The 226,584-nt window shown below is 59.2% G+C and carries 205 protein-coding genes, 4 tRNA genes, 2 other RNA genes and 6 pseudogenes (1 of these 217 only partly in view); 108 read left to right on the top strand and 109 right to left on the bottom strand.

The window, feature by feature from the left end; genetic code table 11:
* The 3 genes from EGT36_RS02280 to EGT36_RS02270 form a co-directional block, all read left to right on the top strand.
* Positions 1 to 226, top strand: partial view of a putative DNA modification/repair radical SAM protein gene (locus EGT36_RS02280; RefSeq protein WP_037089813.1) — the end only. It extends 1,007 nt beyond the left edge of the window; the window shows 226 of its 1,233 coding nt (coding positions 1,008-1,233); its start codon lies beyond the left edge, outside the window; it ends in the stop codon at positions 224 to 226.
* On the top strand, positions 226 to 1,668 hold the full coding sequence (locus EGT36_RS02275) for a UdgX family uracil-DNA binding protein (RefSeq protein ID WP_037089815.1): 1,443 nt from the start codon (positions 226 to 228) through the stop codon (positions 1,666 to 1,668). The genes EGT36_RS02280 and EGT36_RS02275 overlap by 1 nt, the downstream gene beginning before the upstream one ends.
* 136 nt (positions 1,669 to 1,804) lie before the next feature.
* Complete coding sequence (locus tag EGT36_RS02270) at positions 1,805 to 2,944, top strand: GGDEF domain-containing protein (RefSeq protein ID WP_037089817.1); 1,140 nt, start codon at positions 1,805 to 1,807, stop codon at positions 2,942 to 2,944.
* A gap of 18 nt (positions 2,945 to 2,962) precedes the next feature.
* Here the strand turns inward: EGT36_RS02270 and EGT36_RS02265 are convergent, their stop codons facing one another.
* From EGT36_RS02265 to EGT36_RS02255, 3 genes are all read right to left on the bottom strand, one after another.
* A complete protein-coding gene (locus EGT36_RS02265) occupies positions 2,963 to 3,166 on the bottom strand; it encodes a type II toxin-antitoxin system antitoxin (RefSeq protein WP_037089818.1) in 204 nt (67 codons plus the stop codon).
* Between the two features lie 217 nt (positions 3,167 to 3,383).
* A complete protein-coding gene (carB, locus tag EGT36_RS02260; RefSeq protein WP_037089820.1) occupies positions 3,384 to 6,872 on the bottom strand; it encodes a carbamoyl-phosphate synthase large subunit in 3,489 nt (1,162 codons plus the stop codon).
* 158 nt (positions 6,873 to 7,030) lie between these two features.
* On the bottom strand, positions 7,031 to 7,894 hold the full coding sequence (locus tag EGT36_RS02255; protein ID WP_037089822.1) for a LytTR family DNA-binding domain-containing protein: 864 nt from the start codon (positions 7,892 to 7,894) through the stop codon (positions 7,031 to 7,033).
* Positions 7,895 to 7,941: 47 nt separating this feature from the next.
* On the opposite strand from EGT36_RS02255, the gene EGT36_RS02250 reads away from it, so the two are divergent.
* Positions 7,942 to 8,430 carry a DUF2306 domain-containing protein gene (locus EGT36_RS02250; protein WP_037089824.1) on the top strand — a complete coding sequence of 163 codons (489 nt, stop codon included), beginning with the start codon at positions 7,942 to 7,944 and terminating at the stop codon, positions 8,428 to 8,430.
* Between the two features lie 98 nt (positions 8,431 to 8,528).
* On the top strand, positions 8,529 to 9,446 hold the full coding sequence (gene ypfJ, locus EGT36_RS02245) for a KPN_02809 family neutral zinc metallopeptidase (RefSeq protein WP_004442894.1): 918 nt from the start codon (positions 8,529 to 8,531) through the stop codon (positions 9,444 to 9,446).
* A 30-nt stretch (positions 9,447 to 9,476) separates the two neighbouring features.
* Here ypfJ and EGT36_RS02240 read toward each other — a convergent pair whose 3' ends face one another.
* Both EGT36_RS02240 and mcpU read right to left on the bottom strand, forming a co-directional pair.
* A complete protein-coding gene (locus EGT36_RS02240) occupies positions 9,477 to 9,956 on the bottom strand; it encodes a DUF2938 domain-containing protein (protein WP_037089825.1) in 480 nt (159 codons plus the stop codon).
* Between the two features lie 286 nt (positions 9,957 to 10,242).
* Positions 10,243 to 12,333: a methyl-accepting chemotaxis protein McpU gene (gene mcpU / locus EGT36_RS02235; RefSeq protein WP_037089826.1), complete on the bottom strand. Its 2,091-nt coding sequence runs from the start codon at positions 12,331 to 12,333 to the stop codon at positions 10,243 to 10,245.
* 330 nt (positions 12,334 to 12,663) lie between these two features.
* Between mcpU and EGT36_RS02230 the strand changes: the two genes are divergently transcribed.
* Positions 12,664 to 14,061: an MATE family efflux transporter gene (locus EGT36_RS02230; RefSeq protein WP_037089827.1), complete on the top strand. Its 1,398-nt coding sequence runs from the start codon at positions 12,664 to 12,666 to the stop codon at positions 14,059 to 14,061.
* 37 nt (positions 14,062 to 14,098) lie between these two features.
* Here the strand turns inward: EGT36_RS02230 and carA are convergent, their stop codons facing one another.
* Complete coding sequence (gene carA, locus EGT36_RS02225; protein ID WP_004442887.1) at positions 14,099 to 15,304, bottom strand: glutamine-hydrolyzing carbamoyl-phosphate synthase small subunit; 1,206 nt, start codon at positions 15,302 to 15,304, stop codon at positions 14,099 to 14,101.
* A 338-nt stretch (positions 15,305 to 15,642) separates the two neighbouring features.
* On the opposite strand from carA, the gene EGT36_RS02220 reads away from it, so the two are divergent.
* From EGT36_RS02220 to EGT36_RS02200, 5 genes are all read left to right on the top strand, one after another.
* On the top strand, positions 15,643 to 16,092 hold the full coding sequence (locus tag EGT36_RS02220) for a GatB/YqeY domain-containing protein (protein WP_004442886.1): 450 nt from the start codon (positions 15,643 to 15,645) through the stop codon (positions 16,090 to 16,092).
* Positions 16,093 to 16,128: 36 nt separating this feature from the next.
* Positions 16,129 to 16,851 carry a GNAT family N-acetyltransferase gene (locus tag EGT36_RS02215; protein WP_052114186.1) on the top strand — a complete coding sequence of 241 codons (723 nt, stop codon included), beginning with the start codon at positions 16,129 to 16,131 and terminating at the stop codon, positions 16,849 to 16,851.
* A gap of 403 nt (positions 16,852 to 17,254) precedes the next feature.
* The gene (gene dnaG, locus EGT36_RS02210) at positions 17,255 to 19,240 is read left to right on the top strand and encodes a DNA primase (RefSeq protein WP_004442884.1); all 1,986 of its coding nucleotides are present in this window, start codon (positions 17,255 to 17,257) and stop codon (positions 19,238 to 19,240) included.
* 393 nt (positions 19,241 to 19,633) lie between these two features.
* Positions 19,634 to 21,688, top strand: a complete 2,055-nt coding sequence (gene rpoD / locus EGT36_RS02205; protein ID WP_004442883.1) for an RNA polymerase sigma factor RpoD — start codon at positions 19,634 to 19,636, stop codon at positions 21,686 to 21,688.
* A gap of 194 nt (positions 21,689 to 21,882) precedes the next feature.
* Positions 21,883 to 22,800 (top strand): DUF930 domain-containing protein, encoded by a 918-nt coding sequence (locus EGT36_RS02200; RefSeq protein WP_037089828.1) that lies wholly within the window; start codon positions 21,883 to 21,885, stop codon positions 22,798 to 22,800.
* Between the two features lie 79 nt (positions 22,801 to 22,879).
* Here EGT36_RS02200 and EGT36_RS02195 read toward each other — a convergent pair whose 3' ends face one another.
* The gene (locus EGT36_RS02195) at positions 22,880 to 25,432 is read right to left on the bottom strand and encodes an HWE histidine kinase domain-containing protein (protein ID WP_125270021.1); all 2,553 of its coding nucleotides are present in this window, start codon (positions 25,430 to 25,432) and stop codon (positions 22,880 to 22,882) included.
* A gap of 253 nt (positions 25,433 to 25,685) precedes the next feature.
* Here EGT36_RS02195 and EGT36_RS02190 point away from each other — a divergent pair, with 253 nt between their 5' ends.
* Positions 25,686 to 26,108, top strand: a complete 423-nt coding sequence (locus EGT36_RS02190) for a secondary thiamine-phosphate synthase enzyme YjbQ (protein WP_004442878.1) — start codon at positions 25,686 to 25,688, stop codon at positions 26,106 to 26,108.
* 150 nt (positions 26,109 to 26,258) lie between these two features.
* Positions 26,259 to 26,594 (top strand): hypothetical protein, encoded by a 336-nt coding sequence (locus EGT36_RS02185; RefSeq protein WP_037089832.1) that lies wholly within the window; start codon positions 26,259 to 26,261, stop codon positions 26,592 to 26,594.
* A 155-nt stretch (positions 26,595 to 26,749) separates the two neighbouring features.
* On the opposite strand, the gene EGT36_RS02180 is transcribed toward EGT36_RS02185, so the two are convergent.
* Entirely contained in the window at positions 26,750 to 27,493 is a 744-nt protein-coding gene (locus EGT36_RS02180) for an SIMPL domain-containing protein (RefSeq protein WP_037089833.1), read from the bottom strand.
* Positions 27,494 to 27,670: 177 nt separating this feature from the next.
* On the opposite strand from EGT36_RS02180, the gene EGT36_RS02175 reads away from it, so the two are divergent.
* Positions 27,671 to 27,746 (top strand) — tRNA-Ile (locus EGT36_RS02175).
* A gap of 177 nt (positions 27,747 to 27,923) precedes the next feature.
* Here EGT36_RS02175 and EGT36_RS02170 read toward each other — a convergent pair.
* Positions 27,924 to 28,289, bottom strand: coding sequence for a hypothetical protein (locus EGT36_RS02170; RefSeq protein WP_004442874.1), 366 nt, complete (start codon positions 28,287 to 28,289; stop codon positions 27,924 to 27,926).
* Between the two features lie 211 nt (positions 28,290 to 28,500).
* The gene (locus EGT36_RS02165) at positions 28,501 to 29,133 is read right to left on the bottom strand and encodes an outer membrane protein (RefSeq protein WP_022556638.1); all 633 of its coding nucleotides are present in this window, start codon (positions 29,131 to 29,133) and stop codon (positions 28,501 to 28,503) included.
* A gap of 436 nt (positions 29,134 to 29,569) precedes the next feature.
* Here EGT36_RS02165 and EGT36_RS02160 point away from each other — a divergent pair, with 436 nt between their 5' ends.
* Both EGT36_RS02160 and EGT36_RS02155 read left to right on the top strand, forming a co-directional pair.
* Complete coding sequence (locus EGT36_RS02160; RefSeq protein WP_004442872.1) at positions 29,570 to 30,022, top strand: hypothetical protein; 453 nt, start codon at positions 29,570 to 29,572, stop codon at positions 30,020 to 30,022.
* Between the two features lie 199 nt (positions 30,023 to 30,221).
* On the top strand, positions 30,222 to 30,782 hold the full coding sequence (locus EGT36_RS02155; RefSeq protein ID WP_034498853.1) for a dual specificity protein phosphatase family protein: 561 nt from the start codon (positions 30,222 to 30,224) through the stop codon (positions 30,780 to 30,782).
* 130 nt (positions 30,783 to 30,912) lie between these two features.
* Here the strand turns inward: EGT36_RS02155 and EGT36_RS02150 are convergent, their stop codons facing one another.
* Positions 30,913 to 32,172: an AGE family epimerase/isomerase gene (locus tag EGT36_RS02150; protein ID WP_037089834.1), complete on the bottom strand. Its 1,260-nt coding sequence runs from the start codon at positions 32,170 to 32,172 to the stop codon at positions 30,913 to 30,915.
* A 179-nt stretch (positions 32,173 to 32,351) separates the two neighbouring features.
* Between EGT36_RS02150 and metH the strand changes: the two genes are divergently transcribed.
* A complete protein-coding gene (gene metH, locus EGT36_RS02145) occupies positions 32,352 to 36,125 on the top strand; it encodes a methionine synthase (protein ID WP_125270020.1) in 3,774 nt (1,257 codons plus the stop codon).
* A 69-nt stretch (positions 36,126 to 36,194) separates the two neighbouring features.
* On the opposite strand, the gene EGT36_RS02140 is transcribed toward metH, so the two are convergent.
* The 8 genes from EGT36_RS02140 to EGT36_RS02100 form a co-directional block, all read right to left on the bottom strand.
* A complete protein-coding gene (locus EGT36_RS02140; protein ID WP_037089838.1) occupies positions 36,195 to 37,526 on the bottom strand; it encodes an MFS transporter in 1,332 nt (443 codons plus the stop codon).
* 76 nt (positions 37,527 to 37,602) lie between these two features.
* Complete coding sequence (locus EGT36_RS02135; RefSeq protein WP_037089840.1) at positions 37,603 to 38,379, bottom strand: AAA family ATPase; 777 nt, start codon at positions 38,377 to 38,379, stop codon at positions 37,603 to 37,605.
* A 58-nt stretch (positions 38,380 to 38,437) separates the two neighbouring features.
* Positions 38,438 to 39,481, bottom strand: a complete 1,044-nt coding sequence (locus EGT36_RS02130) for a zinc-dependent alcohol dehydrogenase family protein (protein ID WP_037089842.1) — start codon at positions 39,479 to 39,481, stop codon at positions 38,438 to 38,440.
* Between the two features lie 95 nt (positions 39,482 to 39,576).
* Positions 39,577 to 40,635, bottom strand: a complete 1,059-nt coding sequence (locus EGT36_RS02125) for an ABC transporter ATP-binding protein (protein ID WP_004442863.1) — start codon at positions 40,633 to 40,635, stop codon at positions 39,577 to 39,579.
* A gap of 12 nt (positions 40,636 to 40,647) precedes the next feature.
* Entirely contained in the window at positions 40,648 to 41,430 is a 783-nt protein-coding gene (locus EGT36_RS02120; protein ID WP_004442862.1) for an ABC transporter permease, read from the bottom strand.
* Positions 41,427 to 42,311 carry an ABC transporter permease gene (locus EGT36_RS02115; RefSeq protein WP_037089843.1) on the bottom strand — a complete coding sequence of 295 codons (885 nt, stop codon included), beginning with the start codon at positions 42,309 to 42,311 and terminating at the stop codon, positions 41,427 to 41,429. The genes EGT36_RS02120 and EGT36_RS02115 overlap by 4 nt, the downstream gene beginning before the upstream one ends.
* Before the next feature lie 100 nt (positions 42,312 to 42,411).
* Positions 42,412 to 43,518: an ABC transporter substrate-binding protein gene (locus EGT36_RS02110; RefSeq protein ID WP_037089845.1), complete on the bottom strand. Its 1,107-nt coding sequence runs from the start codon at positions 43,516 to 43,518 to the stop codon at positions 42,412 to 42,414.
* Between the two features lie 288 nt (positions 43,519 to 43,806).
* On the bottom strand, positions 43,807 to 44,685 hold the full coding sequence (locus tag EGT36_RS02100; protein ID WP_037089846.1) for a MurR/RpiR family transcriptional regulator: 879 nt from the start codon (positions 44,683 to 44,685) through the stop codon (positions 43,807 to 43,809).
* A 174-nt stretch (positions 44,686 to 44,859) separates the two neighbouring features.
* Here EGT36_RS02100 and EGT36_RS02095 point away from each other — a divergent pair, with 174 nt between their 5' ends.
* The 8 genes and pseudogenes from EGT36_RS02095 (at position 44,860) to EGT36_RS02055 (ending at position 54,347) form a co-directional block, all read left to right on the top strand.
* A complete protein-coding gene (locus EGT36_RS02095) occupies positions 44,860 to 45,633 on the top strand; it encodes an N-formylglutamate amidohydrolase (RefSeq protein WP_037089848.1) in 774 nt (257 codons plus the stop codon).
* Between the two features lie 213 nt (positions 45,634 to 45,846).
* Positions 45,847 to 47,351, top strand: a pseudogene (locus EGT36_RS02090) (amino acid permease).
* 64 nt (positions 47,352 to 47,415) lie between these two features.
* Positions 47,416 to 48,783, top strand: coding sequence for a glutamine synthetase family protein (locus EGT36_RS02085; RefSeq protein WP_037089849.1), 1,368 nt, complete (start codon positions 47,416 to 47,418; stop codon positions 48,781 to 48,783).
* An 18-nt stretch (positions 48,784 to 48,801) separates the two neighbouring features.
* Positions 48,802 to 50,190, top strand: a complete 1,389-nt coding sequence (locus EGT36_RS02080; RefSeq protein ID WP_125270019.1) for an aldehyde dehydrogenase family protein — start codon at positions 48,802 to 48,804, stop codon at positions 50,188 to 50,190.
* Positions 50,187 to 51,332, top strand: a complete 1,146-nt coding sequence (locus EGT36_RS02075; protein WP_035209340.1) for an iron-containing alcohol dehydrogenase — start codon at positions 50,187 to 50,189, stop codon at positions 51,330 to 51,332. Before EGT36_RS02080 ends, EGT36_RS02075 begins: the two co-directional genes overlap by 4 nt.
* 254 nt (positions 51,333 to 51,586) lie before the next feature.
* Entirely contained in the window at positions 51,587 to 52,303 is a 717-nt protein-coding gene (locus EGT36_RS02065; RefSeq protein WP_022556625.1) for a ParA family protein, read from the top strand.
* A 168-nt stretch (positions 52,304 to 52,471) separates the two neighbouring features.
* Positions 52,472 to 53,095 (top strand): TetR/AcrR family transcriptional regulator, encoded by a 624-nt coding sequence (locus tag EGT36_RS02060; RefSeq protein ID WP_037089973.1) that lies wholly within the window; start codon positions 52,472 to 52,474, stop codon positions 53,093 to 53,095.
* 46 nt (positions 53,096 to 53,141) lie between these two features.
* Positions 53,142 to 54,347, top strand: coding sequence for an MFS transporter (locus EGT36_RS02055; RefSeq protein ID WP_169692044.1), 1,206 nt, complete (start codon positions 53,142 to 53,144; stop codon positions 54,345 to 54,347).
* A 57-nt stretch (positions 54,348 to 54,404) separates the two neighbouring features.
* Here EGT36_RS02055 and EGT36_RS02050 read toward each other — a convergent pair whose 3' ends face one another.
* A complete protein-coding gene (locus EGT36_RS02050) occupies positions 54,405 to 55,790 on the bottom strand; it encodes a L,D-transpeptidase family protein (protein WP_004442842.1) in 1,386 nt (461 codons plus the stop codon).
* 155 nt (positions 55,791 to 55,945) lie between these two features.
* Between EGT36_RS02050 and EGT36_RS02045 the strand changes: the two genes are divergently transcribed.
* From EGT36_RS02045 to EGT36_RS02035, 3 genes are all read left to right on the top strand, one after another.
* The gene (locus tag EGT36_RS02045; RefSeq protein ID WP_037089853.1) at positions 55,946 to 56,779 is read left to right on the top strand and encodes an aldose 1-epimerase family protein; all 834 of its coding nucleotides are present in this window, start codon (positions 55,946 to 55,948) and stop codon (positions 56,777 to 56,779) included.
* A 218-nt stretch (positions 56,780 to 56,997) separates the two neighbouring features.
* A complete protein-coding gene (locus EGT36_RS02040) occupies positions 56,998 to 57,336 on the top strand; it encodes a protein tyrosine phosphatase family protein (RefSeq protein WP_003522797.1) in 339 nt (112 codons plus the stop codon).
* A gap of 50 nt (positions 57,337 to 57,386) precedes the next feature.
* Entirely contained in the window at positions 57,387 to 57,728 is a 342-nt protein-coding gene (locus EGT36_RS02035; protein WP_037089854.1) for a RidA family protein, read from the top strand.
* A gap of 269 nt (positions 57,729 to 57,997) precedes the next feature.
* On the opposite strand, the gene EGT36_RS02030 is transcribed toward EGT36_RS02035, so the two are convergent.
* The 4 genes from EGT36_RS02030 to EGT36_RS02015 all read right to left on the bottom strand — a co-directional run bounded on the left by EGT36_RS02030 (position 57,998) and on the right by EGT36_RS02015 (position 62,844).
* Complete coding sequence (locus EGT36_RS02030) at positions 57,998 to 58,762, bottom strand: HugZ family pyridoxamine 5'-phosphate oxidase (RefSeq protein WP_037089855.1); 765 nt, start codon at positions 58,760 to 58,762, stop codon at positions 57,998 to 58,000.
* 67 nt (positions 58,763 to 58,829) lie between these two features.
* A complete protein-coding gene (locus tag EGT36_RS02025) occupies positions 58,830 to 60,497 on the bottom strand; it encodes a thiamine pyrophosphate-binding protein (RefSeq protein ID WP_172965616.1) in 1,668 nt (555 codons plus the stop codon).
* Positions 60,494 to 61,696 (bottom strand): succinate--glutarate CoA-transferase, encoded by a 1,203-nt coding sequence (gene caiB / locus EGT36_RS02020; protein WP_037089857.1) that lies wholly within the window; start codon positions 61,694 to 61,696, stop codon positions 60,494 to 60,496. Before caiB ends, EGT36_RS02025 begins: the two co-directional genes overlap by 4 nt.
* Positions 61,697 to 61,863: 167 nt before the next feature.
* The gene (locus EGT36_RS02015) at positions 61,864 to 62,844 is read right to left on the bottom strand and encodes an alpha/beta hydrolase (RefSeq protein WP_037089860.1); all 981 of its coding nucleotides are present in this window, start codon (positions 62,842 to 62,844) and stop codon (positions 61,864 to 61,866) included.
* 147 nt (positions 62,845 to 62,991) lie between these two features.
* Between EGT36_RS02015 and ettA the strand changes: the two genes are divergently transcribed.
* The 3 genes from ettA to metF all read left to right on the top strand — a co-directional run bounded on the left by ettA (position 62,992) and on the right by metF (position 66,710).
* Complete coding sequence (ettA, locus tag EGT36_RS02010; RefSeq protein ID WP_004442830.1) at positions 62,992 to 64,641, top strand: energy-dependent translational throttle protein EttA; 1,650 nt, start codon at positions 62,992 to 62,994, stop codon at positions 64,639 to 64,641.
* Between the two features lie 160 nt (positions 64,642 to 64,801).
* On the top strand, positions 64,802 to 65,815 hold the full coding sequence (locus EGT36_RS02005) for an ArsR/SmtB family transcription factor (protein ID WP_004442828.1): 1,014 nt from the start codon (positions 64,802 to 64,804) through the stop codon (positions 65,813 to 65,815).
* 1 nt (position 65,816) lies between these two features.
* Positions 65,817 to 66,710, top strand: coding sequence for a methylenetetrahydrofolate reductase [NAD(P)H] (gene metF / locus EGT36_RS02000; protein ID WP_037089864.1), 894 nt, complete (start codon positions 65,817 to 65,819; stop codon positions 66,708 to 66,710).
* A 465-nt stretch (positions 66,711 to 67,175) separates the two neighbouring features.
* On the opposite strand, the gene EGT36_RS01995 is transcribed toward metF, so the two are convergent.
* The 47 genes from EGT36_RS01995 to EGT36_RS01765 form a co-directional block, all read right to left on the bottom strand.
* Complete coding sequence (locus tag EGT36_RS01995) at positions 67,176 to 68,402, bottom strand: lytic murein transglycosylase (RefSeq protein ID WP_125270017.1); 1,227 nt, start codon at positions 68,400 to 68,402, stop codon at positions 67,176 to 67,178.
* A 122-nt stretch (positions 68,403 to 68,524) separates the two neighbouring features.
* Positions 68,525 to 69,304 (bottom strand): glycoside hydrolase family 25 protein, encoded by a 780-nt coding sequence (locus EGT36_RS01990; protein WP_004442823.1) that lies wholly within the window; start codon positions 69,302 to 69,304, stop codon positions 68,525 to 68,527.
* Between the two features lie 237 nt (positions 69,305 to 69,541).
* Positions 69,542 to 70,261, bottom strand: a complete 720-nt coding sequence (locus EGT36_RS01985; RefSeq protein ID WP_037089868.1) for a class I SAM-dependent methyltransferase — start codon at positions 70,259 to 70,261, stop codon at positions 69,542 to 69,544.
* Complete coding sequence (locus EGT36_RS01980) at positions 70,258 to 71,508, bottom strand: BtaA family protein (RefSeq protein WP_125270016.1); 1,251 nt, start codon at positions 71,506 to 71,508, stop codon at positions 70,258 to 70,260. The genes EGT36_RS01985 and EGT36_RS01980 overlap by 4 nt, the downstream gene beginning before the upstream one ends.
* 333 nt (positions 71,509 to 71,841) lie before the next feature.
* Positions 71,842 to 72,921: a lytic transglycosylase domain-containing protein gene (locus EGT36_RS01975; RefSeq protein ID WP_037089975.1), complete on the bottom strand. Its 1,080-nt coding sequence runs from the start codon at positions 72,919 to 72,921 to the stop codon at positions 71,842 to 71,844.
* A gap of 123 nt (positions 72,922 to 73,044) precedes the next feature.
* Positions 73,045 to 73,680 carry a LysE family translocator gene (locus tag EGT36_RS01970; protein ID WP_022556608.1) on the bottom strand — a complete coding sequence of 212 codons (636 nt, stop codon included), beginning with the start codon at positions 73,678 to 73,680 and terminating at the stop codon, positions 73,045 to 73,047.
* Positions 73,681 to 73,732: 52 nt separating this feature from the next.
* Positions 73,733 to 74,944 carry a pyrophosphate--fructose-6-phosphate 1-phosphotransferase gene (locus EGT36_RS01965; RefSeq protein ID WP_037089871.1) on the bottom strand — a complete coding sequence of 404 codons (1,212 nt, stop codon included), beginning with the start codon at positions 74,942 to 74,944 and terminating at the stop codon, positions 73,733 to 73,735.
* A 390-nt stretch (positions 74,945 to 75,334) separates the two neighbouring features.
* A complete protein-coding gene (locus EGT36_RS01960) occupies positions 75,335 to 75,850 on the bottom strand; it encodes a hypothetical protein (protein WP_125270015.1) in 516 nt (171 codons plus the stop codon).
* A 257-nt stretch (positions 75,851 to 76,107) separates the two neighbouring features.
* Positions 76,108 to 76,908, bottom strand: coding sequence for a hypothetical protein (locus EGT36_RS01955; RefSeq protein ID WP_125270014.1), 801 nt, complete (start codon positions 76,906 to 76,908; stop codon positions 76,108 to 76,110).
* A 4-nt stretch (positions 76,909 to 76,912) separates the two neighbouring features.
* Positions 76,913 to 78,565 (bottom strand): SGNH/GDSL hydrolase family protein, encoded by a 1,653-nt coding sequence (locus EGT36_RS01950; RefSeq protein ID WP_125270013.1) that lies wholly within the window; start codon positions 78,563 to 78,565, stop codon positions 76,913 to 76,915.
* A gap of 7 nt (positions 78,566 to 78,572) precedes the next feature.
* Positions 78,573 to 81,920 carry a host specificity factor TipJ family phage tail protein gene (locus EGT36_RS01945; RefSeq protein WP_210211221.1) on the bottom strand — a complete coding sequence of 1,116 codons (3,348 nt, stop codon included), beginning with the start codon at positions 81,918 to 81,920 and terminating at the stop codon, positions 78,573 to 78,575.
* The gene (locus EGT36_RS01940) at positions 81,920 to 82,366 is read right to left on the bottom strand and encodes an NlpC/P60 family protein (RefSeq protein WP_125270012.1); all 447 of its coding nucleotides are present in this window, start codon (positions 82,364 to 82,366) and stop codon (positions 81,920 to 81,922) included. Before EGT36_RS01940 ends, EGT36_RS01945 begins: the two co-directional genes overlap by 1 nt.
* Entirely contained in the window at positions 82,363 to 82,887 is a 525-nt protein-coding gene (locus tag EGT36_RS01935; protein ID WP_112650447.1) for a hypothetical protein, read from the bottom strand. Before EGT36_RS01935 ends, EGT36_RS01940 begins: the two co-directional genes overlap by 4 nt.
* Positions 82,888 to 83,071: 184 nt before the next feature.
* Positions 83,072 to 83,494 (bottom strand): hypothetical protein, encoded by a 423-nt coding sequence (locus EGT36_RS01925; protein WP_125270010.1) that lies wholly within the window; start codon positions 83,492 to 83,494, stop codon positions 83,072 to 83,074.
* Positions 83,488 to 87,231 carry a phage tail length tape measure family protein gene (locus EGT36_RS01920; RefSeq protein ID WP_172965615.1) on the bottom strand — a complete coding sequence of 1,248 codons (3,744 nt, stop codon included), beginning with the start codon at positions 87,229 to 87,231 and terminating at the stop codon, positions 83,488 to 83,490. The genes EGT36_RS01925 and EGT36_RS01920 overlap by 7 nt, the downstream gene beginning before the upstream one ends.
* A complete protein-coding gene (locus EGT36_RS01915; protein ID WP_125270008.1) occupies positions 87,228 to 87,521 on the bottom strand; it encodes a DUF1799 domain-containing protein in 294 nt (97 codons plus the stop codon). The genes EGT36_RS01920 and EGT36_RS01915 overlap by 4 nt, the downstream gene beginning before the upstream one ends.
* A 77-nt stretch (positions 87,522 to 87,598) precedes the next feature.
* A complete protein-coding gene (locus tag EGT36_RS01910) occupies positions 87,599 to 87,973 on the bottom strand; it encodes a hypothetical protein (RefSeq protein ID WP_125270007.1) in 375 nt (124 codons plus the stop codon).
* Positions 87,974 to 88,021: 48 nt separating this feature from the next.
* Positions 88,022 to 88,957, bottom strand: a complete 936-nt coding sequence (locus EGT36_RS01905) for a phage tail tube protein (protein ID WP_125270006.1) — start codon at positions 88,955 to 88,957, stop codon at positions 88,022 to 88,024.
* On the bottom strand, positions 88,950 to 89,114 hold the full coding sequence (locus tag EGT36_RS30410; RefSeq protein WP_172965614.1) for a hypothetical protein: 165 nt from the start codon (positions 89,112 to 89,114) through the stop codon (positions 88,950 to 88,952). Before EGT36_RS30410 ends, EGT36_RS01905 begins: the two co-directional genes overlap by 8 nt.
* Positions 89,111 to 89,539, bottom strand: coding sequence for a phage tail terminator protein (locus EGT36_RS01900; protein WP_125270005.1), 429 nt, complete (start codon positions 89,537 to 89,539; stop codon positions 89,111 to 89,113). Before EGT36_RS01900 ends, EGT36_RS30410 begins: the two co-directional genes overlap by 4 nt.
* Positions 89,530 to 89,958, bottom strand: coding sequence for a gp436 family protein (locus EGT36_RS01895; RefSeq protein WP_125270004.1), 429 nt, complete (start codon positions 89,956 to 89,958; stop codon positions 89,530 to 89,532). The genes EGT36_RS01900 and EGT36_RS01895 overlap by 10 nt, the downstream gene beginning before the upstream one ends.
* A 102-nt stretch (positions 89,959 to 90,060) precedes the next feature.
* Positions 90,061 to 90,594 (bottom strand): hypothetical protein, encoded by a 534-nt coding sequence (locus EGT36_RS01890; protein WP_125270003.1) that lies wholly within the window; start codon positions 90,592 to 90,594, stop codon positions 90,061 to 90,063.
* A 12-nt stretch (positions 90,595 to 90,606) separates the two neighbouring features.
* Positions 90,607 to 91,560 (bottom strand): major capsid protein, encoded by a 954-nt coding sequence (locus EGT36_RS01885; RefSeq protein WP_125270002.1) that lies wholly within the window; start codon positions 91,558 to 91,560, stop codon positions 90,607 to 90,609.
* Positions 91,561 to 91,572: 12 nt separating this feature from the next.
* On the bottom strand, positions 91,573 to 91,911 hold the full coding sequence (locus EGT36_RS01880; protein ID WP_125270001.1) for a capsid cement protein: 339 nt from the start codon (positions 91,909 to 91,911) through the stop codon (positions 91,573 to 91,575).
* Between the two features lie 20 nt (positions 91,912 to 91,931).
* The gene (locus EGT36_RS01875) at positions 91,932 to 93,047 is read right to left on the bottom strand and encodes a hypothetical protein (protein ID WP_125270000.1); all 1,116 of its coding nucleotides are present in this window, start codon (positions 93,045 to 93,047) and stop codon (positions 91,932 to 91,934) included.
* Positions 93,048 to 93,327: 280 nt separating this feature from the next.
* Positions 93,328 to 93,792, bottom strand: coding sequence for a phage virion morphogenesis protein (locus EGT36_RS01870; RefSeq protein WP_045021076.1), 465 nt, complete (start codon positions 93,790 to 93,792; stop codon positions 93,328 to 93,330).
* 11 nt (positions 93,793 to 93,803) lie between these two features.
* Complete coding sequence (locus EGT36_RS01865) at positions 93,804 to 96,716, bottom strand: phage portal protein family protein (RefSeq protein WP_125269999.1); 2,913 nt, start codon at positions 96,714 to 96,716, stop codon at positions 93,804 to 93,806.
* Positions 96,713 to 98,374 carry a phage terminase large subunit gene (terL, locus tag EGT36_RS01860; protein WP_125269998.1) on the bottom strand — a complete coding sequence of 554 codons (1,662 nt, stop codon included), beginning with the start codon at positions 98,372 to 98,374 and terminating at the stop codon, positions 96,713 to 96,715. The genes EGT36_RS01865 and terL overlap by 4 nt, the downstream gene beginning before the upstream one ends.
* A complete protein-coding gene (locus EGT36_RS01855) occupies positions 98,371 to 98,871 on the bottom strand; it encodes a DUF1804 family protein (RefSeq protein WP_125269997.1) in 501 nt (166 codons plus the stop codon). The genes terL and EGT36_RS01855 overlap by 4 nt, the downstream gene beginning before the upstream one ends.
* The gene (locus EGT36_RS01850) at positions 98,861 to 99,103 is read right to left on the bottom strand and encodes a hemolysin XhlA family protein (RefSeq protein WP_125269996.1); all 243 of its coding nucleotides are present in this window, start codon (positions 99,101 to 99,103) and stop codon (positions 98,861 to 98,863) included. Before EGT36_RS01850 ends, EGT36_RS01855 begins: the two co-directional genes overlap by 11 nt.
* Before the next feature lie 234 nt (positions 99,104 to 99,337).
* A complete protein-coding gene (locus EGT36_RS01845) occupies positions 99,338 to 99,727 on the bottom strand; it encodes a hypothetical protein (protein WP_125269995.1) in 390 nt (129 codons plus the stop codon).
* On the bottom strand, positions 99,724 to 100,035 hold the full coding sequence (locus tag EGT36_RS30810; protein ID WP_172874202.1) for an NAD(P)+ transhydrogenase beta chain: 312 nt from the start codon (positions 100,033 to 100,035) through the stop codon (positions 99,724 to 99,726). The genes EGT36_RS01845 and EGT36_RS30810 overlap by 4 nt, the downstream gene beginning before the upstream one ends.
* Positions 100,036 to 100,038: 3 nt before the next feature.
* Entirely contained in the window at positions 100,039 to 100,755 is a 717-nt protein-coding gene (locus EGT36_RS01835) for a TIGR02594 family protein (protein ID WP_125269994.1), read from the bottom strand.
* A gap of 72 nt (positions 100,756 to 100,827) precedes the next feature.
* Positions 100,828 to 101,205, bottom strand: coding sequence for a helix-turn-helix domain-containing protein (locus EGT36_RS01830; RefSeq protein ID WP_045021085.1), 378 nt, complete (start codon positions 101,203 to 101,205; stop codon positions 100,828 to 100,830).
* A gap of 1 nt (position 101,206) precedes the next feature.
* Positions 101,207 to 101,599: a gp16 family protein gene (locus EGT36_RS01825; RefSeq protein ID WP_125269993.1), complete on the bottom strand. Its 393-nt coding sequence runs from the start codon at positions 101,597 to 101,599 to the stop codon at positions 101,207 to 101,209.
* Positions 101,596 to 101,871, bottom strand: a complete 276-nt coding sequence (locus EGT36_RS01820; protein WP_286083411.1) for a hypothetical protein — start codon at positions 101,869 to 101,871, stop codon at positions 101,596 to 101,598. Before EGT36_RS01820 ends, EGT36_RS01825 begins: the two co-directional genes overlap by 4 nt.
* A gap of 297 nt (positions 101,872 to 102,168) precedes the next feature.
* Positions 102,169 to 102,696: a host-nuclease inhibitor Gam family protein gene (locus EGT36_RS01815; RefSeq protein WP_112650429.1), complete on the bottom strand. Its 528-nt coding sequence runs from the start codon at positions 102,694 to 102,696 to the stop codon at positions 102,169 to 102,171.
* 17 nt (positions 102,697 to 102,713) lie between these two features.
* Entirely contained in the window at positions 102,714 to 102,989 is a 276-nt protein-coding gene (locus EGT36_RS01810) for a hypothetical protein (protein WP_125269992.1), read from the bottom strand.
* Between the two features lie 13 nt (positions 102,990 to 103,002).
* Entirely contained in the window at positions 103,003 to 103,209 is a 207-nt protein-coding gene (locus EGT36_RS01805) for a hypothetical protein (protein WP_080828336.1), read from the bottom strand.
* Positions 103,199 to 103,588 (bottom strand): MarR family transcriptional regulator, encoded by a 390-nt coding sequence (locus EGT36_RS01800; protein ID WP_236759534.1) that lies wholly within the window; start codon positions 103,586 to 103,588, stop codon positions 103,199 to 103,201. Before EGT36_RS01800 ends, EGT36_RS01805 begins: the two co-directional genes overlap by 11 nt.
* The gene (locus tag EGT36_RS01795) at positions 103,570 to 104,154 is read right to left on the bottom strand and encodes a hypothetical protein (RefSeq protein WP_125269991.1); all 585 of its coding nucleotides are present in this window, start codon (positions 104,152 to 104,154) and stop codon (positions 103,570 to 103,572) included. The genes EGT36_RS01800 and EGT36_RS01795 overlap by 19 nt, the downstream gene beginning before the upstream one ends.
* The gene (locus EGT36_RS01790) at positions 104,154 to 104,921 is read right to left on the bottom strand and encodes an AAA family ATPase (protein ID WP_112650426.1); all 768 of its coding nucleotides are present in this window, start codon (positions 104,919 to 104,921) and stop codon (positions 104,154 to 104,156) included. Before EGT36_RS01790 ends, EGT36_RS01795 begins: the two co-directional genes overlap by 1 nt.
* Before the next feature lie 28 nt (positions 104,922 to 104,949).
* Positions 104,950 to 107,070, bottom strand: coding sequence for a Mu transposase C-terminal domain-containing protein (locus tag EGT36_RS01785; protein WP_125269990.1), 2,121 nt, complete (start codon positions 107,068 to 107,070; stop codon positions 104,950 to 104,952).
* Positions 107,067 to 107,525, bottom strand: coding sequence for a hypothetical protein (locus EGT36_RS01780; protein WP_125269989.1), 459 nt, complete (start codon positions 107,523 to 107,525; stop codon positions 107,067 to 107,069). The genes EGT36_RS01785 and EGT36_RS01780 overlap by 4 nt, the downstream gene beginning before the upstream one ends.
* Positions 107,525 to 108,496, bottom strand: a complete 972-nt coding sequence (locus tag EGT36_RS01775; protein ID WP_125269988.1) for a ParB/RepB/Spo0J family partition protein — start codon at positions 108,494 to 108,496, stop codon at positions 107,525 to 107,527. Before EGT36_RS01775 ends, EGT36_RS01780 begins: the two co-directional genes overlap by 1 nt.
* Before the next feature lie 118 nt (positions 108,497 to 108,614).
* Entirely contained in the window at positions 108,615 to 109,325 is a 711-nt protein-coding gene (locus EGT36_RS01770; RefSeq protein ID WP_125269987.1) for a hypothetical protein, read from the bottom strand.
* Positions 109,322 to 109,624: a helix-turn-helix domain-containing protein gene (locus EGT36_RS01765; protein WP_125269986.1), complete on the bottom strand. Its 303-nt coding sequence runs from the start codon at positions 109,622 to 109,624 to the stop codon at positions 109,322 to 109,324. Before EGT36_RS01765 ends, EGT36_RS01770 begins: the two co-directional genes overlap by 4 nt.
* Before the next feature lie 146 nt (positions 109,625 to 109,770).
* Between EGT36_RS01765 and EGT36_RS01760 the strand changes: the two genes are divergently transcribed.
* The 20 genes from EGT36_RS01760 to murB all read left to right on the top strand — a co-directional run bounded on the left by EGT36_RS01760 (position 109,771) and on the right by murB (position 131,476).
* Positions 109,771 to 110,574 carry an XRE family transcriptional regulator gene (locus EGT36_RS01760; RefSeq protein ID WP_125269985.1) on the top strand — a complete coding sequence of 268 codons (804 nt, stop codon included), beginning with the start codon at positions 109,771 to 109,773 and terminating at the stop codon, positions 110,572 to 110,574.
* Positions 110,575 to 110,608: 34 nt separating this feature from the next.
* Positions 110,609 to 111,226 carry a hypothetical protein gene (locus EGT36_RS01755; RefSeq protein ID WP_125269984.1) on the top strand — a complete coding sequence of 206 codons (618 nt, stop codon included), beginning with the start codon at positions 110,609 to 110,611 and terminating at the stop codon, positions 111,224 to 111,226.
* A gap of 606 nt (positions 111,227 to 111,832) precedes the next feature.
* Positions 111,833 to 112,573, top strand: coding sequence for a J domain-containing protein (locus EGT36_RS01750; RefSeq protein WP_034498855.1), 741 nt, complete (start codon positions 111,833 to 111,835; stop codon positions 112,571 to 112,573).
* Positions 112,570 to 113,349, top strand: coding sequence for an N-acetylmuramoyl-L-alanine amidase (locus EGT36_RS01745; RefSeq protein WP_022556606.1), 780 nt, complete (start codon positions 112,570 to 112,572; stop codon positions 113,347 to 113,349). Before EGT36_RS01750 ends, EGT36_RS01745 begins: the two co-directional genes overlap by 4 nt.
* A 248-nt stretch (positions 113,350 to 113,597) precedes the next feature.
* Positions 113,598 to 114,137 (top strand): lytic transglycosylase domain-containing protein, encoded by a 540-nt coding sequence (locus EGT36_RS01740; protein ID WP_004442810.1) that lies wholly within the window; start codon positions 113,598 to 113,600, stop codon positions 114,135 to 114,137.
* An 88-nt stretch (positions 114,138 to 114,225) separates the two neighbouring features.
* Positions 114,226 to 115,413, top strand: a complete 1,188-nt coding sequence (locus tag EGT36_RS01735; protein WP_037089873.1) for an FAD-dependent oxidoreductase — start codon at positions 114,226 to 114,228, stop codon at positions 115,411 to 115,413.
* Between the two features lie 60 nt (positions 115,414 to 115,473).
* Complete coding sequence (locus tag EGT36_RS01730) at positions 115,474 to 116,664, top strand: NAD(P)/FAD-dependent oxidoreductase (RefSeq protein WP_125269983.1); 1,191 nt, start codon at positions 115,474 to 115,476, stop codon at positions 116,662 to 116,664.
* A 56-nt stretch (positions 116,665 to 116,720) separates the two neighbouring features.
* Positions 116,721 to 117,122: RNase P RNA component class A (gene rnpB / locus EGT36_RS01725), an RNA gene on the top strand.
* A 401-nt stretch (positions 117,123 to 117,523) separates the two neighbouring features.
* Entirely contained in the window at positions 117,524 to 117,964 is a 441-nt protein-coding gene (gene mraZ / locus EGT36_RS01720) for a division/cell wall cluster transcriptional repressor MraZ (protein ID WP_037089876.1), read from the top strand.
* Between the two features lie 14 nt (positions 117,965 to 117,978).
* Positions 117,979 to 119,004 carry a 16S rRNA (cytosine(1402)-N(4))-methyltransferase RsmH gene (rsmH, locus tag EGT36_RS01715; protein ID WP_037089877.1) on the top strand — a complete coding sequence of 342 codons (1,026 nt, stop codon included), beginning with the start codon at positions 117,979 to 117,981 and terminating at the stop codon, positions 119,002 to 119,004.
* A 1-nt stretch (position 119,005) separates the two neighbouring features.
* The gene (gene ftsL / locus EGT36_RS01710) at positions 119,006 to 119,563 is read left to right on the top strand and encodes a cell division protein FtsL (RefSeq protein ID WP_004442805.1); all 558 of its coding nucleotides are present in this window, start codon (positions 119,006 to 119,008) and stop codon (positions 119,561 to 119,563) included.
* Positions 119,563 to 121,305 carry a peptidoglycan D,D-transpeptidase FtsI family protein gene (locus tag EGT36_RS01705; protein WP_037089879.1) on the top strand — a complete coding sequence of 581 codons (1,743 nt, stop codon included), beginning with the start codon at positions 119,563 to 119,565 and terminating at the stop codon, positions 121,303 to 121,305. Before ftsL ends, EGT36_RS01705 begins: the two co-directional genes overlap by 1 nt.
* A gap of 57 nt (positions 121,306 to 121,362) precedes the next feature.
* Positions 121,363 to 122,832, top strand: a complete 1,470-nt coding sequence (locus tag EGT36_RS01700; RefSeq protein ID WP_125269982.1) for a UDP-N-acetylmuramoyl-L-alanyl-D-glutamate--2,6-diaminopimelate ligase — start codon at positions 121,363 to 121,365, stop codon at positions 122,830 to 122,832.
* The gene (locus EGT36_RS01695) at positions 122,829 to 124,262 is read left to right on the top strand and encodes a UDP-N-acetylmuramoylalanyl-D-glutamyl-2,6-diaminopimelate--D-alanyl-D-alanine ligase (protein WP_004442800.1); all 1,434 of its coding nucleotides are present in this window, start codon (positions 122,829 to 122,831) and stop codon (positions 124,260 to 124,262) included. The genes EGT36_RS01700 and EGT36_RS01695 overlap by 4 nt, the downstream gene beginning before the upstream one ends.
* 23 nt (positions 124,263 to 124,285) lie before the next feature.
* Positions 124,286 to 125,386: a phospho-N-acetylmuramoyl-pentapeptide-transferase gene (gene mraY / locus EGT36_RS01690; protein WP_003522196.1), complete on the top strand. Its 1,101-nt coding sequence runs from the start codon at positions 124,286 to 124,288 to the stop codon at positions 125,384 to 125,386.
* A 3-nt stretch (positions 125,387 to 125,389) separates the two neighbouring features.
* Entirely contained in the window at positions 125,390 to 126,799 is a 1,410-nt protein-coding gene (gene murD / locus EGT36_RS01685) for a UDP-N-acetylmuramoyl-L-alanine--D-glutamate ligase (protein ID WP_037089883.1), read from the top strand.
* Positions 126,800 to 126,804: 5 nt separating this feature from the next.
* Positions 126,805 to 127,959, top strand: a complete 1,155-nt coding sequence (ftsW, locus tag EGT36_RS01680; RefSeq protein ID WP_004442795.1) for a putative lipid II flippase FtsW — start codon at positions 126,805 to 126,807, stop codon at positions 127,957 to 127,959.
* Positions 127,960 to 127,965: 6 nt separating this feature from the next.
* The gene (gene murG / locus EGT36_RS01675; RefSeq protein ID WP_037089885.1) at positions 127,966 to 129,102 is read left to right on the top strand and encodes an undecaprenyldiphospho-muramoylpentapeptide beta-N-acetylglucosaminyltransferase; all 1,137 of its coding nucleotides are present in this window, start codon (positions 127,966 to 127,968) and stop codon (positions 129,100 to 129,102) included.
* A complete protein-coding gene (gene murC, locus EGT36_RS01670) occupies positions 129,099 to 130,514 on the top strand; it encodes a UDP-N-acetylmuramate--L-alanine ligase (protein ID WP_125269981.1) in 1,416 nt (471 codons plus the stop codon). Before murG ends, murC begins: the two co-directional genes overlap by 4 nt.
* Entirely contained in the window at positions 130,511 to 131,476 is a 966-nt protein-coding gene (gene murB, locus EGT36_RS01665; RefSeq protein WP_035209672.1) for a UDP-N-acetylmuramate dehydrogenase, read from the top strand. Before murC ends, murB begins: the two co-directional genes overlap by 4 nt.
* Before the next feature lie 89 nt (positions 131,477 to 131,565).
* On the opposite strand, the gene EGT36_RS01660 is transcribed toward murB, so the two are convergent.
* Entirely contained in the window at positions 131,566 to 132,870 is a 1,305-nt protein-coding gene (locus EGT36_RS01660; protein WP_125269980.1) for an MFS transporter, read from the bottom strand.
* Positions 132,871 to 133,411: 541 nt separating this feature from the next.
* On the opposite strand from EGT36_RS01660, the gene EGT36_RS01655 reads away from it, so the two are divergent.
* The 9 genes from EGT36_RS01655 (at position 133,412) to EGT36_RS01615 (ending at position 145,699) form a co-directional block, all read left to right on the top strand.
* Complete coding sequence (locus tag EGT36_RS01655) at positions 133,412 to 134,338, top strand: D-alanine--D-alanine ligase (protein WP_004442785.1); 927 nt, start codon at positions 133,412 to 133,414, stop codon at positions 134,336 to 134,338.
* Positions 134,326 to 135,258: a cell division protein FtsQ/DivIB gene (locus tag EGT36_RS01650; protein ID WP_022556596.1), complete on the top strand. Its 933-nt coding sequence runs from the start codon at positions 134,326 to 134,328 to the stop codon at positions 135,256 to 135,258. Before EGT36_RS01655 ends, EGT36_RS01650 begins: the two co-directional genes overlap by 13 nt.
* Positions 135,255 to 136,586 carry a cell division protein FtsA gene (gene ftsA, locus EGT36_RS01645; protein ID WP_004442783.1) on the top strand — a complete coding sequence of 444 codons (1,332 nt, stop codon included), beginning with the start codon at positions 135,255 to 135,257 and terminating at the stop codon, positions 136,584 to 136,586. Before EGT36_RS01650 ends, ftsA begins: the two co-directional genes overlap by 4 nt.
* Before the next feature lie 91 nt (positions 136,587 to 136,677).
* Positions 136,678 to 138,432, top strand: a complete 1,755-nt coding sequence (ftsZ, locus tag EGT36_RS01640) for a cell division protein FtsZ (RefSeq protein ID WP_037089889.1) — start codon at positions 136,678 to 136,680, stop codon at positions 138,430 to 138,432.
* A gap of 271 nt (positions 138,433 to 138,703) precedes the next feature.
* Positions 138,704 to 139,663, top strand: coding sequence for a UDP-3-O-acyl-N-acetylglucosamine deacetylase (lpxC, locus tag EGT36_RS01635; RefSeq protein ID WP_004442781.1), 960 nt, complete (start codon positions 138,704 to 138,706; stop codon positions 139,661 to 139,663).
* Between the two features lie 233 nt (positions 139,664 to 139,896).
* Entirely contained in the window at positions 139,897 to 140,763 is an 867-nt protein-coding gene (locus EGT36_RS01630) for an outer membrane protein assembly factor BamD (protein ID WP_125269979.1), read from the top strand.
* 15 nt (positions 140,764 to 140,778) lie between these two features.
* Entirely contained in the window at positions 140,779 to 142,452 is a 1,674-nt protein-coding gene (gene recN, locus EGT36_RS01625) for a DNA repair protein RecN (protein ID WP_037089895.1), read from the top strand.
* 116 nt (positions 142,453 to 142,568) lie between these two features.
* Positions 142,569 to 144,743, top strand: a complete 2,175-nt coding sequence (gene ligA / locus EGT36_RS01620; protein WP_037089897.1) for an NAD-dependent DNA ligase LigA — start codon at positions 142,569 to 142,571, stop codon at positions 144,741 to 144,743.
* Positions 144,744 to 144,805: 62 nt separating this feature from the next.
* Positions 144,806 to 145,699 (top strand): aminoglycoside phosphotransferase family protein, encoded by an 894-nt coding sequence (locus EGT36_RS01615; protein ID WP_125269978.1) that lies wholly within the window; start codon positions 144,806 to 144,808, stop codon positions 145,697 to 145,699.
* A gap of 4 nt (positions 145,700 to 145,703) precedes the next feature.
* Here EGT36_RS01615 and EGT36_RS01610 read toward each other — a convergent pair whose 3' ends face one another.
* Both EGT36_RS01610 and EGT36_RS01605 read right to left on the bottom strand, forming a co-directional pair.
* The gene (locus tag EGT36_RS01610) at positions 145,704 to 146,237 is read right to left on the bottom strand and encodes a GNAT family N-acetyltransferase (protein WP_035209694.1); all 534 of its coding nucleotides are present in this window, start codon (positions 146,235 to 146,237) and stop codon (positions 145,704 to 145,706) included.
* Positions 146,238 to 146,416: 179 nt separating this feature from the next.
* Positions 146,417 to 147,346 carry a DMT family transporter gene (locus EGT36_RS01605; protein WP_037089904.1) on the bottom strand — a complete coding sequence of 310 codons (930 nt, stop codon included), beginning with the start codon at positions 147,344 to 147,346 and terminating at the stop codon, positions 146,417 to 146,419.
* A gap of 196 nt (positions 147,347 to 147,542) precedes the next feature.
* Here EGT36_RS01605 and gcvA point away from each other — a divergent pair, with 196 nt between their 5' ends.
* The 3 genes from gcvA to EGT36_RS01590 are packed head-to-tail and all read left to right on the top strand — an operon-like array spanning position 147,543 to position 149,634.
* Positions 147,543 to 148,445 carry a transcriptional regulator GcvA gene (gcvA, locus tag EGT36_RS01600; protein WP_037089906.1) on the top strand — a complete coding sequence of 301 codons (903 nt, stop codon included), beginning with the start codon at positions 147,543 to 147,545 and terminating at the stop codon, positions 148,443 to 148,445.
* A gap of 42 nt (positions 148,446 to 148,487) precedes the next feature.
* Entirely contained in the window at positions 148,488 to 149,096 is a 609-nt protein-coding gene (locus EGT36_RS01595) for a 3'-5' exonuclease (protein ID WP_004442770.1), read from the top strand.
* 46 nt (positions 149,097 to 149,142) lie between these two features.
* Positions 149,143 to 149,634 carry a CreA family protein gene (locus EGT36_RS01590; RefSeq protein WP_004442768.1) on the top strand — a complete coding sequence of 164 codons (492 nt, stop codon included), beginning with the start codon at positions 149,143 to 149,145 and terminating at the stop codon, positions 149,632 to 149,634.
* A gap of 36 nt (positions 149,635 to 149,670) precedes the next feature.
* On the opposite strand, the gene EGT36_RS01585 is transcribed toward EGT36_RS01590, so the two are convergent.
* Positions 149,671 to 150,138, bottom strand: a complete 468-nt coding sequence (locus tag EGT36_RS01585) for a chemotaxis protein CheW (RefSeq protein WP_003522339.1) — start codon at positions 150,136 to 150,138, stop codon at positions 149,671 to 149,673.
* A 226-nt stretch (positions 150,139 to 150,364) separates the two neighbouring features.
* On the opposite strand from EGT36_RS01585, the gene EGT36_RS30405 reads away from it, so the two are divergent.
* The 3 genes from EGT36_RS30405 (at position 150,365) to EGT36_RS01575 (ending at position 152,232) form a co-directional block, all read left to right on the top strand.
* Entirely contained in the window at positions 150,365 to 150,523 is a 159-nt protein-coding gene (locus tag EGT36_RS30405) for a hypothetical protein (protein WP_167378199.1), read from the top strand.
* A gap of 141 nt (positions 150,524 to 150,664) precedes the next feature.
* On the top strand, positions 150,665 to 151,273 hold the full coding sequence (gene sco, locus EGT36_RS01580; protein WP_125269977.1) for a cytochrome oxidase assembly protein Sco: 609 nt from the start codon (positions 150,665 to 150,667) through the stop codon (positions 151,271 to 151,273).
* Positions 151,274 to 151,353: 80 nt separating this feature from the next.
* Positions 151,354 to 152,232, top strand: coding sequence for a 50S ribosomal protein L11 methyltransferase (locus tag EGT36_RS01575; RefSeq protein WP_004442762.1), 879 nt, complete (start codon positions 151,354 to 151,356; stop codon positions 152,230 to 152,232).
* 147 nt (positions 152,233 to 152,379) lie between these two features.
* Here the strand turns inward: EGT36_RS01575 and EGT36_RS30400 are convergent, their stop codons facing one another.
* Positions 152,380 to 152,553, bottom strand: a complete 174-nt coding sequence (locus EGT36_RS30400) for a hypothetical protein (RefSeq protein WP_003522343.1) — start codon at positions 152,551 to 152,553, stop codon at positions 152,380 to 152,382.
* Between the two features lie 293 nt (positions 152,554 to 152,846).
* Between EGT36_RS30400 and EGT36_RS01565 the strand changes: the two genes are divergently transcribed.
* Positions 152,847 to 154,688: an aminopeptidase P family protein gene (locus tag EGT36_RS01565; protein ID WP_037089980.1), complete on the top strand. Its 1,842-nt coding sequence runs from the start codon at positions 152,847 to 152,849 to the stop codon at positions 154,686 to 154,688.
* Here the strand turns inward: EGT36_RS01565 and EGT36_RS01560 are convergent.
* Both EGT36_RS01560 and EGT36_RS01555 read right to left on the bottom strand, forming a co-directional pair.
* Positions 154,685 to 154,999 carry an AzlD family protein gene (locus EGT36_RS01560; RefSeq protein ID WP_004442758.1) on the bottom strand — a complete coding sequence of 105 codons (315 nt, stop codon included), beginning with the start codon at positions 154,997 to 154,999 and terminating at the stop codon, positions 154,685 to 154,687. The two genes, EGT36_RS01565 and EGT36_RS01560, sit on opposite strands and share 4 nt — an antisense overlap.
* Positions 154,996 to 155,715, bottom strand: coding sequence for an AzlC family ABC transporter permease (locus tag EGT36_RS01555; RefSeq protein WP_037089909.1), 720 nt, complete (start codon positions 155,713 to 155,715; stop codon positions 154,996 to 154,998). Before EGT36_RS01555 ends, EGT36_RS01560 begins: the two co-directional genes overlap by 4 nt.
* A 167-nt stretch (positions 155,716 to 155,882) precedes the next feature.
* Here EGT36_RS01555 and EGT36_RS01550 point away from each other — a divergent pair, with 167 nt between their 5' ends.
* Positions 155,883 to 156,119: a DUF2164 domain-containing protein gene (locus EGT36_RS01550; RefSeq protein WP_006697775.1), complete on the top strand. Its 237-nt coding sequence runs from the start codon at positions 155,883 to 155,885 to the stop codon at positions 156,117 to 156,119.
* A gap of 80 nt (positions 156,120 to 156,199) precedes the next feature.
* Here the strand turns inward: EGT36_RS01550 and pncA are convergent, their stop codons facing one another.
* Positions 156,200 to 156,826: a bifunctional nicotinamidase/pyrazinamidase gene (gene pncA, locus EGT36_RS01545; protein ID WP_034498807.1), complete on the bottom strand. Its 627-nt coding sequence runs from the start codon at positions 156,824 to 156,826 to the stop codon at positions 156,200 to 156,202.
* A gap of 451 nt (positions 156,827 to 157,277) precedes the next feature.
* Here pncA and EGT36_RS01540 point away from each other — a divergent pair, with 451 nt between their 5' ends.
* Positions 157,278 to 158,564, top strand: a complete 1,287-nt coding sequence (locus tag EGT36_RS01540; protein ID WP_125269976.1) for a DUF2778 domain-containing protein — start codon at positions 157,278 to 157,280, stop codon at positions 158,562 to 158,564.
* A 12-nt stretch (positions 158,565 to 158,576) separates the two neighbouring features.
* On the opposite strand, the gene EGT36_RS01535 is transcribed toward EGT36_RS01540, so the two are convergent.
* The 5 genes from EGT36_RS01535 to EGT36_RS01515 all read right to left on the bottom strand — a co-directional run bounded on the left by EGT36_RS01535 (position 158,577) and on the right by EGT36_RS01515 (position 163,657).
* Entirely contained in the window at positions 158,577 to 159,002 is a 426-nt protein-coding gene (locus EGT36_RS01535) for a DMT family transporter (RefSeq protein ID WP_022556583.1), read from the bottom strand.
* Entirely contained in the window at positions 158,999 to 159,481 is a 483-nt protein-coding gene (locus EGT36_RS01530) for a DMT family transporter (protein WP_004442751.1), read from the bottom strand. Before EGT36_RS01530 ends, EGT36_RS01535 begins: the two co-directional genes overlap by 4 nt.
* A 272-nt stretch (positions 159,482 to 159,753) precedes the next feature.
* Positions 159,754 to 160,566 (bottom strand): glycosyltransferase family 25 protein, encoded by an 813-nt coding sequence (locus tag EGT36_RS01525; protein ID WP_037089913.1) that lies wholly within the window; start codon positions 160,564 to 160,566, stop codon positions 159,754 to 159,756.
* Positions 160,567 to 160,669: 103 nt separating this feature from the next.
* Entirely contained in the window at positions 160,670 to 163,144 is a 2,475-nt protein-coding gene (locus EGT36_RS01520) for an ATP-dependent helicase (protein WP_037089982.1), read from the bottom strand.
* Positions 163,145 to 163,246: 102 nt separating this feature from the next.
* Positions 163,247 to 163,657, bottom strand: a complete 411-nt coding sequence (locus EGT36_RS01515) for a carboxymuconolactone decarboxylase family protein (RefSeq protein ID WP_004442748.1) — start codon at positions 163,655 to 163,657, stop codon at positions 163,247 to 163,249.
* 223 nt (positions 163,658 to 163,880) lie between these two features.
* Between EGT36_RS01515 and EGT36_RS01510 the strand changes: the two genes are divergently transcribed.
* The 4 genes from EGT36_RS01510 to EGT36_RS01495 all read left to right on the top strand — a co-directional run bounded on the left by EGT36_RS01510 (position 163,881) and on the right by EGT36_RS01495 (position 173,527).
* Positions 163,881 to 165,047, top strand: coding sequence for an efflux RND transporter periplasmic adaptor subunit (locus EGT36_RS01510; protein ID WP_037089914.1), 1,167 nt, complete (start codon positions 163,881 to 163,883; stop codon positions 165,045 to 165,047).
* The gene (locus EGT36_RS01505; RefSeq protein ID WP_125269975.1) at positions 165,044 to 168,193 is read left to right on the top strand and encodes an efflux RND transporter permease subunit; all 3,150 of its coding nucleotides are present in this window, start codon (positions 165,044 to 165,046) and stop codon (positions 168,191 to 168,193) included. Before EGT36_RS01510 ends, EGT36_RS01505 begins: the two co-directional genes overlap by 4 nt.
* A gap of 131 nt (positions 168,194 to 168,324) precedes the next feature.
* Positions 168,325 to 169,737 carry an FAD-binding oxidoreductase gene (locus EGT36_RS01500; RefSeq protein ID WP_125269974.1) on the top strand — a complete coding sequence of 471 codons (1,413 nt, stop codon included), beginning with the start codon at positions 168,325 to 168,327 and terminating at the stop codon, positions 169,735 to 169,737.
* Between the two features lie 91 nt (positions 169,738 to 169,828).
* Positions 169,829 to 173,527: an AsmA family protein gene (locus EGT36_RS01495; protein ID WP_125269973.1), complete on the top strand. Its 3,699-nt coding sequence runs from the start codon at positions 169,829 to 169,831 to the stop codon at positions 173,525 to 173,527.
* Positions 173,528 to 173,901: 374 nt separating this feature from the next.
* Here EGT36_RS01495 and EGT36_RS01490 read toward each other — a convergent pair whose 3' ends face one another.
* The 4 genes from EGT36_RS01490 to ssrA all read right to left on the bottom strand — a co-directional run bounded on the left by EGT36_RS01490 (position 173,902) and on the right by ssrA (position 175,574).
* Positions 173,902 to 174,111: a ribbon-helix-helix domain-containing protein gene (locus EGT36_RS01490; protein ID WP_035209777.1), complete on the bottom strand. Its 210-nt coding sequence runs from the start codon at positions 174,109 to 174,111 to the stop codon at positions 173,902 to 173,904.
* Positions 174,112 to 174,217: 106 nt separating this feature from the next.
* A complete protein-coding gene (locus EGT36_RS01485) occupies positions 174,218 to 174,421 on the bottom strand; it encodes a DUF4169 family protein (RefSeq protein WP_035209709.1) in 204 nt (67 codons plus the stop codon).
* Positions 174,422 to 174,459: 38 nt separating this feature from the next.
* On the bottom strand, positions 174,460 to 174,972 hold the full coding sequence (locus EGT36_RS01480; RefSeq protein WP_004442741.1) for an SspB family protein: 513 nt from the start codon (positions 174,970 to 174,972) through the stop codon (positions 174,460 to 174,462).
* Between the two features lie 230 nt (positions 174,973 to 175,202).
* Positions 175,203 to 175,574, bottom strand: a transfer-messenger RNA (tmRNA) gene (gene ssrA / locus EGT36_RS01475).
* A gap of 142 nt (positions 175,575 to 175,716) precedes the next feature.
* Between ssrA and EGT36_RS01470 the strand changes: the two genes are divergently transcribed.
* The 7 genes from EGT36_RS01470 to EGT36_RS01440 all read left to right on the top strand — a co-directional run bounded on the left by EGT36_RS01470 (position 175,717) and on the right by EGT36_RS01440 (position 182,206).
* On the top strand, positions 175,717 to 176,025 hold the full coding sequence (locus EGT36_RS01470) for a DUF2853 family protein (protein ID WP_004442740.1): 309 nt from the start codon (positions 175,717 to 175,719) through the stop codon (positions 176,023 to 176,025).
* A 99-nt stretch (positions 176,026 to 176,124) separates the two neighbouring features.
* A complete protein-coding gene (locus tag EGT36_RS01465; protein WP_004442739.1) occupies positions 176,125 to 176,919 on the top strand; it encodes a thymidylate synthase in 795 nt (264 codons plus the stop codon).
* On the top strand, positions 176,916 to 177,443 hold the full coding sequence (locus tag EGT36_RS01460) for a dihydrofolate reductase (protein ID WP_004442738.1): 528 nt from the start codon (positions 176,916 to 176,918) through the stop codon (positions 177,441 to 177,443). Before EGT36_RS01465 ends, EGT36_RS01460 begins: the two co-directional genes overlap by 4 nt.
* A gap of 143 nt (positions 177,444 to 177,586) precedes the next feature.
* The gene (gene hflK, locus EGT36_RS01455) at positions 177,587 to 178,705 is read left to right on the top strand and encodes an FtsH protease activity modulator HflK (protein ID WP_004442737.1); all 1,119 of its coding nucleotides are present in this window, start codon (positions 177,587 to 177,589) and stop codon (positions 178,703 to 178,705) included.
* Position 178,706: 1 nt separating this feature from the next.
* Positions 178,707 to 179,630, top strand: a complete 924-nt coding sequence (gene hflC / locus EGT36_RS01450) for a protease modulator HflC (protein WP_004442736.1) — start codon at positions 178,707 to 178,709, stop codon at positions 179,628 to 179,630.
* Between the two features lie 193 nt (positions 179,631 to 179,823).
* Entirely contained in the window at positions 179,824 to 181,368 is a 1,545-nt protein-coding gene (locus EGT36_RS01445; protein WP_125269972.1) for a Do family serine endopeptidase, read from the top strand.
* 88 nt (positions 181,369 to 181,456) lie between these two features.
* Positions 181,457 to 182,206, top strand: a complete 750-nt coding sequence (locus EGT36_RS01440; protein WP_037089919.1) for an SDR family oxidoreductase — start codon at positions 181,457 to 181,459, stop codon at positions 182,204 to 182,206.
* A gap of 23 nt (positions 182,207 to 182,229) precedes the next feature.
* Here the strand turns inward: EGT36_RS01440 and EGT36_RS01435 are convergent, their stop codons facing one another.
* A complete protein-coding gene (locus EGT36_RS01435; RefSeq protein ID WP_037089922.1) occupies positions 182,230 to 182,793 on the bottom strand; it encodes a GNAT family N-acetyltransferase in 564 nt (187 codons plus the stop codon).
* Positions 182,790 to 183,680 (bottom strand): phosphoserine phosphatase SerB, encoded by an 891-nt coding sequence (serB, locus tag EGT36_RS01430; RefSeq protein ID WP_037089924.1) that lies wholly within the window; start codon positions 183,678 to 183,680, stop codon positions 182,790 to 182,792. Before serB ends, EGT36_RS01435 begins: the two co-directional genes overlap by 4 nt.
* On the opposite strand from serB, the gene miaA reads away from it, so the two are divergent.
* A complete protein-coding gene (miaA, locus tag EGT36_RS01425) occupies positions 183,679 to 184,575 on the top strand; it encodes a tRNA (adenosine(37)-N6)-dimethylallyltransferase MiaA (protein WP_037089925.1) in 897 nt (298 codons plus the stop codon). The two genes, serB and miaA, sit on opposite strands and share 2 nt — an antisense overlap.
* 6 nt (positions 184,576 to 184,581) lie before the next feature.
* Here miaA and EGT36_RS01420 read toward each other — a convergent pair whose 3' ends face one another.
* Complete coding sequence (locus EGT36_RS01420; RefSeq protein WP_125269971.1) at positions 184,582 to 186,588, bottom strand: ATP-binding protein; 2,007 nt, start codon at positions 186,586 to 186,588, stop codon at positions 184,582 to 184,584.
* Between the two features lie 380 nt (positions 186,589 to 186,968).
* Between EGT36_RS01420 and EGT36_RS01415 the strand changes: the two genes are divergently transcribed.
* The 4 genes from EGT36_RS01415 to EGT36_RS01400 all read left to right on the top strand — a co-directional run bounded on the left by EGT36_RS01415 (position 186,969) and on the right by EGT36_RS01400 (position 190,382).
* Positions 186,969 to 188,762: an acetolactate synthase 3 large subunit gene (locus tag EGT36_RS01415; RefSeq protein WP_037089928.1), complete on the top strand. Its 1,794-nt coding sequence runs from the start codon at positions 186,969 to 186,971 to the stop codon at positions 188,760 to 188,762.
* 19 nt (positions 188,763 to 188,781) lie between these two features.
* A complete protein-coding gene (gene ilvN / locus EGT36_RS01410) occupies positions 188,782 to 189,354 on the top strand; it encodes an acetolactate synthase small subunit (RefSeq protein WP_004442728.1) in 573 nt (190 codons plus the stop codon).
* Between the two features lie 133 nt (positions 189,355 to 189,487).
* Positions 189,488 to 189,856 (top strand): ArsR/SmtB family transcription factor, encoded by a 369-nt coding sequence (locus EGT36_RS01405; protein WP_037089930.1) that lies wholly within the window; start codon positions 189,488 to 189,490, stop codon positions 189,854 to 189,856.
* A complete protein-coding gene (locus EGT36_RS01400) occupies positions 189,849 to 190,382 on the top strand; it encodes an SRPBCC family protein (RefSeq protein WP_037089932.1) in 534 nt (177 codons plus the stop codon). Before EGT36_RS01405 ends, EGT36_RS01400 begins: the two co-directional genes overlap by 8 nt.
* A gap of 165 nt (positions 190,383 to 190,547) precedes the next feature.
* Here EGT36_RS01400 and EGT36_RS01395 read toward each other — a convergent pair whose 3' ends face one another.
* Entirely contained in the window at positions 190,548 to 191,393 is an 846-nt protein-coding gene (locus EGT36_RS01395) for an aldo/keto reductase (RefSeq protein WP_037089934.1), read from the bottom strand.
* 162 nt (positions 191,394 to 191,555) lie between these two features.
* Here EGT36_RS01395 and EGT36_RS01390 point away from each other — a divergent pair, with 162 nt between their 5' ends.
* Entirely contained in the window at positions 191,556 to 192,149 is a 594-nt protein-coding gene (locus tag EGT36_RS01390; protein ID WP_037089936.1) for a LysE family translocator, read from the top strand.
* A gap of 18 nt (positions 192,150 to 192,167) precedes the next feature.
* On the opposite strand, the gene EGT36_RS01385 is transcribed toward EGT36_RS01390, so the two are convergent.
* From EGT36_RS01385 to EGT36_RS01375, 3 genes are read right to left on the bottom strand one after another with little or no spacing between them, the layout of a single operon-like run.
* Positions 192,168 to 192,956 carry an anti-sigma factor family protein gene (locus tag EGT36_RS01385; RefSeq protein WP_004442721.1) on the bottom strand — a complete coding sequence of 263 codons (789 nt, stop codon included), beginning with the start codon at positions 192,954 to 192,956 and terminating at the stop codon, positions 192,168 to 192,170.
* Positions 192,953 to 193,504: an RNA polymerase sigma factor gene (locus tag EGT36_RS01380; RefSeq protein ID WP_022556561.1), complete on the bottom strand. Its 552-nt coding sequence runs from the start codon at positions 193,502 to 193,504 to the stop codon at positions 192,953 to 192,955. Before EGT36_RS01380 ends, EGT36_RS01385 begins: the two co-directional genes overlap by 4 nt.
* Complete coding sequence (locus EGT36_RS01375; protein WP_051634433.1) at positions 193,488 to 193,868, bottom strand: COG4315 family predicted lipoprotein; 381 nt, start codon at positions 193,866 to 193,868, stop codon at positions 193,488 to 193,490. The genes EGT36_RS01380 and EGT36_RS01375 overlap by 17 nt, the downstream gene beginning before the upstream one ends.
* A 207-nt stretch (positions 193,869 to 194,075) precedes the next feature.
* On the opposite strand from EGT36_RS01375, the gene EGT36_RS01370 reads away from it, so the two are divergent.
* Positions 194,076 to 195,203: an ATP-dependent DNA helicase gene (locus EGT36_RS01370; protein WP_037089940.1), complete on the top strand. Its 1,128-nt coding sequence runs from the start codon at positions 194,076 to 194,078 to the stop codon at positions 195,201 to 195,203.
* 6 nt (positions 195,204 to 195,209) lie between these two features.
* Here EGT36_RS01370 and EGT36_RS01365 read toward each other — a convergent pair whose 3' ends face one another.
* Positions 195,210 to 195,908: a MerR family transcriptional regulator gene (locus tag EGT36_RS01365; RefSeq protein WP_037089942.1), complete on the bottom strand. Its 699-nt coding sequence runs from the start codon at positions 195,906 to 195,908 to the stop codon at positions 195,210 to 195,212.
* 234 nt (positions 195,909 to 196,142) lie between these two features.
* Here EGT36_RS01365 and EGT36_RS01360 point away from each other — a divergent pair, with 234 nt between their 5' ends.
* Positions 196,143 to 196,898 (top strand): pyridoxine 5'-phosphate synthase, encoded by a 756-nt coding sequence (locus EGT36_RS01360; protein WP_006697805.1) that lies wholly within the window; start codon positions 196,143 to 196,145, stop codon positions 196,896 to 196,898.
* A 174-nt stretch (positions 196,899 to 197,072) separates the two neighbouring features.
* The gene (locus EGT36_RS01355; protein WP_125269970.1) at positions 197,073 to 198,338 is read left to right on the top strand and encodes an NAD(P)/FAD-dependent oxidoreductase; all 1,266 of its coding nucleotides are present in this window, start codon (positions 197,073 to 197,075) and stop codon (positions 198,336 to 198,338) included.
* Between the two features lie 69 nt (positions 198,339 to 198,407).
* Here EGT36_RS01355 and EGT36_RS01350 read toward each other — a convergent pair whose 3' ends face one another.
* The gene (locus tag EGT36_RS01350; RefSeq protein WP_125269969.1) at positions 198,408 to 199,454 is read right to left on the bottom strand and encodes an NAD(P)-dependent alcohol dehydrogenase; all 1,047 of its coding nucleotides are present in this window, start codon (positions 199,452 to 199,454) and stop codon (positions 198,408 to 198,410) included.
* A gap of 189 nt (positions 199,455 to 199,643) precedes the next feature.
* Between EGT36_RS01350 and EGT36_RS01345 the strand changes: the two genes are divergently transcribed.
* The 5 genes from EGT36_RS01345 to EGT36_RS01320 all read left to right on the top strand — a co-directional run bounded on the left by EGT36_RS01345 (position 199,644) and on the right by EGT36_RS01320 (position 203,326).
* Positions 199,644 to 200,549 carry an AraC family transcriptional regulator gene (locus EGT36_RS01345; protein ID WP_037089946.1) on the top strand — a complete coding sequence of 302 codons (906 nt, stop codon included), beginning with the start codon at positions 199,644 to 199,646 and terminating at the stop codon, positions 200,547 to 200,549.
* Between the two features lie 396 nt (positions 200,550 to 200,945).
* Entirely contained in the window at positions 200,946 to 201,599 is a 654-nt protein-coding gene (locus EGT36_RS01335; RefSeq protein WP_004442706.1) for a TetR/AcrR family transcriptional regulator, read from the top strand.
* Positions 201,600 to 201,648: 49 nt separating this feature from the next.
* Positions 201,649 to 202,668 carry a ketol-acid reductoisomerase gene (gene ilvC, locus EGT36_RS01330; protein WP_003495030.1) on the top strand — a complete coding sequence of 340 codons (1,020 nt, stop codon included), beginning with the start codon at positions 201,649 to 201,651 and terminating at the stop codon, positions 202,666 to 202,668.
* 137 nt (positions 202,669 to 202,805) lie between these two features.
* Positions 202,806 to 203,060, top strand: a complete 255-nt coding sequence (locus EGT36_RS01325) for a type II toxin-antitoxin system Phd/YefM family antitoxin (RefSeq protein WP_037089948.1) — start codon at positions 202,806 to 202,808, stop codon at positions 203,058 to 203,060.
* Positions 203,057 to 203,326 carry a Txe/YoeB family addiction module toxin gene (locus EGT36_RS01320; protein WP_037089950.1) on the top strand — a complete coding sequence of 90 codons (270 nt, stop codon included), beginning with the start codon at positions 203,057 to 203,059 and terminating at the stop codon, positions 203,324 to 203,326. Before EGT36_RS01325 ends, EGT36_RS01320 begins: the two co-directional genes overlap by 4 nt.
* A 4-nt stretch (positions 203,327 to 203,330) precedes the next feature.
* Here EGT36_RS01320 and EGT36_RS01315 read toward each other — a convergent pair whose 3' ends face one another.
* Positions 203,331 to 203,780, bottom strand: coding sequence for an RbsD/FucU family protein (locus EGT36_RS01315; RefSeq protein ID WP_037089951.1), 450 nt, complete (start codon positions 203,778 to 203,780; stop codon positions 203,331 to 203,333).
* Between the two features lie 272 nt (positions 203,781 to 204,052).
* On the opposite strand from EGT36_RS01315, the gene EGT36_RS01310 reads away from it, so the two are divergent.
* The 5 genes and pseudogenes from EGT36_RS01310 (at position 204,053) to EGT36_RS01285 (ending at position 210,518) form a co-directional block, all read left to right on the top strand.
* A complete protein-coding gene (locus tag EGT36_RS01310) occupies positions 204,053 to 205,297 on the top strand; it encodes an aminotransferase-like domain-containing protein (RefSeq protein ID WP_004442697.1) in 1,245 nt (414 codons plus the stop codon).
* Positions 205,298 to 205,630: 333 nt separating this feature from the next.
* Positions 205,631 to 206,614: an ABC transporter substrate-binding protein gene (locus tag EGT36_RS01300; RefSeq protein ID WP_037089952.1), complete on the top strand. Its 984-nt coding sequence runs from the start codon at positions 205,631 to 205,633 to the stop codon at positions 206,612 to 206,614.
* Between the two features lie 9 nt (positions 206,615 to 206,623).
* On the top strand, positions 206,624 to 208,318 hold the full coding sequence (locus EGT36_RS01295) for an ABC transporter permease (protein WP_037089954.1): 1,695 nt from the start codon (positions 206,624 to 206,626) through the stop codon (positions 208,316 to 208,318).
* The gene (locus EGT36_RS01290; RefSeq protein WP_037089956.1) at positions 208,306 to 209,334 is read left to right on the top strand and encodes an ABC transporter ATP-binding protein; all 1,029 of its coding nucleotides are present in this window, start codon (positions 208,306 to 208,308) and stop codon (positions 209,332 to 209,334) included. Before EGT36_RS01295 ends, EGT36_RS01290 begins: the two co-directional genes overlap by 13 nt.
* A 75-nt stretch (positions 209,335 to 209,409) precedes the next feature.
* A pseudogene (locus EGT36_RS01285) lies at positions 209,410 to 210,518 on the top strand (endonuclease/exonuclease/phosphatase family protein).
* Between the two features lie 29 nt (positions 210,519 to 210,547).
* On the opposite strand, the gene EGT36_RS01280 reads toward EGT36_RS01285, so the two are convergent.
* Positions 210,548 to 212,287 (bottom strand): GGDEF domain-containing protein, encoded by a 1,740-nt coding sequence (locus tag EGT36_RS01280; RefSeq protein WP_125269968.1) that lies wholly within the window; start codon positions 212,285 to 212,287, stop codon positions 210,548 to 210,550.
* A 212-nt stretch (positions 212,288 to 212,499) separates the two neighbouring features.
* Here EGT36_RS01280 and EGT36_RS01275 point away from each other — a divergent pair.
* Positions 212,500 to 212,575, top strand: a tRNA-Thr gene (locus tag EGT36_RS01275).
* 61 nt (positions 212,576 to 212,636) lie between these two features.
* Here EGT36_RS01275 and EGT36_RS01270 read toward each other — a convergent pair.
* The gene (locus EGT36_RS01270; protein ID WP_037089958.1) at positions 212,637 to 212,990 is read right to left on the bottom strand and encodes a nuclear transport factor 2 family protein; all 354 of its coding nucleotides are present in this window, start codon (positions 212,988 to 212,990) and stop codon (positions 212,637 to 212,639) included.
* 393 nt (positions 212,991 to 213,383) lie between these two features.
* Here EGT36_RS01270 and EGT36_RS01265 point away from each other — a divergent pair, with 393 nt between their 5' ends.
* The gene (locus EGT36_RS01265) at positions 213,384 to 213,986 is read left to right on the top strand and encodes a J domain-containing protein (protein ID WP_003522436.1); all 603 of its coding nucleotides are present in this window, start codon (positions 213,384 to 213,386) and stop codon (positions 213,984 to 213,986) included.
* A gap of 7 nt (positions 213,987 to 213,993) precedes the next feature.
* Here the strand turns inward: EGT36_RS01265 and EGT36_RS01260 are convergent, their stop codons facing one another.
* Both EGT36_RS01260 and EGT36_RS01255 read right to left on the bottom strand, forming a co-directional pair.
* Entirely contained in the window at positions 213,994 to 214,560 is a 567-nt protein-coding gene (locus EGT36_RS01260) for a DUF922 domain-containing Zn-dependent protease (RefSeq protein ID WP_479829515.1), read from the bottom strand.
* A gap of 201 nt (positions 214,561 to 214,761) precedes the next feature.
* The gene (locus EGT36_RS01255; RefSeq protein WP_004442682.1) at positions 214,762 to 215,217 is read right to left on the bottom strand and encodes a PRC-barrel domain-containing protein; all 456 of its coding nucleotides are present in this window, start codon (positions 215,215 to 215,217) and stop codon (positions 214,762 to 214,764) included.
* A gap of 140 nt (positions 215,218 to 215,357) precedes the next feature.
* Between EGT36_RS01255 and EGT36_RS01250 the strand changes: the two genes are divergently transcribed.
* The gene (locus tag EGT36_RS01250) at positions 215,358 to 215,777 is read left to right on the top strand and encodes a DUF1801 domain-containing protein (protein WP_004442680.1); all 420 of its coding nucleotides are present in this window, start codon (positions 215,358 to 215,360) and stop codon (positions 215,775 to 215,777) included.
* 40 nt (positions 215,778 to 215,817) lie between these two features.
* Here the strand turns inward: EGT36_RS01250 and EGT36_RS01245 are convergent, their stop codons facing one another.
* Complete coding sequence (locus tag EGT36_RS01245) at positions 215,818 to 216,768, bottom strand: alpha/beta hydrolase (protein ID WP_172965613.1); 951 nt, start codon at positions 216,766 to 216,768, stop codon at positions 215,818 to 215,820.
* Positions 216,769 to 216,966: 198 nt separating this feature from the next.
* Here EGT36_RS01245 and EGT36_RS01240 point away from each other — a divergent pair, with 198 nt between their 5' ends.
* Positions 216,967 to 217,563: a hypothetical protein gene (locus EGT36_RS01240; RefSeq protein WP_004442676.1), complete on the top strand. Its 597-nt coding sequence runs from the start codon at positions 216,967 to 216,969 to the stop codon at positions 217,561 to 217,563.
* 90 nt (positions 217,564 to 217,653) lie between these two features.
* Here the strand turns inward: EGT36_RS01240 and uvrB are convergent.
* Positions 217,654 to 220,617 (bottom strand): annotated as a pseudogene (uvrB, locus tag EGT36_RS01235) (excinuclease ABC subunit UvrB).
* A gap of 261 nt (positions 220,618 to 220,878) precedes the next feature.
* On the opposite strand from uvrB, the pseudogene EGT36_RS01230 reads away from it, so the two are divergent.
* Both EGT36_RS01230 and EGT36_RS01225 read left to right on the top strand, forming a co-directional pair.
* Positions 220,879 to 221,230 (top strand): annotated as a pseudogene (locus EGT36_RS01230) (DMT family protein).
* A 102-nt stretch (positions 221,231 to 221,332) separates the two neighbouring features.
* Positions 221,333 to 221,755 (top strand): GNAT family N-acetyltransferase, encoded by a 423-nt coding sequence (locus tag EGT36_RS01225; protein ID WP_081859515.1) that lies wholly within the window; start codon positions 221,333 to 221,335, stop codon positions 221,753 to 221,755.
* Here EGT36_RS01225 and EGT36_RS31505 read toward each other — a convergent pair.
* Both EGT36_RS31505 and EGT36_RS31500 read right to left on the bottom strand, forming a co-directional pair.
* Positions 221,700 to 221,963, bottom strand: a complete 264-nt coding sequence (locus EGT36_RS31505; protein WP_502697443.1) for a hypothetical protein — start codon at positions 221,961 to 221,963, stop codon at positions 221,700 to 221,702. The two genes, EGT36_RS01225 and EGT36_RS31505, sit on opposite strands and share 56 nt — an antisense overlap.
* A gap of 57 nt (positions 221,964 to 222,020) precedes the next feature.
* On the bottom strand, positions 222,021 to 222,173 hold the full coding sequence (locus EGT36_RS31500) for a winged helix-turn-helix transcriptional regulator (protein ID WP_502697440.1): 153 nt from the start codon (positions 222,171 to 222,173) through the stop codon (positions 222,021 to 222,023).
* Between the two features lie 144 nt (positions 222,174 to 222,317).
* Here EGT36_RS31500 and EGT36_RS31300 point away from each other — a divergent pair, with 144 nt between their 5' ends.
* Positions 222,318 to 222,551 (top strand): NAD(P)H-binding protein, encoded by a 234-nt coding sequence (locus EGT36_RS31300; RefSeq protein WP_210211220.1) that lies wholly within the window; start codon positions 222,318 to 222,320, stop codon positions 222,549 to 222,551.
* A gap of 1,508 nt (positions 222,552 to 224,059) precedes the next feature.
* Here EGT36_RS31300 and EGT36_RS30915 read toward each other — a convergent pair.
* Together EGT36_RS30915 and EGT36_RS01195 are read right to left on the bottom strand one after the other, a co-directional pair.
* Positions 224,060 to 224,335, bottom strand: a pseudogene (locus EGT36_RS30915) (acyl-CoA thioesterase); the annotation flags it as partial.
* Positions 224,336 to 224,455: 120 nt separating this feature from the next.
* Positions 224,456 to 225,331, bottom strand: a pseudogene (locus EGT36_RS01195) (TrmH family RNA methyltransferase).
* Between the two features lie 209 nt (positions 225,332 to 225,540).
* Between EGT36_RS01195 and EGT36_RS01190 the strand changes: the two are divergent.
* Positions 225,541 to 225,625, top strand: a tRNA-Tyr gene (locus tag EGT36_RS01190).
* Positions 225,626 to 225,650: 25 nt separating this feature from the next.
* A tRNA-Gly gene (locus tag EGT36_RS01185) sits at positions 225,651 to 225,724 on the top strand.
* A 133-nt stretch (positions 225,725 to 225,857) separates the two neighbouring features.
* Here the strand turns inward: EGT36_RS01185 and EGT36_RS01180 are convergent.
* Positions 225,858 to 226,178 carry a BA14K family protein gene (locus EGT36_RS01180; RefSeq protein ID WP_004442654.1) on the bottom strand — a complete coding sequence of 107 codons (321 nt, stop codon included), beginning with the start codon at positions 226,176 to 226,178 and terminating at the stop codon, positions 225,858 to 225,860.
* Positions 226,179 to 226,584: the final 406 nt, after the last annotated feature.

The following is a 226,584-nucleotide window of genomic DNA, read 5'->3' as shown; positions in this document are numbered from 1 at the left end:
AATGTTGCTGCGTGTACCCGGTTTCGGCACCAAGACGGTTGCCTCGATTCTCTCGTCGCGGAAGTTCCGCAGCCTGCGGCTGGAAGATATCGCCCGCTTCGGCGTATCTCTCAAAAAGGTGAAGGCCTTTATCGTCGCGGATGGATGGACACCGGGCAAGCTGATCGAACGGCCGGATCTGCGCGCGATGTTTGCGCCGCAGCCTGAACAATTGTCGTTGTTGTGATGTATGGCCCGGTGCTGGAGGGGCGGGGGGATTTCACCGAGTGGCGCGATGCTGCGCGCGCGGCGCTTGCGGCCAATATACCGCCGGAGAAGATCGACTGGCGGCTGCAGGATGACGGGTTTGGGCTTCTCGACTTTTCCGGTGCGCCATTGCCAACGGAGGGCGCCGCCCCGGTTTCCGTACCTGCCGCATTTGTCGCGCTGGCGCAGGCCGTCATCTGCCACAGCGATCCCGGCCGTTTCGCGCTGCTCTACAGGCTATTGTGGCGGCTGAAACGGGATCGGGCCCTGCTGCAGCTCAAGTCCGATCCGGATGTTTCCGATGTGCGGCTGCTCGAAAAGTCTGTCCGTCGCGATTATCACAAGATGACGGCCTTCGTGCGTTTCAAGGAGCTGTCATTGCCGCAAGGGCAGGGCGGGCGACGGCGGTTCGTGGCGTGGTTCGAACCGGACCATTTCATCATCGAACGTACGGCTCCGTTTTTTCAACGTCGCTTCACCGACATGGACTGGTTGATTGTCTCGCCGAAGGGCAGCGCCCGATGGGACGGAAACCTGCTGCAGACATCACGGGAGGCTGCCGCCAAGCCTGATCTCAAGGATGAAACGGACGATCTCTGGCGGACCTATTACGCCAATATTTTCAACCCGGCCCGCTTGAAGATCAAGGCCATGACAGCGGAGATGCCGAAGAAATACTGGAAGAATCTGCCGGAAGCCGAGCTCATCCCTGACCTGATTCTGGGCGCGGAGGCGCGGGTGCTGGAGATGGCGGCGAAGGAGGCGAGCCAACCGAAGCCGTTTCACCATCGCCTCCAGGCAGCGGCTTCCGCACGGGAAGAGCAGCCACCTTTGCCGGATGGCACGCTTGCTTCGCTGGCGCATGAAGCGCGCCACTGCACACGGTGTGCCCTGCATTGCAAGGCGACGCAGACCGTTTTTGGTGACGGGCCGGAAAACGCGAAGATCATGGTCGTCGGTGAGCAGCCGGGCGATCACGAGGATCTGGCCGGAAAACCTTTTGTCGGCCCCGCAGGCCAGCTGTTCGACAGGACGCTCAGAGAGATCGGTGTGGACCGCGGCGGGCTTTACGTTACCAATGCCGTGAAACACTTCAAATACGAAACGCGCGGCAAACGGCGCATCCACCAGCGGCCGAATGCGGGGGAAGTGGAGCAATGCCGCTGGTGGCTCAACCAGGAAATCGCGCTTGTTCAGCCGAAGCTGATCGTTGCGATGGGTGCAACGGCGCTATATGCGCTGACCGGCGGCAAAGAAAAGGTCTCGGAGATTCGCGGCCGGCCCTTGCCAATGCAAGAAGGGCGGACGCTTTTTGTCACCGTGCACCCATCCTACCTGCTTCGCCTCCCTGATGAGCAGGCTAAAGAGATGGAAATCAAGAAATTCAAACAGGACATGCTTTATGTAAGAAATTTTGAATAGTCTTTTCTATGTATATATTTTATCGAATATCAACTTGGCGTTGTTATGCTTTGCGCATCGTTAGTTTTTCGTTTTAATTGAAATTTATTCGAGTCATTTTATATGTCTCATCAAAATATTTATAGACGGGCGTATTATGCTTGGTGAACTTGACCTTGCAACAGTCATACTAATGCAAAAATGCTCCTACATCGTGGGGCTAATGAGTTTTATTTATTTGATGCTGACCAATCGCGGCCTGCGCGGTCCTGTCACTCTTGCCGCGGGCTTTGCGGCAATGGCCGTCGGCTCAACGCTTGCCGGATATGGCGAGTGGAAGATATTGTCGCCGGCCTTGTGGCGGTTGGGCAGTATCGTATTCGGTATTGCAGGTTATGCGCTAATCTGGCTTGGTCTGAAAACGTTGAGCGACGGCCGTTTTGTATCGCAGAAAACTCTGCTTGGGACTTGTCTTGTCGTGGTTCTCGGGATTGTCATCGCGTATGAGGTGGCGGAGAACAATGCGTTGCGCGCTGCGCTGTTCAATGGCTGTGCGGCGCTTGCCTATCTCGGCGCGGCCGCGGTGCTGTTTAGCGGCTGGCGCAAAGAGCCGCTTCTTTCCCGCATCGCGCTGGGCGCGATCACCACCGTCTCGGGGCTGATTTCACTTCTGGTGGTAAAGGGGGTGCTTTCACCCTCTCTCGCCTCCATCAACATCGTCAATGCGTTCTTCCTCATCATTATGCTCAACTTTGCGATTGCCCTGTTCGTAATGGTGCTGGTGGCTGAACGCTCGGAGCGGAAACTGTTGATCCTTGCCAATACGGATCCGCTGACAGGCGTGAAGAACAGGCGCTTCTTCTTTCAGACGATGCCCACAAGGCCTGATCCCACCGATGCGACAATGCTGCTCGATATCGATCACTTCAAATCGATCAACGACCGCTTCGGCCATTCCGTCGGTGACAGCGTCCTGCAGGAAGTGGCAAAGCGGATCGGCGGCAGTATTCGCAGTGGCGACGTGCTGGCCCGTTATGGCGGCGAGGAATTCATCATCTTCCTGCCCGGCGCAGGAAGCCAAAAGGCGTCAATGATAGGCGAGCGCATTCGCAACGCGGTTGCTTTGAAAGAGGTGGACTGCGGCGGGCTGCGTGTCGGTGTGACAATCAGCATCGGCATTGCGACAAGCGGCGAGATACACTGTGATCTCCAGACGCTGGCCGACATGGCCGACCGCGCGCTGTACCGCGCCAAGAGCGAAGGCCGCAACTGCGTCCGGGAAGCACTGGCGGCTTAAAGCCTGCCGTTTCAGATGCTATTCGCTCTCGTTCGATTTTTGGCCCGTGTCATGGCCTACCTCTCGCTCACGCTGCCTAAGGGCTTCTTTCAGAAGAATTTCGATCTGCGCGTTAATGCTGCGCAGCTCGTCGCTCGCAGTCTGGCGGACAGCATTCAAAATCACCGGTTCGATGCGCAGTGGGAAAGCTACACGGATCGGGCCGGGCGGTCGTCCAGTCATGCTTTTGCTCCAGATGCGGGTTCAGGAACTGGGTGATCGGCGATGGCGGAGAATTCTCGGGACAGGGAAACATCGTCATCGGCCTGCGGGTGGAAATGATGTTTTTTTGATACCGGTGTTGGATTGCAGGTGTATTACGCAATGAGAAACGCCGCCAACCTGGTGGTTCGCGGCGTTCCGGCGTTCATTCAGTTCGTCAGGCTTTCTTGCTGATCTCTTAGTTGAAGTAGCTCTGCAGCGGCTTCACTTCCAGATTGCCGGCCTTCAGCGCCTTGATGGCGAGGGCGGCTGCTTCCGCACCTGCCATCGTCGTGTAATAGGGCACCTTCTGCATCAACGTTGCGCGGCGCAGCGACTTCGAGTCGGAAATCGCCTTGTTGCTGTCGGTGGTGTTGATGACGAGCTGGACCTGACGGTTGCGGATTGCGTCCTCGATATGCGGACGGCCTTCCTGCACCTTGTTGATCTTTTCGGCGTTGATGCCCTTTTCGGCAAGGAAACGCTGGGTGCCGCCGGTGGCCAGCACTCTGAAGCCGCTTTCCACGAGAATGCGGATGGCGGGCAGAACGCCTTCCTTGTCCTCATCACGGACCGAGACGAAGACCGCGCCGGAGCGGGGCAGGTCAACACCGGCGCCGAGCTGGCTCTTAGCGAAGGCGAGCGCGAAATCAGTGTCGAGGCCGATGACTTCACCGGTCGAGCGCATTTCCGGTCCGAGCAGAATGTCGACGCCGGGGAAGCGCGCGAAGGGGAAGACGGCTTCCTTGACGGCAATGTGCTTGAGGTTACGCGGATCAGGCTTTTCGCCGTAAGCGGCAATTGCCGGATCGAGCTTCTCGCCGGCCATGACGCGGGCGGCGATCTTGGCGATCGGCGCGCCGATTGTTTTCGCGACGAAAGGCACGGTACGCGAAGCGCGCGGGTTGACTTCGAGAACGTAGATCGTGCCGTCCTTGATGGCATATTGAACGTTCATCAGGCCGCCGACCTTGAGCGCCTTGGCAAGCGCCGTCGTCTGGCGCTCCAGTTCGTCGAGCGTTTCCTTGCTGAGCGAACGCGAAGGCAGCGAGCAGGCCGAGTCGCCCGAGTGGATGCCAGCCTCTTCTATGTGCTCCATGATGCCGGATACGAAGACGTTTTCGCCATCGCACAGCGCGTCGACGTCCACTTCGACGGCGTTGGTCAGGTAGCTGTCGAACAGAAGCGGGTTCTTGCCGAGCAGGGTGTTGATCTGGCCGGTCTTGTCGTTCGGGTAACGCTGCTTGATGTCCTCGGGTACGAGACCCGGAACCGTGTCGAGCAGGTAGGTCTGGAGCTGGCCTTCCGAATGGATGATCTGCATGGCACGGCCACCCAGAACGTAGGACGGGCGAACCACCAGCGGGAAGCCGATTTCAGAAGCGACAAGGCGGGCCTGCTCGACCGAATAGGCGATGCCATTGTTCGGTTGGGCCAGATCGAGCTTCATCAAGAGCTTCTGGAAGCGGTCGCGGTCTTCGGCAAGGTCGATCATGTCAGGCGCGGTGCCGAGGATCGGGATACCGTTCTTTTCCAGCGCTTCTGCAAGCTTCAGCGGCGTCTGGCCACCGAACTGCACGATGACGCCGACGAGTTCACCCTTTTCCTGTTCGGCGCGCATGATCTCGATCACGTCTTCGGCCGTCAGCGGCTCGAAATAGAGGCGGTCGGAAGTGTCGTAGTCGGTGGACACCGTTTCCGGGTTGCAGTTGATCATGATCGCTTCAAAGCCGGCATCCTTCAGCGCGAAGGCGGCGTGGCAGCAGCAATAATCGAACTCGATGCCCTGGCCGATACGGTTCGGGCCGCCGCCGAGGATGACGACCTTCTTGCGGTCGGAGACCTGCGCTTCAGAGCGGGCGGCGCCGACGAAGGGAATTTCATAGGTCGAATACATGTAGGCGGTCGGCGAGGCGAATTCAGCGGCGCAGGTGTCGATGCGCTTGAAGACCGGGCGGACGTTCAGGCTGTTGCGCAGCTCTGCCACTTCCTTCGGGCGCTTGGAGGTCAGGCTGGCGAGGCGGGCATCGGAAAAGCCCATGGCCTTCAGCATCCGCAGGTTTTCGGCGTCCTGTGGCAGGCCGTGCTCGCGGATGCGGGCTTCCGTATCGACGATGGCCTTGAACTGGGCGATGAACCAAGGGTCGATCTTCGAGTTCTCGTGGACTTCTTCTTCGCTCATGCCCATGCGCAGCGCCTGGGCGACCATGCGCAGGCGATCCGGCGTCGGCGTGCCGATGGCAGCACGGATCGCGTTCTTGGAGCCTTCGCCCTCTTCGTAACCGGGAATTTCGATTTCATCGAGACCGGTAAGGCCGGTTTCGAGACCGCGCAGCGCCTTCTGCAGGGATTCCGCAAAGGTACGGCCGATGGCCATGACTTCACCGACCGACTTCATCGCGGTGGTGAGGATCGGCGACGCGCCCGGGAACTTCTCGAAGGCGAAACGCGGGATCTTGGTGACGACGTAGTCGATGGACGGTTCGAACGATGCCGGGGTGGCGCCGCCGGTGATGTCGTTTTCGAGTTCGTCCAGCGTGTAGCCGATGGCCAGTTTGGCGGCGATCTTGGCGATCGGGAAGCCGGTTGCCTTGGAAGCCAGCGCAGAGGAGCGCGACACGCGCGGGTTCATTTCGATGACGACGAGGCGGCCGTCCTTCGGGTTGACGGCGAACTGCACGTTGGAGCCGCCGGTCTCGACGCCGATCTCACGCAGCACCGCAATCGAGGCGTTGCGCATGATCTGGTATTCCTTGTCGGTCAGCGTCAACGCTGGCGCAACAGTGATGGAGTCACCGGTGTGGACGCCCATCGGATCGATGTTTTCGATGGAGCAGATGATGATGCAGTTGTCCGCGGTGTCGCGGACGACTTCCATCTCATACTCCTTCCAGCCCAGAACCGATTCTTCGACCAGAACTTCCGTCGTCGGCGAGGCGTCGAGGCCGCCGGAGACGATGTCGAAGAATTCCGAGCGGTTATAGGCAATGCCGCCGCCCGTGCCGCCCAGCGTAAACGACGGGCGGATGATGGCGGGCAGGCCGACATGATCGATGGCCTGGGCGGCAATGGCCATGGCGTGGGCCATGTAACGCTGCTTGCGGTCGGTTTCGCCGAGGTTCCACTGGTTTTCGAGGTCGTCCAGCGCCTTGTCGAGTTCGGGGCCGGAGAGCTTGCCCTTCAGTTCCGCCCGCGCAGCTTCATGCTTCTTGCGGTCTGCATCCTTGATTTCCGTGGCGTTGGCGAGCATCGAGCGCGGGGTTTCAAGGCCGATGCGGGCCATGGCTTCGCGGAAGAGGGCCCGGTCTTCAGCCATGTCGATGGCTTCGGGCTTCGCGCCGATCATTTCGACATTGTAGCGGTCGAGAACGCCCATGCGCTTGAGAGAAAGCGCGGTGTTGAGCGCGGTCTGGCCGCCCATGGTCGGCAGCAGCGCGTCGGGACGCTCCTTTGCAATGATCTTGGCCACGACTTCAGGGGTGATCGGCTCGACGTAGGTGGCGTCCGCGAGACCCGGATCGGTCATGATCGTCGCCGGGTTGGAGTTGACCAGAATGACCCGGTAACCTTCTTCCTTCAGCGCCTTACAGGCCTGCGTGCCGGAGTAATCGAATTCACATGCCTGACCGATAACGATCGGTCCCGCGCCGATGATGAGGATGGACTTGATATCTTGGCGCTTCGGCATGGGCTCTCTCGTTCCGCTTTTCGGTTGCGCAAAACACCGGCCAGGGTGGAAGATCACCGGCCGGGGAGCGCAATTCAAATGTTTTCAGGCTAGAAGCGGCTTATAGGCAAATGTTTTTGAGAACGGAACCCCATAAATTCCGGAATCGACAGAAACTCTTAACGGGCAGGGGCAAGCGCGGCAAAACGGGCCTGTACCGCCGCGGTATAGGAGCGGCTGACGGGAATTTCTGTGCCGTCCCTTGTCATGAGAAGCAGACGGCCTGTCTGTTTACGCAGCGCGACGACATTCGTATCGGCAATCCAGTGGGAGCGGTGCACCTGCAAGCCCTGCGTCTCGCCAATCTCCTTCAGCGCATCGGCAAAACGCAACAGGACGAGTTGACGCCCGCGCGTGGTGACGATTTCGGTATAATGGTCCTGTACTGAGAGCCGCAGCAGTTCGCCACGCTTTTGCGGTGGAAGCCGCTCCAGCAGCGGTGCGAGGCCCTTAGCGTGTTTGATGTCTTCGTCTCTGACCGTAGAGGCATTGGCCGTCGTCTCGAACGACTGGCAGGCGGTGAGATAACTCAGCAGGCAGAAGATGGCGCAGAGAGGCAGGGAGGACAGGCTGCTCTGCAAAAAGGGGCCGAAACCCATTTCCCTGCCTGAAAAGACCCCGTTTGTGATGGTAAGCAAGAGCCCGATCGGCAAGGCGGCCGTCAGCGAGCCGATCATCATGCGCGCCAGCATATTTTCGATGCGGCCGGCAAGGATGCTGTTGGCGATGATGGAAAAGGATATGGCAAATATCCAGGCGCCGGCCTGAATGATTGTCCAGTAAAGCAACCGGTCGGCGAAGCTCATGGTTTCGCTCGTTCCGAAAGGCCCGGTCACGATGAAGATCGCCAGCACCGCAAGGAATGTCAGCCACAGCCTGCGCGATTGCAGAACGGCGTGCATTTCACGAAGCGTGGATTGCAGATACGGGTGATCCACGAAGTTTTCCTGCTGATGGCGCCAATCCGTTTTTCCTGTCCGCATGTTTCGCCGAAATTGCCGGTGATTTCAACCGAGCCGAAACAGCAACCATGTCATTCCAGCCTCTGTTAGACGCACCGCTTGCCGTGCAATTCCATGTCGCCACCGTCATGCCCGCAGCCATTCTCGGGGCCTTCATCTTCCTGCGTCCCAAGGGAACCGCCATCCACCGGCTGCTCGGCAAGATCTGGGTGATGCTGATGGTTTCGACTTCCATTTCAACCTTCTTCATCCATGAATTGAGGATGTTTTGCGGTTTCAGCCCGATCCATCTCCTCTCCGCTTTCACGATATATGGCTGTCTGCAATCGATCTACTTCGCCCGGCGTGGCGATATCAGACGCCATATGCGGATTATGCAGAGCGTTTATCTGGGCGGCATCGTGATTGCCGGAGGTTTTACCTTCGTTCCCGGACGCCTCATGAACAAGGTTGCTTTCGGTGGCGGCGGACCGGGATTTGTGGCCGTTTCCGCCGGCGCTCTGGTCTTTGCCTTCCTGTTTCTGACCGTGCTGAAACAAAGACGCAGAGCCGCATGAAAGACTCCGCTGACCGCCTCTGCTTTCTTCCGGAACAAGATGTATTATAGTGCCGTTATAAGGCAGCTTGTTGAGGCGATAGTCGCCGGGAGAATAGCATGGAATGGAGAGGGCGCCGCCAGTCGGACAATATTGAGGATCGGCGCGGCATGTCGGCAGGTCCGAGTGATCCTTTTTCCCGAGGCGGGATGCGCGTGCCAATCGGGCGTCGCGGCGGCGGTATCGGGATTGGCGGTCTTCTGGTCATTCTGTTGATCAGCTGGGTGCTCGGCATCAACCCACTGACGCTGCTGACCGGCGGCGATCTGTCGATGGATGGCGGCGGTACGACGCAATCGGGGACCCAGCAGTCCGGCACGCGACCACAGGGGCAATCGTCCGACGAGACGACCGCCTTCGTCCGCACCGTTCTTGCCGAGACCGAGGATACGTGGAGCGGCATTTTCCAGTCGGCAGGCGAAACCTATCAGAAGCCGACGCTGGTTCTGTTCTCCGGGCAGGTGTCTTCCGCCTGCGGTTATGCTTCCGCTGCCAGCGGTCCGTTCTATTGCCCGGGCGACCGTAAGGTCTATCTCGATACCAGCTTCTTCAAGGAACTGGACCAGCGTTTCGGCGCGGCTGGCGATTTCGCGCAGGCTTACGTGATTGCGCATGAGGTCGGCCACCACATCCAGAACCTGACCGGCGTTTTGCCTGAGTTCAACCGCCGCCGTCAGTCGATGAGCCAGACGGACGCCAACAAGATGTCGGTGCGTGTGGAGCTTCAGGCGGATTGTTATGCGGGCATCTGGGGCAAGTTTACCGAACAGAAGGGCATTCTTGAGACCGGCGACCTTGAGGAAGCCCTGAACGCCGCCCACCAGATCGGCGACGATACGCTGCAGAAGCAGACTCAAGGCTATGTGGTGCCCGATAGCTTCAACCACGGCACCTCGGCGCAGCGCATGGAATGGTTTAAGCGCGGCTTCCAGAGCGGCCGGGTCGAGGACTGCGATACTTTCTCGGCGAATATCTGAGGAGAGGGGGCTTTTCAGCCCCCTTTTCGTTTAGCGCATCAAGAGCGCCACGACATACATGCCGAGGGCGAAGATGGTATGGGCCACGAGGTTGAGGACGCGAACCTTCGTGGGGTTCGGTGTCTTCGATGCGGCCCAGCCAATGCCGAGACCCGGCTGCAGCAGGAACCAGCCTGCGCCCACCGTTATGATGCCGACGACCCACGGCGCTATGAAGGACGGGTTTGCAAACCAGGCGGGCGGGACCACCAGGGCAAGAATGACACCATAGAGAATCCCGACGGCGTAATGCGAAATCCAGCCGAGCGCCAGTTCATGCTCGTAGGGTTCAGCCGTGGCGATGCTGTCGTGAAATATCCTGCCTTTCGGCACATGCCAGAACCAGCGGCCGACCGGCGCCCAGTTCGGGGCGGACTGGCCGAAGAACCGGTGCAGTATGATTGCCCATATGTCCATAAACACGGTGCCGCCAATGCCCATGGCAATGCCGCGCCAAATCAGTTCCAGCATGAATCCCTCCGCATGATCATGATCGATCAAGCTCTAGCGGATCGTGTGAATGGCGGGAACCGACTATTAGGAGGGTGGACAAAAAAATGGCCGGATCGCTCCGGCCATGAGGTGAGAAAGGCGTAAGATTTCACCTCCGTCATGCTCGGGCGTGTCCCGAGCATCTGCGACGTATGTTTTACACGAGACGTGGTTGGATCCTCGGGACAAGCCCGAGGATGACGTCGAGCGTGGTGATGGTTGGCCATGATCCGGTGCTATAATGATCGGCCATATCCATTCTCCCTTAAGCAGCCCGCCCATATTCCGCCTGCCGCCGCGTAGCCGTGGCGAGCTGGAACTGCGCTAGCAACTCATTCAGCGCCGCCGCTTCCGAGGCGAGGCCATGACTTGCTGCCGTCTGCTCCTCGACCATGGCGGCATTCTGCTGCGTGCCCTGATCGATGGTGTTGATGGCGGTGTTGATTTCCTGGAGGCCGGTCGACTGTTCGCGCGATGCGGTGACGATCGCGTCGATGTGGCGGTTGATCTCCTGCACTTCGCGGACGATGGTTTCCAGCGCCTTGCCGGCATTGCCGACGAGTTCGACGCCGGACTGCACCTGCGAGGTGGAGGCGTTGATCAGCGTCTTGATCTCCTTTGCCGCATTGGCGGAACGCTGGGCAAGTTCGCGCACTTCCTGGGCGACGACAGCAAAGCCCTTGCCGGCCTCGCCGGCGCGGGCGGCTTCAACACCGGCGTTGAGCGCGAGCAGGTTGGTCTGGAAGGCGATCTCGTCGATCACGCCGATGATGTTGCTGATCTCGGACGATGATTTTTCGATGCCTTCCATGGCGCGCACGGCATCTTCCACGATGACGCCGGACTGTTCGGCATTGCCGCGGGCGCGGTCGACCAAGCGGCCGACTTCTTCCGCACGGCGGGCGGAATCCTTGACAGTCGTGGTGATTTCCTCAAGCGCCGCCGCCGTTTCTTCCACGGAGGCTGCCTGCTGTTCGGTGCGTCGCGCCAGATCGTCGGCTGACTGGCGGATTTCGCCGGCACCGGCATCGATCGCAAGCGCGTTCTGTCCGACGGTGCTCAGCGCAGCATTCAGCTTCGCAACGGAATTGTTGAAGTCGTCGCGCAGGCGATCGATGCGGGACACAAACGGTGTATCGATACGATAATTGAGATCGCCGTTGGAGAGATGAGCAAGACCCTTTGCCAGTGAATCGACTGCAAACTGAATATCGGCCGCGTCTTTTGCTGCCAGTCTTTCCCGCTCGTTACGCTCCTGTTCGGAAAGTGTGCGGTTCTGTTCGGCGTCCCCTTCGAGCCGCAGGCGTTCCATGGCGTTCGAGCGGAACACGGCAACGGCCGCAGCCATTGAGCCGATCTGATCGGTGCGTTCCTGGCCAGGAATGGCGACCCCGAGATTGCCGGCAGCCAGGCCTTCCATGGCGGAGGTCATCTGCGTCACCGGGCGAACGATGAAGCGGGAGAGCACGGTCGCCAGCAGGCCGATCATGATGGTGGCGGCGAGAATGGTGGCGATGGTGGCGGCCATGCGGAACTGCCCGATGGCGCCATAGGCGACATCGGAATCAACAACAAAGCCAAGATACCAGTCGACCGAAGGCAGGCCGGCAACGGGAATGAAACTGGTGATTTTGCCCTTGCCGTCGATTTCCGTCTGGGAAATCGCAGAAGAAATCACCGGCGTATCGACTTTGAAGAGATCGGTCAGCGGTTTGTCGACGAATTTTGCATCGGGATGGATGAGAATCTTGCCATCCTTGCTGACGAGGAAGGCGTAACCGTCCTTGCCGGCATCCACTGACGTGATCATCTTGACCAGGGAGTCGAGCGAGAAGTCGCTGCCGGTGACACCGGTAAGCTTGCCGTTGACGGAGACGGGAATGGCGGCCGTGATGATGAGCCCGCCGGTCGAGGCGTCATTATAGGGCTCGGTGAGAACGGTTTTGCCGGCCTTCACAGCATCCAGATACCACGGGCGCTTGCGCGGGTCGTAGCCTTCCGGCAGCGGTGTCTTCGGGAAGGTGGTGAAGGTGCCGGTTTCCGCATTGCCAAAATAGGTGGACATGAATTGCGCGGTCAGCACCTCATTCTCCAAAAACTGCAGCTTCGCACCGTCTTCCGGAAGCTTGGCAAGAGTCTTTGCCACGGTTTCCGTCAGCATGATGCGGCCATTCAGCCAATTCGCGATGCTCTGGGCGGCCTGCTTGCCGGAAGAATCGATATTTTCCGCCACCGCTTCGGTGGTGACCCGATGCTGAAGGCTGTCGATATAATACGAGAAGCCCGCAAAGGCGGCGACGACAAGAGATGACGCGGCAACCAGAATGCGCGTCATAAGATTGGTTTTCTTTGGCAAGCTACAGATCCTTGAAGCCCGATGCACCGATAAGGTCATCTTGAACAATGGTTGGGGAAACATGCCTCGAAGGCGGGAATATTCTGCGTCATGCAGCTTATGATTTTAGAAGAACTATTCGATGTTCTAATGGATAAAGGCGAATGGTAAAATTCGACTAAACTTGTGTTTGGTGAGGGCTCGTATTGCGAATTTGTCGAGCCTTTTCAGAACTGCGTAATTTTTAACCATGCACTGCTGCCGGTTGCATGCAGACAGCGATTATTTTATTCATCCTCGTGCTGCCGTTGCGCAAATCGCGGGCAACGGCCAATGTTCGGGTGAATTACAATGTCTTCGTCGGTTGTTGCAGGAACCGTTCCGTCCGGATCGGGGTCGTGGTTTTCGCATTTCAAGGCTACGCTTGTTCTCGGAATCCCTCTTATTGGCGCGCAGCTCGCGCAGCTTGGCATCCATACCACCGATATGGTGATCGTCGGTCAGCTGGGGGCCGAGAAGCTGGCGGCGATGGTGCTGGCCGGGCAGTTCTTTTTTGTCGTTTTTATTTTTGGTACAGGCTTCTCGGTCGCCGTTGTGCCCATGGTGGCGCAGGCTTACGGGCAGGGCGATGCGACATCTGCGCGCCGCTCGTTGCGCATGGGCATGTGGGTGGCGATCGCGTACTGGCTTCTGACGCTGCCGATCTTCATGAATGCCGAGCGCATCCTGGTTGCGCTTGGGCAGAACCCGGATGTGGCGTCGCTGACAGGCCATTATCTCGCCATCGCCAAGTTCGGCCTGCTGCCGGCATTGTTGTTTTATGTGCTGCGCGGCCTTGTCAGCGCCATCGGCCGGGCAGGCATCATTCTTTATGCCACCATCATCATGCTGGTGATGAATGGTATACTCGCCTATGCTCTTGTCTTCGGACATTTCGGGCTGCCGGCCATGGGCATGAATGGCGCGGCCGTGGTTGCGGTCATCGTCAACGCCTTCAGCTTCATCTTCATCGTGGCGTATGTGCAGACGCGCGAGGAAACGAAGAAATACGAGCTGTTCGTGCGCTTCTGGCGGCCAGACTGGCATGCGCTTTTTGAAGTGCTGCGTCTTGGCCTGCCGATCAGCATCACCATTCTTGCCGAGGTGACCCTGTTTGCTGCCGCCTCGATCCTGATGGGGCAGATCGGCACGGTACAGCTCGCGGCGCACGGCATTGCCCTGCAGCTCGCTTCCATCGCCTTCATGATCCCGCTCGGCCTTTCGCAGGCTGCGACCGTTCGCGTCGGCGTGGCGCGGGGCCAGGGGGACTTCAAGAACCTCATCCGCGCTTCGATCATGATTTACGCCATCGCCTGTGGCATCGCCCTGTGCGGTGGCATCCTGTTTGCGGCGGTGCCGGAATTTCTGGCGAAGTGGTTCCTTGATCCCAAACTTCCGGAAGCTGCGGAAGTGCTCGCTTATGCCAGCAGCCTGGTGGTGATTGCCGGCATCTTCCAGCTTGTCGATGGCATTCAGGCGGTCACGGCAGGCCTGCTACGCGGGTTGAAGGATGCGCGTATACCGGCGATGCTGGCGCTGATCTCCTATTGGCCGATTGGGCTGGCGCTTGCCTGGACCATGGCTTTTCCGCTCGGTTTCGGCGGGCGCGGTGTCTGGTTCGGCTTTGTGATCGGTCTTTCGACAGCCGCCGTTCTTCTTACCATCCGCTTCGTGCTGCTTGTGAAGCGTGAAATGAAAACGGCCCGCTGAGAAGCGGGCCGCATGTAACGTCCGGATTGGAAAAGTATCAGCGCTCGGCGAGCGCTGCCTCGCCCTTCTTTTCACGCAGCAGATTGACGAAGCGGCGGAAGAGATAGTGGCTGTCCTGCGGGCCCGGCGATGCTTCCGGGTGGTGCTGGACGGAGAACACCGGCTTGCCGGTGATGCGCAGGCCGCAATTGGTACCGTCGAACAGCGAGATATGGGTCTCTTCGACGCCCTCGGGCAGCGACTTGGTATCCACCGCAAAGCCGTGGTTCATCGAGACGATTTCCACCTTGCCGGTCGTGAAGTCCTTGACCGGATGGTTCGCGCCATGGTGGCCCTGATGCATCTTTTCAGTCTTTGCGCCAACGGCAAGGCCGAGCATCTGGTGGCCGAGGCAGATGCCGAAGATCGGCAGGTCGGTCTTGATGAGGTTCTGGATGACAGGAACGGCATATTCGCCCGTCGCGGCCGGGTCTCCGGGGCCGTTGGACAGGAACACGCCATCCGGCTTCAGCGCCAGGATGTCTTCAGCCGAAGTCTGGGCCGGAACGACGGTGACCTTGCAATCGAGACCGGCAAACAGGCGCAGGATATTGCGCTTGACGCCAAAATCGACGCAGACGACGTGATACTTCGCATCGGCTTCGCCGAGCGTGCCGTAACCCTTGTTCCAGACCCACGGCGTTTCAGCCCAGGTGGAAGACTGGCCGGAGGTGGCTTCTATGGCGAGGTCGAGGCCGACGAGGCCGCTCCATGCCTTGGCTTCCGCCTTCAGCGCTTCGATGTCGAAGACGCCGTTCGGATCATGGGCGATAACCGCGTTCGGGGCACCGTTTTCGCGGATCCATGCCGTCAGGGCGCGGGTGTCTATGCCGCAGAGGCCGATGACGCCGCGGGCCTTCAGCCAGGCATCCAGATGCTTGACGGCGCGGAAGTTCGAAGGGTCGGTGATGTCGGCCTTGAAGATGACGCCGACGGCGCCGCGCCGGGCGGCGGGCGTCAGGTCTTCGATATCTTCTTCATTGGTGCCGACATTGCCGATATGCGGGAAGGTGAAGGTAACGATCTGGCCGAGATAGGAGGGGTCGGTGAGGATTTCCTCGTAACCCGTCAGCGCCGTGTTGAAGCAGACCTCGGCCTGAACCTTGCCGGTTGCGCCTATGCCTGTTCCTTCAATCACCGTGCCATCGGCAAGAACAAGCATTGCGGTCGGTTTGCGGGTAGTCCAGGGCGCTGTCTCGGTCATCTCGTTCCGTTTCTGCCGCTTCGCACCCCGCCTCTTGAAAGGCAGGGGGTAAGGGGCCATTTTTGTCGCAGGCTTCGTGACATAAAGGGGCGCGCGATAAAGCTCGCGTTCCGACCCTTCGTTAAAATCTCGTGCAGGTGCCGGAAAATAACGAAAGCAGCCCAAGCGGTCAACCGCAGGGCCAAGATTTACGTGGAATTAAACCACCGTATTTTCAAGGTCTTATGCATTTGATTTGCTTGAGCGTGTCGGCTCGTTTATGTCGTTTCGCAAAATGAGGTGGAAAGTTTCCGTATCGAGAAGCTGCGGAAAGCGCTTTCCCAAGGAGAAGAAAAATGATGCGCGACACGTTCGCAAACGCTTTGAAGGACGCATTGAAGGCTCGTGATGCACGCCGCACCTCGACCGTGCGTCTCATCCAGACGGCCATCAAGGATCGCGATATCGCCAATCGCGGCGTGGGCAAGGACCCCGTCAGCGATGAAGATATCATGCAGATTCTGACCAAGATGGTGAAGCAGCGGGAAGAATCCGCCAGCATCTATGAAGGTGCGGGCCGTCCCGAACTTGCCGCTCAGGAGCGCGAAGAAATCGTCATCATCAAGGAATTCATGCCGGAAGAAATTCCGGCCGAGAAGGTGCGCGAACTTTGCCAGGCCGTCATCGCCGAAACCGGTGCTTCCGGCCTGCGTGACATGGGCAAATGCATGAATGCGCTGAAGGAACGTTATCCCGGTCAGATCGACTTTGCGAAGGCCTCCGGCGTCGTGAAGGATTTGCTGAAGTAGGTTTGCCGCTCCAGAAAAACCAAAAGCAGGGCAGCCATGGCTGCCCTGTTTTTTTGTCCGCAGAGACCCACTCAGGTGAACCGAAATGTTGTCATGCGCAGGTATCAAGGGCGGCGTAAAAGCCCGCTCGGCTGCGGCATAAAAATCCGGCAGTCCGAACAAAACAAGTGGTATGATCGCATTTGCCCCATTTGTTTTGTCACATCCAAAGGCTTGTTCGCTGGTGGGATATTAACAACGGAGTGGGTCGTGAATTTCAGTCTCGATGCAGCATCGGTAGCCGATATGTCTGCTGTTCAAAATATGATGCAATTATACACGCATGATTTCTCCGAATTTTGGGCTGGGACGCCGCGAGGTGAACTTGGCCAAGATGGCAGATTTCCCGATTATCCGATCGCGCCGTATTTTGAGTGCCCCCGGTGGTCAGCTTTCCTGTTTAAGATAGACGATAAGCCTGTTGGATTTGCACTTATCAATGATAAGGGCCACTCGGCCTTACCGACCGAATATTCCGTCGGAGAGTTTTTCATCGTGCGAAAGTATCGCGGACAGGGGCTTGGTCTGATTGCGGCACAGAGACTTTTTCATCGGTACCCGGGGGCCTGGGAAGTTGCCGTCGCCAGAAAAAACACGACGGCGCTGGTATTCTGGCAGGGAGCAATCCGGAAATGTGCCGCTGAGGGCAGCGTTTCCGAACTGGACTGGAACCGTCCTGAATGGAATGGCGCCATCTTCCGGTTTCGCATTTGCGCATAGGAACGCGCCGGAGCCAGAAGTATAGCGAAAAAGTAAAGGCAGGGCAGATGTGGGCTGCCCTGCCTTTTTCTGTCGACGAAAACGCATTCCGGCGGATCAGAATGCTCTCAAGCGCAGGCGTTTTTCGGGGGACGTGCCTGCGGGCGTCGGCAGATTTCTGCGATTTCGTTACTTTGACTGTGGCTGTGTTTTTACATCGCGCGGACGGACTGCTCAAATTACAAAAACATAATTTTTAGTGATGATGCAGCGCCACAAATTTGCCTAAAGCAGGCGCAAAGGGCTTTGCCAGCTTTTGCGCCACCCTGTGAATAACGGGTATTGTGGCTGTGAACTGGTTCATAGGGTTGGTGCTGGCGCCATTCTGCGCTTATATGAAAGACCGGCCTCGAACAGGTAACCCATGCGCTTCTCCAACTCTTTCCTTGATGAGATACGCGACCGCGTGAACATCTCCGATGTGATCGGCAGACGCGTGTCCTGGGACAAGAAGAAGACCAATGCGCCGCGGGGGGATTATTGGGCCTGCTGCCCGTTCCATGGCGAAAAAAGCCCGAGCTTTCACTGTGAGGACCGCAAAGGGCGGTATCATTGCTTTGGTTGCGGCGTTTCCGGCGATCATTTCCGCTTTCTGACCGAGCTTGAGGGCTTAAGTTTCCCGGAAGCCGTGCAGCAGATCGCCGATATGGCCGGCATTTCCATGCCGCAGCCCGATCCGCAGGCGGAGAAGCGGGAGCGTGAGCGCACTTCTCTGCAGGATGTCATGGAAATGGCCACGCTGTTCTTTCAGGATCAGCTGCAGACGGCGCTTGGCGCTCGGGCTCGGGCTTATCTGCGCGATCGCGGGTTGACCGGGCGTACCATCGAGACCTTCCGGCTGGGTTATGCGCCTGACAGTCGCAACGCGCTGAAGGAGCATCTGGCAAGCAAGGGTGTGTCGAAGGAGCAGATGGAAGCCTGCGGGCTGGTGGTCCATGAAAACGTGCCGGTCTCCTATGACCGTTTTCGCGACCGCATCATGTTCCCGATCCTGTCCTCGCGGGAAAAGGTGATTGCCTTCGGCGGCCGCGCCATGGCTTCGGATGCGGTGGCGAAATATCTCAATTCCAACGAGACCGAGCTCTTTCACAAGGGCAATGTTCTCTATAATTTCGCCCGTGCGCGCCGCGCCGCACAGGCGGCGGGCGGCACGGTCATTGCCGTCGAAGGGTATATGGATGTCATCGCGCTTTATCAGGCGGGCGTCGAAAATGCCGTCGCACCGCTCGGCACTGCCTTGACCGAAAGCCAGCTCGATCTGCTCTGGAAGATGTCGCCGCAGCCGATCCTCTGCTTCGATGGCGACGGCGCCGGCATTCGCGCCGCCAACCGTGCCGCTGATCTCGCCTTGCCACATATCAAGCCGGATCGCTCCGTCAGCTTCGCGCTTCTGCCCGACGGCAAGGATCCGGATGATCTTGTGCGTCTGGAGGGTAGGGCGCCTTTCGACCGCGTTCTTTCCGAGGCAAAGCCGCTGGCCGCGATGATCTGGAGCCGCGAGACCTCAGGCGTTACTTTCGATACGCCGGAAAAGCGTGCCCAGCTTGAGAGCCGCCTGCGGCAGATCGTGGCCGTTATCGGTGACGAGACGGTGCGGCGCTTCTATCAACAGGACATGCGTGACAGGCTGAATGCCTTCTTCCAGCCGCGCTTTCAGGCAGGCGGGCAGCAGGGTGGCAATTTCCGCCGCAATGGCGCACAGGCGCCGGGGCGTGGCTTTCAGCGCAACGCACCGGGCCGGGGTGGGGCTATGGCGACACCTGCCAGCAGTATTTCGGAACGGTTGGCGCAATCCGGCCTCGTCAGGGGTTATCAGACCAAGCCGTCGCTTCGGGAGAGCGTTCTGGCCATCACCATCGTCAACCATCCCGAACTGCTTCTCGAGGAATATGACGAGATCGCCGCGATCGACTATGAGAACCGTGACCTGCAACGCCTGTGGTCTACGGTTCTGACCTACGCGGCCGAAAATGCGGCTGCGATATCGCGGGCGGGGCTGATCGAGCGCCTGTCGCAGCAGGGCTTCGACGTGCTGCTGAAAACCATGGACCAGCAGGTGCGCAATGCCCGTCTGTGGACGGCGACCGGCGAGGCGGCGATGGAGGATGCACGGGAAGGTTACGTGCAGGCGCTTTCCCTGCACAAAAGGACAAAGTCGCTCCTCTGGCAGAAAAAGGAGCTGGAGCGCGAAATTGCCGAGGCGACGGACGATGAGCGCGGCACCCTTCTGGTGCGCGCGCTTGCCGAGGTTCAGCTGGAGATCGGCCGAATGGAAAATCAGGAGGCCATCATCGATGGTTTCGGGGTGATGTCCGGCCGGGTGAAGGGACCGGCCGTCGGCCATGGATGATGGTCGCGGCAAGAATTGAAAGGTGTGTGGGGTTGCCTTTTGCGGCAGGCGTCCTAAATAGGGGATAGTCTGGTGATAATTCGCAAAATGCGGCTCTTTTTAAGAATTTCCGTGGCTGTCTCGCCTTCAAAGGCTTGACGGGGCGGGAAATAGCGGGAATCACCAATTCAGGAAAAGTAAGGTGGAATGAGCCTTGGCGGATAGAAATTGCATGAGCAAGCATTTCCGGGTGCACTGTCCTTGCATTCTGCCTGAGGCTGCCGTGGTTAATCGGCAATTAAAGATCACTCCGTTAGGTGTCTGACAGTGATTCGCGGCAATGCGCCGGATGCTCAAGGGGCGGACGGCGATGCGGCGGAACAGGTGTTAGCGTCAGGGAAAGCGACGAGATAGATGGCAACCAAAGTCAAAGAAAACGAAGAAGCAGAAAACGAACGCGACGGTGCGACGGACGGCCCGCTTCTCGACCTTTCGGATGACGCGGTCAAGAAAATGATCAAGGCCGCCAAGAAGCGCGGCTATGTGACGATGGACGAGCTGAATTCCGTCCTGCCGTCCGAAGAGGTGACCTCCGAGCAGATCGAAGACACGATGGCGATGCTGTCCGACATGGGCATCAATGTGATCGAGGACGAGGATGCCGAGGAAGCCGCCGGTGGCGATGACGACGGCGATTCCGACGGTGACGATTCCGAGGGTGGCGAACTTGCGCCTTCCAGCGGCACCGCGCTTGCGACCGCCAAGAAGAAAGAACCAACCGACCGCACCGACGACCCCGTGCGCATGTATCTGCGCGAGATGGGTTCTGTCGAGCTTCTGTCGCGCGAAGGCGAAATCGCCATCGCCAAGCGCATCGAGGCTGGCCGCGAGACGATGATTTCGGGCCTGTGCGAAAGCCCGCTGACGTTCCAGGCGCTGATCATCTGGCGCGACGAACTCAACGAAGGCACCACGCTGCTGCGCGAGATCATCGATCTCGAAACGACCTATTCCGGCCCGGAAGCCAAGGCTGCGCCGCAGTTCCAGAGCCCGGAAAAGATCGAGGCCGACCGCAAGGCCGCCGAAGAAAAGGAAAAGACCCGCAAGCTGCGTGCTCCGACCGGTGACGAGGATGTCACCGATGTTGGTGGTGACGGCCTGCCGCCGGAAGAGGAAGAAGAAGACGACGACGAGTCCAATCTTTCCCTTGCCGCGATGGAAGCCGAACTGCGTCCGCAGGTCATGGAAACGCTCGATACCATTGCCGACACCTACAAGAAGCTGCGCAAGCTTCAGGATCAGCAGGTGGAAGCGCGTCTGGCCTGCACCGGTACGCTCTCTTCCGGCCAGGAGCGCCGTTACAAGGAATTGAAGGATCAGCTGATCACGGCCGTGAAGTCGCTTTCGCTGAACCAGAACCGCATCGACAGCCTTGTCGAGCAGCTCTACGACATTTCCAAGCGTCTGATGCAGAACGAAGGCCGGCTGCTGCGCCTTGCCGAATCCTATGGCGTCAAGCGCGACAGCTTCCTCGAGCAGTATCACGGTGCGGAACTCGATCCGAACTGGATGAAGTCGATCGCCAATCTGGCCGCCCGCGGCTGGAAGGAATTCGCGCGCGAAGAAAGCAACACGATCCGGGAAATCCGCCAGGAGATCCAGAACCTCTCCACGGAAACCGGCATTTCCATCGCCGAATTCCGTCGCATCGTTTCGATGGTGCAGAAGGGTGAGCGCGAAGCGCGCATCGCCAAGAAGGAGATGGTCGAGGCCAACCTGCGTCTCGTGATCTCGATTGCGAAGAAGTATACGAACCGTGGTCTGCAGTTCCTCGATCTCATTCAGGAAGGCAATATCGGCCTGATGAAGGCGGTGGACAAGTTTGAATACCGTCGCGGTTACAAGTTCTCGACCTATGCGACATGGTGGATCAGACAGGCGATCACCCGCTCGATTGCTGACCAGGCCCGCACGATCCGTATTCCGGTGCACATGATCGAAACGATCAACAAGATCGTTCGTACCTCGCGCCAGATGCTGCACGAGATTGGCCGCGAGCCGACCCCGGAAGAACTAGCCGAAAAGCTGGCCATGCCGCTGGAAAAGGTGCGCAAGGTTCTGAAGATCGCCAAGGAGCCGATCTCGCTCGAAACCCCCGTGGGTGACGAAGAGGATTCGCATCTCGGTGACTTCATCGAGGACAAGAACGCGCTGCTGCCGATCGACGCCGCCATTCAGGCGAACCTGCGCGAAACGACGACCCGCGTATTGGCCTCGCTGACACCGCGTGAGGAACGTGTTCTGCGCATGCGCTTCGGCATCGGCATGAACACGGACCATACGCTGGAAGAGGTCGGCCAGCAGTTCTCGGTTACGCGCGAACGTATTCGCCAGATCGAGGCGAAGGCGCTGCGCAAGCTGAAGCACCCAAGCCGCTCAAGAAAGCTCCGCAGCTTCCTCGACAGCTAAGCTTTTGCTTCCTTTAAAATTGAACCCGGTCAGTCAGCTCTGGCCGGGTTTTTTGTTTTCCGCACTGGCGAACTCTGCGACAAGCCCTATGTGTGAGGCAGGCGATCCGCTTCCGCTGGATATGTCCGGGTTCGATTTGGTTCAGTAAGATGCAACAGGTTTCGGCAGGAAGGTGGCGGTGGAAGGGATGGGCTATGCCCGTCTCCGTTCTTCTGCATCTTGTCGTCGTGGCGATTTTCCTTTTCGAATTGCCGGAGCGTGTAGCCGAGCCGCAGGAACCGGAAAGCATCAGCGTCGATCTGGTGCCACCGCCTGAGGAAAAAAAGGCAGAAGAGGCCCCGCCGCCCGGTGAGGAGAAGGCGAAAGAGGAAAAACCGCAACCTCCGCCACCACCTCCCGCGCCACCGGCTGAAGAAGCGAAACCGGTGCCGCAACCGCAGGCGACGTTGCCTTCCATCGCCATGCGGCCGGAAGAGGCGCAGGCAGACCCTGAGGACAAGGCCGGCAAGACTGAAGAAGCGGAAAAGACACAGCCATCGGCAGAACCGCCGCGCGAGCCCGAGAAAGCGGCCGAGGAAAAGCCTGCGCCCGCCGCCGCCAACAGCGACCTCAAAGCTTCCGCCGAGCAGGGAGAGATCGCGGTTGCGCCGATGAAAGAAGAAACGTCGCCGGAGCAGCCGCCAGTACCGCAACCAAAGCCGCCTGAGGAAAAGCCTTCTGAGGCAAGGGAAAACAAGCCCGCGAAACTTCCTGCGGCTAAGAGTTTGCTTTCATCGGCTCTACTGACACCGGCGCAGAGACGGCAGATGTTTGGCGATCTACCGCCGCGGCGTCGTATCGTGCAGCTTTGCCAAGCGGAAGCACTGGCCCAAATAAGACAGGTTTACGCTGATACCCGTGGCATGTATGGCTTTTCCGACACGGGCGGACGTATATCGGGCAATGTTCTTGACGCGACTGGCGGCGCATTCAACGTCGGCGACGTCTGGCGCGATGTCACGTTTCAATGCGAGGTGGATGTCGATAACTATGCAGTGACGGCCTTCAGAATTAAGACGGGGGACGTCATCACGCCAGCTGAAGCAAGGAAACGGGGTTTCACCGGTCGGTAGCAGATCGGTCGCCGAATTAAAAAATGATCCGCCCCCAAACGCACGGAAAACCTCTCGGTTGACGTTTGTCACTTGTCGCTCAAACGCGCTCCGTATCGCCCACCAAAACCCCGATCCCGGCCATCAGAGCATCCTCATCATAGGGCTTCCTGATAACCGGAACAGCGCCGAATTCATCCGGCACCATGCTGCCATCGGCGTAGCCGGTAGCGAACATGAACGGGATGCCACGGCGGTGAAGTTCCCGGGCGACGGGAATGGAGGTGTCCGAACCGAGATTGATGTCGAGAATTGCCACGTCAGGCACATAGCTTTTCAGCTTTTCAATTGCCATCGCAGACGAAGTCGCCGTTTCGATGGTTTTGATGCCGTTATCCTCGAGCATGTTTTCGACATCCATGGCGATCAGCATCTGATCTTCGACGAGTAATATTTTCAACGGCTCCTCCCGGTTATAGCGGCTGGATTGCCGCGCGGGCTCATTTTCTGTGGGTACTTCGACACTTTCGGTGGCTGACGAGACATGACGGAAGGGCAGCATAATTTCTGCCTCCAATCCATCGGGCAAATAGCGCAACGTACTGCGTCCGCCGAGATCGTAGGGAATGCTGCGGCTGATCAGCGCCGTTCCGAAGCCGGCGCGGGATGGCGTCGGCAGCTTGGTGGTCAGCACTTCCCGCCACTCGATTTCGCAATCGCGGTTTTCGTTGACCCACCAGCGCACATGCAATTGCCCACCGTTCTGCGAAAGCGCACCGTATTTGGCGGCGTTCGTCGCCAGTTCGTGCAGAACGAGCGCCATGACGGAGAAGGCGCGCGAATCAAGTGTGACGTGGGGACCTTCGAGTTTCACCGTCGTTTCCGGGGAACGATGCGGCGACAATTCCGCGTCGAGAAGATCGCGCAGCGCGCCGCCGCCTTCGCCTCGGATGATCTGATCATGGGCAAAGGACAAGGCTTGAATACGGCCCTTCAGGGCAGCCACATATTCCTGCAGGGTCTTGCCTTCCTGTGAGGGATTGCCGACCAGCGATTTGATGATGGCGAGAACATTCTTGACGCGGTGGTTGAGCTCCTCGTTCAACATGCGCTGCCGCACTTCGGCGCGTTCCCTTTCGCCGGCCATTAGCTCGCTGTGATGGAAGGCGACCTCGACCAGCGCAATTCTGGCGGCTTCTGCTATTTCCCGGTCATCTTCCGACCAGGGCTGCGCCCTCTGATGCACCGTCTCTTTCCAGATCGCGAAACTCTTGCGTGGTGTGAGACGGTCCCCCATCGGGCCGGTTTCATAAGATTTTTCCGGATTGCCGGCCCAGTTCAGATTTTGCACGATCTCTTTGCGGAAAAACAGGAGATAGTCCTGTTTCACCTGAGAAAGTGGGATGGCGAGCATTCCAGCTGCCGTGTCGGCGTAGATTTCCGCCTCAGGTATCGCCTGCGACAGCGCATGGGTCGCCCAGACCCTGCCTTCCGAAACCGAGGCGACGAAACGCGCGAGCCTTGGAATGGCGTCATGCGGTGGCGTTGCGCCATGGCCGTGCCAGTTGTTGTCTACCCAGAGACCGACACCATCACACGGCATCAGATCGGCAAAATCCTGAAAACTGTCGATCAGCAGTTCTTCGATATTGGCGTGGTGCGCGGCGAGCCGCAGGAAGCGATCGAGCGCGGCATGGGCATGGTTGACGGTGTCCAGCCGGCGTTTCTGCTTGAGGACCTGCAAATGCATGGAGAAGAATTCTCCAAACATTTCAGCGGCAATCCTCACCGGCATGGTCAGGACACGCGGGGAATAATGGTGACAGGCGATCAGACCCCAGAGGGCGCCATCGACAATCACCGAAATCGACATGGAAGCGGCGACGCCCATATTGCGAAGATACTCGCAATGGATGGGAGAGACGCTGCGCAGGTGCGCGAAAGAGAGGTCGAGCGGTTCGCCGGAGATATCGAGGGCTGGCAGCACGGGGATTCGTGTGCCGCTGGCATCAGAGATAATGCGGAGCGTGTTCTTGAGATAAAGCGTGCGGGCCTGCTGGGGTATGTCGCTGGCGGGGAAATATTGGCCGAGGAAGCTTTCCAGTTCCGGTTGCTTTGCTTCCGAGACCACCTTGCCGGCTCCATCTTCCTCAAAGCGGTAAATCATTACCCGGTCGTAGCCAAGCGTTGCCTTTACCAGCCTGGTCGTTCTGGAGATGAGGCTTTCCACGCTGTCCGCCTCGCGAATGCGATCCACCATCTTTCGTGCGGTGCCCAGGGGCTGGGTTTCGCTGCGGGACGGTTCGAATTCGATGATCGTGGTGGATTTGTAGCGGTGGAGCGAAATGTCGAAGCTTCGGCCGTCGCCCATTTCCGTTGCGGGCAACGTGGCCGGGCGCGTTGTCCTCCCGGTTACAGTCAGCGCGTTGCGGAGATTGTGTACGAGGTCCTTGCCCAGAACCTCTTCGGCGGTCCGGCCATTGATATCGCCTTCCACACCCAGAATGTCGCAGCAATTTGCCGAATGCCGCAGCACCATGCGCAAAGCGTTATCGCAGGCGATGAGACAGCCATGGGGTTGAATATAGCCGGGGATATGGATGGGCTCGCGGTCGCAATTGGTCAGATCGACACGATAGTCAGTGGGTGCCATGAGAAAGTCTTTCGCACCCTGTGTCAGTCCTGCGCTGCAAATGCCGTGTTTGTCTATGGAAGGGATAGCCTGGATAATTCATTATTATATTGCCAACCCTTCCCCGTTTTATGCAACTGCAGTGGCGGTTTTCCGTTCTGCTGTCATGGGCTGTTATCGCCCTGTCGTCTTATACTTATCGCCATCGGATAGAATTTGACATGGTGCAACGTTCGCAGCGCCGATTTTGTTCCCGACTATTTGAAAGAAAAACGTGCCGCAGAAGAAAATAATCATCTCTACCCACGGGCAGGGCCTTTACGAGTTTACGTCTGAAGCAAAAGGCTTCGTAAATCAGGCCGGCTCAACGGAAGGCTTGCTGACAGTCTTTGTCCGGCACACGTCCTGTTCCCTGCTCATCCAGGAAAATGCCGATCCCGACGTCCGGCGCGATCTCACGGAGTTTTTCTCCCGTCTCGTCCCGCCTTCGAGCGATCCTTCCATGCGGTGGGTTGTCCACACCCTGGAGGGGCCCGACGACATGCCCGCCCACATCAAATCGGCGCTGACGATGGTTTCCATCGGCGTTCCCATCACGGATGGCAGGCTCGTGCTTGGCACCTGGCAGGGCCTTTATCTCTTCGAACATCGCGATCAGTCGCATCGGCGCGAAGTCGTGCTGCATATCTCGCCGTGATGTGCGGATCCTGATCGGGGTGTCCGCGTTAACCACCCTGAACGCCTGCTGAACATTCGGTTCTGCTGATATTCAGATGGGCGAGTCTAGGGTCTCGTCAATCGCCGGGGGATGTTCCCCCGACGTCAAAGAAACAAACGGAGTGAGCTCATGTTCAGCACCTTCGCAAAAACCGGCCTGGCTGCCCTCATCGCCCTTGGTGGTATTTCCGTCACCGCTCCAGCTGCTTCGGCCGGCTCGGATGTACAGTTCCGAGTTCAGGTTCAGGATGGTTATGGTCATCGTCCCGGCTGGGGCCGCCCGGATCGCCCGCGCCGTGGCTGCTCGCCCTGGCTTGCGGAAGAAAAGGCAAGCCGCATGGGTCTTCGCCGCGCGCGTGTTGTTGATGTATCTCCGCGCCGCGTCGTCGTTGCAGGTTTTGACCGCCACGGCCGTGACCGCATCGTATTCGCCAATGAGCGCGGCTGCCCGGTAATCCGCCGCTAACGGCAGCGATCCTGATCGATCTGCCGGCATCCCCGTCCCGGCAGATGGACAAAACGCCCCTCGCTTCCTGAACGGTAGCGAGGGGCGTTTCATTTTATCTGTGCTATGGCGGAGGCCGAGCCGGTGCGGGCGACCCAAAAGCCGCCCCTTGCCGATTACTGCTCGAGCGCGAAGGTGACGTTGACCACAACGCTGTAGCTGTTTTCACCAGAGGCAATCGGGACACTGTCCGCTTCCTTCGCCATGGAGGCGCGCATCATGGCCTGCGGCACCGGCATCGGGCGCTGCGAGTTTTCGGTGATCTGGATAACACGGCCGAGCTTTACGCCAGCAGCTTCGGTCAGGGTCTTGGCCTTGGAAAGAGCGTCGGCCACGGCCTGTTTGCGAGCCTCGGTGACGGTGGCTTCAGGCTTGTCGTTGGTGAAGCTGATGTCTCCACCCTGGTTGATGCCGAGCTTGACGGATGTATCGAGGATCGCGCCGAGCTTCTTCAGGTCCCGCACCCGCACGGTCAGGCCGTTGGATACCTGGTAACCGGTGATTTCGGGAGCGACATAGACGCCGTCCTTTGGCTCATAATGCTTGTAAAGCGGCTGCACCGAGAAGTTGCTGGTCTGCAGGTCACGATCTTCGATCGCCGCCTCCTTCAGCGCCTTCAGAACATCGGCCAGCGCCTTTGAATTTTCCGAAAGAGCGGCCGCCGCGGTCTCTGCCTGCTTGACGACGCTGAACGACAGGATTGCCATATCAGGAGCGATGGCCGCCTGGCCTTCGCCGGAAACGCTGATTGTGGCTTCACGCGGGGTGGCCTCCTGCGCGAGCAACTGGCCGGAGAGCGGCATCATGGCTGCTGCTGTCATTGCGCTAAGTGCAAAAAGGCGGGCCGATTTTGTCTTCATGGTGTTTCCTCGTTGATTGAGTCCCTTGAACGGGTATTGCCTTAGATTGTGTAGCTAATACGGCGGCACTGTTTGCGAAAGCATCAATGGCTTGTCGGGCTGTAAAAATTGCGTTAGAGCGTGACCACCGGATTCGAACCATTGCGAAACCGGTGTTTCGGATAGCGTTTTCCGAAGGGGCCTGTAGCTCAATGGTTAGAGCCGGCGGCTCATAACCGCTTGGTTGGGAGTTCGAGTCTCTCCAGGCCCACCATTTTTCTTTTTTTATCAGATGGTTGTTGATTTTCTGTGCTGATCGCAGGGGTGCTGTCGCGCCTCACGCAGTATCGGTGAGAGCGCGTGGTGGGGATGAAAATCGTATCCCGCCATCTCATTCGCTGATAGCAGCCCGGCTTGCCATTTGAAGCAAACCGGGCCGCAGGATCGGACATTAATTGCAGACCCGCATGCTTTCGGTGTGCCAGCCGCCGTCATAGGAATTCGGAACCCGCCGGTCTTCAAACCAGCAGCGCGGCGGCGGCGGTGGCGGTTCGTAATAACGGGGGCCGCTATTATTGGCGATGGCGCCGCCGATCAGCCCACCGATGACGCCTGCGGCGAGGCCTCCGGCAATGGCTGCGCCATCATTGTGGCGACGGTGTTCGCGATAGGGCGGTGGCGGCGGGCCGCCACGGTCGTAACCCCGATCGTAACGCGGACGGTATGGATAGTCCTGCGCGCTGGCGCTGCCATAGGATGCGAAGATGCTGCCAGTGGCAACAAGCGCGGCAATCGTGGAAAGAATTATCTTTTTCATCGGGCTACTCCATAAGCCTGCTTCGGGAGATAGAGGCTCATTATGCCCGCATGATGGCACGGAACTGCTGAACGGCTTGTGAATGTTTCATTTTTACGCAGTTCATATTGTTCCGTTTTTTCGCAGAGCGGATCGTAGCCTGCGCTGGGCTTCTGCAACGAAAAAAGCCCGGCGGATGGCCGGGCTTCGGGTCTACAAAATTCGATTGTGATCAGAACTTCACGCCGAGGCCCACCTTGACGGTGTGCTGGTCAAGGTCGGTATTGATGCCAAATATGTCCTTGTCGCCGTAATCGTTGTAACGATATTCCAGCCTGCCGAAGACATTGTCGGTGAAGGCGTAATCCAGACCTGCGCCAACCGTGTAGCCGTTGAAGGTGGCGCTATCCTTGCCGGCGCCGGGGGTGTCGATGAAGCCGCGTGTGGCGGTCCAGCCGGCGGTGCCATAAAGCAGGGCGCGATCGAAGGCATAACCAACGCGGCCACGAACGGACCCTTGCCAGTCGGTGCCAATGTTCACACCCGCATAATCATTGTCATTCCAGTTATAGTCGACGTCACCCTCGATGCCGAGAACAAAATTATTGTCGAACTGGTAATTGTAGCCGGCGAAGGCGCCGAGAATGCCGCCATCGAAATTATCCGAGCCTATGGGGGCACCGGCCGAAAAATCACCATTTGCCCAGCCCGCGCCACCTTGAATACCAAGATAAGGACCAGACCAGGTGAAGACCGGCAACGTTTCCTGTGCGACCGGAGGCGCCGGTGTTTCGTAGACGGCATCCGCGGCCATTGCGGTGCTGGCCGAAAGGGCCAGGAGCGACGTTACGATCAGCGTTTTCATCGTTTTCTCCCTGAGCTGACTGATATGTAGCATAGTTTAGTAACTTTTAATATGGGGTGGCTTTCGGCGGTGCCAAGGGGCGGCTTGTCGTCCCTGCCGGCTGGCCTACTTACCTCCATGCCGCGGCGTTTCGTGATGTCCCGCCATGCTGTTCTGATGCTGCGAACGTCTTCGGCGGCGTTTGGTTCCCTTCGCCGTTCTTTCTGAGGACCGCAATGCCGGCGCTATCGGTCACGCTTGGTTGTCTTGACACCGGGGGGAGCACCCATAGAGTTGTGGCTGACGGCTGCGATGCCGGTGCTTCGCGCCATATGCTAGAGGCTTGAGCCGCCGTCGAGATAATACCCCAACGACCGCCTCGCGCGGCCGTTTGTGGCTGGAAGGGCAGGGGAGGGCAGAAACGTATGGAGCTTTATTTTAGCGGAGGAGGGGCGACGTGATTGTCGGAGCCGTTCTCAGCGCCATTCTTCTCCTCACCCTTATTGCATTTCCGCGGCATCTCAAACCAGTGGTCATCTGCCTGCTCCTGATATGGGCCGGCACGGCTGCCTTTGTCATTTACGACTGGCGTCGCAGCAGCCAGCGGCTGGAGCATATAGTCGCGACTGCCGGGTTCGAGGCCGCCTGTCCGGACCCTGCATTGCCCATTCGCGTCAGCTTCCGCAATGATAACAATGTCGCGGTGCAGCGTCTGACCTACACGCTGGAGGGCTTCGAACCGGCCTTTCGAGCTTCCGTATCGTTCGATCCCTATCAGGTGAGCGAAAGGCGGATCGAAGCCGGGGAAACCTTCGCCGCCTGCCGGACATTTCGCCTGCGCAACAACGAGCGGGTGGAACCGCAAAGGCTGGAGTGGCGGGTTACCGTCATTTCCGCCGAATTTGATTGAAGAGATCACACCGGTGCCGGCAATCACGGTATTTTGAGAATTTATGCTTGGGTCCAAAGGCCCTGCATTGCAACCGCTCCATGGGCCTGCCGTGCCCCGGCTGCTTGCGAAGCGCACGGGCCGCGACGGGGCGTGACTTGTTTTCGCCGGTTTGCGGTGTCATCTGCCACACATTGGATTGATGTCGCGGGTTGATGTTTTGCGTATTTTTCTGAAGTTTTTGAAGATCACGGCTATTGGCCTCGTTGCCCTCCCGGTTTTGGCCGGCGCACATATGGGCATCGGCCAGCTGACGGGGAATTTTCATGAGGTCATTCCCGGCGAGCTTTATCGTTCGGCTCAGCCGAGTGGCAAGGACATCGCCGCTTACGCCAAGGCCTATGGCATCAAGACCATCATCAACCTGCGCGATGAAAAGCGTGAAGCCTGGTATGATACCGAAAGCAAGGCAGCGAAAAACAACGGCATCCGGCTGGTCGACTATCCGCTGAGCTCAAGCGAGAAAGTCTCGGTGGAAGATTCAGAAACGCTGGCGGCGGTGCTGCGCAACGCGGAAAAGCCTGTTCTCATCCATTGCGAACATGGCGCGAACCGCACCGGGCTTGCCTCTGCGATCTATGTTGCCGCCGTGGCAGGCAAGAGCGAGGCGGCCGCCGAGTTTCAACTTTCGCCCTATTACGGCCATGTGCCGATCCCTGGCATCGGGCGTTATGAAATGTATCAGTCCTGGGATGACTTCGAGGAAACAATCGGGTTTTGACTGTTGCTTTATCCTCGGCCCTATGCCGGGGATTTAACCGCGTTGCGTCCGGCCGATAGGCTGCAGATGCCCGGGACAAGCCCGAGCATGACAGTGGAGAAGTCTTCGAACGCCGTTGCGAACAACGCGCTTAATAAACCCCGCCGCTTTCCCCGATCACCCTTGTCAGGCTGCCCGTAGCCGGGAAAAGCGGGATGAGGCAGGCCTGGAGGGCGTGGTATATATCACCCTTGCCTGGGAACAGCGTGTGAGCGGGAACCAGATTTTCCGTCAGTTCCTCATGCCAGCCGCCATTTTCATGGTCGATGAAGCTGTTGGCGATCGTGCTCCAGATGCGGCGGTAGCTGTCTTCATAGAAAGGGTCCGCCGGCAGGTTTTCGTTGAGAAAATGGGCCGCACCCGCCGCTTCGCACATGGGCCACCAGAGCTTTGCCCGCTTGTCGGGATTGTCGTTCCAGTCGAGCGTATAAAAGAAGCCGCCCTTTTCCCGATCCCAGCCAAGTGCCATGGACTGCACGAACAGCGATTTGGCGGCCACCGGCATCCAGTCGTGGCGGCGATCACCCAACACCCAAAGCTGGAGGAGGAGGCGCGCCCATTCCAGCCAATGGCCGGGGGTGGAGCCGGAGGGACGGAACATCTCGTTGCCGCGATAGTCCTTGTCGAGTGTCCAGTTGTCGTCGAAATGCTCCGGAACCCGGAAATCCAGTTCACCAGCGCGACGGCGGATGAGAAGATCGGCGATGCGTTCGGCCTTGCCGAGGTAGTTTTTGTCGCCGGTCACCTCATAGGCGGCCATCAACGCTTCGGTCAGATGCATATTGGAATTCTGGCCGCGATAATTATCGATGGGCGACCAGTCGCGGTTGAATTCCTCGGCGATCGCGCCGTGCTTTTCTTCCCAGAAACGGGTTTCCAGCACTTCGGTAATATCGGCCAGCATCTGGTCGGCGAGCGGGTGGCCGACGGTCTTGGCGGAGGAGGCGGCCAGAAGCACGAAGGCATGGCCGTAACCCTGCTTGGTGGCGTCCAGGGGGCCGGCATCGTTAACCTGCCAGAAATAGCCGCCATGCTCGCTGTCGCGATGCCTGTTCCAGAGATAGGTCATGCCGTGGTCGACAATATCGCCACAGCCCGGACGTCCGAGCAGATGGCCGATGGAGAAGCAATGCACCATGCGCGCGGAGGCATGGATGCCGCGCACGGGATCGTTTGCCTGCAACGGCGCGCCCTTGACATCGAGATCGAAGAAGCCGCCGGCAGTATTGAGCGCCCGGTACTGGAAGAAGTCGAAAAGCCCCTCGGCCTGCTTTACCAGCCACTGGCGGTGCCAGGGCAGGGTATTCCAGTTTCGGCTGTTGTGATCGTCCTCAGACATCGCGTCCTCCATGCGGTTTGCTGCTTCGGCTTATATCCTTGCCGTATAAGCCTGTCATCTGTCAGCGATATTTCGTAACGTGACGCAACGACGCAAAGCCATGTCTGTCCCTTGAAGATATATTGACATAAACATATCTTTATGTGACTTGACGACTTGCGATCTTGCAAATCGAAATGAGGAGTGTGCCCGTGTTTGACGATCTGTTTGGCCCTGAGGGGGCAAAGCGCGACGGCGCGGAAATTTTCAAGGCGCTGCGCGAAGCCGCCAGCGAGCGCATCCTCATTCTCGACGGCGCCATGGGCACGCAGATTCAGGGTCTCGGCTTTGACGAAGATCATTTTCGCGGTGATCGCTTCATCGGCTGCGCCTGCCACCAGCAGGGCAATAACGACCTTCTGATTCTGACCCAGCCGGACGCTATCGAAGACATCCACTATCGCTACGCCATGGCGGGTGCGGATATTCTCGAAACCAACACGTTTTCCTCGACCCGCATCGCGCAGGCCGATTACGAGATGGAAAATGCGGTCTATGACCTCAACCGCGAGGGTGCGCAGATCGTCCGCCGCGCCGCCCAGCGCGCCGAGCGGGAAGATGGCCGCCGCCGTTTTGTCGCTGGCGCCATCGGCCCCACCAACCGTACGGCCTCGATTTCGCCAGATGTCAACAATCCCGGTTACCGCGCCGTCAGCTTTGACGATCTGCGTATCGCCTATGGCGAGCAGATCGACGGCCTGATCGATGGCGGCGCCGATATCATCCTCATCGAGACGATCTTCGATACGCTGAATGCAAAGGCGGCGATCTTCGCCTGCGAGGAGCGTTTCGAGGCCAAGGGCATCCGCCTGCCGGTCATGATCTCGGGCACGATCACAGACCTATCCGGCCGCACGCTTTCCGGCCAGACGCCGTCTGCCTTCTGGAATTCGGTGCGCCACGCCAACCCCTTTACCATCGGCCTTAACTGCGCACTCGGTGCGGATGCCATGCGTCCGCATCTGCAGGAATTGTCCGATGTCGCCGATACCTTCGTCTGTGCCTATCCGAATGCAGGCCTGCCGAACGAGTTCGGGCAATATGACGAAACGCCTGAGATGATGGCGCGTCAGGTGCAGGGTTTCGCCCGCGACGGCCTCGTGAACATCGTTGGCGGTTGCTGCGGCTCGACGCCGGAGCATATCCGGGCGATTGCCGAGGCGGTCAAGGATTACAAGCCGCGCCCGATCCCCGAGCATAAGCCCTTCATGTCGCTTTCGGGCCTTGAGCCCTTCGTGCTGACCAAGGATATTCCTTTCGTCAACGTCGGCGAGCGCACCAACGTCACCGGCTCGGCCAAGTTCCGCAAGCTAATCACCGCCGGTGATTACACGGCGGCGCTGGCCGTTGCCCGCGATCAGGTGGAAAACGGCGCGCAGATCATCGACATCAACATGGATGAAGGCCTGATCGATTCCGAAAAGGCGATGGTGGAGTTTTTGAACCTCATCGCTGCCGAGCCCGACATCGCCCGCGTGCCTGTCATGATCGACTCGTCGAAGTTCGAGATCATCGAGGCCGGTCTGAAATGCGTTCAGGGCAAGTCGATCGTCAACTCGATTTCGCTGAAGGAAGGCGAGGAGAAGTTTCTCCAGCAGGCGCGGCTCGTCCACAATTACGGCGCGGCAGTCGTTGTCATGGCCTTTGACGAGGTGGGGCAGGCGGATACCTATCAGCGCAAGGTGGAAATCTGCGCGCGGGCCTACAAGCTGCTGACCGAAAAGGCCGGGCTGGCGCCTGAGGACATCATCTTCGATCCGAACGTCTTTGCTGTCGCGACCGGTATCGAGGAGCACAATAATTACGGCGTTGATTTCATCGAGGCCACCAAGACCATCCGCGAAACCATGCCGCTTACGCATATTTCCGGTGGCGTTTCCAACCTTTCCTTCTCCTTCCGCGGCAATGAACCGGTGCGCGAGGCGATGCATGCCGTGTTCCTGTATCACGCCATCCAGGTTGGCATGGATATGGGCATCGTCAACGCCGGTCAGCTTGCGGTTTATGACAATATCGACCCGGAGCTTCGCGAGGCCTGCGAGGACGTGGTGCTGAACCGCCGCGATGACGCGACCGAACGCCTGCTGGAGGTCGCGGAGCGTTTCCGGGGCACGGGCGCCAAGGATACCAAGGTTCAGGATCTTTCCTGGCGTGAGCTGCCCGTCGAGAAAAGGCTGGAGCACGCGCTGGTCAACGGCATCACCGACTATATCGAGGCCGATACGGAAGAGGCGCGCCAGAAGGCGGAGCGTCCGCTGCACGTCATCGAAGGGCCGCTGATGGCCGGCATGAACGTGGTGGGCGACCTCTTCGGTTCGGGCAAGATGTTCCTGCCGCAGGTGGTGAAATCTGCCCGCGTGATGAAGCAGGCTGTGGCGGTGCTTCTTCCTTACATGGAAGAAGAAAAGCGCCTGAACGGCGGCGAAGAGAAGAAGGCGGCCGGCAAAGTGCTGATGGCGACCGTCAAGGGCGATGTGCACGATATCGGCAAGAACATCGTCGGCGTCGTGCTCGCCTGCAACAATTACGAGATCATCGATCTGGGCGTCATGGTGCCGACGACGAAAATCCTCGAAAAGGCAATCGCCGAAAAGGTGGATGTGATCGGCCTTTCCGGCCTCATTACGCCGTCGCTGGACGAGATGGTGCATGTGGCCGCAGAAATGGAACGGCAGGGTTTCGACATCCCGCTGCTAATCGGTGGCGCCACGACGAGCCGTGTGCATACGGCGGTAAAAATTCATCCGCGGTATGAGCAGGGGCAGGCGATCTATGTGACCGACGCCTCGCGCGCCGTGGGCGTCGTGTCGGCGCTTCTCTCCGCCGAGCAGAAGCCGGCTTATATCGACGGTATTCGCAGCGAATATGCCAAGGTGGCAGAGGCTCACGCCCGCAACGAGCGTGAGAAGCAGCGCCTGCCGCTTTCCCGCGCCCGCGAGAATGCGCACAAGATTGACTGGTCGAGCTATAGCGCCGTCAAGCCACAATTCTTCGGCACAAAGGTATTCGAGACCTATGATCTGGAAGAGCTTTCTCGCTATATCGACTGGACGCCGTTTTTCCAGACCTGGGAATTGAAGGGCCGCTTCCCCGCGATTCTCGATGACGAGAAGCAGGGCGAGGCGGCGCGTCAGCTCTATAGCGATGCGCAGGCGATGCTGAAGAAGATCATTGAGGAGAACTGGTTCCGGCCGCGCGCGGTGATCGGCTTCTGGCCGGCTAATGCGGTGGGCGACGATATCAGGCTATTTACCGATGAGAGCCGCAATGAAGAGCTGGCGACCTTCTTCACGCTGCGCCAGCAGCTTTCCAAGCGAGACGGACGTCCCAATGTGGCGCTGTCCGATTTCGTCGCGCCTGTCGATAGCGGTGTTGCCGATTATGTCGGCGGCTTCGTGGTAACGGCGGGTATCGAAGAAGTGGCGATTGCCGAGCGTTTCGAGCGGGCGAATGACGATTATTCGTCCATTCTCGTCAAGGCGCTGGCCGACCGTTTCGCGGAAGCCTTTGCCGAGCGCATGCATGAGCGCGTGCGGAAGGAGTTCTGGGGTTATGCACCGGACGAGGCTTTTGCCGGTGATGAGCTGATTGGCGAGGCCTATGCCGGTATCCGCCCGGCACCTGGCTATCCGGCCCAGCCCGACCACACCGAAAAGAAGACGCTGTTTGCCCTGCTCGACGCCACCAATGCGGCGGGTGTGGAATTGACGGAAAGTTACGCCATGTGGCCGGGTTCTTCCGTCTCCGGCATCTATATCGGTCATCCCGAGAGCTATTATTTCGGCGTTGCCAAGGTGGAGCGTGATCAGGTGCTGGATTATGCGCGCCGCAAGGATATGCCGGTTGAGGAAGTGGAGCGCTGGCTCGGTCCGGTGCTCAACTACGTGCCGACGAACGGCGAGGAGAAAATCGATAGCGCGGCCTGATGGTTCACGCATTGCCGGGACAAATAAAAAGCGCGGGTCTTGCCCGCGCTTTTTTGTTTACTGTGGAACCTACGACCGCAACGCCGCCAGTTCCTCAATGCCGACATGGCTCTCTATCTCGCTGCCGCGCAGATAGAGGTAGAGACCGATCGCGAAGGCGAGGACGGCGATGAAGACCAGATACCAGGCGTGGGCCATGGGGTTGATCGCAAGCGCCGTCGTCACGCCGATCGGCGTCAGCCCGCCGAAGACGGCATAAGAGACGTTGTAGGCGAAGGAGAGGCCGGAAAAACGGATGGATGCCGGAAACGCCCGCACCATGACATAGGGCACCGCACCGGCCATGCCGACCGAAAGGCCCATGACGCCGTAAAGCAAGAACATGGTCTGAAGCGAGGTGCCGGCGTAGCTGTAGAAGGTGAAGGTGGCGATACCGAAGAAAATGCTGGCGCCCATGAAGAAGAGGCCGGAGCCGACACGGTCGATCAGCGCGCCGGCAATGATGACGCCGAAGATCAGGAACAGCGTGCCGAAGCTGGTGCCGGCGAGCGCCTGCGTTGGCGTATAGCCGTAGAGCTTTTGCAGGAAGGTCGCCGTCATCAGCGTGGTGACGACGATTGCCGCTGACAGAACCCAGGTCAGCAGGGCGGAGATGATCACGCCGCGCATATGGTGCTTCAGCACCAGCCCGAGCGGCAGCTTGTCCGTCAGTGACTTCGACTTCTTCATTTCCATGAAGATCGGCGTCTCTTCCAGCCAGCGGCGCAGATAAACGGCGATGAGGCCGAAAATGCCGCCGAGCAGGAAGGGGATGCGCCAGGCGTAACCGGCCACGTCTTCCGGCGTGAAAAGCGAATTGATGGCAAAGGCGATCAACGAGCCCAGCATGATGCCAAAGGAAAGACCGGAGGTGAGGAAACCACAGGCAAGCCCGACGCGGCGGAAGGGCACGTGTTCGGCAACGAAGGTCCAGGCGCCGGGCACTTCACCGCCGATGGCGGCACCCTGCAGCATGCGCAGGATGATGAGCAGGATGGGAGCGGCCACGCCAATGGTGGCGTAGGTCGGCATCAGTGCCATGCCCAGCGTGGAAAGAGCCATCAAGAGGATCGAGAAAGCGAAGACACGCTTGCGGCCGTAACGGTCGCCATAATGCGCCAGTACGATACCGCCGAGCGGCCGCACCAGATAACCGGCGGCAAAGATGCCGAAGGTCTGGATCATCACCAGCCAATCCGGCATCTCAGGCGGGAAGAACAGATGGCCGATCACGGTCGCGAAAAATACGAAAATGATGAAGTCGTAAAATTCGAGCGCACCGCCCAGGGCCGAAAGGCCGAGCGTTTTGTAATCCTGGCTATTGAGGGGCCGGGCTGCCGCCGGTGTTGTGGTGGGAGACATGAGGCTGCTTCTTTCTAAATTTCGTATTACTTATGGGAATGCGGCAAGAGCAGCGCGATTTCAAGCCTTATGCTGTTCAATCACTCAGGTATTTCGATGGGCTGTCGAGAAAGCGCCGCAGGAAGATTATGGTCTCCAACTCGTCATAAAGACGTTCGGTGACGCCATCCTCGTCGAAATGATAAATCGTTGCCTCTGGAATGGCCAGAAGGACGGGCGAATGGGTGGCGATGATCAATTGCCCGCCTCGATCGGCCGCATGGCGGATGAGCGCGGCGAGTTCGAGCTGTTTCTGCATTGAAAGCGGGCTTTCCGGTTCGTCCAGAAAATAAAGACCGGCACCGTGCAACCTCTGCTGCATGATGTCCATAAACCCTTCGCCGTGGGAACGGCGGTCGAGGATATTGTTCCTGACGATCCTGCGAAATGTCTCGGGCGTTTCCTCCGGAAAATCCTCGCCTTTTTTCAGTGCCTTTTCCCGCTCCCAGCGAAAATCGTCCAGCGCTTCCTCATTCTGGCGGCGGATATAACCAAGCACGTCTTCGGCGCGCAGAAACATGCGGATTTTCGGATATTTCTTGCGGGCGAAATAGAACGACTTCGCCACAGTCTCGGCGTGCTGAAGGTAAAGGTCGTCGGTTACCTGGCCGTGATTGCCGATGGCATAGGCAGTCATTCCCGCCGCCAGTCCTTCCAGCAGTGTTGATTTGCCCGAACCGTTATTGCCGGCGAAAAAGGTGATCGGCGTCTTGAACTCAAGACGTTGCAGATGGCGTAGCGCAGGGACGGAGAAGGGATAGGCGTCGCTTCCGTCCAGGTTCTCTTTTGTGGTTACGCTATCGAGAAACAGCATGTTGCGCTCCTCCTGACGGAAGACACTTAAACGGTCACCGTGTCAAAAGCCTTTATCCCTATTCGAACCGGTCGATGATGCTGATGCCGCTTTCCCTGAAGCTGTCCATGGCGGGCAGGGCGGTTGCGGCCTCGGAAAGCCTGATGTGGCGGCCGATCAGCTTTTCCGGCGCGAGCCTGCCGCTTTCGATCATCGCCAGCATGTCCTCATAACGCCACGCCTGCATGCCGTGGCTACCATAGATCTCCAGCTCATGCGCGATCACCCGCGCCATGGGAATGGCGGGCATGGCGTGGTCGGCGAGCATGAGCCCCACCTGCACATGGCGGCCGCGCCGGCGCAGGTTGCTGATGGAGTTGCAGCAGGTCTGCGGGTGGCCGAGCGCATCGACAGAGACATGTGCACCGCCACCCGTCACCTCGCGAACCGCCTCGGCAACATCGGCAACCGCGCGGCTGTTGATGGTGGCGGTCGCGCCGAGCTGCCGCGCAAGTTCGAGCTTGTCTTCGGCAATGTCGATGGCGACGACCTGCGCACCGAGGCCGGCGCCAATCATGATGGCGGACAGGCCGACGCCGCCGCAGCCATGCACCGCCAGCCATTCACCGCCCTTCAGGCGCCCCTGATCGGTCACTGCCCGGAAGGAGGTGGCAAACCGGCAGCCGAGGCCGGCCGCCGTCGCGTAGCTCATCGTATCGGGCAGATGCACGAGGTTCTGATCGGCGTAATCGATCGCGACATACTCGGCGAAGGAGCCCCAATGGGTAAAGCCGGGCTGGAACTGCGCCTCACAGACCTGCTGGTTGCCGGAGCGGCATTCGTGGCAATGGCCGCAGCCTGAGACGAAGGGAACGGTGACGCGATCACCGGTTTTGAAACGGGTGACGTTCTTGCCGACAGCGGCAATCACCCCGGCGAATTCGTGGCCGGGAACATGCGGCAGGCGAATATCCGGGTCATGTCCCATCCAACCGTGCCAATCGCTTCGGCAAAGGCCGGTGGCCTTTACCTCGATGACCACACCGCCATCTGTCGGTTCCGGATCCGGCAGGGACGCGACAACGGGGGTCTCACCGAATCGTTCATAATAAAGCGCGCGCATCATGGCCTCACATCGTTGGTATGCAGGTTCGAAGTCATACCTGCTCTACCATCTCCCGCAAATGGGCGAAGCGGTTTTGCGTCTGGAAAAGCGTTTTAGTCCTTGATAAGCATCAGGTCACCGGCTGCGAATTTCAGCGTGACCTGCTCACCGACGGCGGGCGGCGCTGTGCCGGGATCGTTGAACATGTCGAATGACAGCGTGGATCCGCCGAGATCGAGGCGGGTGCGGATGACCGAGCCGAGGAACTGGCTGGAGGTGACCGTGCCGGAAATGGCGACATCGCCTTTCGCGTCGCTGCCGAGCGAACCCGCTTCAGGGCGCAGGGCAAGGGTGATTTTTTCGCCGTTTGCCGCATTGACCGGCTTTTGCAGGGTGATCTGCTGTTCCCCGACCTGGATGGTGTTGGACGAGGAGTCCGCCACGATCGCGTCGATGAGGTTCAGCGTGCCCACGAAGGAAGCGACGAAGCGGGTCGCGGGCGTGTTGTAGATATCAAAGGGCGAGCCGATCTGGTCGGCGCGGCCGGCATTCATGACAACGATGCGGTCGGAAATCGACAGGGCCTCTTCCTGATCGTGGGTCACGAAAATGGTGGTGATGCCGAGTTTCTGCTGAATCTGGCGGATTTCCTCGCGCAGCGAAACACGGATCTTGGCGTCGAGTGCCGAGAGCGGTTCGTCCAGCAAAAGCACTTCCGGCTTCGGCGCGAGCGCACGGGCCAACGCCACGCGTTGCTGTTGGCCACCCGACATCTGGTAGGGATAACGGTCAGCCAGATGCTCCAGGTGGATGAGCTGGAGCATTTCTTTCACGCGCGCGTCGATTTCGGCTTTCGGTTTGCCAGCGACTTTCAGGCCGAAGGCGACGTTTTCATAGACGTTCATGTTCGGGAACAGCGCATAAGCCTGGAACACCATGCCAATATTGCGCTGGTTGGGCCGGAGCGTTGTCTGGTCCTTGCCATTGATGACGATCGAGCCTCCGGTCGGGATTTCGAACCCGGCGATCATGCGCAGTACCGTGGTCTTGCCGCAGCCCGATGGCCCGAGGAAGGAGACGAACTCGCCCTTTTCGATGGCCATGTTGAAATCATGTACGACCTGGACGGAGCCGAAGGATTTCTTGATGTTGCTAAGTGTCAAAAAGCTCATGAAATATTGTCCTCAGGCCTTGGGAGGCGCGCCCTTCTGGTAGCGTGAAACGAGTTGGATCAGACCGAGGCAGCCCCAGGTAATGCCGAAGGAAATCACGGCAAGCGCTGCCGGTTCATAGGCGCGGTTGGCACCCAGCAGCTGCATGTAGGGGCCGAAGGCCGGGCGGTTCAAAAGGGCTGCCATGGTGAACTCACCGATGACGATGGCAAAGGTCAGGAAGGCGCCCGACAGCACGGCGACCAGAACATTGGGCAGGATGATGCGCGAGAGGATGGTCGTCCAGCCCGCGCCGAGGCTCTGCGCCGCTTCCGTCAGTGTCGCCACGTCGATGGTTCTGAGGCCGGTATCGACGGCGCGGTACATATAGGGCAGGGCGAGCGTGGCATAACCGAACATCAGAAGCAGGTTGGTGCCGAAGCTCGTGCCGGTCAGCGGCAGCCAGCTGGAGGTGTTGTAAAGCCTGATATAACCGAAGACGATGACGATGGCCGGGATGACCAGCGGCAGAAGCGTGATGAATTCGATATAGGGGCGCAGGCCCGGCAGTTTCAGACGCACCCAATAGGCTGTCGGTACCACCAGCAGGACGCCAAAAATGATGGTGAACAGCGCCATGACGACGGAATAGCTGAAGGTCTCCTGGAAGCGCGGGTCGCCCAGCACCTTGGCATAAGCGTCGAAAGAATATTCGCCGCGCCGCATTTTCAGCGAGAAATTGGTCATGCCGATCAGCGGTAGGGCGAAATAGAGCAGGCCGAAAATCAGCGCGCCCCAGGCGAAGAAACGCTTCATTTCAGCCACCTTTCGCTGCGGGCGCGCAGCCAGATATAAAGTGCATTGGCAATGCCTGTCACGACGATCATGCCGAAGGCGAGCGCGTAACCGAGATGCGGATTGCCGAGAACGTCGCCGCGAATTTGCGCGAAGAGCAGGATCGGTACGATGTTGAGCGAGGAGCCGGTGAGCGCAATTGCGGTGGCCACTGCGCCGAAGGCATTGGCAAACAGCAGCGACATGGTGCCGAGCAGCGACGGCAGCAAGATCGGAAAGGCCACCATGCGCCAATATTGAAAGCCGGTGGCTCCGAGAATTTCCGCCGCTTCGCGCCATTCGCGCTTCAGGCCGTCAAGCGCGGGCGTGATGATGAGGATCATCAGCGGAATCTGGAAGAACAGATAGGTGACGGTGAGACCCCAGAAGGACAGGATGTTGAAGCCGAGCATCCTGAGATCGATGCCGACCTGCGTCTTCAGGAAGACGGTCAGGAGGCCGACCGGGCCAAGCGTGGCGATGAAGGCGAAGGCAAGCGGTACCCCGGCGAATTGCGAGGCGACGCCTGAAAAGGTGAGAAGCGGTCCGCGGATACGCTGCGGCAGACCACCGAGCACTACGGCCGCGGCGACGGCAAAGCCGATCAGGCAGCCGAGCGCTGCAGAAGCGAGGCTGATCTTTATCGAGATCCAGTAGGCCGAAAGGATGGATGCGGTAAAAAGCCCTGCAATGTTTTCAAGCGTGAAAGTTCCGTCTGTCCGCTGGAACGCGCCAACGACGATCTTCATCGTCGGCATAATCAGAAACAGCAGCACAAAAACGGCAAAAGGTACGACGCCTATCCAATGCAGCGGCAGCTTTCTGCGCGCGTCGGATGGTCCGCCGGTGTTGGTTGATGGCATCCTTGTCCCCAAACGCCGTTTTCAAACGGTCTGTCTATAAAGGTCTATATTATAAAAGAAGCACCCCGGCTTTGATCGGCCGGGGTGCGTTTCCAACAATTTACTTCACGTTCGCGCCGACAACGCTATCCCAGCCGCCCGTGACGGCCGCCTTGTTGGCATCGACTTCCTCGAGCGTCGGGAAGATCGCCTTTTCATAGGCTGCTGCCGGCGGCAGGCTGTCGATCAGGTCCTGCGGAACCTTGCCGGCCTTGACCATGGCGTTGAAGCGGATCGGGTGGCAATAACCCTTCAGCCAGCCGAGCTGACCGTCGTCGGAGTAGAGGTGCTCCATCCACAGCTTGGCAGCATTCGGATGCGGGGCGTAAGCGGAAATGCCCTGCACGTAAACACCGGCGAGAACGCCCTTCTCGGGAACGACGACTTCCGTCGGCGGGTTGTCGTTCAGCGTCTTCTTCCAGGACAGCGCATTATAGTCCCAGGCAACGATAATCGGCGTGGCACCCTGTGCAAGTGTACCGGCCTTGCCAATAGTCGGCAGGAAGTTGCCAGCCTTGTTGAGCTCGGCGAAATATTTCAGGCCGGCTTCACCGGCTTCCTTGCCGGATTTTGCTCCGGTTGAAAGACCGGCGGCGAGAACACCGAGGATAGCCTGGTTGGAGGCGCGCGGGTCACCCGCAAGCGCGACCTGACCGGAATAGTCAGCCTTCAGAAGGTCTGCCCAGTCCTTCGGCGTTTCCTTGACAAGATCCTTGTTCACGAAGAACGACATCACGCCGTAATAGTCGCCGTACCAGTAACCTTCGGGATCCTTGACGTTGTCAGGAATTTCGTCCCAGGTGGAGACCTTGTAGGGCTGCAGCAGGCCTTCGGCCTTCATCTGCGGGCCGAAAGCAAGACCGACGTCAATGACGTCAGGCGCCTGCGGGCCCTTATTGTCCTTGTTTGCCTTGACTGCTTCGACTTCGTCGGCGGAGCCGGCGTCGGGGTTCAGTTCATTGACGGTGATTTCCGGATATTTCGCCTTGAAGGCGGCGATCACGTCGCCGTAACCACACCAATCGTGCGGCAGGGCGATGGTGGTCAGCATGCCTTCCTTCTTGGCGGCGGCGATCAGTTCGGCGCTCGGCTCAGCGGCGGCAATAGCGGTGGAGGCGATGACCAGTGCGGTGGTTGTAGCAAGCAGTCGGCGGCAGTGAGAGATCACTTTTTTCTCCTCTTCGTGTTCTCATATTGCGGACGCTGATACGGATTCTCGATGAAGCTAATGTGACGGCTGGATGGCAATTCATTTATCCGGATTCCGCCACTTTAAACCCATTTTCCGCCATTATCGGGCTTTTTGCCAGCAATTGCGGGAGTTGACCGTTTTTGTCCGTTAGACCAGATGCGTTCCCCAGCTTGGTTTTTCCCCTGCTTTATCGTGCTGGTAGCGATCGCAGGTATCCAATCAGCGTGCGGCATCGACGTCAAGTCGTATGCCGGCTACGCATATTCACGTTCTATCAGGGCGTCGGAACAGGCGTGTCTGTTCAAACAGGCCCTCCAGTGCGTTCATGCGTTCCTTGGTTTCGTCCCACGTGCCGCTCTGCACCGCTTCGATCAGCGCCTCGACGACAAAAAGCGTAACGACAGACGAATCCCACGCGGACGGGGCCTCTATTTTGACCCGGAAAATATGCAGCGCATGACGCGCCACCGGCGATGTCCACTGGTCGGTAAAGAGGATTATCTGCACCCCATTTGCCTTGGCCACCTCTGCCAGCGTCGTCATATCGTGCTCGTAACGGCGGATGTCGAAAATGACGAGCACATCGCCGGCGCTCATATTCAGCATATATTGCGGCCAGGCGCTGGAGTTGGACGACATCAGCGTTGTCTTCGGCCGGATCACCTGCATGTGGGTGAAGAAATATTCGGCAATCGCACCGGTGATGCGCCCGCCGACGAAGTAGATGCTGCGCTTGCGGTCGGAAAGCAGCGCGGCGGCATTGTCGAAGACGGCGGTATCGAGATCCCCAAGCGTATCGCGCAGATTGCCGGTAATGGCGTCGGCGAAACGGTTGAGAATGTGCAGGCCCGGCGCATTGGTTGCCCAGCGGTCATGTTTGGCCACCGGACCGGAGATCGTCGCTTCCAGCTCCTGGTGCAGATGCGCCTGAAATTCGGGGTAGCCCTTATAGCCGAGCTTCTGCACCATCCGCGCCACTGTCGGGGTGGAAACACCGGCATTTTCGGCAATCGTGGTGATGCTGCCGAGGCCGGACACCGGATAATTGCCGAGCAGGCTTTCTGCCAGCCGTTTTTCGGAACGTGTCAGCGCGTCGTAATGGGCATGGATGACGTCCGACACGGTGGCCACGGTGTTGCGCAAATCTTTCCCCTTCCGGTCTTTCTGCCGGTGTGTGCGCTAAAATAAACATCTCTGCCCGTAATTGAGTCAATGGAAAAATGAAGAGAAAATTTCAAAATTCCATTTGACACCCGCCATAATGTGAAGAATTCTTTTCGCCGTTAGGGAAGACGGTTTTCCGGGTGGGGTACGTGCATGACGGTGCGTTCGCGGTTTTTCACAGAAGCGGAAGGGCAGGCCGTTGGCATCGAGAATGCCGGTGCGGCGGGCGATGTCCTGCTCGTCTGCGAACATGCTTCGGCCACCGTTCCGCAAAGATTCGGCACGCTCGGCCTGTCGCCCGAGGTTCTTTCAAGTCATGTGGCATGGGACCCCGGCGCTCTGGCCGTTGCCCGTCTGCTTTCGGAGAAGCTCGACGCGACGCTCATTTATCAGAGGTTTTCCCGCCTGGTCTATGATTGCAACAGGCCCCCCGAATCGCCGTCCGCCATGCCGGTGAAAAGCGAAGTATATGATATTCCAGGCAATTTCGACCTCACCGAAGCGGAGCGGTTTGCCCGAACGTCAGCGCTGTATGTGCCGTTTCACGACCGGGTGAGCGAGATCATCGCCGAGCGGCAGGCGAACGGCCGCAAGGTGGTGGTGGTGACCATCCACAGTTTCACGCCGGTTTATCACGGCCGGTTCCGCGAGGTTGAGATGGGCATCCTGCATGATACCGACAGCCGTCTCGCTGACGCCATGCTGACAGGCGCCGAAGGGGCCTCGCTCATGGTCAATCGCAACGATCCTTATGGCCCGGAAGATGGCGTGACGCATACGTTGCGACTCCATGCGCTGCCGGACGGGCTTTTGAACGTCATGATCGAGATCCGCAACGATCTGATCGCCGATGAAGGAGAGCAGGCGAACATCGCCGCATTTCTACACGAGCTTATGGGGAAGGCACTCGCATCGATCGACGAGTGAGGGAGCAAGGGCCGGCCGATGGTGAACACACCGGGGTCAGGCATCGAAGGGAGACTGCCGCCATCCGGTCAAAGAAGCCGGAAAACGAAGCGGTACGGGAACAGCAGATGCGTGCGGCGCGATCCGGGAGTTTCCTGATGGCGCCGAAGACTGGGGCACAATCGGCCAATAACGGCTGACTGGCTTGTTTTTTTCTTATCAGGAGAGAAGGGCATGGACAGTTCATCGTCAGGCGTCAGCTACAAGAAAGCTGATGCATCCTATTTCGAAAAACGCGGACTATCCCGTTATGCGGGCGTGTGGTCGCTCTGGTCGCTTGGCGTCGGCGCGGTCATATCAGGGCATTTTTCCGGATGGAATTTCGGTTTCTCCACCGGCGGCTGGGGCGGCATGCTGGTGGCGGGCATCATCATCGCCATCATGTATCTCGGGCTGACATTCTCGATCGCCGAAATGAGCCCGGCGCTGCCCCACACGGGTGCGGCCTATTCCTTCGCTCGCACGGCCATGGGCCCCTGGGGCGGCTTCATCACCGGTCTTTGTGAGAATGTTGAATACGTGCTGACGCCGGCGGTCGTCGTCACCTTCATCACAGCCTATGTGAACTCGATTCTCGGCCTCGATCCGGCCTCGTGTGGATAGCGTTTTACGCGATATTCCTTGCGCTCAACGTCTTCGGGCTTGAGCTTTCCTTCAAGGTGACGCTCGTCATCACGCTGATTTCGCTCGCCGTTCTGGTGTTCTTCTGGATCAGTGCCATTCCCAATATCGATTTTTCGCGTTTTGCGCTCAACATCGGCGTCGGACCTGATGGCAAGGCGGTGGAACTGCCGGAGGGCGGTGGCTCGTTCTTCCCGTTCGGTTTTTCGGGCGTTCTCGCCACGCTGCCTTTCGCGGTCTGGCTGTTCCTCGCCATCGAGCAGCTGCCGCTGGCGGCTGAGGAATCCGTCGATCCGAAACGCGACATGCCGAAGGGAATCATCCTTGGCATGGTCACGCTGATGGTTTCGGCCTTCATGATCGTGCTGCTCAACCCGTCGCTGCCGGGCGTCGGCGCCTTCCATCTCAGCTCCTCGCTTGAGCCGCTGCTTGATGGCTTCAAGGCGATCTATGGCGATGGCGGTGTGGTGCTGCTCGGTCTCGTCGCGCTTACCGGCCTCATCGCCAGCTTCCATACGATCCTCTATGCGCAGGGCCGCCAGATCTATTCGCTGTCGCGTGCGGGTTATTTCCCGACGGTGCTGTCGATCACCCACTCGAAATACCGCACGCCATACGTGGCCAACATCACCGGCGCGATCGTCGGCCTTGCGGTCATGCTGGTCATCTGGTTCGCGCTGGGTGCGGAACAGGGCGGCAGCATCATCGGCAGCGTGCTTTTGAACATGGCTGTGTTCGGCGCGATGTTCTCCTACATCATGCAGGCGATTTCCTTCATCCTGCTTCGCAAGAACCTGCCGCATATCGAGCGGCCGTTCCGCTCGCCCTTCGGCATTCCAGGTGCGGTGCTGACTGTCATCATCGCCATCGTCACGCTGCTTTACCAGATCCAGGATCCGAACTTCACAAAGGGCGTGCTCTGGGTCGCCGTCTGGTTTGCGGTCGCCATCGCCTATTTCGCTTTCATCGGCCGTCATCGCCTCATCCTCTCGCCGGAAGAGGAATTCGCGCTGGAGCACAAGCAGGCTGCCATGGCAGCGGCGGCTGCAAAGGCCTGATGCTTAAACAAACGGGCGGCCGCATTCCGGCCGCCCGGTCACGACAATAAAGGGAACGGATAAAATGACGAGCTACACATTTGACGCGCTTAAAATGGATGTCGCCGAAGGGCGCATCGACACGGTTCTGGCCTGCCTTGTCGACATGCAGGGGCGTCTGATGGGCAAACGGTTCCAGGCGGAGTTCTTCGTCGAAAGCGCCTTTGAGGAAACCCATAGCTGCAACTATGTGCTTGCCACCGATATGGAGATGGAGACCGTTCCCGGTTACAAATCCTCCAGCTGGGAGAAGGGTTACGGCGATTATGTCCTGAAGCCCGATCTTTCGACGCTGCGCCGTGTGCCGTGGCTGGAAGGCACGGCGCTGGTGCTGTGCGACGTGCTCGATCATCACACCCACGAAGAGGTTCCGCATTCGCCGCGCGCGCTTCTCAAGAAGCAGGTGGCTCGGCTGGAGGCCATGGGGCTGAAGGCCTATATGGCGACCGAACTTGAATTCTTCCTCTTCGACCAGACTTTCGACGCGGCGCGCGCCAGCGGTTACAAGGGGCTGAACCTCGCCAGCGGCTATAATGAAGATTACCATATCTTCCAGACGACCAAGGAGGAAGATGTGATGCGGGCGCTGCGCAAGGGCCTGCAGGGGGCCGGCATTCCGGTTGAAAATTCCAAGGGCGAAGCGTCCGCGGGGCAGGCGGAGATCAATGTTCGTTACGCCGATGCGCTGACCATGGCAGACAGGCACGCGATCATCAAGAACGCCACCAAGGAGATCGCCTGGTCCAAAGGCAAGGCCGTGACGTTCCTCGCCAAGTGGAACTACAATGCCGCCGGCAGTTCCTCACATATTCACCAGTCGCTGTGGAGCCTTGACGGGAAGACGCCCGCGTTCCTGGACAAAGATGCGGAGCACGGCATGTCGCAATTGATGCGGCATTATGTTGCCGGGCTGCTGGCCCACGCCAGTGAAATTACTTATTTCCTCGCCCCGTACATCAATTCCTACAAGCGTTTCATGGCGGGTACCTTCGCGCCCACAAAAGCGATCTGGAGCTTCGACAACCGCACGGCGGGATATCGCCTCTGTGGCGCCGATACCAAGGGCATCCGCATCGAATGCCGCGTGGGCGGCTCCGATCTCAACCCCTATCTCGCCATGGCCGCCCTGCTTGCAGCAGGCATTGACGGCATCGAAAATAAACTTGAACTTGAGCCCGAATTTGTCGGTGATGCCTATGGCGGCAAGGATGTGCGCGAGATACCCAAGACATTGCGTGACGCCACTGCGTTTCTGGACGGATCGAAAATGCTGCGCAGCGCCTTTGGCGACGATGTGATCGATCATTACGTCCGCGCCGGGGCGTGGGAACAGGAAGAATACGACCGCCGCGTGACCGACTGGGAAGTGGCGCGCGGTTTCGAACGAGCCTAATCATTACGGGAAAACATCATGACCATGATCCAGAATATCTCGCCCATCGACGGCTCGGTTTATGCCGAGCGGGAGGCGATGTCGCTGGAGGCGGCGCGGGCCGCCGTTTCGAAGGCGCGCAAGGCGCAGAAGGACTGGGCGCGGCGTCCGCTCGAGGACCGCGTTCAGCTGGTGCTGAAGGGCGTCGCGCGGCTCAATGAAATGGTGGCTGAGGTCGTGCCGGAACTCGCCCACATGATGGGCCGTCCAGTGCGTTATGGCGGTGAGTTCAAGGGTTTTAACGAGCGCTCGAACTATGTCGCGTCCATTGCCGCCGATGCGCTGGCGCCGCTCGTCATCGAGGAAAGCGGCAATTTCGAACGCCGCATCGAACGCGAAGCCCATGGCGTGGTCTTCGTTATCGCGCCGTGGAACTATCCTTACATGACGGCGATCAACACCGTCGCGCCCGCTTTGATGGCCGGCAATACGGTCGTCATCAAACATGCGGCGCAGACGCTGCTGGTCGGCGAGCGCATGGTGCGGGCCTTTGTCGAGGCTGGCGTGCCTGACGATGTCTTCATCAATGTCTTCCTAGACCATGGTACGACCTCGGCGCTCATTTCCGAGGGCCTTTTCAACTTCGTCAACTTCACCGGTTCGGTGGAAGGTGGCCGTGCCATCGAGCGCGCCGCTGCCGGCACCTTCACCGGTCTCGGTCTTGAACTCGGCGGCAAGGACCCCGGTTATGTGATGGAGGATGCAGATCTGGATGCCGCCGTCGATACGCTGATGGATGGCGCCACCTATAATTCCGGTCAATGCTGCTGCGGCATCGAGCGTATCTACGTCAACGAAAACCTCTATGACGCCTTTGTCGAGAAGTCGGTCGCGTGGGTTTCCAATTACAAGCTCGGCAATCCGCTGGAGCAGGAAACGACGCTCGGGCCGATGGCCAACAAGCGTTTCGCCAAGGTGGTGCGCGCGCAGGTGGCCGATGCCGTCTCGAAGGGTGCCAAAGCGTTGGTCGATCCAAAGCTGTTCCCTGCCGATGATGGCGAAAGCGCCTATGTCGCGCCGCAAATCCTCGTCAATGTCGATCACTCCATGGAGTTCATGACCGAAGAAACCTTCGGCCCGGCGGTGGGCATCATGAAGGTGAAGAACGACGACGAAGCCATCGCGCTGATGAATGACAGCAAGTACGGGCTGACCGCTTCGCTCTGGACGCAGGATGCCGCCCGTGCCGGGCGCATCGGCCGCGAGATCGAAACCGGAACCGTGTTCATGAACCGTGCGGACTATCTCGACCCGGCGCTTTGCTGGACCGGTGTGAAGGAAACGGGCCGTGGCGGTTCGCTCTCCGTCCTCGGTTTCCAGAACCTGACCCGTCCGAAATCCTACCATCTGAAGAAAGTCACGAAATGAATATCGTCGCCAACTGGAGCTATCCCACCGCCGTCAAGCTTGGCCGTGGCCGGATCAAGGAACTGGCGGAAGCCTGCAAGACGCTTGGTATCAAGAAGCCGCTTCTCGTTACGGATCGCGGCCTTGCCAATATGGCGATCACCGCGCATGCGCTGGATGTGCTGGAAGAGGCGGGTCTCGGCCGGGCGATCTTCGCCGAGGTCGATCCGAACCCGAACGAAATCAACATGGAAGCGGGTGTGAAAGCTTATCGCGATGGCGGCCATGACGGCGTCGTCGCTTTCGGCGGCGGCTCGGGCCTCGATCTTGGCAAGACCATCGCCTTCATGGCCGGGCAGACCCGCCCGGTCTGGGATTTCGAGGATATTGGCGACTGGTGGACCCGCGCGGACGCCTCAAAGATCGCGCCCATTGTCGCGGTTCCAACGACGGCCGGCACCGGTTCGGAAGTCGGTCGCGCCAGCGTCATCACCAATTCGCAGACGCATGTGAAAAAGATCATCTTCCATCCGAAGCTCTTGCCCGGCGTCGTCATCTGCGATCCGGAGCTGACGGTTGGTATGCCGAAGGTCATCACGGCTGGCACGGGCATGGATGCTTTCGCCCATTGCCTGGAGGCCTATTCCTCGCCCTTCTATCATCCGATGAGTGCCGGTGTGGCGCTGGAGGGCCTGCGTCTCGTCAAGGAATTCCTGCCGCGCGCCTATAGAGACGGTACTGATATTGAAGCCCGCACCAACATGATGGCGGCGGCAGCGATGGGGGCAGTTGCCTTCCAGAAGGGCCTTGGCGCCATCCATTCGCTCTCGCATCCGATCGGCGCTGTCTACAACACCCATCACGGCATGACCAATGCCGTCGTCATGCCGGCCGTGCTGCGCTTCAACCGTCCTGCCATCGAGGACAAGATTGCCCGCGCTGCTGCCTATCTTGGCATTTCCGGCGGTTTCGACGGCTTTTATGACTATGTGCTGGAGCTTCGCAAGGAACTCGGCGTGCCTGAGAACCTCACCGCCATGGGCATCAAGCCGGATCGTATCGACGAACTTGCGGCGGAAGCGATCAAGGATCCGAGTTGCGGTGGCAATCCAGTGCCGATGACGCTGGAGAATACCAAGGCACTTTTTGAGGCTTGCTTTTAAGGAGTTACCTTTGATCGCCAGGTTTGTGAGAGGTTGAGAGGGTGCCGCTTGTTTCTTCTCCCCGGCGGGGAGAAGAAACCTGCGGCGACGCTGTACCCCGCATCGGTGCCGAGCGACCATCGCGGGCTTTTCTCATAGCACTTCTTCCCGGCGTTAGCGTTTTATTAACCCTGTTCGTTAAGATTATGGAAAGCACCATGAAGTGGGTCGGTGCGTGAATGAGCATGAAGCGGCTCTGACAAACAGGGGGTATCATGTCAGTCATCACTTTCGCCAATACCAAGGGCGGCGCCGGAAAAACCACGGCCGTGCTGCTTCTGGCGACCGAACTCGCCCGTAGCGGCCATCGGGTGACGGTTCTGGATGCCGATCCGCAATTGTGGATTTCCCGCTGGTACGAACTCTCGGGCATGGTAGAAAACCTGTCAGTGATTTCGCATGTGACGATGGCTTCGCTTGAAGGCCACATTCGCGAAAACCGGGCCAATACAGACTGTTTCATCATTGACCTGCCCGGCGCAAAAACGCCGCTTTTGACCATGGCGCTCGGTATTTCCGATCATGTTCTGATTCCGGTACAGGGATCGGCCATGGATGCGCGTGGCGCTGCCGAAGTTCTCGATCACATCGAATTCCTGAACCGCAAGATGGGCAAGGCGATCGCCCATTCCATCGTGCTGACACGGGTCAACGCCATGGTGGCAACGCGTTCGCTGTTGCTCGTCAAGATGCTGCTGGCGGAAAAAAACGTCTCCGTGCTCAACACGGCGATTGTCGAGCGGGCGGCCTATCGCGATATTTTCGACTATGGCGGCACGCTTCTCTGTCAGGATGGCAAGAAGGTTAGCAATATCGACAAGGCGGTAGAAAATGCGGCGGCCTTTGCCGAGGAAGTCATCAACCTCCTGCCGAAAAGACTTCCGAGGCGCGTTGCGCACTTGGCACGTCTCGTGACACGCAGGGCTGCCTGACCTCGCGTTGCGAATCCGGCCCGGTTGCGGCGACGGTGCGACGGTTTGGTGAAATGGGTGCCCCACAAAAATGCGGAGAAGAGGCGCCTTTACGAGGCGCTCCCGCAACCTCTTCATGGCGCGAAATTTTTGCTTGATTTGGAAACGATCGTTTCCTATATTCGGTTCATGAGCAATTTCAGCCAGCCCCATTCCCCGGAACAGCGCCATCGCGGCCGCCCGCGCGAGTTCGATCTTGAACGCGCGCTCGATGGCGCGATCAAGGTATTCTCGCGGCGCGGTTATCACGCCACCTCGGTAGGCGACCTTACCGATGCGATGGAGCTGGCCCAGGGTAGCCTCTACAAGGCCTTCAAGGATAAGAAAGCCGTCTTCATCGCGACGATGGAGCGCTACAGGATCATGCAGACGGAGCGTTTTGAGGCAGCTGTGGCCGGTTTCGACACCGGTTATGAGCGGCTGAGAGCGGGGCTGATGTTTTACGCCGAACGATCCCACGGCGGTGTCGGCTCCGACGGATGTCTGGTGGTTGGTGCCGCTGCTGATCTGGCGGCACTGGACGACGACATCGCCGTTGTGGTCGAGAGGGCCGTGAAGGCGAGGGAGCGGATCGTCGCCCGCCTCGTTGCCGAAGGGCAGAAGGATGGTTCCGTGCGGTCCAAGGCTGATCCCGATGATCTTGCGCGGGCGATGCTGTGCATGATGTACGGTATGCGCGTGGTGGGAAAGACAGGGCGGAGCCTTAAAGACATGGTGGCCGTGGTGGATATTGCCATGAGGCTTGCCGAGTAATTTTGTGAATATTTAGGAAACGATTGTTTCCATATTGGAGAAAATGATGACGACGCGTGTAATTGATGGGGATGATATTCAGGCACCATCCATTTCCCCGGCTTTGACTTTCCTGCTGGCGACAGCCTGCGGATTGATCGCGGCCAATCTTTATTATGGTCAGCCGCTTGCCGGCATCATCGGTGCGGAGCTTGGTCTTTCCGCTGGCGCGACGGGGCTGATCGTGACCCTGACACAGATTGGTTACGGTATCGGTCTGCTGTTTGTCGTGCCGCTCGGCGATCTCGTGGAAAACCGCAAGCTGGTCGTCGGCTCCGTCTCCATGGCGGTGCTTTCCCTTGCGGCCGCAGCATTCGCGCCACATGCGACGCCGTTTCTGATCGCAGCCTTCCTGGTAGGAGTCAGTTCGGTGGCGGTGCAGGTCATCGTTCCCTATGCGGCCCATATGGCGCCGCACGCCATTCGCGGGCGGGTGGTCGGCAATGTCATGAGCGGGTTGATGGCCGGCATCATGCTGGCGCGGCCGGTTTCCAGCCTTCTGTCGGAAGTTGTCTCCTGGCGCGGTGTGTTTCTGACGTCTGCGGCCGTCATGGCGCTTCTTGCCGTGGTGCTTTTCCGGCTCCTGCCGACCCGTGTGCCTGAAGCGCGGCTGAGCTATGGCGCCTTGATGGCTTCGATGGGCCGGCTGGCGCTTCACACCCCGGTCCTGCGGCGGCGGGCGATCTATCATGCCTTTCTCTTCGCGGCCTTCAGCCTGTTCTGGACCACGACGCCTCTTTATCTGAGTGGGCCGCATTTCAATCTCAGCCAGGGTGAGATCGCACTCTTCGCACTGGCTGGTGCGGCCGGCACCGTCGCCGCCCCGATTGCCGGGCGGATGGCCGATCGCGGATGGACGCGGGCGGCGACATTCTTTGCACTGCTGGCGGTAGCACTCTCTTTCGCCGTCACGCATCTTGCGCCCGAGGGATCGCATCTGGCGCTCGCCATTCTTGTCATTGCCGCAATCGTTCTGGATTTCGGTGTCACCACCAATCTGGTGCTCGGGCAGCGGGCGATCTTCACGCTGGGGGCGGAATTCCGCAGCCGCCTGAACGGCATCTATATGGCGACATTTTTCATGGGCGGTGCAATTGGTTCCGCCGTTGGCGGCTGGGCCTATGCGATTGGCGAATGGCAAGCCGCCTCCTGGATCGGCTTTGCTCTTCCGGTAGCCGCGCTGCTATATTTCCTGACGGAAAAGCGCGACTGAAACGTCATAACTAAAAAAGCCCGGACCACCGGGCTTTTTCCTTTTCTTCCAGTCGATTTATTCCGCGAATTCGACCACCACACCGGGACGGACCATTTTCGCCAGTTCGGTGGCATCCCAGTTGGTCAGGCGAATACAGCCATGGCTGTTCGTCTTGCCGATCTTCGAGGGTTCCGGCGTGCCGTGAATGCCGTAGGTCGGCTTCGACAGGGCGATCCAGACCGTGCCGACAGGACCGTTCGGGCCCGGCGGGATCTGCAGGATCTTGTCGTTCTGACCCTGCTTGAAGTTGATCTTGGGATTATAGGTGTAGCCCGGATTGAGCGCGATACGCTCTACCGTATGGGTGCCGCTTGGCGAGGGCGTGTCCGTGGAGCCGATCGTGGCTGGATAGGCGGCAATCAGATTGCCGTCCTGGCCATAGGCGAAGACCTGCTTGATACCCTTGTGCGCAACGATGCGGGCGACCTGCCCCTTCTTCGCCTCGCCGGGATTGACGACCTTGATGATGGTGCCGGGCACGGAGAAATCGACGCCGGGGTTCAGCTCTTTCAGATAGTTCTCATCCATGTGGAAGCGTTCGGCCAGCGCTTCCGAGGTCGACGTAAAGGAGAGGGCAGGCAGCTGCGATTTCTCGGCATAGTCGTCCGGGATGGAGGCCACGTAGGGGCCAGCGGCATCGGCGGCGGTGATCGTGTAATCCACAATCGGCATGCCGCCCGAGGCGCGCAGGCGCTCCAGAATGTCTTCTGAATTGTTCGGGTCGAGCTTTTCGCCCGTCATGTCCTGCCAGGCGGCTATGGCCTTGTTGACATTGTCGCCCATCTTCCCGTCGATCACGCCGGGGGAGATGCCCTCGCGGTCGAGGAAGGTCTGGAGCGCGACGATTTCCTGGCGGGAACGGTTGACCGGCGTCGTTACCGGCGTATGCCGCTCGATCAGGTGGTCCGGTTGCGGAACGGCGGCCGTGGTGCTTTCTCCCGGCATCGGCTGGCCGAGCGGGCCGCTTTCCACCGCGCCGGGGGCTGGCACGGAACCGGTGTAGAGATTCTCATCGGAGCCGTCGCCGCGATATTCGCGATAATCGCGCACGTTGCCGTTGTCCTGATAACCGTAGTCGCGCGGCGGCTCACGATACTGGCCACCGGGGGCGGGTGGATAATAGGTGGTGTCGCGCTGGCGTACCTGCTGCCGCTGCTGGTAGCCGGAGGGCATTTCGGTGGCCAGCAGGTTGCCGTACTGGTCGTAGAACACGGTACGGCCCATCGCGTCACGGCTGATGACGATGTCGCCACGTTCCGGCATGAAATCGAGAACGCGGCCATCCGGCGTAACCAGCATGGTCTGTTCGCCATAACGCTGCTGCGCGCCAGCCTGTAGCGGAGCGAAAATCGACGCCACGGCGATCGTCAGGCCCAGAGCTGCGTTAAGAAACTGTTTCACGATTCTGCTATCCCTTGCTTCGTCACCGATAAACACACCGTAATCTTGACCCTATTGTGAAAAAGGTGAATTCGCGGTTAATGCAATCTTAATTTCCGTCACGGTTAGTAGCGTTTCCGTGAACCATGCGTTTTTACTGCCACAGGGAGGTTGTCTTGCGTTCGTTTCAGGCTGGCAGATCGCCACGCATTTTCCTCGATGAGACCTCCGTTTTCGATATCGGCGCCTGCGTCGTCGATGGCATAGACATCGCGCCCGGCCGCGCCATTCCCGATGATGGCGATGCGCGTATCGACCACTCGCTTGAAGGCTTTCTTTTTACCTGTGGTCCCGATCATATCCGTCATCCCGAACCGATTGATGGTGACCGCGAGGGGCGTCGATATCCCTTGCATGGCTCCTTCTCCTCGCATCCCGCAACGACCACCGCGTTCGATGTTCTCGAGTCCAATGCGCTGGCGCGCGTCGAGGTTCCCGTGAAGCTTGCGGATGGCGGCACGGCGCTGCTGGAACGGACATGGAAGATCGATGGCGAAAGCGGCGAGGTCAGCCTCGATGACAGGATCGTCAATACGTCCGGGCGGCAGATTCCAGTATTCCTGATGTACCATATGAATGTCGGCGCCCGCCTGTTTGACGATGCGGTGCGGCTTGAAGGCGCAATGCTGGATGGCGGCGGCCATGGCTGGCGTTTTGGCGAGGAGCCGGGCACTGTTTTCTGTGTCTCGGCCGGCAAGACTGAATGGGCGGAATTGAAACTCGGCCCGATTGCGGCCATTGGCGGGAAGACGCTCACCGTGCGTTTTCGCACGGAGACGCTGCCCTATCTGCAGATGTGGCGCAACCAGCAGGCACCGGCGAACGTGCTCGGCATCGAGCCGGTTTCGCATCGCTGGGTGGGGCGTAGCGAGCTTGAGGCAGCCGGTGAGTTCAATATTCTTCAGCCGGGCGAAAGCCGTTCCTTCGGTCTGCGCTTTTCCATCCTCTGAGCCGTACCGAATGAAGACCGGGCATCATTGACGCATGGGATTTGACCGCTTACATCGGATGCGGATTTCTAGATCGTTTTGGCTTTTCTTCGAATCGCCAAAACGATCTAGCTCTTTGATTTTACGCGTTGTCCGGACGTAAAAGCGTTTCCGCTTTTACTGGAAACGCTCTAAGGATGACGGCCAGCAGCGCGGACGCCGGTTTCAGGAGGCATGACATGGATATCAGGCGCATAGACGACGAATATTCGGTAACTGGACAGATCAGCGTCGCCGATCTGGATGAGATCAAGGCACTCGGCTTCAAGTCGATCGTCTGCCACCGCCCGGACGGCGAAGAAGACGGTCAGCCGCTTTTTGCCGATATTGCCGAGCGTGCAGAGCAGCTTGGCCTGACGATCATGCATGTGCCGGTCGGCCGCTATGGCGTCGACGCCGATGCCGTTGCCGGCATGGTGGATGCGCTCGATGAATTGCAGCGCCCGATGCTCGGCTATTGCCGTTCCGGCGCGCGCTCCACGGCGATCTACGAAAAGACCCATCACCTGCGCGGCTGATTTTTCGCGCATCATTCTATTTTTCAAGTGCCAATCAACAGGAGTTTTCCATGACCATCAAGCGTATCGAGCCGGGCAAGCGCATGAGCGGCGCCGTCGTTCACGGCAACACCGTTTATCTGGCCGGCCAGGTTGGCGAAGGTACGAGCGTGACGGAACAGAGCAAGTCGGCTCTCGCTGAAGTCGACCGCCTGCTGGCCGCTGTCGGTTCCGACAAGTCGAAGATCCTGCAGACCATCATCTACCTCTCCGACATGTCCACCTTCGGCGAAATGAACGCTGTCTGGGAAGGCTGGATCGACCCGGCAAACCCGCCGGCCCGCGCCACCAGCGAAGCCGCGCTGGCAACGCCTGATTACAAGGTTGAATTCATCGTCACCGCTGCTCTCTGAGCATCAGTCTGATCTTCAAGAAAAGGCCGGGTCGCGGAATGCGGCCCGGCCTTTTTGATGGGATGGGGTCAAAAACTCGCCCCCGTCATGCCGGGCTTAACCCGGCATCCAGCCACGGCGCGTCTGCGCCGTGAAAAGAGTCTTTCGCGATCAAGGACTTGATCGCGCTGGACCCCGGATCTAGTCCGGGGTGACGGCGCGGCGCGGCGACATGGCCACAAAATGCCAAGTAGAAGCAATTTTCATGTTTTTTGAATCGCTTGCGTCCGTCACCTCACCGGCGAAGCAAGCGCCTTCTCAAACTGCTTCAGCGTCGTCACCCGCTCCGTAAACCAAAGCCGGGCCAGATCGCTGGCCGAGGCGAAATCGATACCATCCGGATCGATGGAGGTGATCGTCCATCGGCCAGCCTTTGCGCCAGCTAGAACGGCGAGCCGAGCTGCTTCGCCCTTGATGGCGTTAAGGCGGGTCGCTTCGCTTTCCGCCGCCGCCATCAGTTCTTCTGCGCCTGACAGATCGGTCCGCAGATCGGCGGGGATGATATTGCTGTTGTTGCGGGCCGGGCCGCCATTAATCTGCACGCCTTCCGTCCGCAGCCGGTAAAGCCTTGTGTCGGGAAGGGAGAGATAAAGTTTCGCTTTGGGGTAGCGGGCAATGTAGCGCGCGATGGCGATCGGCACTTCATCCGGGCTGATTTGTTCCGCCCTGCCCACCAGTGTCAGGCGCGGCAGCGTCAGCGCGTCACCCTTGCCGAAAGGGGCGAGTGTCAGCGAGATACGAGAATCGCTTTCCATATTGCGGGCGTGCAGCGTCAGCCCGGCCGCGAAGAAGAACGGCGTGCCATCCGGCTCGATGCCGATATTGGTCGCGGTTGTATAGGGATAACCGCTGACGGGATCGAGCGTGGCGAGTGCTGCCGTGCGGGACGTGTGCAGCACATCGCGGGCCACGCGCACTGCCTCGAAAGGCGCGCCGGCCGAGGGCTCGATCTTCGCGCCGCGTGGGGTGATGACGGGAGGGGCTGTATCCGGCATGGCGTTTCCTAAGCTGTGAGTCACAGTCAGGATTTACACCATGCCGAAGCCATGTCCATGCGCGTAATCAGCTTCGGGTTCTGATCTGCGTCAGGGTACGCGTCGGCGTGATCGCTTCCGCATCCAGCTTCACCTCGATGATCGCCGGTTTGCCGCTTGCCCGTGCCCGTTCGAAGGCGGCGGCGAAGTCTTGCGTTCTTTCTACCGTTTCGCCGTGTCCGCCATAGGCTTTGGCAAAGGCGTTGAAATCCGGATTGACGAGATCGGTGCCGCTGACACGACCGGGATATTCCCGCTCCTGATGCATGCGGATCGTGCCATAGGTGCCGTTATTGACCAGCACGGTGATGATTGGCAGCCCGTAACGCACGGCGGTGATGAATTCCTGCCCGTGCATCATGAAGCAACCGTCACCGGCAAAGCAGATCACCTCGCGCTCCGGGAACAGGTGCTTGGCGGCCACCGCCGCCGGCAGGCCGTAACCCATGGAACCTGATGTCGGGGCCGATTGCGTGTGGAAACGGCGGAAGCGGTGGAAGCGGTGCAGCCAGGTGGCGTAATTGCCGGCGCCATTGGTGAAGATGGCGTCTTCAGCAACGTTCGCCTCGATCCAGTCCATGATCGGACCCATCTGCACGGCGCCGGGGCCTGTCTGCGGCGCCGTTGACCATTTGAGATAGGCCTCATGCATTGAGGCCGTGCGATCGGCCCAGGCGGCATTGCCGGCAAGATCGATGGAGGCAAGGGCGGCAACGAAATCGTTCGGGGAGGCGCAGATAGCGAGGTCCGGCCGATAGACGCGGCCAAGCTCTTCCGCCTCCGGATAGATATGGATGAGCTTCTGCGACGGGTAGGGAATATCGAGCAGCGTATAACCGGAGGAGGGCATTTCGGAGAGGCGGCCACCGAGCAGCACCACGAGGTCGGCTTCCTTGATTTCCCTGGCCAGTGCCGGGTTGATGCCGATGCCGACATCGCCTGCGTAGGAGGGGCTCAGATGATCAAACAGCATCTGGCGGCGGAATGAACAGCCCACGGGAAGTTTGTGCTTTTCCGCAAAAGCCTTGAAGCCCGTGACGCTTTCCTCGGACCAGCGGGTGCCGCCGGCGATGAAGACCGGGCGTTTTGCCTCGCCCAGCATTTTGGCGAAGGCGGCCATTTGCGACAGGCCTGGATGTGCCTCGACGGGCGTATAGGGCTTTGCCTCGGGAGCTTCGACCTCTTCCACCAGCATGTCTTCGGGCAGCGTCAGCACCACGGGGCCGGGGCGGCCGGAAGTGGCGACGGCAAAAGCGCGGGTAACGAATTCGGGAATGCGGCGGGCATCATCGATCTCGCCCACCCATTTTGCGAATTCGGTAAAGGCGCGGCGATATTCCACTTCCTGAAAGGCCTCGCGCTCGCGGGCATCCCGCTGCACCTGACCGATGAACAGGATCATCGGAATGGAATCCTGCCTTGCAATGTGCAGACCGGCCGAAGCATTTGTGGCACCGGGGCCACGGGTCACCATGCAGATGCCAGGCTCGCCCGTCAGCCGCCCCCAGGTATCGGCCATCATGGCTGCGCCGCCTTCCTGACGGCAGACCACGGTTTCGATGCCGCTTTCATAAAGCGCATCCAGAACGGCCAGATAGCTTTCGCCCGGAACGCAGGAAACGCGGGAGACACCATTGGCCTTCAGCGCTTCGACGATCAATTGCCCGCCTGTTCTTTTCATTCCGGCTGCAGTCATGGCGTCGTGGTCCTTTCGATGTTTTCCAGTTCGGCCAGCACCTGCGCCTGATGTTCGCCGAGCTTAGGGCTCGGGCGTTCATAACGCAGCGGCGTCTGAGACATGATAATGGGTGTGCGGACACCGGGGATGACAGTGCCGTCTTCCGCTTCCAGATCGATACGGAGGCCGCGTGCCTTCACCTGCGGATCCGCGAACATTTCCTCGATGGAATTAATCGGTCCGGCGGGGACGGCGTTCTTCTCGCAGGCGGTCAGAAGATCGCGCTTCTGCCATTTCAGCGTCTCCGTGGAAATGATCTGCCGCACCTCGACCTTATGCGCCACGCGGGCCTTGTTTGTCGCGTAACGTTCGTCATCGGCGATCGAGCCGATGCCGAGGATATTGCAGAGGCGGCGGAACTGACCGTCATTGCCGACCGCGAGGATCAGGAAGCCGTCGGCCGTTGGCACCACCTCATAGGGGGAGATATTCGGGTGGGCGTTGCCGAGCCGGACGGGAGGCCTGCCGGAGATCAGGTAATTCATGTTCTGGTTGGCGAGAACGGCCGATTGCACATCGAGAAGCGCCATGTCGATATGCTGGCCTTCGCCAGATCGAATGGCGTGGATCAGGGCCGCCTGAATGGCCGATACGGAATAGATGCCGGTGAAGATATCGGCAACCGCCACGCCCGCCTTCATCGGCTGTCCGTCGGCTTCGCCCGTAATCGACATGAAGCCGGACATGCCCTGCACGATATAATCGTATCCGGCGAGATCGGCATAGGGCCCGGTCTGGCCGAAGCCGGTGATGGAGCAATAGATTAGCTTCGGATTGAGCGCCCTGAGGCTTTCGTAATCGAGGCCATATTTTGCAAGTCCGCCGCGCTTGAAATTCTCGATGACGACATCGGCGGTGCGCACCAGCCGGCGCACCAGTTCGCAGCCCTCGGGTGTTTTGAGATCGGCGACGATGGAGCGTTTGCCGCGATTGGTGGCGTGGTAATAGGCGGCGGAGAGGTTTTCTCCGTCATTGCTCTCAACGAAGGGCGGTCCCCATGCGCGTGTATCATCGCCGCCTTCGGGGTTTTCGACCTTGATAACGTCTGCGCCCATATCGGCCAGCATCTGCCCCGCCCAGGGACCGGCGAGAACACGCGCCAATTCGATGACGCGGATGCCCGATAGCGGCGGTTTCCTGTTCGGCTTGTCGGTCATCTATCCCCCGGTACTTGGTGTCTGCCGGTTTATAGACCGCTGCTTGCCGCGTCGCATGTGATTTTATCTCATGGACTTATTCCGTTTTGGAACGGCACTAAACTGGGGCTGACACGGCAGCTTCGACATTCGGTATTTTGAGAGTCCCCTAATTCCGTCATTCCGGCTCAAGGCCGGAATGACGGGGAGGGCGTTTTGCTGTCATCCACGACGCGGCCGCACCAGGCGGCGAAATCCGCTACGACGGGCTGCCAGCCGATTTCGTTCAGGGTTTCGTGCCGCATGCCCTTGTAAATCGTGTGCTCGACATGGCTGAAGCCCGCCTCCCGGAAACGTTCGGCAAGCCACACGATCTCCCTGCCGTCATTGGTGGCGGCGTCCTCATCACCGCTCACCAGCAAAAGCGGCAAAGCCTTCGGCAGACGCTCGATAAGTTTCGGGCCGCGATAGGAGAGTGCAAAGACATCCTGCCAGAGAGAAACGCTCGCCTCGAACTGGCAGAGCGGGTCTTCCACATAGGCGTCCACCGCCGCCTTGTCGTGGCTCAGCCAGTCCGCATGGGTGCGCTTTTCCGGCATTTTCGCGTTCCAGGCGCGGAAAGTGGCTTTCGGCAGGATGGCGCTCGGCACATCCGAGCCTTTCAGCATTTTTTCCAGCCGCAACACAATCTGCGCGAAACGGCCCATAAGACCGGGATTGAGATTGGAATTCCAGATCGACAGACCATCGAAGGGGTCGGGGTAACTGACAGCGGTATTGAGCGCCACGAGGCCCCCCATGGAGTGGCCGAACAGGATCACCGGCAGGCCGGGATGCCGCTCGCCGGCCAGCCGGCGCATCGCCATGACGTCGGCCACGACCTTGTCCGCGCCATCCTTCCAGGCAAAGCGGCCAAGAGGCGCATCCGCTGCTTTCGTGCGACCGTGGCCGCGATGGTCGTGGGCATAGACCTCGAAACCCTGCTGCGACATGACGTCGGCAAAACGGCGGTAACGGCCGGCATGTTCCACAAGGCCGTGGCAGATCATCAGCACGCCGCGGGCGGGAGCAAGGGCGGAAGGTTGATGACGGAAGGCGATGGATGCGCCAGAAGGGGCTTCCAGCCTCTCAATCCGGCTGAATGCGAAGTTATCGGTCGTCTCATTCATCGTCGCACCCGTCGTCTCATCGCGCAGCGTGTCATAATCATGGGGTCATAATCGTGCCAGAGGTTGCCCCAAGGTCCTATTTACCCTACATAGCGGCAAATTTCCCGATACGTACTCTTAAAAATCCGATGTGGAGCATTCGCTACAATGGCACGTCAATTCATCTATCACATGGCTGGGCTGAACAAGTCCTATGGCGCGAAGAAGGTTCTGGAGAATGTGCATCTCTCCTTCTACCCTGACGCCAAGATCGGTATCCTCGGCCCGAACGGCGCGGGTAAGTCGACCGTTCTCAAGATCATGGCCGGCCTTGACAAGGAATATACCGGTGAGGCCTGGCTCGCTGAAGGTGCGACGCTCGGTTATCTCGAGCAGGAGCCGAAGCTCGACGAAAACAAGACCGTGATGCAAAACGTCATGGAAGGCGTGGCGAGCAAGACGGCGATCGTTGACCGCTACAACGAGCTGATGATGAACTATTCCGACGAAACGGCGGAAGAGGGCGCGAAGCTTCAGGACATCATCGACAGCCAGAACCTGTGGGACCTCGAAAATCAGGTCGAAATGGCCATGGACGCCCTGCGCTGCCCGCCCGGCGATTCGCCGGTGACCGGCCTTTCGGGTGGTGAGCGCCGCCGCGTGGCACTGTGCCGTTTGCTGCTGTCGCAGCCGGACCTGCTGCTGCTCGACGAACCGACCAACCATCTGGACGCTGAAACCATCGCCTGGCTCGAAAAGCACCTGCGCGACTATCCCGGCGCCGTGATGATGATCACCCACGACCGCTACTTCCTCGACAACGTGACGGGCTGGATTCTCGAGCTCGATCGTGGTCGCGGCATTCCTTACGAGGGCAATTACTCCGCTTATCTGCAGGCGAAAGCCAAGCGCATGCAGCAGGAAGCCCGCGAAGATGCTTCGCGTCAGAAGGCCATCAGCCGCGAACAGGAATGGATCGCCTCCAGCCCCAAGGCCCGCCAGACGAAGTCCAAGGCGCGTATCAAGGCCTATGACGAGCTGGTGGAAGCAGCGGAAAACCGCCGTCCCGGCGATGCGCAGATCGTCATTCCGGTCGCCGAGCGTCTGGGCCGCGTCGTCATCGAGGCTGAGAACCTCACCAAATCCTATGGCGACCGCGTGCTGATTGAGAACCTGTCCTTCAAGCTGCCCCCGGGCGGTATTGTGGGCGTCATCGGCCCGAACGGCGCCGGTAAGACGACGTTGTTCAAAATGATCACCGGTCAGGAAAAGCCTGATAGCGGCTCGGTGACTGTTGGTGACACCGTTCAGCTCGGTTACGTCGACCAGAGCCGTGACGCGCTGGCGGGTGACAAGACCGTGTGGGAAGAAATCTCCGGCGGCAACGACATCATCAAGCTCGGCAAGTTCGAAGTGAACTCGCGCGCCTATTGCGGCGCCTTCAACTTCAAGGGCGGCGATCAGCAACAGAAGGTCGGCAACCTCTCGGGTGGTCAGCGCAACCGCGTGCACCTTGCCAAGATGCTGAAGGCGGGCGGCAACGTACTGCTGCTCGACGAACCGACCAACGACCTTGATACGGAAACGCTGGCGGCGCTCGAAGAAGCGCTGGAAGCCTTCGCCGGTTGCGCCGTTATCATCAGCCACGACCGCATGTTCCTGGACCGCCTCGCGACCCACATTCTCGCTTTCGAGGGTGACAGCCACGTGGAATGGTTCGAAGGCAACTTTGAAGACTACGAAAAGGACAAGGTCCGTCGCCTCGGCCCGGAAAGCATCAAGCCCGGCCGCGTGAGCTACAAGCGTCTGACACGCTGATCCGTTTGTCATAACTTCAAAAAAGGCCCGCCGCAAAGCGGGCCTTTTTCCGTGTAATAAGTGGAGATGATCGTCTCGCGCGGCACTTTGCGCTTGCATCTCGCGCCACATCGACATAAAGATATCTTTATATCTTGATTAGCTTGCGAGGCGCGGCAGAGTGGCGTTCGGTCTGGACAAATTGGTGGATCTCCTGAAGGCGGCGGGTGAGCCGACGCGCTTCCGGTTGCTGGCGCTTCTTTCGGCCGGCGATCTGACGGTGACCGACCTTACGGAAATCCTTGGCCAGTCGCAGCCGCGTATCTCCCGTCACCTCAAGCTTTTGACGGAAGAGGGGCTGATCGAGCGTTATCAGGAAGGTGCGTGGGCCTATTTTCGCTTGCGGCAGGATGGCGAGCCTGCGGGTGTCGTTCGGCAGTTGCTTGCAGCGGCCTCGCCTTCCGACGCGGTTCTTCAGCGTGACAGTGAGCGACTGGCCGCCGTCAAGCGGGTGAGGGCGGAGCGGGCGCAGGATTATTTCAGCCGTAATGCGTCCGCCTGGGACGAACTGCGTCGCCTGCATGTCAGCGACGAAGCCGTGGAAGGCGCGCTGCTGAAGCTGGTGGGCACCACGCCCGTCGATTCGCTGCTCGATCTCGGCACGGGCACCGGCCGTATCCTGCAGCTTCTGAGCGGCATTTATCGCCGTGCCATCGGCGTGGATGCGAGCCGCGACATGCTTTCGGTGGCACGCGCCAATCTGGACAAGGCGGGCGTCGTGAACGCCTCCGTGCGCCATGGCGATATTCTCAATCTTCCGCTTGAGGGACAGGATTTCGATCTGATCGTCATCCATCAGGTGCTGCATTTTCTCGACCAGCCGGAGATCGCCCTTTCGGAAGCCGCGCGTATGCTGCGTCCGGGCGGTCGGTTGATCGTCATCGATCTTGCGCCGCATTCCTTTGAATATCTGCGCGACGAACACGCGCATGTGCGGCTAGGCTTCTCGCACCCGCTGATGGAAGAGTGGATGAAGAAGGCCGGGCTTTCTCTGGAGCGTGCCGTCGATCTGCATTCTGAAAAAGCGTCCGACGAAGCTCTGGACGTCACGATCTGGGTTGCCCGCGACCAGCGGCTGCTGATGGCAGACGATGTGGCGCAAGAGGCGGTTTTACTTCGCTCCGGGAGGGCATGATATGTTGAGGTCGGAAACCGCACGCCGTGATGGCGACATCCGGTTGTCTTTCGAATTTTTCCCGCCCAAGAACGCCGAGATGGAAACCCAGCTCTGGGAAACGGTTGCCGAGCTCAAGAAGTGGAACCCGGATTTCGTCTCCGTCACCTACGGTGCCGGTGGTTCCACCAAGGCGCCGACGCTGGACGCGGTGCGCCGGATGATCGGTGACAGCCACCTGGCGACGGCCGCACATCTGACCTGCGTGGACGCGAGCCGCGATGAGGTGCACCAGGTCGTCGACGAGTTCCGTAATGCGGGCGTTCGTCATTTCGTGGCGCTGCGCGGTGATCCCTCCACTGGTATCGGCACGGCTTACCAGCCGCATCCGCAGGGTTACGAGAACGCCGCAGCGCTGGTAAAGGGCCTCAAGGAGCTGGGCGACTTTGAGATTTCGGTCTCCGCCTATCCTGAAAAGCATCCGGAAAGCGCAAGTGAAGCTGTTGATATCGACATGCTGAAGCGCAAGGCGGATAATGGCGCTACCCGGGCGCTGACGCAGTTCTTCTTCGATAATGACGTGTTCGAACGTTACATGGAACGGGTTACGGCGGCGGGGATCACCATTCCGGTGGTTCCGGGCATCATGCCGATCCAGAATCTCACCCAGCTCAAGCGTTTCGCCGGACGCTGCGGCACAAGCATTCCTGCGTTTCTGGATGAGCGTTTTGAAGGCTATGACGAGGATCTGGAGGGCCGCGCCCGCGTGGCTGCAGAGGTTGCGGCCGAGCAGATCGCCGATCTCCAGCGGCGCGGCGTCAGTGAGTTCCACCTCTATACCATGAACCGCGCGCCGCTGGTTGATGCCGTGCTTGAAAATCTGGGCCTGGAGCGTCTGCGTCGCAGCGCCGCGTGATTTCAGCCAGGCTATTTTCGGACAGAAAAAAGCGCAGGTCCCTCGGGGCCTGCGCTTTTTAAATTCGTGTCATCTACGGTTCTTCACTGCGTTTGGTCTTCACGTCTCGTCAGATGAAAAGCATCATCGCTACGAACAAAAACGCCAAACCGACTGCCAAGGCATTGAGAGATTTTGTAAGTCCCATGGGTGCCTCCTCTTGTTGACAGCTTCGATAATATGACCGTTTTGTGGCAGTTGAAAAGCGGTTTTTGTGATGCGGTGCAGCACGTCTTTCAGGGTCTCAAAAAAGGAATTTCCGTAATTATTTGAAAATGAATGGTTATTTTCTTATCACGCAGTGCTTCATATGTTTAAAAAAAGTAAATGACCGGGGTTTTATCCCCAGTCATCCGGTCGAGATTAGCGATTTCCGCCTTGATTCCGGCCGACAGATTAAGGGCCGGAGAGCAGCGTTAAGACAGGTTAAAGCGCCTGTAGAAGAGCTGCCGTAGGCCAGCCGTCCGCCGGCATGCCGAGGCGCTGCTGTTCCTTCTGGATGGCGACGCGGGTGCCAGAACCGAGAATTCCATCCACCTTGCCGACATTGTGGCCGCGTGCTTCGAGCTTGGTCTGAAGCTGCTTCATGGTGGCGTCATCAAAGCCGGGATCTGGGTTGCCCTTGTCATAGACCGGGCCGCCCATCAGGCGGGTAGCGAAATAGGAAGCCGAGGTCGTGTAGATGAACGACTGGTTCCATTCCAGATAGATGTTGAAGTTCGGATAGGTGAGGAAAGTCGGACCCTTGCGGCCCTGCGGCATGATGAGTGCGGCGGGAAGGGAGGCGAAGTTCTTGTTGCCATCGCGCGGGGTGACGCCAAGCGCAAACCATTCGCCGGCGGTCAGCGGGCCGCCAAGGCCGGATTTGTCCCAGGGCAGGTTCTCGGGCAGGGAAACTTCCTGAATCCAGGGTTCGCCCTTTTTGAAGCCGAGGTGCTGGATGAATTTTGCAGCCGTCAGAATGGCATCGGGCGCACTGCTCTTGACGTTGATGTGGCCGTCACCATCACCATCGACGCCGAAGGCGATGATATCCTTCGGCAGCATCTGTACCTGGCCGATTTCGCCGGCCCATGCGCCCGTATTGGTGGCAGGATCGAGATCGCCATGCTGAACCATTTCGATCAGCGCGAGCAGCTGCGGACGGAAGAGCTCCGGGCGGCGGCAATCATGCGACAGGGTTACCAGCGCGTTGCGGGTGTTGAAATCGCCCTGAACGGCGCCAAAATCGGTCTCCATGGCCCAGAAGGCGGTAATGACGCCAGCGGGCACGCCGAACTCGTTTTCGGCGCGGGCGAAGGTGGAGGAGAGCTCCTGCAGCTTCTTGCGGCCGATATCAAGGCGGGCCTGGCTGACGGTGCGCTGCGAGAATTCGAGGAAAGTCTGGCGGAAAACGCCCTGCGCGCGGTCACGCGATAGCACCTTCTGGTCGATCTGTGCGCCCGCCAATGCCTTCTGGATCGCATCTGCCGGAATGCCCTTGGCAAGCGCATCGGCCTTGACGCCTTCAAGAAACGTACCGAGATCACCACCGCAGGCGACCTGCTTAGGATCGTCAGGCGATGCAACCGGTGGCGTGGCGAGGGCTGCGCTGGAAGACAAAAGAGACAGAGCGGCGGCAAAGATGATGCTGCGCGACCGGAACGTGGGCATGGGAATTTCCTCGATAGGTTGTTAGCCCGCTTTACCCATATGTTTGCGACAAAAAAACGGATCGGGCGATCTGACGTGGTTGAACAACGCCGAATTTTGGAAAGTGTTGCTTCTTGGCCGTCCTATTTGGCCGAAGCGATCCATTTCCGCCAGTTTTTCTCGCTTCCGGCAAAGACATTGATGTCGGTCGGGCCATTCACGCCGGGTACGACGCCTGTTGCGGTGTATTGCCAGAAGGCCCATTGCCGGTCTTCATAGATCTTCGTCGGATGCGCGGCGACGGACCGCACCCAGAAATGATAGTCCTTGAACTGGCCGACGAGATTGTCGCGGTGGAAATCAACCGAGGTATAGATAATCGGACGTTTGCCGTAATGGGCTTCGATGCGGTCGAGGAAGCGCTGCATTTCGGCGCGTACGATGCCGGGAGCCGGGCGCGTCTTGCAGGTGGGGGAGGCAGGGTTCCACTCGACGTCGAGAACCGGTGGCAAAGTAACGGCGTCCTTCGGCACGTTGCGAATGAACCAGTCGGCCTGCGCGTCTGCCGTCGAGCAGAAATAATAGAAGTGGTAAGGCGCATGCAGAATATTCGCGGCTGCGGCGCTGCGCCAATGGTCGCCGAATTTCGGATCGATTCGATCCGACCCCTCCGTTGCCTTGATGAAGACGAATGACACGCCCGACTTGCGCACGGTCTGCCAGTCGACATCGCCATTCCATTTGGACACGTCGATGCCGTGCACCTCATGGCGGTGCGGGTTGTTGACGCCGAAATCCTGCGGGTCGGTATCGGAAAATTTTGGCTTGGATACGGACGCGGTTTCGAGCAGATCGTAACTCGTGGAGGTGCAGCCGCCGATCAATAGCAAAGCCGACAATAGTGCCGATAAACGCAGCCGCATTGGAACCCTGATGAAAATATTGCCCCTATACGGCCGCCAAAACGGCGCGCCGTATCTCCCGATTTACGCATAACATGGTAAACAAACTGATATGGCAAGTGGCAACGTGCTTTTTGCACCCGACAGTCGCTGGATTTTGAAGCGATTTGCGCATCCATCGCCGAATAAGGCGCTGCAGGAGCCTTGACGGTGACGCCGCCCCTCGGCGCTGCGCGGGGTCCGTTCTGCCCTCTGGAATCAGGCCTCGGCCAGGATGCGGTGGATTTTCGGTTGCTGCGCTTCAGTGACCGGAAGGGTAATGACAGCCCGCCAGGCGTAACCACGGGCGATTTCCTCAAATTCGAGGTTGCCATCAAAACGGCCTGCCATATTGGCCAGAACATAGCGAAGATTGGCGCGGGGCGTGACATGGAAGCGCGTGAGCCAGCCGTGCAGGAGCGTGCGGAACCACTTCGGCAGCTGTTCCTGCTGGCCGAAATCGACAATATGCAGCGCGCCACCGGGTTTCAGCGCCTTGAGCGCCTGTTCCACTGCCTTTTCCCAGTCCGGTATCATCGACAGCGCATACGGGATCATGACCCGGTCGAACCCGTCGGGCTGACCGAACTCGGCGGGGCGGAAAGCGGTGGCGTCGGCCACGCGCAAAATCGGGCGTTCCGCCCTGCCGGCGAAATTCTCGGCTGCGGTCAGCAGCATTTCGGCGGAGATGTCGAGGCCGAATAGTTTGGCGTCAGGAAACCTGCGGCCGGCCAGCAGCAGGTTGCGACCGGTGCCGCAGCCGACTTCCAGGAGCGTGCCGCCCTTTGGTACGTTCAGGCCGGAAATGGTCCGGTCGCGGCCAAGAAGGTAATATTTGCGGGTGATATCGTAGATATGCCGCTGGTGGCGATACATGCGGTCCATCAGGCTCGCATGTGCACTATCTGCAAGACTTACATTCTCACCGACGGTTTTCATGCCATAGCCCTCTGGTAAATATGGAAACCGCCATAAATGGCCGAGCGGTCCAAGGCGTTGAGCTCGCTGGAGCGCTCTTCCAGATAGACCCACTGATTGCGGATATCGGGGGAAAGCCGGCCTTCGATCACGCTCTTTTCGGCTGCGGTGCGGAAGATGACGCGGGCGCCCGATGCGGCGGTGCGGCTGATCTGCGACCACAATTCGTTGAGCTGCACATCCGTCATCCAGTCCTGCGCGTCCAGGAGGATATAGCGGTCGACGGCGCTTGCCGGCTTTTTGGAGAGAAGCTCGGTGTAGGTGGCGTGATGCACGGCGACGCGCGCCGTATTGTTGCGGATTGTCTCGTAATATTCGGACTTGAGATAGGCGGGCAAAGAGCCTTCATGCGGCTCCGGATAACGGCGTGCAAAGGCCTGCCAGGCAAAATAATTGTCGCTCAGCGGAAAGTTGCAGGCGAGTTTTTCCAGCCGCTGCTTCAGAACCGAGGCAACCGTGCCATCATCGGAAAGGCTTGCCAGTTCGTCATATTGGCGGGGCGGAATGCCGAGACCGAAGAGGGAGCTTTTGCGTTTCGTCAACCAGCGGACCACCTTCTTGTCGAAGAGCGGCGCGACCTTGCTGTCGAAAAACTGGCGCTGTTCTTCGAGCGTCCGGGCCCTGGCCATTTCGGTGAGCTTCACACCGTGCAGCCTGGCCATGAGATGGCCTGCGCCGATGAAGCGTCCGAGCAGGCCGGTGTGATAGATGTTCCTGTCAAACACCGAAATGCGACGACGGCCGGAAAGCGTGCGCTTCGACCAGTAAGCCTTGGTCGTGGCATCGAGATGTTCGGCGATGAAGCGATCGTAACCGTGGCTGTTGCTGCGCATATTGGCGCGGCCGAAGTGGCGCACCACGTCCTGATGGGCCGGCAGATAGCGGAAGGCGGCGAGCTTCAGCTTGTTCAGCGCAATGTGATGCGGATTGAGGTCAACCACGTCGATGCTGGCCGGGTTGCGCGAGAGATAGGCCAGCATGTTGCAGCCGCCGGAACCGATGGTGACGATACGGTGACCTTCGCCAAGCTCCATCGCCTCCATGTCGATCTCGGGATCTTCCCAGATTTGCGGATAGACGAGGCCGGAGAAAAGAACGCCGAAGAACCGTTCGGAGAGGCCGCTTTTCGAGAGAGCCTTGTGCTGGAGCAATGCGGACTTCAGTTTCGTGTTCTTGCTGAAGCCGGTCTTGGGTGCCGCACTCGTCATTTGTTCACCTCTCAGTCGATTGAGAGGCGTCTACAGCCGTGACGCTACAGTTTGATGACAGGGGCTGTGGGCGAAGGTGGGGAATGATGGAGACGCTGGAAAACCAGACGGGGCCGGCACTGCGGGACACAAAGAACCGCCCCAGCCACAGATGGGGAGGCAACTCGCGCCGCTACGGATACGTCGCCTCGGGCTCGTCCCGAGGATCTGCACGTCCTGATATTTGCGGGGTTTTCAAATCCTTGGGACAAAACCAGGGATGGCGAAAGGAAAATGCTCGACGTTCAAGGAAGGCAAACGGCTGCGCCGCGCTCAGAGCGACGCCAGAGGCGATCACTTGCGCAGAACGTGCAGCATGCCCTTGCGTTTTGCATCGTAATAATAACCGCGCGCGTAAAGCCTGACGGCGTTGTCGCGGTCGTTGCCCGCCACCACCCATGCGCCGCGTAAATATTTGACGGCGTATTTGAGATTGGTTTCGGCGTCGAACAGGCCCGAGGCGGGGCCATCGAAGCCCATGGAGCGTGCCGTAGCGTGCCTGATCTGCATCAGGCCGAAGTTACCGCTGTTATAGGCGCCGGGATTATACCGGCTTTCGCGCTGCACCACGCGATGAACCAGGTCTTCCGGTACATCATACATGCTGGCGTATTTGGAAATCAGCCCGCTCAATTTTTCGCGTCCGGCAGGTGGCGTATTAAGCGGCGCGGTCATCGCTTCATTCTGCCGGATGGCGGCAAGGGCGGCGTTGGTCGGCCCGGCGGCATAGGCGAGAACGGTGCTGTCCGGCTTGGGCAGCGGAATGACTTTGCGTTCGGCCGTCAGTTCGGTGCCGATGGAGGGTGAGCCGGGCGGCGGCGGTGCCGGCGGGAAGCTGCCCTTGACGGCAACCACCTGCGGCAGATCGGCCGCGGCATTATGGGAGGCAGGTTTGGCCGCCGCAGCCGCCGTTTCGATGGCTGCCGCCGCGGGAGCGGCGCTTGCCGGTGCGAGTGCTGCGGCCGCGGTGGGTGCAGATGCCGCCACTGCGGCTTGGGCGACCTCGGTCTGCTGCGGCTGCATCTGGGCAGTGATCGCAGCGGCGGCAGCTATTTCGGAAGCCGGCGGCAGCGCCATGCGTCCGCCCTTGACGGCGACGGCTGTGGGAAGTGCTGCTGCCTGAGAAGAGGCTGCGGTTTCGGCGGTCTGAACCGATGCAGCTGTCGGGGTTGCTGCTGCGGCCTCGGTCGCTGCCGGCTGCGCGGATGTCGACGCAGGAGTGGTCGCGGGGTTTATCGTTGCGATTTTAGGGCCGTTCGGCCCGTCCTTCGCGGTATATTCGACGCTGGTGCATGCGCTCAATGCCAGTGCCAGACCCACGGTGGAAGACAGAAGAAGTGTCCTTCTTCCGCGGAATTTGCCCGAATTTCGCATGTTGCCGCCTTCGTTATGCCTGTCTTTCGATACCCCCGCGTCGAGCGAAGCAGGCAGTGTCCCGTCGAGCTTCATTAACCTATTGTAAGGAAAGCGGCAAGCCGGGAGGCGACTTGCAGTGTTTCAGGCCGCGATGCGCCTGTATCCGGCGCTGACCGCGCGGCCGGAAATGAAGTGCGTGCGGTACTTCTGGCGGATTTTCTTGTCGCCAGACATGCGCCGCACTAGTGCCAGAGTCGATTCGGGAAACAGCCCCTGCACGATGAGAATGGCCAGAGCCAGGAGCAGGACTGCGGCCTGCGCCACGGCAAACGTCTCTACCGCATTGCCGGTGGTGGAGATGAATTGCGGCAACAGCGCCAGGAAGAAGGTGAAATAGCGCGGTCTCAGGGCAGCGGTTGCGTAACAATCGCGGAACGTTCCGCTCCCGGACTTGCCAGCCAGATTGTCATTATCGGCATTGGCCGCCTGGGCGGCGGGAGTGGCGAAAGTCCACAGGAAAAACAGCATCAGCCAACCGAGCCCGGCCCATTGCACGATTTCCACGAAAGACTGCGGCATATAGGCAAAGCCGGCCACAGGAATGGCTGAAATCGTCATGGCGGTTACGATACCGAGAGCGCCGCCGCTGACGGAAGCCAAAAGCGTCTTTTTGCCGCGGATGGCGGCATAAGAGGCGACAGAAAATACAAGGGGAGAGGGGAGTGCGAACACCACGGCACATGCTGCGCAAAAAATCAGCCAGGCCTGTCCAGACATTCTCTTCCTCCTTGCCCTCCCTGTCGCCGTCTTATTTTAGCCTACCGTAAAATCAGGCCGCTGTGAACGGCTGACCGACATGTTCCATCACTTCGGTAAACCATTTGGCAGAGAGGTCGAAATGCTTTCCGCCCTTGATACGCGGAAATTCGATGGTCCGCAATTTGCCATTCTGGTCTTCGTCGTGGCCGGTGACACCGGAGACCTTGTTGAGTGCGCTTTCCACGGCGAGATCGACCATGCCCTGGATGAGGCGCAGATCGTCGCCATTGGCGGGGGCAGAGCGGGCGAAATAGCCCGATTTCTGCACCATGGAGCGTTCTGCGCCGATGAGGCTGGCAAACTGCTTCTGGAACCAGCCGCCGACATTGATCGTGTCGATCTTCACATGGCCGAAGGCATCGCGCTTTACCGCTTCGCCGGAAGCCTCGCGTTCAGCGACGATGGAATCGAGACCGGCACCTTCGGAGACGAACAGCGTGACGTAGCCGTGTCTGTCCATGATTTCCTTCAGGCGCTCGGCTTCCGCTTCGATGTCGAAGGCCATTTCCGGCAGGTAGATGCCGTCGATGTTCTTCATCTGCGTGTTCATCATCAGGCCTTCGACATATTCGTTGCCGTTGGTCTTCTGGATATAGGCACGGGCGGTGGCCGCCGTCAGCCAGCCGCAATGGCGGCCCATGACTTCGTGGATAACGAAGGTTTTGGGGGCTGCGCTCTGCTCGTTGCTGACATTGTCGAAGAAGGACGCACCGACTTCGGCGGCCGTCCAGGCGCCAAGCGACTGCTTGATCGGAACCACGTCATTGTCCACCGTCTTCGGCAGACCGACGACAGTGAGGTCGTAGCCGTTGGCGCCGAGATAGGCGGCGAGGTCCGCTGCGGTCGTATTGGTGTCGTCACCGCCGATGGTATGAAGAATGGTGACGCCGTCGGCCGCCAGCCGCTCGGCAGCGATACGAAGCGGATTATCGCCTTCCTTGACGAGGCCGCGCTTGGCGCAATCGGCGGCGTTGGTAAGCTTGACGCGGCTGTTGCCGATCGGCGAGCCGCCGTAACGATGCAGCAGATGCGCCTTTTCCCGCATGTCTTTGCTGATTTCGATGCGATCACCCAGAAGCACGCCCTGATAACCGGAGCGGTAAGCGATGATGTCGATCTCAGGCGCTATATCGCTGTATCGTTCGATCAGGCCGCCCACGGCCGAAGAGAGACAGGGCGCAAGGCCACCCGCGGTCAGCATTGCGACTTTCTGTTTGGCCATCGTGGCTCTCCTTTTGCGTATACTCAAACACATGTCTGGACATGTCTGGCAAATGGATGCGACAGCCGCGTGTGGGTGTAAAGTGAATTTATCAAGAAAAACGCCGATTTCTCGCGCTTTTTCAGCGGCTTGACCTGACCGGGCAAATATAATCGTTTCAATAGGCCCATTGCGGACACGGGCCCAGTGCCCTGTGTGGCGCGGCGCGGCCTTCTGGACAAATCAGCGTTAGCTTTTGGACACCAAAACATTTACCGATGGTGCTCCGTCGTCAGCAGCGCGTGGATTAGGCACCGCTGCTGAGAGGCGTGGAAGGATCATATTTGAGACCCGCTTGATCTCACGCGACAGTGTCGATCCTCCTAGCTTTTCCGGAGCTAGGCTCCGTTACTACGAGGCCGGTTGATCATCCGCCGTCTTTCTAATTTTAGTAAAGAGTGGCTTTCCATTGACACTGTTGCGCTCGTCGTGGTTCGCCCATAGTTTCCAGTCGCCAATGGCGAGCGGGACAATTGAAGCTGCGCTGGCTTGCTTGCGGGATTTTAGATTCCAGTAGACAGGTTCGCCGTAGTGCTTAACGTCAGTGACGGACAAAAGTGGCTCGCCTTTCTCATCAAACTTCAGCAAGCCTATTTCTTTCGACGCCTCATCCCCTTTAACATACGGCTTAGACACGTCCACAGGTTCGAGGAACCACTCCATGCCTAGGTCATATGCATCTTCGTCTCGCGTGAGGTTTCCAAGAGCAAACATGTCATGATTCAACCCGATGACTACGGCTTTTATGAAATTCACCTCCGTCTCGATGACTATGGCGTAAGACGAACGCCCCTCCATATCATACCGGAGCAATGACCCCGGACTTGCACTCTTCAAGCTGGTTTTCTTCAAAATCAAAGTAGTCATGCCATCTCTTTCCTAACGGCTGTTGAGGGAGAGAGCTAAACAGTCTTCAGGGCATAGGAATAGTACCTATTGTTTATTTCACTCGCTTTTTTGCTAAGCGAGGCTCCGGCGCGTACGAGGCGCGACGGAGCCAATATCAGGGAACGATTTGTGTTGCCGGGAATTAGTGACGCGCTGTGTTTATCTTGATGCACGGTACTGAGGTCCGCTTCCCCCAGCAAAGTGAGCGGACCTCTTTCACACTCAAATTTGAGCTCTCACCAAAGCCCGTATCGCTCCTGCATCATAGCCTCGATCTGATCGCGCAGATTGGTGTTCGTATGGAGAGCGGTATCCAGCACCATGATCTCAGCTACCTCACCGCCGTCGATGGCACCATTTGCTATCCCAGTTCCGACTGTAATGCCGCCAACATAAAGGCCAGTTGCCAGGTTGGATGGCGACGGGATGGAGGCGTTTCCGGTAAGATTGAGACTGCCTCTGTTTGCGCGTAGACCAAGCTTGTTCTCGGCAGCACTGTCGTAACTGCCGATAATGATGTTTGGCCCGTTTTCGTTGAGGCGTCCAGAGTTTGCACTGATTAGCCCACCGGCATTGGCGGCGGGAGCAGCAGCATTGAACGCAAATCCCATCGCGCCGCTGCCGGTCGATTGATGCATGAGAAAGGTGCTGTGCCCATCGGTATTCGTTCCACCAACGGGGAAGGCTGCATCATTTGGGCCAGCTCGACCAACCATTACCAGCGTAAGCTTGGACGTCGCAGGCAAAAGGTTAGCTCCACCATCATAAAGCTGGTCGTTTGCATCCGCGAAAAAGAATGCCGGCTGATTGTTGTACGCTGGAAGCTCTACGAGATCAGGCATATTTGTGCGTCGCTGGACAAGCTCAGCACCGGTTTTGCAGCAAGCCCACCGATCGGACTTCACGCCCATATCAGCACGCCACCAGCGGAGAACGTTTGCGTTGGCAAAGATTTCCCGCTCATCTTGACTGGGGAGTGTAAACACAGGAAGCCCGGAACTTTCGGGATTAACATAAGGCAGTTGTCTGAGAAGCATGTTGTCACTCCATGTTGAACTGAAGGCGCAGATGACGCTCCAGGCAGAGTGCCTGCAGCTGATGGCCACGTGCGTTGAGATGAACACCACCGAAGCGGAATGAAGGGGGAGTACAGCCCGCAGCAACCGCTGTGGCGTCGTCCGTTGTCGGCAGGAAGGCAGGATCGAGCCGGACAGCATCATCAAGGGCGCGCTGACTTGCTAGATAGGGACGAACGGCGCAGTAGTTCGTCCCGAACTGAGCGCGGAACCATGTTTCCATGGCACGAATGTAATCACCAATGACTGTACCTGCGCCCTCACTTATGCCTCGGTCGAGGAGACCCCACACCGTGAAGCCACCTCGGCAGGCGGTGGTAGTTGCCCTGTAAAGAGCCTGCACGTCTGCGATGGTTTTGGTGCCGTTGACAATCTGCGCCTCGTCATTGACGCCCATTCCGATCAAAGTATGTGCGGCAAGATCACCCCAGCCCACGTGGCTAAAAATGTCGACTTTAGCCGCAGCGATTGCAGCACCCTTCTCAAACCGAAGGAAATTGTAAGCAGACGCGCCGGTACGTGTGATGCGCCCCCTGACACGAAGACCTGCATCAGTGATGAGTGTCACTGCTCTGGGAAACAAGGTCATACCTGCAACCACAAACATATCATCGGTCAAGCCTGTCAGAGCCGTGACGCCAGATGCGGCAATACTCGAACCAGTTACCGTTGCGCGTGGATATCGGGCACCCATGCGGGCTGCGATCTCGTTTGCGCGCTGACCGTTCGCACCCCGATTGATGACCTCGATGCCAAAAGCACTCGCCAGTCGGCCGGTCCAGCGCCGAACAAGAAAGTTCGTCCCTTCCGCATCATCCAGATCATCACCCCATGTCGTGCTATCGCCATAAGCTACAATGAGCCCCAAACCACCTGTATTGCGGACAGGCAGCAGTTTCCCGCCGCGAACCTCATGGATGACGCCGTTATGATCGACTGAGCGGATAATTCTGCCTGCCCGATCAGCTTCGACCTCCCTCCAAGGCGAGAGGTCATGTTCAAAACTAATCGTGGGTCGCTGCTCGACAGCAAGAACACCGGCCGCAGCCCTGAGAGTATATCCATCGATAGCAACAGCGCGAGAAACGCGACCGGTCGCTTCGAGATCAACCTCACGAAAGAAATCTGAAGGTGCTGTGAACGGGTTTCCAGCTGCATAAGCGAGTTTGTCCAGAGTATTAAGCCCTGTTTTGATACGCTCTCCATCGACCAACACGCCGGTCCGCCGCCAGCCTGCAGGCGCGGCACTCCATTTGTATTCGCCTTCATTCGGGACCGACTGCCCGGTTACAGGGTCGTTATGAGTTCCGCTATCAGGACCGGTTACCCGGCCGCCCTGAAGATTGACCGCATCGGTCACTGCAGCAAGCTCGACCCACGTCACGGCAACCTTGTAGCCTTCCGCCGCAGCCTCAAGCCTGTTGTTCATGTCGTCGATACTGGCCGACACATCAGTTCGAACCTTCTGCAAGGCGGTCGCGATGACACCTTCTGAGGCAATCTGCGCTGCGAGGTCGGATGTTTTTTGCAACGCCGTATCGCCGTCTCGGTTGACGAGTAGTTCATCGGAAATCGCGGTAAGACGTGCAATTGTCGTCGTGAATACAGGAGCGGTCATTTTTTCCTCATCGAATGGTCACGGTGAACGGGCCGGAGATCGGACCGGCCACGCCGTCAGCATTTTGGGGTTCAAGCCAGAAGTAGTGGGTTCCCTGCGCAAGACAGGTCGCGGTTTCGAGATAGGCAAACACATCGTCCAGTGCGCCCGCGAAGGTGGCGGAAGCATTGAGGCCGAAGGTGTTGTTGCCGCTGACAGCCTGCACGCGGTCGGAAAATGTACCGTTGGCGCTGCGGGCCAAACCGTTGACCGTGGTGCCGCCCGTCAGGCGGGGCGTGATGTTTCCAGCTGTCACGGCCGAGAGCGTGAAGCCGATGCGGAAATATAGTCCTGCCGTGGCCGCGAGCGGTTGCGTGACGGCGCTGGCGGTCCCGGCCGTCTTCGTTGCCTTGCCGGAGCCAACCACCCAGCCGGTGCCGAGCGTCCATGTACCGGCACTGTCAAAACCGCCGTTGGTAAGCAGGTTCTGCCGCGTGGTGTCGCCCACCGGCACGGAATAGCTGCGCGACGGTTCGACGGCCAAAAGGCCCGCCGCATCGGCCTCGCGATTGAGCGACGGCGAGGTGGAGCGGTAAAGCTGCACGCGCGTCACGGCGGTATCGTCGCCGGTGAGGAACTGGACCACCGCGCCGCCAAGCAATGCGCCGATAGCAATATCGTCTTCCGGCAGGCCACCGGGAATTGCCGCATCCTCTGCGCCGACAACAAAAGCCGTGATGGCTGTATACGGTCCCGGCTTTCCGGCTGCGGAAAAAGCCCGTGCCCGCATATGGACGCCAGTGCCGTTAGAATATGCCGTGATCGAACCGCCGCCGTTGGCGGCCGGGATGGTCAGTGTGGTCCAGACGGTCGTACCGATCTGGCGGTGATCGATCTCGAAAGATGCCGAGCCGACCGGGCCGGAACCCGGTTCAATGAGATAGTCGATGCGGTTTGTCGCGCCGGTTCCCGATACGCCCGAACGGATGGACGTAAAACGCGGGGCTGGCGGTATAAGGGCACTCTGGTCAATCTCCGTTCCAGACCGGCCAGACCACGCCGGGATTTCTTCGGCATCGACAAGCTGGTCGATGACAGGAGCCGCGTCGATCAGGCGAAGGTGCGAGGAGAAATCTTCGCCCGCCTCGACGCCGGTGACGACAAGGGCGTAATCGACGGTGGACGCTTCACCGAAATGCAGAAGATCGCCCGCGAGCGGCATGTCGCCGTCGCCATTGACGAGAAGTGAGGATCGCTCGCCTGCGATCGTCTGGACCGTGCGGATGACAGAAAGGCCAATGGTATCGGCTTCCGAAAGGCCGCTGCGAAAGCGGATGGCGTAGTTCTTGCCCGCTTCCATGGTTATTTGCTCATCGATCTCGATCAGTCGGCCGGACACGCTTTTGATGCGGGCGGCGACCTGCACGCGATTGATGATATCGCTCGACAGGTGGACGAGATCGCCACGGGTTGCGACTCGGATCGGGCCGTCCTGCGAGACGGTGTAAACATCCGGCCGGTGCATCGCCTCATACATGCGGCGGCGGGTTTCGCGGTAGATTTCGTCAGGGCTGGTTTTGCCGGGAAGATCGAGCGTTTCGACCAGCAGCATGTCCGCGCCCTCTTTACCGGGCCAAGGCACGATGCGTTCTGCCGCCTTGTAGTCGTTGGTGGCATCAAGGAACTGCACACGAAAACCGTCTGGCGGCTCTACATAGGAGCGCGACACGCGCAGATCGTAGCTGTTGCGCGGGCTGACATGATCGACCAGCAGCTTGTCCGGCCGGTCGATGGTCACGGACCATTTGAGGCCATCGTGACGCGGGCTGGCGCGGCCTGCGGCGGCGATCTCCGTCAGGAGGTCGCGCAGCGTCGTGGACTTTTCCTCAATGGCGCGGTCGTAGCTGAGGCCCTTCAGGCGGCAGAAGTTATGCCATTCTGCGAGGGCATCCAGATCGATTGCCGAATCGGAGGCGGCTTTCGGATTGGCAGGTGATTGAAGCACATAGCGATAGAGTGCTGCGGGGTTGCTGGTCTGCCGTTCGATCCATTGGCCGGTCGTGTGTTCGTAGTCGATGCACAGACGCGAAACCAAGGCATTGAAGTTATCGAGCTGGCCGTTCAGCTGGTGGGTGGCTTTGACGCGCAACGCCACCAGCGCCAGCGGGTGCGGGAAGTTCAGCGGGTACTCTGGCCTGATTGTTTGCAGTGCAGCCCATGTGGTGCGCTGCTGGATTTTGGTGTCGGTGCTCTCCGGCGTCAGCATCGTGCAGCGCACCTGCCAGCGACCACGTGTCGGAAAATCCCATGTATGCTGGCGATAAAATGCTTCAAGCTTGCGGGCGTTAACCCCAATTACCGCCACTTCCTGCCAGTCGTCGGCGTCAATCGGCCGCTGCTCGATGCGGACGTAAACGACGTGGGCAATGGCCTTGCCCTCATCATTGTAGCGCAGCAGACCGGCAGGCCATGCGAGTATGACGCTGGCTCCGGACGCGTCGCCACCCGTGGTTCTAACGACCGGCTCAACAGTGGCCGCACCGCCCTCGATCACGTCACCGAGATCGTTGCGCGGGAGCGGCATCAGCAGTTCCGCACCGATGGTTTCTTCTACGACCTGGCGGGGGAAAAGGGAGAGCGAAGCATCGCCGGGGCGGCCATAACGCGGGTGCAGCTCAACCTCGTCATATTCGGAAATATCGGTGTCACCGATGCGGAAACCGGACAGAGATAACGGGCCATAGCCAAAGCAGAACAGGCAGACGAGATACTGCCAGTCACCGACGATTTCAGTATAGGTGTAGGCACCGAATGGCGGCGCATAGCGAACCGTTCCGAGAACGAGAGGGACCGCGCCATCAGGTTCCAGCCGGTTGCGCCAGCCGGTCAGGGTGTAGCGGTTTTCTGCTTCCAGCGTCTCCTGCTTGGGTGGCGGGATCAGCGCGTTGATCAGCAGATTGCCGATGATGCTCACACCAAGGCCGATAAGACCAGAAGCGAGGGCAAAACCGGTAGTGCCAGCGGCGAAGCCGAGACCAGCAGCCCAAAATTGACCGAGTGCGACTGCGGCGATAGACACGACAATCTGGAGAATGGATTTCAGGGCATTCTTGCCCGGCAGAAGCCGAATGACGACGCGCACGCCCTCACGCGGGCGAACGGTGCGCCAGTGGTCGGCCGGGACGATAATCGAGCCACGCTCGCTGACCAGCGCCACCCGGCAGAACCGGAAGTCGGCAGGCTGCAATTCCGGAAGCGCTGCCTTGACGATCTCGGCAAGAGTGCTGCCAACCGCCATGAACATGTCGATTCGACCGGCTGCGGGATCGATCATAGGCGCTGCAAGAACGGGAATGACGCCGTTTTGAACCGTCATCAAAGCCCCCTCGAAATCAACTCGACGTGGCGGTATGTGCCGGTCAGCCGATGGCCCCATGCGCCCGATCGGTAGCTTTCGACCTTGGAGCAGTCCCCTTCGACCATGTGGATCATCAGGCCATGGTGGACGACGATACCGACATGCGTATCCAGACGGCCGCGACGGAAGACGGAGATATCGAAGGCGACGGCCGTGCCGGAGACCGGGAGCCAGAGCGGAGAAGAGGTTGCACCGGAAACCAGCGCAGCGATCTCGCCGTGCTCCTCGACGGAGGCATAGCCAAGGTACTGCGGCAGGTTGATGCCGAGTTCTTCACGGTAGATGGTGCAGGCCAAGCCCCAGCAATCGCATCCATCGCGGTCGCGGCCGAACTCGCGATACGGCAGGCCAACAAAACGGTCGCTCCAATGGTCGAGCGTCGCTGTGGAATTTCTAACGCTCATCTGTGCATCCCCGGAAACGTGCGCGCCGACATCCGCCCACCGGGAACCAGTTCCAGCTCGATTTCCTCGCGGGTAATGGTGAGGGAGATTTCCCCGGCATCGATGTCGGATGAAACAATGTTGAGGTCGGTGTATTCGGCCTCAACCAGATTGGGAGACGACGCCAGCACCACGGCCATATGGATCGTTGCGGGCGTCGTGAAAGAGCGCACCACGTTGACCATTTCCTGATCCAGATTTTCGAGGATCAGCGTTGCAGCCGCTGGAGCGTCTTCCTGATCGGACGGCAGAAGCGTCGAGGCGACCACCCACAGGAAAGGTTCCGTGATCGGGTTCGCACCGCGCCACGTCGAACGCGTGCCGTAGTAAAGCGGGTCGGATGACAGGCGCTCGGTATTGTCGGTAGAAAGCCGGATCGGCTTTACCAGCTCGGGATGCTCGATCTCAAACAGGGCGACATAGATTTCCGATGTTGCCTGCGCATCCTGCGCCATGCGGGCGTTGAAACTCACGCGTCTCATGGGCGCTTATCCAACAGGATCACGCCATCTGGTTCAGCGGTCCGACCGAGCTTTGGGCAAGCTTCATAATTGTGGTTCCGACCGCCACAATAAGAGCAGCGAAGGTGCAGGCGAGCAGCACTGCCACCCCATGTTTTTGGGCAATATTCGTATGGATGCAGTCTTGAACCGCAATACGTGCAACTCATGGCATTACCTCGACAGAAAACGATTTGCGAAACTCTGTTCCCTGCACGGTCTCTGTCGGCAGGTTTGCGCCGAACGTGACGAGCCAGCGCCGGGCCAAAACGATGGGATGGCCGTCGCTAGTCATTAGGGGCGCGCCGTCACTGGTTCCGAGTGCCCAGCCTTCCGTGGTGGGATCGGGCATCCAGAACAGCAGCGATCCTTCCTTCGTGTCATGATGGAAAAAGCGGTCGAACAGCTCTTTCTGGTTCCGGTCGAGAACGAGGGACATCGAAACCGTTTTTGACGCGGACGAAAAGCGGCGGCGATAGCCTGTCGGGCCAGCATCGGAACGGCGCTTCAGGCGGGCATCCTGCGGGACGGACTGCCATGTGTTGCGCTCCGGACGCGGCAGTGCGGGAGGCCAGACGAGGACTACCATCGGCGCACCGCCTGACGCTTCACACCAAACTCGCCCTGAATGGCGCGATTGGCCGGATTGCCGGGCTGGCGGATAGCTGCCGCCATCTGCCGGCCGATTGTGATCACCGGCTGACGATTGCCGTGCTGGTCGGTCTGCTCTTCGTACTGGACTTCCGACGAGCCGTAATTGTTGATGATCGGCGCGTTGCGACCGCTGGAAGGCGCGTTAGAATTCGTGCCCACGGCGGACGGAAAAACGGAGCCGGTGGTGTATCCGCCTGTCTCGTAACCGCGCAGCAAACCCTTGTGCATGGCATCAAGACGGCCTACGCCAACTTTCTGCACCGCCTTTTTGGAGAATACGAACTCATCGGCGTGAACCACACCGGCAACGTCTTTCGCCTCACCGGGACCAGTCCAGCCGCCCTCCGAAAACAATCCGCCGGAGATCGCACCGGAGGCGATACCTGCCCATTGCGTGCCTGCGCCGTTGGTGAGATTGCCCCACAGGTTGCCGAGAAATCCGGAGAGACCGCCACCGCCGCCACCCGCTGAAGGCGCGGACGGGAAAAGGCCAGACAGGTTTTTGCCGAACTGATCGAACCCGGCACCCAAAGCGCCGAGACCCTGCGTTGCGGTTCCAGACGCTCCGGCAAGACTGCTAAGGGCCTCCGTCGCACGGCGCGCCTGAATATCGGTCGCGTTGACCCATCCCGTTCCCACGCTGTTCTTGTAGTTTCCCGACAGCATTTCGAGCTGAAGCTGTCCACCGGTCATACGGCTCTGACCGGTCGCAAAACCGACATGCCCCCCGGATTGATTGGCGGAAAGCCCGCGAGACTGGACCAGCACGTCACCGCGCAGGATTTTCGACGGATCGACCGCGCTACCCCAGTTCATAAAGGAGTTGGCCGTCAGCGAACCGCTGCCATCAACCCCGATCTGTTTAAGGGCAGAGTTGACGAACCCGGCGCACCACGCGGTTTGTGCCGCGTCAATATCGACGCCGCCCTTGCTGAGAAAGGAATTGATATCGAGACGATTGACGGTTTCGCTCGAACCGATCAGCGAAGAAGCAAGATCGACAGCCGTCCCGGTTGATGTGACCGAGCCTGTAACATTGCTGTTGGCCGCACCCAGAATGCCGGATGACGCGCCGCCAAGGCCGCCGACGACACTGCCGTTGATCATGACGGTTGCCGCGCTGACGGACATGCTGCCGACCGACTGGCTCATAGCGCCGCTCACGAGGGCAGCAGGATCAGAACTCTTTTTGCCGAACAGACCGGAAATCAGACCACCAAGCCCGCCCACGTCCGACATCGTGGCATTGTCTGTACCAAGCAGCGCATTCTTGATCGGGTTCTTGATCGCCAGTTCGGAAAACATGCCGGTGATGTCTTTGGCAATGCTTTCCAGCGCGCCTCCAAAATCACCGTCGATCAGCTTGTCGATACCGCCGTCGATAGCGCTCTCAGCAGCCGAGCGAACCGTATCCCATGCTTCAGCCTGCTTTTCGATCTCACGGGTGAGCTTGGCTTGTTCCTGTGCAACGTCCCGAATCTGGCCGGCTTCGCGGCTGGAGGCGGATATCCCCATGCTGCGGATTTTCTGCTCGGCATCGAGCATGGCAATGGCACGCCCGCGAACTGCCTCGTTCTCTCCGATCAGGGCTTTTTCCAGACGGAGTTGTTCCAGATTGTCGTTCTGGCCGCGCAGGTATTCCATGACAGAAGCGCGTTTTTCTTCTTCGGCCAGAGCCGCATAACCGCCCTTCAGATCGGCAATGGTTTTATTGAGGCGCTCTTTCGTCTCAATATCCGCAACGCTCGCAGCAGCGATCAGAGGACGGAGGCTCAGCTCCTCCTGGAGCATGCGGTTTGCGTCGGCAGACGTAATGGCACCGGACGCCACCAGCGAATTGAGGCGCTGGCGGGTCTCGGCTTCCACTTTCATGTCGGAAGCCTGCAATGACGCTGCGGCAATCGTTTCCGCGATCACACGATTGCGGGCGCGACCAGCTTCAGCAGCGATGGTTTCCGCTGATATTTCCTGTTCGGCAAGTTGCAAACGAGTGCGGCGCGCCTCCAGTTCGGCACGCAACAGCGGATTGCGCTCGTTAGAAATCTGGATATCGAGCCGGTCCAACTCCGCCGACCGCTGCTGCCGATTGATCAGCGCATCGAGCGCACGTGTCTTGGCCTCAATAGCGGTATCGATCTGGCTGCGCTGGAAATCATCGACGCCGCTGGCGTCACGACCAAATTGCAATGCAGCGATCTGGTTTCGCAATTCCTGCTCGCGCTGGCGAGAATTGTTGGCGGGTGAGCTTTCAGCAACGGACAACGCGGCGCGGCTGCGGGCAGCATCTTCTTGTACCCTTTTCCGCTCTGCGGCGGCTTCATCCTGACGACGCTTCTGCTCGCGCAATTCTTCTAGTCGTGCTGCATTGGCGTTTGCCGTCGCGCCAGCCGGATTAAGCAGATCGAGAAAACCGAAACCGGACGAAAGCCGCTTTTGCGCTGCCTCAGCCTCCGCGATCTGCTCGTCCAGTGTCGGGCCTGAAATGCGGCGATCGAGAAAGCTGCCGACATTATCAAAGGCATTACTGGCGTTTCGAGCGACAAATTCCCATGCCCGGCCGAGCGCGGTTGTCGCCTCGCTGGCGTTTGCGAGCTGATCCGGCAACGCCTTCAGCAGAACGGCCTGCGCTTCGGACTGGCGGTTCTGCGCAGCAAGGTTCGACGCATGACGTGCGGTTGCCGCGTCGATCAGGCCGTATTTCTGGAACAGCGTGTCTGCTGCCTTGGCGGGATCGGCAAACATTTCTGCAAGCATTGCCCCGGCTTCAGCCGTGGTGATGCCCATGGTCACCCCGAAATCCTTCGATATGGAGATCAGGCTTTCGAAATTCTCCGAGCCGATCCGGCCGGTGCGAAGAAACTGTGCTTCCATGGAGCGGGCAGACGATACCGAAATCCCGGCAGCGCTGGCACCGGCCTGCGCTGCGGCTTCCATTTCGGTACGGCTACCGGCAACAGCACGGCCAAGACCGGAGGCGGCGGTCTCAACTTCTTTGGTTGACTGAAGATAGCCGTTATAAGCAATCGCTCCCGTCGCGACGGCGGCAGTAAGACCGGCAATGCCAACGGTCAGCGGTGTGATAACGCGGGCAGCACCCCCAGCCAAGACGCGGAAATCCTTCAGCGCTGAATTCATCCCGCCTTGGCCGGTATAGAGCTGAATGATTTGCGGGAGCTGCTGGGCTGCGATCATTGGCAGCGGCATGCCACCGGACACACCCTGACCAATGTCGAAAACCTGATAGGTCAGGTTCTGACGACGCGCACGATCACGGCGGACGTTGTCATTGGACGGAGGCACCGGAGGTGTGGGCGGCGTTGGCGGGGATGGGGGAGCCGGAGGCGTCGAAGGTGTCTGCGGTTCTCGCAGCGGATTTCGGCGCGGCCTGCGGACGTTTGCTGCCGGGGCCGACGCGGGAACGGCACCCGATGCCCGCAAAGCATCCTCGCGTGCCCTCTGTTCGGCTTGGGTGAGCGCATTCGTTGCATCGGTATTTTTGCGGGCAGCTTCCGTGTCGCGGTTCATTGCCGCCGCTTCACGGTCGAAGGCAGCGGCGGTTTTCGTGACCTCGTTTCCTAACGCGGCAACATCGTTGCGCAGATCATTCGTGGCGTTTTTCGCAGCGGCGGCCTGCGCCCGGAAGATCAGTTCGAATTCCATTTGCCTGTTCATGCGCTTGCACCTTTCAGAACAGACAGCGCCTCAAGCTCCATGACCTGAAGATCAGCGAAGGCAGCGTTAGAGAATTCATAGCGGCGCATAACGACATCGACCGCCACGTAATCGAAGCCGAGCCATAGGAGCTTTGCGGCACCCGCAATCATCCGCCACTGCGTTTCGCAGGCCAGAAATGCGGTCACACTTTCCCAATTGGGCGCAAACACCTTGAATGCCTCGTCTTCTGCTGTGGTGATTTCGGAGGGGTCGATTTCCATGCCCATCCGCTCGAATTGTCCCGCCACGTCTTCATCAAGACTGGTCTCGGCGGCGGGATCGGCGCGGCCGAGCTGGGCATAAGCCCAAGCCCGCGCCGCCGCTTTCAGTTTCCCAATCGGGCTTCTTCGCCGTTCAGGCTTTCGGTATAGGCACGGTAGACGCCACTGCGGAACCAGCCGATCTCCAGCGCCTTGGCTATGTTGTCGGGGGTGAAGGCAACCGCGCCGCCATCCGCATCAACAACGTCATCCCAGTTCTTGCAAACGGCCTTAAGCTGCTGGGCCTCATGCGCATCACGCTCACGCTGCGTCTTCAAGGTGACGTAGACTTCCTGTGCCGCAATCGCCTCTTCGCGAGGCTGCGGCTCAAACTGCACTTTCAGGGTGCGTTCAAGGATTTTGCCCGGTTCGTCGGGATGCGGAGCGCGGATGATGACAGGCCACCAGTAGCTGTACGTGTCTGCAAGAACGAATTTCATAACGGGTCTACTCCTGAAGGTGTTTGGGGTTTGGAAAGGCAGCCGGCGTCAGCGGAAGGTGATTTTCAGTTCATCCATTCCGTTGACCGGGCAGAGATCGAGCGGCAGCGAATAGTTCAGGATGCCGTCCGTCTGGCCCTGTGTCGGTTCACCCACCTCGACGGCCGGAGCGGTGATCTCGACAATGTTTCCGGCAACGGTTCCGTGGGTGATGGAAAGCGCGCCGCTTTCCCGCGTCAGCGCCTTGTCGAACCAGTCAACTGTCGCAAGGGAGCGCGCTTCGACAACCGCCGTGCCGGTGGAAGAACGGTCGGAAATCAGAACTTTTTCATCACCAATCAGGAAACGCGGCGTCAGCGTGTTGCCGACATCGAGGGACAGGCTTTCAGCAACGGACGGCCAGCCATGCAGCGACATTTGGGTGTTCGCCTTGCTGACGTGAACCGGCTTCGCCCAGCCTGCTTTGCTGATCGCTGGCATGGCGGCGATATCGGTGATCGTGCCGAGCATGCCGACAATGGTGGTGCGCCATTTCGGGTAGTTTTTCGGCTGGTAGTTCGGTGCGAAATTCACCTTCGCGCCAACGAAGATGTGCTGCACCTTGTCGGAGATGAAGTAGATCGTGACCGTCTCCGAATTCTCTTCGATGATGGTGTAATCAACCTTCACACCGGCGGTGATGGTCTCGGCAAAATTGGCGGCGCGAAGGAGAGAGCCGTATTTCGGCGGCGTCCCGGCAACGCCCGATCCAGCGAGTTCAAGATCACCTTCCAGACGGCCATAAATACCGGCGAGGATGACGCCCTGATTGCCGAGATAGGGAAGCAGCAAATCCCGCGAAACCCGCTCACCTGTCAGCGGTGTAAACGTCACGTTCGACATGATGATTGCATCGGCTGCTACCGGCTCGGCGTCTTCGCCCTGCTCGGTTTCGATTTTCGACAGAATGCCGAGCTTGCGGAAAAAACGTACATCGTCAGACATTGCGGCCTCGTTTTTGGGGAGCGGCCTTTTCGACCGTTTTCGGGGTTTCGGTTTCGGAAGCGGCGGCGGGAGCCTCTGTGGCTGCACCTGTTACTTTCGTAAGTTCGCCGGTCTCGGGGTTGCGGACATACTGCCCGCCGCTGGTCGGCTGGTTCATGGAGTGTCCTTGTCTGTGAGGTATCGGGATGTTTCCCAGATGCCGACGAAGATCGTCACGCCGTTGGGCATGGGGGTGGGTTCAGTCCCGACCAGTGAGCAAGGGTCGCTTGCATCGGTCGGTTCCCAACCAGTCAGGGCATCCTCGATCTCGCCCTTGAACCGGTCGAATTCTTCAGCGCGCATCCTGCCGGTATTGTCGCTGTGATAGCGAAGGATGGTTGCTACAAGGAAGCGCACCTGCACGAGCTGGCGGTGGCCGGTTGCCAGTCGGTTCGGGCTGGCCTTTTCAGGCTGCGGAACAACGAATGTCGTGGTGCTGGCACGCTGAACGCCTTTGGCGACAACGTCCAAATCTTCGGCAAATTCGACGCTGGCAAGCGAGGGAGCCGTGGCATTCAGGCGCTCGATAATGCTTACAAACATTTCCAGCCCCTCAAACCGCGTGCGTCGAACACTTCATCCGGCGCGGAAAACATGACGGTGCCAGCGCTGGATGCAGGTGTTTCAGCTCCGCTGACGGGAAGGGAAATCAAACCCTTTGCGACACGCTCAAGCGAGGCAAGCGCCTTTTCGTAGTCCTTCACTACGTAATCGGGCGGACCCTGAAAATGCAGGCGATGGCGGGCAATATCGATTGCCCATGTGCGGACGAGGTCAGGGACCGGCGAAAACGGAAGAGGATATTTGGTGCCGACATAGCCGTTCACCAGATTGTCGGCATGTTCTAACGCCTCAGCAATCACAACGAGATCGATTTCGCCGTCACGGTCGCGGTCGGCAATCTGCCGGATTTCGTCCTCACCGGCGCGGGCAATCAGATCGTCAAGCGTGGCATAGGTCACGGGCGTCACCAGAGCGTTAGAAGAATGGGGTGGAAACGAGCGGGGCGGATGTGGTGACCACCCCGCTCGAAAGGTCCGGCTTGCGAGGCTTTGGAACGGACCTTATTTCTTGGCGGCGGCGGGTTTCGGCGTGGTCGCTGCCTTCTCGGCAAGCTTTGCCAATTCGGCCTGCGCTGCTGCCAACTTGCTTTCCGCGTCGGTTCTGACCTGCTTTTCGCCGGTCAGTTCGGTTTCGAGATCCGCGACCTTCTGACGTGCCTCAATCAGAAGATTTTCCTTCTCCTGAAGATCGGAGGCGGCAGCACTGATCGTCTGCTTTTTCTGGTCGAGATCACGCGACAGATCGAAAATCTTGTTTTCGAGGTGGGCGACCTCGACCAAGTTTTCCGCCTTCAGCACATCGATACGGCCTGCGGCGGCATCTTTGACCGCCTGCTGAAAATCGCTTTCCAATGCCGTGTCCGACATGTCGATGGCGTCGGAAAGACGCTCAGCCAGATCACAAGGAATTGCCCCCGATGCGGCAAGCTGGATTGCAAGCGTGGTGCTGACGGTGACGGTTTTTCCTGCGGGTTCACGAACGCCGTTGATCTTGGCAGGGGCAATCAACGGAACCGATACTTTGTTATCGTCCATGGCGATCTCCTATCAGGCCGGTGTCGCGCCAGCGTCTTTGAACAGGAAGCCGCCTTCAGCCCCGACGAGGATCGGGCGGCGCTCGACCTTGACCGGGTAAATCCACGAGTCCGTGGCGTTCTCGAAATACGGCTGGTTCACCTGCGGATAGCCGCGAAGCTCGTAGGTGTAGGCGTAGGACGGCACCTGAAAGTTATCCCCGGCCTCCGGCACGTAGGCCAGAATGGCGTCATCGCCCCAGACATCGTTCGCCAGCGCGTTGTCATCGGAGGTTTCCGGCAGATAGATCGCAGCACCGACGACCACTTTTTTCACCTCGAAGTAGGCAGCAAGCATGTCGAGGCTGATGCTGTCTTTCGACGTATATTTGAACTGCTCCTTGATCTTCGGATGGTTGCAAAGGGCATTCTTTGCGGTGGGGCCGAGAACAAGGGTGTTGGGATAGCGGCCAATCGACTGCCGGATGACTTCCTTGGCAGCGTCGAAATCGGCCTTAGGATCGCTGTCAGCGCTTTTCCAGCGATCCGTTCCCGTCAGCGTGAGCTTGTGGTTGTTGTCATAGTTAGCTGCGTTGCGGGCCAGACCTGAAGCTTCAATTTCAAGGTTGAGATCGACGGCATCCAGCGACATGTTGATGGCACCCGCCGCCAGATCGATACCCGGAACGCTTTCGGCTTCCTCCTGATGTTCGACCGGCACGACGCCTTCAAGTGCGTCCTGGGCGAGTGAAACAGGGTCGGACGCGTAGCCGTACTGGATGCGCTTCTTGTTCGCGCCGGGTGCGCGGCGGGTATTGAGAGCGCGGAACGCTTCCTTGCCGAATTTGATAACGCGCATCGAGCGGTTCGGGATCGAGACGCGGGGGAACAGCTCCTGCGAAATGAAGGTGCTGTTGCGGTAGCCGCGTGCGTGGGTGGAGAGGATCGGATCGACTACAGCCGCCGTCTTATTATTCAGTGCCGACATTCAGAGCGGTCCTTATCGAATGAGGTAGGAAACGAATTCGCCATCCGCTGCGGCAGTCAGCGCCGTTGCGAAAGCGTTAGCGGGAGTGGCACCGGCGACCTTGACGCCACCGGCAGCAGCGGAAATGAGTTTTGCGCCCTTGGTGATTGCACCACGCGCACGGCTCCGGCCGACGCCGATTGCTACCAGCGCTACGTCCATGCCGATCTCAGTCGCGGGGTGTTTTGCAACGCCCTTCACCGGCTGGTCGTCGGCCGTGATCTTGGCGTCATTGAAGTCCACCAGATCGCCTTCGGTGAAAAGTGTCGTCGCAGTCGCCGTCAGCAACAGGACATCCATAAAATAGTTCATGCGCGGAAAGCTCCTTTAGGTCAGGAAACGGCCTTCACGGCTTCGAGATACGCCGTTCCGGGGTGAGATTTCTGGTAGGCTTTCGCCCTGTTGTGGGTGTCGAGCTGGTCACGGTCCACGGCCTGACCATCTGCCGCGAACGACGCGTCGCCTTCACCACCGAGAGCGGGCAGATCGTCAGCGCCGAACGAAACGACCTTCGGCTGAGCGGTCAGAACATCCCGGATCGCCTGAAGGACCGGAACGTCCGTTTCGCCTTCAGAGAAGGAAACGGGAGTGTCAGCACCGGACAGGGCGTTGAGGATTGAAACCACCTTGTCTTTCGATGCGGGCAACAGCTTGCCGCCCGTCACCAGCGTTTCCGCAAAGGCAACGTTGTCGGCGTTGGCGATTTCCCGTTCGCGCTTCTTTAGATTTTCGGCACGGGTATTGAGTTCAGCTTCGCGAGCCGCGAAAGCCGGATCGGAATGTGTCACGGGCGGTTCCTTGGGTTTGGGTGTGGTCGGTGCGGAAAAGGATGGCTGGCGAACCGGCTTCTCGATCTCCATCGCCTGAAGCCATTCGATGCTGTAGGAGGGCAAAGCCTTGTCGGCGGCCTCCATGCCGAATTTTTCGATGAAGAAATCACGCAGGCTGCGCAGCAAAGATGCAGTTTCCTCGAAACCGCGCTCGCCAAAATCAGCCGTCACCTCGACCGTGTCGCTGGCGTCGGAGAACTGGACGTTCTTCAGCCCGGACACGGAAGGGGCAGCGCCGCCAAGAAAACCGACGTGCTTTGGATACCATGTGCCGGGAACCGGGTTCGCTGCACCGTCAGGGCGATGGAACGACAACGACACCTTTTTGTAGGTGCCGTTTTTGACAGCGTCGGCAAAGGCCGGGGCGATCTCACCGACATTGGCATAAAGGCGGTCGGCACTGGCGTCATACTCGAAACTCTGCGCCCAGCCGAATGCGGGGGCGTCTGTCTTCGGATGACCGACAACCACCGGCGCAGGGGCCGTGGCGTAATCGTAAGCGTCAGCCATTGCCTTCAGATCGGCTGCGGAAAAGGAAAGCTGCTGGCCATTCATCGGAATGAATGTGCCGCTGCGAAAAACCTCGATACGGGCGGTGATGGGCTTGGCGTCTGCCATGTGAACCTTCCAGTGCGATAACTGAAAGGCACAATGCGCTGTTGGGCGCGATGATTAGAAAGGCAGTTAGTTCCGTCCCGACGACAGGGGGCGGCAAAATCCAAAATGCGCTATCTGGCGCCATCATTCAAGACGGACATACATCCGCAAGCCGACACAGGGACCGGGATGCCGCCATATTCGATTTCTAACGCGCCTCTAACGCTAGGCAAAGTCAAAATCGGTATATCCGCCGCCCTATGGCCCACGAAACGCCTCAGCGGGCGTCTTTGTCATGCCGTCATTCCGACGACAACCACTCTTCTGCCATCCGCCCGATTTCGCGCTCGTCATCGTTTGAGACGCCAACTTGCGGGCGAGCCGGGACGGTGACTTTATGATTGCGCCCGGCCTGCCCACCGAAGTGCAAAAGCGCGGCCTGTATCTTGGATGTGCCGATCCGCACGTCTTCGTCACTGGCGACGTAGTTATACGAACCTCGCAACGCCCCGGTGACGCGCAGGATTGTCAAAGGGCTGTTTCCGTATTTGCGCTGGCGCAGCTCACGCGTCACTTGCGACAGGGCGCGCCATCGTTGCCCATCCGGACCGCGTTCATTGTCGAAATTGTCACCAACCGAATTCAGAAGCAGTTCGCCCACGTTCTTGTAGAAGCCACGCGGGTTGTCCATGCGTTCGACAAGCTCAACCAGCCGCAGCCGTGCCGCCTCGTCATCCAACGTTACCTGAAAGCTGACACCGCTCATCTGTCGCTCGCCTATTTCTTGGACCGCTGGAAAACCAGCTTGCCGTTGCGTCTCATGTCCAGCGCGCCCATTTGGTCCCGGCCGCGAGCAACAACAGCGCTCCAAACGCGCTCGCCCATTTCGACTGCGATCATTAGACCGGACTTGCGGTCAGCACGCACATAACGCCGATTCACAACCAGCTCGTCTGACGCATCACCGCTCGTGTCATGCCTGCGGGCAACGCCGATCCAGATTTCGTCGGGGTCCATCATCGCTTCAGCCAGCAACGGTGCAAGGGTCGCATGATCGCCAGTCAGGATGTCGTCACCACCACGGAAAAGCTGATCGGAGACCGGCAGCTTGTGACCGGCCTTGTCCTCAAACAAAACCGCCTGATCGAGATCGGCACCAAACGGCGTTAGGAATGAGCGGATATTTTCCTCTCGCGAGACGCCGTCGCGCAGCGGCTTTGCCTTAAAGGGTTTCGAGCGCTTCAGCAGTGCTTCGACAGATTCGGCAACGTCGATCTCGACAGGCTGAAGCGGGTTTTCCAGAGCCACGCCGCCTTCGTTCATCAAAGCGGAAGGCACCAATCCACGTTCCCAGAGATCGCCGGGCATGTAATCCCAACCGTAACCGATACCCTGCGGCTGTTCGATCAGCTTGCCGGAAACGGGATCGATCAGCGGCACGGTCAAATCGCCGGGAGCCGTATCAGGTCCATCCTTGCCCCGGCGCTTCAGATCGGCAAGCGACAGGGACCGGACACCGCAGGAACACAGCCAATCATTCGGCGGAAAGTGAGTGTTCCACCATGGATCGTCATATCGCAGAACGAGACCATGCCAAGCCTGATGGAACGGACGCGGTATCTTCGGCTGCCGGGTTTCGCCGTGGCGATACTCCATATATGGCCGGAGCTTCACCACATCAGGGTCGCGCATCTGCTTCAGGCGACCTGCCATGTACGCGCTACGCATATTGGTTTCGAAGATGACGCGGGTGCGCCAGCCGCGCTCACCCTTGTATTGCCAGCCGTACCGCTGAACGATCCTGTCAAAATCCTTGCGGAACTGCTCTAGGCCGGTGCCTTCCTCCATCGCCCTGGCTATGGCGTTCTGGAAGTCGGTCAGCATGTCGGTATCGGTCGCACCGGCAATGACGAAGGCGCGGTCATGGACGCCGCGAAGGGCATCGGTCCACGCTTTCGTGGGCTTTACGCGCTTCTGTCGGAAAAACTCGATCTGTTCACGGAAGGGCTGGTTGAAGACATCGGCATCCGCGAAATCCTCTTCCGTCTCGCCATCGAGAAAGGCGGCTTCGCGTCCCTGCAATGCCGCCAGTTCGAGGCCGTCACCGATCTGCGTTGCCAGCGCTGAAGGAGACCAGACGGCGGCAAGAGAAAGAATGGCCTTTTGCGCAGACCGGAAGTCGGGAGCATCTAGCGCCTCGCGGATGGCGTCGAGGCGGCGATTGAAATGCCGTTCAACCGTCGCTTCCAACTGGTCGGAAAGCGTTTCTATCCGGCCGTCTTCTTCGGCAAAACTGGCGTGGTGGTCATGGCGCTGAAGTTTTTTTTTAGGTGCGCCGTCAAAGAGCGCAGCAAACATCGAATTCTCTTCGGCCAGCTTGCGCAGATCGCGACTGCGTTTGCCGCCCGCCATGAAGGCGAACCGTGCCTCTACTAGAGCATCGATAGCCTTTTCTGACAGATGATCTGTCAGGCCGAACGAAGTGATGTATTCGCGGGCAAAGTCATCGTCGTCAATCTGGGCCGCCGTCGCCAGCACGGCCATAAGGGCATCGTTGATTGCGGTTGCCGCCTCTGCCTTCGCCTTGCCGACTTCAGCTGCATCTTTTTCGTTTTTGGCGCGTACTCGCCAGATATGGGGAACACCAGCGCCGGGGAAGTTATATTCCACCAGCCACGTCAGCAGCGTCTTGCGAAGCGTGCCCGACAAAAGGTCGGCATCGCTATCGACAAGCAATTCCAGCATTTCGGCATGGGTTTCCGACGCCGCACGCGAACCGCTGCTGCCGATATCGGTCGTTAGGGTTTCACCGGTGACGCAGATCGAAATCTGCTTGTCCCAATATTGCAGGAAATCCTGATAGGTCACCGAGCCGCTACGGGCAGCTTCCAGAAACTTGATGTCGGTGCCGATCGGAGCGGTGAGCGCCGAGCTGCTGCGCAACTGCCGCAAGGTGTTCATCAGCTTGGCCTGCTCTTCCGGCAGGGTGCCGTAGGGCGTGAATCCGATGACAGTGGGGCTGGCAAACTTTTCTAGGAAGTGCAGCCAGAAGGTAATTCCCTCACGTTTGAACAGCACCGGCCAGAACAGTCGCGAACCAAGGCCAAGGCCGTAAGGGTTGTTTCCTTTAACGCCGAAACGGTGGACGATGTACTTGCGTTCCGGCAGTTCAATGCCATCGCGCATGTTAGTCCACGTCAACAGGCGCGGACGCCAATCTTCACCGAATGAGAAACGGCGCTGATCGTGGGTAACGATCTTTTCCGGCACGATCCGGTTGTCTTTGCGCATCCAGACCACTTCGGAAACCGCAAAGCCTTTCAGCGTTGCGTCCAGCAGCTCTTCGCAAACCAGATCGAAGGAAAGATCGTTGATAACCTCGCGGCAGAAATCAGCAGCAGCGACATCGAGCGGCGTTTCCGAACAGGGCTTCACCTCCCAATTACGGGCGAGAAGGACTTTCTTGCGCTTGTCGAGCATGGCACCGGCATGTGTATCACGCACGACCTCATCATAAATTTTGAGACCTTTGCCTCCCCCACGCTGGAGCAGCGTATCGTCCTGATGCTGGAGCGCGCCGCTGTAAAACGGAATGGTGATATCGTTTCTGGCATCGGCAATCAGGCTGGTGGCATTGGCGGGCAGGTTCTTGCGCGGTTGGTCAGCGGCAGCTTTGGTCGTGGATTTCATAGGCGGTAGTCTCCCCAGCCATCTGAGCGGGTGTCGTTAGAAGTTGCGGACTGGATGCCAAGGCCACCGGCTCCGGCAACGCCTCCGGCGTAGTGCAGGGTGTTTTGCCAGAGCATGTCCAAGCAGTCGGGGCCGTCATCGTGATCGGCATTCGGCCATTGCTGGAGCTGGTCGATCATCGTTTGTTGCGTATTGTTGAGGCGGATCAAACCGGCAGCAACGGGCGGCTGAAGCCGCTCGATGCGCAAATCCTTGTCGGAAGTCGGATTGATCGGAATGGCCGATATGCCGACGCCCTGCTTTGCTGCCGTCGCCATGAGGGTTGTGCGCAAAAACTCCTGAAACTGGATCGCTTCCACGAACCACAACATGCACTGATATTGCCGCTGCATGGCAATGACATCAGCAATGATGATATCCGGCAGGCGACGGCGGATCGACGCCTCCAAAAGGTCCATTGTGCCGTGCAGACGATTGAAGCCGCCGACAAGGATCGCGCTCGGATCGCGTCCCTTGCTCTTCTTTCCAAGCGAGGGATCGACCGCACCGAAATGCACAAGGTCTGGCTGTTTCAATACCCAGAATGTCAAATCCTTGAACGGGCTGGCCTCGTTGATCGGCTTGTTCTGGTATTCGGTCGCGAAACTGTCGTGGTCGGCCGCACGCTCCAGCATGAGTTTTAGCAGCGGCTGGACAGCCGGCCAGTTGACGACAGCACCCGCATCCATGTCGGCCTTGTTGGCGGCATAGAATTCTGTCGCGGCCTCTTCGCCGTCATTCTGGTAGATTTCCTCAAACCGGTCCCAAAGGTCCATACGATCAGGGAAACGGATAACTGCCTGAAACTCTTCGACGCGCCAGACAGGCGATTTCGATGCACGCACAAGAACCGCGTCGTAGTGCAGGACGGTGCCAACCCAAACCACGTCCATGGAGCCATCCGGCGGGCCGACTTTCAGGGCGGCGCGATTGATCCATGTTTCGAGCTTTTTGCGCTGCTCGGGCGAGCGCACGGCTTCGTCGTTCTCCAGATCGTCAAAGAACATCAGGTCGGGACGATACGGACCATGGCGGCGGCCACGGATTTTCTTGGCAGCGCCGAGACCCTCGACGCGGATATTGTTGGCGGTGACGATCTCACCTTCGCGCCAGACGCGACCCTGTCCGGTCGCTTCGGGAAAGTCGTTAGAAAGGCGCGGATTTTCGGTCAGCTCCGATTTGATCGCCTCAACCAGCAACGCGGCCTGCTCGTAAACGTCGCAGACCTCCAGAATATAACGCTTGCGACCAAGGCAGATGCAGTAGAGGGCAAAACCAAGCGACAGGTGCGTGGATTTCGAGGAACCGCGAGGCGCGATCAAGAGGTCTCTAACGCCCTTTTCGGAGGCGAGAATTTCAGGAACGCGCTTGAAGATCGCACGGTGAAACAGGCTGTGTTCGCCTTTCACGTAGTGCGGCAGATAGGTTTCCAAGAAATACTGAAAGCCCGTTTCCGGGTCTTTCACCTTCGCCAGACGTTCGGCTTTGGCCTTCGGATCGGCTGAGAATGCCGATACCGAAAGCTCCACCCACTTGGCGAGATCGTCCGCCAGCTTGGCAAGGTTATCCTTGAAATCCTTGCCGCTGACTTTACCCTTCAGAACCGGCCTTCTGATCATGATGCGTAGCGTCTTGCGAGGCTTTCACCGAAAGGCTCAATGATTTCGAGGATTGCCGCGACATGCTGCGGGAAATTCTCGCGTACGAATTCGACCAGGTACTGCATCACGTCCTGCGCAACGCCCAACTCCGAAATCTTCGGCGCGAGCTTTCCGGCGCTGGTGGTCATCTTGGTCATGGCATCTGCCAGCGCGACCAGACTTTTCACCTTCTGATCAAGCCGCAAATCGCCGTTCTTGATCTCCTCAAGCACCGACTGCGCCATAATCATGAAATCTTCGATCACCGTCGAAACAACAGTTTCGATGCCTTCACCTGCAATAATGGAGGCGGTTCGGGCAACGTCCCAATCGTCACCGGCTTCCTTGGCGATCTTCTTCCAGCGCCCGAACGTGGCCTGACTGATGTTCAGTGTCATAGCGATGGTGGCACCGGTCATACGGCGATAGACGTAATCGGCGCGGGCCTTGCGGCGCTTATCCTGTTCACTGGACATTGAAGCCACCCTTCACGATAAATGTCATAGCGGCGGCAATCAGACCACCGATGATGAGGCGAATAATCCAGCTCGTATTGCTGTCGATCTTGCCGAGAGATTTTTGAATGCTGTTCATGCGTTCGTTGGTGACAGCGTCGGAAAGCTCAAGCTTGCTAACGCGACTTTCCACCACGTCGAGACGGTCATGGGCCTTCTCGGTTCGACTGTTTTGCAGATTGAGTTCCGTCACTTGGCGGCATTCCCCTGATGCTGCGCGGAAGCATCAACAGCCGCCACGGCAGCTTTCCGACGCTCCTCGCAAATATTTCGGGCCGTGCGATCTGCGGCCCAATTGCTGAAAACCTGCTGTTGCGTCATGTCGCCCTGCGGCTTGGCGGAAAGCTTGGGGCATTCCCTCCGCGCCTCATCCGGCAAGGCCGGGGTGACATGGACCGTCCGCACGACAGGTGGCGGTGATGGCGGGTTAGTCTGGGAGCAACTGGACGCGGCCACGATCAAGGCCAACGCTATTGCCGTTCGGTAGAGCCGCATTGGCTTTCTCCAAGGTGAGTAGTCTGGAACGCTGGTCGGCAATGATCTTCGCCGTCTCGGCACTGATCCGCGTGGCCTCTGCGGCCTGCGCCGTTTCCCTGCGCGCCTGTTCGGCGTTAGATTTTTCAATCTCGGCCGTCCAATAGGCGTCCCGTTCGGCAACAGCGGATTGCCTGATATCGGCAAACATCCCGTTCAGCTTTTCCATTCCGCGATTGAAGCTGTAACAGCCCGCAAAAATCAGAAGGGCAACGATCAGGACCGGCAAGAACACCTTCGAGAAAACCGGCGCGACCGCCTTCATAAGCCACGCCGGTATCATGGTGTCTCTCCCGAAGCAGAGTTCGGATCGTCGCGGGGATCGTAGCCGAAAGGGGAAGGCGAAGGCGGTGCGGACGGCGGGAAAGAGGCTTGTGAGGCGGCGAAGTCGAGGCTTCCGGCGAAACGGTGCACCCCGAGAAGAGCGGCAATCAGGATCATCATGGATGGAACCACAGTGCCTGCCAGTGAAACCGCCTGTTCGCTGCCGTTCGCGCCTTTCCAGACCAGATAAATGACGATGAGCCATGCGAGCCAGAAGGAGGCCCAAATCTGGCGTTTGGACATGCGATAAGTCGGTTTTGCTTTCACGGATTATGCCTCGTTACGGGAGATCGGCGCGCCGGTGGCGGAAAGCTGGACGCGACCGGGAACCGGCGCTTCACCGGTTTTCGGCCAGCGCGAGGCGACAAGCCTGCTTTTCTCGATGCGAGTGATAGAGACCGAATTGTTCTGGTTGCCGCCGAGAACATAATAATGGGTGCGGTCTTCACCGACATAGAAACCGACATGACCGCCACCCGGACGCTTGAAGACGAGGATTGCGCCGACGCAAACGGGCACGTCACGTCCGAAGGTGGACCAGTTCAGGGCACCAAGGGGATTGGATGGCAGAAACTCTCCGGGCAGCGGTGTGGAAATCCAGTTCGCCACGGCCAGACCGCACCACGGGATATCGTCGTCGGTGTAATAACCCGCGACCCAGCCGCCGAGCTTCTTGGCCCAACCAATAATGACGGGATTGGATTTCGGACCTGCAATTTCCTTCAGGCCCATGTAACGGCGGGCTTCACGCATCCAGACCGGCTCAACCGGCACCTTCGGCGCTTCGACCGTCTGGCTGGAAAGGCCGGGCTGCTTGCGCAACGCTTCGACGGTGGCGGTATCCGCCTTGCCCGTTTCAGGCAGCTTTTCTGCAAACTGGAATTTCTTGATGGCGTCGATGACGGCGCGACCGTGCGCGCCATCCATGCTGCCCGCGTAAGCGCCGTGCAGCCGCAAGCGCCAGATCAACCATTGATCAAAATTCATAAGCATCCCCTGTCAGTCGGGGCAACCTATGATCTTGGCGGGATCAGAAAGTGAGGAAGACAGTTCCGGTCGTTAGGAAAACAGGTCCGGTTCTTCAGGAGGATTTTCGTTCGCGACCTCGCGAACCCACCGCTGCGAAATGCCCAACATACGGGCGATGGCAGCGCGGTTCTTGCCTTGACGTTCCAGCTCCAGCACGTCTGCGCGCACCGATCTGCGCGGACGACCGTGCGGAATGTAAATGAAATCACCGGCCAGAAGTTGACATACAGCTTTTCCATCCTCTTTGCCAAGAGCGATAAGGATAGGATGGTCGTCAGCCGGTTTCTTCGGAAACTTGATTTCGGTTCCGCCAAAATGCGCAATCAGCTTCAGGGCGACACCGATACCAACGGTTTCGGCAACGTCCTGAAGGCTTTCTGGCAGGTTTTTGACGGAGGAAATAGCCATGTCAGCCACGGGCCTCCATGGCTTTCAGGGTGTCGATAATGGGGTTGGCTTGGGCAAACGTTAGAAAATCAGGATCATCGACGCCGGTGCGCTTCTTGACGAAGGCGCGCAACGCCTGCCGGGAGCCATCTTCGATAACGCCCTTCCGATGGCAGGATTTCCAGAGCGCATGGACAAGCCGGATATAGGGCTTGGACGCCAGCGGCAGTTTCTTGCTGCTGGCAGTGACCTTGAAACCAAGGCGCTTGAATTCTTCGACAACAGCAAGGCGCTGCTTTTCTGACATGGCGCGAAGTGAATTGACCTTGGTGACGCGAAGGAGCAACGCGCGATAATGGTCCTCGTCCATGCCGAGTTGCTGGCGGGCCACGTTGATGACGGCCATCGTGTTCATGCCGCACCTGCCATTTCCGCTTCCGCCATCGCGGCCAAGACGGCCTTCGCGAAAAACACCGGCGTAAATACGCGGACATAGACGAATTCGATTGTCATGCCTTTCTGTTCGGCAGCGACCCAATGGGCATCACGGCTTTCGGCATCTGTGAAAACGGAGGCAATCGCCTCCGCTTTCGTGCGCCGGAAGCTATGCGGCAAAAGCGTTCCTTCGGGGCTGCAAAGAGCATACCCCTGCGCGAAGGATGACTGGAGAGTGCGATCAGAACTCATTCGCACCCTCCATTTCCGTGGAAGGCCGCGCAGCGACCGGGTGCTGTCGCGAAGCATTCGCCATTGCCACACGGTCCCGGCCTGCATCGGTTAAGGCATAGCGAAAGCTGTTTTCCGCAACGCGGTCTATGCGGACGTAGCCGGTCTGTTCCATTCGTCGGCAAGCTGCTGCGCAAGATGGCCCAAGCGATCCAGCCAGAAAGCTATCCGTCTTCGGATATTTTCCGTGCAGCCCGTAAAGCCGCTCCAGCGTTTTGCGCTCAAGTCGAGTGAGGGCGATAAATGTCATACTGCACCTTACTGAACGGTGGAAATTTCAAGCTCGACCGGCTCGATTGCGAATACTTCGCCCTCTGATTTGATCGTGACGCCCGCGACTTTGCGCGCCGTGTCAGGGTCGTTCAGCATGGCTTCCTTGTTGATTTCCTCCTTCTCGCGGATGAAAGCCTTCAGGCCGAGAGACTTGAGAGCCTCAAGAACGGCTTCAGCACCACGTATGGAAACGCTGGCAGGCAGGGAGCGCCATCGGACGCTGCCCGTACCAAAGTCATGGAATTTTACCTTGTCGTTATTGGTGAGGATCATGCGATTGGCTTCGCACCATGCCTGCACACCGCGCTCATGCTCCGCCAGCTCTTCGGCCATCATGGCGGTATCGGTTTCGAACCTCTCACCGATGAGCCTGATAGCTTCTTCGGCCTTTGCCTTCTGCGCGTGAATGGCGCGGCGAAGGGTGCCAATGCGGCCAACGGCCCATATCGCGTCCTGACGACTCTGCGGCACGCGAGAAATGGCCTTGGGTTTGCTTTTCTTTGCAGATTTCATTCCGGTATTTCCTTGTATCAGGCGGTTTCGTTGGGATTGTTGGAAGGATTGGCCTTGCGGGCACTGGCGAAGGCGGAAAGGGAAACCACCTTCTCCGAAAGCAGCGGACGCAGATCGACCGGCGCGATGGCCACCGAGTGGATCGCCGCCTCCATGTCTTTCGCCTGCGCCTCACAGGACGAAAGAAGGCTGGCTACAACCCCGGCGGCGTCGGGCGGCAACGACGCGCCGCCGTTCTCGTGGGCCTTCAGGTGAATTCGCAGGAGTGACAGGAGAGCCGAGAGCTTCAGCATCTTTGGGTTCCTTTCAGTGGTCGGAAACAAGGGCGATGGAAGAAAGAAGCTGACCGTTGAGCGGTACATGCGGTCGTCCGGTCAGGTATTCGATGGTCATTTCCATGTGTTTCGCCTCCATCTCCATGAGGCGCAGCGTTAGAAAAAGCTCCGGGGCGTCCAGCCCGTTAACGAGCGGTAACAAGCGGTCGCGCAACTGCGCGGCGGCGTCAGACAGCATTTGAGGCCTCCGGCTTCTTCTGGTTTTCGGGGTTTTGCGGGCACGATCTGCATGCCAGCCACTGTTTCAGTTTGGCGGGGTCGCTCTTTGCCATCGGGGCTTCGCGGTGGCTTTCGCAGGTGCCCGGAGCGATTGCATCACGAACATGCGGGCACCAAACCTGCTGCCCGTAGAGCGCCATGACCTTGTGCGCGATCTTCGCCTGCACCTTGTTCATGCCTGCGCTGTATTTCCCGGCGCAGAGCAACGATATCGCGGTGCGGGACACGCCCAACTCGTCACCGATGTCCTTTTTGCTGCGCTTGGGCTTGGCAGCTTCAGCACGAAGAACATTCAGCCAGGTGGGATCAACAAGAGGCATCAGGCTTGCTTGGCGCATGGCACGTCCTCTTTCGTGTTAGGATCGTGAACCACGCCGAGTTTCTCGCGATAAAAAGGCGCTCTGAGGCCGGTGTTTTTGATCAAGCGATACCGCTTCGGGCCGTGGCTTCGCCCGAGAACGGACTTTTCCCTTTTCGGCATTTCGATGATGTAACCAGCTTCAACGAGGTGGCGCAGATATCTGCGTGCAGCGGCCTCTGGATGCCGGATCGGCCAATTCACGACCATGGTAATTTCGTGGGCGGTGAACGAGCCGGACATCCGGATGCAGGACCAGAAGCGCTGGTTGAAGTTATCCGCAGGTATCTGCCGGATGGATGCATGGGAGGAGACGAGCGCCAGAGCGCCCGTCCGTTTTGCTTTCACACCAGTTTTCGTGAGCTGATAGCAGCCAGCTCTTCGACGCTCGACAAAACCATGCTCCACCAAATTTCCAAGTGCTATGGCGACAACATAATTTTGCAGACCGAACTGCTCTGCGAGAACGTCCAGCTTGAGACAAACCTTCTCTGGAAAATTCTGCAAGATATGCTCGTAGTGTTTTGCGTACCGGTCCCGCTCCATCAGGCCAACTCCGGCACTAGGATGGGGCGATTGGTGCGGCGGTCATTCAAGATCGTCTGACCGGCCATATCGGTCATCGTGACGCCCTTCGGCCCGAGATCGGCGCGACGGCCGAATTTCTCGATATTGGCGATGGCTTCCAAAACCTCGCGATTGAAGCCTTGCGAGACCTTCAGCACGAAATCCACGAGGCAATCCGCCACCTCGACCTCGCATTTCCGGTCCATCAGCAGCCGGATATCTTCACGGCTTGCCTTCTGGAATTTGACGCGCTGGCTGATACGGCTCGAAATCTGCGGGAACCGGGCGATATTATCGTTAATCCTGCCCATGCCGACCAAAATGACAGGCAACTCCAGCATGTCGGAAATGTCGCGGACGGTTTCCAGCAGAGACGCTTTGCTGGAGATATGATCGGCCTCATCAATAACGAGACCGAAAGTCCGGCCCGCCATCTGCGCGGACGAGTGGCGGCTGCCAAGCTCCCGCAGGATCGTTTCGTATTTCTTTTCGATGCTGTGCGGCGGGCGAACCGGCAGCGCTTCCAGCAGTTCATTCATGAACCAGCCGGGTTTCCATTCCTGTTTGGCCCGGAGATATACCCATCCGCTTTGGGCCACCCAATATTTCAGCGTCGTGGTCTTTCCCAGACCGGGTTCGCCATCAACAACGCCAAGGCACGCCTCCTGTGCCCCGCGATCTTCTAGAGCAACCAACGCCGAAAGAAGGCGTTTTACGTTGCTGGTCTCGACAAATACGTTTTTCATGCGTAGTTCTTCCTCGTGTGTGTTGGTGTCAGGCGACGGCGCGGAGGACGTTTCGAAGGGCTTCAACGTCGATGCCTGACATTCTGAACAGCTCTCGTGCGACTTGCTGCTGGAGGCAGCGACGCAATACATCCGCCTGACGAGCTGTGATTTTTTCCGGATTTTCTAACGCCCACGCAGCAAGAGCTTCGTCTGTTGCAAAGGTCTGGATGCGGGTGACTTCAGCAACTCCGGTGGCTGCTGGAACGGTTTCGCCGTCACTGGTGACAAGCACCGGACCGGCTGGCACCGGCGCTGGTTCATGGTCGATGATCGGCATGAAAGTTTGAATTGAGGCGTCGATAAAACTGCCGGGTGACAGTTCCGCTTCGACTTCTGCAAGATGATCTTTCAGGCGACGGGCGCGGGCGTTTGCGCGCTTCTCCATCGCTGCCCGTTCCATCGTAAGCGGAATGTACCGCTCCTCGTTGCCTGCGAAGATTGCCACGCAGATCAGCCGGCCCATAAGCTCTTCGCCTGATTTCCGGTCGATCTCGCGGACCCAAACCTTGCTGGCGTCGTGGATATCGTAGCCAACCAGCACGTATTCCCCGTGGAACTCTTCCAGCGCCAGATTGAAATAGGTGTTGGTCAGCCACTCGACCATCGAGCGGGAAACCTTGCGTTTCACGTACGGACGGAACAGGTCGTTCTTTTCATGCTCCAGAACCGGGACGATCTCGAAGCCGGTCGAAACGTGGTATTCCCAATACTGATCGGGCGACATTTTCCCCGGCAAAGACGAATGCGGCTTGGCGTTATAGGACGCCACGGCATTCACACATGCCGTTAGAAATTCCTGCCACGAGGGCAAGCGGCTGGAGGAACCGAACAGCTTGATATCCTTGCGGGTGGCCTTGAAGGAGCGTTGTCGCGCCTGCCGGTCCATATCCTCGCCAATGTAGGTTTCGAACTCTTTGGACAGCGGGTTCCAGACCGAGCCGTTAAACCGCTCAATGATGCCGCGTGCCTGCGAATTCTGTGGCAACGAATGCAGCTTTGTGATGCCAAGGCGTTCGGTAACGCCGGTCAACTGGTTGTCCAGAACGTCGTTTTTGAAGCCGGGACCACGGTCCACATAGAAGATCGCAGGAATACCGTTCTGTTCGCAGGCGTAACGAAGGGCATCGACCACGCCGATGGTGTTTTCTGCCAGACCAAAAGAGAAGCCGACGCAACGGCGCGTGGCGACATCCACGATGCTGGTGATTTCCGGGCGGAACGGCTGGCCGTGGATCGGGTGCGCGATTTCCGCGTCGAATGTCTTTCCGTCAGCCGTGTAAACACAACCCGGCAGCAGATCGTCTGTCGAACGTAGAGTGTAGGCCATGCGGCTTTTGAGCGTCAGGGAGCCTTCGCGGCCACGATGCTTTTCGACGTTGCCAAGGCGCGCCATAAGGCGGCGCACCTGATCGTAATTCGGTGGCATGATGTGCGCGGGGAGCGCCTTCTTGAACTGTGCCAGCGCGTCGGTCAGGCATGGCTTTTGCGGCTGCGCGTAAAATCGCAGGAACTGCCAGAACCATGACGGAACGTCCTGCTTTTCCTTGGTCGGCAAAGGTGCCAGCGCGCCGACGCCAACGGTGTCGCGCAGCTTGAACCAGTCGTAAAGGGTGGCACGGCTAACGCTGGCCTTGTTGGCACGGTCATTGGCAACTTGCAGAATGGTTTCTGAGATTTCGACCGCTGCCGGATCGGCAAGGAACGATTGGATAGCCTGTCGCTGCGACATGCCGTTAGAAATCTGGTGTGTGTCGATAGCTGACAGCACCGCAGAGCGCGCATTCATCACGTCTCGCTGGCGCGCCGTCAGGTTTGCCGTTGAAAGCTTTTCGCGGCGGGCAAGCTCTTGACCCTTCTTCTCCTGCTGATTGGCCAGCACCAATTTCCGGTTCTTCTCGTCATGCAACGCAGCCTGCAAAGCTTCCGGCAACAACGAAACGTGGTATTCCATTCCGCCGCCGACTTTATCGCGTTTGCGGCAAAGCGGGGATGCATCCCAATTCTCTCGATTTATATGATCTTGGACACGTCGCTTGCTGTGCGGCAAAGCCTTCAGCTTGAGGCGAATACCGGCAGCTGCAATTTCCTGCGCGGAGTAGTAGCTCATTTCAGCCCCCTGATACGACCAGCAAGGGCATCGCGGCGGCGGGTGCGCTCTTCGATCTCGCGGTCTTCGCGCCAGATTTCGATGATGTCTGCATACCGCTCCGGCACGGCCACGAACCCGGAGAAATCGCAGATGAAAGCGAGAAGCTCATAGCAATCAGTCACTTCGAGCAGCGCTATGAAGCGCTCTAGCGTAATCTTGTGGTCCCGGCGTGCGGGGGACGCATAGCAATCCAGCATATTTTCCGTCACGCGCTGCCCAAGATACTCCGACATGGCGTCCGCGATTTGCGCGCGAGACATGTCTGATTTCTGCATGGCGTGAGCGAGAACACGGGCGATCTTGACGTCGAGCGTGCCGCCTTTTGATACTTCGGGATCGATACGCGCCGCGACTTCGACCGGCGTGTAATCGCGGAAGATATCAAGGGTGAGAGAGTCGCGACGCTTCTTCATCAGATACGGCCTCGACGCTTGAGGGAGGCGATAATCCGGTCTTCGTGCTCAATGACGACATCATCCAGTTCATCGTCTTTCAGGCCACCGAGAAACTTGCTCATCGTGGCAATGCTTTTCTGCAATTCAGCGAGGCGAGCATCGACTTGAGCCGCAACGATCTCACTGCCGCCGGGCAAGGATTTGAGCGTCTTTGTGACGGCAGCGACCTTACGCTCGGTATGGGTCAGCGCACGGCCATTGGCGATGATCGCAATGGCATCCGGCACATTGGTTGCCTTCGGCGGCTCTGCAAATAGGATATCAAGCACCTTGGCCTGATCCCCATGAGACTGCTCTGCCAGCTGCTTCAGACCGGCTTGATGGTCAGCCAACCATGTTCCCGCGCAACGGCTTCGGGAAGCGTCCGAAAGGTCCTTCCAGATTTTAACGGCGGCAAAAATTGCTGATCTGGACAGACCAAGCTTTTCAGCCGACGCCTTTGTGAAGCCGAACAGCTCTGGTGCCTCAGGATCAGAATCCAAACCTTGGACTCTGATTTCTGATTTGCGGTCGCCGCCGTTCTTGGTTTCGGGGTGGAGACGTTCGTAAGCGCCCTTCAGTTCATAAAGATGCTGGAAACGGTCGAGCTTCTTCAGTTTCGGCCGCGCAAGGTTCTCCAGAACCTCTTCAATTCTGGCCTCTTCGTCGGACTTCGCCAGAGATACGGTGAGCGGAATAGCGCTCCAGCCAAGCAACCGCACCGCCTCAAGCCTCTTACGGCCAGCGACGAGGCGATAGCGGTTTCCAACGGCGCGAACGCGGATCGGGTGCTGCAAGCCGGTGACCGCGATAAGGGTCGCAAGTGCCGCTGCCTCTTCGGGATCGAAATGGCGGGCACGATCTTCGGGAATATCGATCCATGTAAGGGGAGCGTGAACCACGTCCGGCTTCGGCGGTTCAGCAAGTTCAGTCGTCTTTGGTTTTGGCATTTTTCGGACCTGAGATATCGGGATTTTCGATGCGGAGCCGCCTGCTGGAGGCTGTACGGCGGCTCCGCTGGATCGCGCCGGACGCAAGAACCGGATCGGCGCAATGAAAGAAGGGAGATCAGGCGGCGGAAGCGTCGTACCTGTCCGCGATTTCGCGCAAGCGGCTGGCAACTAGCTTTGCCGCCTTGGCCTCGGCGTCGCGTTTGATTTCGGCAAGCGTCGACTCAAACAGTTTCGCGGCGAACGCTTCGAAATCATTGGACGAGCCAGCGCGGTCGGGTTCGGCAACAATGCCAAACACGTTGATGCGGCGTGTCTCTGGATCGATTTCGGTGGCGACTAGCGGGCGCTGAAAGGTAACTCCATCTGGAGACGGAAGGAGCGCATCGACAGCGGCGACATGCAGCTTGGCCCCCTTCGACGGCGCTGGCGTCACCGGAAATTCCGGCAGAGCGGCGGCAAGCCTTTCCTGCGCGGTCACACGGCGGGCCTGACGCTCCTCTTCACCTTTTGCCACCGGATGCGCAGATGACTTCTGCTGCGGGGCGACTGTTCCCAAAGCCGGAATTTCTCCACCTGGGCGGGGAATAAGGTTCGCCTGAACACCTGCAATCCAGCGCTTCACAATCGAGCGCGGTGGCGGCTCGATATGAAGGAAATGCAAGTCCTGCGCAAAGTCCTGATAGGCTGTCTGGCCGTTGTAGCTGACGGACTGCGCCTCATCCCAAAGACGGGCGGCGGGCTTGATGGCGGGTGCAGGCAAGTCGTGGAAGAAGGGAATGATTTCACTGTCAGCGGAGCGACGGGAGTTTGACAACATACTGTTCATGCCGCCACCATCATGCCAGCAGTGGCGTTAGATTTTTGACTTTCTAACGGTGGCCATTTTGCGCTATCCAATATGCCGGAGCTTTTCTTCGGGTAACGAGTCGGCCAGAGGTTTTCGGGCTTCTGGTCAATGAAGGCGGCAAGCGCGGCCTGTCCGTTGTAGTGAGTGGTGGTGTTCAGTTTCCGTAGCAGGGAGCGATGAAATCCATTTCTAACTGCAAGTTCAGTTAGCGTCATTCCTCTTCGATGGACTTCGGCCTTTATGGCCTGCCAGTCCATAACTGGCTTTTGTTTGCTCATGGTTTTTCTCCGCTGAGAAAGCGGGCGTTCCAGCGCCCGCTTTTTTGGGAATGTTTCGGTACAAGTGCGAAGCGCATAAGCGGTTCGCTGATAGGAGTATTAGCAGAGATTCTCTGTTTTGAAAACAGGGATTGTCTGTTTTGCACATGGCTAGAACAGCGATCGCGAAAACCCCGTTGGGTCAAAGGCTTACGAGCGTCAGGCAGGCGGTTGGTTATCCAAGCCGCAAGCCTTTTGCTGAGGTTTTGGGGGTGCATCCTGAAACGTTAGGCGGTTACGAGCGAGGTGATTCGATCCCCGACCTCGATTTTCTTCAGCTCTATAAACAGAGATTTTCTGTTTTTCTGGACTGGCTGATTACCGGCGAAGGCCAGATGTTTACGCCAAACGACGCCATTAGCGTCGCGCCTCGGGTAGACTCGATGATCCTTGATCCGGCGAGCGGCTCAGGTTCTTTCCTGTATCACGCTGCTCAGCATCTTGCCGAAAGCAAAGGTGAAGGCGTATTGCCCGCCACGCTTCAAAAAGCTGACTTCGTCAACTTGCCCCAGTATGATGTGAGAGCGTCGGCGGGGCGGGGGCTTATCCCCATCAACGAAATGCCGGTTTCACAAACAGCCTTTGAGCGCAGTTTTTTGCGAAGTCTCGGCGGTGCGCCAGACTTCTGCTTCATGATGTGGTCAACCGGCGACAGCATGTTTCCGACAATCCATGACAGCGCGCTGCTAATTGTCGATTCGAGCCAAACGGTCGTTGATCATGGACGGATATACGTTTTCGCTGTGGGTAATGCCGTTTTGGTGAAGCGTGCAAAGTGGCGGATGGACGGCAAACTTGAGCTGGCATCCGACAATGTCGATGGCCATTATCCCGTCGAAACCTTCGATGCCGATCGCGTGGAGGATTTGGTGGTTGTAGGTCGCGTCATTTTTATTGGCCACCAATCATAGAGGATAAAGGCCGCGTCCTTTTGTGGAGATATCAATGTTTAGAAAGGCCTTGTTTTGCTCTCTGGCACTTGCGCTTGGGACAGGATGCGCTGCCGCCCAAGGAGTAACGGTCAAATCAAAGCGCCCGGTGTCGGACGGCTGGTTTAAAGGTGAGCAGCTCGTAATGACCGAGCGAAGCGGTGGTGTTTACTCAGAGCGACAAGGCAAAACGTCAGAAGGATACCAGTACTCGATTTCCCGAAACGGAGCGAAGCTGATGGCAGGGCAGCAAACGTGGGGTGTCTCTTGTTCCGTTGATTCAATGGATGATAAAACCTACTGCCACTTGATGTTGATAGGCGGAATGAAAATATCGTTCTCCCCCCTCGACGCAGGAAGCTCCTCATTGATTTGCTTGAATTTCAGCGATTTCACACCGGTGTCTGGAATGATCCGCTTCGATAAGCTGCCTGCACAGAAGACAGACAGAAAAGGGTGCGCGCTCGCCCAACCCTTCCGCGACATATCCCAGGCTAAGGCTATAACGATCCGAACTGATCAGATGGGGCCGGATTATAAATTTGAGCACCAGTTATCTCTGGACGGCTTTAGGCAGGCGTCGGAGCTTCTTTCGTACTTACGCCTAAATGGAGCTAATCTCTCATTCGATTAGAGTTTTTCTAACGCGGATTTTTGAAATTTGCCGCGTCCCACTTGAAAAGTGTTGTCGGTTACCCCTCTTCGAAAAATTATTAATTCAAATCAACGATCTAGGCTAAGTGGGACATAGTGCGTCTAAGTGGGTCGTTTCGTCCCACTTAGAGTGCGGCGAATGCTTTGCCGAATGATCTGAATTTTTGAAATTGACGGTAGGCTATTTGGCTCTTCCAATCGCTGCCATCGACTTTTCTTCTTTTTTTTCAAAATGTTGTTCTTGTCAGCGCCGTTGGCAGAACAATGCGAGAAGAATGCGCGAATCTGTCCAGAAGAATGCGCGATTTATCTCCACTTTTGATAGGTGACTTTCATATTCCCGTCCGACGCCGTTAGAGGCATGGCGCCGGAATTCCCTTATTTCATCGGCATTTGCGGGTTTTGTTGGCCGGATAGCTCTCGTCCAGAAGGTAACACCCCCCTACACCCTGTGGAAAACCCGGAGTTCCGTTCACCCCGCTATCTTGTTCCTGAAGCAAAACTGTCGCAAAGATGAATAAAAGTTAATGCCGCTTACCCGCTGTGGATATTGCATTCGCGGCAATATCCCGTCATGCTTGCGGTCATGATGTTCGATTTCGCCTGTTTGCAAATTTCATCCCTGTGGGAACGGCTGCTCGGCGCAATCGGCGACGCGGCAGGCAACGCGCTTGGTCGCGTGGTGGAAGCCATCCGCACGCTGTTCGAAGGTGATCCGGAAACGCGCCGCAAGGTCTCTTTTTCCGTGGCCATCATCGCGCTTTCCGCCAAGATGGCGAAGGCCGACGGCATCGTCAACGATGCCGAGGTGCGGGCCTTCAGGCAGATTTTCGATTTTCCGGAAGAAGAAGCCAAAAACGTTGCCCGTCTTTATAACCTCGCACGTCAGGACGTTGCGGGTTACGAAGCCTACGCGGAGCGGCTGGCCGGTCTTTGCGGTTCCGGTCACGATAATTGCGAGATGCTGGAAAGCGTCATCGACGGCCTTTTTCATATCGCCAAGGCGGATGGCCTGATCCACGAGCGTGAGCTTGCCTTCCTCGGCCGTATCGCGGAAATCTTCCATATCACCGAAGATCATTTCGAAACGATCATGGCGCGGCATGTGCATATGGATGGACGCGATCCCTACCGCGTGCTCGGTGTTTCGCCGTCCGACGACTTCCTGGATATCCGCAAGCGTTACCGTTCGCTGGTGGCGGAGCATCATCCCGACAAGCTCATCGCCCGTGGCGTTCCCATGGAATTGCATGCGGCTGCGAATGAGCGTATGGCGGCTCTCAACGCCGCCTATGCGGCCATCGAGAAAGAACGCCGCGTCGCATGAGTGAATGTCTGCCGGATTTTACCCCGGATTTCGGGGGCGCAACTGTTGCGCCTTCGCCTAATCACGGCGAGAGGATCGGCGTGCCCGGTCCCGATATCATTCTTCTTCATTATACCGGCATGACGACAGCCGATGGCGCTCTGTCGTGGCTCTGCAATCCCGAAAGCCAGGTATCGAGCCACTACTTTGTTTTTGAAGACGGGCGCATCGTCCAGCTTGTGCCGGAAACCCGACGTGCATGGCACGCGGGAAAAAGCTCCTGGGCCGGGGACGAGGATATCAACTCCCGCTCCATCGGCATCGAAATCGCCAATCAGGGTCATCCCGGCGGGCTGCCGGAATTCCCCGTGGAGCAGGTGGAAGCCGTCATCGAATTATGTCGCGATTGCGGCCAGCGGTGGCATATCGCCCCTGAAAGGGTGCTTGCCCACTCGGACGTGGCGCCGATCCGCAAGGTCGATCCGGGCGAAAAATTCCCGTGGGACATCCTGTCGCAGCACGGTGTCGGCCATTGGGTTGAACCCGCGCCAATCCGCGGCGGGCGTTTTTTCCAGCGCGGCGACCATGGCCAGCCCGTCGAAGCGCTGCAGTCGATGCTGTCCATCTATGGTTACGGCGTTGAAATAACGGGCAATTATTGTGAAAAAACCGAGGGCGCCGTGGCGGCGTTCCAGAGGCATTTCCGGCCCGCACTGGTGGATGGCATTGCGGATTTTTCCACCATTGACACCCTGCACCGGCTGATTGCCAGCCTGCCGAAATTTTCGGTCGCCTGAACGCAGTTTCTGGAAAACGAATCCCGGTTTGCCGCGCTCCGCAAGTCGCTTTTTTTGGGTTGCCACAGTTAATCCGCATTGAGGAAGTTTAAGAACAGCACTGTATGCGGTGACGTTCTTCAGGGGAACCTGCCGTCAATATCAATCAAGGAGACCGGACAGCGGAGAGTCGCGATCGACTTTCCGGGCGTTGACTAATTGTGCCGATTCATTGTTCCGGTCCTCCGATCTGGAGACTTTTTCTACATATGAACAGGGTTGTTGTTGCTGTCGTAGTGGGTATTGCTGTACTCGCTTCGCAGGCGGGGATTGCTTTTGCCAAAGATGAAGACGTGAAGACCAAAACCGTGACGCTGGAGAATTTCTTCCGCAAGCCCGGTTATCCCATGCCAGAAAAGAGCCTGCCTTCTTCGCTCAGGAACGATTATTCCGATCTGATCGTCAAATATGCCAAGCGTTACGGGGTTCCCACCAATCTGGCGCATGCCGTGGTTTCGGTTGAAAGCAAGTTCAACCCCAAGGCTCGTGGCAGCGCCGGCGAAGTCGGGCTGATGCAGATCAAGCCGGCAACGGCGCGGATGATGGGTTATCGCGGCACGACCAAGGCGCTGTACGACCCCGAGACCAACATTCGCTGGGGCATGCAATATCTGGCGACGGCGCATCAGCTGGGCGGCGGTCAGGTTTGCAGCACGATCCTGCGGTACAATGCCGGCCATGGCGCTACCCGCATGAACCCGGTCTCCAAGCGTTATTGCGGCAAGGTGCAGGCGCTGCTGGCCGGCTGAGGCCTCCATCGTCTGAGAAATTGCGAAAAGCGATTCCGCTTCCACCCGGCATGCTGTAGTCAGAAGCAAAGCTGATACGGAGCATGACATGCCGGATTTCAAATATATCGTCGTCGGGGCCGGGATGATGGGAGCGGCTGCGGCGCGGCATCTCTCAGTGCAAACGGATGACGTGGCGCTGATCGGCCCGGGTGAACCCGCCGATCCCAAGACCCATAAGGGCGTGTTCTCAAGCCATTACGACGAGGCGCGCATCACTCGCGGGTTTGACGGTGATCCCGTCTGGGCGGAACTGGCGCAACGTTCCATCCACCGTTATGCCGAGATCGAGGCTAAGAGCGGCATCCGCTTTTTCACCGAAGCGGGCTGCCTGTTCACCGGCAACGGCAAGGGTCTTGCCGGTGATTATGTCTCGCGCGCCCTTTCCTCGGCCGACCGTCTAGGCCTTGGCATAGAGACGCTGGGCCATGATGTGCTTGCCGACCGGTTTTCGATGTTCTCCCTGCCAGCCGATCACGGCGGTTATTTCGAGGCGCGGAATGCCGGTCACGTCAATCCACGCGCCCTGGTGAAAGCGCAGTGCGTCATTGCGGAAGCGCAGGGCGCACGGTTGCTGCGCGAGACGGCGGCGCATATTCGCGATACCTCCCGTGGCGTCGAGGTTTCGACCCGCGAAGGGGCCATCCACACCGCCGAAAAGGTCATCGTAGCCGCCGGCGGTTTTACCAACATGGCAGAACTTCTTCCATCGCCGGTCGATATGGCGGCAACGGGCCGAACCATCGTGTTTTTCGAGCTGGACGAGGCAAGGCAGGCCCTGTTTGGAGCGATGCCATCCACCATCGTCCTCGCGGAGATCGAGGACGACATCGTCTACATCCTGCCGCCGGTGCGTTATCCCGACGGCAAGGTCTATCTGAAGATCGGCGGCGAGAGCGAGAAGGGCAGGCTGGAAACGCTGGCTGACGCGGTTGGCTGGTTCCATTCGGACGGCACGCCTGAGGAGGTGGAGTTTTTGAAGAAGCGGGCGCTATCACTGATGCCGGAGCTTGCCGGCTGCCCCGTGACCTCAGGCTCCTGTGTCGCCTCCATCACCCGCAGCGGCTATCCCTACATCGGCTATACGCAATCTTCCAACATCGCGGTTCTGACCGGCGGCAATTTCGTTTCCGCCAAATCTTCGGACGAAATCGGACGGCTGGGAGCCGTGCTGCTTTTGAACGGTCAGCTGGCAGAGGATGAGTTCGCCGCCGAAATGGCCCCGGTTTTCGTCTGACATTTTCGGGCGAAGCGGCTAAAAGGTTTCGACGGAAGTGAGCGGGTAAAGAGGGGCGGCATGGCGGGACATTTCAAATATATCGTCGTGGGCCGCGGCATGATGGGCGCCGCCGCCGCCCGCCATCTGGCCGAAACAGTGGATGGCGTCGCGCTGATCGGTCCCGGTGAGCCTGCAGATATAAAATCGCATCAAGGCGTCTTCGCCAGCCATTACGACGAGGCGCGGATTACCCGCACCATCGATGGCGATGCCGACTGGGCGTTGCTCGCCAACCGTTCCATTGCACGTTATGGCGATATTGCGACACGCAGCGGTGTCGAGTTTTACGCGCCGGTCGGCTGCCTGATGGTTGGACCTGAGCGGGGCGGCGCCAATCCCTTTGTCGATGATGTTCTGAAGGCGGCGGCTCGGCTCGGGGTTTCCACGGAACTCCTGGATGACCAGAGCCTGAAAAGCCGCTTTCCCTATTTCTCCTTCGAACAGAGCTGCGAAGGCGTCTTCGAGAGGGATAATGCCGGTTACGTCAATTCCCGCGCGCTGGTGAAAGCACAGACCATACTGGCGGAAAAGGCGGGCGTTACGCTGATCGACGATATCGTTGTTTCCACCCGGGAAGAAAGTGGCCGGGCATCGGTTCATACGGCATCAGGTGCGGTTTACACCGCAGACCGGGTGTTGGTGGCGGCTGGCGGCTTCTCGATTACCAAAGATCTGTTGCCCCAGCCGGTAGCGCTGGATGTCTATGCCCGCACCGTTGCTTTCTTTGAGATAGATGAGGGTGATCTGGATCAATATGCCGGTATGCCGTCGCTGATCTACGAGCCGCGCGATACGACAAAACATATCTATCTTCTGCCGCCGGTCCGCTATCCCGATGGCAAATTCTACCTGAAGATTGGCGGCGATCCCGATGACAAGCGGCTCGGCAGTGATCCGGAAATCCGGGAATGGTTCCGTTCCGGCGGACGTGAAAGCGTGCGGGATCATCTCGCTGACATCGTCGGAACGCTGGTGCCTGCCATCGATCTCTCGCGTGTCTCGATGGCCGCCTGTGTCGTCTCCAAAACCGGCAGCGGTTATCCCGCCATTGGTTTCACAGCCTCGCCGCGCATCGCCGTTCTGACCGGTGGTAACGGCACGGCGGCCAAGAGCTCCGATGAGATCGGACGGCTTGGCGCGTTGCTGCTACGAGACGGAGAAATCGCCGACGGTGCTTTCTCGACGGATTTCAAACCCGCATTTCTTTAATCTTGGCCGTCGCTTTTCGGTGGCTTTCGCTGCGGAACATGGTTATGCAGCCCATGCCAGTTGGCCGGGCAGCCGCGCTTTACCAATGTCGAAAGACGGTAAGGTGAGGAAAGTCCGGGCTCCACGGAAATACGGTGCCGGATAACGTCCGGCGGGGGCGACCCCAGGGAAAGTGCCACAGAGAGCAAACCGCCATGCATCGCATGGTAAGGGTGAAAGGGTGGGGTAAGAGCCCACCGCGCTTCTGGTAACAGCGGCGGCAAGGTAAACCCCACCGGGAGCAAGACCGAATAGGGATGACACGGGGCGGGCGAAAGCCCGTTCACAGCCGGTTTCCGGGCCCGTCATCCGGGTGGGTTGCGCGAGGCGGCATGCAAATGCCGTCCCAGATGAATGGCTGCCACGTTCCGGGTCAAACCGGGGCCATACAGAACCCGGCTTACAGGCCAACTGGCGAATTTCCTCTTCGGCTTCGAGGGTGGAAATTTTGGCGGGATGAAGACATCCTGTTGTTTCATAAAAGAAAATATATTTTTCCATGATGCATTCTTGCGTCGTGAAGACGGATTGCTGCGCGCAAAGTAAACCATTCGTTAAACTTAACGGCTTATGAATTTCCGATGCGAAGGCGGTATCGTGCCGGCTTCATCCCATTGACGCCCATAGTGTCCCATGATATCCCAAATGCACACCACATTGGGTCGTGTTTTTGACCCGCAATCGCTGAAACGAGTGAGGAGCCTGCAAGGGGCTGCTGCAGGGCACGTCGCCCTGGCGCTTGGCGATGTGTCGTGCGTACCGGTGTCGGCTGCAGGGCGGATGAATCGCTTTGCGGCATGCGGTTTTGGCGAGTTGGGTAATGGACCGCTTTTTATCGAACGTGACGAACAGGATCGACGCCAAGGGGCGCGTTTCGGTTCCGTCTCCGTTTCGTTCGGTGCTGGCGAAGCGCGGCGTTCAGGAGCTTTATTGTCTCCAGGATTTTGCGTTTCCGGCAATCAGTGTCGGCGGTCCGGATCTGCTGGAGCGCTACGAGCGGCAGATTGCGTCCATGGATGCCTTCTCGCCGGAAGCGAACGCAATGTCGCTGCTGGTTCACGGCGGCGGTGTTTTCATGAAGCTCGACCAGGAAGGTCGATTGACGGTGACGGATTTTGTGCGGGAATTCACCGGCATCTCTACCGAGGTCACCTTCGTCGGACGAGCGGATCATTTTCAGCTTTGGCAACCGGATGCGTTTTTGGCGGCGCAGGCGGAAGCAAGAGCGGGGCGCGGTTTTTCGGCTGCTCGCCCCGCCTAGGACGGGGACAGTCAATGGCGGCGAATTCTGGCGGACGATCTTCTGATGCCGATGGCGGACCTCAGCGCCATATCCCCGTGCTGCTTCGTGAAGTCATCAGCGCGCTTGAACCCGCCCCCGGCAAAATTATTCTGGATGGCACTTTCGGCGCCGGCGGCTATACCCAGGCCATTCTCGATCGCGGCGCAAATGTCATCGCATTAGACCGCGATCCAACGGCGATCTCCGGCGGTCAGGCAATGGTCGCAGCCAATGGCGACCGGCTTTCGCTCATCCAATCGCAATTTTCCGATCTCGCGAAACATGCGCCCGAGGGCGGCCTTGATGGCGTCGTTCTCGATATCGGCGTATCCTCCATGCAGATCGACGAGGCCGAGCGCGGTTTTTCCTTCCAGAAAAACGGCCCCCTCGACATGCGCATGTCCGCTTCCGGCGTTTCGGCGGCCGATGTCGTCAACCGCGCCAAGGTTGGTGATCTCATCCGCATCTTCGGTTTTCTCGGGGAAGAAAAGCAGCCGGGTCGCATTGCCCGCGCTATCGAGAAGAGGAGAGCGGAAGAGCCTTTCCGCACCACCCGCGATCTGGCGGGCCTGATCGAGATCGTCACGCCACGCAAAGCCAAGGACAAGATTCATCCGGCAACGCGGGTGTTCCAGGCGCTGCGTGTTTTCGTCAATGATGAGCTGGGTGAGCTGGCGCAGGCATTGTTTGCCGCCGAGCAGGTTCTGAAGCCCGGCGGTCGGCTGGTCGTCGTCACCTTCCATTCGCTGGAAGACCGTATCGTCAAGAAATTCTTCTCCGACCGTTCGGGCAAGGCAGCCGGTTCCCGGCATCTGCCGATGGTGGAGGACAAGCCCTCCATTTTCGAGAATATCGGGAAGCCGATGATTGCTGCCAGCGACGAGGAGGCGGAGCTCAATCCGCGGGCCCGTTCGGCCAAGCTCCGCGCTGGCCTGCGCACCACGGCACCGGCGCGCGCTGCGGATTTCTCGATATTCGAGCTTCCCGATCTCGCCAGCCTTGAAAAGATGGGAGGCTGATATGCTGCGCACTTTCGATGTCATCTTGATGGGGGTCATGGTCGCTGCGGCGGTCGTGACCTATTCGATCAAGCACAAGGCCGATCTCAAGCTTGAGGAGGTCCGCAAGCTGGAGGCGGAAATCAAGCTTGAGAAGGATACGATCGATCTCCTGCGCGCTGACTGGGCGCTGCTGACGCAGCCGAACCGTCTGCACCGTCTCGTCAATGCCTATCAAACGGAACTCGGTCTTTCGCCGACACTGCCGACGCAACTGGCGCAGCCGCGCGAGCTGCCGATGCTGCGTTCGCAATTGCCGCAGCCTCCCGAGCCTGAAGGCATGAGCGTCGAGGATGTCATCGCCGCTGCCGTCAATGGCTCCAAACCCGGCGCGACGCTGGGTGGTGCTTCCAAGCCAAAATCACCGCCGGCAGGCCAGATTGCCGTCAACGGCGTGCCGGTGCCTACGCCGCGTGCCCGTGTTTCTCGCCCGGCACCGGCACCCGTGCCCGTCGCCTCCGCCACCGCCGGTGATGAAACCGACATGGACGACACGATAACAGGATCGGTGAACCGCTGATGTCTTTTCTCTCCCGCGCCATGGTTTTGAAGAGCAAGGCTCACTTTTCCGCCAGCACGACCGGCATCCACACCGATCATGCGGCGTTTGAAGGCGCGCGCAAGAAGCGCGCGGCGCAGGCGAAAAGCCGCGTCGGCCTTCTCATTTTCGGTTTCGTCGCCTTTTACGCCGTCGTCGGCGGCCGTCTGGTGCAATATGGCATCGCAGAGCAGGAGACGGTGTCGAGCATCGCGCCGGCCGACAGGCTGATGGCGTCGCGCCCTGATCTTCTCGACCGTAACGGCGAGGTGCTGGCCACCGATATCCGCACCGTCTCGCTGTTTGCCGAGCCCCATCGTATCGTCGATATTGACGAGGCCATCGAAAAGCTGCGCACCGTCCTGCCGGATCTCGACCAGCGCACGACCTATCAGAAGCTCTCCTCCAATTCGCGGTTCCAGTGGCTGCGCCGCCAGTTGACGCCGAAGCAGCAGAGCCAGATTCTCGCGCTTGGTATTCCCGGCATCGGCTTCCGTCCGGAAAAACGCCGCTTCTATCCCGGCGGGCCGACCGCAGCGCATGTCGTCGGTCACGTTAATATCGACAACCGCGGTGTTGCCGGCATGGAGCGTTACGTCGACAGCCAGGGTCTTGCCGATCTCACGGCGCTCGGCATGACGAGCGATCAGCCGCTCGAGCCTGTGAAGCTTTCCATCGACCTGCGCGTGCAGTCCATCGTGCGCGAAGTCGTGACTTCGGCCATCACCAAGTTCCAGGCGATCGGCGCCGGTGCCGTGGTTCTGGATGTGCATACCGGCGAAGTGCTGGCCATGGCCTCGGTGCCGGATTATGATCCGAACAACCCGGCCGAAGGCGCGAAAGAAGGCTGGCTCAACCGCATGTCGAACGGCACGTTCGAAATGGGCTCCACCTTCAAATCCTTCACCATTGCCATGGGTCTTGATTCGGGCCGCGTCCGCCTCGGTGATATGTTCGACGCGCGTTACCCGATCCGCATCGGCGGCTTCACCATCAAGGACTTCCACGGCAAGGGCCGCATGCTCTCGGTGCCGGAAATCTTCCAGTTTTCGTCCAATATCGGTACGGCCAAGATTGCCGATACCGTTGGCACCGAAGGGCACAAGGAATTCCTGACGCGGCTTGGTCTTCTCACCCGCATGCAGACCGAACTGCCTGAAGTAGCGCTGCCTTCGCAGCCGCGTGAGTGGAAGAAGATCAACTCCATCACCATCTCCTTCGGCCATGGCGTTTCAACCACACCGCTGCAGACGGCGGTTGCCGGTGCGGCACTCGTCAATGGCGGCAAACTCATCGAGCCGACCTTCCTGCCGCGCACCCGTGAACAGGCGGATCAGGTGGCAAAGCAGGTGCTGAAACCCGGCGCCAGCAAGGATATGCGCTTCCTCTTCGAATGGAACGGCGTCAACGGTTCAGGCCGAAATGCGCGCGTCGATGGCTTCAACGTCGGCGGCAAGACCGGCACGGCCGATAAGGTCGTCAACGGCCGTTATGTGCACGACAAGAACTTCAACGCCTTCCTGTCGGCTTTCCCGATGGATGATCCGCAATATGTGGTGCTGTCCTTCATCGACGAACCGAAGACCGACAAGGGCAATGGCGCGGCACTCGCCGGCACGTCCGCAGCACCCATGGTGCACGATATCATCAGCCGCACGGCGGCGGTGCTGGGTGTGAAGCCGAAGTTCGGCAAGGATGGCTCGGCCTTGCTCGTGTCTTATTGATTGTTAGCTTATGATGTTCCGGCGATTCGTGCCGGGGGGACAAGACGGAAACAGTCGATGAATTTGCGAGATATATCCGGAAATGCGTTTCCGGAATTGAAAGAATTGCTCCTGTCTGAGATCGGGGCGATCGAAATCGGGGGGATCACCGCAGACAGCCGCAAGGCTGCGCCGGGCAGCCTGTTCGTTGCGGTTTCTGGCACCAAGGCTGATGGTGCGACCTATGTAAAGGATGCGGTTGCCAAGGGTACCGTTGCCGTTGTTTCTGGGCACGCGGTGGAAGCCGAAGTGCCGGTTCTGGTCGTGACCGACCCACGCCTTTATCTCTCCCTTGCCGCCTCCCGCTTTTACGGAAAACAACCGGAAACCATGGTCGCCGTCACTGGCACCGCGGGAAAGACCTCGGTTGCCTCCTTCGTGCGGCAGATCTGGGCTTTCGCCGGCCATGCCGCAGCCCAGATCGGCACAACCGGTGTCATCGCTCCCGGCCGGGAGGATTATGGCGCGCTGACGACGCCCGATCCGGTGACGCTGCATGCGCTTCTGGCCGAGCTTGCGAGCGAGGGCGTCACCCACGCGGCGATGGAAGCTTCCAGCCACGGTCTCGACCAGCGCCGCCTCGATGGCGTGCGCCTTTCTGCCGCCGGCTTTACCAATCTTGGCCGCGACCATATGGATTACCATCCGACCGTCGAGGATTACATGGCCGCGAAGATGCGGCTTTTCGATACGCTGATGGAAAAAGGCGCTCCCGCCGTGATCTTCGCCGACGATCCTTGGTCGGACAAGGCGGTTCATGCGGCGCGCGAAGCGGGTCTCGATGTCCGCACCGTCGGACGGAACGGGCAATATCTCGCTTTGAAGCGCGTTGAGCATTTCCGCCACAAGCAGATGATCGAAGTGCATCATGACGGCGTCATCCACGAAGTCGATATCCCGCTCGCGGGTGATTTCCAGGTGGCCAATGCGCTTGTTGCCGCCGGTCTTGCCATGTCGACGGGTGTTCCCGCCGCAACGGCGCTCAATGCGCTCGAAAAGCTTGTCGGCGCTGCCGGCCGTCTCGAATTAGTGGGACAAACGAAAAACGGCGCGCTTGCCTATGTGGATTACGCCCACAAGCCCGATGCGCTGGAAAACGTGCTGACCTCGGTCCGGCCCTTCACCTCCGGCCGCATCATCACCGTTTTCGGCTGCGGCGGCGACCGCGACAAGGGCAAACGCCCGATCATGGGCGAGGTCGCGACCCGTCTTTCCGACATCGTCATCGTCACGGACGACAATCCGCGCTCGGAAGACGCGGCGACGATCCGCTCCGAGGTGATGGCGGCGGCGCCCGACGCTCTGGAAATTGGCGACAGGTCCGAGGCGATCCGCCATGCGGTATCGATGCTGTCGCATGGCGATACGCTGATCGTCGCGGGCAAAGGGCATGAAGAAGGGCAGATCGTTGGCTCCGTGACACTGCCTTTTTCCGATCATGAACAGGTGCGCACTGCACTGGCAGCGCTGGAAGGATCGAAAATTTGAGCTGGTTATGGACAGTCGCCGATATGATCGCCATCACCGCAGGACGCCCGGTGGGCAACCTGCCGACAGGAATCACCGGCATTTCCATCGACAGCCGGACGGTGAAGCCGGGTGAAGCTTTCTTCGCCATCAAGGGTGATCGTGTCGACGGTCACGACTATACGAGTTTCGCGGTTGCCAACGGGGCAGGACTTCTGGTCGTTGCTGAAGCCAAGCTGCCAGCGCTCGGCCGCCTGACGGTGCCGATGATCGTGGTCGAAGATGTTCTTGCAGCCCTTGGCAAGCTTGCCATCGCGGCGCGTCAAAGAACATCGGCGCGCATCATCGCGGTGACGGGCTCGGTCGGCAAGACGACGACGAAGGAAATGCTGCGGCAGGCGCTCGCGCCATCGGGCCGGGTGCATGCGGCGGTGGCTTCCTTCAACAACCATTGGGGTGTTCCGCTGACGCTTGCCCGCATGCCCGCCGATACTGAATTCGGCGTGTTCGAAATCGGCATGAACCATTCCGGCGAAATCCGGCCTTTGGTGAAGATGGTCCGCCCGCATGTGGCGATCATCACCACCATCGCGCCTGCCCATCTCGGCAACTTCAACAACATCGAAGAGATCGCCGCCGCCAAGGCGGAGATTTTCGAGGGCGTGGAGCAGGGCGGTTCCGTCATCCTCAATCGTGACAATGCCCAGTTCGAGCAGCTTGAAGAGGCGGCGCAGGAGCAGGGCATCGAACACATCCTGACCTTCGGTCAGCATGCCAAGGCGGATTTCCGCCTCGCGGATTTCGAGAGCACGACGACTGGCTCGACGATCTGGGCGATCCTGAACGGCGAAACCAGCGAGCTGCATCTCAACATTCCGGGCCGGCACATTGCGGACAATGCGATGGCGGTGCTTGGCGCCGTGGCGATCACGGGCGCCAATCTCGACCGTGCTTTCGAAGCGCTGGGATCGCTTGAGGCGGTGAAGGGGCGTGGCCAGCGCCACCATCTGCAGATCAACGGCGGCTCCTTCCTTCTGATCGATGAAAGCTACAACGCCAATCCTGCCTCCATGCGGGCGTCGATCGCGGTGCTGGCGGAAACGCCGACGCAGGGCCATGGCCGTCGCGTTGCCGTCCTCGGCGACATGCTGGAGATGGGCGAATTTTCGGCGCAACTACATGAGGAATTGGCCGGGCCATTGCTTGCGGCGGGTATCGAACATGTGTGGCTGGCAGGCGAGGCGATGGCCGCTTTGCGCGACGCGCTGCCTGACAGCGTCACCGTCATCTGGTTCCCGACGACGGCGGAACTCACCGATTTCGCCCTGCAATGGGTGCAACCGGGAGACGCGCTGATGGTAAAATCGTCACTTGGGCTTGGTTTCGGCAAGATTGTCGCCGCCCTGCTTGACAAGTATCCGGCATTCCCCGAGACGGAACGCCAAGTCTGAAATAGCCTTTTGAAAGGGCAATTATGCTGATCTGGCTCGTCGAACTGTCGGATAAAATTCAAATCTTCAACCTGTTCCGGTACATCACCTTCCGGGCGGGGGCGGCGATGTTCACCTCTGCGTTGATCGTCTTCCTGTTTGGACCGGCCATCATCAATTCGCTGCGCGTGCGTCAGGGCAAAGGCCAGCCGATCCGCGCCGACGGGCCGCAGACGCATTTCAAGAAAGCCGGCACTCCTACCATGGGCGGCTTGATGATCCTCGCCGGCATTCTCGGCGGTTCGCTTCTGTGGGGCGACCTGTCGAATGTCTATGTCGTCGCCGTTCTAATGGTGACGCTTGGTTTCGGAGCCATCGGCTTCTACGACGATTATCTGAAAGTGACGAAACAGAGCGACAAGGGTTTTTCCGGCAAGGCTCGTCTCGGCATCGAATTCCTGATCGCGGCGATTGCCGTGTTTTTTATGATGAAGATGGCGCTCGCTTCCGCGCCGCATGGCGGCACGCTCGGCAGCTCCATCGCTTTTCCCTTTTTCAAGGAATTCGTGATCAATCTCGGTTATTTCTTCGTGCTGTTCGGTGCTTTCGTCATCGTCGGCGCGGGGAATGCGGTGAACCTGACCGACGGTCTCGACGGTCTCGCCATCGTGCCGGTCATGATCGCGGCCGCCACTTTCGGTGTGATCGCCTATCTCGCCGGTAACGCCGTTTTTGCCAATTACCTGCAGATCAATTTCGTGCCCGGAACGGGTGAACTCGCCGTTATTGTCGGCGCCGTTATCGGTGCCGGCCTCGGTTTTCTGTGGTTCAATGCGCCGCCCGCGGCCATCTTCATGGGCGATACGGGTTCTCTCGCGCTGGGTGGCCTGATCGGCTCCATCGCAGTCGCCACCAAGCACGAGATCGTCATGGTCATCGTCGGCGGTCTCTTCGTCATGGAAACCCTGTCGGTCATCATCCAGGTCTTCTGGTTCAAGCGCACCGGCAGGCGCGTCTTCCTGATGGCGCCGATCCATCACCATTTCGAGAAAAAGGGCTGGACGGAAAGCCAGGTGGTTATCCGTTTCTGGATCATCTCCGTTGGCCTCGCGCTGCTTGGCCTCGCTACCCTGAAGCTGAGGTGAGCGATGATCCCGGTCACGTCGTTTAAGGGTAAGAAAGTCGCTCTCTTCGGGCTCGGCGGTTCGGGTCTTGTCACGGCCCGGGCGCTGGTCGCCGGCGGTGCCGACGTCGTGGCTTTCGATGATAATCCTGACAGCGTTGCAAAGGCCGAGGCCGAGGGCATCAAGACGGCGGATCTTCGGACGATTGACTGGTCGAGTTTCTCCTCCTTCGTGCTGGCACCGGGCGTGCCGCTGACGCATCCGAAGCCGCACTGGTCCGTCGATCTGGCGAAAGCCTCCGGCGTCGAGATCATCGGCGATATCGAGCTCTTTGTCCGAGAACGTCGCGCCCACGCGCCGGATTGCCCCTTCATTGCGATTACCGGGACCAACGGCAAGTCGACCACCACGGCGCTGATCGCACATATTCTGAAATCGGCTGGTCGCGATACGCAGCTCGGCGGTAATATCGGCACGGCAGTGCTTAGCCTCGATCCGCCGAAGGCGGGACGCTTCTACGTTGTTGAGTGCTCGTCCTACCAGATTGACCTGGCGCCCACGATCAATCCAACAGCCGGCATTCTTCTCAATCTCACCCCCGATCATCTCGACCGGCACGGTACGATGCAGCACTATGCCGACGTCAAGGAACGGCTCGTTGCCGGCAGCGGCACGGCGATTGTCGGTGTCGATGACAGCTACTCGACGCTGATTGCCGATCGCGTTGAGCGTGCCGGCGTCAGGGTCGAGCGCATTTCCAAGCGCAATGTTGTTTCCGAAGGTCTTTATGCCGAGGGCAGCCGCATCCTGCGGGCGCATGGGGGAACTTCGTCGTTACTGGTCGATCTCGACGGTATCCAGACGCTTCGCGGCAGCCACAATGCGCAAAATGCGGCGGCGGCAATTGCGGCCTGCCTTGCAGTCGGTGTTTCCGAGGATGAAGTTCGTGCAGGTCTCAAATCCTTCCCCGGCCTCAAGCATCGCATGCAGCCGGTTGGCCGACGCGGCAATGTCACCTTCGTCAATGACAGCAAGGCCACCAATGCCGATGCGGCGGCACCTGCGCTTTCGAGCTTTGACCGCATTTACTGGATCGCCGGCGGTCTGCCGAAGGCCGGCGGGATTGCCAGCCTTTCACCGCTTTTCCCGCGCATTGCAAAAGCCTATCTGATCGGCGAGGCGGCGGCGGAATTTGCAGCGACGCTCGGTGAAGCGGTGCCCTACGAAATATCCGGCACCCTGGACAAGGCCGTGCAGCATGCGGCGGCGGATGCGGAAAAAGACGCGACGCCCGGCAATATCGTGATGTTGTCCCCGGCTTGCGCAAGTTTCGATCAATATAAGAACTTTGAAGTGAGAGGTGATTCGTTTGTCGCGCAGGTCGCGGCGCTCGATGGCATGACGATGCTCGTTCACTCTGGAAAAGGGGGCTGAAGGCCATGGTAAGCCGAGTTGATCGCGGTCCGGTCGCGGAATGGTTCTGGACCATCGACCGTTTCTTTCTGGCGGCATTCATCGCGCTGATGGGCATCGGCCTGATGCTGTCCTTCGCGGCGTCGCCGGCCGTTGCCGAGCGTATCGGCCTCAACAGCTTCTTTTTTGTTGAGCGTCAGGCCATGTTCATGGTGCCATCGCTGGCGATCATGGTCGGCTTGTCCTTCCTGTCGCCGCGCCAGGTGCGCCGCGTGGCGGTCATCATGCTGATCGCCTCGCTGCTGATGATGATCTTTGCACTGTTCTTCGGCATCGAGGTGAAGGGCGCGCGGCGGTGGATTTCCATCGGCACTTTCTCGATCCAGCCGTCGGAATTCATGAAGCCGGCTTTCGTCATCGTCTGCGCATGGCTTTTTGCAGAGCGGGCGCGCCATCCGGAAATTCCGGGCAATCTCTTTGCGATCATCACCTTCGGAATCGTGGCCGCACTTCTCATCGCCCAGCCTGACTTCGGCCAGACGATCCTGACCTCCGTTGTCTGGGGCGGCATGTTCTTCATGGCAGGTGTGCCGTGGTTCTGGATCATCATGCTCGGTGGTCTCGGCGTCGGCGGCATCATCTCCGCCTATCTCATGCTGCCGCACGTGGCCGGCCGTATCGACCGTTTCTGGACGGGTGAGGGCGACACGTTCCAGGTGGACACGGCGCGTGAAGCGATCATTCGCGGCGACTGGTTCGGTCGCGGACCGGGTGAGGGCATCGTCAAGCGCATCATTCCCGATAGCCATACCGACTTCATCTTCTCGGTTGCGGCGGAAGAATTCGGCATCGTTTTCTGCATGTTCCTCGTCGCAATCTTCGCCTTCATCGTGCTGCGCGGCCTGTCGCATGCCTTCAAGGAGAAGGACGATTTCTGCCGCTTCGCCGTGGCGGGTCTCGTCCTTCAAATCGGCATGCAGTCTATGATCAATATCGGCGTCAATCTGGAACTGATGCCTGCCAAGGGCATGACCTTGCCGCTGATTTCCTATGGTGGTTCGTCAATGATGGCGATATGCGTGACCGCCGGTTTCCTTCTGGCATTGACACGCCACAGACCCGAAAAGCGGGCGCAGGAGCGGAGTTTCTTCCGCGTTGGTTCCGGCGTTCCCGCGGAGTAAACGATCATGAGCAAGGGTATTGTTCTTCTTGCCGCCGGTGGAACCGGCGGCCATGTGTTTCCGGCAGAAGCGCTGGCGCATACGCTGAAGGCACGCGGTTATCAGGTGCATCTCGTCACCGACAGTCGCGCCGAGCGTTATGCGGGCAAGTTTCCGGCAGATGAAATTCATGTGGTTCCGTCTGCCACCATCGGCTCCAAAAACCCAATTTCCGTGGCGGGTTCGCTCTGGAAGCTCTGGGTTGGCCTGCGTGCGGCGCGTCGGCTGGTCGCAAAACTGAAGCCGGTCGCGGTTGTCGGTTTCGGCGGCTATCCCACCGTGCCTCCGCTGCTGGCCTCCACCGGGCTTGGAGTGCCGTCAATCATTCACGAACAGAACGCCGTGATGGGCCGCGCCAACAAGGCACTTGCCGCGCGGGTAAAGGCAATTGCCGGCGGCTTCCTGCCGCCCGCCAATGGTCAATATTCCGACAAGACCGTCGCGACCGGCAATCCGGTGCGCCCAGCGGTGCTGGCCGCCTCTGAAATACCCTACACCGCCTCGCAGACAGGCGAGCCTTTCCAGCTCGTTGTCTTTGGCGGCAGCCAGGGCGCACAGTTTTTCTCGAGCGCGGTACCCGCCGCAATCTGCCTCCTGAAAGACGAGCAGCGCAAGCGCATCGTCGTCACCCAGCAGGCGCGGCCGGAAGACAAGGACAGCGTCATCGCGTCCTACCAGAAGCTCGGCGTGAAGGCGGATGTTTCGCCTTTCTTCGGCGATATGGCGTCGCGCATCGGCGAGGCCGATCTGGTCATCAGCCGCTCGGGCGCTTCGACGGTATCGGAGCTTTCGGTGATCGGCCGTCCGTCGATCCTCGTGCCTTATCCGCATGCGCTGGATCATGATCAGGCGGCGAACGCGGCTGCGCTTTCGGCGGCGGGTGGGGCAAGCGTCATCAAGCAGGCGGAGCTCTCGCCGCAGAAGCTCTCCGGCCTGCTGTCCTCGGCGCTTGCCGAACCCGAGCGGCTTTCCGCAACGGCGGCGGCGGCGAAGGCAACCGGCAAACCGCACGCGGCGGACGTGCTGGCCGATCTGGTGGAGGCGATTGCCTCCGGCCGGTCCGTACAGGAATTCAAGAAGAATATTGAAGGAGTTGGGGCATGAAGATGCCGAAAGCCATAGGCCTTGTGCATTTCATCGGCATAGGCGGGATCGGCATGAGCGGCATTGCCGAAGTGCTTCATAATCTCGGCCACCGGGTACAGGGATCGGACCAGGCCGACAGCGCCAATGTGCAGCGTCTGCGTGACAAGGGCATCGAGGTTTTTGTGGGCCACACGGCTGACAATATCGGCGATGCAGAGGTCGTCGTCGTTTCGACCGCGATTAAGAAGAACAATCCGGAGCTCGTCGCCGCGCGGGAAAAGCACCTGCCGATCGTGCGCCGCGCGGAAATGCTGGCCGAGCTGATGCGCTTCCGTAACGCCATCGCCATCGGCGGCACGCACGGCAAAACGACGACGACCTCCATGGTCGCCACGCTCCTGGAAGCCGGCAATCTCGACCCGACCGTCATCAATGGCGGCATCATCAATGCCTATGGCACCAATGCCCGCATGGGTGAGGGTGAGTGGATGGTGGTGGAGGCCGACGAGTCCGACGGCACTTTCCTGAAGCTGCCGGCCGACGTCGCCGTCATCACCAATATCGATCCGGAACATCTCGACCATTACGGCAATTTCGACGCCGTACGCGCCGCATTCTGTCAGTTCGTCGAGAATGTGCCTTTCTACGGTTTCGGCGTCATGTGCCTCGATCATCCCGAAGTACAGGCATTGGTTGGCCGGATCGAGGACCGCAAGGTCATCACATATGGCGAGAACCCGCAGGCCGACGTGCGGTTTTCGAATGTGCGCATCGATGGTACGCGCTCGGTCTTCGACGTGGAAATCCGCCGTCGCCGCACCGGCAAGATTTTCTCTTTCAAGGACCTCGTCCTGCCGATGCCCGGCCGCCATAACGTTTCGAATGCGACAGCGGCAATCGCGGTTGCCAATCGTCTCGGCATCTCGGAAGCCGACATCAAGAAGGGGCTGGCCTCCTTCGGTGGTGTCAAGCGACGTTTCACGCTGACGGGCGAAGCCAACGGGGTGCAGGTTTTTGACGATTACGGTCACCACCCGGTCGAGATCAAGGCCGTGCTGAAGGCGGCGCGGGAAGCCTGCAAGGGCCGCATCATCGCCGTGCACCAGCCCCACCGCTACAGCCGTCTTTCGAGCCTGTTTGATGATTTCGCGCATTGTTTCAACGATGCCGATACGATTCTTCTTGCTCCGGTTTATGCAGCGGGCGAAGATCCCATCGAAGGCGCAAGCTCCGAAGCGCTGGTTTCGGCCATCAAGGCCGCTGGCCACCGTGACGCGCGTTTCCTCGAAAAGCGGGAGGACCTTGCGTCACAGGTCGCAGCCATTGCGAATCCGGGTGATTTCGTGGTTCTCTTGGGGGCTGGGAATATCACGCAATGGGCAGCGTCGCTGCCTTCGGAATTGAAGAGCATATCAGGAAAGTCTGAATGAGACAGGTCGATGGGGTTAAATTGCTGGGGAGGCTCGGCGACGGGGTAAAGGAATTGCGGGGACGTCTGACACCGGATGCGCCTATGGACCGCGTGACGTGGTTCAGAGCCGGCGGTCTTGCGGAGGTGATGTTCCAGCCGCACGATACGGATGATCTGATTGCCTTCCTGAAAATTCTGCCGGAAGATGTGCCGCTGACCGTGGTTGGCGTCGGCTCGAACCTTCTGGTGCGTGACGGCGGTATTCCGGGCGTGGTCGTGCGCCTGTCCGCCAAGGGCTTCGGCCAGGTGGAGCTTGCCGGTGAAAACCGCATCAAGGCGGGCGCGATCTGCCCGGACAAGCATATAGCAGCCATGGCCATGGATAATGGCATTGGCGGCTTCCACTTCTATTACGGCATTCCGGGCTCCATCGGCGGAGCGCTGCGCATGAATGCGGGCGCAAACGGCGGCGAGACGCGTGAACGTGTTGTGGAAGTCTACGCGGTCGACCGTCAGGGCAACCAGCATGTGCTTTCCAATGCCGATATGGGCTACAGCTATCGCCATTCCGGCGCCGACGCGGGCCTGATCTTCACCGGTGCGCTCTTCGAGGGCTATCCCGAGGACAAGGCGAAAATCCGCGCCGATATGGATGCGGTGCGTCATCACCGTGAAACCGTGCAGCCAATCCGCGAACAGACCGGCGGCTCGACCTTCAAGAACCCCGAAGGTCATTCCGCATGGGAGCTTATCGATGAGGCGGGCGGTCGTGGTCTCGTGATCGGCGGCGCGCAGATGTCATCACTGCATTGCAATTTCATGATCAATACCGGCCATGCGACCGGTTACGATCTGGAATATCTGGGCGAGACCATCCGCAAGCGCGTGTTCGAGAAGTCGGGCATCCGGCTGGAATGGGAAATCAAGCGCCTGGGGTTGTTCATGCCGGGCCGCGAAGTTGAGCCTTTCCTCGGGGCTTGAGGCGAGTCGGCCTTGCCAAGATGTAAATACATTAAAGCCCGCGAAACTCTCGTTTCGCGGGCTTTTTGTTACTGTCGGTATCTATGGACTCAGACTTCGTCCTTGCGGGACAGAAGAATGCAGGCGAACGTGATGAGCGCGGATACGCAGAGGTAATAGCCGACATAACCCATGCCGTAGTTCACCTGCAGCCATGTGGCGATGTAAGGCGCCAGCGACGCGCCGAAGATGCCGGCCATGTTGAAGGTGATGGAAGAGCCGGTATAGCGGACGCGGGTCGGGAAGGGGGCGGCGAGCGCCGTTCCGATCAGGCCGTAAGTCATGCCCATCAGCATCATCGCCAGAGCCGCGAAGACGAAGATCGAGCCTTCGCTGCCGGTCATCAGGCCGGGCAGCAGGAAGGAGAACAGGCCGATCAGCACTGTCGTCAGGATCAGAATTTCGCGGCGACCGAATTTTTCCGCAAGCTTGCCGGCAATCGGAATGAAGATACCGAAAACGACGGAGCCGAGGATCTGCACTTCCAGCGCGTCGAGGAACGGAATTTTCAGGACCTTGACGTTGTAGGAGAGCAGATAGGCCGTGCCGATGTAGAAGAGCACGAAGGTGGCGAGCGCCACAAAGGTGCCGAGCACGAGGCTGCGCTTGTGGTTGCGGAACAGTTCCGCAACCGGCACGGCCACACGTTCTTCCTTTTCGATGGCCTTCTGGAAGTCGGGCGTTTCGGTGATCGACAGGCGAACCCACATGCCGACAGCGATCAGGATGATCGAGGCGACGAAGGGAATGCGCCAGCCCCAGCTGAGAAGCGCTTCCTGTGACATGAAGTGCAGCAGGATCCAGAACACGCCTGACGAGAGGAACAGGCCGACGGGTGCGCCAAGCTGCGGGAACATGCCGTACCAGCTGCGCTTGCCGGGAGGGGCGTTTTCCGTCGCGAGCAGGACGGCACCGCCCCATTCGCCACCAAGACCGAAGCCCTGGCCGAAGCGGCAAAGTGCGAGCAGCAGCGGCGCCAGAACGCCGGCCGTCTCATAGGACGGCAGCAGGCCGATCACGACCGTCGAGACACCCATGGTCAGCAGCGCCGCGACAAGCGTCGTCTTGCGGCCAACGCGGTCGCCATAGTGACCGAAGACCACGGCGCCGAGGGGGCGGGCGAAAAAGGCGATGGAGAAAGTTGCGAAAGACGCCAGAAGCGCCGTCATCGGATCATTGTTCGGGAAGAACAATGTCGGGAACACGAGCACTGCGGCCGTGGCATAAACGTAGAAATCGAAAAACTCGATGGTCGTACCGACCAGACTGGCAGTGAGAACTCGTGCAGGCGAATTTGTCTTTACAGCGTTCGAATTGTCAGCGGTCGGCGATACCGGAGATATCGCGTCGGTCATGGTATTGGTTCCATTTTGGATGATTGCAATGTCATGCCTTGGGAGGCGACATCTGCGTTAACGCAATTTTTGTTCTTATGGAATGCTAAAAAAGAAATAATGCAGATAATGTGATCCATCAGGGCGACACGTGTGGTCACGGCGTCGGAGAACGTTCGTCGATTGAGAGACTGATTCAGGCTGCGGTTTTAAAACCCTGAAACGGCAGATAATTTGCCTGGGGAATAATCCTGTCTGTTAACGTTTCGGCCTTGCCTTTGTCGCGCGGCAGCAGACGCGCCGGCGTCGTTTTATTTCCGATCATTGAAAACCTGCATGTTGCATTCCGCGCAACTCTCTGATTCCAAGGAGGGAATTCGGATCAATGCTGATTCTTTAACAAACTCGGCATGTTGGGCGCGGCGGTTAACGAAAGTAAACGATTCATTAACCTTAATGGCGTTTAACTGGTCTCAAGGGTCATGTGCCAGAATCACCGGTTTGTGAAATCCGGTCGGTTCGGAGCGTGGTCCGTAACGGAGAGTTGGTGTCAGAGGTATCGATGAGCGGCAAGCACGTAGCTGTTCTTATGGGTGGATTTTCGTCGGAGCGGCCGGTCAGCCTGTCGTCGGGCAACGCTTGCGCGCAGGCTCTGGAAGACGAGGGCTACAAGGTCACCCGTGTCGATGTCGGCCGCGATGTCGCCGCCGTGCTTGATGCGCTGCGCCCGGACGTCGCTTTCAACGCGCTGCATGGGCCCTTCGGCGAAGACGGCACCATTCAGGGCATCCTCGAATATCTCGCCATTCCCTATACCCATTCCGGCGTGCTCGCCTCGGCGCTTGCCATGGACAAGGCGCAGGCCAAGAAGGTTGCTGCTGCTGCCGGCATTCCTGTCGCCGCCGAGCGAGTCATGAACCGCTTCGATTTCACCAGCGAACATCCGCTGGCGCCGCCTTATGTGGTGAAGCCGGTGCGCGAAGGCTCGAGCTTCGGCGTCGTTATCGTCAAGGAAGATCAGTCGCACCCGCCGCAGATACTCACGTCCTCTGAATGGAAATACGGCGACCATGTCATGGTCGAGCGTTATATACATGGCCGCGAACTGACCTGCGGGGTGCTCGACGGCGAGGCGCTGGGCGTCACCGAAGTGGTGCCGCTCGGTCACAATTTCTATGATTACGATGCGAAATACGCTGCTGGTGGCTCGAAACATGTCATTCCCGCAGAAATTTCACCGAAAATTTACCAAAAAATTCAAACACTGGCGGTTATGGCGCATCGGGCGATCGGGTGCCGTGGCGTAAGCCGTTCAGACTTTCGTTACGACGACCGTTTCTCAGAAGATGGCGAAGTTATCTGGCTTGAAGTGAATACACAGCCGGGCATGACGCCGACCTCCCTGGTGCCTGAAATGGCGGCCCATGCTGGCCGCTCCTTTGGTAACCTTGTCAGCTGGATGGTGGAGGACGCTTCGTGTTTGCGGTGATCGGCAAAAAGTCGACGGCAAAAAAGCGCGAGCAATTCGCGGCGGCGGCCAGTGCCGACGATCGCATGGTGTTGCCGCGTCCGCTGCGTCGCGTCGTGCGTTTCGGCGTCAGCCTTGCGACCGGACGTATCCACATTCCCGCCCATACCGGTACGATTGCGGCCGTCGCCTTTTATGCGGCGACCGGGCTTTATGGCATGTCGCTCGGCGGCCATACGAATATCGTCACGCAGGCAACGACCTCCGCGGCCGGTTTCGCCGTTGAGGACGTGAAGGTCTCCGGCAACCTGCAGACCTCCGAAATCGATGTCTTCCAGCTTCTCGGTCTCGATGGCAGCACGTCCCTGATCGCGCTCGACATCGACGCCGCGCGCCGCAAGCTGGTGCAGCTTCCCTGGGTTGAGGATGTCGATATCCGCAAGATCTATCCGAAGACGGTCGAGGTTCGTCTGAAGGAGCGTGAGGCTTTTGGCATCTGGCAGCACGGCTCGGAGCTGTCGCTGATCGAAAAGAGCGGCAGTGTCATTGCGCCGCTGCGTGACAACAAGTTTGCCTCGCTGCCGCTTTTCGTCGGCCGCGACGCGGAAACCGGTGCTGCCGGTTTCGTCGAGCAGCTGGCTGACTGGCCGGAAATCCGCAGCCGCGTCCGAGCCTACGTGCGTATCGCCGGCCGCCGCTGGGACCTGCATCTCGACAACGGCATCGTCGTCAAGCTGCCAGAAGAAAACCTGCCGCAGGCGCTGCAGTTGCTCGCGCGGCTCGATCTGGAAGAGAAAGTTCTGTCGCGCGATGTCGCTGCCGTGGACCTGCGCCTGTCCGACCGTACGACGATCCAACTGACCGAAGGTGCCGCCGAACGCCGCCAGGCTGCCGTCGATGCGCGCACCAAGGCTCTCAAGAAAGCGGAGAAGAACACATGAGCTTTTTCGGTTCTTCCCATTTCGGTCTGCCTCGTCTGAAGCCGCTTTCTTCCAAGCGCAGCCACATCGTTTCGGTGCTCGACATCGGCTCGACCAAGGTCGTGTGCATGATCGGCCGGCTGACGCCCCGTCAGGAAAGCGAAATCCTGCCTGGCCGCACCCACAAGGTCGAAATCATCGGCATCGGCCACCAGCGTTCGCGCGGCGTGAAGTCTGGCGTGATTGCTGACCTCGACGCGCTGGAAGGCGTCATCCGTCTTTCAGTCGATGCGGCTGAGCGCATGGCGGGCCTGACCGTCGACAGCCTGATCGTCAATGTTTCGGCAGGAAGACTAGCAAGCGATATCTACACCGCGAGCATCGATCTCGGCGGGCAGGAAGTGGAAGCAAGCGATCTGCGCAAGGTTCTGGTGGCGGCAAGCCAGCAGTCCATGCGTCAGGACCGGGCGATCCTGCATTCGCTGCCGACGGGCTATTCGCTGGATGGCGAGCGCGGTATCCGCGATCCGCTGTCGATGTACGGCGATCTTCTCGGCGTTGACATGCATGTGGTGACTGTCGAACGCACGGCGCTGAAGAACCTCGAACTTTGCGTCAACCGCGCGCATCTTTCCGTCGAGGGCATGGTGGCGACGCCCTATGCCAGCGGTCTTGCCGCACTGGTGGACGATGAAGTCGAACTCGGCTGCGCCGCCATCGACATGGGCGGCGGCACGACGACGATCTCGGTTTTTGCCGAGGGCCGGCTCATCCATACGGACGCGATCGGCCTTGGCGGCCATCACGTCACGACAGATCTTGCACGAGGCCTCTCGACACGAATCGAAGATGCGGAGAGACTGAAGGTGGTGCATGGTTCGGCTTTGCTGAATGGCGCGGATGAGCGCGACATGATTTCGATCCCGCCGATTGGCGAAGATGATCGCGATCAACCATCGCAAGTTTCAAGAGCATTGGTTACCCGCATCGTGCGGGCACGTATCGAAGAGACGCTGGAATTGATCCGTGATCGTATCCAGAAGTCCGGCTTCAGCCCCATCGTCGGCAAGCGCGTCGTCCTGACCGGCGGCGCGAGCCAGCTGACGGGGCTGCCGGAAACGGCGCGGCGCATTCTTGCCCGCAACGTTCGCATCGGCCGCCCCATGGGCGTGGCTGGTCTTCCGGTCGCGGCAAAGGGCCCGGCATTTTCAACCGCCTGCGGACTGATGATCTATCCGCAGGTGGCGGACATCGAAATTCATGCGGCGCAAGGCGGAATGTTCTCGCCGTTTGGTAACGGTAGCGGCCGGATAGCCCGGGTGGGGCAATGGCTGAAAGAGAGTTTTTGAGTAGCCTCGGGGCGCAAGCCGGAGGTTTCAGAGTTGAGTTTCAAGAATCGGCCAGCGGGGCGATGCGGCCAGAGAAAGAAGGAATGTTAAAATGACGATACAGCTGCAGAAGCCTGATATCACAGAGCTGAAGCCACGCATCACCGTCTTCGGTGTCGGTGGCGGTGGTGGTAACGCTGTCAACAACATGATCACGGCTGGCCTCCAGGGCGTCGACTTCGTTGTCGCCAACACGGATGCCCAGGCGCTGACCATGACGAAGGCAGATCGGGTCATTCAGCTCGGCGTCAACGTCACTGAAGGTCTCGGCGCCGGTTCCCAGCCGGAAGTCGGGCGCGCTGCCGCTGAAGAATGCATCGACGAGATCATCGATCACCTTAACGGCACGCATATGTGCTTCGTCACCGCCGGCATGGGCGGCGGCACCGGCACCGGTGCTGCTCCCGTCGTCGCGCAGGCTGCGCGCAACAAGGGCATCCTGACGGTTGGCGTCGTCACCAAGCCTTTCCACTTCGAAGGCGGCCGCCGCATGCGTCTTGCCGAACAGGGCATCGAGGAACTGCAGAAGTCCGTCGATACGCTGATCGTCATTCCGAACCAGAACCTCTTCCGTATTGCCAATGACAAGACGACCTTTGCGGACGCCTTCGCCATGGCCGACCAGGTTCTCTATTCCGGCGTTGCCTGCATTACCGACCTGATGGTGAAGGAAGGTCTCATCAACCTCGACTTCGCCGACGTCCGTTCGGTCATGCGCGAAATGGGCCGCGCGATGATGGGCACCGGCGAGGCTTCCGGTCCGGGCCGCGCAATGCAGGCTGCGGAAGCGGCGATCGCCAACCCGCTGCTCGACGAAACCTCGATGAAGGGTGCGCAGGGCCTCTTGATCTCCATCACCGGCGGTCGCGACCTCACCCTGTTCGAAGTCGACGAAGCTGCGACCCGTATTCGCGAAGAAGTTGATCCGGATGCGAACATCATCCTCGGCGCAACCTTCGATGAAGCGCTTGAAGGCCTCATCCGCGTCTCCGTCGTTGCAACCGGCATTGACCGCGTTGCGGGCGTCGGCGAACAGAACGTTGCCGAAATGCGCGCCGCAGCCGCCGCTGCAAAGCCGCTTATCCGTCCTTCCGCGGCCGTTGCTCCCGCTCCGGCCGCAGCACAGCCTGCCGCAGTTTCGCAGGCACCGAAGGCCGTAGACCCGATCGCCCAGACCATCCGTTCGGCAGAAGCCGAAATGGAACGTGAACTCGGTTTTGCCGCACACCAGCAGCCGGCCCAGGACTTCCGTCCGCAGAGCAAGCTGTTCGCATCCTCTCCGGCTGAAGCACCGGCGGCACTTCGTCCGGCCCAGCCGGTTCAGCAGGCCGCTCCGGCTCCGGTTGCTCCGGCACCGGTCTATCACGCTCCGGAACAGCATGCTGCTCCGGCACCGCGCATGCAGCAGCCGCAGGCTCCTGTCTATCAGGAACCTGCACCGGTTGCCCGTCAGCCTGAGCCGGTTCGCATGCCGAAGGTCGAAGACTTCCCGCCGGTCGTGAAGGCCGAGCTGGACCACCGCACCCATGCCGCTCCTGCTGCCCAGGAAGAGCGTGGCCCGATGGGTCTTCTGAAGCGCATCACCAACTCGCTTGGTCGCCGCGAAGAAGAAGAAGTTCCTTCCGACATGATGGATGCGCCGAGCATGGCGCCGCAGCGCCGCGCACCGCTTTCGCCGGAAGCAAGCCTCTACGCACCGCGTCGCGGCCAGCTCGACGATCACGGCCGTGCAACGCCTGCATCGTCCAGCCACCACGATGATGACCAGCTGGAAATCCCGGCCTTCCTGCGCCGCCAGTCCAACTGAGGGCGATTCCATTAGCCTCTCGAAACGCCCGGATCCGACGATCCGGGCGTTTTGTTTATTTTACGTTATTAACACTAAATTAATTAGCGTTGTCAGCTACTTACGCATGTAACAATCCGAAACGAACAGTGATTTGTCGTGGCACGTACATGTGCGTATGTATGAGGCTGGGTAAAGGAACAGACTGACTTCGCCGGTCGTTAAAACCCGGCTTGAAAACTTGAACGGCGCTGGCCCCAAGCGGCGCGGTTTGCAAAAAAGGCATACACTAATGACTATCGGACTGCTCGGATTTCAGACAACTATCGCACATGCCGTTCAGCTTAAAGGCATTGGCGTGCATTCCGGCAATCCGGTCTCGATGACGTTCCAGCCCGCAGAAGCTGGAACGGGCATCGTCTTCCATCGCCTCCATGACAATGGCAGCGTCACCGAGCTGAAGGCAGTGTCTGCCAATGTCGGGAATACCGATCTGTGCACCGTGCTTGGCCGTTCGCTTTCCCAGTCAGTAGCGACGATCGAGCATGTCATGGCCGCCATCTACGCCATGGGCCTCGACAACCTTGTCGTCGAGGTAGACGGTCCGGAAGCGCCGATCATGGATGGCAGCTCTGCTCCCTTCATTGAAGCGATCGAATCGGTCGGCATCAAGAATCTTGGCGTGAAGCGCCGCTATATCAGGGTCACCAAGCCGGTGCGTATCGATTCGGGTGCGTCCTGGGCGGAGTTCCGTCCCTATGATGGTACGCGCTTCGAGGTCGACATCGATTTCGACACGCCGCTGATCGGCAAGCAGTCCTGGAAGGGTGACCTGACGGCAGAGACGTTCAAGAACGAACTGTCGCGTGCCCGTACTTTCGGCTTCATGCGTGATGTCGAGCGCCTTTGGGCCGCCGGTTATGCACTGGGCTCCTCACTTGAGAATTCGGTTGTCATTTCCGACGACAACAGCGTCATCAACATGGAAGGCCTGCGTTACGCCAAGGACGAGTTCGTCCGCCACAAGACGCTTGACGCGGTGGGCGACCTGGCACTTGCGGGCGCTCAGTTCATCGGTTGCTACCGTTCTTATCGCGGTGGTCACAAGGTCAATGCCAATGCGCTGAAGGCCCTGCTGAGCGACCGTACGGCTTACGAGATCGTAGAGGCTCCGGCCGCACGCAACCAGATGGTGCGCGCCCGCGAATTTGTGGCCGTCAATATGCCCGAATTCGCGCCCTGGTCCGCATAAGGTCTTTTGAAGGCTGTCAATTGACAGAAAAAGCCGCTCCTTCGGGGCGGCTTTTTCGTGAGACGGAGCAGGAAGTTGCAAATTATCGCCGGATAATCGTGCGATTGCATGGGGTGATGCCATAAAAATGCGTTAATGCGTCATCATTGCGTTGCCCTGCGGATGCTTTTATGGCTAGAACGCCAATACAAAGCCGATGCTTATGTATTTGCGCGGGAAGTGGGAACTGTCGAATGAAGCATGTAGGGTCTGGTGCAATGAAGGGTACGATGCGGGGGATCGCCGTTTCGTTGATGTTGGTCGGCGCGAGCGTCGTCGTCACTGCCTGCCAGTCCGATCCCGATATCGACATCACCAAGCTTGGCATGGAGACCGATCCGCCTGACGTTCTGTACAAGCAAGCGCTGGCGAACATGAACAAAGGCAATATGACGGAAGCCTCACGCAAGTTCGAGGCGATCGACAAGCAGTACCCCTTCACCGAATGGGGCCAGAAGGCGCTTGTCATGCAGACCTTCATTGCCACGCGCACCAACAAGAACGATGTGGCAATCACCACCGGTAGCCGTTTCCTGCGGCAATATCCGCGTTCCAAGGACGCCGCTTACGTTCAGTACATGATCGGTCTTGCCTATTCGAAGCAGATTTCCGACGTCACGCAGGACCAGCGCGCCGCGCAGCGCACAGTTGAGGCGATGAACAAGGTCGTCAACGACTATCCCGATTCGGAATATGTCGCGGATGCGCAGGCCAAGATCCGTTTCGCCCGCGATCAGCTTGCCGGCCGCGAAATGCAGGTCGGTCGTTATTACCTTGAGCGCAAGGAATATCTCGCCGCCGTTTCGCGTTTCCGCATCGTCGTCGAGCAGTACCAGAACACCAACCAGATCGAGGAAGCGCTGGCGCGTCTGACGGAAGCCTATTACGCGATGGGCCTGGTGGACGAAGCGCAGACTGCGGCTGCCGTTCTCGGCAACAACTATCCCGACAGCCAATGGTATGCGGATTCCTACAAGCTGCTGAAGGGCCAGGGCCTGGAGCCGCGTGAGAATAAGGGGTCCTGGATTTCGCGCGCCGGCAAGAAGCTCATCGGCGCCTGAGACGGGGCATAGGCCATGCTGGTCCAGCTCTCAATTCGCGATATCGTTCTCATCGAAAGGCTCGACCTCGGTTTCGAGGCGGGCCTTTCCGTGTTGACGGGCGAGACGGGTGCGGGCAAATCCATTCTTCTCGATAGTCTCTCGCTGGCGCTTGGCGGCCGCGGCGATGGCGGCCTTGTGCGCCACGGGGAGGAAAAGGGGCAGGTCACCGCGACTTTCGAGGTGCCGAACAATCATCCGACACGGCTTCTCCTGCGCGAAAACGGTCTCGATGACGATGGCGACCTGATTTTCCGCCGCGTGCAATCTTCCGACGGGCGCACCAAGGCCTATATCAACGATCAGGCCATCAGCGTGCAGATGATGCGCCAGCTTGGTCAGATGCTGGTCGAGATTCACGGCCAGCATGATGATCGTGCGCTTGTCGATACGGATGCGCACCGCACGCTGCTGGATGCCTTTGCCGGGCTGAGCGAAGAGGCTCGCGCTGTTCAGGCATTCTATCGCACCTGGAAAGATGCTGACCGGGCCTTAAAGACGCATCGCGCAAAAGTCGAGGCTGCGGCGCGAGAGGCGGATTACCTGCGCTCTTCCGTCGAGGAATTGGAAACTCTTTCGCCGCGCGATGGCGAGGAGGATGAACTGGCCGAACGCCGGGCGGTGATGCAAAAATCCGAACGCATCGCTGGCGATATTGCTGAAGCCAGCGAGTTCCTGAACGGCAATGCTTCGCCCGTGCCTGTCATAGCATCCATGATGCGGCGTCTGGAGCGCAAGAGCCACGAGGCTCCCGGCCTGCTGGAAGACACCGTGCAATTGCTGGATGCCGCGCTGGACAATCTTTCCAATGCGCAGATGGAAGTGGAAGCGGCGCTGCGCCGCACAGAATTCGATCCGCGCGAGCTGGAGCGGGTGGAGGAGCGGCTGTTCGCGTTGCGCGCCGCCGGACGCAAATATAATGTCGCCGTGCCAGACCTCCCCGCTCTCGCCGAAAAAATGGTGGCCGATCTCGCCGATCTCGACGCCGGCGAAGAAAAGCTTGGCAAGCTCGAGGCCAATCTCGGCGTCGTGAAGGCTGATTTTGACCGTGCCGCGCAGTCGCTTTCCGACAAACGCCGTAATGCAGCGGAAGCGCTTTCCAACGCTGTCATGTCCGAGCTTCCGGCGTTGAAGCTGGAGCGGGCGCGGTTTACCGTCGAGGTCACCTCCGATCCCGAGCAGGCGACGGCCGACGGCATCGATACGGTGGAATTCCACGTGCAGACCAACCCGGGCACGCGCCCAGGTCCGATCATGAAGGTCGCATCAGGCGGCGAATTGTCCCGCTTCCTGCTGGCGCTGAAAGTGGCGCTGGCGGATCGCGGTTCGGCACCGACTCTGGTGTTCGACGAAATCGACACGGGTGTCGGTGGCGCGGTGGCGGATGCCATCGGCCAGCGGCTGCGCCGCCTGTCCAAAACCGTGCAGGTCCTTTCCGTCACCCATGCGCCGCAGGTGGCGGCACGGGCGGCGACCCATCTTCTCATTTCAAAGGGTCCGTCCGGCGATGGAAGCGAGCGTATCGCCACGCGCGTCGCCACGATGGAGCCGCAGCACCGCACCGAAGAGATCGCCCGTATGCTTGCTGGCGCGTCCGTGACGGACGAGGCGAGGGCTGCTGCCGCTCGTCTTCTCGCGGCCAAGGACTGACCCTTCGCGGCAATGCCAGTGCAGTGCCTTTCGGCATTGTGAGCTCAGCGGCAAAACTGTTTTTAATGTTTGTTATTTCGGCTAAAAGCGTTCGGTAATTCCGAAAAGAGGCCGTCATGTCGAAAGACCAGAAACCCGTTGAAAACCTCACCGAGCTTGAAGCCTCTTCGGAGCTTGCATTTCTGGCGGCCGAGCTTGCCCGCCATGACGCGCTTTACCACGGCAAGGATGCGCCGGAGATTTCCGATGCGGAGTATGACGCGCTGAAGCGGCGCAACGACGCCATCGAAGCGAATTTCCCGGCGCTGGTGCGGGCCGACAGCCCATCGAAAAAAGTAGGCTTCGCGCCGCTTCCGACCTTTGCGCCCATCGTGCATGCGCGACCGATGCTGTCGCTCGACAATACGTTCTCGGAAGAAGATCTGCGCGACTTCGTCAGTTCGGTTTATCGTTTCCTCGGGCATCTGCCTGATGACTCCATTGCTTTCACTGCGGAACCGAAGATCGACGGGCTTTCCATGTCCATCCGCTACGAAAACCGCAGGCTGAAGACAGCGGCGACGCGCGGTGACGGCACGACCGGCGAAAATGTCACTCCCAATATCAGGACCATCAAGGAAATTCCGAACGAGCTGCCCGCCGATGCGCCCGATGTGGTGGAAGTGCGCGGCGAGGTCTATATGGCCAAAAGCGACTTTCTGGCGCTCAACGCCCAGATGGAAGCGGAAGGCAAGCAGACCTACGTGAACCCGCGCAATACTGCCTCCGGCTCCCTGCGTCAGCTGGACGCCAATGTGACGGCGAAACGCAGGCTGCGGTTTTTCGCCTACGCCCTCGGCGAGGTTTCGAATGGCGGTCAACCGACGCGGATTGCTGATACCCAATATGGCATCGTCGAGAAGTTCAGGCAGTGGGGTTTCCCGGTTAATCCGCTGATGAAGCGATTCACGTCCGCCCAGCAATTGCTTGAGCATTATAATGAAATCGGTGTTGCGCGGCCCGATCTCGATTACGATATCGACGGTGTGGTCTACAAGGTCGACCGGCTTGATCTGCAGGAACGGCTGGGCTTCCGCTCGCGCAGCCCGCGCTGGGCGACCGCGCATAAATTTCCAGCAGAGCAAGCCTTCACGACGGTTGAAAATATCGAAATTCAGGTTGGCCGCACCGGCGCGCTGACGCCGGTCGCGCGTCTTACCCCCATCACTGTCGGCGGTGTCGTCGTTACCAATGCCACGCTGCACAACGCCGATTATATCGAGGGCATCGGGAATAGCGGTGAGCGCATCCGCCCGGAAGATCACGATATCCGCATCGGCGACACTGTTATCGTGCAGCGGGCCGGCGATGTCATTCCGCAGGTTCTGGACGTGCTTCTGGAAAAGCGACCGGCCGGGGCGGCAAAATACGCCTTCCCGGAAAAATGTCCTGTCTGCGGCAGCCATGCGGTGCGGGAGCGTAATGAAAAGACCGGCAAGCTCGATTCTGTCACGCGCTGCACCGGCGGTTTCGTCTGCCGGGCCCAGGCAGTGGAGCACCTGAAACATTTCGTCTCGCGCAATGCCTTCGATATCGAAGGGCTGGGCACCAAGCAGATCGATTTCTTCTTCGAAAGTGACGATCCTGCGCTCTCGATCAAGACCGCACCCGACATCTTCACGCTGAAGGCGCGGCAGGATGCTTCTCATCTGACCAAGCTCGAAAATATCGACGGTTTCGGCAAGGTCAGCGTCAGGAAGCTGTTCGACGCCATCGATGCCCGCCGCGAGATCGATCTGCACAGGCTCATCTTCGCGCTGGGCATCCGCCATGTGGGTGAGACTACGGCGAAGCTTCTGGCGCGATCCTATGGCACTTACGACCATTTCGAAGAAAGCATGAAGGCGGCGGCGGATCCCGCAAGCGATGCGTGGGCCGAGCTTAACGCCATCGACGGCATCGGCGAGGTGGTGGCCCGCGCCATTATCGAGTTCTACAAGGAGCCACGCAATCTCGACGTCATCGATCGGCTGATAAGGGAACTTCGTCCGAAAGAGGCGGAAAAGCCTTCAGCGGAAGGCAGCCCGGTGGCAGGCAAGACGGTGGTGTTTACCGGCTCGCTGGAGAAGTTTACCCGCGACGAGGCGAAGGCCCGGGCGGAAAGTCTTGGCGCCAAGGTTGCCGGTTCCGTTTCGAAAAAGACCGATATTCTGGTGGCGGGGCCGGGAGCGGGCTCCAAGCTTGCCAAGGCGGCGGAACTGGGCGTGCAGACCATGGATGAGGACGAGTGGCTGGCGCTGATCGGCGGCTGAGGGGCGTCATGGAAATATTGTCCTCTGCCGCTAGAGCTTGTGCCTGAGACGGAGGGTAAGGCATGGATGACCGCATCGTCGTCAGCGCAGAGCAGGTCCGGGCGCTGGTTGACAGCCAGTTTCCTCAATGGGCGGCGTTAGATGTTCGGCCGGTGGAGCTGAGCGGCTGGGACAATCGCAGTTTTCGCCTTGGCGATGAAATGCTCATCCGCATGCCGAGCGCCACCCGTTACGTGGCGCAGGTCGAGAAGGAGCATCGATGGCTGCCAACGCTTGCGCCTTTCCTGCCTTTTCCGATCCCTGCTCCAGTAGCGCTCGGGCAGCCGGGGCAGGGTTATCCGTTTCGTTGGTCGGTCTATCGCTGGCTCGAAGGGGAACCGCTTGCTCAGCATCTGGAGAAGGTCGATCTGTCGGTCATTGCCATTGATGTCGCCACGTTCTTGAAATCATTACACGAGGCGGATGCTGTGGATGGCCCGGTCGCAGGGGCGCATAACTTTCATCGCGGGGGCTCGCTTGCAGTCTATGACGGGGAAGCGAAGGCCTCGGCGGCGCGGCTTGCCGATGAGGTTGATCAGGCGCTGGCTATCGAGGTATGGCAGCTTGCGCTTTCGAGTCATTGGCAAAAGCAGCGGGTGTGGGTGCATGGCGACATTGCCGAGGGCAATCTGCTGGTGAAGGATGGCAGGCTTTCGGCCGTCATCGACTTCGGCAGTTCCGGCGTAGGCGATCCGTCTTCTGATCTCATTCTCGCGTGGAATGTGCTTGATGCTGAAAGCCGGGCTGTTTTTCGCAGAGCGCTCGATCTGGATGAGGCCACATGGCAGCGCGGGCGCGGGTGGGCCTTTTGGAAGGCGCTGATCGTTCTGGATGCCGAGCGCGGCCGTAACGAAAAAATGGCCGAATGGTCGCGCCGGACCATTCGGGAAGTGTTTGCCGACCACTTGCGCAGCTAACCGACTATCGAAGTCGTGCCATCACGTGGGCATCAACGTATTTGCCATCTCGATAGGCGTCGTTGCGCAGGGTGCCTTCAAGTTCAAAACCGAATTTCTCGTAAAGCCGGATCGCGGGGAGATTGTCGGTGAAGACGTTGAGTTCGATGCGGCGGATATCGTGCCAATTATCGGCGGTGTCGATCAAAGCCGCCAGAATATATGTTCCGACACCTCTGCCGGCAAAATCGTCGTGGACACTGATTACCAGATCGGCGATGTGGGACTGTCTTCCTGCCCTGCGGAACAGTCCTGCATTGGCAACGATCTTTCCCCGCCATTCGCCAACGATGGCGATATCGTTTGGGCCGCGGTTCTCCATCGATTTTCGTGTTTTTTCAACCGACTGAAATGGTTGTCGAAGCGTGCCGTGACGGACGCCGGGCAGGTTGAACATTTCTGTCAGGGCTTCAGCGTCGTCCAGACGCGCGGCGCGCAGGACGACTTCATTCAAGCTGAATTGCGAATCTTCATTATCGGCAAATTTCACAGTCTGCATGCCTGTCTCCTCGGGCGTATGGGAGCAGGAGTGCGAACCCTGCTCGACTGGCAGGGTGGAAATGGATCGCTTAACGCGACGACATACCTTCCCCTGCCGGGTGGCCGGTGATGGTGTGACGACGGGTGGTGTTCTGCTTCGCGATCATGGGCGCACAATGCTTTTGCCGTGTAATTCTGTCAAGCAGGTGCGTTGCGCAGCAGGCTTCTGAGTTTTGACGGCAGCCTGCCGTCGATCGCCGCAAGACCCGCAGCAATCATCGCCATGCCGGCGAAGTGCTTCACTTCCAGTTGCTCCCCTAGAAGCAGGGAACCGAGCAGGATGGCGCTGACGGGGATGAGGAAGGTGACGAGGGCAAGGTTGGTGGCGCCGGCGCTGGCAAGAATGCGGAAGAAAATGAGATAGGCGAGCGCCGTCGAGAGCAGTGCGATGCCGACAAGCGCGCCCCACGTGCCGAGGCTCGGCATGGCGAGTGTCCATGGTTTGTCGATGAGAAGGGCGGCCGGGATCAGCATCAGTGCCGAAGAGGAAATCTGGCCGGTAGCGGTCATCAGCGGCGGCACGCCCATGGCCTTGAAGCGGCGGCCGAATATGCCCGCGAAGGCATAAGAGATAGCCGCGCCGAGGACGGCGATCTGGCCCCAGAGGCCGGATGAGCCGGTAAAGGCGGCAGGGCCGATCATGGTCGCCACGCCGGCGAAGCCGACCAATACGCCGGTCAGCTTATTGCCAGTCATCTTTTCATCAGTGGTGAGAAAATGCGCGACGATAACCGTGAAGAGCGGCGTTGTGGCATTGAGGATCGAAGCAAGTCCGCTGGCAATATGGGTCTGGCCCCAGACGATCAGGCAGAATGGAATGATGTTATTTAGAAGGCCCATGCCGAAAAAGGCGCGCCACACCGCCCATTGCCTCGGCAGGCGAAGGCCCATGATGCGGCAGACGATCTGAAGCGCGATTGCCGCAAGGGTAACACGCAGTGCGACGATGGTGACGGGAGGCAGTTCCTTGACCGCAACACCGATGAAAAAGAACGAACCGCCCCACAGGAGCGAAAGCGCGACAAGCATCGCCCATTCGCGGGCATCCATCTGTTTCTGTATCGCCATTATCATCTCCAACGCATGAGCATCGACATGATCGCAGACGGGATCCCCGCCATCCACCCGATATTGGTTGAGTTAATCTCAAGCTCGGAGGTGATGGTTTTCACGTCGCGTTGTGTCTTGTTGCGTCCATTTACTCTCTGTTTTATGGTGTTTTCAAACGATTGTTTCTCGTTCGATAATTGAGTTGAGCTAAATCATGTCCACCGAACTCCCGTCTCTGAAAGGGCTGCAGGCCTTCGAGGCCGCAGCGCGCTATCGCAGCGTCACGCTTGCCTCCAACGAGTTGAATGTCACGCCCGGCGCCGTCAGTCTGCAAATCCGGGAGCTGGAGGCGCGGCTTGGTGTGCAATTGTTTTTTCGCAAGCCGCGTAGCATCCAGCTGACGCGCGAGGGGGAGCGTTATTACGGCGCGCTTCGCACCGCTTTCCGGATGATGCGCGAGGCGACGGCGGAGCTGACAGCGCGGTCTGAGATCACCGTTTTGACGCTGAGCTGCACACCGACCTTCGCCGTGCAATGGCTGATGCCGCGATTGCCCGCCTTCCAGCAGCAGCACCCGCAGGTGGATGTGCGCATCAGCGTCACGAACCGATTGGTGGATTTTTCGAGGGACGACGTCGATCTGGCCGTCCGGCACGGTTTCGGACGGTACGAAGGGCTTGAGAGCATCCGCTTCATTGATGACAGCACGTTGCCGGTCTGCTCGCCCCAGCTTCTTGAAAAATACGGCCCGCTACGGGAAGCGGGCGATCTGAAATCGGTCCCGCTGCTGCATGATGAAAACCGCAATGAATGGCGGCGCTGGCTGGAAGCGGCAGGTGCAGCGGAAGTCGACGCGTCCGGCGGCACCGTTTTCATCGACAGCAACGGCGCGCTGGATGCCGCCAAGGCCGGGCATGGCATTGCACTGACCCGGCGTTCGCTCGTTTCCCGCGAGCTTGCCGAAGGTGCATTGATTGCGCCATTCGGTAAGGACATGGCCAGCACGCTCGCCTATTTCCTCGTTTATCCCAGGCGTATGCTCGATAATCCCGATCTCGTGACGCTCATCGACTGGATGCTTTCGGAAGCGCATTCCAGCGAAGCCGGTTCTCTTTGAGGCCGATCCGGTTTATGCCGGAAGAAACAACGGGAATCACTCTTGAAAACCATCGCCATCGACTTCGAAACCGCGAATGAAGAGCGGGGCAGCGCCTGCTCCGTCGGCCTTGCCTGGATAGAAGACGGGGCGATCGTTCGTGTCGAGGAACGGCTGATCCGGCCGAAGGACATGCGGTTTTCGCCCTTCAACATCGCCGTGCACGGCATCCGCCCTGCCGATGTCGAGGATGCGCCCGAATTTCCCGAGGTGATGGAGGAGTTCATCGACGACTTCCATGGTGCGACGATGATAGCCCACAATGCCGCCTTTGATTTCAGCGTCATGCGCGCGTCCTTCGACAAATATCGACAGTCCTATCCCGATCTTTCCTATCTGTGCAGCGTCAAGATCGCCCGGCATGTCTGGCCCAATCTGGTCTCGCACAAGCTGAATGTGATCGCTCATCACCTTCAGCTGCGTTTCGTGCACCATAATGCCGCGGAAGATGCCGTTGTCTGCGCGGCCGCGTCGATTGCGGCGGCCAAGGCATTGAGTGTCGCCCATATCCGCGATCTGCCCGAGAAAATCGGCATGGTGGCCGGGCGACTTACCGCCACGGGCTACCAGCCGTGCAGCATGAAAAAACGGCCTGCCGCCCGGGTTGCGTAACGGTGGCTTCCACCTATGTTTGAAGCAGCGTAACGGAGAAGATGCGATGACAAAGAAAACTCTGTCGGGCTTGTTTGCGGGCTTTCTGGTGTTGCTTCCGGTGACTGCGGCGAATTCGCAGGTCGTTGGCGAGGTCGGCGTCGACTGGATCGGCAATGATATCATGATAGAGGCGATCGCTGATCCGAAGATCAAAGGCGTGACGTGCCATGTGACCTATTTCGAGCGTGGCGTCATCGACCGGCTGAAAAACGGCAACTGGTTCGAAGACCCCTCCAACAACGCCATTTCCTGCAGCCAGACCGGGCCGGTGGAGATTGGTGACATCAATCTTTCGAAGGGCGGCGAAGAGGTATTTCGGCAGGGGATGTCGCTGGTCTGGAAGAAACTCGTCGTCAGCCGCGTCTACGACAAGGCCAATGATACACTGATTTATCTGGTGCACGCGCGGGAACTGACCGATGGTTCCGCCAAGATGGCGATATCGACGGTGCCGCTCTATAACCAGCAGGTGACATGGGAAAAGGGCAAGCCGTAAGTCTCGCCCCCGCAATTGCCATGTCGATGCCGTGGATTACGCGGCTTCGCGCGCCAGTTCGTCGGCGATAACCGTATCGAGGTTGAGGAAGCAGACCATGCTTTTTTCCAACGCGACAATGCCGCGGCAGAAGCTGCGCTGTTCTTCCGGAATGATATCGGGCGCGGGCTGCAGGTCTTCGGAGCGGATGGTCATCATGTCGGAGACCTGTTCCACCAGAAGGCCGACCAGCTTGCCGCCGATATCGGTAACGATGATGGCGGAGCGCTCGGAGGGCTCGGTCATTTTCATGCCGAGGCGGCCGGCCATGTCGATGACGGGAATGACGGCGCCGCGCAGGTTGATGAGGCCGAGAACATAGGGCGGGGTGTGCGGCATCGGGGTCACCGGCGCCCAGCCGCGGATTTCGCGGATCGCCATGATATCGATGCAGAATTCCTGATCGCCCAGATGAAAGGAAACGATTTCGAGATATGCGCCGGATTGCTTGATGGCGTTGGACATGACGGCAGGTTTCCTCTGATGGCTCTCTAACAGGCCCACGCAGGATTGAGCTTTATGCGGCGGCCGGAGAATGGACCGGGAGACATCATGTCGAGGCTTGAAAAGCCGCTGGGGTCATAATGCATGGCAAGATTTTAAACTTTCCCTAACAATTCTCCATCTCGCCACGGCAAACTCCAGTATTTTACCGGTTTTCGACTGTGCGTGGACGGGCTATGATAGGAACATGAACGCGCTCGTTTCCCATCCTCTGAAGTTTATTCTGGCTGGACTTTCCGTGGTGGCTTCGCTTGCCATCGTGCTTCTTGCGTTTGACGGCTGGGTGCGGCACGGCACCGATATTTTCCTTTCCGCCGTGCAGAACGGTATCGCCTGGTGCCTGTGACGCCGCGCCGTCGTCGGGCTTTGTGACAAATCAGCGCGGTCGGCTCAAATACGGCCAGTTGATTTGCCGTCGCCGCCGTCCTTCGCTATCTGTCTGTCGGACGCCCGGACACGGCGCAGGCTTTCGGGGTAGGATTGGACAATGAGAAATATTCGCATCGTATTGTGGGCGGTCGTGCTCGTTCTAGCCGGCGTCGTCAGCTGGCTGACGATCGAAATGACGAAGACCCGCGAGCAGATGGTGGAGACCGCCTATGGCGTGCCGTTCGAACTGACGGCTCAAACGGGTCAGCCGATTACCGAAAAAGCCTTTCAGGGCAAGCCGACAGCGCTTTTCTTCGGTTTCACCCATTGCCCGGAAGTCTGCCCGACGACCCTGTTCGAGCTGAATGGCTGGATGGAGAAGGTGGATCCGGCTGGCGACAAGCTGCAGGCCTATTTTGTTTCCGTTGATCCCGAGCGTGATACGCCTGAAATCATGCAGCAGTATGTGTCCAACGTGTCGAAGCGGATCACCGGCATTACCGGACCGGCCGACAAGATTGCCGAGACGCTGAAAGGCTATCGCATCTATGCCAAAAAAGTGCCGGTGGATGAGAAGGACCCGAATGGCGATTACATCATGGATCACACGGCATCCGTTATCCTTCTCGATGCCAATGGCCGTTTTGCGGGAACGATCGCCTATGGTGAAAATCCCGATGTTGCCGAGCAGAAGCTTCAGAATCTGCTGAAGGGCGCGAAGGTTTAATTGCGTTCGGCTTATTGGACTGAGTGCGGTTTTGTGGCAAAGGCAGATTGAACAGCCGAAGCCAGAGGAAACAGCCTGCCGTGAGCGAAATCCGACTTTACGTCACCACGACCGAAATCAAGGCCGGTGAAATTCTCGATTTGATGTCGGACTATTTCGGCGAGGAGGATGTTGCCATCGCCACGACCGAGGTGGACGAGAAGCGTGACATCTGGGAAGCCTCTGTCTATTTGATGGCGGAGCAGGAAGAGGAATTTCGCGAGCGCATCAGTACGCTGCTTGCGCCGGCCTTTCCGGGCCTTGTCATCGAGAAGGAGATTGTTCCTGATGTCGACTGGATCGCCAAATCGCTTGAAGGTTTGAAGCCTGTCCGGGCAGGGCGTTTCATTGTTCACGGCGCTCATGATCGCGACAAGGTGCGGCCGAACGATCTGGCCATCGAAATCGAGGCGGGACAGGCTTTCGGCACCGGCCATCATGGCACGACGGCGGGGTGCCTCGAAATGATCGAAGAGGTTCTGAGGGCGCGGCCCGTGCGCAACGCACTCGATCTCGGCACTGGCAGCGGCGTTCTGGCGATCGCCGTGCGCAAGATGCGTCCTATTCCCGTGCTTGCGACGGATATCGATCCCGTCGCTGTGAGGGTGGCGAAGGAAAATGTCCGGCTTAACGGCATTGTCTCGGGCATGGTGCTGGAGACGGCGCCGGGTTTTCACTCGGACGCCTTCCGCAAGCATGGCCCGTTCGATCTCATCATCGCCAATATTCTCGCGCGGCCACTCATCAAGATGGCGCCGCAGCTCGTCACGCATCTGGCACCCGGCGGCACTGTCATCCTGTCGGGCATTCTGGCGTCACAGCGCTGGAAGGTGCTTTCCGCCTATAATGGCGCAAGGCTTTCCCATGTCCGCACCATCTGGCGCAATGGCTGGGTGACGCTGCATCTTCGCAAGGACTGAAGCTCTCGCAACATTTATTGCGGACAAAAGAAAAGGCGGCGCTTTCGCGCCGCCTGAAAACCCGCGAGCCTGGGAGGAGCTTGCTCAAGCGGGTAGACGTATTCCTGTCCGGACGCGGGGTAGGGAGGAATGCCGCGCCGGATAAAATCAGAATACGTAGCTGGACTTTGCCTTGCGACGCAGATCGGCGCGGTTCATGCCGAGCGCTTCGAGCGACTTATCGTCGAGGTTCAGAAGGGCGGCGTTGACATGACGGCTGACCTGACGCTCGCGTGCTTCAACGACGCGATCGAAGGCGGTGCGGAGGAAAGATTTTGCCATTGCTTCAAATCCTTGTTTGCCAGGAGAGTATCTCTCTCGCTGTGTTGATCCTGATATAAGCGATGTGTTTTTGTTTGGTTAGAGGGTATATATCAGGGTAGGAATGCATTTTTTGCATATCACTAGGCCTTCAGTATTACTTATTTCGCAAAATATGCCCAATTTATCACCGCAATCCCGGGCATCACTTATGTCTTGAAACCGGCTTTGTCCGCGTGGCATTGTCGTTGCGCGCCAACGATTTGATGGTGCCGACAAACAGCTTTCTCTATGTCAGTTCCCGAAAGATGCCCATGTTCCAGACCTTCGAAAACAAATCCGCGCCGCAATTCGGCAAGGCTCGCGTCGAGGCGCTGCGCGCCGGTTTCGATGCCCTCGGTATCGATGGGTTTCTGGTGCCGCGCGCCGATGAATATCAGGGAGAATATGTGCCTGAGTGCGCCGAGCGCCTCTCATGGTTGACCGGATTTACCGGTTCCGCCGGCATTGCACTGGTAACGCGGAAGGAAGCGGTGGTATTCGTCGATGGGCGCTATACGACGCAGCTAAGCTCGCAGGTTGATCAGACAGTGTTCACTGGTGGTGATCTGGTCGGTGCGCCACCTTCCGTCTGGCTTGCCGAACATGCTCCAAAGGGTTTCCGGCTTGGTATCGATCCGTGGCTGCACACCGGCGCCGAATTGAAGCGGCTGGACAAGGCGATCGCCGGCAAGGGCGGTTCAATCGTTCTTCTGGAAAAGAACCCGCTCGATGCGCTGTGGCAGGATCGTCCCTCCGAACCGCTGGAGCCCGTCGTCATCCAGCCAGAGGCATTTACCGGCAAACTGGCGAAGGAGAAGATTGCCTCACTGGCGGAAACCGTTTCCGCAAAGGGGGCGGATGCACTGCTGGTGACCGACCCTTCGTCAATCGCCTGGATTTTCAATATTCGCGGCAACGACGTGCCGCATACACCGCACCCGCTCGCCCGCGCGATCATTTATGCAGATGGCAGGGCCGATATTTTTCTCGACAAGCGCAAAACCGGCATCGAGGCCGAGGCCTACCTGGCGCAGCTCGCGACACAATTGCCGCCGTCGAAGATCGCGGATCGCCTGCACGCCATTGCCAGCGCCAAGGGCCGGGTGATGGTGGATGCCGATCTGACGCCAGTGGCGCTGACCGGCGCAATTACCGCAGCGGGCGGTTCCCTGATCGAGGAAGCCGATCCAGTCCGTCTGCCCCGCGCGCGCAAGAACAGAGCTGAGCTTGCCGGTTCCGCCGCCGCCCATGTGCAGGATGGGGCGGCCATGGTCGAATATCTCTGCTGGCTGGATCGTCAGCAGCCCGGCACGGTGACGGAAATCGACGCCGTCAAGGCGCTGGAGGCGGCTCGCGTCAAGGTGGGGCAGGGGCTGCAAAACCCGCTCAAGGATGTCTCTTTCGACACGATTTCCGGGGCCGGCGCACATGCCGCCATCATCCATTACCGCGTCACGACAGATACGGATCGCACACTTGCCGATGGTGAGATGTTCCTCGTCGATTCCGGTGCGCAATACGTCAACGGCACCACGGACATCACCCGCACCGTTGCCATCGGCACCGTTCCGGAGGAGCAGAAGCGCTTCTTCACGCTGGTCCTGAAGGGCATGATCGGCATAAGCACCGCACGGTTTCCAAAGGGAACGCGCGGTTGCGATCTCGATCCGCTGGCGCGCATCGCTCTCTGGAAAGCTGGCGCGGATTATGCCCACGGCACCGGCCACGGTGTCGGTTCCTATCTTTCGGTGCATGAGGGGCCGCAGCGCATTTCGCGGCTGTCGACACAGGAGCTTTTGCCCGGCATGATCCTGTCGAACGAGCCGGGTTATTATCGTCCCGGTGCCTTCGGCATCCGTATCGAAAACCTCATCTATGTGCGCGAGGCGGAAGAGGTGGCCGGAGGCGACCAGCCGATGTTCTCTTTCGAGACGCTGACATGGTGCCCCATTGACCGAAGGCTGGTGGTCACCGCACTTTTAACTGACGAGGAGCTCAACTGGCTAAATGCCTACCACGCAGGCGTGCTGGAGAAGCTTTCTCCCCTGATAACCGACGAAGAAGTCAAGGCGTGGCTCGTTGCGGCGACCAAGCCATTGGAGCGGGTTGCTTAAAGCAGCCCGAAATGCCGGATGGCGATGACGATGGCCCAGCCGATGGCGAGCATCGTCAGGCCGGGAAAGCGCAGGCAGACCAGAAGGGCGCCCACCATGCCGATCTTCACCTCGTATCCGCCTTCAAAAAAGGCGGGTGCGACGAGTGTGGTGAGAACCGCCACGGGAACGGCGTTCAGGCCCGCCTCCATCCGCGGCGGGATGGATTTCATCCGCGTCATCAACACATAACCGCCGATGCGGGTGAGATAGGTGGCGATGGCGGCGAGTGCGATCAGGAAAATCGTATCTGCGTGCAGAACGTTACTCATGGCGTTTCCACCCCATTCTCAGAATTCGTCGCGCCATTCGGTTTCGGCGGATAGAGGACCGCGACGAGAATTCCGGCGACGGCGCCGAGACTGACATGCCACGGCGAACCGACGATGTGATAGGCAACCGTTGCGCCGACTGCACTTGCCAGCATGACAGGGTAGAAATTTTCTCGCTGACGGAAGCTCAGCACCATGCCCATGAAATAGATCGGGAGCAGGACATCGAGACCGATGGCTTTCGGGTCGCCGATCATATTGCCGAGCGATGCGCCGAGAATGGTCATTGCCAGCCACAGCACATAAACGGGTGCCGCAAAGCCCATGTACCAGGAAAAGCCCACCGTGCCGGTATTTTCGTATTTCCTCACCGATTCGGCGAATTGCGGATCCACCAGCACGAAGAAACCGGCGGCCTTCTGCAGGAATGACCAGTTCGAGATCATTCGGGCGATGGCGGCGGAATAGAGGATATGGCGGAAATTGACGGCGAACACGGAAAGAACGATCAGCCAGGGGGCAACCTTCTGGCCGAACAGTTCGATACCGACGAGCTGGCTTGCGCCGGCGTAGACGGTGCCGCTCATGATCGTGGCTTCGGTGACGCTCAGCCCGTTATCGACCGCGACCGCGCCGAACAGCGCACCGAAAGGGGCGGCGGAGAGGGCGATCGGGAAACCGCCCCTCAATCCCTCGCGAAAATCTTTATTGAACATCTCTGGAACTCCTTGCCGCCGCTCTATCGCCGTCCCGTCCGACTGGCAAACGAATTGCATGAATGGATCGATTGATTAACTTGAAGCTTCCGTTACGGTATGGTGCCGGGCGGGCGGTCTCATCGCCCTCTTCCGACGCCGCTAAATAATCAGACCATGGAAGATCGATGCTGGAGAAGCAGGAGAAGGCCGCGTTGGCCGCACGTGTCCGGGACTATCTTGCCCGGGAAGCCGAAGCTGAAATCGGCCTTCTGCAGGCGGAGATCTTCGTGGATTTTCTGGCGGAGGAATTGGGATATGTGTTCTACAATCAGGGGCTTCGCGATGCGCAGGCGGCGATCCTGAGACGTCTTGAGGACGCGGCGGGGGATATAGACGTGCTGGAGAAACCGAAGCCGCGCTGATGCGCCCACTGCGCAGAGGCCCATCAAAAGGGCTCCTGTGGCGAGCACGGCAATCGGTAAACTGGTAGGCGCAGCTCCCTTTAATCGCGCAAGATGTCGCGGCTTTTAAGAATGATCGCGCCTTTTTCACGCATCGTCGCAATCGCGGCTTTTATACCCTGCGGGTCGATGCCGCGGCTCGCATCTTCGATGAAGCGGACCTTGACGCCGGGCAGCATGTCCAGCGCATCGAGCACCGAAAAACTGACGCAATAATCGGTGGCGAGGCCACAGACATCGAGTTGCGTCACGCCCTGTCGGGTCAGATAATCGGAAAGCCCCGTCGTCGCGCCCTGGTCGTTGTCGCGAAAGGCGGAATAGCTGTCGACAGCGGGGTTTTCGCCTTTCTGCTGAATGTAGTCGAAAGCTTCCGTCTTCAGATCCGGGTGGAATTCCGCATCCGCCGTGCCCTGCACGCAATGGTCGGGCCACATCATCTGCGGTTTGCCGGAGAGTTCGCCCATGTCGAAGGGTTTCTTGCCGGGATGCTGCGAGGCGAAACTGCCGTGGTTTTCCGGGTGCCAGTCCTGCGAGGCGACGATGAGGTCGTAGCCGCCATTGTCGATCAGGGCATTGGCAGTGGGCACAACCTTGTCTCCATCGGCAACGGCCAGATTGCCGCCCGGGCAGAAACCGTTCTGAATATCGATGAGCAGCAACGCCTTCATGATGGCCTCCCTTTTCCGGGCAGGATGCCAAGCTGCTCCTGGGGGATCAAGCCTTTTTCCGCCTGCCCGGCATGTGCTGTGGTGGGGAGCAGCGACCTTTCATGTCGCACTCCTGCCGCATTTCCAGCAAATTTCCGGCAAAGTCGGAAATTACCTGACAATACGGCGGAAATTTTTCAAGGCCAATGACGCCATTAGGGCGCTTCCCCGGGACCACGCGGTGCACAAGCACACGGTATCCGCGTAAGTCATTGTTTTGCCTTAGCCCCACAATGCGCAGACCTTAACGAAATATTTTTGCAGGGACTCGTAAACACTTTGGTTACCATAATTCGTCATGCTTCGAACCAGTCAGTTCCGAAAGCGGCCCGGTGTTCGCCCGTTCTTCGGATGTCCCAAAATCCCTCCGGCGTCGGCCGGGTATGCGTGAACGGTTCGAGTAACGAGTATCATGGCGTTTTCTGCTGCGGCCTATAACGGCGCCGGTCTTGCCGGTTCGCATTCCCTCAAGAGAGGCAAATCCTTCTCGTTCGGGCGAATGTCGGCGCTTCTTGGTGGCGGTGCCTTTGCCGGCCTTTTTGCCTTTGCCGCTTTCGCTTCGCTGCACAGCATGGCCGCCGCCTCGCATGGCGTCGGACAATTTGAAAAGACGCTTGTGGCAAGGCTGGATACCGCCGAGGCGGCGATTGCCCGCACGGCGGCGCGTGATATTCACGTCCGCAAGTTTTCGCGCCTGAGCGACCACAGTCACGGCCAGCAGAAGGCCGTCCGCCTTGCCGGCATCATGCCGGAGATCGGCGCGAAAGAATTCGGCGAACGATTTGGCGCGGCGGCAAACGCCAAAGGACAGGCGACCGTCAAGGAACTTGCCGCGCTTCAGCCTTCCGCGATCGTCGATTCGGCGCTTGGACGCACCTCCGAGGTTGCCTATCAGAGCGCCGTTCCGCAGCATCCGGCATTCGAAGTGGCGCTGGCCCGACCGCAGGTCGAGGAAGAGGCAAGCAGTCTGCTCCCCGACGACGTGCCGCTGCCGAGCTTCAGACCTGATGTCGCGACAGCTCAAACGGTCGAGCCGTCACCGCGTCCTGCGGCAACGGCCAAGGCGGATGAGCGCGTTCCCGCTGTCGCCTCTGCGCCTGCTTTCGCTGCGCCGGTTCCGCTGCGGGCGCCGCAGGCGCCGAAACAGAGCACCGGCGCCATGCTGGCCTTCGCGAAACCGGATAATCCGATGCGTGAGCCAAGCAAGATGGATGCGGTTCCGTGGCCTGACCGTGGCAATGGCACGGCGATCTACGATATTTCTTCCGGCGTGGTGCACATGCCGAATGGCGAGAAACTGGAAGCGCATTCCGGTATCGGCAAGATGCGCGACAATCCCGATTATGTTCACGTCAAGATGCGCGGGTCCACACCGCCTTCAAGCTACAAGCTGACAATGCGCGAGGCGCGCTTCCACGGCGTTGAAGCCATTCGCCTGACGCCGGAAAACGGTGTCAATCCGCACGGCCGCGACGGGCTTCTTGCTCATACATACATGCTGGCGAAACGCGGCGAATCCAATGGCTGCGTTGTGTTCCGCGACTATTCCCGCTTCCTCGCGGCCTTCAAGCGCGGTGAGGTCAAGCGCATGGTGGTCGTGCCGAAGCTGAACGGCAACCGCCCGACGCTCGCGAGCAGCGGTGGTAAAAGCGGCGGTAAGACGCTGCTCGGCATGTTCTCGCGCGGCAGCGACTCGTGACTGCGCGAATATTTAACGGCTGCGCCGCTGCGTCAGCACCATGCCGGCCAGAATGAGCAGGATGCCGAGAGCGCTGGCCCAGATTTTCGGCGGATGATCGCTGAAAAGATCGAGCATCACACCTGAGACCATCTGGCCGCTTATGACCAGAAGCGCGGTGTTGACCGCGCCGATGCGGGGGATGAGCCAGCTTCCCGAAGCGATGAAGACGACGCCGATGGGGCCGCCGATAAAGGCAAGCCAAGGTGCATCGGCCGCACCCGGTGGAATGAGGCCGCCGACAACGAGTCCGATCACGGTCAGTACGGCAAAGCCGACGATGTGGTTCCAGAAAGACGCGATGAGCGGCGAGTTTGACAGGCTGAGCCGGCCGTTGATCTGGCGGCTCAGCGCCACGAAGACGCCGCCGGTAAAGGCCATGGCGATCCAGACGATCATGCCGTTCTCCCGACAAGGATGATGAGTGCGCTGCCGCATAGAATGAGCGCCACTGCCGCCATGTCCCGAAGGTCCGGCTTTCTTCTGGGCAGTCCGAACAGACCGAAAATATCAGCCAGAAGGCTGAAGATGACCTGTCCACCAAGTCCGAGCGCAATGGTTCCCGAAAGCGCCAGCGGTGAATTGACGGCGGTGGAGGTGAGGATGACGATCGCGGCACCCACAACGCCGCCGCAATAGGCCCAGAGCGGCGCTTTCGGTTTTGCCGGGGCCGAAAGGTCTTTCTTCGAACGCATGATAGCCAGATAGACCAGCGCCGCCACCGTGCCGGTGCCGTGCGCCGTCCAGGAAGAAAACAGCGCGTTGCCGTAATGGGCCAGCTGTCCGTTGAAATGCACCATCAGCGTCAAAAGACAACCGCTGGCGAAGGCGGCGGCGAGATGCAGCGGATTCAGGCGTGGATGCGTCGTGTCTGTCATGTCGGATCGGAAAAGCTGAAGATGGACACGAGCTTTAGCCCATCTGCGCCTGAATCGGAATCGAATTGCGAGAGCTGGCGGATTTGGACGAGATTATCCTGTGCGTTGCGGAACAAGCGATGTGGCCACGCATTATTGCAGCATGAAGAAAACGACACGCAAACCGTTGAACCGGATGACGATTTTCGTCGTCTCGATTTTTATTGTCGGAGCCGTTGTGGCGGCAATTTATCTTGTCGGCTTCACGCCCGGCGAAGTGTAAGACGGAGCGATCAATGACCGGCCGGGGCGGCGTTGCCCTTGCCGCGTTCCATTGCAACGCGCGCCCTGGCGACCGCGAAGCGAATACCGCGCAGCAGGAACCGGCTGGTTTCCAGATAGGCCCGATAGGGCAGGACAGTAAAATACCGCCAGCGCGGCAGGCGGTAAATGCGCAGATTATTCTGGATCTGGCTTTCACCATCCGCATCCTGCGTGGCGCAGAGCGGATAGATGAAGGCGGCCTTCAGGCCGGACAGATATTCAAGATCGAAGGCGATATCGTAGGCGAGCCGCATCGGGATGAGCTTCGATATCCATTGTCCGGCACGACGGTTGACGAGATAGGCGCCTGAGCCTTTTTCGCGTGTCAGCGCAATGGCTAGTGAGCGACCGTTCGAGAGCGGACGGAACGGAAATTTCCGGCCATTGCTGACCGTCGTGAGACGCAGCAAGTCCCAGTCTGAGCCATTCAGCGCCGCCTCATCAATCGCATTTAGAAAATCATCATCGAAGATCACGTCATCCTCGAGGATGAGCGAGATATCGGCATCGTCTTCCATGAATTTTCGGGCGCAGGCGACATGGCTGAGATAGCAACCGATTTCCGGAGGTGACGTGCGGCGGCCATGCATCAGCATATAGGAAATTTCGCTGAATTCCGGGATTGGATAATTCAGCTCCCTGCCATTGACGCCTGGGATGCGCTCCGCCTTGAGACCCATGGCATCAAGGCGCGCGGTCATATCCGCGAGGCGCTTGGTGGCGCCGTCCATGTTGATCAGGAAAACCGCAAGCTTGCGCTGGCTTTTCGGCAATATATGCAAAGCAGTCCTCACCCGGTACTCACATCCCATTGCAACTCCTTTATTGCAATGGCGTGACGTGGGCTATGGGAAAAGCGGCCTTCAGGCACTCATAGTTGTTGAATCAAACCTTTTCCACAAATCCATCCAGCACGCGCTTCTGGCCGGCGCGGTCGAAGTCGATGGTGAGCTTGTTCCCCTCGATGGCAGCGATATTGCCGTTGCCGAACTTGATGTGGAAGACGCGGTCGCCGACGAAGAATCTTGACGGCGTGTCGGCCACGGATTTGGCCACCAGTTCCCCATCGATGGTGCGGGTGCGCGGGCCGCTTTCGCCATAACCGATTCGTTCCACCGCATGGCCGGAGCGCGTGCCCCAGTTGTCGCGGGTGGCATCGCTACGGTTCTGCTGCGCACGTTTCCAGCCCGGGGTTGAATAAGTGTTCGCAAAGGGATCGGCCTTGTCGAAACGCGATTGTCCGTAGCCACCACGCCCGCCATACCCGCCGTAATTGCTGTCGGATGCTGCGACATCGACATGGGCGGGCGGCAGTTCATCCAGGAAGCGCGAGGGCAGGGTGGATTGCCACAGCCCGTGAATACGGCGGTTCGAGACGAACCAGATATGGCAGAGTTTCTTGGCACGCGTAATGCCGACATAGGCAAGACGACGTTCTTCCTCCAGACCGGAGCGGCCGCCTTCATCCAGCGCCCGCTGGTGCGGAAACAGGCCTTCTTCCCAGCCGGGCAGGAAGACGGTGTCGAATTCCAGACCCTTGGCAGAATGCAGCGTCATGATGGAGACGGCATCGAGATTTTCGTTCTGCTCGGCATCCATGACAAGGGCGACATGCTCGAGGAAACCGCGCATGCTTTCAAAGGCTTCCATCGAGCGGATGAGTTCCTTCAGGTTCTCAAGGCGTCCGGGCGCTTCGGCCGTCTTGTCGGCCTGCCACATGGCGGTGTAGCCGCTTTCGTCGAGAATCTGCTCGGCAAGCGTGGTGTGCTCGGTGTTTTCGAGCAGACCCTGCCAGCGGCGGAAATCCTGCACCACATCGAACAGCGCCTTGCGGGCCTTCGGCTTCAGCTCGTCGGTTTCGATGATGTCGGCCGCTGCCGCCAGCATCGGAATGTCGCGGGCACGCGCATAGTCGTGCAGGTTGCGGATCGTCGTATCGCCAAGGCCGCGCTTCGGCGTATTGACGATCCGCTCGAAGGCGAGATCGTCGGCCGGCTGGCAGACGAGGCGGAAATAGGCCATGGCATCGCGGATTTCGAGGCGCTCATAAAAGCGCGGGCCGCCGATGACGCGGTAATTGAGGCCGAGCGTGACAAAACGGTCTTCGAATTCGCGCATCTGGAAGGAGGCGCGGACGAGGATCGCCATGTCGTTCAGCAGGTGACCCTTGCGCTGAAGCTGCTCGATCTCTTCGCCGACTGCGCGGGCTTCCTCCTCGGAATCCCAGGCAGCATGCACCACGACCTTTTCGTCGTCAGGGCTGCTGCGTTCGGTAAACAGCGTCTTGCCGAGGCGTCCCTCATTATGCGCGATGAGGTGGCCAGCCGCGCCGAGAATATGCTCGGTGGAGCGGTAATTGCGTTCGAGCTTGATGACCTTGGCGCCGGGAAAATCCTTGTCGAAGCGCAGGATATTGTCGACTTCAGCACCGCGCCAGCCATAGATCGACTGGTCGTCGTCACCCACGCAGCAGACGTTCTGCGGCTCGCCCTTGGCGCGCTGGGCCAAGAGCCGGAGCCACATATATTGCGCCGTGTTGGTGTCCTGATATTCGTCCACCAGAATGTAACGGAACTTCTGGTGGTACTCCTTCAGAATATCCGTATGGCGGCGGAAGATGCTGATCGGGTGCAGCAGCAGATCGCCGAAATCGCAGGCGTTCAACGTTTTCAGCCGGTTCTGATAGGCGGTATAGAGCTCGCGGCCCTTGCCATTGGCGAAGGCGCGGCTGTCTCCTTCAGGAATATCCGGCGGCGTCAGGCCCTTGTTCTTCCAGCCGTCGATCATGCCGGCGAACTGTTTGGCCGGCCAGCGCTTGTCATCGAGACCTTCGGCCTGAATGAGCTGCTTGATCAGCCGCACCACGTCATCCGTATCGAGAATGGTGAAATCCGACTTCAGGCCGACGAGTTCGGCGTGACGACGCAACAGCTTGACGCCGATGGAGTGGAACGTGCCGAGCCAGGGCATGCCCTCGACCGCGCCGCCGACGAGAACGCCGATGCGTTCCTTCATCTCGCGGGCGGCCTTGTTGGTGAAGGTCACGGCAAGGATCTGGCTGGGATAGGCCCGGCCCGTTGCGAGAATATGGGCAATGCGGGTTGTCAGAACACGGGTCTTGCCGGTGCCGGCGCCGGCGAGGACGAGAACCGGCCCGTCCAGCGTTTCCACGGCATCGCGTTGTTCCGGGTTGAGGCCGGAAAGATAATCGGGTGCGGCACGCGTTTGATCGCGCGCAGCCATGGCGCGGGCGGCAATGCCAAGCCCGCCGCCGTTTTCCGAAGGGGCATTGTTCGTCGCCCTGCGCGGCGCCACGGGTTCCTCATCGAAGAACGGCATATCGTCAAAACTGTTGCTCATGCGGCCCAATGTAGTGATTCGGGATATAAAGGCCAGAACCGCGTTCTGCTTTTATTCCGGTATCGCCGCTCAAAACGCCTATTCCAAGGCATTATTTCGGGTTCATGCCCTCTGGTCGGCATCAAAAGCGGCATCGACAGGCACTTGAAGGGCCACCGCAAGCTGGTTGGTCTTGGCGGCGAGCGCGATAATCCGCATCAGATCGGCATGCTGTTCATTTGTCATGCCCTTGGCTTTCGCGGCCGCCGTATGGGAATGGGCACAATAGGAGCAGCCATTGGTGACGGACACTGCGATGTAAAGCATTTCCTTCACCAGAGGGTCGAGCGCCGAGGGTGTCGCCATCACCGCCTTGACCTCGGCCCATGTCTTTTCCAGAAGATCGGGATCAAAGGCGAGGTAAAGCCACATATTGTTGATGAAGTCCGATTTGCGGGTGGTGCGGATATCATCGAACACCGCTTTCACGCGCGGATCGGCTTCGGGATTTTGTGTTTTCGTGACGGTGCTCATGGCTTCCTCCGGCTCATTTCGTGCTGACAGACTACCGCGCTGAACAATATTTGCGATAATATAGCGTTTATGGTGTGCTCGACGAGAATCCATCACAAATTACAATTACGTAAGAAACGTATTTGTGCGTTGCCTCGTTTTAAACGACGGGGAATACTGCTGATGTCCCGAAGCCTGAGCTTCAGGGGCTTTCTTATGCTGCGATGATCAACCGGAGAACTATATGCGGGTCTGGAAACAGGTGGGTGTCAGTCTGGCCGTGGTGGGGGCAGGTCTCTGTCTCTGGGGCGTCTATTCGCCCGACGCCCGCAATATGCTCGCCAGCATCGGGCTGGTCAAAGCACCCGCTGCTTCGGTCGAAGTCGCCGCAGCCGGCGGACCGGCGGCCGGCGCGCCGACGGGACAGAATGCGGGTGGCGCACGCCGCAACAACAACGCCACACTGGTTGTGACCGCCCCTGTGAAGAAAGGCACGGTCAACGACCGGTTGAACGCCATCGGCAATGGCGAGGCGATCCAGTCCGTCGTCGTCATGCCGCAGGTTTCCGGCACGCTTTCTGAAATTCGTACATCGTCCGGTGCACGCGTCGTGAAGGGGCAGGTGCTGGCACGGCTCGATGACGAGGAGCAGGTGATCGAACGCGACAAGGCGCAGGTGGCGCTGCGCAGCGCCGTCGAAAAATCCAATTCCTACAAGAACCTGAAGTCCGTTTCCCGCCTCGACGTGCTGGATGCCCAGATTGCCGAAGAAGCCGCCAAGCTTGCGCTGAGCACCGCCGAACTCAATCTCAAGCGGCGTGATATTGTCGCGCCCATCGAAGGCGTGGCCGGTATCGTCGCCGCCAATATCGGTGACAATGTCACGACGCAGTCCACCATTGTCAGCATTGACGACCGGTCTGAAATTCTCGTCAATTTCTGGGCTCCCGAGCGTTTCGCGACTGCGATCAAGATCGGCATGCCGGTGGAGGCCACGTCGATTTCGCGCCCGGGTGAGACTTTTAAGGGGGAGATCGAGGCCGTCGACAACCGTGTCGACGAGGCGAGCCGCACCATCCGCATCCGGGCGAAGTTCGGAAATGAGAAGGATGAGCTGAGGGCGGGCATGTCATTCGGCGTCACCATGCGCTTCGCCGGGGAAACTTATGCCTCGGTTGATCCGCTGGCCGTGCAGTGGGATGCGGAAGGCTCCTATGTCTGGCGTGTGGCTGACAATAAATCCAACAAGGTGCGGGTGCAGATCGTGCAGCGCAACCCGGATGCCGTTCTCGTCAAGGCTGAACTGGCGGAAGGCGAACCTGTCGTGATTGAGGGCCTGCAGCGCGTGCGCGAAGGCGGGGCGGTGCGGGTCGGCAACCAGCCCAAGCCCGAGGAGGTTGCCAGCCAATGACGACCCAGCCGCCTTCCGGTCAGGATTCCAAGCTCGCCTTTACCGCATTGTTCGTGCGTCGGCCAATTCTGGCGGCGGTCCTTAACACGTTGCTGGTCGTTGCCGGCCTCGCGGCTCTGGTCGGCGTCGAAGTGCGCGAACTGCCCGACGTCGACCGGCCGACGATCAGCGTCAGGACCACGTATGAAGGTGCCGCGCCTGAAACGATCGATCAAGAGGTAACGCAGACCATCGAAGGTGCGGTGGCGCGTGTCAGCGGCATCAAATCCATCGCGTCCAACTCACAATTCGGCACCAGCCGCGTGACGATGGAATTCGGCGACAATGTCGACATGGCCGTTGCGGCCAATGATGTGCGCGATGCCATTGGCCGCGTCACCAACCAGTTGCCTGACGATGCTGACGAGCCGCAAATCATCAAGGCGGATTCCGACAGCCAGCCGATCATGCGGCTTGCCGTCACCTCGTCCACGCTCAGTATGGAAGACCTGACAAAGCTGGTGGATGACGAAATCATCGACCGTCTGGCTGCCGTCGATGGTGTGGCCGATGTGGAGCTTTACGGCGACCAGGAAAAGGTCTTTCGCGTCGATCTCAATCAGGCAGCATTGGCGAGCCGCGGTTTGACGGTGACCGATGTTTCCAACGCGCTTGCAAGCGCTGCCCTCGATGTCCCGGCGGGTTCGCTGAAAAGCACGACGCAGGATATCGTCGTGCGCGCCACCGCGAGCCTGACAAAGCCCGAGGATTTTTCCAATCTTCTCATCAAGAACAATATCCGCCTCAGGGACGTGGCGACCGTCATGCTGGGGGCGGACGACGAATCCACGTCGCTGCGCTCGAACGGCGTTCAGGGCGTCGGTCTTGGCATCATCCGCCAGGCACAGTCAAACACGCTCAGTATCTCGACCGGTGTGAAAGCCGCCGTCGACGCCATGTCGGCCAATCTGCCGGAGGGCACGCGTGTCGTCGTGACCAGTGACGATGCCGTCTTCATCGAAGGCGCGCTGCACGAGGTCGAACTGGCGCTCGGGCTCTCGGCGATCATCGTCGTTGTGGTGCTTTATCTCTTCCTGCGCGACTGGCGCGCCACCCTCATTCCGGCGATCACCATGCCGGTGGCGCTGATTGGCACCCTCGTCGCCATTTATATGGTCGGCTTCTCCGTCAATATCCTCACACTGCTCGCCATCGTTCTGGCGACTGGTCTGGTGGTCGACGACGCCATCGTGGTGCTGGAAAATATCGTGCGCCGCCGGGCGGAAGGCATGGGGCCCCGGGCCGCTGCCGTTCTCGGCACGCAGGAGGTGTTTTTCGCCGTCATCGCGACGACGGCGACGCTGGCTGCCGTGTTCATTCCGCTTTCTTTCCTGCCGGGTCAGCTTGGCGGCCTGTTCCGTGAATTCGGTTTTGTGCTGGCCTTCGCGGTGGGTTTGTCCTCCATCGTGGCACTGACGCTGTGCCCGATGCTTGCTTCGCGCATGCTGAAGGAGGGGCTGAAGGAGCCGACCGGCCCGCTCGCCTGGTTCGGTAATGTCTTTGCCTCCACATACAAGTCGACGCTGTCCGCCTGCCTCAACAACCCCCTCATCGTCATCGTCGTTGCGCTCATCTTTTCCGGCCTGTCATGGATCGCCTTCGGCATGATCCAGAGTGAATTGACGCCGCGCGAGGACCGCGCCTCTATCATGATGCGGGTCACCGCGCCGCAGGGCGTCAGCCTCGAATATACCCGCGACCAGTTGCAGCGGATCGAGGAAAACCTGCAGCCGCTTCGCGACAGCGGGGAAATCCGTAACATCTACTCCATCACTGGCATGAACGGCTCGTCCAATACCGGCTTCATGGTGCTGACGCTGGCGCCCTGGGCCGACCGAGATCGCACTCAGAACCAGATCGCTGCCGATGTCACCTCTGCCGCCAACAAGGTTCCGGCGTTGCGGGGCAACGCGATGCAGCCGAACAGCCTCCGCATTCGCGGCGCCGGCAACGGATTGCAGATGGCGATGGTCGGCAGCAATTATGCGGCGCTGACAGAGGCGACGCAGAAATTGCTGCTTTCCATGGAAGAAAGCGGCCTGTTTGATACGCCACGTTTCGACAACGAACCCAATCAGGCGCAGATTTCGGTCTCCATCGACCGTGAGCGCGCGTCTGATCTCCGCATCGACATCACCGGCCTCTCTCGCGCCATGCAGTCGCTGCTGGAAGGGCGCTCGATTGTCGACGTCTTCGTGGATGGCGATGCGATCCCGGTGCGGCTCCTGTCCTCCACCCGGCCGATCAATGATCCGACCGATCTTGAGAATGTCTTCCTGAAGACGGGCGACGGCAAGATCGTGCCGATGTCGGTCATCGCGTCGCTCAAGGAAAATGCGGTTGCGCCGCAGCTCAACCGCGAACAGCAGCTTCCCTCCGTCGGCTTTACCGCCAACCTCAAGGACGGCGTTTCGCTGGGCGAGGCGCTGCAAAAGGTGAACGAGCTCTCGCAATCCGTCCTGCCGCCCGGTGCACGCTTGCTGCCGCTGGGCGAGGCTGCGACACTGGAGGAGAATTCGAGCGGCATGCTGCTGACCTTCGGTTTCGCGATTGCCATCATCTTCCTCGTGCTTGCCGCGCAGTTCGAAAGCGTGCTGAGTTCGGTCATCATCATGTCAACGGTGCCGCTCGGCCTTGCCTGTGCCGTCATCGCGCTGCTCGTCACCGGCTCCAGCCTCAATGTCTACAGCCAGATCGGCCTCGTGCTGCTCGTTGGCGTCATGGCGAAGAACGGTATCCTGATTGTTGAATTCGCCAACCATCTGCGCGATCAGGGTGCAACCGTGCGGGAAGCTATCGAAAAAGCCACCAGCATCCGTCTGCGTCCGGTCATGATGACGATGATCGCGACCATCCTTGGCGGCGTGCCGCTGGTTCTGGCGCAGGGAGCCGGCGCCGAGGCGCGCATCGCGCTCGGCTGGGTCATCGTCGGCGGACTGGGCTTCGCGACGCTGGTGACGCTTTACATCACACCGGTCTCCTACCTGCTGATCGCCCGCTTCGCCAAACCGCAAGCGGATGAGGAAATCCGCCTTCACCGCGAACTGGAACTTGCCGCCCGCCGCAAGGCGCTGGAGGAAGACAAGCCGCTGCTTGCTGCGGAATAAAAACGGTTGCCGCCTTGCCGTCTGGCGCCATTGCGCGGCTGGACAAAGCGTTAACCTTATCCCATACCACCTGACGGAATTTCGTAACGGATCGAATCCTTTACGGGCTGATGTTACGGTGGAGACGGACGATGGCGTTGAAAGATGTGGTGGCGGGAAAGCGTAACGAAGAGGGCATTGCGTCTGCGCTCGCCGTTTTGAAGCAGCAACTCGGCGACAGGCTCCAGACCGGACAGGCGTTTCGGGAGCAGCACGGCCACACCACCACCTATCTGACACTCCAGGCGCCTGACGGCGTCGTTTTTGCCGAGAGTGCTGATGATGTGAAGGCCGTCGTGAAGGTCTGCTCGCAATATAGGGTGCCGGTGATTCCGTTTGGGACGGGGTCTTCGCTGGAAGGGCAGGTGAATGCGCCCAGCGGCGGAATCTGCATCGATTTCAGCCGGATGAATCGCATCATTGAGGTGAATGCCGAAGATCTTGATGTGACGGTGGAGCCGGGCGTGACGCGCGAGGACCTCAATGTCTATCTGCGCGATACCGGCCTGTTCTTCCCGATCGATCCCGGCGCCAATGCCTCGATCGGCGGCATGGCCTCGACACGCGCTTCCGGCACAAATGCTGTGCGTTACGGCACGATGAAGGACAATGTGCTCGCCGTTACCGCCGTCGTCGCCAATGGCGAGGAAATCCGCACCGCGCGCCGCGCTCGCAAGTCGTCTGCCGGCTATGACCTGACGCGGCTTTTCGTGGGGGCCGAGGGGACGCTCGGCGTCATCACTTCGGTGACGCTGCGGCTGCAGGGCATACCGGAAAAGATCGCCGGCGGCGTCTGCACATTCGACAGCATCAAGGCAGCCTGCGATGCCGTCATCATGAAGATCCAGATGGGGGTTCCGGTTGCCCGTATCGAATTGCTTGACGAGGTCCAGGTCCGGGCCTGCAATGCCTATTCCGGCCTGAACTATGCGGAGAAGCCGACGCTTTTCGTGGAGTTCCACGGCACCGAGGAAACGGCGGCGCTACAATCGCAGCAGTTCGCAGAAATCGCGGCTGAATGCGGAAGCATCGACTTCCGCTGGACAAGCGATGCCGCCGAACGCAACAAGCTCTGGAAGGCGCGGCATGACGCCTATTGGGCCTCGCGGGCGCTTGCGCCCCATCTCGACGGGCTTTCCACCGATGTCTGCGTACCGATTTCGAGGCTCGCGGATTGCGTGGTTGAAACGCAGCTGGATATCCAGGAAAACGGCTTTCTCGCACCGATCGTCGGCCATGCCGGCGACGGGAACTTTCATGTCCTTATTCTGTTCGATGGAAAAGATGCGGAAAGCGTAGCGAAAACCGAAGCCTTCGTTGCCCGTCTCAACCGCCGCGCCATCGCCATGGACGGCACCTGCACCGGCGAACACGGCATAGGACAGGGCAAGATGAGTTTCCTCGCCGAAGAAGCCGGCAATGCATTGGATGTGATGCGCGCCATCAAAATGTCGCTCGACCCGGACAACATTTTCAATCCGGGCAAGTTGTTCCGTCTTGTCTGATCGTTCTCACATTTGATTGGTACAAAAGGCTGCTTGCCGTTAAGGCAAAAAAGAATAGGTTTGCAGCGTTCGTGAAGGGAGATGCAGGTCAGTGCTCGGACGTATTCTGGTTTTTCTGGGCGGACTGCTGGCGGTGGTGCTGTTTTCGGCGCTGCTTATTCCCTATTTCGTCGACTGGACGGATTTCCGCCGTGATTTTGAGGACCAGGCGAGCCGTATTCTCGGTAAGAAGGTTGTGGTGCATGGCCGCGTCGAGGCCCGCATCCTGCCGTTCCCTTCGGTAACGTTGCATGACGTCCGGGCCGGGACGGATGCCGATGGATCGCCGCTCATCCAGGTCGCGCGTTTTTCCATGGACGCCGAGCTCGCGCCCTTCCTTTCCGGCGAGGCGCGCATCTTTGACATGCGCATCGAGGAACCCAAGGCGAAGATCAGGCTGCTGAAAGACGGCACGCTGGACTGGATGCGTGGCAGCCGCGCGGAAATTCCCGCCCGAACCGTGGTTCTGGAAAGCGTGCAGATTGAGGGTGGCCAGATCGAGTTCATCGACGAGCAATCGGGCCGCAACCGCCTGATCACCGGTCTTACCGCCGATATGTCCGCCAATTCGCTGGCCGGACCATGGAAGGCGGACGGGCGGGCTGCCGTCGACGGGCATCCAGGCTCTTTCTCCCTCTCAAGCAGCGAACCTGATTATGCCAATGGCCGCATGGGCCTTCGCGTCCGCGTCGTGCCGGATGAGCATCCCGTCGAGGTCGATCTGGATGGCGTCATCGCCGCAGCGGCGGGAAAGCCCGCCTATAGCGGTTCCTTTTCTTTCAGTTTCAGGGAAGACGAAAAGCCGAAACAGGCCGGGCAATCGCTCTTCTCCTCGCCGCGCACCCGCGGCAGTTTTGAACTGACCAATGAGAGCGTGCGTATACCGAGCTACCGCATGGAACTCGGCGGTAACGAAAATCCCTATGTCGTGACCGGAGAGGCGACGCTCGATACCGGCGCCAAGCCCGAATTCCTGCTGACGGCCGATGGCCAGCAGATTGATGTCGCACGTTTTGCGCCGCCTGTCGTGCAGACGGGCAAGACCTCGCGCCAGCCCACTGTTTCCGTGCGCCAGCGCATCGAGGCCTTTGCCGCCATGGTGGCGCGCATTCCCGTACCGCCGGTGCCGGGTAAGGCGAGCATCAGCCTTCCCGCCCTGGTTTCCGACGACACGACCATTCGTGACATCCGGCTGGATGTTCGGCCGCAGGGCAGCGGCTGGCAGGTGGTGAATGCGGTGGCGACGTTGCCAGGAAGAACCCAGCTGGAGGCCAAGGGATCGTTGACCCTGCTTGGTGGTCCGGCCTTCAACGGCAATATGCTCGTTGCGTCCAACCAGCCCTCGGGGCTGGCGAACTGGCTTTCCGGCTCCGTCGATCCGGCCATCCGGCAACTCAATGCCGCCGGCTTTTCTGCCGATGTCTCGTTGACGACGCTGAACCAGCGCTTCGACAATCTGGAGCTCGCCATCGGCGACGCGTCGCTGAAAGGCGAGCTGGAACGGCGCTCCGACGGCAAGACCTCCAATCTTTCGATCGATCTTGCGGGCAACGAAATCGACCTGGATGCGCTGAAGGCACTCGGCAGTCTGGCGCTTGGCGATCAGGTCGGAAGCTCGGTTCTCGACCACCGCATTACTGCGAAGTTCAAGGCCGACCGGTTCAACATAGCCGGGGTGACCGCCAATCATGTCGAGACCGCCTTCACGATGGCGGGCGGGGTTCTTTCGCTGGAAAATATGACGGCCGGCGATATCGCCGGTGCAGAGGTCAGGGCAAGAGGCGAATTGCAGGGCTCTTTGCTGAAATATGCGGGCAAGGGCACGGTGAACCTGCACGCGGCGGATATGCAGCCCTTCTTTACGATGCTGCAGCAGAAACTGCCTGCTCATCCCTTCCTCAGCCGCCTGGCGGCCAGCGCGCCATGGTACGCCAATTCCGACCTTGCAATGGATGTCTCGGTCAACAGCGAAAACGGCGGCGCCAATGTTGCCGTCTCCGGTACCGTTAACGGCAGCCGGCTGTCCGCCGTCGCCAAGATGCCGGATTTCCTGTCGATCACCGATGACACGGCCATGTCGCTGGAAGCTGTCTTGAAAAACCAGTCGACGGCCATCCTGTTCGGCCAGGCCGGGCTTGACCCGTTGCCCTTCGACGCTGACGGCGAGGGCCTCCTGTCCGTCAAGCTCAATGGCACGCTCGGCGCGCCGGCACAGACCGATATCCGCTTCTCGACGGAACGCACACATTTTTCGGCGAACGGCTCCTTTGCCGTTTCAGCTGCCAATTTCGGTGAGGGCAGCGCCGATGTCGTCCTCGAAAGCGCTGATATCGAGCCCTATCTAATCATGAATGCCGTTGGGCTGCCGCAGCTCGGTGGGGGCATGGCGGTGAAGGCCAATGCGAAAGTTGCGGTGGATGGACAAAAAATTGCGCTTTCTTCTGTCGGCGGACAGGCAGGCGGTAATCCCTTCTCCGGCAACCTGACGTTCGAACGCGCCGCGCCCCATTCCGTCAGCGGCGATCTCTCAGTCCGGACCGCCGATCTCGCGTGGCTTGGCGACGCAATCTATGGTCCGGTGATCGATCCGGAAACCGGGGGCCTCAATGCCAAGCCGCTGGCCATGCCGGCCTTCCCGCAGCTCAAGGCGTCTCTGTCGCTCAAGGCGGAAAGCTTCGAGGCTGGACCTTTCGGCACTGTCACGGGTTTGACGGCCAAGGTAACGCATGATTCGGGCAGTCTCGCACTCGACGACATCACCGGCGGCTTCATGGGCGGCAAGATTGCAGGACGGTTTGCGATGTCCACGGGCGAGGGGGCGGGCATTTTCCGCACCAAGATCGCGGTAACCGACGCCAATCCGGAGCCGATCCTTTGGGCGAATGCGAACGGTCCGGTTGCGACCGGCCGCGTGGCCATTGATCTCACGGCAGAATCGACCGGCAAAAGCGTTGGTGAAATGCTGAAATCAGCGGGTGGCTCGGGTGAAATCCGGGCCAGCGGGCTGGTGCTGAAGGGGCTCAATCCCGGTGCCCTGCCGCCAATCCTGCAGGCGGCGGATGGCTTGCAGCAGCCGATCGATGCTCCGAAAGTTCGGCCGCTGGTGGACCAGAGCCTGTGGCAGGGCGAGATCGGGCTCGGCGATGTATCCCTGCCGTTCTCGGTAAATGGTGGTGCGCTGCATTTCCAGAATTTGCGGGCGGCGATCGATCCATTGACGCTGACAGCCGATGCGACGGTTGATCTTGCTGCTTTCACGGTGAATGGCGACTTCGATCTCCTGTTCAATCCCGGCACCGAAACGGTTGCCGGCGCCGAACCGTCTTTGCGCCTGAATTACAACGGTCCGCTTGCTGCGCCAGCCCTGACGACCGACGTTTCGGCGCTCACCAACTACCTGTCCCTGCGGGCCTTCGAAAAGGAGCGGCGCAGGGTGGAGGCAATGCAGGCAAGCGTTCTTGAAAAGCAACGCCTGCGTCGCGAAGTGGCGCTTTATCGTTTCCAGGCGGCTGAGCGGCAGGCGGAAAAGGAACGGGCGGAGGCGGAAGCCAAGGCGAAGGCAGAGGAAGAAGCGCGGCTGAAGGCTGCTGCCGAAGAACGTCTGCGGCAGGAAAAAGAACAGCAGGAACGGTTGCAGCAGCAACAGCAGCAGCCCGTGCCGCAGCCGCAGTCGGCGCCGGTTCTGGTGGTGCCACCGACGGAAAACGCAATCCGGGAGCTCGCCCCGGAAAATGCTCCCGCCAATCCGTAATTTTCCGAAAAGGGCTCGGCGTCGCTTTTCATTTCTGCTTCGGTTCCATGTCCGCGGTCTGGACCGGCTCCGGTCGCTACCCCGCAATCCGGACTTTCAGGTCCGAAACGGTTGAAGAGACAGTGAATGAAGGGGAGAAAGCTTGGCTGTTCCCGGAGAAACCCTGGGTATCCCCATCGGGGATGTCTGGACAGAGAGGTTTGGGACAAAGGCTGGAAACAAGGCTACGCAATACGGGAATGCCTTGCAGCGCAGATTAGTCCGCCAATGTTTAATGAATACTTTCGCAGCGTTACCAGTTTTCGGCGGGAATGTTTTGTAGTCGGCAAACATAAATTGCGGGGCTGGCGTCGCCGGGTGACTCCGTCGTGAATTTATCGGGTCTTGAGCCAGTTCAGCACATAAACGCGTAGCGACGAAGACAGATTGCTGTCGGAGGGGCGGTTGTCATCGATTTCGGCCAGCAGGGCTGCGAAGCTGATCTTGCGTCTTTCCGCGATGATTTTTAACTCATCCCAAAAGGCGTCCTCAAGCGAAATACTGGTCCGGTGGCCGTGCAACGTCGTGGAATGCTTGCGGATCATCAGATCGGTCTTTGGCTGGAAATCTGAATCATGTTTTGCCGGCAAGCCCCTGTTTTACGATTCTTTTCCGATTTGCTGGCTCTGTCTGTCCCTAGGCAGGTCGGTCTCAGTCCTTCCGGGGCTCGTGAGCGTCGTTTTCGAGCCGGCCCTGGTCAAGTGCCTTTTCGGCCTTTTCATTCAGGGCTGATGTGAGGTTCTTTTCGGCTTTGGTGCGTCCGAAGGACAGGCGGTTCTGCTCCGCCTGTTTTTCTTTTTCGCTGCGGGCTTTCTGCTTCCGGAACTGGCGCAGATTGACGATATCGGCGGCCATGCGGATACGTCTCCTCGGGTTTCGCGCTCAGGCAGGCGTTATTGCTTCTTGCGGAAAGCATCCAGCGAGACGACGGAGCCTTCCTTCTTTTCCTCGCCGGCCTTGGGCGTTTCGGAAGCGGAAGCTGGCTTCGCCTCGTGCGACACCGGATATGCGGTGATTTCCGCGTCTTCCGCTTCTTCCTCGTCCGCCAGGGGGACATCGAACTCAAGTTCGAAATTCACGGAAGGATCGTAGAAACCGCGGATGGCATTATAGGGAATGACGAGCTTTTCCGGTGTATCGGAGAAGGAGAGACCGATTTCGAAGCCGGTTTCGGTGACCTTCAGGTCCCAGAATTGATGCTGGATGACAATGGTCATCTGCTCGGCATATTTCGCCTTGAGGTGCTGCGAAATCCGCACACCGGGTGCACCGGTCAAGAAGGTAATGAAGAAATGGTGGTCGCCGGGCAGACGGCCGGTGGCGGCCACTTCGCCCAATACCTTACGAATAACGCCGCGAAGGGCATCCTGTGCGAGAATGTCGTAACGGATATGATCCTGCCCCATGCGGTCCTGTCTTTCCCTTATTCGAACGTCTTTTTCATGCACGGCGCGCCTTGGGTACCAAGGACGCTGTAACACTTTGAATCTCTGCGTAATCCTTGAGCCGGGATCAATTCCGATCCGGATGGTTACGCTTTGCTCAAGTATACGCAATGTCCCGAACGGCAGCAATGGAAAAGCCGATGCTGTCCGCAAGTCAGCTATCATATAACCAATTCAGGCAAAATGGAGAAGGTGGAGGTTTCTGTTGCCAGGTACCTCCGAACCCCGCCTCACGGGGCTAACCGTGAGGGCTTTAGAGCGGAATTCCCGCACCGCCATTAGGCAGCGAGAGCGTATTCCTTAGCGTTGTTGTCGTTTGCAACTACACTTGTGACCCGATAACGGCGGTATCATGCCGAGCAAAAGTTCGATCTTTACACCCTTGTCGATCCTATTTCGCCCCCATCAAAAGCCGGCCTTTCATCTTAAAGCCGCCGGTTTTTGGTGGAGGCGCCGGGTACCGCCCCCGGGTCCAATAGGTTTATTACACCGACCGTTTATCGCCATAGCCGGGTTGCCCCGGCAAGGCTCATATAGGCGTTTCGACCGGCTGAGAAAAGGGGGGAGATGACAATTCGATGAAAAGGTTTCGTGTTTGACGCCGGCAATTTAGACAATTCTTGACGACGAGGGATTGCTGTCTCATTCTCCCTGCAACCGGTCATTAGAAGCAACACCGGGCCGGGGACACACGAAGGAGTGGACATGACTGACTATCTCGCAGATGTGAAGAAATACGATGCAGCAGCCGACGAAGCCGTTGTCGGCAAGATCGTCAAACATCTCGGCATTGCCCTGCGCAACCGGGATTCCTCGCTGGTGTCCGCGTCCGATCCGGAAGAGCTTGCACGTGTGAAGGCTAGCTGGTGCGGCAAGAAGCTCGGTGTCACCGATGACAGCGCCGACAAGGCAATCGATGCCGTTGCGAAAGCCATGGCCGCCGACCGCTCAAAATCGCGCGTGACCTTTTATTACCTGGTCGCCAAGGAACTCGGAAAGCTTCAGTCGCTCTGATTTTCCCGGAAAAACGGGGATAAGCGTTTCCCCGGTGATTGGTTCTGCCGCCCTGTGCTATTATATCTGCCTGATATCAGGGAATCGGCGGCAGAACGCATGAAACAATATCTCGATCTTCTCCGGCATGTGATGGAAACCGGCTCCGACCGCGGAGACCGCACCGGCACCGGCACGCGCTCGGTGTTCGGTTACCAGATGCGTTTCGACCTTGCAGAGGGGTTTCCCGTCCTCACCACCAAGAAGCTGCATCTGCGGTCCATTATCCATGAACTCCTGTGGTTCCTGAACGGCGATACCAATATCGCCTATCTCAAGGAAAACGGCGTTTCCATCTGGGATGAATGGGCCGATGAGAACGGCGATCTAGGCCCGGTCTATGGCGCACAGTGGCGGTCCTGGCCCGCGCCGGACGGACGCCACATCGACCAGATCGCGCTTCTGATCGAGGGCCTGAAAACCAACCCGAACTCGCGCCGTCATATTGTCTCCGCCTGGAACCCGGCGCTGGTGGACGAGATGGCGCTGCCGCCCTGCCACTGCCTGTTCCAGTTCTATGTTGCTGACGGAAAGCTCTCCTGCCAGCTTTACCAGCGTTCCGCCGATATTTTCCTCGGCGTGCCGTTCAACATCGCGTCCTATGCTCTTTTGACGCTGATGGTCGCGCAGGTGGTTGGTCTGAAACCGGGCGATTTCGTCCACACGCTCGGTGATGCGCATATCTATGCCAACCATTTCGAACAGGCGCGGCTGCAGATGACTCGCACGCCGAAGGCCTTGCCGACGATGCGCCTCAATCCTGATGTTAAGGACCTTTTCGGCTTTAAGTTCGAAGACTTTACGCTGGAAAACTACGAGGCCGATTCAAGCATCAAGGCACCGATCGCGGTATGACCGAGCCGCGTATCATCATCATCGTCGCAGTGTCCGAGAACGGCGTCATCGGCCGTGACCTCGACATGCCGTGGAAGCTTTCCACCGACCTCAAGCGCTTCAAGGCGATGACGATGGGCAAGCCGCTCATCATGGGCCGCAAGACGTTTTTATCCGTCGGCGAGCGTCCGTTGCCCGGCCGCCCGCATATCATCGTCAGTCGTAATGCCGATTACCGGCCGCAGGGTGTCGATGTCGTCTCCTCACTGGAGGAGGCCTTGAAGCTCGCCAAAAGCAAGGCTGCGGAACTCCGCGTGGATGAGGTCTTCGTAGCCGGTGGTGGAGAGATCTACCGTCAGGCCATGCCCTTCGCCGATCAACTTTCCGTCACCCACGTCGCGGTAAAGCTCGATGGCGACACTTTTTTCCCGGAGATCGATCCCGTCGTTTTTGAGAAAACCGAGGAAATCCCGGCTCCCGCTGGGGAAAAGGACAATTATCCCGTTCTGTTTACCACGTATATGCGGAGAGCCGCGGCAAAGTGAACTATTTACCCAGATTGGGTATTTAGTTACCACCTCTGCGTTGAAACGAACGCTTCTCCTTCCTATAACGGGTCGATATTCCCGCCGCACGCGAGCAATCGCTTTCGAACGGAACCGGGAGAGGCTTTTACAAAGAGGTATTGATGCCCTGGAGCAATCAGAATGGCGGCGGCGGCCCATGGGGCGGCGGCGGTGGAGGAAACAACCAGGGCGGCGGTGGCGGCCCGTGGGGGCAGGGGCCCAACCGGCCTCGCGGCGGTGGCGGCGGCAATGGCGGTCCGCCCGATCTGGAAGAGATCATCCGGCGCAGCCAGGACCGTTTCAAAAATGTGCTGCCCGGCGGTTTCAATGGCGGCGCAGTTGCCATCGTGGTTCTCGTCGTGCTGGTTTTCCTCGGCATCCAGTCCATCTACACCGTCCAGCCGGACGAGCGCGGCGTGGAGCTGCGTTTCGGCCGTCCGAAGGACGAAATCTCGATGCCCGGTCTGCATTTCCATCTGTGGCCGATCGAGACGGTTGAAATCGTCAAGGTCACCGAGCAGCAGCAGAATATCGGTTCGCGGGCCTCGTCGTCCTCGTCGAGCGGCGTGATGCTCACCGGCGACCAGAACATCGTGAATGTTCAGTTCTCGGTGCTCTATACGGTTTCCGATCCGAAATCCTATCTCTTCAACGTCGACAGCCCGGCCGAGACGCTGCAGCAGGTTTCCGAAAGCGCCATGCGCGAAGTCGTCGGCCGTCGTCCGGCGCAGGATATCTTCCGCGATAACCGTCAGGCGATTGCGGCGGATGTGCGTACCATCATCCAGTCCACCATGGACGGTTATGGCGCCGGCATTTCCATCAATGCCGTGGCCATCGAAGATGCGGCGCCGCCGCGTGAAGTGGCCGACGCGTTTGATGAAGTGCAGCGTGCCGAGCAGGACGAAGACCGCTTCGTTCAGGAAGCCAATCAATACGCCAACCAGAAGCTCGGCGCCGCTCGCGGTCAGGCCGCGCAGATCCTCGAAGAGGCGAACGCCTACAAGTCGCGCGTCGTCAACGAGGCGCAGGGTGAGGCGCAGCGCTTTGTCTCCATCTATGACCAGTATCGCACCGCGCCTGACGTGACCCGTCAGCGCATGTTCCTGGAAACGATGGAACAGGTCCTGAAGGGATCCAACAAGATCATCATCGATGAAAAACAGGGCGTGGTGCCTTATCTGCCTCTGAACGAGATCATGCGCAACAATCCGGGCGCAGCACCGCAGGGAGGCAACTGATATGGGTAACCGTCTTACAGCCGTTCTCGTCGGTCTCGCCGTCCTGCTTTTTCTCGGTTATTCGTCGATCTTCGTGGTCAACGAGCGCCAGCAGGCCATCGTCGTCCGCTTCGGTGAAATCCAGGACGTGAAAACAGCGCCGGGCCTCTATTTCAAGCTGCCCTTCGCCTTCATGGATGCTGACCGCGTGCAATATATCGAGAACCGCGCCTTGCGTTTCGACCACGATAATATCCGTGTTCAGGTTTCCGGCGGCAAGTTCTACGAGGTCGATGCCTTCGTGGTGTACCGTATTACGGATGCGCGCCGCTTCCGGCAGACGGTCTCCGGTGACCAGATGTCGGCAGAATCGCGCCTGCGCACCCGTCTCGACGCATCGCTGCGCCGGGTTTACGGTCTGCGCGGCTTCGAATCGGCGCTGTCCGATGCACGTGCGTCGATGATGCAGGAAGTGCGTGACGATCTGCGTCCCGATGCGGAATCGCTCGGCATCAGCATCGTCGATGTCCGCATCCGCCGTACCGACCTGACGCAGGAAGTCTCCCAGCAGACCTTCGAACGCATGAAGTCGGAGCGTCTGGCGGAAGCGGAACTGATCCGCGCCCGTGGTAACGAAGAAGCGCAGCGCCGCCGCGCTATCGCCGACCGTCAGGTTGTGGAACTGGAATCCGACGCTCGCCGCCAGTCCGAAGTTCTGCGCGGTGAAGGCGATGCGGAGCGTAACAAGGTGTTCGGCGAGGCTTTCCAGCGTGATCCGAACTTCTTCGAGTTCTATCGCTCCATGTCGGCCTATGCCAACGCACTGAACGGCAATGGCACGACGCTGGTTCTGTCGCCGGACTCTACCTTCTTCCGTTATTTCAACAATATCGACGGTGCGGCCCCTGCCTCTCCGGCCGCGCCCGCACCTGCGCCGGCGAACTGATAGCGGATAAAATGAATTTGGAGGGGCCGGTTTTTACCGGCCCTTTCTTTTTGGTGGGGTTTCGTGCCAATGCTGTGGCTAAGGGCAAGGCGTCCCCCGCCTGTTCACGAAAAGGTATTTTTACACTTCATCATTCCGCCTTATGCTTTGACGATATATGCAGGGCAAGACGATTTGAAACGCGAGGACGCATATGGCCGTGACCCTTCTTTCGCCTTTTCGCAGCAGTATTTCCGCAGTCGCGGTAATAGCGCTTGTTGCGGGCAGCCTTGCGGTGCCGCTTCCGGCGGGCGCGCAAAGCCACGGGCCGGAATCTGTTGCCGATCTTGCCGAGCCGCTGCTGGATGCGGTGGTGAATATTTCCACGTCGCAGAACGTCAAGACAGATGGCAAGGGGCCGGTTCCGCCACGTCTGCCGGAAGGTTCGCCCTTCCAGGAGTTCTTCAAGGATTATTTCGACAGCCAGAAGCCGGAAGGCGGTGAAAAGGTCAATTCCCTCGGGTCCGGTTTTGTGATCGATCCCGCCGGTTATGTCGTCACCAACAACCACGTCATCGAGGGTGCCGATGCCATCGAGGTGATTTTCCCGAATGGCTCGAAGCTCAAGGCGACGCTTGTCGGCACCGATACCAAGACCGATCTTTCCGTTCTGAAGGTGGAGCCAAAAACGCCGCTGAAGGCGGTCAAATTTGGCGATTCGCGCAGCATGCGCATTGGCGACTGGGTAATGGCGGTCGGTAACCCCTTCGGGCTTGGCGGATCGTTGACCGTTGGCGTCATTTCAGCGCGCGGCCGCAATATCAATGCCGGCCCTTATGACAATTTCATCCAGACGGATGCGGCCATCAACAAGGGTAACTCCGGTGGCCCGCTCTTCAACATGAAGGGCGAGGTGATTGGCATCAATACGGCGATCATTTCGCCGAGCGGTGGTTCGATCGGTATCGGTTTCGCCGTGCCGACGGAGCTTGCACAGAACATCGTTCAGCAACTGATCGAATTCGGAGAGACCCGCCGCGGCTGGCTGGGTGTTCGTGTCCAGCCGGTCACGGACGATGTGGCCGCGAGCCTCGGCATGGACAGCGCCAAGGGCGCGCTGATTTCCGGGGTCGCCAAGGGCGGCCCGGTGGAAAACGGTCCGATCCAGGCTGGTGACGTCGTGCTGAAATTCGATGGCAAGGATATTCACGAGATGCGCGACCTTCTGCGGATCGTGGCGGAAAGCCCGGTTGGCAAGGAATTTGATGTCGTCATCCTGCGCGACGGAAAGGAAGAGACCGTCAAGGTCAAGCTGGGCCAGCTGCAGGATACCACGGATGAGAAAGCTTCGACTGACGACCAGCAGACTGACGACGGCGACAGCGGTGTGATCGCGCCGGAAGACAATGATGGCGGCGACGATCAGGCCCAGGATCAGACTCCGGAGGTGCGTGAAGCGCCCCAGAGCGTGCTTGGCATGAATCTCGTTGTGCTCAGCAATGAGTTGCGGACGGAAAAGGGCATTGCCGAGAGCGTTGAAGGCGTGCTGGTCGCAAGTGTCGATCCGGGTTCGTCCGCAGAACAGAAGGGCATGAAGGCAGGCGATGTGATTGTGGAAGTCGGACAGGACTTCATGGAGGTTCCGGGCGACGTGCTGGTGCGGGTGAATGGTCTGAAATCGGAAGGCCGCAAGAACGCCCACATGATGGTGGCCGATGCGCAGGGCAATCTGCGCGTGGTGGCGCTGCCGCTGGAATAACGCTTTCCGCACGGTCGGGCAGGAATCGGGTGGTTCCGATGCTGCCGGCTCTTTAAGCCTTGGCCTCCACCGAACGGAGACCAAGGCTATGAAATTACTTGAAAACAAAGTCGCCATCATCATCGGCGCGTCATCCGGCATCGGCCGCGCGACGGCGCGCCTGTTTGCCGCTCATGGCGCCGCCGTCGTCATCAATGCGCGCGGCGAAAAGGCGCTGGACGAGGTTGCCGCCGAGATTCGTGAGGCGGGCGGACATGTGCACACGGTTGCCGGCGACGCTGGCGTTGCGGAAACCCATTCCCGTTTGGCCGAGGCGGCCACCGACGTTTTTGGTGGTCTCGATATCGCCGTCAACAATGCAGGCGGCGTGGGTGCCGCCAAGCCGCTGGCGGAAATTTCGCCTGACGAATGGGATTACGTGCTTAACGTCAACCTGACTTCCGCCTTTCTTGGTGCGCGCCATCAGATTCCGCTGATGCTGAGGCGCGGCGGCGGTTCCATCGTCTTTACCTCAAGTTTCGTCGGCACCAGTGTCGGCATACCGGGCATGTCGGCTTATGGCGCTGCGAAGGCCGCGCTGATGGGGCTGGTGAAGGGTATTACCGCCGATTATGCCGCCCGCGGCGTTCGCGCCAATGCGTTGTTGCCCGGGGGTGTGGACACGCCGATGGCAGGGGATCAGGCACAAAAGGACTGGGCCGCCGGCCTGCATGCGATGAAACGCATCGCCCAACCCGAGGAAATAGCGCAGGCAGCGCTTTTCCTCGCCAGCCCGATGGCGAGTTTTGTCGCTGGCGCGGCGCTTTTTGCCGATGGTGGCAACGCCGCGGTGAAATAATTCCGGACCGGCGGGTCACGACGTCAACGCGCCCGCCATTGCTCCAGCGTCAGCGCATAGGTGACGTGCGGACGCAGATGGGGATGCGTCTCCGCGGGCACGCGGGGATGGTCGAAATCCCGCAAGGGATCACGTTTCAGCCCGATTCGCTCCATCACGGCGGTCGAACGGTGGTTGTTCCAGACAGCGAAGGAGACGATTTCCGGCGTCTCCTTTTCGTCAAAGGCCATCACGAGCAGCGACTGCGCCGCTTCGGTGACATAGCCATGTCCCCAGAAACGGGTGGCGAGCCGCCAGCCGATCTCCATGGTGCCGACCGGGAAGGGCGGGTCGAGATTAAGGACGGGCGAAATACCGCAAAATCCCATGGATTCGCCTGTTTCCCGCTGCTCCATCGCATAGAAGCCATAACCACTGCCGCGGATCATGCCATTGATGGTTTCGAGAACCGCGTCCGCTTCCTGATGGCTGCGGCGGAAGGGGAAAAATTCCATGACCTTCTCGTCGGCATTGATTTCACGGAAAAGGTCTCGGTCGCTCTCCTTCCACTCCCGCAGAATAAGTCTTGGAGTCTCGCGAATGATCATGGGGTGACAAAGTCCGTCTTTCGATAACCCTGAATATAAAGAAGCGCCGTCAGGTCGCCATGGTCGATGCGCATCTGCGCTTCGGCCGCCACGGCCGGCTTGGCGTGCAGGGCCACGCCCGCGCCCGCCACATGCAGCATGCCCAGATCATTGGCTCCATCGCCAACCGCCATCGCCTCATCTGGAGAAATGCCGAGTTTGGCAGCAATATCATTCAACGCATCCACCTTGGCCTGTTTTCCGAGGATGGGTTCGGCAACGGTGCCATCAAGCTCGCCATTTGCCTCACCAAGCAGATTGGCGCGGTTCTCGTCAAAACCGAGCACCGCGGCGACACGGCTGGTGAAGACGGTGAAACCGCCTGACACGAGGGCCGTGTAATAGCCTTTCGCCTTCATGGTGGCGATGAGTTCCTTGCCACCCGGGGTCAGCGTGATGCGCTTTTCGATGACGTCATCGATGACAGCAACCGGCAGTCCTTTCAGCAACGCGACGCGCTCCCGCAGTGCCGGTTCAAAGGCGATTTCGCCGTTCATGGCGCGTGCGGTGATGGCGGAGACCTTGTCCTTCAGCCCGACTTCAGCTGCCAGCTCATCGATGCATTCCTGACCGATCATGGTCGAATCCATGTCTGCGATCAGGAGTTTCTTGCGACGCTGGTCCTGCTCCTGGATTACGATATCGATCGGCTGGCCGGCGAGGGTGTCAGCGATAGCCCTGTGTGCCTGCTCTATTGCGGTGCCGGAGGGCAGTGCGATATCGCAGGCAATCCCGTCCGCCAGCCAGTAGAGGCCCGATGCGTTCACGGCCTTCGCGGCCGCTTCGCCGAGGGCCGGTGTCAGAACAGGATTTGACGGATTGGCGATAAGCGTGGCAACCAGAGCCATGATGAAAAACCTTGATGAGAATTTTGATGCGATCCTGATAACCGGCCCGACGGCTAGCGGCAAGTCCGCGCTTGCGCTTCGTCTGGCTGTGGAGCGGGACGGTGTCGTCATCAATGCCGACAGCATGCAGGTTTACGACACGCTGCGCGTGTTGACCGCCCGACCGTCCGAAGACGAGATGGAGGGGGTGCCGCATCTCCTCTACGGTCACGTGCCGGCGAGCAGCCTCCACTCCACGGGCGAATGGCTGCGGGACATCTCCGCCGTGCTTGCCGATCTGCGCGGGCAGGGGCGTTTCCCCGTCATCGTCGGCGGCACGGGGCTTTACTTCAAGGCGCTGACAGGCGGGCTTTCCGACATGCCTGCCATTCCGGACACGATCCGTGAGCCGATGCGGGCCCGGTTGATCGAAGAAGGCGCAGCCATCCTTTACGCCGAGCTTGTCCGGCGCGATCCCGTCATGGCCGACATGCTCCAGCCGGGAGACGGCCAGCGTATTGTCCGCGCGCTGGAGGTGCTTGAAGCGACCGGGAAGTCCATCAGGGCTTTTCAGCTTGCCCGTGGCCCGATGATCGTTGATCCGGACCGGGCGCAAAAACTCGTGGTCCTGCCGGAGAGGCCGGTATTGCATGCGCGTATCAACCGGCGTTTCGAAGCCATGATGCATAGCGGTGCGGTGGAGGAGGTACAGGCGCTTCTCGCCCTCGATCTTCCGGCCGATGCCACCGTCATGAAGGCGATTGGCGTTGGCCAGATCGCTGAAATGCTGGCCGGGCGCATGAGCACGGCGGATGTAGTTGAAAGATCGGCCGCTGCAACCCGACAATACGCCAAACGGCAGATGACATGGTTCCGCAACCAGATGGATGAAGACTGGATGCGTATTCAGCCGTGAAGGAACTCAATCTTTCCTGTAGAGACTGCCGAGCGGTTTCTTGAGCAGGCTTTCACGCAGCGACGGACGTGTATCACCCTGGGGACCATTCTGCGCCTGCATCTGGAAACCGGCTTTGCGCAACTCGTTGACGGCGCTGGAGGCGGTGTCGGTGCCTACCGGATTTTGTGATGCAGGCAGGGCGCGCCCAGGTAGCATGTCCGGGCGGTAGGGTTCGTATTCCTCGCTTACGGCCGCGCCCAACTCCCGCTTCCAGGGATCGATATCGGCGGCATCGAGAGGCCGCGCGGTCGGTTCCGCCGGATCTGAAAAGGCCGCTTCCACGCTCTGCTGAAAGCCTGTGATAACCGGTCTGCTTGCGGCGCGCATGCGGGTGACGATGGCGTTCAGGTCAACGGTATCGGGCGTTTCCTGGCTGGCGTGGCTGATCGTGCCGCTCGCCTTGGGCAATTTGATGGTGGGCACCCGGTCGAAACGCATGCGCATTGGCACCCCGACTGCCTCGCCGAAGGCGATGGCTTCGCCATTGCCGATGGAGGAAAGAAAGCTTGTGGTTGAGGCCGATGCGTTCGGCACAGCCGAGAGAATGATCTTCTGGTCGATCTCGTTCGACAGCCGCATGGCGAAAACAGTCGAACATTGCGACAGGATTGTCTGATCCAGCTCACTGGGTCTCTGGGTGATGATGCCCAGCGAAATGCCGTATTTCCGGCCTTCCTTGGCAATCTGGGCGATGGATTGCCGGGTGGGGAAAAAGCCGCGCTCGGGGTCGGCGGGAACATAACGGTGTGCTTCCTCGCACACCACGAGCATATGCAGCGAACCGCGCGCCAGCACCGCCAGTTCGAAGGACATACGGCAAAGAACGGAAACCACCGAGTTTACCACTTCGGACGGGATACCCGACAGTTGGAATACCGAAATCGGTTTGCCTTCCCCGGGAATGCGGAAAATATGCGCCACCGTTTCCAGAATCGTGTCGCTGATCGTATTGCTGGAGAACATGAAATTATAGCGCGTGTCGTTGATGGCCGAAAGAATGCGGCCTTTCAGCGTGCGCAGCGCCGGTTTTTCGCCACGCCCCTCCAGCCGCCCGATGCGCTCGTCAATGAGGGCGAGAAGATCGGCGATGCGGTAGGGAACCGGCGTGTCCGGTGTGATCGCGCTCTTGTCGGAGGTGCGGCGAACGGCCGAACCTTCGGTTCCGCGAAACGCTTTTTTCGCCTCGGGAATCAGATCCCGCAGAACATCCATTTCCTCCGGCACGGGTTTGCGGCCGCGGAACACAACTTCCGCGAACTCCTCAAGGCGCATCAACCAGAAGGGAAGGTCCAGCGTATCGGTGTCGATGACGACGGAATGATCTGGGAAGGCGGCGGCGAATTCGTTGTGCGGATCAAGAATGAGGACACGCAGTTTCGGGTCGGTCTCGATTGCCTTGTTCAAAAGCAGGGAGACCGCAGTGGTCTTGCCCACACCGGTCGAACCGACAACGGCGAAATGTTTGGCCAGCATCTGCGGAATATTGATGGCGGCATTGATCGTATCGTCCTGCGTCAGCCTGCCGATGACGCAGGCGTCGCGCTTGCCGCCGTCGTAAATCCTGGAGAGGTCGCTCGCACGGATACGATGCGCGACCGCGCCGAGATAGGGATAACGGGAGATGCCGGTGGAAAAGCGTTCGCTGCCATCTTCGGTACGATAAACCTCGCCCACGAGTTCAACGTCGATCAGCAGCCTGTTCGGCTTGTCTGGCGCCCAGTATTCTTCGCCGGTGCGCATGGCAAAGACAAGCGCGGCTACGCGGCTCGTGCCCATTTCAATGGAGATCAGGCGTCCGACGGACCAGAGCTGCGATACGTCTGTGGTGCCCGGTTCGGTTTCCGTAACAATGGTGGCGCGGGCGCCGTCGCAGGCGATGACACGGCCGAGCATGCGGTTCGCCGGCTGCTCGCCGGATCGCCGTTCGTTTTCGCCCATGCGGGACGCGTTATGAAACGTGTCGTTACTCACATTTTTTCCCGGTACATGCGGATGATCGCGGTGGTTCCGGCAGCATCTGCCTTCCCGGTATAAAAGATTATGCTTAACAACAGGTGTATCGCTTGCGTTCGAAAATTTCGCGCAGACGCGCTTTCCGGTAATAAAAGAAGGCGACGGTGATTTTTCATGCAATATGCGTTGACGGCTGGGGCTTTTGTGGCTAACACTCCGGCCCATGAAAAATCTTAACGTACTTATCGTGGTGGGACGGCGCATGGGCAGGATGGTGTAACCATCCGGCGAAAGCACCCATGCGCTGAACGAGGCTCCTCTAGGGGCCTTTTTTTATGTCTTCAAACAGGCCCTCGGGCTCCTCGATATCCAAAGCCAAAGCGGGATGGAAACAGGCAATGACGGATAAGGACAATACGGAAAACAGCAATCGCATGACAGGTGCGGAGATCGTTTTGCGGGCGCTGAAGGACAACGGCGTCGAGCACATCTTCGGTTATCCCGGCGGCGCCGTACTTCCGATCTATGACGAGATTTTCCAGCAGGAAGACATCCAGCATATTCTCGTGCGCCATGAGCAGGGCGCTGGCCATGCGGCTGAAGGTTATGCCCGCTCGACCGGCAAGGTCGGTGTCATGCTCGTCACCTCAGGTCCCGGCGCGACCAATGCAGTTACTCCCCTGCAGGATGCGCTGATGGATTCCATTCCGCTCGTCTGCCTGTCCGGCCAGGTTCCCACCACGCTGATCGGCTCGGACGCGTTCCAGGAATGCGATACTGTTGGCATCACGCGCCCCTGCACCAAGCACAACTGGCTGGTGAAGGACGTCAACGAACTGGCTGGTATCATCCATGAGGCTTTCCGCATTGCGCAGACCGGACGTCCGGGTCCTGTCGTTGTCGATATCCCGAAGGACATCCAGTTCGCCACCGGCACCTACACGCCGCCTTCGGCTGCCGTCCAGCAGAAGAGCTACAAGCCGAAGGTTCAGGGCGACCTTAATGCCATCCATGCCGCCATCGAACTGATGTCGAAGGCGAAAAAGCCGGTTTTCTACACCGGCGGCGGCGTCATCAATTCCGGCCCGGAAGCAACCCGGTTGCTGCGTGAACTGGTCGAGCTGACCGGCTTCCCGATCACGTCGACATTGATGGGTCTCGGCGCCTATCCGGCGTCCGGCAAGAACTGGCTCGGCATGCTGGGCATGCACGGTTCCTACGAAGCCAACATGACGATGCATGATTGCGACGTTCTCGTCTGCGTCGGCGCGCGTTTCGACGACCGTATTACCGGCCGCATCAACGCTTTCTCGCCGAATTCGAAGAAGATCCATATCGATATCGATCCCTCCTCGATCAACAAGACGGTTCGCGTCGACGTTCCGATCATTGGTGATGTCAGCCATGTCCTGGAAGACATGGTTCGCCTGTGGCGCGCTTTGCCGAAGAAGCCGGAGAAGGCGCAGACCGCAGAGTGGTGGTCACAGATCGAGCGCTGGCGTGCCCGCAACTCCTTCGCCTACAAGAATTCCAACGATGTCATCATGCCGCAATATGCACTGCAGCGGCTTTATGAGGCATCGAAGGGGCGTGACACCTACATCACCACGGAAGTCGGTCAGCACCAGATGTGGGCGGCGCAGTTTTTTGGCTTCGAGGAGCCGAACCACTGGATGACCTCGGGCGGTCTCGGCACCATGGGCTACGGCCTGCCGGCCGCCATCGGCGTTCAGGTCGCGCATCCCGAAGCGCTGGTTATCGACATTGCCGGTGACGCCTCGATCCAGATGTGCATTCAGGAGATGTCCTGCGCCATCCAGTACGGCCTGCCGGTGAAGATCTTCATCCTCAACAACCAGTATATGGGCATGGTGCGCCAGTGGCAGCAGCTGCTGCACGGCAACCGCCTGTCCAACTCCTATACCGAAGCGATGCCTGATTTCGTCAAGCTCGCGGAAGCCTATGGCGCGGTTGGCATGTATTGTGACGACCCGAAGGAATTGGATGACAAGATTGCCGAGATGATCGCAGTCAAGAAGCCGGTCATTTTCGATTGCCGTGTTGCCAATCTCGCCAATTGCTTCCCGATGATTCCGTCTGGTAAGGCTCATAACGAGATGCTGTTGCCGGATGAGGCGACGGATGAAGCAGTTGCCAACGCCATTGACGCCAAGGGCCGTCAGCTAGTCTGAGCCGGGAGAGGAAAAGGACATGAACGCACACCTACAACCCACCGGCTCTGCCTACTTCATCCAGAAGGAAACGGCCGCCGTCGAAAACCACACGCTGTCGGTTCTCGTCAACAACGAGCCCGGCGTGCTGGCTCGGGTCATCGGGCTCTTTTCCGGCCGTGGCTACAACATTGAAAGCCTGACGGTTTCGGAAACCGAACATGAGGCGCATCTCTCGCGCATCACCATCGTCACGCGCGGCACGCCCATCGTGCTGGAGCAGATCAAGGCGCAGCTGGAACGGATCGTGCCGGTGCACCGGGTTCTCGACCTGACCGTTCGCGCCCGCGAACTGGGGCAGGAGCGGCCGATCGAGCGGGAAGTGGCGCTGATCAAGGTTGCCGGCACCGGTGAAGTCCGAGCCGAGGCGTTGCGGCTTGCCGATGCGTTTCAGGCCAAGGTCGTGGATGCGACGGTGGAGCATTTCATCTTCGAAATCACCGGCAAGTCGTCGAAAATCGACCAGTTCGTGGCGATCATCAAGCCGCTCGGCCTGATCGAAATCTGCCGCACGGGCATTGCCGCGATGAACCGTGGTTCGCAGGGGATGTGATTTCTCCGAGTGCAGAGCAGATGTTGGAATACAAGCCCGCGGTTCGCCGCGGGTTTTTTTATGGCCTGCTCTTGGCTGATATATATTCAACCATATGGTTGACTTTCTTGGGCGGGAGTCTATATTCAACAACATGGTTGAATTATCCGCTTCACATCTAGACACTGTCTTTCATGCCTTGGGCGACGCCACGCGACGCACGATGCTGCGGGATCTTTCCCGCGGTGAGCGAACGGTGACACAGTTGGCTCAGCCGTTCGACATCTCGCTCGCTGCGGCTTCAAAGCACATCAAGGCGCTGGAAAATGCGGGGCTCATCCGCCGTGAGGTGAGGGGGCGTATCCATGTCTGCCGCCTTGCGCCGGAACGGCTGGAAGAAGCGCATGAATGGCTGGATTTCTACCGGCAGTTCTGGGGCAGCCGCCTCGATATTCTTGAGCAGATGCTCAGGGAGGATGATCAGGGAAAAACCCCTGCAGATGGAGGAAATGACAATGGCTGATATTGCAATGCCTGACACCTATGGTCGCCTCGTTGAACCGACGACCCTGAAAATCGAGCGGCTGCTGCCGGGGCCGGTCGAACGGGTATGGGCCTATCTGACGGAAAGCGACCTTCGCCGCCGCTGGCTGGCTTCCGGCGAGATGCGGCTTGCCGCCGGCGCACCATTCGAGCTGGTGTGGCGGAATGATGAACTTTCCAATCCACCCGGACGCCGCCCTGAGGGCTTTTCCGAAGAGCACAGGATGGCTTCCCGCATCATTACGGTTGTTCCGCCGCACCGCCTTGTCTTCACATGGGGCGAGGGTGCCGAGGTTTCCATCGAACTCCAGGCTCTTGGCAAGGACGTGCTCCTGACGCTGATCCATCGCCGACTGGCGGATCGCACCACAAGGCTCAATGTCAGCGCCGGTTGGCACGTGCACCTTGATGTTCTCGCTGCCCGCCTTCAGGAGGAGGAGCCGGAACCCTTCTGGGAAACATGGCTGGGTCTGAAAGAGGAATATGAGCACCGGATACCGCAATAGGCACGGTGCGTTCTCGTGATGCAACGGCGCGGCTTGCCGCGCCGTTTCGATTGGTCCGCCTGATTTTCCCTTGGGCGACAGGGCTGCCTATGGGACTTGGCGTTCACATTCCGATTCAACCGCTTGAGCGATTGATTCCGACGTGTCTCCTAACCGTTTGTTACGTCACAGCATTTCCAGCGCCGTCTTGCGTGTTGGCGGGGGGAAGACGGCGTCCAGGGCGGCCCAGTCCTCCTCGGTTATATCAAGATCGGTCGCGCCGCGATTTTCTTCGACGCGCGCGGGATTCGAGGATTTCGGGATCGCGATGACGCCTTCCCTTTCCAGCAGAAACGCCAGAGCCAGTTGCGCCGGGGTCGCCTGATAGGCCTTGGCGATGCGTATGAGTTCATGGTTCTTGAGAATACGGCCCTGTTCTATGGGAGAATAGGCCATCAGTGGTACTCCGTTCTGCTGGCACCAGGGCAAAAGCGAAAACTCCGGCCCGCGTCGGGACAGATTGTAAAGTACCTGATTGGCGGCGCAGTTCCTGCCGTCAGGAACAGCGAAAAGCTCTTCCATGTCGTCCGTGTCGAAATTGGAGACGCCCCAGTCGCCGATCTTGCCGTCCATCTTCAGTCTTTCGAAAGCCGCCACGGTTTCTTCGAGTGGGTGCTCTCCGCGCCAGTGCAGCAGATAGAGATCGATGTGGTCGGTGCCGAGCCGGGCGAGGCTGCGCTCGCAGGCGTCAACAGTGCCGGTGGCACTGGCATTCCAAGGATAGACCTTGCTTACCAGAAACACGTCTTCGCGATGATTGACGATAGCCCTGCCGACTATCTCTTCCGATCGGCCGTCCGCGTACATTTCCGCTGTGTCAATCAACGTCATGCCAAGGTCGATGGCCCTTCGGATACTTTCGACCTCCTGCTCGGCGGATGATCTCGTCTCCCCCATGTTCCACGTCCCGAGGCCGAGGGCTGGGACCTCTTTTCCGGATGGGAGGGCAACGTAGGGAATGTCATCATACATCGTTTCGCTCCAGGGTTCTCGGCGGAAGAATAAGCCTTTGTTCCGACTTCTCAACCCGGCACGGACGGGATCGATCCATCAAAAAAATTGACCTCGTCGATCGGTTTGCGGGGCTGGTCTGATGGCGGTCCCGTGGGTAGGGTTGCCTTCACAGGAGAGATCATGACTGCCGAGACATTTATCGCGCTGGTGCTGTTTGCCTTCACCACCTCCATCACGCCCGGTCCGAACAATATGATGCTGTTTGCTTCCGGCGTGAATTTTGGTTTCCGTCGCACCGTCCCGCATATGCTCGGCATCGGTGCGGGCTTTCTTTCGCTGCTGATCGGGGTCGGATTTGGCCTCGGGGCACTGTTGCATTCGGTACCTGCACTTTACACCGGGCTGAAATTTGCGGGTGGGCTTTATCTCGTCTGGATCGCGTGGAAAATCGGAACGTCCCGCAGCCTCCATGAAGGCACGGCGACTTCGCAGCCGATGAGTTTTCTTGCGGCAGCGGCGTTCCAGTGGGTCAATCCCAAGGCGTGGGTGATGGCGGTCACGGCAATGGCGACATATACGGACGAGACGCAGTATTTCCTTACCATAATGCTTGTGGGGGTGGCCTTCGCTGCCGTCAATCTTCCCAGTGTTTCCACCTGGGCCGGTTTCGGCTCGGCGCTTCGCGACTGGCTCTCCGTTCCAGTCCGGCTCAAATGGTTCAACATCAGCATGGCCGTGCTTCTCGTCATCAGTCTCTGGCCGATGCTGAAATAACGGCTCCACTCGGCGACCCTATGTCGGGAACTGCCGGTAACATTCCTCGGCGATCGCCTGTACCTCGGCTCGCGTCAGTTCCGCGGAGACGGCGTAACCCAGCTCGTTGTCGATCCAGTAGAAGGTCTCGATTCCATCGGCGCTGGCCATGCGGAAACTGGTGGTGCGGTTTTCCTCGTTGTGGCCTATCAGCACCGTCACCCGCCTGCCGGTCCTGTCCTGGTACATCAACATCGCACCCGGCTTGCCGCTGACGGGGATAAGACGCCCACCGACGAGGTCATATCCAATCTTCGAAAGATCGGGAATCGCGAAAGGGTAGCCGAGCCGCTTGCCAAGCCAGGTTGCCAGATGCTGCTGTTCCCCGGCCCCCACCTCTACGGGGTGACGCACTTCGCTCGCGTAGATGAGATAAGCGGATTTCGCCTGGGCAGGAATGTCCGTCGTCAGCGATGCCAGCACCACATCCTGCGGTGTGGAAACGGACCACGGCAGAAGCCTGCCGGCTGCCGCACCCGCCGTGAAGATCAGGAAAGCTGCCGCGGTTCGCAGGAGAAGGGGTTTAAGCCGCCAGGCGCGTGCGACCTTTTCGCGAGTCAGCATCGATGCGTCACGCGGATGTGCGGCGGCATAGGAGGCGAAGGCATTTCTCAGGCTGTCGGCCTGTCTCTTCCAGTCTTCCACCCGGCTCTGCTCTTCCGGTCTTTCCGCGAGCCATGCCTCGACAGCCGCGCGGTCATCGTCGGAGAGAAGCCCGTCGACATAGGCGTGCAGGTCGTCTTCGGTTATGGCATCAGCCCGTTTCATCGTGGTCTCCGCAGGGGAATGATATTATCCGCCGCCAGATGCTGGCGAAGGGTTTCGCGGGCGCGGGACAGTCTGGACATGACGGTGCCGAGCGGGATCGACAATGTCTCCGCCGCCTCCTGATAACTGTAGCCCTCCACCGTCACCAGCATCAGTACGGCGCGCATCTCAGGCGAAAGCAGCGCAAGCGCGCCGTGCAGGCGGTCGTTCTCCAGCGTATCGCCCAGCGTTTCGGCAGCGGCGATCGTTTCATCGAGACTTTCCGAAGGATGCCGTTTCTCTGTCCGGTGGCGGTTGCGATAAAGATTCGTCATTATCGTGTAGGCCCATGATTTCAAACCGGTTCCGCGCCATGTTGCTTTATTGGCCAGCGCCTTCTCGACGCAGTCCTGCAACAGGTCCTCTCCATCGGTATCTGAGCGCGAAAGGCTGCGGGAATAACGGCGCAGCATCGGTATCAGGGCCAGCATCTCCGCTTCGAAGCTGCCGGCCGCGGGGGACTGTCTCCCCCGCGTCGCAGCTTCCATCTCGTCAGGGTTTTGCTGCATCCCACACACCGTTCACGCCGTCGCCGGTGGCATCGCCCTTCTTGGTGTCCTTGATCCAGTAATAGAGCGGCATGCCGTCCTTCGCCCATTGCTTCTTGCCGTCCTTGCGCGTCACGATGGAGTAAGCCCCTTCGGCTTTCGCATTCTCCGCAGCGAAGAAGGGCGGCCAGTTCGTGGCGCATTTGTCATAACAATTGGATACGCCCTTCTTGTCGTTCTTGAAAGTGTAGAGCGTCATGCCTTTTTCACCTGCGAGCACATTGCCTTTTGCGGTCTTGACCGTTTCGACCGCCGGGGCGGCATAGGCTGTTCCGGCAAAGGCCAGAACGAGGGCGGGGACGATGAAGCGGATTTTCATGGACATATCCTCCTTGGTTCGGGCGGGCTCGAGCCGCCGGCACAACAAGAGACACCGTTGGTCCGTGATTTATTCCCTTCGCAAAATATTTTTTTCAGCAGCCTGATGACGAACGGGGAAAACCGGGCGTAAACCTGCGCTTCAGCGCTCACGATATTCATCTTTCGTTCTTTTTCTGTTGCGTACCGGGCTCGAATCCTGCGATGAGGGCGCATGTTATTTTCACCGCAACAGGACGAAGCGCTCAAGGCTGTTTCCCGCTGGCTCAAGGAAGGCCGGTCGCCGGTTTTCCGGCTGTTCGGCTATGCCGGAACCGGCAAGACCACGCTTGCCAGGCATTTTGCGGAAAACGTCGATGGAGAGGTGCTGTTTGCGGCCTTCACCGGCAAGGCGGCGCAGGTGCTGCGTTCCCGCGGCGCGACCAATGCCCGCACCATCCACTCCCTGATCTACCGCCCGCGCGGAGAGGAGACGGTGGAAGACGAAGAAACCGGCAAGACCTCGATTGCCCCGATGTTCTCCATCAACCGCCAGAGCCCGCTCGCCAAGGCGGCGCTCATCATCATCGATGAATGTTCGATGGTCGACGAGCAGCTTGGCAAGGATCTGATGAGTTTCGGCACGCCCATCCTCGTGCTCGGCGATCCCGGCCAGCTGCCGCCGGTTTCGGGCGGAGGCTTCTTTACCGAGCAGGAGCCGGATTATCTGCTGTCGGAAATCCATCGCCAGGCGAAGGACAATCCCATCATCCATCTTGCCATGGATGTGCGGGAAGGCCGGGAGATCATGCGCGGCGATTATGGTTCCGCGCAGGTGATCTCCAAATCCGAGGTGACGCAGTCGCTGGTGCTCGATGCCGATCAGGTGCTGGTTGGCACCAACCGCACCCGCCGCCGCTACAATCAACGTCTTCGCGAGCTAAAGGGTTTTACCGCCGATTATCCGCAATCGGGCGACAAGCTGGTCTGCCTTCGCAACGATCCTGCCAAGGGCCTGCTCAACGGCTCGCTGTGGCAGGTGATGAGTTCGTCGCGCGAGACGGTGAAGCCTGGTATCAACCTGATGATCCGGCCTGAAGACGACGATATGGATCGCGGTGCGGCCAAGATCAAACTGCTGAAGGCGGCCTTCGAGGACGTGGAGACCGAAATTCCGTGGTCCACGCGCAAGCGTTATGACGAATTCGATTTCGGCTATGCGTTGACGGTGCACAAGGCCCAGGGTTCGCAATGGAATAACGTGGTTCTCTTCGATGAGAGTTATGCGTTCCGGGACTCGCGCGAGAGGTGGCTTTACACCGCCATTACCCGCGCGGCTGAGACCCTGACCATCGTTCGCTGATCCTGATCAGGCGCGGATGACGCCGAGCAGAACCGCCTTGGCCACCGCCTGAAAACGGTTGCTGGCGCTGAACTTGCCGATAATCTTCGCTTCGAGGATGTTAAGCTCGTTTGCCGAAAGGCCAAGGGCACGGGCGAGCCTGACAGGGGCGTATCCTTCCGCCATGAGTTCGAGACATTTCCGTTCAGGATCGGTTAGCGCGATGTCGTTTGCCTGTCCCCGCTCGGCCGCGTCCGCGCCATCTTCGTCGCTATCGGTGACGAGCAGTTCCTCGATCTGCTGGGCCTGGCGCTGGAGCGTGGAAAGCTCCGCCGTCAACTCTCGCTTTCGCTGCCTTAGTGCGTCGCGAAATATATCGTCTGCCTCTTCCTGTGAGAGAGAACGGACTAGTTTTTCCATGATCTCCGTAATCGAAGCCACGGAAATACCGACTTCGCGGCAAACGTTGATAACGGCCATGCGCTGGACGTTGCGGTGAGAATAGACCCGCATCTGTCCGATGCGTTTAGACGTCAGCAGTGCCTTTTCTTCGTAAAAATGCAGGGTACGGTGGGTCACTCCGAAGATATTGGCCATGTCCGCGATCGGAACCGGTTCGGCGGGCAGCGATGAGGGCAGGCTTATATCCGGTAGAAAGCTGTTGACCCTTAGATTGGGTTTGTCCTCGTCGCCGCGACTTTCGAACGGCATCCGGCCATCCTGCATTGTCTCCCCCTTCGCGCTCTCCGGCAGCGTGTCTGCCTTTTTAAAGGCGTCTGTTGCTTATTCCCCCGCAACAGACCGTTTTTCGATAAAAACATAATGCCAAACGCTACATCAAAACCGGAACGTGTCATGCGCACTTTCGTTCCCGGTATGATAAAAAATTTATCAGCCTCCTTGCGGTCGGCGTCAACCTGCGTGAAACAGGATGTCAATTCCGAACCGGAGCCCGATGCCATGCCCGCAAAACTCTCTGTCAATCTGAACGCAATTGCCATGTTACGCAACCGCCGCGATCTTCCATGGCCGGATGTCGCGCATTTCGGGCATATTGCACTGGAGGCGGGGGCAAGCGGGCTGACTGTACACCCGCGGCCTGACCAGCGCCATATCCGCTTCTCGGATCTACCGGCCCTGCGCGCGCTGATCGATGACAGGTTTCCCTCCGCGGAGTTCAACATTGAAGGATATCCGAGCGAGGATTTTCTCCTTTTGTGCGAAAAGACCCAGCCCGAACAGGTCACACTCGTACCTGACGATCCGTCGCAGGCAACCTCCGATCATGGCTGGGATTTCCGCGCGCATGCGAAATTTCTGAAGCAGGTCGTCGGACGGCTGAAATCGGGCGGCATGCGGGTGTCGCTTTTCGCAGATGGCGACGGCGAACGCGAGCCGGTGGAACTGGCGGCTGAGACGGGCGCTGCGCGTATCGAACTTTATACCGGGCCCTATGGCGGCTGTTATGACGATCCGCACAAGGCCGATGTGCTCGTCGAGACGCTTGGGCGGACGGCGGACCATGCTGCGGCGCTCGGACTTGCCGTCAATGCGGGCCATGATCTCACCGTCGCGAACCTGCCAAAGCTGATGAAACGTATCCCTTATCTGGCCGAGGTTTCAATCGGCCACGGGTTGACGGCGGATGCCCTGGAATATGGCATGGCGGAAACAGTCCGGCGTTTTCGGCAGGCCTGCGGTCAGGCTATTTCATAACCAAAGCCAATTTTTTCGCCTATGTTCTGCCTTGCGCATGCTCCGTGCGCGAGGGCGGCGGGAGATATGTCGGAACCGGTCCCGCCGAACTAGGTTCTGGGTTGAGTATCGGCGTTTCCGATAGTCGGAATTCACTTTCCGGACCGATGCTCGGGCTTTTGAAGGCAGAGACATATGCAAGAACATCATGTTGTCGTCGTGGGTGGAGGCTTCGGCGGTTTGCAGCTGGTACACGGGCTGGAGGGGGCCCCTGTCCGCATCACATTGATCGATCGTCGCAATCATCACCTTTTCCAGCCATTGCTTTATCAGGTTGCGACGACTGCGCTGGCGACATCCGAGATCGCGTGGCCGATCCGTCATCTCTACCGCGATCGCAAGGAGGTCACGACGCTGCTTGCCGAGGTGACCGGCGTGGATCGGGCGGCCCGGACCGTGCATCTCAACACCGGTGAAACGATCCGCTTCGACACTTTGGTGCTGGCTACAGGCGCACGCCACGCCTATTTCGGTCACGATGAGTGGGAGCGTTCCGCGCCGGGTCTCAAGACGCTGGAGGATGCGACAACGATCCGCCGCCGCCTGCTTCGGGCTTTCGAACGGGCCGAACTCGCGACCAGCGAAGAGGAACGACAGGCACTGCTAACCTTTGTCATCATAGGGGCAGGCCCGACCGGCGTGGAAATGGCAGGCATGATTGCAGAGCTTGCCCATAAGGCGCTGCCGGCGGAATTCCGCAACGTTGACACCCGAAAGACCCGCGTGCTGCTCGTCGAGGCTGGTCCCCGCGTGCTGCCGGTCTTTACGGAGGATCTTTCGGCCTATGCCAAGGAGGCGCTTGAGAAACTTGGCGTCGAGGTTCTGCTCGGAACGCCGGTGACGGCCTGCAGCGACGAGGGCGTGACGGTGGGCGAGACCCATTATCCATGCCGTACGGTCGTCTGGGCCGCCGGCGTGCAGGCTTCTCCCGCGGCTAAATGGCTCAATGCCGCCGCCGACAGGGCAGGACGGGCCATTGTTGGGCCGCAGCTTAATCTGGAAGACGATCCTGATATCTTCGTCATCGGCGATACCGCCGCCGTCAATCAGGAAAACGGCAAGCCGGTGCCGGGTATTGCGCCTGCGGCAAAGCAGCAGGGCGCTTATGTCGCGAAGGTCATCAAGGCGCGGCTTGACGGCAAGCCGTTTCCTTCACCCTTCCGCTACAGCCATCAGGGCAATCTTGCCACGATCGGCAAACGCGCGGCGGTGATCGATTTTGGCCGGTTCAAGCTCAAGGGCGTGTTGGCATGGTGGATATGGGGACTTGCCCATATCTATTTCCTGATCGGAACGCGTTCGCGGCTGGCCGTGGCGTGGAGCTGGCTTTGGATTTACTTGAGTGGCCAGCACAGCGCGCGGTTGATCACCCAGAAAGAGACGCTGAAGGACGAGGCGTGAGGCAAGCGACAAAGAAACGGCGGGAAGCATGGCTTCCCGCCGTTTCCTGTTTCGCCGTTTCCGGACGCATCAAGCGTCGAGCGACGCCATGTCGATGACGAAGCGGTAACGTACGTCGCTCTTCAGCACGCGCTCATAAGCCTCGTTGACGTCCTTGATGTCGATCGTTTCGATTTCGGACACGATGTCGTGCTTGCCGCAGAAATCCAGCATCTCCTGGGTTTCCTTGATAGAGCCGATCATAGAGCCAGCCAGAGAACGGCGGCCGGGGATGACCGAGAAGGCGTGCACGGGGATCGCATGTTCAGGCACACCGAGAAGCACCATGGTGCCATTGACCTTCAACAGGCCGAGATAAGCATTCCAGTCGATTTCCGCCGAAACGGTGCAGAGGATCAGGTCGAAGGTGCCGGCGAGCTTTTCGAAGGTCGAGGCATCGCTGGTGGCATAATATTCCTTCGCGCCAAGCTTAAGGCCGTCTTCCTTCTTGGAGAGTGTCTGCGAAAGCACGGTGATATCCGCGCCCATGGCTGAACCGATCTTCACGCCCATATGGCCAAGACCGCCCATGCCGACGATAGCCACCTTCTTGCCCGGGCCGGCATTCCAGTGCTGAAGCGGCGAATAAAGCGTGATACCAGCGCAGAGCAGGGGAGCGGAGGCATCGAGCGGCAGGTTTTCCGGAATGGAGAGGACGTAATCTTCCCGCACGACGATATGGTCGGAGTAACCGCCCTGCGTGGCGGTCTTGCCGTCGCGTTCGACGGAGTTATAGGTCTGCACGAGACCCGGCATGTACTGTTCATTGTCGAGATCGCGGGTGGCGCAACCGACGCAGGAATCGACAAAGCAGCCCACGCCGACATGATCACCGACCTTGAATCTGGTGACCTTGGAGCCAACGGCGCGGACGACACCGGCGATTTCGTGGCCCGGAACGATCGGGTAGACGGCGTTCTTCCATTCGTTGCGGACGGTATGAATGTCGGAATGGCAGATACCGGCATATTTGATATCGATGACGACGTCGTCATCATTCGGCTCGCGGCGTTCGAAGGTGAACGGGGTAAGCGGCTTCGACGCATCTGTAGCAGCGTAACCTCTTGCAATAGCCATCTGAATATCCTTTCGGAAGTTGGGGACGGCGGAATATGCAATGGAAGAACGAACGGGCGTTAGAGCGATCCTCCTAGCTTTTTGCACGATCCTGCAAAAATATGATGGTGCGCTCTTTGCGCGGGCCGAGAGGCTTTCTAGATAGATGACATCAAACGCACCTCTTCCGTCAGTCAAGGGATTTCCCCTATGTCCTTGTCGTTCAATGTCTATCAGGAAATTGCTTCCATCGCCGCGCGGCATGCCACCAGCGACGGCGAGGTGCAGACGGCAATCGGCTCCCTTGGCATCAGCCGGCGTACGACTCCGAGCGCTCCCTGCCACGGCAGTTATCGCCCTTGTCTCGCTATGGTGATCCAGGGATCGAAAAGCGTCCAATTGGGGACGGACACCATCAACTACAGTGCCGGCGATTATCTCCTGACATCGCTTGATCTGCCGGTTGCGTGGCGGGTGGTGGAGGCGAGCAGGGAAGTGCCGCATTTCTGCATCTCGCTTGCCATCGACAGTGAAAAGCTGCTCGATCTCATGCGGCGTGTTCCTATCGATCCGCCGGTGGAGCCGACGAATGCGCAGCGCGGCATCGTGGTCAACACAGCCACGCCGGAACTTCTCGATGCGGCCATCCGCCTGCTGCGCTTGCTCGATCGTCCCGCAGACATTGCCGCCGTGGCGCCGCTCATCGAACAGGAAATCCTCTATCGCATTTTGACCGGACCGGCCGGCGGGCAGCTGATGAACATCATTGCCGCTGGAAGTCACGGCAACCGCATCGCCCGCGCCATCGCATGGCTGCGCGAGAATTTCGCACGCCAGCTGCGCGTCGAAGACCTTGCAGATCACATCGGCATGAGCGTGTCGTCCTTCCATCATCATTTCAAGACGATCACGGCCATGACGCCGGTCCAGTACCAGAAGCAGCTTCGCCTGCATGAGGCCCGGCGGCTTATGCTGCTGGAGCGACTGGATGCCGGTACCGCGGGCCATCGCGTCGGTTATCAGAGCCCTTCGCAGTTCAGCCGAGAATATAGCCGCTTTTACGGGCTGTCGCCGTCACGGGACGTCGATGCATCGCGCGAGATTGCGGCGGGGTAGATTGGGGCTGTGCATTCGTAGCGGGTCGTCGGTAGGTGTGGCTTACCCCCCTTTGCCCTGCCGGGCATCTCCCCCACAGGTGGGGAGATAGATATGCGGCAAGGTTTTGCCCATCTCGACGTTAGAGAATGAAGTGGCGATAGCGCATCTTGTCGATCTCCCTCCTTGTGGGGAGATGCCCGGCAGGGCAGAGGGGGGAAGCCACACTTACCGACGACCCGCTACCACACACAACCGCCTGAAGACGCACCCGCGTTGCTATTCATCCCCACGCCGCACCGCGTCAATTCTCATCCCCCTCTAAAGAATCCGCTTGACCGCAACGCCGCCTCCGCTTAAATGGCGCTCGAACCGTACCGTACGGTACATCAATCGAGCCCCTTGGAGTGGAAAGACTTGGCTTCCGACCCGATCACAGCGCAGGAATTTTCGCCGCGCCAGAACGCCGTTCTGGACCAGGCATTGCGTCTATTGGTCGAAGGCGGCGAGAAAGCGCTGACCACATCGGGACTGGCGCGCGCCGCCAACTGTTCCAAGGAAAGCCTTTACAAGTGGTTCGGTGATCGCGATGGCCTGCTGGCAGCGATGATCACCTTTCAGCAGAGCAAGGTCCGCACCTTCGAAAAGGCAGGTGACCGCGTCTCCGCACCGCAGCTTGCCGATCACCTCGAGGTTTTCGCCCATGATCTGCTGGATGTGCTGGCAGGCGACGTGTCATTGGCGCTTAACCGTTTGGCGATAGGGCAGGCGAGTCGGGATGGCTCGAAGCTCGGTGATCTGCTGCTGGAACGTGGTCGTCGCCAGATCGACCGCCGCGCCCGTGGGCTGATCGAGGCAGGTCGCCGTTCCGGTTACCTGCGTTTCGATGATGCCGAAGAGGCATATCGCAGTTTTTACGGCCTTATCGTCTCGGATCTGCATGTGCGCATGCTGCTGGGCGAGGCGCCGGACAAGGATTTTTCTGCCCGGGCGAAGAAGGCTGTCATTGCCTTCCTGACCCTCTACGGCACGGAAAAGGTACATTCGGAACTGGGCGGCAAGGTCGCTTAAGCTTCCGGTTCAGACAACTGAGAGACAAGCATTAGGGAAGGACCATAAAATGCGCGTTTATTATGATCGTGATGCCGATCTCAATCTCATCAAGTCCAAGAATGTCGTCGTCGTCGGTTACGGCTCCCAGGGCCGCGCCCATGCGCTGAACCTCAAGGATTCCGGTGCCAAGAACGTCGTCATCGCTCTCAAGGCCGGTTCTCCGACCGTCAAGAAGGCCGAAGCTGATGGCTTCAAGGTCATGACCGTTGCCGAAGCCGCCAAGTGGGGCGACCTGCTGATGATGGCAACGCCTGACGAACTGCAGGCCGACATCTACAAGGCCGACATTGCCGGCAACATCCGTGATGGCGCAGCGATTGCTTTCGCGCACGGCCTCAATGTTCACTTCGGCCTCATCGAGCCGAAGGCATCGCTCGACGTCGTCATGATCGCACCGAAGGGCCCTGGCCACACGGTTCGCGGCGAATACCAGAAGGGCGGCGGCGTTCCCTGCCTCGTTGCCGTTCACCAGAACGCTTCGGGCAACGCCCTTGAACTCGCTCTCTCCTACGCCTGCGGCGTTGGCGGCGGCCGTTCGGGCATCATCGAGACCAATTTCAAGGAAGAGTGCGAAACCGACCTCTTCGGCGAACAGGTCGTTCTGTGCGGCGGTCTCGTCGAACTGATCCGCGCTGGTTTCGAAACTCTGGTCGAAGCCGGTTACGCTCCGGAAATGGCCTATTTCGAGTGCCTGCACGAAGTGAAGCTGATCGTTGACCTGATCTATGAAGGCGGCATCGCCAACATGAACTACTCGATCTCCAACACCGCAGAATGGGGCGAATACGTCACCGGTCCGCGCATCATCACTGCCGACACCAAGGCTGAAATGAAGCGCGTCCTGCACGACATCCAGACCGGCAAGTTCACCTCCGAGTGGATGCAGGAATGGAAGGCTGGCGGCGCTCGCTTCAAGGGTATCCGTCGCAACAACGACAGCCACCAGATCGAAGAAGTCGGCGCCAAGCTCCGCGGCATGATGCCCTGGATCGGCAAGAACAAGCTGGTCGACAAGGCCGTCAACTAAGCTTCATTGCTTGATGAAAATTTTGGAGGCCGGGGCGAAAGCTCCGGCCTTTTCCGTTAGGGAACGGGCCGGTTTAGCTTGACTCTCGATTAACGATACGTACATAAATCTGTACATATCTACGAGAGGCGGTTCTCATGGCAAATGTGCGATTCACGGAATTCCGGCAGAACTTCGCGACCCATTTCGACCGGGTTCTGGAGACGCGCGCGCCGTTGCTGGTTACTCGGCAGGGGAAGGAGGCGGTCGTGGTTCTCGCTGAGGGGGAATACGAGAGCATGCAGGAAACGCTGCATCTTTTATCCAACCCGGCAAATGCCTTACGACTTCGTACTTCCATGGATCAACTTGAACGCGGCGATATCATCGAGCGGGATCCAACCGAAGAATGAAGCTCGTCTGGACGCTGAGTTCATGGGACGATTACGAGTTCTGGCAAAGAACCGATGCTCGTATGGTAGAGAAAATTAACGACCTCATACGGAATGCCAAACGGACGCCCTTTGCTGGGCTCGGAAAACCGGAGCCTCTGAAGGGCGATATGGCAGGATATTGGTCTCGGCGGATTTCCGCCGAGCATCGGTTTGTCTATCGTGTATCCGGGTCCGGCAGCGAACAAAGGCTGGAGATCATCCAGTGCCGCTTCCATTACCAGTAATCGGTCACTTGGGCGGGATGACGCCCTTCGTCAGCAGAAAGCAGCCGTAAAACCGCGTCTCGCCCGTCGTGATGACGCAATAAGCCTGCTTGGCTTTTTCGTAGAAGGCAAAGCGTTCAATGCCGTACATGGGGGCGGATTTTCCTTCAGCCGCGTCGATTTCCCTCTGCACTTCGGCCTGTACCGGTTCCAGTTGATCGGGCGCGCCCATTACTTCCATGCGGCCGACCGAGGGCTGCAGCGGGGTATCGAGGGGCAGGACGGACAGGATCGCTTTCATTGCGCGGGCAGCGGAGACGTTGTCGATGTGAAGAACCTTGCCGACTGTGGTGTGGCGGGCAACAGAGTCGGAGGGGAAATTGGTGTCCGAGATCACCAGCGTGTCGCCGTGACCCATGGCGCGCAGCGCGTGCAGAACGTCGGCATTCAGCGCCGGGTCGATATTCTTCAGCATGTCCTCAAACTCCCATGATGCTTTCGCCGTGTCGTGGCTCGCGTGCAATCCAGCCGGAAAACCCCGTGGCGTCAATCGCAAAGGTGTGATTGTGAAGCTTTGCGCAAGGGTGTATTTGGCTTTGTCCGCGAAATCGGCCTCGATTGAGACCAGTTAAGGGCAATGTGCAGGGAGGCAGAAATAATTCGAAAAACTGATAAGTCAGTATTGCTGACGTATCGACATTTCTGTAAAGATGCACGCATAAAAACGACACAAGAGGAAACGTACCCATGCTCAATTGGGAACAAATTTTCGCCACGCGCTCTTCGCGCATGAAAGCGTCTGAAATCCGCGAGCTGCTGAAGCTGCTCGAGCAGCCCGACATCATTTCCTTTGCCGGCGGTATTCCGGACCCCGCTCTTTTTCCAGCAGAGGAGTTTCAGCAGGCTTACGCGGAGATTTTTTCTGGCGCGCAGGTCAACGCCGCGCTGCAATATTCCGTCAGCGAAGGTTACAAGCCGCTGCGCGAATGGCTGGCGGGAGAAATGGACAAGATCGGCATCGAATGCACCGCCGACAACGTCTTCATCGTTTCCGGTTCGCAGCAGGGTCTCGATTATCTCGGCAAGCTGTTCCTGTCGCCAAAGGATACGGCGCTGGTCACCTGGCCGACCTATCTCGGCGCGCTCTCGGCATTCAATGCCTATGAGCCCAACTATGACCAGCTGAACCCCGGCGGTAACCGCACGCCCGAGGCTTACCGCGAAACCGCGGCCAAGCTTGGCGGTTCGGTGAAGTTCGCTTATCTATCGGCCGATTTTTCCAATCCGACCGGCGAAACCGTCGATCTGGCCGGACGGCAGAAGCTCCTGGAGCTTGCTGACGAGCTCGATATCGCCGTCATAGAAGACGCGGCTTATCAGTCGCTGCGTTATGATGGCGAAGCCGTTCCGCCGATCATGGCGCTCGACATTGCCCGTTCGGGCGGCATTGAAAACACCCGCACCATCTATTGCGGCAGCTTCTCGAAGACGCTCGCTCCGGGTCTGCGCGTCGGTTACATCGTCGCTTCCGCTCCTGTCATCCGTAAGCTGGTGCTGATGAAGCAGGCCGCCGACCTGCATTCCTCGACGATCAACCAGATCGCCATCGAACGCGTCGCCTCGCGCGGCTTCGACAAGCAGGTGGCCAAGATCAAGGCAGCCTATAGCGCACGCCGCGATGCGATGCTGGCGGCGCTCGAGAAGTACATGCCGAAGACGACCAGCTGGACGAAGCCGGAAGGCGGCATGTTCATCTGGGTGACGCTGCCTGAGGGCATGGATGGGGCGGCGCTGCTTGCCAAATCCATCGCCACGGAAAAGGTCGCTTTCGTTCCCGGCCGTGCTTTCTTTGCGGATGGTTCGGGCACGAACACGCTGCGCATCAGCTTCTCCTGCGCCAACGAGGCGATGATCGAGGAAGGCATGAAGCGCCTCGGGCGGTTGATTGCGACGGCTCAGGCGGAAACGGCTGAGGTAGTTCCGGCGATTTGAGGGTTGCGAGGTTTTTCGGCGGCGACGGGGGTTGTGGCTTCACCCCCCTCTGTCCTGCCGGACATCTCCCCCTCAAGGGGGAGATCGACTCGCGGTTAAGGTATCGCCTATCGCAACAGTTGAAAATGAAGTGCTGTCAACGCCTCTTGCCGATCTCCCCCCTTGAGGGGAGATGCCCGGCAGGGCAGAGGGGGGTGAGCCGCAAGCACCAAGAGGCACTGTTCCCCTCAATCCCGCTGGCCCCAACAGATCACACCACTAAAATCCTGCCTGTCACATACATGTTATGCAATCATGTTTTAGCGGTCCCACCGAACAACAGGGACTGGATCCATGAAAACGCTGCTCTCCGCTTTCACCGCCGTCGTATCGCTTGGCTTCATCGCCACTGCTGCCAATGCCGCCGATCTGGTGCTTTATACCAGCCAGCCGAATGAGGACGCGCAGGCGACCGTTGACGGGTTCAAGGCTGCCAATCCCGGTCTCGACGTCGAATGGGTGCGTGACGGAACGCCGAAAATCATGGCCAAGCTGATGGCGGAAATCAGCGCCGGCAATCCGGTTGCCGACGTGCTTCTGATCGCCGATACCGTGACGCTGGAGCGCATGAAGCAGGCCGGTCAGCTGCTCGCCCACAAGTCTCCCGAAGCCAAGAATATCGATGCCACGCTCTATGATGCAGACGGCTTCTATTACTCCACGAAGCTCATCACGACAGGCATAATGTACAATACGGCCGCCGCGATGAAGCCGACGAGCTGGAAAGATCTGGCGAAGGCGGAAGCCAAGGGTCTCGTGACCATGCCGAGCCCGCTGACGTCGGGTGCGGCACTGATTCACGCGCAGACGCTTGCCGCAGCAAATGGCCTCGGCTGGTATTACTACAAGCAGCTGAAGGCCAATGAAGCCATTGCCGGCGGTGGCAACGGCGCGGTGCTGAAGTCCGTCGCTTCGGGCGAAAAGGCTTACGGCGTGGTGGTCGATTACATGCCGATCCGTGAAAAGGCCAAGGGCGCACCGGTCGAATTCGTCTTCCCGGAAGAGGGCGTTTCTGCTGTCACCGAGCCGGTCGCGATCATCAAGGGCACCAAGCACGAGGAAGCGGCCAAGAAGTTTGTCGATTACGTGCTTTCGGAAAAGGGCCAGCAGGGCTTCGTCAAGCTCGGTTACATCCCTGTCCGTGCCGATGCCGGCATGCCGGAAGGTTTCCCGGCCCGCGACAAGATCAAGGTTCTGCCGCTCAGCGCTGCCGATGCACTGAAGAATTCCGACCAGGATCTCAAGACCTTCTCCGATATTTTCGGTTCCAAGGGCTGATAAATCGGAATGACCCGTTCCAAGGCTTATGGAAACAGCCAGCCGCGCTGGCTGTTTCCTTTTGTGGTGAGTGTTGTTTTTGCGCTGAGCGCGCTGCCGCTCGGACGCCTTGCCTATACCGGCGTCGTTTCGTCACTGAATGGTGATATATGGCGACTTCTGGCCGATCCGGCGCTCTGGGATGCGGCGCTGAACACGCTCTCCACCTCGTTTTCAGGCATGCTGATTTCACTCGGAATCGGCGGCGCTTTCGCGCTTGCCCTGACTCTCTGCGACATCCGCGGCAAGTCGATCTTAAGCTTCCTGTTCATGCTGCCGATGATGATCCCGCCGCAGGTGACGGCGCTGTCGTGGATCGGCATGACCGGCCCGTCGAGTACGCTGTTGAAGGCCATCGGCCTTGCGCCGGCGATGGGTTCGCCGCAGCCGCTTTATTCCATCGCTGGCATCGCACTCCTGCTCGGTGTGCAGCACGCGCCGCTCGTCTATCTGTCGCTGCGCGCCGGGCTGCTCGCCTTACCGCAGGATGGCATTGAGGCCGCCAAGCTTTCCGGGGCTTCACCACGGCGCGTTTTGTGCGATATCATCCTGCCGCTTTCCACGCCTGGACTGATCGCCGGTGCGGCGATCTCCTTCGTCTCCAACGTCGGCAATTTCGGCATTCCGGCGATCCTCGGCATCCCCGCTTCGATCTTTACCCTGCCGACGCTCATCTACAGCCGTTTTGCCAGTTTCGGCACCAGCACCTTCGGCGATATCGCCATTCTCTCGACCATGATCGCCATCATTTCCGTGGCCGGGCTTGCTCTGCAGGAACGGGCGATGAAGGGGAGGGATTACCGCATCATCGGCCTTTCCGGAAAGGCGGCGACCTTCCGGCTCGGTTTGTGGCGGGTGGCGGCGGAGCTTGCCCTGTGGCTCATCCTGTTCTTCATGCTGGTGGCGCCGCTGACGGCGCTTGTGGCAAGCTCGCTCGCGCCCGCCTACGGCGTGCCGCTCAGCCTCAAGACCGCGACGCTGCATGCCTATGAGGAGCTGCTTTACCGGCAGAGCGTGACCCGCACGGCCTTCCGCAATTCGCTGTTTCTGGCGACGGCGACATCCTTGTGTCTCCTGGCGGTGACAGTGCTGACGGCTTATTTCCTCGTGCGTGGCAAAAGCCGGTTCATGTTCTTGCTCTCGGCGCTGGTGGATATTCCCTATGCGCTGCCGGGGGTGGTGATTTCCGTCTCTTTCGTGCTGCTTTTCGCCGCTCCCATTCCATTGCTCGGCATTACGCTTTACGGCACGATCTGGATCATTCTGCTTGCCTATTTCTCCTCTTTCTTCGCGGTCAGCCTGAAACCAATGGTCAGCGCTTTCCTGCAATTCGATCCATCGCTGGAAGAGGCAGCAAGGCTGTCGGGCGCGGGTTTCTGGCGACGGCTCAAGGATATTATCCTGCCGCTGGTAGGGCCCGCGGCAGGGGCTTCCGTCATCCTCGTGTTTCTGATCGCCTGCAACGAGCTGACGGTTTCGGCGCTCCTTTGGTCTGCCGGCACACAGACGCTCGGCGTGCTCATCTACAACCTCGATGACAGCGGCAGCTTCGATCTCGCCTCGGCGCTATCGGTGCTTGTCGTCATCATGGTGATTTTCCTCATGCTGCTGCTGGAAGTTCTGGGGCGCTATCTGCCAAAAGGAGTTGTGCCTTGGCGAAACTGATCCTTAACCGCCTGTCGAAGAGCTTCGGTGCCGGTTCGAAACCGGCCGTGGACGATGTTTCTCTCACTGTGCGGGAAGGCGGCTTTCTGGCGCTGCTCGGACCCTCCGGCTGCGGCAAGACCACGGTGCTGCGCATGGTTGCCGGGTTCGAACAGCCGACGGATGGTTCCATCCTGCTTGGCGAGCGGGTGCTGGCCGATGCCGGCAGCATGGTGGCGCCGGAGCGGCGCAACATGGCAATGGTGTTCCAGTCCTATGCGCTGTGGCCGCACATGTCGGTTGCCGACAATGCCGGCTACCCTTTGAAGGTGCGCGGTATTACGGGCGAAAAATACCGGGAGAGGGTGCGTCAGGCGCTTGCCGCCGTCCGACTTGAGAGCTTCGCGAATCGCCGTCCCGCCGAACTTTCCGGTGGCCAGCGGCAGCGTGTTGCGCTTGCCCGCTGCCTCGTCACCGAGCCTGACGTCGTGTTGCTCGATGAACCGCTCGCCAACCTCGACCGGCATCTGCGGCAGGAAATGGAAGAGACATTTCGGGATTTCCATGCCCGTTCCGGCGCGACGATGATCTATGTCACTCACGATCAGGCGGAAGCCATGGCGCTGGCAACCGATGTCGCCGTCATGTCGCACGGCAAGCTGCTTCAGGTCGCGGCGCCGGCGGAGCTTTACGCGCGGCCGGAGGGCAGGCTGGTCGGGTCGCTGGTCGGGCAGGGGACGATCCTCAGCCTCCCACTGCCGGAAGGGGCATCGCGCGATCTAGACTGGTCCGCACTTCGGGCGGCGATGGAGAGAGGCGCGGGAGCATCGCGGGCCGACGTGCTTGTGAGGCCGCAAGATGTGGTGCGGGATGCGGAAGGCATTGCCTGCACCGTCACCTCGGTTCTGTACGAGGGCGAGCGTTATGCCCTTCGTCTTGACCTGCCGGATGGGCAGGCGGTCAGGGCCTATTCGCGTGAAGCCGCAGCTGTGGGTGACAGGCTTCCGGTTGCCATTCGCAGCGGGTGGCGGCTTTAGAGCGCACGCACTGCCGAACGCTGGAAAGGCGGAGCGACACCGGCTAAGCTGGGGTCGCAGCAATAGGAATGATTCATGTCGCTTCGGCTTGCCACCTTCAATATCGAAAATCTTCTCACCCGTTTCGATTTCACCGGCTTTCGCAACCAGACGCGGCGCGACAGGGCGATCCAGCTTTTTGATATCAGGGACGAGGCGACCTATCAGGCCCTTGAAAGTGCGCGGATGGTCTCATCCACCGACGATACGCGCCAGCTTTCGGCGCTCGCCATCGCCGACGCGGATGCCGATATTCTTTGCCTGCAGGAAGTCGACAACATGGCGGCCCTGCAGGCCTTCGAATATGGCTATCTCTATCGCATGGTCGGCAATGGCTATCTGCAGAAATATCTGGTCGAGGGCAATGACAGCCGCGGTATCGATGTCGCGGTCGTCATGCGCGAGGAGACGCGGGATGGCGAGAAGATCGAGGTGGTCGACATCAAGAGCCATGCGGCGCTGACCTATCGCAATCTCGATCTCTTCAATCCGGCACTTGCCGCGACCAACCAGATCGATGACAAGATATTCAAACGGGATTGCCTTGAAATCGATCTGAGGATCGGCGGCAAGCCGCTGACGCTTTACGTCACGCATTTCAAGTCCATGACCAATGCCCGCGAAGCGTTGGACGCCCGGCTCGGCACCATGCCGATCCGCGAGGCGGAAGCCATGGCTGTGCGCCGCATCATCGAAAATCGCTGGGGTGCGGGCAATACGCGCAACAAGAATTTCGCGATCTGCGGCGACATGAACGACTATCAGGAACGCGTCGCGATTGCCGGTGACAGGCGCAATGGCTACAGCTTCACGCCCGTCGAAGAGGCAAGAAGTGCGCTCGATGTCTTCACTGCCGACGATTTTGTCATCAATCCGATGCTGCGTCGCGATGTCATGGACCGCTGGACGCTCTATCATTCGCGGGCCCACAGGAGCAGCATTTGTGCCAGCTTGATTACATCTGGCTTTCTCCGCGCCTGGCCGAAAGCAACGCGACGCGGGTTCCCGAAATCGTCCGCGCCGGCCAGCCTTATCGCACCATCTTTCCGCCGGGGCAGGAGGTGGAGCGTTATCCGCGCACTGGCTGGGACCGCCCCAAGGCTTCCGATCATTGCCCTGTCGTGATGACGCTGGACCTGATCTGACGTCGTCGGCGGTCGGAAACCGGTGGCTTCTAACCGTTGGCGGCTTTCGGGAAATAGGTGGCCCAGACCCGGTTGCGACCAGCGCGCTTGGCTTCATAAAGCCGGTCATCAGCAATCGCGATCAACTCGTCCCAGCTGTTGACCGCCCGCGCTTCCTGCCAGACGACGCCAAAGCTCGCCGTCAGCGACAATCCACTTTGTTCATCCACGATCTGGGCTTCGATCAGGCGGCGGAGGCGGTCGGCCGTTGCCGTTGCCGTGGCATGGCTGACATCCTGCAGCACCACGACGAATTCTTCGCCGCCATAGCGGGCAAGAATGTCGTTCTTGCGCAATGCGCCCCGCAACAAAGCCGCGGTCTTTTGAAGTGCAATGTCACCCATGGCATGGCCATAACGGTCATTGATCGATTTGAAATGGTCGATGTCGACGATCATCACGCCGAGCGACTGACACTGGTCCTCGCCCGTCAACAGGGAACGAACGGCCTTTTCGAGCGCCCGTCGGTTGAAGACGCCCGTCAGCGCATCCGTCTCGGAAAGTGCGCGTAACTGTTCGGCCAGCGCGCGCTGCTGGTTCTCCATTTCGCCCTTTTGACGAAGCTGCTCCCGCAGGAAGTCGAGTTCCTGGAACATCTTCTTCACCTCCGGGGCGACCCTGTCCTCATGCTGCGCCTCTGAAAGATCGCCCGCGGCGATGGCCGCAATCTGTGCCTGAACGGATTGCATGGGCCGGAACAGCGCTGTTTTGTAGACAGATGTGAGCCGTAGCAGGACCAGAACCGCAATACCTGCGAGAAAAAGCGATGTGGCGCCGTAGATCAGGGCTTCCTGCTGCTTCTTTTCGAGTCGCGCGCGTGTCTCGGCCAGAATGAGATCGCGCAACGTATCGGATGAACGCATCCCCGAAATATAGTTCCTGGAAAATTCAAGCACGCTCGGCTGGGCGGACGGCATGGCGATCACGATCGTATTCTGCGCGTAGCGCAGCGCCTGACCGAAATAATAGGTTTCGAGATCGCGGAACGCCCTGTCCAGTCGCGGCGTGGAAAGATAGGCGGCGGTGTAGTTGGTCAACGATGCCTTCAGTGATAGCAGGCTCTGCATCTCCGCATCGAACTTGGCGCGATAACCCAGCTTTTCCTGTCTGTTCGCCCGCAGACCCATGATCACATAGGAGCCGAGGCGGCCGATCCTGTCCCGCATGACACCGGCGGTGCCCGTCATCGCGATGTCTATCGCCACATCGGGCGTCACCTTGATGATGGCACGCGCTGCCTTGCCACGCAGCAGATTGACACTGTCCGCGGCCTTGAACATCGATGATATGGCGCCCGACATGGCCGTGTGGCTGCGTGCCGACAACGGCAGGGCGGCTACCTGATCCACCGCGTTGCGGGACTGCGCGAGTTTCTCGCGGGTCTCGGCCAGCGATTTCGCCAGCTCCGGCTGGGTCCTGATGTCGTCGGCGAAGAAAGCTTCCAGTTCCGACAGCTTGTCGTCCGTTGCCTTGCGCGCGGCAGCGAGAGCTGCGACCAAATCCTGTTCAGCGGTGGATGCGCCCATCACATTGTTCGCGGGACCGCGCTCCGCCGAAACCAGCCATGCGGACTGGAGAGCGGTTTCGAAGCGGGTGAGCTGCGCCGCGTTGGTACGGTAACGCAGATAGTTGGAAACGCTTGGCAGCGCGGCAAGTGTGGCCAGCAGGATGGAGCTCGCGGCGATGACGATCGTGCCCGTTAGCTGAATTTTCTGTATGCTTGCGCGCATTTGATGCGTTGTTCTCACTCAATCGGGTATAATTCATCACCATTTTAGCCGCGTCGCGTAAATACTTCGCTTATATTGCTGCGCTTTTGCCGTCTTGACGATCCTGCGGCCTGGCCTGCGGGCATGGTGTGGAAAAGCGCGCCGCCCGTGCTGCGTGATCAGTTTTCGCTTTACACCCGGTCAGAATCTGATAGTTGGCAAGGCACTGGATTGCCCTTGTAGCTCAGTTGGTAGAGCACCTGATTTGTAATCAGGGGGTCGCGGGTTCGAACCCTGCCGGGGGCACCAGTATTTTCAAGGATTTGGCCTGTCTTTCATACGCACTGCACGACTGATGTTCGTGCAGCGGCTATGGCTTTATGTGATAGAGCTTGTGCACGATCGTCCAGTTGCCGTCGTGCTCCAGCAGGGACAGATATTCGTAAAAATCCATACCGTCGAACCGGGTTGTCAGCTTTACCGAGGCGCTGTCTCCCTCCTTGTCGATGCCGAGGATTTCGAAGGCGGGGCCGTGATCGGGAAGGCCGCGTTCGGTTTTGCGGACCTGATCGACAAAGTCCTCCAGAGACAGCCATTCAGTCGCGCCTTCGAATGTGCCGACGATGCTGGCGCGCGGGTCAAAAACATCGCGCATCAGGCCTTCATCCGCATAGGCCATGGCGTGCACATAATCCGTCACGGTCTGGGTAATGGTTTGCGGCATCGGATCTTCCCTCCCTCGGATCCAAAAGGGGAGCTTACACCCCTTGGCGACATTCCACCATAACCTCCTGAAAATGCGCCTGTTCGGGGCACGTGACGATCTCTCGTGGCGGCCCGTGCTGGAGCGGTTCCGATGCCGGTCGACGTTTTGCTGCCACTGTCCACAATTTTGTCCCGGCTGTCGGTATAGTCGCCTTGGGTCCGACAAATTTCAGCCTCAAGGGCTTTTTCGGCAGAGAGACCCTCTCGTGCGGGAGCGCGTAAATTCGTGTTCTGCCGGTTTAAGCGCCGTCGCGGGGTGCCGCACGGGGCGGATTTGGCCTATGATCCGGTTGCTGACCGGTTGAGAGTGATAGCAGCGTGCGGGTAACAGTTTGCGTTTGAAGGTGTTTTTGTGATTGATCCCTATGTTTTGCTTGGCGTGGAGCGGGATGCCGACGAGGCGGCGATCAAGTCGGCCTACCGCAAGGTTGCGAAGGCTGCCCATCCCGACAGCGGTGGCGATGCCGAGCAGTTCGCGCGCCTGCAGACAGCCTATGAACTTCTGAAGGATCCCGTGCGCCGCAAGGTCTTCGATGACACGGGTTACGATCCGCAGCTTGCCGATGCCAAGGATCTCAAGGGCCTGCTGATGCTGGAAACGCTGGTCAATGAATTCATCCTGGACGAGCGGGAACCCGGGAGTTTTGATCCCGTGGCTGCCATGCGCCGGAAGCTGACCGACGATATTCTGAAAAGCCGCTTCCATATTCTGGAACTCGAACGGCACCGTACCCGGGTGCGTAAACATATGGACCGTCTCGGACGGAAGCCGGAAACCGATGTGCTGAGTTCGATGCTCCGCGCCCGAAGCCAGTCCATAGCCGAAGCCATACGCAACGCGGAGGCGCAGATCGAGGCGATAGAACAGGCCTATACCATGCTCGAGGGCTATTCCTACGAGCTGGAGAGCGTGACGCTCGCCGAGCCGTTGCTGAAGGGCGAGGCGGCGGAGTAACTGCCTGTCATGGGCCGTTGACGAGGGCGAGTATGAGCTGGTGAACCCGCCCGCCCGGGGACAGTTCATCCCGGTCGAAATCTCGGCCGCGTTGGCGCTGCTCGTTGGAAAGCTCACCTAACCTTTGCTGCAGAACAGCGCGCACCTTCTGGCATTTGGGATCGTCTTCCGCCCGTAGCCCGGTGCTGAAGGCTTCGATCTTTCTCACCATATCGAGAATGTGCTCGCCATGAACTCGCTCATGGGTTTCCACCCCGGAAATGAAGGTCTTCCAGCTGGCGGCGACGGCGGCCGGCAGATGGGCAGGCGCCTTTGGCCAGGTGTAGATGATGGTGAGATTGGGTCTGGCACTGGCCAGCACACAGGCACCGTCGGGCTGCGGTCGGTAGTCTCTCCGCCACGTCAGCTTGAAGGTGGTGTGGGCAATGGCCTGCACGCCCGCAGCCGGGCCGCGCTCGCCGATGGACTGATAAAGCGCACCGCCCGTATTGCCGCTGACGGCATAGGTCTTTATCTGCTCGGCGGGTTTCCAGCCGGTGGACTGTGCTGATAGCGGGAGAGCGCTCAGCAACATGATTGCGGCGCTGAAGGTGATTTTGGGGAGGCTGTTGACGGGCACGCATCGATCCTTGCAGGTTGCGCGCCGAAGATAGGCGAGAGGCGGGCAGTGAGGCAAGGGTGCGGGCGGTGGGAATGCTGCCTGATGTTTAGACTTCCACGCATGAAAAACCCCCGCGCCGGAGCGCGGGGGGACAAGCCTCGACTGCAGGGGTAATCAGTCGTCCAGCTTGTCGTAATCGAGCTTCGGAGCGTTCTGCAGTGCATCCTTGGTGGTATCGACAAAGGCCTTCCATGTGCCGTTGTCATTATGAACGGCCACGGAGGCCGGATCGAGCACCACGTAGCTTTTGTCGATGCCCAGGAAGCCGCCGACGCTGGCCACGAGGCCGATCACCGCCTTGCCATCGCCGATCACGACGTCTTCGATTTCGCCGATGTTTTCATTCTGGGCGTTATAGATATCCATGCCATCAAGCTGGGAAGCGGTGAGATCGGTCTTCTGGACATTGACGAACTTCAGCGGGCCGGTTGCCTTCGTACCCATGGTAATGCCGGGGCCCGACAAGGTCGCATCCGCGCCGGCAGCAGGAGCCGTGGCAGCCGTCTGGGCAAATGCCACGGAAGAGGAGAGCGCTGCTGCGGCAGCGAGAGCGATGACATTGATTTTCATGATGTTTCTTCCCTTTTTATGCTGAACATTGCGTTCGGGGAAGAAACGGCAAAGAGCGGATTTGGTTCCTCATGGGATGACAGGAAAATTTGGTCTATGGTGAAAAAGAAACAGGCGTGCGTCGAAATCGGGAGGATGTCATGGCGAAAAACACGGTGACTGAAGATGCAGAGCAGACCGCACCATCAGACTTCATCGACCGGAAGATCGCGGAGCTGGGCGACTGGCGCGGCGAGACGCTCGCGCGTGTTCGCGCGGTGATCCAGAAGGCCGATCCGGAAGTGGTGGAAGAGGTGAAGTGGCGCGGCGTTCCGGTCTGGTCGCATGCGGGCATTCTCTGCACCGGCGAAACCTATAAAAGCGCGGTGAAGATGACATTTGCGAAGGGCGCCTCTCTGGAGGACCCGTCAGGCCTGTTCAATTCGAGCCTTGAGGGCAACACGCGGCGCGCCATCGATTTTCACGAGGGCGATGTCGTTGATGAGGAGGCGCTGGCAGCGCTGATCCGCGCTGCGGTGGCGTTGAACGTGGCGGGAAAAAGCGGAAAGAAGCGGGGATAAAGCCGGGCGGTGTCACCGGCAAAGAACGACAGATCGTGATTTAATCGCGGTTGGCATCCGCTGTCTTGTCCCACTCTCCGTCGATGAATTTCAGCGCATCGATGATCGAAACCTTCCACACGGACCAGACGTGATCGCCATCCGTCACCCGCAGTTCGGATTTGCGGTTGTCCGCCTGCAGGGTCTCATGCAGGGCAATGGCACCGCGCCAGAGGAAGAAGCCATCGTCATCTCCCACAGTCAAATAGGTGGCGGGGAGATCCTGACTTTCTGCGACATGCTGTGCGACGAGGGTGAAGACATTCTTTTCGTTAAAGAGACGTGCATCGAAAGGGGTGCCGAAGGCGCCGGAGAAATGATCGCCGGTTGAGGGAAGCACGATGCCGCTGGTGACGGTGGTGCGGTCGACGCGGTGGAAAAAGGCGCTGTCCTGAATGAGCTTGAGTTCGGCGGGTGTCTTGTCGAGATCGGAGGCGGGCACGCTTTGCCAGATGGCGCCCGACAGGCTGGCGACGGCGCCATAGAGGTCCTCGTGGCCGTAGGCGAGATGCAGGGCGCCGAAACCGCCCATGGAAAGGCCAACAATGGCGCGGCCTTGACGATCTTTTCGCACCGGCAGCGTTTTTTCGATCTGGTGGCGCAGATCGCCGGTGAGGGCGGTCTCGTAATCGCCGGGACCGCCGACGGCGGCAGAATCCACATACCAGCTGTTTTTCACGCCGGGCATCACGACAACCAGAGGGCGGATGGCGCCAGCCTCGATGAGCGTATCGAGCGTCTTTTCGATATTGCCGAGATCGCGCCAGCTGTTCTGGTCGCCGTCATGGCCGTGCAGGAGGTAAAGTACAGGCCAGCCGTTTTCGGGCGGCGGACCTTCGGGGCGATAGATATTGACAGGGAGCGGCGCGTTCAGGGCGGCGCTGTGAAAGGTGGCGTCTTGGATATGGCCGGCGAAAGCTGAACCGGAGGACATGAACAGACAGAAGGCCATAAGTTTTTTCGATACATATGGGTCTCCTGTCATCATTCCCGAAAACGATCAACGTTCCTCGGGCCTACGCGTTCCTGATTTCATAATGTTACGGCAATGTTGTTCGCGCAAGTTTGCGCGCGGTCTGGCGATTGCGACGCCGCAAACGTGGTTTGACGAGCCCACTTCATTAAGCTGCTTTTTTCAGGTTCCAACAGGATGACATTGCCATTATCGCGTTTTGCCTGCCTGTCTGTTTTTCTACTGTTCCTCGCCGGTTGCATGACCGTACCGATTTCCAGCATTCCCAAGCTGATGCGGCAGGATTTTCTGACGATGGATTTCGAGCATGTGCGGGTCGGATTGCAACTGCCAGCCAATCTTTCCCTCCGGTCCGGTGACGCCGTGATGATCACCCGGAGCAGGACAGACGGCGCAGCCGAAGAAACCGTTGCGACCTACGCGCTGGTGGCGGATACGGATGCGGCTGCGCTCGCTAAATTCCGGCCGGAAAAACGGGATGGTATGTTGGCGAGCGTATGGCGGGTAAAGCCCGAAGACGTCGGAAGGCTCGCGGAGCTACAGGAGCGGGTGCGCCGTTCCCGCGCTCAGGGTCCCCGTATCAGAGGCAGCACCGAGATCAAGATCGTGAAAGCCTGCTTCAAAGGCACGTTTCCCGCTGGCCCGATCTATTCCTCGATCTATATGAAACCGGCGGAAAACGAAGACTATATTCCCACATCGCTTGATGCGGATCTGGTCAAGCTGTTCGGGGCAACCGCGGTCAAGTCGCTGATCACGCCTTGTGAAGGCTGACAGGCGCCGCCGGCATGCGCAGACGGCGCCGACATGAAAGATGGGAGCCTTAGCCGCTGTTCATGTCAGGCGGGCCTTGCACAGAGCGCATCAGCGGCCCGGACGGCCAGTCTTGCCCTTGGTCCTGCTTTTGCGCTTCTGCTCTCCGGCATCTTCATAGGAACCGGCGCCGATCTTGCCACGGACCAGCGGCCGCGGATCGTCCGTGGAGCGTTCGGGCTGGCCTTCCAGCAGCGGGGAGAACCTCTTGCCGGGTTCGGTCGCGGGCTTATCGGGCACCGCGCCCCTTACGGGCTTTTCGGTACGGCCCACGGTCATCTCGTCCAGCGTGTTCTTGCGGAAAAGCGGTTTTCCTGCGTCGGAGCCCGGACCCATCTCGTCCAGCGAAGGTTTGGCGAAGAGAGACTTCCCGCTTTCGTTCGTGGAAGCGGCATCCCCGTCTGCCCTGCCGGATGTCTCCCCTCAACGGGGGAAATCGACAAGTGGCTCCGTCTGTTGTTTTTCCCGCCGCCTTCGACCGCACGTGCTTCTTCCTTGGCCATGGGTCGTCCATGGTGGCAAGTTCGGCTGCCTTGAGGCGTTTGATTTCGTCGCGCAGACGGGCTGCCTTTTCAAAGTCGAGGTCCGCTGCGGCGTCGCGCATGGATTTTTCCAGCGCGTTGAGATGGGCCTGGAGATTGTTGCCGACCAGATGACCGCCATCGGCGAAGCCCTTGCCGGAAACGCCTGAAATATCGGCTCTTACGTGGTCGCGTTCATATACGGAATCAAGAATGTCGGAGATCCTCGCCTTGACCGATTCCGGCGTGATGCCATGTTCCTGGTTATAGGCCATCTGCTTTTCACGGCGGCGGGAGGTTTCCTCCATCGCCCGCTTCATCGAACCGGTGATATTGTCGGCATAAAGGATGACCTTGCCATCGACGTTACGCGCGGCGCGGCCGATGGTCTGGATCAGCGAGGTCTCCGAGCGCAGGAAGCCTTCCTTGTCTGCGTCGAGGATGGCTACGAAACCACATTCCGGAATATCGAGACCCTCGCGCAGCAGGTTGATGCCGACGAGCACGTCGAAAGCGCCGAGCCGCAGGTCGCGGATGATCTCGATGCGCTCCAGCGTGTCAATATCGGAGTGCATGTAACGGACGCGGACACCCTGTTCATGCAGATATTCGGTGAGGTCTTCGGCCATCCGCTTGGTCAGCACGGTGCAGAGCGTGCGGTAGCCCTTGGCGGCGGTCTCGCGGATTTCGCCGAGAACATCGTCCACCTGGGTGCGGGCGGAGCGCACTTCGACCGGAGGATCGATGAGGCCGGTCGGACGGATGACCTGTTCGGCGAAAACGCCGCCGGATTGCTCCATTTCCCAGCCTCCGGGGGTGGCGGAGACGGAAATGGTCTGCGGGCGCATGGCATCCCATTCCTCGAAGCGCAGGGGACGGTTGTCCATGCACGAGGGCAGGCGGAAGCCATATTCGGCCAGCGTTGCCTTGCGGCGGAAGTCGCCGCGATACATGCCGCCGATCTGAGGAACGGTGACGTGGCTTTCGTCGATGAAGATCAGCGCGTTGTCGGGAATATACTCGAACAGGGTCGGCGGCGGCTCGCCCGGATTGCGGCCGGTGAGATAGCGTGAATAGTTTTCGATGCCGGCGCAGGAGCCCGTGGCCTCCAGCATCTCGACATCGTAGCGCGTGCGCTGTTCCAGACGCTGGGCTTCCAGCAGGCGGCCGGCTTTTTCAAGCTCGGCGAGGCGCAGCTTCAGCTCTTCCTTGATCGACTTGATCGCGCCGTTCAGCGTCGGGCGCGGTGTCACATAGTGCGAATTGGCGTAAATCTTCACCGATTGCAGGTCGCCGGTCTTATGGCCGGTCAGCGGGTCGAATTCGGTGATGGATTCAATCTCGTCACCCCACATGGAAATGCGCCAGGCCGCATCTTCAAGGTGGGCGGGGAAGATCTCGATCGTATCACCGCGCACGCGGAAGGAGCCGCGCACGAAGTTGATGTCCTGCCGCTTGTATTGCTGGGCCACGAGGTCGGCAAGAAGCTGGCGTTGATCCAGCTTGTCGCCTACCTGCATCTGGAAGGTCATGGCCGTATAGGTCTCGACCGAACCGATACCATAGATACAGGAAACCGAAGCGACGATGATACAGTCGTCACGTTCGAGAATGGCGCGGGTTGCGGCGTGGCGCATACGGTCGATCTGCTCGTTGATCGACGATTCCTTCTCGATATAGGTGTCGGAACGCGGCACATAGGCTTCCGGCTGGTAATAATCGTAATAGGAAACGAAATACTCCACCGCATTGTTTGGAAAGAAGTTTTTGAATTCGGAATAGAGCTGGGCAGCCAGCGTCTTGTTGGGCGCCAGAATAACGGCCGGGCGCTGTGTGGCCTCGATCACCTTGGCCATGGTGAAGGTCTTGCCGGAGCCGGTGACGCCGAGCAGCACCTGCGAGCGGTCGCCGGAATTGAGGCCTTCGACGAGATCGGCAATGGCGGTCGGCTGATCGCCGGATGGCTTGTAGTCCGTCACCATCTCGATGGCGATGCCGCCTTCCGATTTCGGCGGACGGGCCGGCCTGTGGGGTGTCCAAAGCTTGCCATCCTTGAAGAGCGGGTTGCCGCTTCAATCAGTTTGGAAAGCGCGTCCACCGTCGCCGTCACCGCGCCCGGTGCCAGGGACTGGGCATCCTCCAAGGAGACATCGAGCCCTGCTACAGGATTGAGACCCGCGGCGGCGCGCGTTTTCGGATCGCTCGACGCGCCGATCGAAACGCCGCGCGCCGTTTTGGACGCGGTGGTCTTTTTCGCCGTCTTTGTGGCGGCCTTTTCCGCTTCCTTGCGCGCTTCTATTTCGATCTTCTTGCGGTGCTTGCCCGCTTCGAAGCGATTTCGCGCTGGGTCTCCACGGAGGATGCTTCCGCATCCGCCTCAAGTTGCTTGACCCAATCGGCAACGCTGCCGCCGAGCGGCGCGCCTTCGAATGACGATTGCGGAGCTTCCTCGAAGCCGAGGCGAGGAGGTGGAGTTTTTCGGTGATCTGGCCATGGGCGAAATATGGAGAGAGTCACGCGCAAAGGAAGGGGAGACAGTGAAAAAATGAGTACAAAAGGAAACGGAGCATGCGGAACAAAATTCCGCCGGATGCGTTGCGTAGCGGCTGAACACGGCCTTGCCGCGATCCGTAGAAATCGATTCCGGTTTCGGCCGGATGCGCTAGAGCAAATCCATTACGGCAGGATGAGGGATCCCCTCAGACTGCCTTCTTCCGCTGCATTTTACGACATCCCTCTTTTTCCAGGACCCATCATGCCGTTCTCAATCAGCCCTGCCCACATCTGGCCTGTCCTGATGCTCATCGCCTCCAATGTTTTCATGACCTTCGCCTGGTACGGCCACCTCAAGCACAAGGGCAGCGCGCTCTTTCTGGCGATTGTCGCCAGCTGGGGCATCGCCTTTTTCGAGTATGTGCTCGCCGTTCCGCGAACCGCATCGGTTCGGAGGTTTACTCCACCGCACAGCTCAAGACCATTCAGGAGGTCATCACGCTCGCGGTCTTCGCGCTGTTTTCGATCTTCTGGCTGAAGGAAGCATCACCATCAACCACGTCATCGGCTTTGCGCTGATCGCTTTCGGTGCTTCCTTCATTTTCCGGTCCTGAATAGGAAGAGACCCGCGCTTTGCCTGCCCAGAACCATCGCAACGGACAAGAGGTGATGTATCGATGAAAATACGGCCTGCAAGACTTGACGATGCAAAGGGAATGGCAGCGGTTCAAAACGAGATATTCGCGGCCGGCCTTCGAAAAGCGCCGACGGACGTCGCGGCGGTGCTGGAGAATTACATCCAGCACGCCGACCGTATCGAGTGTTCGGTCGCGGAGGATGAAGACGGGCATATCCTGGGCTTCCAGTCGCTGCGTTATGCACGGGCGGACAATCCCTATGGCGTGGCGGAAGGGTGGGGCATCATCGGCACCCATGTCAGTCCGCAGGCGGCGCGAAGAGGCGTTGGATCCGCCCTCTTCGCCGCGACGCGCAGGGCGGCGGAGGCGCGGGGCCTCAAGAATATCGACGCCAGCATCGGCGCGGACAATGCGCTCGGGCAGAGTTATTATGATGCCATGGGCTTCATGACCTACCGCCAGCCGGAAGGGTTGGTCTGCAAGGTTTACCGACTGGACTAGATGCGGCGTGCCGCTGCCGGTCGGGTATTGCTCTGATGGTCAGCTGCGATTGTCGTTTTCGGAATATTGCAGGCGGCCTTGCAGATGCGGACGTGGTTTTCGTCGGCCCATTGGACCAGCAATTGCATCGGTACCAGAACGAGCGGCCAAGACCTGTCAGCTCATACTCCACGCGCGGCGGCACCTCGGCATAAAGCGTGCGCCGGATGAATCCATCCTCCTCCAGCCGTTCAGCGTACGGGACAACATCTGCTTGGAAATGTCGTCAATCCTGCGGTTCAACCGTTGAAGCGCAGCACGCCGCCTGCAGCGCTTCGAGAACCAGAAGGCTCCATTGGTCTCCGATGCGGTCCAGCACATCCCGAATGGGGCAGGGCTGCTCGAAGTCGAAGATTTCTTTCGTCTGCGTATCCGACATTTCGATTACCCCATATCCTTGCAGGTCATCGCCATGTGACCAGATCACCGGCTGCTGACTTCTTGCTGCCGGGGACGCGATACATAGCTCTTTCTTTCGGTCTATTATTTAGACCAACGACAATAGCAACAAAAGGAAGAAGCCATGGCTAAAATCGCGCTCATCGGTGCTTCCGGCAATGCCGGGTCCCGTATTCTCAAGGAACTTTCCGACCGGGGGCATCATGTTACGGCCATTGCCCGCAGCCCGAAAGATTGCCACCCTGCCGAACGTCGTTGCAAAGAAAGGCGATGTCTTCGATCAAACCGGACTTCAAAACTGCTTGCAGGTCACGATGCCGTGATCAGTTCGGTGCATTTCACGGCGACGACCCGGTGACGCTGATCGAGCCGTGCGTGCCTCCGGCGTTCCACGCTACTCGTGGTTGGTGGCGCCGGCAGTCTTGAAATCGCGCCCGGTCAGCGTGTCGTCGACCTGCCGGATTTTCCTGCCGCTTACAAGGCCGAGGCCACCAAGGGTGCGGAGTTTCTTGATTTGCTGAAACAGGAAAGCAGCTCGACTGGACCTTCCTTTCGCCTTCCGCCGAGTGAAAGAACGGGCAATTCCGCATCGGCAAGGACATCTCTAAGCAATGAAGATGGTAGCCGCATTCCTTCGAAGACTACGCGATTGCGCTTGTCGATGAAATCGAGAAGCCGCAGCATTCCGCCAGCGCTTCACCGTCGGTTATTGAGAGGTATCACCCATGAATGTCATGACACGTCGTCTCGCCATCGCCGCTCCGCTCTTGCGCCCGCATTGACAGCCGTTCCGGTGCTGGCCGAAACCGCCGGGCGGATTTCGCCCGGGAAGAGGCCAATCGCAAGCTGTGATCGAGTTTACGATACCGTCTTCACAAGCACGAAGTGGAAAAGGGTGCTGCCGTTATGTCGACAGCTCAAGCAGCACAATCCCATGGTCCGGACGGCAAGAACCGTCGTGGATTACTTCACCGGCCACTTCAAGGAAACCCGCAGTCCAAGGCGCGATCGTGAGAAGCGCCGCGGATGGCGACCTTGTCTATCTGCATATTCATTCAACAGAAAAGGACGGAGACGGGGCAGGCCATCGTCGATATTTTCGGGTGACCGATGCAAGATCACCGAGCATTGGATGTAATCCAGCCCGTGCCGGGACGGCGGCGAACAACAATACGATGTTCTGAGGCGACGAACTTTGAGGCAGGCGGCACGCCGGATCGTGCCGTTGCCGGAACGGGTAACTTCAGCCAGAAGATCGTAAGTACGGAATCCAGGCGATCTGGTAAATCAGCGCAAAGATGACGAGAACCGATGGAAACGGCGGTTCTCGATGAAGATCGCCAGCGTGACAAAATGACGTAGATGGCGGTGCGTATAGGTATTCCGGACCAAGTGAGGGCGAGATAGTCCTGGCCCTTCAGCAAAGTATCCCGACATCGGTGACGAAAGCGCTGCCAGAAAGCGAGAACCAGCTTTTGCGGGGAAAGGAATAATCCTATATCCCCTGTACTCCTTCATCTCCGTGGGAAAGAGCAGAACGCACAGGATAAAAACAGCGAGCAGAACAGGATCAGAAAGGAACGCGCCGAAGCCCAGTACATGGCCTGTGGCAGAAGCCGGTGCCCCACCACCAGAAATGCACCGCATCAAAACAGGAACGCCACCAGCCGATGTGCAGGGATAAATCCGTTCTTTTGGGATGCTGGCACGAACCTGCAAGGCCGGTCAGCAATCGGGGCGAGGCCGAGGCCGACCCATGCCCATGACCGCCGCGGGATGTGCGAATGGCTTCTGCGGCGTTGACGGCGGCCTCATCGCTCCTACTCGCCGGAGGAATGGGCGTGTTGCCCGTTTCGTCCATCGCCACATGATGAAGGTGCCGCGGTTACCTTTTCCAGCTTGGTCGTAACGCGACCGCTGCGCCCAGGCTCTACCGTCCCGTGATGGAGGTGCGGCCGACGCGGGAATATCGGTATAGATGGACAGCGTGTCGCCGATCTTCCCGGCGTTCAAAGGCCATTTCCTTGACTGCCGCGTGACCACGCGACGCGAGAGCGTTCCGCCGCAATGCCGCTCGCCAGTCCATCTGTGACATGACCCAGCCCCGAAAATATCGCCGGCCGGATTGGCGTCGGCCGGCATGGCGAGCGTTCTGAGCGTCAGCTCGCCGGTCGTTATGTCTGGTCGGTCATGTTGATGTGCTCCGTGCGAATGACAAAGGCAGATGCGATGCGCTTTTTGATTTCGCAAGAATGGCAAGCGTCAGGACGACGCTTTGCCAGAATTGCTGCGTTGCGTAAAGGCGATGGCCGCCGCGTTCGACACGTTGAGCGATTGATCGCTCCCGGCATATCGAGACGGGCGAGCGCCGAGACCGGTCTCGGGGTCTTCTGGCGCAGGCCCTTGCCTTCGGCGCCGAGCACCAGTGCGATTTTTTCGCCGCTGAAGGTCCGTTCATCGGGGCGGGCCTCGAATCGAGGCCGACCGAGAAGAACCGAGCTTGTGCAGTTCACCAGCGCATCGGCGAGATTGGTGATCTGATATAGGGGATGAGTTCCAGCGCGCCTGAGGCGGATTTCGCCAGCACACCCGACTCGGTCGGGCTATGGCGCATCGTGGTGAAACGGCGCCCGCATTGAAGGCGACTGCCGAGCGCATGATGGCGCCAACATTATGCGGATCGGTGACCTGATCGAGCACGAGAATGAGTGGGCTATCCTTCAGCGCGCCCAGCCGCTTGACCGGCAGCGGCCGGGTCTCCAGCATCACGCCCTGATGGATCGCCTCAGGCCCCAAAACCCTGTCGATATCCTGCGGGGATACTATTTCGACCGGGAAGGGCTGCGCCTCCGCCTCGCCGATATCGAGACGTGCAAAGGCATTCTGGGTAACCGAAAGCTTGACGATCTGCCGCTCCGGATTGGCAAGGGCTGCGCGTACGGTATGCAGGCCGTAAAGGTGCACCTGGTCGGGCGCAAGTTGCGGCGGCTTCCAATCGTCGGCGCCGCGGTTCCGGCGCTTCGACTGCTGCGGGGTCGGAATTTCACCGCGCTCGCGCTTCGCGTCGCGCACGGCACGACGCAGGTTGGCGTAATGTGTGTCGCGGGTGGATTTGTTGTTGGGATCGTCTTTGCTCATGGCGCCTTATATCTCCGGCGCGTTCCGCGCACCAGCCCCCGTGATAATCCACAGGGCTGCAAAGGGGATTGAATTTTTTCCCGAAAATTCGTGAAAGGGCGTGTTGACAGAAACGAACGAGGCCGTCATATACGCGCCACAGACGACGCAACGGCGCTTCGCCGCAGCGAAATCTGAAGAGCTTGGTCGCTTGATCCTCGCAGATAACTGGAGGGATGCCCGAGTGGTTAAAGGGGACGGACTGTAAATCCGTTGGCTACGCCTACGTTGGTTCAAATCCAACTCCCTCCACCATTCTGCACGGATCGAAATCGCCACCGCGGGTATAGCTCAATGGTAGAGCAGCAGCCTTCCAAGCTGAATACGCGGGTTCGATTCCCGCTACCCGCTCCAGCTTCCTCTCAGTAAATCACCTTATCGCTGCGGGACGTGTTTCGCTTCTCCGGGTTGTGCCGTGAGCATTCAGCCGATGCGGTGATGGGCTCTAGTTTATCCTATACGCCATGAATGCCGCTCCGAGTCGCGCTCAATAAGGCGAACGGCACTGGCTTCTTGTGCCTGCGGGCGCCAGGTAGCTGTTATCAGTAGGGTGATAGGAGGCGTAACGCGCCGCGCACCATTTTACGTGATTTATTTCGGCCTGAGACAGGGCGTATCCGTCAGGCGTGGCTTCTTCCCCGGTTCCCGCGGCAAAGGCGGATGCGGGATAACCGCGCTGGCCCGAATTTTGCGCCTGCGTTTCATAGGCTGGCTGTATGAGGCTCAACGCCTCAGCGGGCATAACAAAAGCGGCAGATAATGCGACGCCAAGAGCGAGCGCGGAGATGGTCTTCGGCATCCTCAACATCGATAAATCCTCATTATTCGTTCGGGATGCTAACGAAAATTTAGGAATTTCGTTCCGATGGAGGCTTGACGCCACACGAAGACGTGATTCTTCGGCTTGATCGGAGAGCGTGGGTTCGGATCGGGCCTCATGGGGGAATCCGAGGCGCGGCAGGATGGATTTATGCTCGCTCAACCGGACTTTGTATCCATGCCGCACTGCTCGTTGACAAGCGGAAAATCCGGTCAGATAGTCGACCGGCAATCATGCAAACGGGAGTCTTCAATGTTGAACAGGGTTGTCATTCTCTCATCCTTTGCGCTGCTGGCATCGGCGGCGTTTGTCTCCCCCGCTGCCGCACTCACCATGAAGGAGTGCAGCGTAAAATATCAGGCAGCGAAAGCTGACGGGTCCGCCAAGGACATCA

This window comes from Agrobacterium sp. FDAARGOS_525 (genome assembly GCF_003938925.1).
In the GTDB taxonomy this organism is placed as follows: domain Bacteria; phylum Pseudomonadota; class Alphaproteobacteria; order Rhizobiales; family Rhizobiaceae; genus Agrobacterium; species Agrobacterium pusense.
The sequence above is the reverse complement of the archived record's forward strand: the minus strand, read 5'-3'. Positions and strand labels throughout refer to the sequence as shown.

What these genes read in the sequence shown, in the direction of transcription:
- EGT36_RS02275 (WP_037089815.1), top strand. Translation starts at nt 226, where the DNA reads ATGTATGGCCCGGTGCTGGAGGGGCGGGGGGATTTCACCGAGTGGCGC.
- EGT36_RS02270 (WP_037089817.1), top strand. Translation starts at nt 1,805, where the DNA reads ATGCTTGGTGAACTTGACCTTGCAACAGTCATACTAATGCAAAAATGC.
- EGT36_RS02265 (WP_037089818.1), bottom strand. Translation starts at nt 3,166, where the DNA reads ATGACTGGACGACCGCCCGGCCCGATCCGTGTAGCTTTCCCACTGCGC.
- carB (WP_037089820.1), bottom strand. Translation starts at nt 6,872, where the DNA reads ATGCCGAAGCGCCAAGATATCAAGTCCATCCTCATCATCGGCGCGGGA.
- EGT36_RS02255 (WP_037089822.1), bottom strand. Translation starts at nt 7,894, where the DNA reads ATGCGGACAGGAAAAACGGATTGGCGCCATCAGCAGGAAAACTTCGTG.
- EGT36_RS02250 (WP_037089824.1), top strand. Translation starts at nt 7,942, where the DNA reads ATGTCATTCCAGCCTCTGTTAGACGCACCGCTTGCCGTGCAATTCCAT.
- ypfJ (WP_004442894.1), top strand. Translation starts at nt 8,529, where the DNA reads ATGGAATGGAGAGGGCGCCGCCAGTCGGACAATATTGAGGATCGGCGC.
- EGT36_RS02240 (WP_037089825.1), bottom strand. Translation starts at nt 9,956, where the DNA reads ATGCTGGAACTGATTTGGCGCGGCATTGCCATGGGCATTGGCGGCACC.
- EGT36_RS02230 (WP_037089827.1), top strand. Translation starts at nt 12,664, where the DNA reads ATGTCTTCGTCGGTTGTTGCAGGAACCGTTCCGTCCGGATCGGGGTCG.
- carA (WP_004442887.1), bottom strand. Translation starts at nt 15,304, where the DNA reads ATGACCGAGACAGCGCCCTGGACTACCCGCAAACCGACCGCAATGCTT.
- EGT36_RS02220 (WP_004442886.1), top strand. Translation starts at nt 15,643, where the DNA reads ATGCGCGACACGTTCGCAAACGCTTTGAAGGACGCATTGAAGGCTCGT.
- EGT36_RS02215 (WP_052114186.1), top strand. Translation starts at nt 16,129, where the DNA reads ATGGCTGCCCTGTTTTTTTGTCCGCAGAGACCCACTCAGGTGAACCGA.
- dnaG (WP_004442884.1), top strand. Translation starts at nt 17,255, where the DNA reads ATGCGCTTCTCCAACTCTTTCCTTGATGAGATACGCGACCGCGTGAAC.
- rpoD (WP_004442883.1), top strand. Translation starts at nt 19,634, where the DNA reads ATGGCAACCAAAGTCAAAGAAAACGAAGAAGCAGAAAACGAACGCGAC.
- EGT36_RS02200 (WP_037089828.1), top strand. Translation starts at nt 21,883, where the DNA reads ATGCCCGTCTCCGTTCTTCTGCATCTTGTCGTCGTGGCGATTTTCCTT.
- EGT36_RS02195 (WP_125270021.1), bottom strand. Translation starts at nt 25,432, where the DNA reads ATGGCACCCACTGACTATCGTGTCGATCTGACCAATTGCGACCGCGAG.
- EGT36_RS02185 (WP_037089832.1), top strand. Translation starts at nt 26,259, where the DNA reads ATGTTCAGCACCTTCGCAAAAACCGGCCTGGCTGCCCTCATCGCCCTT.
- EGT36_RS02180 (WP_037089833.1), bottom strand. Translation starts at nt 27,493, where the DNA reads ATGAAGACAAAATCGGCCCGCCTTTTTGCACTTAGCGCAATGACAGCA.
- EGT36_RS02170 (WP_004442874.1), bottom strand. Translation starts at nt 28,289, where the DNA reads ATGAAAAAGATAATTCTTTCCACGATTGCCGCGCTTGTTGCCACTGGC.
- EGT36_RS02165 (WP_022556638.1), bottom strand. Translation starts at nt 29,133, where the DNA reads ATGAAAACGCTGATCGTAACGTCGCTCCTGGCCCTTTCGGCCAGCACC.
- EGT36_RS02150 (WP_037089834.1), bottom strand. Translation starts at nt 32,172, where the DNA reads ATGGAGGACGCGATGTCTGAGGACGATCACAACAGCCGAAACTGGAAT.
- EGT36_RS02140 (WP_037089838.1), bottom strand. Translation starts at nt 37,526, where the DNA reads ATGTCTCCCACCACAACACCGGCGGCAGCCCGGCCCCTCAATAGCCAG.
- EGT36_RS02135 (WP_037089840.1), bottom strand. Translation starts at nt 38,379, where the DNA reads ATGCTGTTTCTCGATAGCGTAACCACAAAAGAGAACCTGGACGGAAGC.
- EGT36_RS02130 (WP_037089842.1), bottom strand. Translation starts at nt 39,481, where the DNA reads ATGCGCGCGCTTTATTATGAACGATTCGGTGAGACCCCCGTTGTCGCG.
- EGT36_RS02125 (WP_004442863.1), bottom strand. Translation starts at nt 40,635, where the DNA reads ATGAGCTTTTTGACACTTAGCAACATCAAGAAATCCTTCGGCTCCGTC.
- EGT36_RS02120 (WP_004442862.1), bottom strand. Translation starts at nt 41,430, where the DNA reads ATGAAGCGTTTCTTCGCCTGGGGCGCGCTGATTTTCGGCCTGCTCTAT.
- EGT36_RS02115 (WP_037089843.1), bottom strand. Translation starts at nt 42,311, where the DNA reads ATGCCATCAACCAACACCGGCGGACCATCCGACGCGCGCAGAAAGCTG.
- EGT36_RS02095 (WP_037089848.1), top strand. Translation starts at nt 44,860, where the DNA reads ATGACGGTGCGTTCGCGGTTTTTCACAGAAGCGGAAGGGCAGGCCGTT.
- EGT36_RS02085 (WP_037089849.1), top strand. Translation starts at nt 47,416, where the DNA reads ATGACGAGCTACACATTTGACGCGCTTAAAATGGATGTCGCCGAAGGG.
- EGT36_RS02080 (WP_125270019.1), top strand. Translation starts at nt 48,802, where the DNA reads ATGACCATGATCCAGAATATCTCGCCCATCGACGGCTCGGTTTATGCC.
- EGT36_RS02075 (WP_035209340.1), top strand. Translation starts at nt 50,187, where the DNA reads ATGAATATCGTCGCCAACTGGAGCTATCCCACCGCCGTCAAGCTTGGC.
- EGT36_RS02065 (WP_022556625.1), top strand. Translation starts at nt 51,587, where the DNA reads ATGTCAGTCATCACTTTCGCCAATACCAAGGGCGGCGCCGGAAAAACC.
- EGT36_RS02060 (WP_037089973.1), top strand. Translation starts at nt 52,472, where the DNA reads ATGAGCAATTTCAGCCAGCCCCATTCCCCGGAACAGCGCCATCGCGGC.
- EGT36_RS02055 (WP_169692044.1), top strand. Translation starts at nt 53,142, where the DNA reads ATGACGACGCGTGTAATTGATGGGGATGATATTCAGGCACCATCCATT.
- EGT36_RS02040 (WP_003522797.1), top strand. Translation starts at nt 56,998, where the DNA reads ATGGATATCAGGCGCATAGACGACGAATATTCGGTAACTGGACAGATC.
- EGT36_RS02035 (WP_037089854.1), top strand. Translation starts at nt 57,387, where the DNA reads ATGACCATCAAGCGTATCGAGCCGGGCAAGCGCATGAGCGGCGCCGTC.
- EGT36_RS02030 (WP_037089855.1), bottom strand. Translation starts at nt 58,762, where the DNA reads ATGCCGGATACAGCCCCTCCCGTCATCACCCCACGCGGCGCGAAGATC.
- EGT36_RS02025 (WP_172965616.1), bottom strand. Translation starts at nt 60,497, where the DNA reads ATGACTGCAGCCGGAATGAAAAGAACAGGCGGGCAATTGATCGTCGAA.
- caiB (WP_037089857.1), bottom strand. Translation starts at nt 61,696, where the DNA reads ATGACCGACAAGCCGAACAGGAAACCGCCGCTATCGGGCATCCGCGTC.
- EGT36_RS02015 (WP_037089860.1), bottom strand. Translation starts at nt 62,844, where the DNA reads ATGAATGAGACGACCGATAACTTCGCATTCAGCCGGATTGAGAGGCTG.
- ettA (WP_004442830.1), top strand. Translation starts at nt 62,992, where the DNA reads ATGGCACGTCAATTCATCTATCACATGGCTGGGCTGAACAAGTCCTAT.
- metF (WP_037089864.1), top strand. Translation starts at nt 65,817, where the DNA reads ATGTTGAGGTCGGAAACCGCACGCCGTGATGGCGACATCCGGTTGTCT.
- EGT36_RS01995 (WP_125270017.1), bottom strand. Translation starts at nt 68,402, where the DNA reads ATGCCCACGTTCCGGTCGCGCAGCATCATCTTTGCCGCCGCTCTGTCT.
- EGT36_RS01990 (WP_004442823.1), bottom strand. Translation starts at nt 69,304, where the DNA reads ATGCGGCTGCGTTTATCGGCACTATTGTCGGCTTTGCTATTGATCGGC.
- EGT36_RS01985 (WP_037089868.1), bottom strand. Translation starts at nt 70,261, where the DNA reads ATGAAAACCGTCGGTGAGAATGTAAGTCTTGCAGATAGTGCACATGCG.
- EGT36_RS01980 (WP_125270016.1), bottom strand. Translation starts at nt 71,508, where the DNA reads ATGACGAGTGCGGCACCCAAGACCGGCTTCAGCAAGAACACGAAACTG.
- EGT36_RS01975 (WP_037089975.1), bottom strand. Translation starts at nt 72,921, where the DNA reads ATGCGAAATTCGGGCAAATTCCGCGGAAGAAGGACACTTCTTCTGTCT.
- EGT36_RS01970 (WP_022556608.1), bottom strand. Translation starts at nt 73,680, where the DNA reads ATGTCTGGACAGGCCTGGCTGATTTTTTGCGCAGCATGTGCCGTGGTG.
- EGT36_RS01965 (WP_037089871.1), bottom strand. Translation starts at nt 74,944, where the DNA reads ATGGCCAAACAGAAAGTCGCAATGCTGACCGCGGGTGGCCTTGCGCCC.
- EGT36_RS01960 (WP_125270015.1), bottom strand. Translation starts at nt 75,850, where the DNA reads ATGACTACTTTGATTTTGAAGAAAACCAGCTTGAAGAGTGCAAGTCCG.
- EGT36_RS01955 (WP_125270014.1), bottom strand. Translation starts at nt 76,908, where the DNA reads ATGCTTCTCAGACAACTGCCTTATGTTAATCCCGAAAGTTCCGGGCTT.
- EGT36_RS01950 (WP_125270013.1), bottom strand. Translation starts at nt 78,565, where the DNA reads ATGACCGCTCCTGTATTCACGACGACAATTGCACGTCTTACCGCGATT.
- EGT36_RS01945 (WP_210211221.1), bottom strand. Translation starts at nt 81,920, where the DNA reads ATGACGGTTCAAAACGGCGTCATTCCCGTTCTTGCAGCGCCTATGATC.
- EGT36_RS01940 (WP_125270012.1), bottom strand. Translation starts at nt 82,366, where the DNA reads ATGAGCGTTAGAAATTCCACAGCGACGCTCGACCATTGGAGCGACCGT.
- EGT36_RS01935 (WP_112650447.1), bottom strand. Translation starts at nt 82,887, where the DNA reads ATGAGACGCGTGAGTTTCAACGCCCGCATGGCGCAGGATGCGCAGGCA.
- EGT36_RS01925 (WP_125270010.1), bottom strand. Translation starts at nt 83,494, where the DNA reads ATGGTAGTCCTCGTCTGGCCTCCCGCACTGCCGCGTCCGGAGCGCAAC.
- EGT36_RS01920 (WP_172965615.1), bottom strand. Translation starts at nt 87,231, where the DNA reads ATGAACAGGCAAATGGAATTCGAACTGATCTTCCGGGCGCAGGCCGCC.
- EGT36_RS01910 (WP_125270007.1), bottom strand. Translation starts at nt 87,973, where the DNA reads ATGAAATTCGTTCTTGCAGACACGTACAGCTACTGGTGGCCTGTCATC.
- EGT36_RS01905 (WP_125270006.1), bottom strand. Translation starts at nt 88,957, where the DNA reads ATGTCTGACGATGTACGTTTTTTCCGCAAGCTCGGCATTCTGTCGAAA.
- EGT36_RS30410 (WP_172965614.1), bottom strand. Translation starts at nt 89,114, where the DNA reads ATGAACCAGCCGACCAGCGGCGGGCAGTATGTCCGCAACCCCGAGACC.
- EGT36_RS01900 (WP_125270005.1), bottom strand. Translation starts at nt 89,539, where the DNA reads ATGTTTGTAAGCATTATCGAGCGCCTGAATGCCACGGCTCCCTCGCTT.
- EGT36_RS01890 (WP_125270003.1), bottom strand. Translation starts at nt 90,594, where the DNA reads ATGGACGATAACAAAGTATCGGTTCCGTTGATTGCCCCTGCCAAGATC.
- EGT36_RS01885 (WP_125270002.1), bottom strand. Translation starts at nt 91,560, where the DNA reads ATGTCGGCACTGAATAATAAGACGGCGGCTGTAGTCGATCCGATCCTC.
- EGT36_RS01880 (WP_125270001.1), bottom strand. Translation starts at nt 91,911, where the DNA reads ATGAACTATTTTATGGATGTCCTGTTGCTGACGGCGACTGCGACGACA.
- EGT36_RS01875 (WP_125270000.1), bottom strand. Translation starts at nt 93,047, where the DNA reads ATGGCAGACGCCAAGCCCATCACCGCCCGTATCGAGGTTTTTCGCAGC.
- EGT36_RS01870 (WP_045021076.1), bottom strand. Translation starts at nt 93,792, where the DNA reads ATGAGCGGTGTCAGCTTTCAGGTAACGTTGGATGACGAGGCGGCACGG.
- EGT36_RS01865 (WP_125269999.1), bottom strand. Translation starts at nt 96,716, where the DNA reads ATGAAATCCACGACCAAAGCTGCCGCTGACCAACCGCGCAAGAACCTG.
- terL (WP_125269998.1), bottom strand. Translation starts at nt 98,374, where the DNA reads ATGATCAGAAGGCCGGTTCTGAAGGGTAAAGTCAGCGGCAAGGATTTC.
- EGT36_RS01855 (WP_125269997.1), bottom strand. Translation starts at nt 98,871, where the DNA reads ATGTCCAGTGAACAGGATAAGCGCCGCAAGGCCCGCGCCGATTACGTC.
- EGT36_RS01845 (WP_125269995.1), bottom strand. Translation starts at nt 99,727, where the DNA reads ATGATACCGGCGTGGCTTATGAAGGCGGTCGCGCCGGTTTTCTCGAAG.
- EGT36_RS01835 (WP_125269994.1), bottom strand. Translation starts at nt 100,755, where the DNA reads ATGAATTTTGATCAATGGTTGATCTGGCGCTTGCGGCTGCACGGCGCT.
- EGT36_RS01830 (WP_045021085.1), bottom strand. Translation starts at nt 101,205, where the DNA reads ATGGCTATTTCCTCCGTCAAAAACCTGCCAGAAAGCCTTCAGGACGTT.
- EGT36_RS01825 (WP_125269993.1), bottom strand. Translation starts at nt 101,599, where the DNA reads ATGAACACGATGGCCGTCATCAACGTGGCCCGCCAGCAACTCGGCATG.
- EGT36_RS01820 (WP_286083411.1), bottom strand. Translation starts at nt 101,871, where the DNA reads ATGAGTTCTGATCGCACTCTCCAGTCATCCTTCGCGCAGGGGTATGCT.
- EGT36_RS01815 (WP_112650429.1), bottom strand. Translation starts at nt 102,696, where the DNA reads ATGAAATCTGCAAAGAAAAGCAAACCCAAGGCCATTTCTCGCGTGCCG.
- EGT36_RS01810 (WP_125269992.1), bottom strand. Translation starts at nt 102,989, where the DNA reads ATGCTGAAGCTCTCGGCTCTCCTGTCACTCCTGCGAATTCACCTGAAG.
- EGT36_RS01805 (WP_080828336.1), bottom strand. Translation starts at nt 103,209, where the DNA reads ATGCTGTCTGACGCCGCCGCGCAGTTGCGCGACCGCTTGTTACCGCTC.
- EGT36_RS01800 (WP_236759534.1), bottom strand. Translation starts at nt 103,588, where the DNA reads ATGCGCCAAGCAAGCCTGATGCCTCTTGTTGATCCCACCTGGCTGAAT.
- EGT36_RS01795 (WP_125269991.1), bottom strand. Translation starts at nt 104,154, where the DNA reads ATGGAGCGGGACCGGTACGCAAAACACTACGAGCATATCTTGCAGAAT.
- EGT36_RS01790 (WP_112650426.1), bottom strand. Translation starts at nt 104,921, where the DNA reads ATGAAAAACGTATTTGTCGAGACCAGCAACGTAAAACGCCTTCTTTCG.
- EGT36_RS01785 (WP_125269990.1), bottom strand. Translation starts at nt 107,070, where the DNA reads ATGAGCTACTACTCCGCGCAGGAAATTGCAGCTGCCGGTATTCGCCTC.
- EGT36_RS01780 (WP_125269989.1), bottom strand. Translation starts at nt 107,525, where the DNA reads ATGAAGAAGCGTCGCGACTCTCTCACCCTTGATATCTTCCGCGATTAC.
- EGT36_RS01775 (WP_125269988.1), bottom strand. Translation starts at nt 108,496, where the DNA reads ATGCCAAAACCAAAGACGACTGAACTTGCTGAACCGCCGAAGCCGGAC.
- EGT36_RS01770 (WP_125269987.1), bottom strand. Translation starts at nt 109,325, where the DNA reads ATGAACAGTATGTTGTCAAACTCCCGTCGCTCCGCTGACAGTGAAATC.
- EGT36_RS01765 (WP_125269986.1), bottom strand. Translation starts at nt 109,624, where the DNA reads ATGAGCAAACAAAAGCCAGTTATGGACTGGCAGGCCATAAAGGCCGAA.
- EGT36_RS01760 (WP_125269985.1), top strand. Translation starts at nt 109,771, where the DNA reads ATGGCTAGAACAGCGATCGCGAAAACCCCGTTGGGTCAAAGGCTTACG.
- EGT36_RS01755 (WP_125269984.1), top strand. Translation starts at nt 110,609, where the DNA reads ATGTTTAGAAAGGCCTTGTTTTGCTCTCTGGCACTTGCGCTTGGGACA.
- EGT36_RS01750 (WP_034498855.1), top strand. Translation starts at nt 111,833, where the DNA reads ATGATGTTCGATTTCGCCTGTTTGCAAATTTCATCCCTGTGGGAACGG.
- EGT36_RS01745 (WP_022556606.1), top strand. Translation starts at nt 112,570, where the DNA reads ATGAGTGAATGTCTGCCGGATTTTACCCCGGATTTCGGGGGCGCAACT.
- EGT36_RS01740 (WP_004442810.1), top strand. Translation starts at nt 113,598, where the DNA reads ATGAACAGGGTTGTTGTTGCTGTCGTAGTGGGTATTGCTGTACTCGCT.
- EGT36_RS01735 (WP_037089873.1), top strand. Translation starts at nt 114,226, where the DNA reads ATGCCGGATTTCAAATATATCGTCGTCGGGGCCGGGATGATGGGAGCG.
- EGT36_RS01730 (WP_125269983.1), top strand. Translation starts at nt 115,474, where the DNA reads ATGGCGGGACATTTCAAATATATCGTCGTGGGCCGCGGCATGATGGGC.
- mraZ (WP_037089876.1), top strand. Translation starts at nt 117,524, where the DNA reads ATGGACCGCTTTTTATCGAACGTGACGAACAGGATCGACGCCAAGGGG.
- rsmH (WP_037089877.1), top strand. Translation starts at nt 117,979, where the DNA reads ATGGCGGCGAATTCTGGCGGACGATCTTCTGATGCCGATGGCGGACCT.
- ftsL (WP_004442805.1), top strand. Translation starts at nt 119,006, where the DNA reads ATGCTGCGCACTTTCGATGTCATCTTGATGGGGGTCATGGTCGCTGCG.
- EGT36_RS01705 (WP_037089879.1), top strand. Translation starts at nt 119,563, where the DNA reads ATGTCTTTTCTCTCCCGCGCCATGGTTTTGAAGAGCAAGGCTCACTTT.
- EGT36_RS01700 (WP_125269982.1), top strand. Translation starts at nt 121,363, where the DNA reads ATGAATTTGCGAGATATATCCGGAAATGCGTTTCCGGAATTGAAAGAA.
- mraY (WP_003522196.1), top strand. Translation starts at nt 124,286, where the DNA reads ATGCTGATCTGGCTCGTCGAACTGTCGGATAAAATTCAAATCTTCAAC.
- murD (WP_037089883.1), top strand. Translation starts at nt 125,390, where the DNA reads ATGATCCCGGTCACGTCGTTTAAGGGTAAGAAAGTCGCTCTCTTCGGG.
- ftsW (WP_004442795.1), top strand. Translation starts at nt 126,805, where the DNA reads ATGGTAAGCCGAGTTGATCGCGGTCCGGTCGCGGAATGGTTCTGGACC.
- murG (WP_037089885.1), top strand. Translation starts at nt 127,966, where the DNA reads ATGAGCAAGGGTATTGTTCTTCTTGCCGCCGGTGGAACCGGCGGCCAT.
- murC (WP_125269981.1), top strand. Translation starts at nt 129,099, where the DNA reads ATGAAGATGCCGAAAGCCATAGGCCTTGTGCATTTCATCGGCATAGGC.
- murB (WP_035209672.1), top strand. Translation starts at nt 130,511, where the DNA reads ATGAGACAGGTCGATGGGGTTAAATTGCTGGGGAGGCTCGGCGACGGG.
- EGT36_RS01660 (WP_125269980.1), bottom strand. Translation starts at nt 132,870, where the DNA reads ATGACCGACGCGATATCTCCGGTATCGCCGACCGCTGACAATTCGAAC.
- EGT36_RS01655 (WP_004442785.1), top strand. Translation starts at nt 133,412, where the DNA reads ATGAGCGGCAAGCACGTAGCTGTTCTTATGGGTGGATTTTCGTCGGAG.
- ftsA (WP_004442783.1), top strand. Translation starts at nt 135,255, where the DNA reads ATGAGCTTTTTCGGTTCTTCCCATTTCGGTCTGCCTCGTCTGAAGCCG.
- ftsZ (WP_037089889.1), top strand. Translation starts at nt 136,678, where the DNA reads ATGACGATACAGCTGCAGAAGCCTGATATCACAGAGCTGAAGCCACGC.
- lpxC (WP_004442781.1), top strand. Translation starts at nt 138,704, where the DNA reads ATGACTATCGGACTGCTCGGATTTCAGACAACTATCGCACATGCCGTT.
- EGT36_RS01630 (WP_125269979.1), top strand. Translation starts at nt 139,897, where the DNA reads ATGAAGCATGTAGGGTCTGGTGCAATGAAGGGTACGATGCGGGGGATC.
- recN (WP_037089895.1), top strand. Translation starts at nt 140,779, where the DNA reads ATGCTGGTCCAGCTCTCAATTCGCGATATCGTTCTCATCGAAAGGCTC.
- ligA (WP_037089897.1), top strand. Translation starts at nt 142,569, where the DNA reads ATGTCGAAAGACCAGAAACCCGTTGAAAACCTCACCGAGCTTGAAGCC.
- EGT36_RS01615 (WP_125269978.1), top strand. Translation starts at nt 144,806, where the DNA reads ATGGATGACCGCATCGTCGTCAGCGCAGAGCAGGTCCGGGCGCTGGTT.
- EGT36_RS01610 (WP_035209694.1), bottom strand. Translation starts at nt 146,237, where the DNA reads ATGCAGACTGTGAAATTTGCCGATAATGAAGATTCGCAATTCAGCTTG.
- EGT36_RS01605 (WP_037089904.1), bottom strand. Translation starts at nt 147,346, where the DNA reads ATGGCGATACAGAAACAGATGGATGCCCGCGAATGGGCGATGCTTGTC.
- gcvA (WP_037089906.1), top strand. Translation starts at nt 147,543, where the DNA reads ATGTCCACCGAACTCCCGTCTCTGAAAGGGCTGCAGGCCTTCGAGGCC.
- EGT36_RS01590 (WP_004442768.1), top strand. Translation starts at nt 149,143, where the DNA reads ATGACAAAGAAAACTCTGTCGGGCTTGTTTGCGGGCTTTCTGGTGTTG.
- EGT36_RS01585 (WP_003522339.1), bottom strand. Translation starts at nt 150,138, where the DNA reads ATGTCCAACGCCATCAAGCAATCCGGCGCATATCTCGAAATCGTTTCC.
- EGT36_RS30405 (WP_167378199.1), top strand. Translation starts at nt 150,365, where the DNA reads ATGAACGCGCTCGTTTCCCATCCTCTGAAGTTTATTCTGGCTGGACTT.
- sco (WP_125269977.1), top strand. Translation starts at nt 150,665, where the DNA reads ATGAGAAATATTCGCATCGTATTGTGGGCGGTCGTGCTCGTTCTAGCC.
- EGT36_RS30400 (WP_003522343.1), bottom strand. Translation starts at nt 152,553, where the DNA reads ATGGCAAAATCTTTCCTCCGCACCGCCTTCGATCGCGTCGTTGAAGCA.
- EGT36_RS01565 (WP_037089980.1), top strand. Translation starts at nt 152,847, where the DNA reads ATGTTCCAGACCTTCGAAAACAAATCCGCGCCGCAATTCGGCAAGGCT.
- EGT36_RS01560 (WP_004442758.1), bottom strand. Translation starts at nt 154,999, where the DNA reads ATGAGTAACGTTCTGCACGCAGATACGATTTTCCTGATCGCACTCGCC.
- EGT36_RS01555 (WP_037089909.1), bottom strand. Translation starts at nt 155,715, where the DNA reads ATGTTCAATAAAGATTTTCGCGAGGGATTGAGGGGCGGTTTCCCGATC.
- EGT36_RS01550 (WP_006697775.1), top strand. Translation starts at nt 155,883, where the DNA reads ATGCTGGAGAAGCAGGAGAAGGCCGCGTTGGCCGCACGTGTCCGGGAC.
- pncA (WP_034498807.1), bottom strand. Translation starts at nt 156,826, where the DNA reads ATGAAGGCGTTGCTGCTCATCGATATTCAGAACGGTTTCTGCCCGGGC.
- EGT36_RS01540 (WP_125269976.1), top strand. Translation starts at nt 157,278, where the DNA reads ATGGCGTTTTCTGCTGCGGCCTATAACGGCGCCGGTCTTGCCGGTTCG.
- EGT36_RS01535 (WP_022556583.1), bottom strand. Translation starts at nt 159,002, where the DNA reads ATGATCGTCTGGATCGCCATGGCCTTTACCGGCGGCGTCTTCGTGGCG.
- EGT36_RS01530 (WP_004442751.1), bottom strand. Translation starts at nt 159,481, where the DNA reads ATGACAGACACGACGCATCCACGCCTGAATCCGCTGCATCTCGCCGCC.
- EGT36_RS01520 (WP_037089982.1), bottom strand. Translation starts at nt 163,144, where the DNA reads ATGAGCAACAGTTTTGACGATATGCCGTTCTTCGATGAGGAACCCGTG.
- EGT36_RS01515 (WP_004442748.1), bottom strand. Translation starts at nt 163,657, where the DNA reads ATGAGCACCGTCACGAAAACACAAAATCCCGAAGCCGATCCGCGCGTG.
- EGT36_RS01510 (WP_037089914.1), top strand. Translation starts at nt 163,881, where the DNA reads ATGCGGGTCTGGAAACAGGTGGGTGTCAGTCTGGCCGTGGTGGGGGCA.
- EGT36_RS01505 (WP_125269975.1), top strand. Translation starts at nt 165,044, where the DNA reads ATGACGACCCAGCCGCCTTCCGGTCAGGATTCCAAGCTCGCCTTTACC.
- EGT36_RS01500 (WP_125269974.1), top strand. Translation starts at nt 168,325, where the DNA reads ATGGCGTTGAAAGATGTGGTGGCGGGAAAGCGTAACGAAGAGGGCATT.
- EGT36_RS01490 (WP_035209777.1), bottom strand. Translation starts at nt 174,111, where the DNA reads ATGATCCGCAAGCATTCCACGACGTTGCACGGCCACCGGACCAGTATT.
- EGT36_RS01485 (WP_035209709.1), bottom strand. Translation starts at nt 174,421, where the DNA reads ATGGCCGCCGATATCGTCAATCTGCGCCAGTTCCGGAAGCAGAAAGCC.
- EGT36_RS01480 (WP_004442741.1), bottom strand. Translation starts at nt 174,972, where the DNA reads ATGGGGCAGGATCATATCCGTTACGACATTCTCGCACAGGATGCCCTT.
- EGT36_RS01470 (WP_004442740.1), top strand. Translation starts at nt 175,717, where the DNA reads ATGACTGACTATCTCGCAGATGTGAAGAAATACGATGCAGCAGCCGAC.
- EGT36_RS01465 (WP_004442739.1), top strand. Translation starts at nt 176,125, where the DNA reads ATGAAACAATATCTCGATCTTCTCCGGCATGTGATGGAAACCGGCTCC.
- EGT36_RS01460 (WP_004442738.1), top strand. Translation starts at nt 176,916, where the DNA reads ATGACCGAGCCGCGTATCATCATCATCGTCGCAGTGTCCGAGAACGGC.
- hflK (WP_004442737.1), top strand. Translation starts at nt 177,587, where the DNA reads ATGCCCTGGAGCAATCAGAATGGCGGCGGCGGCCCATGGGGCGGCGGC.
- hflC (WP_004442736.1), top strand. Translation starts at nt 178,707, where the DNA reads ATGGGTAACCGTCTTACAGCCGTTCTCGTCGGTCTCGCCGTCCTGCTT.
- EGT36_RS01445 (WP_125269972.1), top strand. Translation starts at nt 179,824, where the DNA reads ATGGCCGTGACCCTTCTTTCGCCTTTTCGCAGCAGTATTTCCGCAGTC.
- EGT36_RS01440 (WP_037089919.1), top strand. Translation starts at nt 181,457, where the DNA reads ATGAAATTACTTGAAAACAAAGTCGCCATCATCATCGGCGCGTCATCC.
- EGT36_RS01435 (WP_037089922.1), bottom strand. Translation starts at nt 182,793, where the DNA reads ATGATCATTCGCGAGACTCCAAGACTTATTCTGCGGGAGTGGAAGGAG.
- miaA (WP_037089925.1), top strand. Translation starts at nt 183,679, where the DNA reads ATGATGAAAAACCTTGATGAGAATTTTGATGCGATCCTGATAACCGGC.
- serB (WP_037089924.1), bottom strand. Translation starts at nt 183,680, where the DNA reads ATGGCTCTGGTTGCCACGCTTATCGCCAATCCGTCAAATCCTGTTCTG.
- EGT36_RS01415 (WP_037089928.1), top strand. Translation starts at nt 186,969, where the DNA reads ATGACGGATAAGGACAATACGGAAAACAGCAATCGCATGACAGGTGCG.
- ilvN (WP_004442728.1), top strand. Translation starts at nt 188,782, where the DNA reads ATGAACGCACACCTACAACCCACCGGCTCTGCCTACTTCATCCAGAAG.
- EGT36_RS01405 (WP_037089930.1), top strand. Translation starts at nt 189,488, where the DNA reads ATGGTTGAATTATCCGCTTCACATCTAGACACTGTCTTTCATGCCTTG.
- EGT36_RS01400 (WP_037089932.1), top strand. Translation starts at nt 189,849, where the DNA reads ATGGCTGATATTGCAATGCCTGACACCTATGGTCGCCTCGTTGAACCG.
- EGT36_RS01395 (WP_037089934.1), bottom strand. Translation starts at nt 191,393, where the DNA reads ATGTATGATGACATTCCCTACGTTGCCCTCCCATCCGGAAAAGAGGTC.
- EGT36_RS01390 (WP_037089936.1), top strand. Translation starts at nt 191,556, where the DNA reads ATGACTGCCGAGACATTTATCGCGCTGGTGCTGTTTGCCTTCACCACC.
- EGT36_RS01385 (WP_004442721.1), bottom strand. Translation starts at nt 192,956, where the DNA reads ATGAAACGGGCTGATGCCATAACCGAAGACGACCTGCACGCCTATGTC.
- EGT36_RS01380 (WP_022556561.1), bottom strand. Translation starts at nt 193,504, where the DNA reads ATGCAGCAAAACCCTGACGAGATGGAAGCTGCGACGCGGGGGAGACAG.
- EGT36_RS01375 (WP_051634433.1), bottom strand. Translation starts at nt 193,868, where the DNA reads ATGTCCATGAAAATCCGCTTCATCGTCCCCGCCCTCGTTCTGGCCTTT.
- EGT36_RS01370 (WP_037089940.1), top strand. Translation starts at nt 194,076, where the DNA reads ATGTTATTTTCACCGCAACAGGACGAAGCGCTCAAGGCTGTTTCCCGC.
- EGT36_RS01365 (WP_037089942.1), bottom strand. Translation starts at nt 195,908, where the DNA reads ATGCAGGATGGCCGGATGCCGTTCGAAAGTCGCGGCGACGAGGACAAA.
- EGT36_RS01360 (WP_006697805.1), top strand. Translation starts at nt 196,143, where the DNA reads ATGCCCGCAAAACTCTCTGTCAATCTGAACGCAATTGCCATGTTACGC.
- EGT36_RS01355 (WP_125269970.1), top strand. Translation starts at nt 197,073, where the DNA reads ATGCAAGAACATCATGTTGTCGTCGTGGGTGGAGGCTTCGGCGGTTTG.
- EGT36_RS01350 (WP_125269969.1), bottom strand. Translation starts at nt 199,454, where the DNA reads ATGGCTATTGCAAGAGGTTACGCTGCTACAGATGCGTCGAAGCCGCTT.
- EGT36_RS01345 (WP_037089946.1), top strand. Translation starts at nt 199,644, where the DNA reads ATGTCCTTGTCGTTCAATGTCTATCAGGAAATTGCTTCCATCGCCGCG.
- ilvC (WP_003495030.1), top strand. Translation starts at nt 201,649, where the DNA reads ATGCGCGTTTATTATGATCGTGATGCCGATCTCAATCTCATCAAGTCC.
- EGT36_RS01325 (WP_037089948.1), top strand. Translation starts at nt 202,806, where the DNA reads ATGGCAAATGTGCGATTCACGGAATTCCGGCAGAACTTCGCGACCCAT.
- EGT36_RS01320 (WP_037089950.1), top strand. Translation starts at nt 203,057, where the DNA reads ATGAAGCTCGTCTGGACGCTGAGTTCATGGGACGATTACGAGTTCTGG.
- EGT36_RS01315 (WP_037089951.1), bottom strand. Translation starts at nt 203,780, where the DNA reads ATGCTGAAGAATATCGACCCGGCGCTGAATGCCGACGTTCTGCACGCG.
- EGT36_RS01310 (WP_004442697.1), top strand. Translation starts at nt 204,053, where the DNA reads ATGCTCAATTGGGAACAAATTTTCGCCACGCGCTCTTCGCGCATGAAA.
- EGT36_RS01300 (WP_037089952.1), top strand. Translation starts at nt 205,631, where the DNA reads ATGAAAACGCTGCTCTCCGCTTTCACCGCCGTCGTATCGCTTGGCTTC.
- EGT36_RS01295 (WP_037089954.1), top strand. Translation starts at nt 206,624, where the DNA reads ATGACCCGTTCCAAGGCTTATGGAAACAGCCAGCCGCGCTGGCTGTTT.
- EGT36_RS01280 (WP_125269968.1), bottom strand. Translation starts at nt 212,287, where the DNA reads ATGCGCGCAAGCATACAGAAAATTCAGCTAACGGGCACGATCGTCATC.
- EGT36_RS01270 (WP_037089958.1), bottom strand. Translation starts at nt 212,990, where the DNA reads ATGCCGCAAACCATTACCCAGACCGTGACGGATTATGTGCACGCCATG.
- EGT36_RS01260 (WP_479829515.1), bottom strand. Translation starts at nt 214,560, where the DNA reads ATGTTGCTGAGCGCTCTCCCGCTATCAGCACAGTCCACCGGCTGGAAA.
- EGT36_RS01255 (WP_004442682.1), bottom strand. Translation starts at nt 215,217, where the DNA reads ATGAAAATCAATGTCATCGCTCTCGCTGCCGCAGCAGCGCTCTCCTCT.
- EGT36_RS01250 (WP_004442680.1), top strand. Translation starts at nt 215,358, where the DNA reads ATGGCGAAAAACACGGTGACTGAAGATGCAGAGCAGACCGCACCATCA.
- EGT36_RS01245 (WP_172965613.1), bottom strand. Translation starts at nt 216,768, where the DNA reads ATGGCCTTCTGTCTGTTCATGTCCTCCGGTTCAGCTTTCGCCGGCCAT.
- EGT36_RS01240 (WP_004442676.1), top strand. Translation starts at nt 216,967, where the DNA reads ATGACATTGCCATTATCGCGTTTTGCCTGCCTGTCTGTTTTTCTACTG.
- EGT36_RS01225 (WP_081859515.1), top strand. Translation starts at nt 221,333, where the DNA reads ATGGCAGCGGTTCAAAACGAGATATTCGCGGCCGGCCTTCGAAAAGCG.
- EGT36_RS31500 (WP_502697440.1), bottom strand. Translation starts at nt 222,173, where the DNA reads ATGTCGGATACGCAGACGAAAGAAATCTTCGACTTCGAGCAGCCCTGC.
- EGT36_RS31300 (WP_210211220.1), top strand. Translation starts at nt 222,318, where the DNA reads ATGGCTAAAATCGCGCTCATCGGTGCTTCCGGCAATGCCGGGTCCCGT.
- EGT36_RS01180 (WP_004442654.1), bottom strand. Translation starts at nt 226,178, where the DNA reads ATGTTGAGGATGCCGAAGACCATCTCCGCGCTCGCTCTTGGCGTCGCA.